The sequence below is a fragment of the Synechococcus sp. PCC 6716 genome (genome assembly GCF_022570815.1).
GTDB classification, from domain to species: Bacteria; Cyanobacteriota; Cyanobacteriia; order Thermosynechococcales; family Thermosynechococcaceae; genus Thermosynechococcus; species Thermosynechococcus lividus.
In genome coordinates this window covers 1-200,528 of the sequence record NZ_JAKLTU010000002.1, presented here as the reverse complement: position 1 = coordinate 200,528, position 200,528 = coordinate 1, and the positions used below count along the sequence as shown (strand labels likewise).

The 200,528-nt window shown below is 52.5% G+C and carries 195 protein-coding genes, 4 tRNA genes, 1 other RNA gene, 7 pseudogenes and 2 riboswitches; of the genes and pseudogenes, 107 read left to right on the top strand and 100 right to left on the bottom strand.

All coding sequences use genetic code 11. The features are described from left to right. A partial coding sequence (locus L5220_RS03880) for an IS110 family transposase (RefSeq protein ID WP_499571715.1) occupies positions 1-539 on the top strand: 539 nt, incomplete at its 5' end. A 258-nt stretch (positions 540-797) separates the two neighbouring features. On the opposite strand, the gene sodB is transcribed toward L5220_RS03880, so the two are convergent. Continuing rightward, positions 798-1,400, bottom strand: a complete 603-nt coding sequence (gene sodB, locus L5220_RS03875; protein ID WP_099799214.1) for a superoxide dismutase [Fe] — start codon at positions 1,398-1,400, stop codon at positions 798-800. Positions 1,401-1,597: 197 nt separating this feature from the next. Here sodB and L5220_RS03870 point away from each other — a divergent pair, with 197 nt between their 5' ends. The 3 genes from L5220_RS03870 (at position 1,598) to L5220_RS03860 (ending at position 6,265) form a co-directional block, all read left to right on the top strand. After that, positions 1,598-3,085 (top strand): phosphoglucomutase/phosphomannomutase family protein, encoded by a 1,488-nt coding sequence (locus L5220_RS03870; RefSeq protein WP_499571713.1) that lies wholly within the window; start codon positions 1,598-1,600, stop codon positions 3,083-3,085. An 89-nt stretch (positions 3,086-3,174) separates the two neighbouring features. Next, positions 3,175-5,436 carry a transglutaminase TgpA family protein gene (locus L5220_RS03865; protein WP_499571710.1) on the top strand — a complete coding sequence of 754 codons (2,262 nt, stop codon included), beginning with the start codon at positions 3,175-3,177 and terminating at the stop codon, positions 5,434-5,436. A gap of 109 nt (positions 5,437-5,545) precedes the next feature. Further along, positions 5,546-6,265 carry an NnrU family protein gene (locus L5220_RS03860; protein WP_099799216.1) on the top strand — a complete coding sequence of 240 codons (720 nt, stop codon included), beginning with the start codon at positions 5,546-5,548 and terminating at the stop codon, positions 6,263-6,265. A gap of 253 nt (positions 6,266-6,518) precedes the next feature. On the opposite strand, the gene L5220_RS03855 is transcribed toward L5220_RS03860, so the two are convergent. Further along, the gene (locus tag L5220_RS03855) at positions 6,519-6,938 is read right to left on the bottom strand and encodes a photosystem I reaction center subunit II PsaD (protein WP_099799217.1); all 420 of its coding nucleotides are present in this window, start codon (positions 6,936-6,938) and stop codon (positions 6,519-6,521) included. A 263-nt stretch (positions 6,939-7,201) separates the two neighbouring features. On the opposite strand from L5220_RS03855, the gene L5220_RS03850 reads away from it, so the two are divergent. From L5220_RS03850 to L5220_RS03840, 3 genes are all read left to right on the top strand, one after another. Further along, positions 7,202-7,405: a hypothetical protein gene (locus L5220_RS03850; RefSeq protein WP_099799218.1), complete on the top strand. Its 204-nt coding sequence runs from the start codon at positions 7,202-7,204 to the stop codon at positions 7,403-7,405. 97 nt (positions 7,406-7,502) lie between these two features. Next, on the top strand, positions 7,503-8,894 hold the full coding sequence (gene argH / locus L5220_RS03845; protein ID WP_499571707.1) for an argininosuccinate lyase: 1,392 nt from the start codon (positions 7,503-7,505) through the stop codon (positions 8,892-8,894). Between the two features lie 98 nt (positions 8,895-8,992). Further along, the gene (locus L5220_RS03840; RefSeq protein WP_099799220.1) at positions 8,993-9,709 is read left to right on the top strand and encodes a biliverdin-producing heme oxygenase; all 717 of its coding nucleotides are present in this window, start codon (positions 8,993-8,995) and stop codon (positions 9,707-9,709) included. Between the two features lie 147 nt (positions 9,710-9,856). Here L5220_RS03840 and L5220_RS03835 read toward each other — a convergent pair whose 3' ends face one another. Continuing rightward, the gene (locus L5220_RS03835; RefSeq protein ID WP_499571704.1) at positions 9,857-10,381 is read right to left on the bottom strand and encodes a Uma2 family endonuclease; all 525 of its coding nucleotides are present in this window, start codon (positions 10,379-10,381) and stop codon (positions 9,857-9,859) included. A 15-nt stretch (positions 10,382-10,396) separates the two neighbouring features. Continuing rightward, entirely contained in the window at positions 10,397-10,606 is a 210-nt protein-coding gene (locus tag L5220_RS03830; protein ID WP_499571702.1) for a hypothetical protein, read from the bottom strand. 140 nt (positions 10,607-10,746) lie between these two features. Here L5220_RS03830 and L5220_RS03825 point away from each other — a divergent pair, with 140 nt between their 5' ends. Continuing rightward, positions 10,747-11,904 carry an RNA-guided endonuclease InsQ/TnpB family protein gene (locus tag L5220_RS03825; protein ID WP_499571700.1) on the top strand — a complete coding sequence of 386 codons (1,158 nt, stop codon included), beginning with the start codon at positions 10,747-10,749 and terminating at the stop codon, positions 11,902-11,904. A 48-nt stretch (positions 11,905-11,952) separates the two neighbouring features. After that, entirely contained in the window at positions 11,953-12,510 is a 558-nt protein-coding gene (gene cysC / locus L5220_RS03820; RefSeq protein WP_099799456.1) for an adenylyl-sulfate kinase, read from the top strand. Between the two features lie 81 nt (positions 12,511-12,591). Here cysC and L5220_RS03815 read toward each other — a convergent pair whose 3' ends face one another. Continuing rightward, on the bottom strand, positions 12,592-13,809 hold the full coding sequence (locus tag L5220_RS03815; protein WP_099799455.1) for an ABC transporter permease: 1,218 nt from the start codon (positions 13,807-13,809) through the stop codon (positions 12,592-12,594). Positions 13,810-14,532: 723 nt separating this feature from the next. On the opposite strand from L5220_RS03815, the gene L5220_RS03810 reads away from it, so the two are divergent. The 4 genes from L5220_RS03810 (at position 14,533) to L5220_RS03795 (ending at position 18,113) form a co-directional block, all read left to right on the top strand. Further along, positions 14,533-14,778 (top strand): DUF7219 family protein, encoded by a 246-nt coding sequence (locus L5220_RS03810; RefSeq protein WP_499571698.1) that lies wholly within the window; start codon positions 14,533-14,535, stop codon positions 14,776-14,778. A 41-nt stretch (positions 14,779-14,819) separates the two neighbouring features. Continuing rightward, positions 14,820-16,196 carry a magnesium transporter gene (gene mgtE, locus L5220_RS03805; RefSeq protein ID WP_499571696.1) on the top strand — a complete coding sequence of 459 codons (1,377 nt, stop codon included), beginning with the start codon at positions 14,820-14,822 and terminating at the stop codon, positions 16,194-16,196. A 3-nt stretch (positions 16,197-16,199) separates the two neighbouring features. Then, positions 16,200-16,901, top strand: coding sequence for an MgtC/SapB family protein (locus L5220_RS03800; protein WP_099799454.1), 702 nt, complete (start codon positions 16,200-16,202; stop codon positions 16,899-16,901). A gap of 120 nt (positions 16,902-17,021) precedes the next feature. After that, positions 17,022-18,113: an AI-2E family transporter gene (locus L5220_RS03795; protein WP_448514567.1), complete on the top strand. Its 1,092-nt coding sequence runs from the start codon at positions 17,022-17,024 to the stop codon at positions 18,111-18,113. Here the strand turns inward: L5220_RS03795 and L5220_RS03790 are convergent. The 6 genes and pseudogenes from L5220_RS03790 to L5220_RS03765 form a co-directional block, all read right to left on the bottom strand. Further along, positions 18,106-18,303, bottom strand: a pseudogene (locus tag L5220_RS03790) (hypothetical protein); the annotation flags it as partial. The gene L5220_RS03795 and the pseudogene L5220_RS03790 sit on opposite strands and share 8 nt — an antisense overlap. Before the next feature lie 128 nt (positions 18,304-18,431). Further along, entirely contained in the window at positions 18,432-19,148 is a 717-nt protein-coding gene (locus L5220_RS03785) for a biotin--[acetyl-CoA-carboxylase] ligase (protein WP_499571693.1), read from the bottom strand. Continuing rightward, entirely contained in the window at positions 19,149-20,759 is a 1,611-nt protein-coding gene (locus L5220_RS03780) for an NYN domain-containing protein (RefSeq protein ID WP_499571691.1), read from the bottom strand. A 100-nt stretch (positions 20,760-20,859) separates the two neighbouring features. Next, positions 20,860-22,056, bottom strand: a complete 1,197-nt coding sequence (locus L5220_RS03775; RefSeq protein WP_499571689.1) for an RNA-guided endonuclease InsQ/TnpB family protein — start codon at positions 22,054-22,056, stop codon at positions 20,860-20,862. Between the two features lie 415 nt (positions 22,057-22,471). Continuing rightward, on the bottom strand, positions 22,472-23,953 hold the full coding sequence (locus L5220_RS03770; RefSeq protein WP_499571687.1) for a carotenoid oxygenase family protein: 1,482 nt from the start codon (positions 23,951-23,953) through the stop codon (positions 22,472-22,474). Next, positions 23,950-25,320 (bottom strand): folate/biopterin family MFS transporter, encoded by a 1,371-nt coding sequence (locus tag L5220_RS03765; RefSeq protein WP_499571685.1) that lies wholly within the window; start codon positions 25,318-25,320, stop codon positions 23,950-23,952. Before L5220_RS03765 ends, L5220_RS03770 begins: the two co-directional genes overlap by 4 nt. 232 nt (positions 25,321-25,552) lie before the next feature. Between L5220_RS03765 and rpsB the strand changes: the two genes are divergently transcribed. The 3 genes from rpsB to L5220_RS03750 all read left to right on the top strand — a co-directional run bounded on the left by rpsB (position 25,553) and on the right by L5220_RS03750 (position 28,072). Next, positions 25,553-26,329 (top strand): 30S ribosomal protein S2, encoded by a 777-nt coding sequence (gene rpsB, locus L5220_RS03760; RefSeq protein ID WP_448514845.1) that lies wholly within the window; start codon positions 25,553-25,555, stop codon positions 26,327-26,329. A 17-nt stretch (positions 26,330-26,346) separates the two neighbouring features. After that, entirely contained in the window at positions 26,347-27,135 is a 789-nt protein-coding gene (gene tsf, locus L5220_RS03755; RefSeq protein ID WP_448514846.1) for a translation elongation factor Ts, read from the top strand. A gap of 67 nt (positions 27,136-27,202) precedes the next feature. Then, positions 27,203-28,072 carry a tRNA (5-methylaminomethyl-2-thiouridine)(34)-methyltransferase MnmD gene (locus L5220_RS03750; RefSeq protein WP_499571682.1) on the top strand — a complete coding sequence of 290 codons (870 nt, stop codon included), beginning with the start codon at positions 27,203-27,205 and terminating at the stop codon, positions 28,070-28,072. Here the strand turns inward: L5220_RS03750 and L5220_RS03745 are convergent. The 4 genes from L5220_RS03745 to hslO all read right to left on the bottom strand — a co-directional run bounded on the left by L5220_RS03745 (position 28,066) and on the right by hslO (position 31,801). Then, positions 28,066-28,815 carry a M50 family metallopeptidase gene (locus L5220_RS03745; RefSeq protein WP_499571679.1) on the bottom strand — a complete coding sequence of 250 codons (750 nt, stop codon included), beginning with the start codon at positions 28,813-28,815 and terminating at the stop codon, positions 28,066-28,068. The two genes, L5220_RS03750 and L5220_RS03745, sit on opposite strands and share 7 nt — an antisense overlap. Positions 28,816-28,829: 14 nt before the next feature. Beyond that, a complete protein-coding gene (gene infC / locus L5220_RS03740) occupies positions 28,830-29,324 on the bottom strand; it encodes a translation initiation factor IF-3 (protein ID WP_376787932.1) in 495 nt (164 codons plus the stop codon). A 178-nt stretch (positions 29,325-29,502) separates the two neighbouring features. Beyond that, positions 29,503-30,879: a 1-acyl-sn-glycerol-3-phosphate acyltransferase gene (locus L5220_RS03735; protein ID WP_448514820.1), complete on the bottom strand. Its 1,377-nt coding sequence runs from the start codon at positions 30,877-30,879 to the stop codon at positions 29,503-29,505. Between the two features lie 22 nt (positions 30,880-30,901). Beyond that, a complete protein-coding gene (gene hslO, locus L5220_RS03730; protein ID WP_499571677.1) occupies positions 30,902-31,801 on the bottom strand; it encodes an Hsp33 family molecular chaperone HslO in 900 nt (299 codons plus the stop codon). Positions 31,802-31,991: 190 nt separating this feature from the next. On the opposite strand from hslO, the gene mazG reads away from it, so the two are divergent. Then, positions 31,992-33,089 (top strand): nucleoside triphosphate pyrophosphohydrolase, encoded by a 1,098-nt coding sequence (gene mazG, locus L5220_RS03725; protein WP_499571675.1) that lies wholly within the window; start codon positions 31,992-31,994, stop codon positions 33,087-33,089. 112 nt (positions 33,090-33,201) lie between these two features. On the opposite strand, the gene L5220_RS03720 is transcribed toward mazG, so the two are convergent. Further along, a complete protein-coding gene (locus tag L5220_RS03720; protein WP_099798473.1) occupies positions 33,202-33,924 on the bottom strand; it encodes an ACT domain-containing protein in 723 nt (240 codons plus the stop codon). Positions 33,925-34,013: 89 nt separating this feature from the next. Here L5220_RS03720 and L5220_RS03715 point away from each other — a divergent pair, with 89 nt between their 5' ends. After that, the gene (locus tag L5220_RS03715; RefSeq protein WP_499571673.1) at positions 34,014-34,544 is read left to right on the top strand and encodes a GNAT family N-acetyltransferase; all 531 of its coding nucleotides are present in this window, start codon (positions 34,014-34,016) and stop codon (positions 34,542-34,544) included. Here L5220_RS03715 and L5220_RS03710 read toward each other — a convergent pair. Both L5220_RS03710 and L5220_RS03705 read right to left on the bottom strand, forming a co-directional pair. Further along, the gene (locus tag L5220_RS03710; RefSeq protein WP_499571671.1) at positions 34,510-35,646 is read right to left on the bottom strand and encodes an NAD(P)/FAD-dependent oxidoreductase; all 1,137 of its coding nucleotides are present in this window, start codon (positions 35,644-35,646) and stop codon (positions 34,510-34,512) included. The two genes, L5220_RS03715 and L5220_RS03710, sit on opposite strands and share 35 nt — an antisense overlap. Beyond that, entirely contained in the window at positions 35,643-35,996 is a 354-nt protein-coding gene (locus L5220_RS03705; RefSeq protein ID WP_499571669.1) for a hypothetical protein, read from the bottom strand. The genes L5220_RS03710 and L5220_RS03705 overlap by 4 nt, the downstream gene beginning before the upstream one ends. Before the next feature lie 216 nt (positions 35,997-36,212). On the opposite strand from L5220_RS03705, the gene tmk reads away from it, so the two are divergent. Next, complete coding sequence (tmk, locus tag L5220_RS03700; RefSeq protein ID WP_499571667.1) at positions 36,213-36,899, top strand: dTMP kinase; 687 nt, start codon at positions 36,213-36,215, stop codon at positions 36,897-36,899. Positions 36,900-37,373: 474 nt separating this feature from the next. Here the strand turns inward: tmk and L5220_RS03695 are convergent, their stop codons facing one another. Together L5220_RS03695 and L5220_RS03690 are read right to left on the bottom strand one after the other, a co-directional pair. Beyond that, complete coding sequence (locus L5220_RS03695; protein ID WP_448526494.1) at positions 37,374-37,580, bottom strand: glycogen debranching protein; 207 nt, start codon at positions 37,578-37,580, stop codon at positions 37,374-37,376. A gap of 101 nt (positions 37,581-37,681) precedes the next feature. After that, the gene (locus L5220_RS03690) at positions 37,682-38,353 is read right to left on the bottom strand and encodes a hypothetical protein (protein WP_499571665.1); all 672 of its coding nucleotides are present in this window, start codon (positions 38,351-38,353) and stop codon (positions 37,682-37,684) included. 381 nt (positions 38,354-38,734) lie between these two features. Between L5220_RS03690 and L5220_RS03685 the strand changes: the two genes are divergently transcribed. Then, a complete protein-coding gene (locus L5220_RS03685; protein WP_499571663.1) occupies positions 38,735-41,824 on the top strand; it encodes an FHA domain-containing protein in 3,090 nt (1,029 codons plus the stop codon). Here the strand turns inward: L5220_RS03685 and L5220_RS03680 are convergent. Beyond that, positions 41,825-41,895 (bottom strand) — tRNA-Gly (locus L5220_RS03680). It lies immediately after the preceding gene. Between the two features lie 133 nt (positions 41,896-42,028). Here L5220_RS03680 and L5220_RS03675 point away from each other — a divergent pair. After that, positions 42,029-42,223, top strand: coding sequence for a zinc ribbon domain-containing protein (locus L5220_RS03675; RefSeq protein WP_499571661.1), 195 nt, complete (start codon positions 42,029-42,031; stop codon positions 42,221-42,223). Positions 42,224-42,379: 156 nt separating this feature from the next. Here the strand turns inward: L5220_RS03675 and L5220_RS03670 are convergent, their stop codons facing one another. Further along, a complete protein-coding gene (locus L5220_RS03670) occupies positions 42,380-43,042 on the bottom strand; it encodes a lysophospholipid acyltransferase family protein (protein WP_099798466.1) in 663 nt (220 codons plus the stop codon). A 70-nt stretch (positions 43,043-43,112) separates the two neighbouring features. Between L5220_RS03670 and L5220_RS03665 the strand changes: the two genes are divergently transcribed. Together L5220_RS03665 and L5220_RS03660 are read left to right on the top strand one after the other, a co-directional pair. Continuing rightward, entirely contained in the window at positions 43,113-45,056 is a 1,944-nt protein-coding gene (locus tag L5220_RS03665) for an ABC transporter ATP-binding protein/permease (protein WP_198406160.1), read from the top strand. A gap of 123 nt (positions 45,057-45,179) precedes the next feature. Next, a complete protein-coding gene (locus tag L5220_RS03660) occupies positions 45,180-46,769 on the top strand; it encodes a glycoside hydrolase family 57 protein (protein ID WP_099798465.1) in 1,590 nt (529 codons plus the stop codon). Here the strand turns inward: L5220_RS03660 and L5220_RS03655 are convergent. Further along, positions 46,766-48,136: an NAD-dependent succinate-semialdehyde dehydrogenase gene (locus L5220_RS03655; protein WP_499571659.1), complete on the bottom strand. Its 1,371-nt coding sequence runs from the start codon at positions 48,134-48,136 to the stop codon at positions 46,766-46,768. The genes L5220_RS03660 and L5220_RS03655 overlap by 4 nt on opposite strands. Positions 48,137-48,231: 95 nt before the next feature. Here L5220_RS03655 and L5220_RS03650 point away from each other — a divergent pair, with 95 nt between their 5' ends. Beyond that, positions 48,232-48,678 (top strand): fasciclin domain-containing protein, encoded by a 447-nt coding sequence (locus L5220_RS03650; RefSeq protein WP_099798463.1) that lies wholly within the window; start codon positions 48,232-48,234, stop codon positions 48,676-48,678. 17 nt (positions 48,679-48,695) lie between these two features. On the opposite strand, the gene L5220_RS03645 is transcribed toward L5220_RS03650, so the two are convergent. Next, positions 48,696-50,840 carry an HAD-IIB family hydrolase gene (locus tag L5220_RS03645; RefSeq protein ID WP_448526489.1) on the bottom strand — a complete coding sequence of 715 codons (2,145 nt, stop codon included), beginning with the start codon at positions 50,838-50,840 and terminating at the stop codon, positions 48,696-48,698. A gap of 73 nt (positions 50,841-50,913) precedes the next feature. On the opposite strand from L5220_RS03645, the gene L5220_RS03640 reads away from it, so the two are divergent. Next, on the top strand, positions 50,914-51,645 hold the full coding sequence (locus tag L5220_RS03640) for an energy-coupling factor ABC transporter ATP-binding protein (protein WP_499571656.1): 732 nt from the start codon (positions 50,914-50,916) through the stop codon (positions 51,643-51,645). Here L5220_RS03640 and L5220_RS03635 read toward each other — a convergent pair. Next, on the bottom strand, positions 51,622-51,948 hold the full coding sequence (locus L5220_RS03635; protein ID WP_099798460.1) for a slr1957 family protein: 327 nt from the start codon (positions 51,946-51,948) through the stop codon (positions 51,622-51,624). The two genes, L5220_RS03640 and L5220_RS03635, sit on opposite strands and share 24 nt — an antisense overlap. Before the next feature lie 326 nt (positions 51,949-52,274). On the opposite strand from L5220_RS03635, the gene hemC reads away from it, so the two are divergent. Further along, positions 52,275-53,243 (top strand): hydroxymethylbilane synthase, encoded by a 969-nt coding sequence (gene hemC / locus L5220_RS03630; RefSeq protein ID WP_448515455.1) that lies wholly within the window; start codon positions 52,275-52,277, stop codon positions 53,241-53,243. Between the two features lie 92 nt (positions 53,244-53,335). Then, positions 53,336-55,099 (top strand): penicillin-binding protein 2, encoded by a 1,764-nt coding sequence (gene mrdA / locus L5220_RS03625; protein ID WP_499571654.1) that lies wholly within the window; start codon positions 53,336-53,338, stop codon positions 55,097-55,099. A gap of 207 nt (positions 55,100-55,306) precedes the next feature. On the opposite strand, the gene L5220_RS03620 is transcribed toward mrdA, so the two are convergent. The 3 genes from L5220_RS03620 to tnpA (L5220_RS03610) form a co-directional block, all read right to left on the bottom strand. Then, entirely contained in the window at positions 55,307-55,429 is a 123-nt protein-coding gene (locus L5220_RS03620; protein WP_099798457.1) for a photosystem I reaction center subunit VIII, read from the bottom strand. A gap of 56 nt (positions 55,430-55,485) precedes the next feature. After that, complete coding sequence (locus L5220_RS03615) at positions 55,486-55,953, bottom strand: photosystem I reaction center protein subunit XI (protein ID WP_099798456.1); 468 nt, start codon at positions 55,951-55,953, stop codon at positions 55,486-55,488. 383 nt (positions 55,954-56,336) lie between these two features. Next, entirely contained in the window at positions 56,337-56,765 is a 429-nt protein-coding gene (tnpA, locus tag L5220_RS03610; RefSeq protein ID WP_499571652.1) for an IS200/IS605 family transposase, read from the bottom strand. A gap of 56 nt (positions 56,766-56,821) precedes the next feature. Between tnpA (L5220_RS03610) and L5220_RS03605 the strand changes: the two genes are divergently transcribed. The 3 genes from L5220_RS03605 (at position 56,822) to L5220_RS03595 (ending at position 59,290) form a co-directional block, all read left to right on the top strand. Further along, the gene (locus L5220_RS03605; RefSeq protein ID WP_499571650.1) at positions 56,822-58,129 is read left to right on the top strand and encodes an RNA-guided endonuclease InsQ/TnpB family protein; all 1,308 of its coding nucleotides are present in this window, start codon (positions 56,822-56,824) and stop codon (positions 58,127-58,129) included. 57 nt (positions 58,130-58,186) lie between these two features. Further along, the gene (locus L5220_RS03600) at positions 58,187-58,570 is read left to right on the top strand and encodes a transposase (RefSeq protein ID WP_499571648.1); all 384 of its coding nucleotides are present in this window, start codon (positions 58,187-58,189) and stop codon (positions 58,568-58,570) included. A 114-nt stretch (positions 58,571-58,684) separates the two neighbouring features. Next, positions 58,685-59,290 carry a Uma2 family endonuclease gene (locus L5220_RS03595; protein WP_499571646.1) on the top strand — a complete coding sequence of 202 codons (606 nt, stop codon included), beginning with the start codon at positions 58,685-58,687 and terminating at the stop codon, positions 59,288-59,290. A gap of 389 nt (positions 59,291-59,679) precedes the next feature. Here L5220_RS03595 and L5220_RS03590 read toward each other — a convergent pair whose 3' ends face one another. Both L5220_RS03590 and L5220_RS03585 read right to left on the bottom strand, forming a co-directional pair. After that, complete coding sequence (locus tag L5220_RS03590; RefSeq protein WP_499571726.1) at positions 59,680-59,841, bottom strand: zinc ribbon domain-containing protein; 162 nt, start codon at positions 59,839-59,841, stop codon at positions 59,680-59,682. A gap of 130 nt (positions 59,842-59,971) precedes the next feature. Next, positions 59,972-60,070: pseudogene (locus L5220_RS03585) on the bottom strand (hypothetical protein); the annotation flags it as partial. A gap of 704 nt (positions 60,071-60,774) precedes the next feature. On the opposite strand from L5220_RS03585, the gene L5220_RS03580 reads away from it, so the two are divergent. Beyond that, entirely contained in the window at positions 60,775-60,957 is a 183-nt protein-coding gene (locus L5220_RS03580) for a hypothetical protein (protein ID WP_499571644.1), read from the top strand. A 6-nt stretch (positions 60,958-60,963) separates the two neighbouring features. On the opposite strand, the gene L5220_RS03575 is transcribed toward L5220_RS03580, so the two are convergent. Both L5220_RS03575 and fba read right to left on the bottom strand, forming a co-directional pair. Next, positions 60,964-61,776, bottom strand: a complete 813-nt coding sequence (locus L5220_RS03575; protein ID WP_499571642.1) for a sulfotransferase domain-containing protein — start codon at positions 61,774-61,776, stop codon at positions 60,964-60,966. 158 nt (positions 61,777-61,934) lie between these two features. Further along, positions 61,935-63,014: a class II fructose-bisphosphate aldolase gene (gene fba / locus L5220_RS03570; protein ID WP_448515066.1), complete on the bottom strand. Its 1,080-nt coding sequence runs from the start codon at positions 63,012-63,014 to the stop codon at positions 61,935-61,937. A gap of 177 nt (positions 63,015-63,191) precedes the next feature. Here fba and L5220_RS03565 point away from each other — a divergent pair, with 177 nt between their 5' ends. Beyond that, on the top strand, positions 63,192-63,527 hold the full coding sequence (locus L5220_RS03565; RefSeq protein WP_499571640.1) for a hypothetical protein: 336 nt from the start codon (positions 63,192-63,194) through the stop codon (positions 63,525-63,527). 51 nt (positions 63,528-63,578) lie between these two features. After that, on the top strand, positions 63,579-64,214 hold the full coding sequence (locus L5220_RS03560; RefSeq protein ID WP_499571638.1) for a ribonuclease D: 636 nt from the start codon (positions 63,579-63,581) through the stop codon (positions 64,212-64,214). On the opposite strand, the gene L5220_RS03555 is transcribed toward L5220_RS03560, so the two are convergent. Then, positions 64,179-64,937 carry a PD-(D/E)XK nuclease family protein gene (locus L5220_RS03555; RefSeq protein ID WP_499571636.1) on the bottom strand — a complete coding sequence of 253 codons (759 nt, stop codon included), beginning with the start codon at positions 64,935-64,937 and terminating at the stop codon, positions 64,179-64,181. The genes L5220_RS03560 and L5220_RS03555 overlap by 36 nt on opposite strands. 1 nt (position 64,938) lies before the next feature. After that, positions 64,939-67,014, bottom strand: a complete 2,076-nt coding sequence (locus L5220_RS03550) for a M48 family metalloprotease (protein WP_499571634.1) — start codon at positions 67,012-67,014, stop codon at positions 64,939-64,941. A gap of 502 nt (positions 67,015-67,516) precedes the next feature. Between L5220_RS03550 and L5220_RS03545 the strand changes: the two genes are divergently transcribed. The 6 genes and pseudogenes from L5220_RS03545 to L5220_RS03520 all read left to right on the top strand — a co-directional run bounded on the left by L5220_RS03545 (position 67,517) and on the right by L5220_RS03520 (position 71,406). Continuing rightward, positions 67,517-67,678: a hypothetical protein gene (locus tag L5220_RS03545; RefSeq protein ID WP_448525167.1), complete on the top strand. Its 162-nt coding sequence runs from the start codon at positions 67,517-67,519 to the stop codon at positions 67,676-67,678. Positions 67,679-67,720: 42 nt separating this feature from the next. After that, a pseudogene (locus tag L5220_RS03540) lies at positions 67,721-67,909 on the top strand (hypothetical protein); the annotation flags it as partial. A 186-nt stretch (positions 67,910-68,095) separates the two neighbouring features. Continuing rightward, the gene (locus L5220_RS03535) at positions 68,096-69,079 is read left to right on the top strand and encodes a 30S ribosomal protein S1 (RefSeq protein ID WP_099799021.1); all 984 of its coding nucleotides are present in this window, start codon (positions 68,096-68,098) and stop codon (positions 69,077-69,079) included. Position 69,080: 1 nt separating this feature from the next. After that, positions 69,081-70,124, top strand: a complete 1,044-nt coding sequence (gene pdxA, locus L5220_RS03530; protein WP_499571630.1) for a 4-hydroxythreonine-4-phosphate dehydrogenase PdxA — start codon at positions 69,081-69,083, stop codon at positions 70,122-70,124. Between the two features lie 100 nt (positions 70,125-70,224). Next, positions 70,225-70,548 carry a DUF1825 family protein gene (locus L5220_RS03525; RefSeq protein ID WP_448515072.1) on the top strand — a complete coding sequence of 108 codons (324 nt, stop codon included), beginning with the start codon at positions 70,225-70,227 and terminating at the stop codon, positions 70,546-70,548. A 12-nt stretch (positions 70,549-70,560) separates the two neighbouring features. Beyond that, positions 70,561-71,406: an aminotransferase class IV gene (locus tag L5220_RS03520; RefSeq protein WP_448526564.1), complete on the top strand. Its 846-nt coding sequence runs from the start codon at positions 70,561-70,563 to the stop codon at positions 71,404-71,406. Positions 71,407-71,528: 122 nt separating this feature from the next. On the opposite strand, the gene L5220_RS03515 is transcribed toward L5220_RS03520, so the two are convergent. From L5220_RS03515 to rfbG, 7 genes are all read right to left on the bottom strand, one after another. Next, positions 71,529-71,600 (bottom strand) — tRNA-Val (locus tag L5220_RS03515). Between the two features lie 186 nt (positions 71,601-71,786). Further along, positions 71,787-72,587, bottom strand: coding sequence for a cephalosporin hydroxylase family protein (locus tag L5220_RS03510; RefSeq protein ID WP_448526565.1), 801 nt, complete (start codon positions 72,585-72,587; stop codon positions 71,787-71,789). Next, positions 72,584-73,759 carry a class I SAM-dependent methyltransferase gene (locus L5220_RS03505; protein ID WP_448526566.1) on the bottom strand — a complete coding sequence of 392 codons (1,176 nt, stop codon included), beginning with the start codon at positions 73,757-73,759 and terminating at the stop codon, positions 72,584-72,586. The genes L5220_RS03510 and L5220_RS03505 overlap by 4 nt, the downstream gene beginning before the upstream one ends. Then, a complete protein-coding gene (locus L5220_RS03500; RefSeq protein ID WP_448526567.1) occupies positions 73,759-74,640 on the bottom strand; it encodes an NAD-dependent epimerase/dehydratase family protein in 882 nt (293 codons plus the stop codon). Before L5220_RS03500 ends, L5220_RS03505 begins: the two co-directional genes overlap by 1 nt. Then, the gene (locus L5220_RS03495; protein WP_499571627.1) at positions 74,637-75,878 is read right to left on the bottom strand and encodes a class I SAM-dependent methyltransferase; all 1,242 of its coding nucleotides are present in this window, start codon (positions 75,876-75,878) and stop codon (positions 74,637-74,639) included. Before L5220_RS03495 ends, L5220_RS03500 begins: the two co-directional genes overlap by 4 nt. After that, positions 75,875-76,435 carry a dTDP-4-dehydrorhamnose 3,5-epimerase family protein gene (locus L5220_RS03490; RefSeq protein ID WP_499571625.1) on the bottom strand — a complete coding sequence of 187 codons (561 nt, stop codon included), beginning with the start codon at positions 76,433-76,435 and terminating at the stop codon, positions 75,875-75,877. Before L5220_RS03490 ends, L5220_RS03495 begins: the two co-directional genes overlap by 4 nt. After that, positions 76,432-77,487 carry a CDP-glucose 4,6-dehydratase gene (gene rfbG, locus L5220_RS03485; protein WP_499571623.1) on the bottom strand — a complete coding sequence of 352 codons (1,056 nt, stop codon included), beginning with the start codon at positions 77,485-77,487 and terminating at the stop codon, positions 76,432-76,434. The genes L5220_RS03490 and rfbG overlap by 4 nt, the downstream gene beginning before the upstream one ends. Before the next feature lie 969 nt (positions 77,488-78,456). On the opposite strand from rfbG, the gene rfbF reads away from it, so the two are divergent. Both rfbF and L5220_RS03475 read left to right on the top strand, forming a co-directional pair. Beyond that, entirely contained in the window at positions 78,457-79,227 is a 771-nt protein-coding gene (gene rfbF, locus L5220_RS03480) for a glucose-1-phosphate cytidylyltransferase (protein WP_499571621.1), read from the top strand. 154 nt (positions 79,228-79,381) lie between these two features. Then, the gene (locus tag L5220_RS03475; RefSeq protein ID WP_499571619.1) at positions 79,382-80,317 is read left to right on the top strand and encodes a glycosyltransferase family 2 protein; all 936 of its coding nucleotides are present in this window, start codon (positions 79,382-79,384) and stop codon (positions 80,315-80,317) included. 34 nt (positions 80,318-80,351) lie between these two features. Here the strand turns inward: L5220_RS03475 and L5220_RS03470 are convergent. The 4 genes and pseudogenes from L5220_RS03470 to L5220_RS03455 form a co-directional block, all read right to left on the bottom strand. Further along, positions 80,352-80,753, bottom strand: a pseudogene (locus L5220_RS03470) (transporter); the annotation flags it as partial. Between the two features lie 23 nt (positions 80,754-80,776). Continuing rightward, complete coding sequence (locus L5220_RS03465; RefSeq protein ID WP_499571618.1) at positions 80,777-81,544, bottom strand: ISL3 family transposase; 768 nt, start codon at positions 81,542-81,544, stop codon at positions 80,777-80,779. Next, entirely contained in the window at positions 81,541-81,975 is a 435-nt protein-coding gene (locus L5220_RS03460; protein ID WP_499571617.1) for a transposase family protein, read from the bottom strand. The genes L5220_RS03465 and L5220_RS03460 overlap by 4 nt, the downstream gene beginning before the upstream one ends. A gap of 150 nt (positions 81,976-82,125) precedes the next feature. Beyond that, positions 82,126-83,481 (bottom strand): ArsB/NhaD family transporter, encoded by a 1,356-nt coding sequence (locus L5220_RS03455; RefSeq protein WP_499571616.1) that lies wholly within the window; start codon positions 83,479-83,481, stop codon positions 82,126-82,128. 88 nt (positions 83,482-83,569) lie between these two features. Further along, a riboswitch (cyclic di-AMP (ydaO/yuaA leader) is annotated at positions 83,570-83,706 on the bottom strand. Positions 83,707-83,862: 156 nt separating this feature from the next. Here L5220_RS03455 and L5220_RS03450 point away from each other — a divergent pair. From L5220_RS03450 to L5220_RS03440, 3 genes are all read left to right on the top strand, one after another. Next, positions 83,863-84,768 (top strand): bifunctional riboflavin kinase/FAD synthetase, encoded by a 906-nt coding sequence (locus tag L5220_RS03450; RefSeq protein ID WP_499571615.1) that lies wholly within the window; start codon positions 83,863-83,865, stop codon positions 84,766-84,768. Further along, positions 84,761-85,669, top strand: coding sequence for an AAA family ATPase (locus L5220_RS03445; RefSeq protein WP_099798593.1), 909 nt, complete (start codon positions 84,761-84,763; stop codon positions 85,667-85,669). The genes L5220_RS03450 and L5220_RS03445 overlap by 8 nt, the downstream gene beginning before the upstream one ends. A gap of 140 nt (positions 85,670-85,809) precedes the next feature. Then, positions 85,810-86,442, top strand: a complete 633-nt coding sequence (locus L5220_RS03440) for a response regulator (protein WP_448526919.1) — start codon at positions 85,810-85,812, stop codon at positions 86,440-86,442. Between the two features lie 4 nt (positions 86,443-86,446). Here L5220_RS03440 and L5220_RS03435 read toward each other — a convergent pair. Next, positions 86,447-86,518 (bottom strand) — tRNA-Asn (locus tag L5220_RS03435). Between the two features lie 54 nt (positions 86,519-86,572). Here L5220_RS03435 and L5220_RS03430 point away from each other — a divergent pair. Both L5220_RS03430 and L5220_RS03425 read left to right on the top strand, forming a co-directional pair. Beyond that, on the top strand, positions 86,573-87,238 hold the full coding sequence (locus tag L5220_RS03430; protein ID WP_499571614.1) for a pseudouridine synthase: 666 nt from the start codon (positions 86,573-86,575) through the stop codon (positions 87,236-87,238). Then, the gene (locus L5220_RS03425) at positions 87,207-87,509 is read left to right on the top strand and encodes a DUF3493 domain-containing protein (protein WP_448525277.1); all 303 of its coding nucleotides are present in this window, start codon (positions 87,207-87,209) and stop codon (positions 87,507-87,509) included. The genes L5220_RS03430 and L5220_RS03425 overlap by 32 nt, the downstream gene beginning before the upstream one ends. Here L5220_RS03425 and prmC read toward each other — a convergent pair. Beyond that, positions 87,469-88,254 carry a peptide chain release factor N(5)-glutamine methyltransferase gene (gene prmC / locus L5220_RS03420; RefSeq protein ID WP_227517595.1) on the bottom strand — a complete coding sequence of 262 codons (786 nt, stop codon included), beginning with the start codon at positions 88,252-88,254 and terminating at the stop codon, positions 87,469-87,471. The genes L5220_RS03425 and prmC overlap by 41 nt on opposite strands. A 173-nt stretch (positions 88,255-88,427) precedes the next feature. Between prmC and L5220_RS03415 the strand changes: the two genes are divergently transcribed. Beyond that, positions 88,428-88,796, top strand: coding sequence for a hypothetical protein (locus tag L5220_RS03415; RefSeq protein ID WP_499571613.1), 369 nt, complete (start codon positions 88,428-88,430; stop codon positions 88,794-88,796). Here L5220_RS03415 and L5220_RS03410 read toward each other — a convergent pair. The 4 genes from L5220_RS03410 to L5220_RS03395 all read right to left on the bottom strand — a co-directional run bounded on the left by L5220_RS03410 (position 88,793) and on the right by L5220_RS03395 (position 94,016). After that, positions 88,793-89,731, bottom strand: a complete 939-nt coding sequence (locus tag L5220_RS03410) for a DMT family transporter (RefSeq protein WP_499571612.1) — start codon at positions 89,729-89,731, stop codon at positions 88,793-88,795. The two genes, L5220_RS03415 and L5220_RS03410, sit on opposite strands and share 4 nt — an antisense overlap. After that, complete coding sequence (locus L5220_RS03405; protein ID WP_499571610.1) at positions 89,718-91,523, bottom strand: aspartate kinase; 1,806 nt, start codon at positions 91,521-91,523, stop codon at positions 89,718-89,720. The genes L5220_RS03410 and L5220_RS03405 overlap by 14 nt, the downstream gene beginning before the upstream one ends. 248 nt (positions 91,524-91,771) lie before the next feature. Further along, positions 91,772-93,007, bottom strand: a complete 1,236-nt coding sequence (locus L5220_RS03400) for an efflux RND transporter periplasmic adaptor subunit (protein WP_499571608.1) — start codon at positions 93,005-93,007, stop codon at positions 91,772-91,774. A 43-nt stretch (positions 93,008-93,050) separates the two neighbouring features. After that, positions 93,051-94,016: a DNA polymerase III delta subunit-related protein gene (locus L5220_RS03395; RefSeq protein ID WP_499571606.1), complete on the bottom strand. Its 966-nt coding sequence runs from the start codon at positions 94,014-94,016 to the stop codon at positions 93,051-93,053. Positions 94,017-94,153: 137 nt separating this feature from the next. On the opposite strand from L5220_RS03395, the gene leuD reads away from it, so the two are divergent. The 5 genes from leuD (at position 94,154) to L5220_RS03370 (ending at position 101,734) form a co-directional block, all read left to right on the top strand. Next, entirely contained in the window at positions 94,154-94,822 is a 669-nt protein-coding gene (gene leuD / locus L5220_RS03390; protein ID WP_499571604.1) for a 3-isopropylmalate dehydratase small subunit, read from the top strand. 153 nt (positions 94,823-94,975) lie between these two features. Beyond that, on the top strand, positions 94,976-96,283 hold the full coding sequence (locus L5220_RS03385) for an RNA-guided endonuclease InsQ/TnpB family protein (protein WP_499571602.1): 1,308 nt from the start codon (positions 94,976-94,978) through the stop codon (positions 96,281-96,283). Between the two features lie 73 nt (positions 96,284-96,356). Continuing rightward, positions 96,357-97,358, top strand: coding sequence for a cysteine hydrolase family protein (locus tag L5220_RS03380; protein ID WP_499571600.1), 1,002 nt, complete (start codon positions 96,357-96,359; stop codon positions 97,356-97,358). 56 nt (positions 97,359-97,414) lie between these two features. Beyond that, entirely contained in the window at positions 97,415-100,579 is a 3,165-nt protein-coding gene (locus L5220_RS03375) for an efflux RND transporter permease subunit (RefSeq protein ID WP_499571598.1), read from the top strand. A gap of 90 nt (positions 100,580-100,669) precedes the next feature. Further along, complete coding sequence (locus L5220_RS03370) at positions 100,670-101,734, top strand: hypothetical protein (RefSeq protein WP_499571595.1); 1,065 nt, start codon at positions 100,670-100,672, stop codon at positions 101,732-101,734. On the opposite strand, the gene L5220_RS03365 is transcribed toward L5220_RS03370, so the two are convergent. From L5220_RS03365 to L5220_RS03355, 3 genes are all read right to left on the bottom strand, one after another. Next, positions 101,687-102,568 (bottom strand): SDR family oxidoreductase, encoded by an 882-nt coding sequence (locus L5220_RS03365; protein WP_499571593.1) that lies wholly within the window; start codon positions 102,566-102,568, stop codon positions 101,687-101,689. The two genes, L5220_RS03370 and L5220_RS03365, sit on opposite strands and share 48 nt — an antisense overlap. Positions 102,569-102,574: 6 nt before the next feature. Beyond that, complete coding sequence (locus tag L5220_RS03360; RefSeq protein WP_499571591.1) at positions 102,575-103,435, bottom strand: acyl-CoA desaturase; 861 nt, start codon at positions 103,433-103,435, stop codon at positions 102,575-102,577. Positions 103,436-103,746: 311 nt separating this feature from the next. Further along, complete coding sequence (locus tag L5220_RS03355) at positions 103,747-104,529, bottom strand: hypothetical protein (protein WP_499571589.1); 783 nt, start codon at positions 104,527-104,529, stop codon at positions 103,747-103,749. Positions 104,530-104,683: 154 nt separating this feature from the next. Here L5220_RS03355 and L5220_RS03350 point away from each other — a divergent pair, with 154 nt between their 5' ends. Further along, the gene (locus L5220_RS03350) at positions 104,684-105,985 is read left to right on the top strand and encodes a PrsW family glutamic-type intramembrane protease (protein WP_499571587.1); all 1,302 of its coding nucleotides are present in this window, start codon (positions 104,684-104,686) and stop codon (positions 105,983-105,985) included. A 37-nt stretch (positions 105,986-106,022) separates the two neighbouring features. Here L5220_RS03350 and L5220_RS03345 read toward each other — a convergent pair whose 3' ends face one another. Genes L5220_RS03345 through bchL form a run of 3 tightly spaced genes read right to left on the bottom strand, consistent with a single transcriptional unit; the run spans position 106,023 to position 108,706 of the window. After that, the gene (locus L5220_RS03345; RefSeq protein WP_448527874.1) at positions 106,023-107,399 is read right to left on the bottom strand and encodes a ferredoxin:protochlorophyllide reductase (ATP-dependent) subunit N; all 1,377 of its coding nucleotides are present in this window, start codon (positions 107,397-107,399) and stop codon (positions 106,023-106,025) included. Positions 107,400-107,422: 23 nt separating this feature from the next. Then, a complete protein-coding gene (locus L5220_RS03340) occupies positions 107,423-107,803 on the bottom strand; it encodes a DUF5331 domain-containing protein (protein ID WP_499571584.1) in 381 nt (126 codons plus the stop codon). Positions 107,804-107,848: 45 nt separating this feature from the next. After that, on the bottom strand, positions 107,849-108,706 hold the full coding sequence (gene bchL / locus L5220_RS03335) for a ferredoxin:protochlorophyllide reductase (ATP-dependent) iron-sulfur ATP-binding protein (protein ID WP_099798749.1): 858 nt from the start codon (positions 108,704-108,706) through the stop codon (positions 107,849-107,851). Between the two features lie 613 nt (positions 108,707-109,319). Here bchL and L5220_RS03330 point away from each other — a divergent pair. Beyond that, the gene (locus tag L5220_RS03330) at positions 109,320-109,928 is read left to right on the top strand and encodes a CPP1-like family protein (RefSeq protein ID WP_499571582.1); all 609 of its coding nucleotides are present in this window, start codon (positions 109,320-109,322) and stop codon (positions 109,926-109,928) included. Here the strand turns inward: L5220_RS03330 and dnaN are convergent. The 4 genes from dnaN to L5220_RS03310 form a co-directional block, all read right to left on the bottom strand. Continuing rightward, positions 109,925-111,034, bottom strand: a complete 1,110-nt coding sequence (gene dnaN / locus L5220_RS03325; protein ID WP_499571580.1) for a DNA polymerase III subunit beta — start codon at positions 111,032-111,034, stop codon at positions 109,925-109,927. The genes L5220_RS03330 and dnaN overlap by 4 nt on opposite strands. Before the next feature lie 249 nt (positions 111,035-111,283). Further along, the gene (locus L5220_RS03320) at positions 111,284-112,300 is read right to left on the bottom strand and encodes an inorganic phosphate transporter (RefSeq protein ID WP_499571578.1); all 1,017 of its coding nucleotides are present in this window, start codon (positions 112,298-112,300) and stop codon (positions 111,284-111,286) included. Between the two features lie 19 nt (positions 112,301-112,319). After that, positions 112,320-113,696, bottom strand: coding sequence for a phosphomethylpyrimidine synthase (gene thiC / locus L5220_RS03315; protein WP_499571724.1), 1,377 nt, complete (start codon positions 113,694-113,696; stop codon positions 112,320-112,322). 10 nt (positions 113,697-113,706) lie between these two features. Next, positions 113,707-113,805: riboswitch (TPP riboswitch) on the bottom strand. Between the two features lie 72 nt (positions 113,806-113,877). Then, positions 113,878-114,813: a septal ring lytic transglycosylase RlpA family protein gene (locus L5220_RS03310; RefSeq protein ID WP_499571576.1), complete on the bottom strand. Its 936-nt coding sequence runs from the start codon at positions 114,811-114,813 to the stop codon at positions 113,878-113,880. A gap of 515 nt (positions 114,814-115,328) precedes the next feature. On the opposite strand from L5220_RS03310, the gene L5220_RS03305 reads away from it, so the two are divergent. From L5220_RS03305 to L5220_RS03275, 7 genes are all read left to right on the top strand, one after another. Continuing rightward, a complete protein-coding gene (locus tag L5220_RS03305) occupies positions 115,329-117,101 on the top strand; it encodes a DUF2339 domain-containing protein (protein WP_499571574.1) in 1,773 nt (590 codons plus the stop codon). Next, the gene (pdxH, locus tag L5220_RS03300; RefSeq protein ID WP_499571572.1) at positions 117,098-117,733 is read left to right on the top strand and encodes a pyridoxamine 5'-phosphate oxidase; all 636 of its coding nucleotides are present in this window, start codon (positions 117,098-117,100) and stop codon (positions 117,731-117,733) included. Before L5220_RS03305 ends, pdxH begins: the two co-directional genes overlap by 4 nt. Positions 117,734-117,882: 149 nt before the next feature. After that, a complete protein-coding gene (locus L5220_RS03295) occupies positions 117,883-119,040 on the top strand; it encodes an RNA-guided endonuclease InsQ/TnpB family protein (protein WP_499571570.1) in 1,158 nt (385 codons plus the stop codon). Between the two features lie 15 nt (positions 119,041-119,055). Further along, positions 119,056-119,205, top strand: coding sequence for a hypothetical protein (locus tag L5220_RS03290; RefSeq protein ID WP_448526555.1), 150 nt, complete (start codon positions 119,056-119,058; stop codon positions 119,203-119,205). A gap of 54 nt (positions 119,206-119,259) precedes the next feature. Beyond that, positions 119,260-120,060, top strand: a complete 801-nt coding sequence (gene recO / locus L5220_RS03285; protein WP_448526554.1) for a DNA repair protein RecO — start codon at positions 119,260-119,262, stop codon at positions 120,058-120,060. After that, entirely contained in the window at positions 120,057-121,343 is a 1,287-nt protein-coding gene (locus L5220_RS03280) for an MFS transporter (RefSeq protein ID WP_499571567.1), read from the top strand. Before recO ends, L5220_RS03280 begins: the two co-directional genes overlap by 4 nt. A gap of 130 nt (positions 121,344-121,473) precedes the next feature. Beyond that, a complete protein-coding gene (locus L5220_RS03275; protein WP_227517386.1) occupies positions 121,474-122,835 on the top strand; it encodes a PP2C family protein-serine/threonine phosphatase in 1,362 nt (453 codons plus the stop codon). Here the strand turns inward: L5220_RS03275 and L5220_RS03270 are convergent. Beyond that, positions 122,832-123,158, bottom strand: coding sequence for an MGMT family protein (locus L5220_RS03270; RefSeq protein WP_499571565.1), 327 nt, complete (start codon positions 123,156-123,158; stop codon positions 122,832-122,834). The two genes, L5220_RS03275 and L5220_RS03270, sit on opposite strands and share 4 nt — an antisense overlap. 500 nt (positions 123,159-123,658) lie before the next feature. On the opposite strand from L5220_RS03270, the gene L5220_RS03265 reads away from it, so the two are divergent. The 8 genes from L5220_RS03265 (at position 123,659) to L5220_RS03230 (ending at position 130,275) form a co-directional block, all read left to right on the top strand. Further along, complete coding sequence (locus tag L5220_RS03265; RefSeq protein WP_499571563.1) at positions 123,659-124,396, top strand: V4R domain-containing protein; 738 nt, start codon at positions 123,659-123,661, stop codon at positions 124,394-124,396. Next, positions 124,377-124,940: a hypothetical protein gene (locus tag L5220_RS03260; RefSeq protein WP_499571561.1), complete on the top strand. Its 564-nt coding sequence runs from the start codon at positions 124,377-124,379 to the stop codon at positions 124,938-124,940. The genes L5220_RS03265 and L5220_RS03260 overlap by 20 nt, the downstream gene beginning before the upstream one ends. A gap of 32 nt (positions 124,941-124,972) precedes the next feature. Beyond that, positions 124,973-125,458: a phycobilisome protein gene (locus L5220_RS03255; protein ID WP_499571559.1), complete on the top strand. Its 486-nt coding sequence runs from the start codon at positions 124,973-124,975 to the stop codon at positions 125,456-125,458. A gap of 35 nt (positions 125,459-125,493) precedes the next feature. Next, positions 125,494-126,165: a V4R domain-containing protein gene (locus L5220_RS03250; protein ID WP_448513849.1), complete on the top strand. Its 672-nt coding sequence runs from the start codon at positions 125,494-125,496 to the stop codon at positions 126,163-126,165. Between the two features lie 51 nt (positions 126,166-126,216). Beyond that, a complete protein-coding gene (locus L5220_RS03245) occupies positions 126,217-126,699 on the top strand; it encodes a 2Fe-2S iron-sulfur cluster-binding protein (protein ID WP_099799938.1) in 483 nt (160 codons plus the stop codon). Positions 126,700-126,737: 38 nt separating this feature from the next. Then, positions 126,738-127,547, top strand: coding sequence for a tetratricopeptide repeat protein (locus L5220_RS03240; RefSeq protein ID WP_448513848.1), 810 nt, complete (start codon positions 126,738-126,740; stop codon positions 127,545-127,547). A 97-nt stretch (positions 127,548-127,644) separates the two neighbouring features. Continuing rightward, positions 127,645-129,435, top strand: a complete 1,791-nt coding sequence (locus L5220_RS03235) for a serine/threonine-protein kinase (protein WP_499571556.1) — start codon at positions 127,645-127,647, stop codon at positions 129,433-129,435. Positions 129,436-129,747: 312 nt separating this feature from the next. After that, positions 129,748-130,275, top strand: coding sequence for a LabA-like NYN domain-containing protein (locus tag L5220_RS03230; protein ID WP_099799485.1), 528 nt, complete (start codon positions 129,748-129,750; stop codon positions 130,273-130,275). Between the two features lie 62 nt (positions 130,276-130,337). On the opposite strand, the pseudogene L5220_RS03225 reads toward L5220_RS03230, so the two are convergent. Continuing rightward, positions 130,338-130,637: pseudogene (locus L5220_RS03225) on the bottom strand (RNA-guided endonuclease TnpB family protein); the annotation flags it as partial. Positions 130,638-131,092: 455 nt separating this feature from the next. Here L5220_RS03225 and L5220_RS03220 point away from each other — a divergent pair. The 3 genes from L5220_RS03220 to L5220_RS03210 are packed head-to-tail and all read left to right on the top strand — an operon-like array spanning position 131,093 to position 133,027. Continuing rightward, positions 131,093-131,410 carry an urease subunit beta gene (locus tag L5220_RS03220; protein ID WP_448513845.1) on the top strand — a complete coding sequence of 106 codons (318 nt, stop codon included), beginning with the start codon at positions 131,093-131,095 and terminating at the stop codon, positions 131,408-131,410. Positions 131,411-131,452: 42 nt separating this feature from the next. Next, positions 131,453-132,214, top strand: a complete 762-nt coding sequence (locus L5220_RS03215; protein WP_099799482.1) for a HEAT repeat domain-containing protein — start codon at positions 131,453-131,455, stop codon at positions 132,212-132,214. A 15-nt stretch (positions 132,215-132,229) separates the two neighbouring features. Then, positions 132,230-133,027, top strand: coding sequence for an ABC transporter ATP-binding protein (locus L5220_RS03210; protein ID WP_099799481.1), 798 nt, complete (start codon positions 132,230-132,232; stop codon positions 133,025-133,027). A gap of 101 nt (positions 133,028-133,128) precedes the next feature. On the opposite strand, the gene L5220_RS03205 is transcribed toward L5220_RS03210, so the two are convergent. Continuing rightward, the gene (locus L5220_RS03205; RefSeq protein WP_499571553.1) at positions 133,129-133,794 is read right to left on the bottom strand and encodes a pentapeptide repeat-containing protein; all 666 of its coding nucleotides are present in this window, start codon (positions 133,792-133,794) and stop codon (positions 133,129-133,131) included. 267 nt (positions 133,795-134,061) lie between these two features. On the opposite strand from L5220_RS03205, the gene L5220_RS03200 reads away from it, so the two are divergent. Further along, positions 134,062-135,900: an iron uptake porin gene (locus tag L5220_RS03200; protein WP_499571551.1), complete on the top strand. Its 1,839-nt coding sequence runs from the start codon at positions 134,062-134,064 to the stop codon at positions 135,898-135,900. Between the two features lie 74 nt (positions 135,901-135,974). Here L5220_RS03200 and L5220_RS03195 read toward each other — a convergent pair whose 3' ends face one another. From L5220_RS03195 to L5220_RS03185, 3 genes are all read right to left on the bottom strand, one after another. Beyond that, positions 135,975-136,631 carry an NAD(P)H-dependent oxidoreductase gene (locus tag L5220_RS03195; protein WP_499571549.1) on the bottom strand — a complete coding sequence of 219 codons (657 nt, stop codon included), beginning with the start codon at positions 136,629-136,631 and terminating at the stop codon, positions 135,975-135,977. 63 nt (positions 136,632-136,694) lie between these two features. Beyond that, complete coding sequence (locus tag L5220_RS03190; protein ID WP_499571547.1) at positions 136,695-137,246, bottom strand: GIY-YIG nuclease family protein; 552 nt, start codon at positions 137,244-137,246, stop codon at positions 136,695-136,697. Then, positions 137,236-138,645, bottom strand: coding sequence for a cache domain-containing protein (locus L5220_RS03185; protein ID WP_499571546.1), 1,410 nt, complete (start codon positions 138,643-138,645; stop codon positions 137,236-137,238). Before L5220_RS03185 ends, L5220_RS03190 begins: the two co-directional genes overlap by 11 nt. 81 nt (positions 138,646-138,726) lie before the next feature. Here L5220_RS03185 and rodA point away from each other — a divergent pair, with 81 nt between their 5' ends. Next, the gene (rodA, locus tag L5220_RS03180) at positions 138,727-140,001 is read left to right on the top strand and encodes a rod shape-determining protein RodA (RefSeq protein WP_448526542.1); all 1,275 of its coding nucleotides are present in this window, start codon (positions 138,727-138,729) and stop codon (positions 139,999-140,001) included. A 45-nt stretch (positions 140,002-140,046) separates the two neighbouring features. Here the strand turns inward: rodA and metH are convergent, their stop codons facing one another. Continuing rightward, a complete protein-coding gene (gene metH, locus L5220_RS03175) occupies positions 140,047-143,598 on the bottom strand; it encodes a methionine synthase (protein WP_499571544.1) in 3,552 nt (1,183 codons plus the stop codon). Between the two features lie 463 nt (positions 143,599-144,061). Here metH and L5220_RS03170 point away from each other — a divergent pair, with 463 nt between their 5' ends. The 3 genes from L5220_RS03170 (at position 144,062) to L5220_RS03160 (ending at position 146,325) form a co-directional block, all read left to right on the top strand. Then, entirely contained in the window at positions 144,062-144,265 is a 204-nt protein-coding gene (locus tag L5220_RS03170; protein ID WP_499571542.1) for a hypothetical protein, read from the top strand. Positions 144,266-144,314: 49 nt separating this feature from the next. Further along, positions 144,315-145,847: a stress-responsive protein Ycf46 gene (gene ycf46 / locus L5220_RS03165; RefSeq protein ID WP_099799472.1), complete on the top strand. Its 1,533-nt coding sequence runs from the start codon at positions 144,315-144,317 to the stop codon at positions 145,845-145,847. Between the two features lie 124 nt (positions 145,848-145,971). Beyond that, the gene (locus L5220_RS03160) at positions 145,972-146,325 is read left to right on the top strand and encodes a DUF1257 domain-containing protein (RefSeq protein WP_099799471.1); all 354 of its coding nucleotides are present in this window, start codon (positions 145,972-145,974) and stop codon (positions 146,323-146,325) included. A gap of 111 nt (positions 146,326-146,436) precedes the next feature. Here L5220_RS03160 and L5220_RS03155 read toward each other — a convergent pair. The 4 genes from L5220_RS03155 to L5220_RS03140 form a co-directional block, all read right to left on the bottom strand. Beyond that, a tRNA-Leu gene (locus tag L5220_RS03155) sits at positions 146,437-146,517 on the bottom strand. Between the two features lie 57 nt (positions 146,518-146,574). After that, complete coding sequence (locus L5220_RS03150; RefSeq protein WP_099799470.1) at positions 146,575-147,144, bottom strand: hypothetical protein; 570 nt, start codon at positions 147,142-147,144, stop codon at positions 146,575-146,577. A gap of 108 nt (positions 147,145-147,252) precedes the next feature. Then, positions 147,253-148,323: a glycosyltransferase family 2 protein gene (locus tag L5220_RS03145; protein ID WP_499571539.1), complete on the bottom strand. Its 1,071-nt coding sequence runs from the start codon at positions 148,321-148,323 to the stop codon at positions 147,253-147,255. 159 nt (positions 148,324-148,482) lie between these two features. Continuing rightward, entirely contained in the window at positions 148,483-149,358 is an 876-nt protein-coding gene (locus tag L5220_RS03140; protein ID WP_448526538.1) for an alpha-1,2-fucosyltransferase, read from the bottom strand. A 517-nt stretch (positions 149,359-149,875) separates the two neighbouring features. Between L5220_RS03140 and L5220_RS03135 the strand changes: the two genes are divergently transcribed. The 3 genes and pseudogenes from L5220_RS03135 to L5220_RS03125 all read left to right on the top strand — a co-directional run. Further along, positions 149,876-150,781, top strand: coding sequence for a glycosyltransferase family 2 protein (locus tag L5220_RS03135; protein WP_499571537.1), 906 nt, complete (start codon positions 149,876-149,878; stop codon positions 150,779-150,781). Next, the gene (locus L5220_RS03130) at positions 150,778-151,677 is read left to right on the top strand and encodes a glycosyltransferase family 2 protein (protein WP_499571535.1); all 900 of its coding nucleotides are present in this window, start codon (positions 150,778-150,780) and stop codon (positions 151,675-151,677) included. The genes L5220_RS03135 and L5220_RS03130 overlap by 4 nt, the downstream gene beginning before the upstream one ends. Before the next feature lie 185 nt (positions 151,678-151,862). After that, positions 151,863-152,351 (top strand): annotated as a pseudogene (locus L5220_RS03125) (IS1 family transposase); the annotation flags it as partial. A gap of 68 nt (positions 152,352-152,419) precedes the next feature. On the opposite strand, the gene L5220_RS03120 reads toward L5220_RS03125, so the two are convergent. From L5220_RS03120 to L5220_RS03110, 3 genes are read right to left on the bottom strand one after another with little or no spacing between them, the layout of a single operon-like run. Then, the gene (locus L5220_RS03120; protein ID WP_499571533.1) at positions 152,420-153,193 is read right to left on the bottom strand and encodes an ISL3 family transposase; all 774 of its coding nucleotides are present in this window, start codon (positions 153,191-153,193) and stop codon (positions 152,420-152,422) included. Next, positions 153,190-153,438: a transposase family protein gene (locus tag L5220_RS03115; protein ID WP_499571531.1), complete on the bottom strand. Its 249-nt coding sequence runs from the start codon at positions 153,436-153,438 to the stop codon at positions 153,190-153,192. The genes L5220_RS03120 and L5220_RS03115 overlap by 4 nt, the downstream gene beginning before the upstream one ends. Beyond that, positions 153,377-153,538 carry a transposase family protein gene (locus L5220_RS03110; protein WP_499571530.1) on the bottom strand — a complete coding sequence of 54 codons (162 nt, stop codon included), beginning with the start codon at positions 153,536-153,538 and terminating at the stop codon, positions 153,377-153,379. The genes L5220_RS03115 and L5220_RS03110 overlap by 62 nt, the downstream gene beginning before the upstream one ends. Positions 153,539-153,682: 144 nt before the next feature. Between L5220_RS03110 and L5220_RS03105 the strand changes: the two are divergent. Further along, positions 153,683-153,784 (top strand): annotated as a pseudogene (locus L5220_RS03105) (restriction endonuclease subunit S); the annotation flags it as partial. A 21-nt stretch (positions 153,785-153,805) separates the two neighbouring features. Continuing rightward, positions 153,806-153,979, top strand: a complete 174-nt coding sequence (locus L5220_RS03100; RefSeq protein ID WP_499571528.1) for a hypothetical protein — start codon at positions 153,806-153,808, stop codon at positions 153,977-153,979. Positions 153,980-154,137: 158 nt separating this feature from the next. Here L5220_RS03100 and L5220_RS03095 read toward each other — a convergent pair whose 3' ends face one another. From L5220_RS03095 to L5220_RS03075, 5 genes are all read right to left on the bottom strand, one after another. After that, complete coding sequence (locus tag L5220_RS03095) at positions 154,138-154,275, bottom strand: hypothetical protein (RefSeq protein ID WP_499571526.1); 138 nt, start codon at positions 154,273-154,275, stop codon at positions 154,138-154,140. A 153-nt stretch (positions 154,276-154,428) separates the two neighbouring features. After that, complete coding sequence (gene mgtA, locus L5220_RS03090; RefSeq protein WP_499571524.1) at positions 154,429-157,167, bottom strand: magnesium-translocating P-type ATPase; 2,739 nt, start codon at positions 157,165-157,167, stop codon at positions 154,429-154,431. Positions 157,168-158,879: 1,712 nt separating this feature from the next. Continuing rightward, entirely contained in the window at positions 158,880-159,356 is a 477-nt protein-coding gene (locus L5220_RS03085) for an HNH endonuclease (RefSeq protein WP_499571522.1), read from the bottom strand. After that, positions 159,346-159,585, bottom strand: a complete 240-nt coding sequence (locus L5220_RS03080) for a hypothetical protein (RefSeq protein WP_499571520.1) — start codon at positions 159,583-159,585, stop codon at positions 159,346-159,348. The genes L5220_RS03085 and L5220_RS03080 overlap by 11 nt, the downstream gene beginning before the upstream one ends. A 15-nt stretch (positions 159,586-159,600) precedes the next feature. Then, positions 159,601-160,458: a restriction endonuclease gene (locus tag L5220_RS03075; protein ID WP_499571518.1), complete on the bottom strand. Its 858-nt coding sequence runs from the start codon at positions 160,456-160,458 to the stop codon at positions 159,601-159,603. Between the two features lie 238 nt (positions 160,459-160,696). Here L5220_RS03075 and L5220_RS03070 point away from each other — a divergent pair, with 238 nt between their 5' ends. Continuing rightward, entirely contained in the window at positions 160,697-160,858 is a 162-nt protein-coding gene (locus L5220_RS03070) for a zinc ribbon domain-containing protein (protein ID WP_499571516.1), read from the top strand. 200 nt (positions 160,859-161,058) lie between these two features. Here L5220_RS03070 and dapB read toward each other — a convergent pair whose 3' ends face one another. Further along, a complete protein-coding gene (gene dapB / locus L5220_RS03065; protein WP_099798812.1) occupies positions 161,059-161,874 on the bottom strand; it encodes a 4-hydroxy-tetrahydrodipicolinate reductase in 816 nt (271 codons plus the stop codon). A 100-nt stretch (positions 161,875-161,974) separates the two neighbouring features. On the opposite strand from dapB, the gene L5220_RS03060 reads away from it, so the two are divergent. Beyond that, entirely contained in the window at positions 161,975-162,394 is a 420-nt protein-coding gene (locus tag L5220_RS03060) for a cupin domain-containing protein (RefSeq protein WP_448514333.1), read from the top strand. Between the two features lie 94 nt (positions 162,395-162,488). On the opposite strand, the gene L5220_RS03055 is transcribed toward L5220_RS03060, so the two are convergent. The 5 genes from L5220_RS03055 to L5220_RS03035 all read right to left on the bottom strand — a co-directional run bounded on the left by L5220_RS03055 (position 162,489) and on the right by L5220_RS03035 (position 166,300). Continuing rightward, a complete protein-coding gene (locus tag L5220_RS03055) occupies positions 162,489-163,040 on the bottom strand; it encodes a pentapeptide repeat-containing protein (protein ID WP_499571514.1) in 552 nt (183 codons plus the stop codon). 60 nt (positions 163,041-163,100) lie between these two features. Further along, positions 163,101-163,652: a DUF4126 domain-containing protein gene (locus L5220_RS03050; protein ID WP_448526280.1), complete on the bottom strand. Its 552-nt coding sequence runs from the start codon at positions 163,650-163,652 to the stop codon at positions 163,101-163,103. Beyond that, complete coding sequence (locus tag L5220_RS03045) at positions 163,646-164,218, bottom strand: shikimate kinase (protein ID WP_499571512.1); 573 nt, start codon at positions 164,216-164,218, stop codon at positions 163,646-163,648. Before L5220_RS03045 ends, L5220_RS03050 begins: the two co-directional genes overlap by 7 nt. A 221-nt stretch (positions 164,219-164,439) precedes the next feature. Then, positions 164,440-165,078 (bottom strand): phosphoribosylglycinamide formyltransferase, encoded by a 639-nt coding sequence (purN, locus tag L5220_RS03040; protein WP_099798808.1) that lies wholly within the window; start codon positions 165,076-165,078, stop codon positions 164,440-164,442. Beyond that, positions 165,068-166,300, bottom strand: coding sequence for a S41 family peptidase (locus tag L5220_RS03035; protein WP_499571721.1), 1,233 nt, complete (start codon positions 166,298-166,300; stop codon positions 165,068-165,070). The genes purN and L5220_RS03035 overlap by 11 nt, the downstream gene beginning before the upstream one ends. 356 nt (positions 166,301-166,656) lie before the next feature. On the opposite strand from L5220_RS03035, the gene L5220_RS03030 reads away from it, so the two are divergent. From L5220_RS03030 to L5220_RS03020, 3 genes are all read left to right on the top strand, one after another. Further along, a complete protein-coding gene (locus L5220_RS03030; protein ID WP_198405917.1) occupies positions 166,657-166,782 on the top strand; it encodes a photosystem II protein Y in 126 nt (41 codons plus the stop codon). Positions 166,783-166,939: 157 nt separating this feature from the next. Next, on the top strand, positions 166,940-167,602 hold the full coding sequence (locus L5220_RS03025; RefSeq protein ID WP_499571510.1) for a HEAT repeat domain-containing protein: 663 nt from the start codon (positions 166,940-166,942) through the stop codon (positions 167,600-167,602). 115 nt (positions 167,603-167,717) lie between these two features. Beyond that, entirely contained in the window at positions 167,718-168,224 is a 507-nt protein-coding gene (locus tag L5220_RS03020) for a hypothetical protein (protein WP_499571508.1), read from the top strand. A gap of 2 nt (positions 168,225-168,226) precedes the next feature. Here the strand turns inward: L5220_RS03020 and L5220_RS03015 are convergent, their stop codons facing one another. From L5220_RS03015 to hpf, 3 genes are all read right to left on the bottom strand, one after another. Then, positions 168,227-168,622 carry a response regulator gene (locus L5220_RS03015; protein WP_099798804.1) on the bottom strand — a complete coding sequence of 132 codons (396 nt, stop codon included), beginning with the start codon at positions 168,620-168,622 and terminating at the stop codon, positions 168,227-168,229. Positions 168,623-168,630: 8 nt separating this feature from the next. Beyond that, positions 168,631-170,070, bottom strand: coding sequence for a sensor histidine kinase (locus L5220_RS03010; protein WP_499571506.1), 1,440 nt, complete (start codon positions 170,068-170,070; stop codon positions 168,631-168,633). 72 nt (positions 170,071-170,142) lie between these two features. Beyond that, complete coding sequence (gene hpf, locus L5220_RS03005; RefSeq protein ID WP_099798802.1) at positions 170,143-170,757, bottom strand: ribosome hibernation-promoting factor, HPF/YfiA family; 615 nt, start codon at positions 170,755-170,757, stop codon at positions 170,143-170,145. Between the two features lie 163 nt (positions 170,758-170,920). On the opposite strand from hpf, the gene lipB reads away from it, so the two are divergent. From lipB to L5220_RS02990, 3 genes are all read left to right on the top strand, one after another. Beyond that, positions 170,921-171,616, top strand: a complete 696-nt coding sequence (lipB, locus tag L5220_RS03000; protein WP_499571504.1) for a lipoyl(octanoyl) transferase LipB — start codon at positions 170,921-170,923, stop codon at positions 171,614-171,616. Positions 171,617-171,908: 292 nt separating this feature from the next. After that, positions 171,909-172,889: an RNA polymerase sigma factor, RpoD/SigA family gene (locus L5220_RS02995; protein ID WP_499497911.1), complete on the top strand. Its 981-nt coding sequence runs from the start codon at positions 171,909-171,911 to the stop codon at positions 172,887-172,889. A 14-nt stretch (positions 172,890-172,903) separates the two neighbouring features. After that, positions 172,904-173,419 (top strand): cupin domain-containing protein, encoded by a 516-nt coding sequence (locus L5220_RS02990; RefSeq protein ID WP_499571502.1) that lies wholly within the window; start codon positions 172,904-172,906, stop codon positions 173,417-173,419. Here L5220_RS02990 and L5220_RS02985 read toward each other — a convergent pair. Together L5220_RS02985 and L5220_RS02980 are read right to left on the bottom strand one after the other, a co-directional pair. After that, positions 173,416-175,221 carry a cyclic nucleotide-binding domain-containing protein gene (locus tag L5220_RS02985; RefSeq protein WP_448514650.1) on the bottom strand — a complete coding sequence of 602 codons (1,806 nt, stop codon included), beginning with the start codon at positions 175,219-175,221 and terminating at the stop codon, positions 173,416-173,418. The two genes, L5220_RS02990 and L5220_RS02985, sit on opposite strands and share 4 nt — an antisense overlap. After that, positions 175,218-175,703: an ankyrin repeat domain-containing protein gene (locus L5220_RS02980; RefSeq protein ID WP_099798797.1), complete on the bottom strand. Its 486-nt coding sequence runs from the start codon at positions 175,701-175,703 to the stop codon at positions 175,218-175,220. The genes L5220_RS02985 and L5220_RS02980 overlap by 4 nt, the downstream gene beginning before the upstream one ends. 358 nt (positions 175,704-176,061) lie before the next feature. Between L5220_RS02980 and L5220_RS02975 the strand changes: the two genes are divergently transcribed. Then, entirely contained in the window at positions 176,062-176,466 is a 405-nt protein-coding gene (locus tag L5220_RS02975) for an NIL domain-containing protein (protein WP_448514649.1), read from the top strand. Between the two features lie 71 nt (positions 176,467-176,537). Here L5220_RS02975 and L5220_RS02970 read toward each other — a convergent pair whose 3' ends face one another. Further along, complete coding sequence (locus tag L5220_RS02970; RefSeq protein WP_448514654.1) at positions 176,538-177,845, bottom strand: aminopeptidase P N-terminal domain-containing protein; 1,308 nt, start codon at positions 177,843-177,845, stop codon at positions 176,538-176,540. A gap of 806 nt (positions 177,846-178,651) precedes the next feature. Here L5220_RS02970 and uvrB point away from each other — a divergent pair. The 8 genes from uvrB to L5220_RS02930 all read left to right on the top strand — a co-directional run bounded on the left by uvrB (position 178,652) and on the right by L5220_RS02930 (position 184,956). Then, positions 178,652-180,670 carry an excinuclease ABC subunit UvrB gene (gene uvrB, locus L5220_RS02965; RefSeq protein ID WP_499571499.1) on the top strand — a complete coding sequence of 673 codons (2,019 nt, stop codon included), beginning with the start codon at positions 178,652-178,654 and terminating at the stop codon, positions 180,668-180,670. Positions 180,671-180,820: 150 nt separating this feature from the next. Continuing rightward, positions 180,821-181,330 carry an allophycocyanin subunit beta gene (gene apcB / locus L5220_RS02960; RefSeq protein ID WP_099798794.1) on the top strand — a complete coding sequence of 170 codons (510 nt, stop codon included), beginning with the start codon at positions 180,821-180,823 and terminating at the stop codon, positions 181,328-181,330. An 87-nt stretch (positions 181,331-181,417) separates the two neighbouring features. Beyond that, positions 181,418-181,897: a 2-C-methyl-D-erythritol 2,4-cyclodiphosphate synthase gene (gene ispF, locus L5220_RS02955; RefSeq protein ID WP_499571497.1), complete on the top strand. Its 480-nt coding sequence runs from the start codon at positions 181,418-181,420 to the stop codon at positions 181,895-181,897. A gap of 67 nt (positions 181,898-181,964) precedes the next feature. Further along, positions 181,965-182,846 carry a 3'(2'),5'-bisphosphate nucleotidase CysQ family protein gene (locus tag L5220_RS02950; RefSeq protein WP_448514645.1) on the top strand — a complete coding sequence of 294 codons (882 nt, stop codon included), beginning with the start codon at positions 181,965-181,967 and terminating at the stop codon, positions 182,844-182,846. Positions 182,847-182,869: 23 nt separating this feature from the next. Next, positions 182,870-182,966, top strand: an RNA gene (gene ffs, locus L5220_RS02945) — signal recognition particle sRNA small type. 22 nt (positions 182,967-182,988) lie between these two features. Beyond that, a complete protein-coding gene (gene hisIE, locus L5220_RS02940) occupies positions 182,989-183,633 on the top strand; it encodes a bifunctional phosphoribosyl-AMP cyclohydrolase/phosphoribosyl-ATP diphosphatase HisIE (protein WP_099798792.1) in 645 nt (214 codons plus the stop codon). A gap of 112 nt (positions 183,634-183,745) precedes the next feature. After that, entirely contained in the window at positions 183,746-184,090 is a 345-nt protein-coding gene (ndhM, locus tag L5220_RS02935) for a photosynthetic/respiratory NAD(P)H-quinone oxidoreductase subunit M (RefSeq protein WP_099798791.1), read from the top strand. Positions 184,091-184,092: 2 nt separating this feature from the next. Beyond that, on the top strand, positions 184,093-184,956 hold the full coding sequence (locus L5220_RS02930) for a metal ABC transporter permease (protein WP_499571495.1): 864 nt from the start codon (positions 184,093-184,095) through the stop codon (positions 184,954-184,956). Here L5220_RS02930 and tsaD read toward each other — a convergent pair. Further along, on the bottom strand, positions 184,907-185,953 hold the full coding sequence (gene tsaD, locus L5220_RS02925) for a tRNA (adenosine(37)-N6)-threonylcarbamoyltransferase complex transferase subunit TsaD (protein ID WP_448527030.1): 1,047 nt from the start codon (positions 185,951-185,953) through the stop codon (positions 184,907-184,909). The two genes, L5220_RS02930 and tsaD, sit on opposite strands and share 50 nt — an antisense overlap. A gap of 153 nt (positions 185,954-186,106) precedes the next feature. Between tsaD and L5220_RS02920 the strand changes: the two genes are divergently transcribed. Both L5220_RS02920 and L5220_RS02915 read left to right on the top strand, forming a co-directional pair. After that, positions 186,107-187,183 (top strand): Fe(3+) ABC transporter substrate-binding protein, encoded by a 1,077-nt coding sequence (locus L5220_RS02920; RefSeq protein WP_499571492.1) that lies wholly within the window; start codon positions 186,107-186,109, stop codon positions 187,181-187,183. Positions 187,184-187,459: 276 nt separating this feature from the next. Continuing rightward, positions 187,460-187,924 (top strand): hypothetical protein, encoded by a 465-nt coding sequence (locus L5220_RS02915; protein ID WP_499571490.1) that lies wholly within the window; start codon positions 187,460-187,462, stop codon positions 187,922-187,924. An 88-nt stretch (positions 187,925-188,012) separates the two neighbouring features. Here the strand turns inward: L5220_RS02915 and L5220_RS02910 are convergent, their stop codons facing one another. Continuing rightward, positions 188,013-188,375, bottom strand: a complete 363-nt coding sequence (locus L5220_RS02910) for a hypothetical protein (RefSeq protein ID WP_499571488.1) — start codon at positions 188,373-188,375, stop codon at positions 188,013-188,015. Between the two features lie 64 nt (positions 188,376-188,439). After that, the gene (locus L5220_RS02905; protein ID WP_499571486.1) at positions 188,440-190,221 is read right to left on the bottom strand and encodes an N-acetylmuramoyl-L-alanine amidase; all 1,782 of its coding nucleotides are present in this window, start codon (positions 190,219-190,221) and stop codon (positions 188,440-188,442) included. A 247-nt stretch (positions 190,222-190,468) separates the two neighbouring features. On the opposite strand from L5220_RS02905, the gene L5220_RS02900 reads away from it, so the two are divergent. Further along, positions 190,469-190,996: a metal-binding protein gene (locus L5220_RS02900; RefSeq protein WP_448514949.1), complete on the top strand. Its 528-nt coding sequence runs from the start codon at positions 190,469-190,471 to the stop codon at positions 190,994-190,996. A 1-nt stretch (position 190,997) separates the two neighbouring features. Here L5220_RS02900 and L5220_RS02895 read toward each other — a convergent pair whose 3' ends face one another. From L5220_RS02895 to L5220_RS02885, 3 genes are all read right to left on the bottom strand, one after another. Then, on the bottom strand, positions 190,998-191,240 hold the full coding sequence (locus L5220_RS02895) for a DUF6439 family protein (RefSeq protein ID WP_499571484.1): 243 nt from the start codon (positions 191,238-191,240) through the stop codon (positions 190,998-191,000). A gap of 108 nt (positions 191,241-191,348) precedes the next feature. Next, positions 191,349-192,479, bottom strand: a complete 1,131-nt coding sequence (ribD, locus tag L5220_RS02890; RefSeq protein ID WP_499571483.1) for a bifunctional diaminohydroxyphosphoribosylaminopyrimidine deaminase/5-amino-6-(5-phosphoribosylamino)uracil reductase RibD — start codon at positions 192,477-192,479, stop codon at positions 191,349-191,351. Positions 192,480-192,504: 25 nt separating this feature from the next. After that, positions 192,505-192,819, bottom strand: a complete 315-nt coding sequence (locus tag L5220_RS02885; RefSeq protein WP_448514951.1) for a DUF6679 family protein — start codon at positions 192,817-192,819, stop codon at positions 192,505-192,507. A gap of 293 nt (positions 192,820-193,112) precedes the next feature. Here L5220_RS02885 and dnaK point away from each other — a divergent pair, with 293 nt between their 5' ends. The 4 genes from dnaK to L5220_RS02865 are packed head-to-tail and all read left to right on the top strand — an operon-like array spanning position 193,113 to position 197,817. After that, complete coding sequence (dnaK, locus tag L5220_RS02880; protein WP_499571481.1) at positions 193,113-195,143, top strand: molecular chaperone DnaK; 2,031 nt, start codon at positions 193,113-193,115, stop codon at positions 195,141-195,143. Between the two features lie 22 nt (positions 195,144-195,165). Beyond that, entirely contained in the window at positions 195,166-196,140 is a 975-nt protein-coding gene (locus L5220_RS02875; RefSeq protein ID WP_448524678.1) for a DnaJ C-terminal domain-containing protein, read from the top strand. A gap of 8 nt (positions 196,141-196,148) precedes the next feature. Next, positions 196,149-197,243 (top strand): acyl-CoA dehydrogenase family protein, encoded by a 1,095-nt coding sequence (locus L5220_RS02870; protein ID WP_499571479.1) that lies wholly within the window; start codon positions 196,149-196,151, stop codon positions 197,241-197,243. Between the two features lie 16 nt (positions 197,244-197,259). Beyond that, on the top strand, positions 197,260-197,817 hold the full coding sequence (locus L5220_RS02865; protein WP_499571477.1) for a DNA-3-methyladenine glycosylase: 558 nt from the start codon (positions 197,260-197,262) through the stop codon (positions 197,815-197,817). Here the strand turns inward: L5220_RS02865 and L5220_RS02860 are convergent. Both L5220_RS02860 and tnpA (L5220_RS02855) read right to left on the bottom strand, forming a co-directional pair. After that, positions 197,808-199,496 (bottom strand): SulP family inorganic anion transporter, encoded by a 1,689-nt coding sequence (locus tag L5220_RS02860; protein ID WP_499571475.1) that lies wholly within the window; start codon positions 199,494-199,496, stop codon positions 197,808-197,810. The genes L5220_RS02865 and L5220_RS02860 overlap by 10 nt on opposite strands. A 465-nt stretch (positions 199,497-199,961) precedes the next feature. Continuing rightward, a complete protein-coding gene (tnpA, locus tag L5220_RS02855; protein ID WP_499571473.1) occupies positions 199,962-200,369 on the bottom strand; it encodes an IS200/IS605 family transposase in 408 nt (135 codons plus the stop codon). Positions 200,370-200,448: 79 nt separating this feature from the next. On the opposite strand from tnpA (L5220_RS02855), the gene L5220_RS02850 reads away from it, so the two are divergent. After that, the coding region (locus L5220_RS02850) for a helix-turn-helix domain-containing protein (RefSeq protein WP_499571718.1) at positions 200,449-200,528 on the top strand (80 nt) is incomplete at its 3' end.

Sequence of the window (200,528 nt, the reverse complement as noted above, 5' to 3'; positions counted from 1 at the left end):
CAGGCTTACGCGGAACAGCCCAAGCAGATATAGCAGCTCACATTGCATGGCTCAAAGACCGCATTCAGCAACTAGACGAGCAGATCGCCACCCAAATCCATCCATGTCAGCCCTGGCAGGCAAAACAGACGCGGCTGATGACGGTTCCAGGGGTGGGCAAGGTCGTCGCCGCGACCTTGTTAGCCCTGTTGCCAGACCTGGGACAGTTGTCCACTCGAAAAATCAGTGCGCTGGTGGGCGTTGCCCCATTCAACCGAGATAGTGGGCAGAAGCAAGGCAAACGCGCTATCGTTGGTGGTCGTGCTGCTGTGCGTCAACTGTTGTACATGGCAGCTTGGGTGGCGGTGCGCCATAATCCAGTGATTCGCGTCTTCTCTCACCGCTTATTAGCGAAGGGCAAGGCTACCAAAGTAGCGTTAGTGGCTTGTATGCATCAGCTATTAACAATTCTCAATGCCATGCTCAACCATGGTACGGACTGGCAGCCGTCCAACTCAGATGGGAGTCCATCGGCTGTTCCAGCATCATCATTTGCTTGACTTTTAAGATAATCGCTTCTCCTTGGGGAGAAAGGTTGGGGATGAGGGAATTCATAGCTACATTCAGCAACACCGACGCTAGCTCCTCACCTCCTGTCCTTAGGGTGCCAACACTGATCCTGTGGTGATTGGCGGGCACCTATCGCGTCTCAAACCCACAAAAATTTACATTACCCTAGGCAACTACACACAACAAACAAGGGTGCAGTGAGACTCCCTACACCCTCTACTTCCCCTGCTGCCAATCAGCGCTAGCCCCTAGGCGGCAGCAAGATTTTTGGCAACAAAGTCCCAGTTCACCAGTTGATTGAGGAAGTTATCGATAAAGTCAGGGCGGCGATTTTGAAAGTCCAAGTAGTACGCGTGCTCCCAGACATCGAGGGTGAGCAAGGGCACCTGACCGTGAACCAGCGGATTTTCGGCATTAGGGGTTTTCGTGACTTTCAGCGTACCCGCTTCAAGTACGAGCCATGCCCAACCACTCCCAAACTGAGTGGCGGCAGCAGTTTTGAACTGAGACTTAAACTCGTCAAAGCTGCCAAAGGCACTGTTAATACGGGCAGCCACATCGCCAGTTGGGGTGCCGCCCCCACCGGGCTTGAGGCTATTCCAGAAAAAGGTATGGTTCCAAACTTGAGCCGCATTATTGAAAATTCCGGCTTTAGCCGCATCGCCATAGCTGAGCCGAATCACATCTTCTAAGGATTTCTCTGCCAACTCTGTATCTTGGGTGAGTTTGTTCAAATTATCAACGTAGGCCTTATGATGCTTGCCGTAGTGAAACTCAAGGGTTTTGGCCGACATGCCGTAGGGTTCAAGGGCACCGGGATCAAAGGGTAAGGGGTCTTGTACAAATGCCATAGTGTTCAATACCTCTCTAAAGGGGCTGAGGGTTAGGCGACTAAGGTGATCATTTCACGACTAGTACTACTATGGGGTACTAATCGCCTCATTAATAATTCGCAATAAATATATTATTACGGTCTAGGGTGAAAGGTGCAATGGAATCTCTGAATCGCCCATGATATGGTCAGAGCAGTCTGGTGATTGACTACCCCATGGTTTCTCCATCGTTACCGCTCTGCCAGGTGTTAGTTGCTGAAAACGCCCCCATTCGTTTTGGCACGGATGGTTGGCGCGGCATTATTGGGGCTGACTTTACGTTTTCACGGCTAGTGCGGGCAGCAAAAGCAGCGGCTTGGGTGTTGCATCGCACCTATGGGTCGGGTACGCCTCGGATGATTGTTGGTTACGATCGCCGCTTTTTGGCGGAGCAGTTTGCGGCGGCGGTGGCAGAGGTGTTGGTCGCTTCAGGGTATGAGGTGTGGCTCGCGAGTCATCCGGCACCGACCCCTGCCCTTAGCTGGGCGGTGAAAGCGGAGACTGCCCTAGGGGCATTGGTAATTACGGCCAGCCATAACCCTGGCATGTATAGTGGCTTAAAGGTCAAGGGAGCCTTTGCTGGCTCGGTTCCCGCTGCTGTGACCCAAGCCATTGAAGCGCAATTAGCCAGCGGTGACTCACCCCCAGTAGGACTCGGTTGTGGGTCGCTCCATTTCTTTGACCCGTGGCCAATGTATTGCGAGGCACTGCAACAGCAGGTGAACTGCACGCCAATTCGTGCAGCGATTGAGGCTGGGCAACTTAGGGTTTATGCCGATGTTATGCATGGGGTGGCAGCAGGGGGTCTGGCTCGCATCCTAGGGATTGCAGTGCCGGAGTTTCGCAGCGATCGCGACGTACTGTTTGGTGGGGGTGCTCCCGAACCCATTGGTCGATATTTACACCAAACGCAGGAGCAACTGCGGCAGATGCCACACACGGGGCAAACGGTCTGCTTGGTTTTTGATGGGGATGCCGATCGCCTCGCCGTGATTGACGGGGAGGGAACCCTTTACACCGCCCAAGAACTCATGCCCATTTTGATCGATCATCTGGCGCAACACAGCCCCTATCGCGGTGCCGTCATCAAGTCGATCAGTAGCTCCGACTTGATAAGTAACGTGGCTGCCCTCCACGGCTTACCGGTCATTGAAACCCCCATTGGCTTTAAGCATATTGCCGATCGCATGGTGGCCGGAGATGCCATTTTACTGGGGGGCGAAGAATCGGGGGGGATTGGCTATGGCCACCACATTCCTGAGCGGGATGCCCTCCTGTCTGCGCTGTACCTGCTAGAGGCGATCGTCACCTCCGGGCGCAGTGTCGGCGAATACTACCACTCTCTGCAGCACCAGGTGGGATTTTTTAGCCATTATGATCGCATCGACTTAAGGCTTGAGACTGAACATCAGCGTCAGCAGCTAGAGCACCTGCTGGCGACGAACCCCCTACAGCGGATTTTAGACAGCGCTGTTGTGGCCTGCAACCGGAGCGATGGCTATAAATTCTACCTCGAGACCGGCGCGTGGCTACTGGTGCGCTTTAGCGGCACTGAACCCCTCCTACGACTGTACTGTCAAGCCCCCTCCCCAGAAGACGTACAGGCGATACTGGCGTGGATGCAGGCATGGCTGTACGAGCGCTTTAGCCCGCCGACAACTTAAGAACGGTCTATCTTGGCTGGCGCACCCGGCCACCAAAGGGGGTGCACCCTTGCTAGGATCCAAAGCGTTGCTTATGGACGATGGTGCCAATGTTCCAGGCTTGGCTGCGCCCGATTTCTGCCTCCCCCATGCTGGCTCCGGCCAAGCATGTTGAAGACTCTCTCATCCTGCGGTTGGGGGTGCTCTGCATGGTCATTGTCGGGATTGTGGCCACGGACATTGCCGCTGAGACCCAAACGAGTGTTTGGGCCGTTCCGTTATCGATCGCTGGGTTTAGCTGGAGTTGGTGGTCGCGTCGGCAAAGGAATGTAGTCGCTAAACTAGCGATTGCCTTGGGAATGGTGATTGCCCTAGTTGTCTTTTTGGGACGTTTAGCTGCCCTCTCCCACGATTCCCGCCTTCTCCTCACTGAGTTGCTCATTCAACTGCAAATTCTCCATAGTTTTGACCTGCCGCGGCGTAAGGATCTGGGTTATTCGATGGTGATTGCCCTGATTCTCATCAGTGTGGCTGCCACCCTTAGCCAAACGATGATGTTTGGTGTATTTTTGCTGGTGTTTTTGGCGATCGCCCTGCCGGTATTAGTGTTAGACTACCGCTCGCGCTTAGGGCTGCTGCCGCTGGCAGTTAACTCCCTAGGGATGTCGTGGCGGCAGTGGTTTGGGCTGTTTGTTTTAATCCTGAGCCTAGGGCTAGGGGTGTTTGTGGTGTTACCCCGGTTTCCGGGGTATCAAATCCGCACCCTGCCCGTGAGTGCTGAAATTCAAGTAGATGGGGAGTTTGATCAAACGCGGGTGATCAACCCCGGCTATGTGAGTGGCAGGGGCGGCGCTGGCGTAGGTGATGATCTGGCAAACCAACGGTTCGATAGTAATTTTTACTACGGCTTTGGTTCTGAAATCGATCAAACCTTGGGTGGTGTGATGACCCCTCAGGAAATTATGCGGGTGAGATCCCAAGCTCCCGGATTCTGGCGAGTACTGGCGTTTGATGACTATACGGGACGGGGCTGGCGCATTAGCAGTAACGATGCTGCTGAAATTCTGCGGCGATCGCCGTGGAGTTTTCGCTATTTGCTGCCTCAGCTCCCCACCCGGGTACCCACCCGCGAAGTCATTCAAACCTATACGGTGGTCTCTGAATTTAGTAATCTCATTCCGCACCTGTACGACCCCCGCGAACTGTACTTCCCCACCCGTGAAATTGCTCGCGATCCTGAAGGCGGGCTACGTGCTCCGGTTCCTCTACCAGAGGGGCTGACCTATTCCGTCATTTCCTACGTTCCCGTGCGCGATCGCTCTATTTTGCGCACTGCTGGCAAAATTCGCAACCCCGCTGCCTACCGTCAGTATCTGCAGGTGCCTGAAGCCTTAACCCCCCGGCTGCAAACCCTCGCCCAAGACCTGTTGGCTAAAGCCGATCGCCCCATTGAGGAACCCTACGAACAAGCTCTTTACCTGACCCAAGCCCTCAAACAGTCCTACCGCCTCGATACCCAAATCCCTAAGCTAGCTGCGGAGCAGGATTTAGTGGCCACCTTTCTCTTTGAATGGCAGGGGGGCTACCCCGATCACTTTGCCAGCGCCTTGACCCTACTGCTGCGCAGTATCGGGATTCCAGCACGATTGGTTACTGGCCTGGGCACGGGGGAATTTAACCCCTTTACGGGCTTGTATATTGTGCGCAATACCGATGCTTATGCCCTCACAGAAGCCTATTTCCCTGAATTGGGCTGGTTTCTGTTTGATCCGATTCCGGGTCACGATCTCTATCCGGCGACCCTAGAGGTGGATCAAACCTTTAGCGTTTTGCAACAGTTTTGGAACTGGGTGACCGGCTGGCTACCGACACCCGTGACGGGCTTTTTCGGTACCCTATTCGCTGCCCTAGAATCACTACTGACGCAGTTTATGGATCTATTTTCCCAAGGGCTGGGCGGAATCATACAAGGCATATTGTTGCTGTGTGGGGCAGCGATCGCCCTCTGGTTTGGCATCTACCTGTGGCAGAGTTGGCGCTATCGGCAACGACTCCGGCGCCTCAGTGCCATTGAGCAACTCTATGTGCAAATGCTAGACTGGCTGGCGCAGCAAGGCTTCCCCAAGCGCAACAGCCAAACCCCTTGGGAATATGCCCAGTACTTGCGAGATGTCCCCCAGCTAGATTCCCTGAGCCAACGCGCCATTGACACCCTCACCCACGCCTACGTCTCGTGGCGGTATGGCGGCGCCGCCCTACCATTACCCGCCCTGCGGCGCGCCCTAGGCCAGCTTAAGGATCAACGCTGGCGATCGCTACAACACACCGCCACCCATTTGAATCGGTTGATCCGCAAGGGTGGCAGCCGCTGAGAACAGTCCCCATGGAATCCCGTACACTCGAAGACTGAGATTTCTGATCGCCCCAACGGTTAGGATCGGGGATAGCACTTACAGGTTTGCATTGGTGGAGGGTTCAGGCATGGATGCCCATACGTGGCAGACCCCGTCACAGTGGATCATGGTAGGGTTACTCCTGCTGTTTGCGATCGCCCACAGCGGCTTGGCCAGTTTGCGCCCTTGGGCCGAAAAACGTATTGGTGCGAGACTGTACCGTATCTTTTTTGCGTTGGTGAGCCTGCCGTTGGCCACGGGGCTAATTGTCTATTTCTTGGCGCATCGCTACGATGGGGTGCAACTGTGGCAACTGCAAGGAGTGCCGGGGCTATCGGCAATAGTGTGGGGGCTGTCGGCACTGTCGTTTCTCTTTCTGTATCCCGCCACCTTTAACCTGCTGGAAATTGCCGCCATCCAAAAACCCGAGATCCATCTCTACGAAACTGGCATTATCCGCATTACCCGCCACCCTCAACTCTGGGGACAGGTGATCTGGTGTGTTGCCCATACCCTTTGGCTAGGAACCTCCTTTACTCTACTGACCTCCTTGGGGCTGATTGCCCATCATTGTTTTGGCGTCTGGCATGGCGATCGCCGCTGGGAAAACCGCCATGGCGAAGCATTTCGTGCCATCAAAGCTCGCACCTCAATCATTCCCTTCAAAGCCATTTGGCAAGGCAAGCAACCCCTCCTGTGGCACGAGTTTTTGCGCCCCGCCTATGTTGGGGTTGCGGTGTTTGTTGCGTTGATCTGGTGGTTGCATCCCTACTTTTACGGCATCAGCACCGCTATAGGTGCCTTGTAACAACCTGTTCAACGCATCGACGGCATAACGGCACAAAAGTACCCCTACGGTTAAACCATAGGGGTCATCGGTGTTGCTGAATGTGGCTATGAATTCCCCCATCCCCAACCCTTCTGCCTAGGGAGAAGGGAGCTAAGAGTCTTATTCCCTCTCCTTTGGGAGAGGGCTAGGGTGAGGGCGGCAACATACTTAATATTCAGCAACGCCGGGTAATCATTGACCGCACTGATGGACGGTCACTGAGGTGATAAACCTAAGGGTCGTAGGGCTTTTTGCCACTGAACTTAAGTTGGGCAGGGTTCGGGTTCTGGCCAATTGAGCGGGGAACGGTGTTGACTGCTTCGCGACCTTGGTTCACTTTTTCTGGGAATACCCCATCTTTCGGATGGAGGAGTACCGTTTCTCCATCAGGAAAGATACGGTAAATCTTGTAGTCATTGATTTTGCGAGGACGCAGTTGCTGAGCCGCTAACGCGAGGCACTGCTCTTTGCGAGCAAGATAAACCAAATTTTCGCCTTCGCGCATTACGGCTGCCCCAGCGGTTGGCATTTCAAAAACCTGCTCTTTGGGGCTAGTCCAGGTGATCGCGTACTTTTCTTCAATGTCGGCTTTGCTGAGGAGGCCGCCAGTGCTGCCACCGTACAGCGGGGGTTGCCCAGTTAGTGTTGTCATGCGAATTTAACTCCCAATCTCCCACGAGATAGTTATGATCTAGGTATTTCAGCTAGATTCAACGGCATCGTAACATTGAAGCTGTAGCCTTGGTATAGGTTTGCGAGAAACTGTAACAGTTTGTTATTGACATCCTCCACCATCCTACAGGACGGGGCTTGCATCCCAATGGGGTTGGTCAGTGGCCGCTCTATCCCTTGGCGATCGCCCCCGCCTCCGCTAGGATAAACTTGAGTTCTGTTGCCCCTATGGATACGTACTCTATGGTCATGCCCACAGAAAACACCACCTTGATGCCCGCCACCGTGACTGTTGAGCCACAAATTCTGGTTGCGCAGAAGTTTAAGGATACCCTTGGGGATGACTTTGCCAAAGCGTGGAATAACTTTGTTGATTCCGGCCAACTTTGGGCACTGATCATTGGCCTTGCCCTCGGCTGGATATTTGGTAAGTTACTCAATTTTTAGCGTACTGTTTTAGCGTAGTGTTTAGTGCCGCGGACGTCCCTATCCCCGATGGGGTAATTCATCTTGGGCATCATTCCTTTCCATCTGAGGCCAGCATGTGAGTACTCAACCGCAACCTTGGAGTCAACGCTTTGAGAGCGCTCTACATCCGGCGATCGCCCGCTTTAACGCCAGTATTGGCTTTGATATTCGCCTGATTGAGTATGATCTGACCGGTTCCCAAGCCCATGCCAAAATGTTGGCGAAAACTGGCATTATCAGCCCTGAAGAAGGGGAACGCCTGATCCAAGGCCTTGAGCAGATCCGTCAAGAATACCGTCAGGGGCGCTTTAGCCCCGGCATCGATGCCGAAGATGTTCACTTTGCCGTGGAGCGGCGCTTAACAGAACTTGTGGGAGATGTGGGCAAAAAGCTCCACACGGCTCGCTCCCGTAATGATCAGGTGGGCACGGATATTCGCCTTTATCTGCGCGCCGAAATTGATCAGATTCAGCAGCAACTGCGGCAGTGGCAGCGCACCCTCCTTGAGGTGGCCACCCCCCACGTGGAGACCCTGATCCCGGGCTATACCCACCTACAGCGGGCGCAACCCCTGAGCTTGGCACACCATCTGCTGGCCTATGTGGAGATGGCAGAACGCGACTGGCAACGCTTGGCTCAACTTCGGCAGCGGGTAAATGTCTCTCCCTTGGGGGCAGGTGCGCTAGCAGGAACCACCTTTCCCATCGATCGCCACTACAGTGCGCAATTACTCGGCTTTGCTGAACCCTATCGCAATAGCCTTGATGCCGTTAGCGATCGCGACTTTGCCATTGAATTCCTGTGCGCCGCTAGTTTAATTATGGTGCACCTGTCGCGGTTGGCCGAAGAGGTCATCCTCTGGGCATCGGAGGAGTTTGCCTTTATCCAGCTCACCGATACCTGCGCCACTGGCTCAAGCATTATGCCGCAAAAGAAAAACCCCGATGTGCCTGAACTGGTGCGGGGGAAAACTGGGCGGGTGTTTGGCCATCTTCAAGCGCTCTTAGTGGTTATGAAGGGGCTGCCCTTGGCCTACAACAAAGATCTCCAAGAAGACAAAGAAGCGATTTTTGATGCGGTGGATACAGTTACTGCCTGCCTAGAGGCCATGACCATTTTAATGGCGCAAGGGATTGTCTTTCAGCCTCAGCGCTTAGCCGCAGCAGTCAATAGTGATTTTGCCAATGCCACCGATGTCGCAGACTATCTGGCCAGTAAGGGGGTGCCCTTCCGCGAAGCCTATAACCTCGTGGGGCGAGTGGTCAAAACCTGTCTAGAGCAAGGTAAATTTCTTAAGGATTTAACCTTGCAAGAGTGGCAGGCTCTGCACCCCGCGTTTGAAAACGACATTTACGAGCGCATTACCCCACAGCAAGTGGTGGCAGCACGGAATAGCTATGGCGGCACCGGCTTTGCCCAAGTCCGCACCGCTCTTGAGGAGGCGCGGCGACGCCTTAATGATTTTTAATGAAAAACGGTACCGCTTGCCCGTAGCCTGAGAATTAGACTGTTTTTGCGGTCGAGTTTAGATACAAAACGTTGCAAGCTCTTAAGAAGGATTCCGTAATGACTACGTCTCTAGCAACGAAATTGCGCGAAGGCACCAAAAAAGCCCATACAATGGCGGAGAATGTTGGCTTTGTGCGTTGCTTCCTCAAAGGAACGGTTGAAAAAAGCTCCTACCGCAAGCTCGTTGCCAGCCTTTACCACGTGTACAGTGCCATGGAAATGGAAATGGAGCGGTTGAAAGACCACCCCATCGTGGGCAAAATTTATTTTCCCGAACTCAATCGTAAGCATAGCCTTGAGCAGGACTTGGCCTACTACTTTGGCGCCAACTGGCGTGAGGAGGTGACTCCGTCTGCGGCGACTCAAGCTTACGTGGCTCGTATTCACGAGGTTGCTACTACGGCTCCCGAACTGCTCGTGGCACATTCCTACACGCGCTACCTCGGAGACTTATCGGGGGGGCAAATCCTTAAAGGGATTGCGGAGCGAGCCATGAACCTCCACGATGGCGAAGGCACTGCCTTTTACCACTTTGAGGCCATCAGTGATGAAAAAGCCTTTAAGCAGCTTTATCGCCAACGCTTGGATGAGCTAGCGGTGGATGAAGCGACCGCCGATCGCATCGTGGATGAAGCCAATGCTGCCTTTGGCATGAATATGAAGCTGTTCCAAGAGCTGGAAGGGAATCTGATTAAGGCGATTGGTCAATTGCTCTTCAACAGCCTCACTCGTCGCAAGCAGCGGGGCAGCACGGAACTGGCCACAGCAGAATAGTTGGTAAAGGAGAGGGAACAGGAGATAGGGAAAAGAGGAGAGTCTCTTCTCGCTCCTCATAGGCAACACTGTAGGGGCGTGGTTACCATGCCCTTCCAAGGATTACTGATGGTACAGTCTTTTTCAAAAATCGCCTTACTGGTTAAGTCAGACAGTTTCTTGTGGTGTTTCGGGCGATCGTTGAGCAAAATCTTGCGGAATCTGCTCCCGCAATTGCTGGATAAAGGCATGATGCTCTGGTGTCTGTAGCCCCTGTTGCAGAGTTGCCAGCACCAGCACCATGTCGCCTGCTAGCAGTGCGGGTAAAGCCAGCCAAAGACCCGGAAACATAGGGTTACGCAGGATACCAGCAGAGTCGGGTTGCAGGGGAATATAGTCACCGTTTTGGAGGTGAAACCAGTCCAGCTTGCGATCAAGCACTTGCCACACCAAGTACTCTTGTACGCCGTTACGTCGGTAGGCACGTTTCTTATCTCGCAGGTCGATTGTGGCCGAACTGGCAGCAATTTCGATCACCAGTTCCGGTGCCCCCTCAATATAACCATCGGTGCTGAAGCGGGTTTGCCCCCCTGCACGAGGGTCAATTAACAGGATGGCATCGGGTTGGAGTTCGTTGTCCAAATCTAGCCGTACGGTAGCGTTATCCCCCAAACGAGTGCCAGGAGTTGACACCTTGTAACTCCAGAGTCAACCAATCAGGTTGGCGTGGGGTTCGGCATGGGATTCAAAGCCCAGGGGAGAGGCTATGTAGACAATTCCCTCAATCAGTTCGGCTTTTTTGACCTGGGGCATGGCGGCATAGCGCTGCTCAAATTCCCAGCGCGTCAGGGCATCACCATTTTCTAGCGGTGGCAGGGTAGGATGGGGTGGTGTAGTGTGGGAAAGGGAACGGTTCATCGTCACAGAAAACCTCCGAGAAGCCCCGCACCTTCAGGTCGGGGAGGGACAGGAGCGGCAATTGAGAGGGGTTCAATACCCCCGAAATTGCCAAGTTTAGTACGCTTGTTTTTCATAGTTACATGTGGAAATATAACAGGATGAAACAAACTCTGACATTAGTTTGCAAACTTGCAACCACACCTGAACAAAATGCCAAGATTGAGGCAGTGCTTCAGGCGTTTGCTGCTGCTTGCAACTATGCCAATGAGCGAGTCAAACCCAAAACAACCAGCAAAACAACGATTCAGTCGTTGGTCTATAACGACCTGCGAGAACAATTTGGGTTGAGTGCTAATCAGGCAGTCAGGGTTTGTGCTAGGGTTGGGGCGAATCGAAAAACAGCCAAAGTGAAGGGCAAACCTGTCAAAGCGTTTCGTCCAACTTCGGCAGACTACGATGCCCGAATCTTCTCTTTTCGGGAGACGGATTGGACAGTCAGCCTGACCCTGCTGGGATGTAGAGAACACATCAAACTGGACATAGGACACTACCAGCGCGGCCAGCTGAAGGGGTGTCAACCCACGTCGGCTCAACTGTGCAAGCATAGAGATGGAAGATACTACATCCACATTCAACTGAGCGACGAAGCTCCTGAACCCATTCGGTCGGACAAGGGGATTGGCGTTGATTTCGGTCGGCGTGAAATCGCTAAAACTAGTACCGATAACGGTTGGGATGCTAAGCAGTTGAATCAAGTTCGAGATCATTTCGCCAAAGTGAGAGCATCGCTCCAGCAAAAAGCCTCGAAGGGCACACGGTCGAGTCGGCGTCGATGCCGACAAGTCCTGCAACGGCTGTCGGGGAGGGAGAGACGTTTTCAGCGATGGCTCAATCATTCCATCAGTGCATCCATCATTCGTGAAGCAAAACACCTCCATGCCATTGTTGCTATCGAGGATTTGACCGGCATTCGCGATAGAATCAACCAGCAACCGAGAAACACGACCGAGCGGAGACGGTCTAACAGTTGGGCGTTCTATCAGTTGCGACAATTCTTGGAATACAAGGGTATCAAGGAAGGAGTTGAGGTGGTTGCTGTACCCCCTGCCTATACCAGTCAAACCTGCCATTGTTGCTTGCATATTGGGTTGAGAACTGAAAAAAAGTTCAAGTGTGGGCATTGCGGATGGATTGGTGATGCAGACCTAAATGGAGCAATCAATATTGCGCTTTTGGGGCAGTCCGTAACGCTGCCTGGAGGCTCCTGGCTGGCTTGCGAGATAGCCGGAGGGCTACAGAAAGCCTCGCCCTTCTAGGGCGGGGAAGTTTACTTTATACCTAACCTATGACTTTATACCTAACCTATGACACAACGCCAAGGTTTAACGGTGTGGTTCACCGGTCTCTCTGGGGCGGGTAAGACAACCCTTGCCCACTACGTTTTCAAACATCTTTGCGAAGCAGGCTATCCTGTCGAGATGCTGGATGGCGATATTATCCGTCAACACTTGACCAAGGGGCTGGGATTTTCTAAAGAGGATCGAGATGAAAATATTCGCCGGATTGGCTTTGTGGCTGAACTGCTCACCCGGCATGGGGTGATTGTCATTGTCTCGGCCATTTCCCCTTACCGCGAGGTGCGGGAGGAGGTGCGGGCTAAAATTGGTCGCTTTGTGGAAGTGTTTGTCAACGCCCCCCTGATGGTGTGCGAACAGCGGGATGTGAAAGGGCTATACAAACGGGCGCGGGCTGGGGAAATTCGCAACTTTACGGGAATTGATGATCCCTACGAACCCCCCCTCCATCCAGATGTTGAATGCTGCACCCATCTGGAAAGTATTGACGAGAGTGTGGCTAAAATTCTCAAGTTCGTGATGACAATGCTAACCTCAGAGCCGCAAGGTACTACCGCAGTAGGTTAGGCAGTGCGATGATCTCAAATACTATGCCAAGACACTAGCTACGCTGAACCATCGGCTCCTTTGCGGCTTCTAATAGAGAGCCTAGGCACTTCGTAAGGCCACAATGGGGTCAAGCTGGGCGGCGCGTTGGGCGGGAACGACCCCAAAAAATAGACCGATACTGCCGGAGACGCCAACGGCTAAGACAACAGCGACGGGGGCAACACCTGCCTCTAGGGGTGTGAGGGCAGCCACCAAGAGCACACCACCCACCCCTAGCCCGGTTCCCAGTAAGCCCCCTAGAGCCGAGAGGATAATGGCCTCAATCATAAACTGTGCCAGAATATCCCGCTGTGTGGCACCAATGGCTTTACGGAGGCCAATTTCTTGGGTGCGTTCTGTCACTGAAACCAGCATGATGTTCATAATGCCAATCCCGCCCACCAGCAGAGAAATGCCGGCGATCGCCGCCAGCATCAGGGTGAGGGCATTGCTAATGTTCCCAATGATTTGCAGGGCTTCTTTTTGGGTTTGGATGGTAAAGTCATCCTCATCCACAATTTGGTGCCGCAGGCGCAGCAGGTTAGTAATCTGGAACTTTGCGGCATCAATACTTTGCTCATCCCGCGCCGATACAGAAATAAAGGTTAAGGAAATACCATAGGGCGATCGCTGGCCAACAATCCGTGAGGCCATCGTCGTAATAGGAATGTAGGCGGCTTCATCTTGGTTATTCCCAAGAAAGGCTCCCTTTTCTGCCATTACCCCAATGACTTCAAAGGACAGATTTTTAATGCGAACCTGTTGTCCAATAGGGTTTTCGTTAATAAATAGCTTTTTGGCTAGGTCGGATCCCAAAATCACCACCCGCCGATGCCGCTCCAAATCTTGGTCGGAAATAAACCGTCCCCGCTCAACAGTAAAGTTGCGTACCGAGGGAAAGGTGGGGGTGGTGCCCACAATCAGGGCGTTCGTATTGCGCCCACGATAGGTGATGCGCTGTTGCACTTGAATTTGGGGAGCGACTTCAGCCACGGTGGGAATTTGCGTGGCGATCGCCTTGGCATCCTCTAGCACAAGGGTTTGCGGCACTTCAAAGGTACGGTTACGGGCTTGGGGGGTTCCCGGCACAATAAATAGCGTATTTGGGCCGAGGGACTCAAACTGTCCTGCTGCATACCGCTGTGCTCCTTGCCCCACCCCCACCATCGCAATGACCGCAGCATTGCCAATCATAATGCCCAGCATGGTTAGACCACTGCGCAGGCGGTTGGCCTTGAGGGTGGCGATCGCCATGCGAATACTTTCACCAATATCCATGTTGCCTTTGACTCACGGGTTCCGGTTACTGCACTCAATGTAGCGCAAATAACATTGACAACGTTGGCAACAGTATTTATACTATACCGTGGCATTAAGGGGGTTAACGCCAACTACTGCCATTTTAGACCTTAGGAGAAACCACGTATGGATTCTAGTAGTAGTAACCAAAGTGTTGCTTCTCAAGAACCCATTCCTGCTAACGAAGACCCCTGCCATAGATGGAGCGGTATTCACGGGGCGATCGCTTAGATGAGTCTGGCTTGCAACCTCAATCCTTGGGATTAGGAGTGCCGAATTACGATTCATCTGCGCCCGTTCCAGAGCAGGTTCGCTGCAATACGGAGATGAATCATGCGCACTATCCTCTGCGATAAGTACGTTCCCTTGGATTGTCGTATTTTGGCTGGTCAATCTCAAGCCATTCCATAACTTTTTGAGTCTTTCCATAGGCTGTGCTCACAGGATTCTGCGGGCAACAGATGACACAACCAAGCTCCCCATAGTTGCTCTGGGCAGGCTCAGGGTAATGGGGGTGGCTTTCTATTGTGCTTTTGGAGTCTAACACCTCTCAACAAAAACAGGGCTATGCTTTAGCGCTGCCTAGCCTGTAGCTGCTAATGCTGAGCATTTTTCGTGGGCATTGCCATCACCCACAACCTTATTGCAGTTTCAGTGTTTCCAGTCTTCGCCTTACCTTAAATGTCTCCATGGAGGTAAATCATGTCTCATGAACTAAAGAAAAGGTTTCTGTGCCCCTACATTCCCTACCGTGGTCAGATCACCCTTGACACGCTGACCTTTGATGCCAACCTACAGGAATTTGCCCAGCGCTCAGGCCTCATTGCTGCGCTGCATTCTGCCGGAAAACTCTCCTCCGAGGAGGCCTTTGCATCCATTTCTAGTCTCTGGTGGGAATTAGCAGATGCGTATTTACCGCTGGCGCACTCCCGCCCCACCGACGCTTAGACAGTATCAAACAGTATCAACAACGGATAAGGAGCACGCCAATGATTAGGAACCCCCTTGAGGATTTGCTGACCTACCCCCAAGGCTTAGGTGCAGCCAAGCGGACAGCAAATCAACTGACCACTTCTGACCTAGTGCGCGCCCTGCGGCAAATTGACCCAGCTAAGCGAGTACTGGCGTTTCGGCTCCTCGAAAAAGACAAAGCCATCGCCGTGTTTGAAGCCCTGACTCCCGATGAGCAGGCCACCCTCACTGAAGGTATGACCGATCCGGAAATCATTAGCATTTTAGAGGCTCTTGAAGCAGATCAACGGGTTCGTCTTTTTGAAGAGCTGCCAGCAAAGGTGACCAAACGCCTACTCAGCCAACTCAGCCCCGAATCACGGCAGGCGGTAAACTTACTCCTTGGCTACCCTGAGGGCACCGTTGGCCGCCGGATGAACCTGCGTTATCTGGCTTTGCGAGACACCATCACAGTGGGGGAGGCGATCGCCACCATCCGCAATAGCAGTGTTGAGGCTGAAGAGCTAGGCATTATTTTTGTCATTGATGACCAGCGGTTTTACCGTGGCTTCCTGCGCCCAATTCAGCTCATGAAAGCCATGCCGGAGCAACCCATTCAACAGCTATTGCAAGGACAAGACATTGCTGTGGCCGTAACCGCACCGGAACTGACTGCTGCGAGGCTCCTCAAGGACAATGATTTACCCGCTATCCCCGTAGTGGATCAAGAAGGACGGCTTGTTGGCGACCTGACGTTTGATGATGTCTTGGATCTCATTGAAGAAGAAGCAACGGACGTGATCCTAGCGCAAGCAGGGGTAGGCAACCTGATTAGTCGTGATCAAATTTGGAGCGAAAAGTTAGTCCGCGGTCCCATTCGCTACGCCATACAGTTACGGATTGCTTGCCTGATCATTACCCTCATCGGTGGCATGATGGTTGGAGGAGTGATCCAATACTTTGAGGAGGTGCTGGAAGCCGTTGTGGCTGTGGCAATTTTTATTCCGGTGGTGATGGATATGGGTGGCAATGTGGGCACCCAGTCCACCACTGTGTTTGCGCGGGGGTTAGCTTGGCAACAGATTGATATTCGCCACTACAGCGGCTACTTGTTCCGAGAACTGCGGATTGGTGCCATTATGGGGTTGATTTTAGGCACGGCAGGCGGACTGATTGCCCTAGCATGGCAGGGGTTACCCAATGATGTCCCCCAATTGGGTGCAGCCGTAGGAATATCGTTGTTTATTGTGATTACCTTAGCTGCCGTTCTCGGGGCATTGCTCCCGTGGATACTGCTGAAATTAGGGTTTGATCACGGTCCAGCCGCGGATCCGTTTATCACGACCATCAAGGACTTTACGGGGTTACTGTTGTACTTTTATCTTGTCAGCCTGTTCCTTGGCATATCGGCCTGAGCGATGACAACTACTGATTTTATCGTGCGTCTTGTCGTGGCGTTCTGCCTAGGGGCAGCTCTAGGTCTAGAGCGGCAATGGCGACAACGCATGGCAGGGTTGCGCACCAATACCCTTGTAGCGACGGGGGCGGCTCTCTTTGTGATGCTCTCGGCACTCACGCCCGGAGATGCCAGCCCCACTCGGGTGGCAGCGCAAGTTGTTTCGGGGATTGGTTTTTTGGGCGGTGGTGTCATCCTACGGGAAGGACTGTCTGTGCGGGGGCTAAACACAGCAGCAACGCTGTGGTGCGCAGCGGCAGTGGGATCACTGAGTGGAGCTGGTTTGCTCTATCAGGCAACGTTAGGGGCGATCGCCGTCTTGGCCGCTAACTTAGTATTGCGTCCCCTAGGCTATCGGATTAACCAACAACCCCTCAAGGGCACAGAGTTAGAACTGTGCTATCGCTGCGATGTGATCTGCCATAGCCAGAGCGAAGCCTTGATCCGTGCGTTATTTTTGCAATCCATCGGTAATACTAAACTCACGCTGCGATCGCTGTTTAGCGAAGATTTGGAAGATAAACCAGACTATGTTCAGGTACAGGCCGAGCTCACCACTCAAGAGCGGAACGACGAACGACTAGAGCAAATTGTCAGTCGCCTGAGCCTTGAGCCAGGGGTTGTATCCATTCGCTGGCGGATCATTGAGGCAGAGTATGGATGAACTACCCCATCCGGTAGCTGGCAAATCCTGCCGTGAGCGATGCGCCTCTAGGCTGGATCGTCTTTAGAGTAGATTGGTCTAGATTATGATTAGCAGTTGACCCCGTTAGGAAGCAAAACTGTGACATTCGGCCAATGGATTGGCTTACTGGTCTTGGGGGTATGCCTATACATCCTCTGGGAGATCCGCCAAGTACTATTGTTGGTTTTTTTGGCGGTGGTACTGGCAACTGCCCTCAACTGGTTCCAACTGCATTTGCAACGCTTAGGGTTCCGCAGAGGTCGGGCGATCGCCATCAGTATTAGCCTCAGTTTTTTCCTCATTGCTGGCTTCTTTCTAATTATCATTCCCCCCTTTCTCCAAGAAGCACAGCAGTTAGGCGTGCTCATTCCCAAGGGCTTGGGACGGGTAGAGCAATGGCTCGACGACATGAATCATGTGCTACCGAATACGGGGTTGGATGATACTCCCTTGTTAAACCGCCTTGTCACTCAACTGGAGCCGTTTCTAGACCGCATTTTTAATAACTTCTTTGCCCTTTTTTCCAATACCTTAGCGGTGTTGTTGAATACCCTTTTGGTTCTTGTGCTAACGGTGATGCTGGTGATCAATCCCCAGCCCTATCGCAACGGCTTTGTACGCCTCTTTCCCGCGTTTTACCGCTCTCGCATTAATGCAATTCTCACCCAAAGCGAGCAGGCATTGCTGGCATGGCTAGCAGGAACAGGCCTAAATATGCTTGTGATTGGCGTAGTCAGTGGTCTAGTACTAGCCCTGCTAGGGGTGCGCTTAGTCTTGGCGAACGCCTTCTTAGCCGGACTGCTTGAGGCAATCCCTAATATTGGCCCAGCCTTAAGTGTGATTCCACCAATGATCATCGCCTTTATTGACGAGCCATGGCGAGCCGCTGCTGTACTAGCGGCCTACATTGTCATTCAGCAACTAGAACAGTACCTTCTTGTGCCCCTCGTCATGGCAAAACAGGTGGATTTACTCCCTGCTGTGACCCTAGTCTCACAAATTGTCTTTGCCATTTTCTTTGGTTTTCTAGGCTTACTTTTGGCCTTGCCCTTAGTCATTGTTGGCCAGATATGGTTTAGTGAAATTGTTCTTAAGGACATTCTCGATTGCTGGCAGGCGGAGCAACCCGATGCGTCAACTCCGGCTGAAGCAGCAGTGTTAACAGACCCCAGTGAAGCACCTCCTATATAGCCTTTGCGGCATTGCTGAATAGGAATATGATTTCCTGTAAGATGGGCACATCACGGAACTTGAGGGACTGACGTAGCAATCGAATTGGGTGCTTCAGCATGTCTAGGGACTTGGACTAGCACAATGTCTTCCGATGCAACCGGGCAAGATAGTGTCGAAATCGCGTGTTTTCTCCCTCAACTCGCGTCATGTCGTCAAATGTGCTGCGCTCAACTGCATGATTCCGATCGCGAAGCCCGAGAGCTACAAGGTTAAAGCTTAATACCAAGACTAGGTAGCTCTGACCGTTTTCCTAATCATGCCACAACGCCTCGTAAATTACTCGTAAATTATATGACCACTGGCAACCGTAACCACCTCGCCACTGGCCAACCGCAACTGTAGATGACCCTTGGTATTGATGCCAGCGCCTTCTCCTTGCCACAGAGCGGGGGCTATCTTCTGTTGTTGTGTGACCTCTGTAACTTTAATGGCGCGACCCCGCAAAAAGTCCCGCTGACTCACGGCGCTCAACCAGTCGATGGAACTCTCCCAACACCATAACAGTTCCTCGCGAATGGCCATTAACAAGTCTAGTTCCGTCGGTACTGCGGTTGCTTCGGCCACTAGGGTTTGCAAACTAATGGCTTGCGGCAGCTCATCTTTGCTGAGGTTAAGACCAACCCCGACCACTAGCCATCCTTGATGGTGCTCACACAGAAGACCCGCTAATTTTTTCCCCTGGGCCATAACATCGTTAGGCCACTTGAGTTGTAGCTGCTGCCACAACGAGGGCACCACAGATTCAACCGCCTGTACGACCGCTAACCCCGCCACCAAGCTGGGGGCAACGATCGCTGGGGAGGCGGTCACCACAAAGGAGGCAGTAAAACCTCCTGAGCGCCACTGTCGTCCATACTGGCCGCGACCGTGGGTTTGATTGCGGGTATAAATAACTTGGCCGTGATAGAGACTATTGGCATGGCGCAATGCCCACGTATTCGTACTGTCGCAGGTCTCTAACCAAGTCAACCACGGGGGGAGGGGCTGATTCATCTAGCTCTCACGCTGGCTAGACACTGATGGCGGCTTCGGGGACTTAAACGGCAAGAGTTCCTCTAATAGTTCTGGCTTTGGGTGCTCTTGCAAGGGGTGCAGATGAGGCTGAAGCAGTTGACCAATCCACTGTCGTAAGGACGCTTGGCACTGAGCTTCATCGGTAATCGATGCAGCTACAAAGTAGCGATCGCCCCCTTCTGGCGCCGGCACCAGAATACCCGCCTCTTGGCAATTAACTAAGGCCTTTTCAACGTGGCTTGGTGTTAGCTGTGTTGATGTAGTTTTGAGGAATAGGGCAGCAAGCTCTGGTAACTGAGCCGCCACATCACGGTGCTGAAGCAACCATGGCAAGACCTCGGCAAAAGTGGCGGGGAGGGCTAAGGTACATCGTTGTTGTTCCAAGAGTGCCCGATAGGTGGCCAAGCTATGGAGCGGACGTTTCTCAAAGTTGGCTACGGCGATCGCCCTTGGGGGCAAAGACTCGCGCAATCCTAGCTTCAGTTGGTTAGGGCTGCCCTGGAGATGAAACACACAAAACACCGTATTTTTGCAAACGTAACGCAGATACTCCGAAAATTTAACCATCCCCAGTTGCAGGATATGAAACTGGGGTAGCAGCGCCTGCACCGCTTCTTGCACTTTACTGATTGCTAGCCCCTCTTGTCGCAGCATAGCAGCACAGTGAGGATCGCGACGGTACCACTCGAGCACCTCGCGGGTTTTGGCGATCGCCCCTTCTGCTTGACAGGTAGCGCTGCCCCTGAGAGCCTGACAAAGCCGTTGATTATCTGGATCCGCAGGCAGCGCCTTGAGAACAGGGGGACTAGCAATCGCAGGAGGTGCAGCCAACGGCGGTTCGGACTGCCGTGCTAGGGTAGGGTCTGGAATGTGAACAAAGACATCACAAATCGCTTGGAAGCTTTTGCCCGCCGCATCTTCGTAGGCACAGCCAATCACGGTTTTGCCGTACTGCCGCAGTTTTTTAGCAAGGGAACCAAACCCGCCGTCGCCAGAGACAATCACAAAGGTGTCTAGCTGCGGATCTCGGAAGATTGCATCGGTCACATCAATGGCCAACTGAATATCAGCGGCATTTTTACGATTTTCGTAAGAAAATCCAAAGACTTGTACTGGCTCAATTCCCAGTTGGTGCATTTCCCGTCGTAGGGGGCCTAAGCGGGTATCGCTCCAGTTGGCATAGGCTCGCTGCAACAGTACCCGCTCAATGGGATAGACTTCAGTAATGCGCTCTTGGATAGACTTCAGAGAAATTTTGGCAACATCAGAAGTTCTAATGTTGTAGCCCTTAATCAGGTTTTCAATATCATAAAAGATTGCTGTGCGACGGGTTGCACTAGAGGCAGGCAGACGATCCAGTTTAGTTTCTACATCAGCTAGTTTGCGCTCAACAGCGGCTAAGGCCATCTCAAAGGTATGCATAGCTGAATCGGAGGCTTGAGTTCGTCGGCGATCGCTCAGCCAACTGCCGACCAACGCACCAGCAGAACTCACCGCTACAATCGGCATGGGTTGCCGCACAAAGGCGATCGCCACTGAACCAGCGACTACCGCACCTAGAGGAGGTATGCACCACTGCTGCCATCTCATACTTTTTGTATCTTACCGTAACCGTTTCTCTCGACGCTGAGCCACTAGGTACAGTGTGCTCAACCTCCCCAAGAGTCAAGTGAACTACCGCTCATCATCGCTACGCGATAGATAAGCGGCTTCCTTGTTCAACGGGGACAGCATCTAGCAAAACCGAAGTTTTACCAGATGTCTTACGTCCCCTCCCAAAGGCAGTAGAGCTAGTTCCTAACTCCAATATCCGCAAGGCTTCATTTCTTATGTTGATTGCAGCATTTATATCCCTATCATGCTCTGTATTACAAACATCACAAGTCCAATTGCGAACATCAAGCGGTAGGTTACCCACTTGATTGAGGCAAACATGACAGGTTTTTGAGGAAGGAAAGAAACGGTCTACTTCTTGATAAACCTTTCCTTCTCTTTCAGCTTTGTACTTGAGCATGGTACAAAACATCCCCCAGCCAGCATCACTAATCGCTTTGGCTAGCTTGGGATTTCGCACCATCCCTTTCACATGCAGATTTTCTACAGCAATCACTTGGTTTTCGTTGACTATCTTGCGGGATAGCTTGTGCAGAAAATCTTCACGACAGCGAGCTATTTTATGGTGAACGCGAGCGACTCGCTTTCGAGCTTTATCTCGATTGTTGCTCCCCTTCTGTTTGCGAGAAAGCTTCTTCTGTTTGCGCTTTAGGTTACGAGCATGTTTGGCTAAATGCCGAGGGTTGTCGAACTTCGAGCCGTCACTCGTAATTGCGAAGTGAGTCAGCCCTAAATCTATGCCTATTGCTTCCCTCTCAGGACTAGGAGGGGGTTGCTCTCGGCCATCCTCAACGAGGATGGACACATAGTACCTCCCATCTGGATTGAGCGAAACCGTAGCCGATTTGATTTTCCCCTCAAACTCTCGATGTTGACAGCAGTACAATGTCCCAACGTTTCCAGGGAGTTTAACGCAATCCCCTTCTACTTTGACGTTTTGAAGGTAGGTTATCGATTGACGACCTTTTTTGGATTTGAATCTTGGTAGCTTCGCTCTTCCCTCAAAAAAGTTCTTGTAAGCCGTGGATAAATTTAGAGCCACAACTTGCAAGCACTGCGAGTAAGCCTCCTTCAGCCAAGGGTGCTCCTTTTTCAGGCCAGGGAGTAATCCCTGAATAGCTGAGCGGGACAACCCTTTCCCAGTTGATTTGTAGGTTTCTTGGCACAAGTTGAGCGAGTAATTCCAGTACCAGCGGCAGCAGCCAAAGCTCTTGGCTAGGGCTAATTTCTGCTCGTGGGTTGGATAGGCTCTGAACTTGTACGCTTGCAACATTTAGCGTCTTTGGATGTTACTGATAATATCCTACCAGATAGCAAAGAGGATGTGCTACGCACGTTGATTTATGGGTCGCCATTCATCCCACGATTCACCTGCGGTAGAATCGGGGATTTCTTGCGACATTTGTTAAATCCTTTGAGGGGTTTAGTTGAGGGATCCTTTTCACCACGTTGAGAAAGACAACACTCCAACGCAACGCCTGCCATAGCCCTACGTTGTGCGCGTGGCTGAGGCTATCTAGAGAGGGTAGAGAGTCACAACGAATTTCGGATCGCCACAACTCTGGAAGAGATGGCCCATAAAGACAGTTGTAATACAGCGGTTTCCGCAACGATATGGGACAATTCTTGCAGAAACAATATTCTGAGACGTTGAAGAATGACTTTGCTCACTGCTGCTGCTGTGCCAGTTAGTTATGCAAACCGCTGTAAGTTGTAAATGAGCCGTGCAACCCATAGGGGATATGGTGCTTTAGGTGCAGACGGGCAATGGGGCCGCCATGGATGGCCGCAGCATCAAAAATCAGTAATTGGGACGTGTGGGAACTGGCATCGTACATGACCTGTAACACCCAGCCATCGTCTTCGTCTTGGGAGCCGTGCCAGAGAAAACTCCCCTGATCGAGACCCCGGGGGACAAAAATGGGTTCGCCGACAAATCCTTGGGGTGCTGCTGACCAAAACTGCTGCTCACCGCTGTGGCGATCGCGCCGCCAAAGTGCCTGCAAAGGGGCATTGATCTTAGGATCATGACCAGCCGCTAGGTAGGTGTAGCGGTAGGGCTGCCCCACCTTAGCTGGATGCACCACTGGAAATTCGCAGGGGCGATCGTCCACTATGGTTGAGGTCACCTTGCCCGTGGGTCGATGGATGGTGATGTGCCACAGCAAACTGGCGGGGAGAGATGCAAAATTCACCTCACGAAAATCTGTGCCCGGGTCGAGGGTGGGGAAGTGGCTGTAGGCAATGGACTCGATGTGAATCTCGTCGCCAGCTTCATAGGCATTGGCATGATGAAAGACAAAGCAGGCTGGCATTGTGAACTGTTGCGGTGCCCCCCCCGCTCTTGGCAAAAGCCAGATGCGCGTGGGCTCGTTGGCATTAAATTGAATACACTGCGCTGCTCCGCGCAATCCCAATAGGTAAGGTAAGGGGTTGAGCCGCACCGGGTTTTGAAACACAATGGCGTAGTGTGGGGTGAGCGCAATGTCGTGAATAAAGGCAAACCCAGGAATCTGGAAGACGGGCTGCGAGACACACTCTCCCGTGGCAGCAAATTCGTAGAGGTGAATGCGGGTATTGAGTCCGGGCTTGAGTGCAAAGTTAACAAGCCGTTGCGTTTGGGGGTCAAAGCGGGGATGCGCTGCAAAGGCATCGTGTTCGCCTAAGAGGCCGTCTAGATTGTCTAACCCTAGGGTCTCTAGGGTGGCCGGATCCAGACGATGGGGAAGACCCGCTTCCCACAAAGCCAGTAACTTGCCCCCCCAATAAATGATGTGGGTATTGGCAATATTTTTAATGCGAGTGTCTAAAAAATTCGCCAGCCAGCCCCCAGGCTTTTGGGTGCCAAAGACACCGCGATAGAGAAGGCGATCGGCTTTTTCTTCTTCTAGAAACCCGGCTGTGCGCACGTAGCGATTGCGAAAGTGCACCCGCCCCTGTTCAAAGTGAAAGGCGCAGATCATGCCATCACCATCAAAGGGATGGGCAAGGGAGACCCCACCCCGCTCCAGTAAGCCAGGGCCATTACGGTAGAGGGTACCGTTGAGATCCTTGGGAACAGTGCCCTCCACCTCATCAATCCAATAGTCGTATTCTTCAGTGAGAGACTGAGTACCGCCCCGCCAGTCGGCCATGCTATAGGGGCGATCGCCGGTCAGTAATCCAGTCATGAGACACTTGGCTCCAATTCAACATCAACAGAGACAGTCGCCTTGGCGGCGCTAGAGGTGGGGGGCTTAATCTGCTGGGGTAGCCAACCGAGCAGGGGCAAGGGCAGCAGCGTACTCACGTTGGTTATCAGCACCAGCAACCACAATCGGTCAAAATTATGCTCTGTAATCCCCAACCAATGGGTCAGAAGCGCCCCCAGTTCATGGGAGACCAAATTAGCAAGATTACTAATGGACATCAGTAGCGCAAACAGAGTGGCTTCAATCCCTGGGGGGCACAGGCGTGCGGCTAACACTAACACTGGCATGAAAGCAATTTGACCCATCACCGCCAGAACAAGGCTATCCCCCAAGCTAAACCACTCATCACTAATGCCCCATTGGCGATTGAGATGGGTCACCAGAATTAAACTCGATAAACCCAGCACGGCTGAGAGAATGGTACTCCAGAAAAAGATTGTACGAATGGGTAAAGTTTTAAGGTAGCGCTGAAAGAGCCATACTCCCAGTAGCGATGCCACACTGGTGACAAGGCGCACCCGTCCCAGAAATTCTGGCTCAAACCCTAGCGCATTGGTGGTGAAAAAGAAAAACGCTGATTCTGAACCCGGTGTAGCCTGCCAAAGAAAGAGAAAAGCGACCGGCAGCCAAATGGTCTTTTGCATCATTGCCGTGCGCACGCGACCAATGTGCTGCCATGTTTGCCGCAGGTCTGGAGCAACCCTGATGCGATCTTCAGCGATCGCCCCTGCCACCGCTGAAACCAGTAGGGGAAAGGTGGCCGTGAGCAAAAACACCGTGCGCGTACTCACCCATTGCAGCAGTTGACCACTGAAGTAAGCCGTGAGGATTCCCCCTAAGGCCGTGGCTGCCCAGCTTAGGGATTGCAGCGTTCCTGTTTCAGTGGCTGACTCCTGACGCGCCCGCTCCACTACTAAGGAGTCAACAATGACATCACTGAGGGCAATGGCAATGGAAGCAACCAGAATCGCTAGGGTCGCTTGCCACGCCGTTTGCACCCAAGTTCCCAAGCTCAGCCATGCCCCGCATCCCAATAGCCCCGAAAGGACTAGGTAGGAGCGGCGCCGAAAGCCAAAGAGGGGCAAACTATCGGAGACCAAGCCAAATACCGGCTTGATCACCCACGGTAGTGCCGCCACCCCCATCAACGCCGCCACTTCAGCCGGAGAGAGACCCAATTCATCCTTAAAGAAAAAACTGATGGCTAGCCGTGCCAACCCCAAAACCCCTTGCACAAAATAGACCAACAAAATGGCAAACAATTCACCACTGGGGTCTTGACCAAACAGCAGTGTTTTTTGTAGCCACTGGAACCAGCGTTGGGGTTGCGAAGGTTGTACCAACATTACTAAATGTTAAGCAACGGCATTGCCTCCATCATATCGAGGGATGCTGGAAATTGCTATGGGAGTCTGAAGCTAAGATGCTCTGGTTGCTGCTGCGGCACAAAAATGCGCCTCAAACAAGAGAGACTAAACTTGCTATGATAGGAAGTCTGTGAATTTTACACATCCGTCCCCTTGGGTGTCCTCACCGGATGATGGCGGATGGTCGCTTAACCCATAGGAGTACAACTGAATGTCTGTTTTAAGCCTTGCCCAAATGCTCGAGGCAGGGGTTCACTTCGGCCACCAAGCGCGGCGTTGGAACCCCCGCATGGCACCCTACATTTTTACCGTGCGCAATGGGGTGCACATCATTGACCTTGTGCAAACGGCTCAACTAGTGGATGAAGCCTATCACTACATCCGTGAGGCCTCCGAAAAAGGCAAACGCTTCTTGTTTATTGGCACAAAGCGGCAAGCAGCGGGCATCGTCCATCAAGAGGCGTTGCGTTGCGGCAGCTACTATGTGAACCAACGCTGGTTGGGGGGAATGCTGACCAACTGGAATACGATTAAAACCCGCGTGGATCGGCTCAAAGAACTAGAAAGCATGGAAGAAAGTGGCCTCATTGATCTGCGTCCCAAGCAAGAAGCCTCGACGCTGCGGCGAGAGCTATCGCGACTGCAAAAGTACCTTGGTGGTATTAAGCAAATGCGTCGCTTGCCCGATGTTGCCATCATCGTTGATGTCAAACGAGAGTACAATGCCGTAGCTGAGTGTCAAAAGTTAGGCATTCCCATTGTGGCGCTATTAGATACCAACTGCGACCCCAATCAAGTGGATATTCCCATTCCGGCTAACGATGATGCCATTCGTTCCATTAAGCTGATTGTGGGCAAGCTGGCTGATGCGATCTACGAAGGTCGCCATGGCCAGTTGGATGAGCCAGAACTCGATCTTCCTGAAGAGGATGAAAGTGCAGATGGCGATGCTGAATCCCTTGATATTCCGGATGAATCTGACGCTTAATCGTTGAGGAACACACCATGGCAGAGATTTCAGCCAAATTAGTCAAAGAACTGCGCGACAAGACCGGCGCCGGTATGATGGACTGCAAAAAAGCGCTGCAAGAGTCTAACGGCGATATGGAAGCGGCCATTGCTTGGCTACGGCAAAAGGGTTTAGCCTCAGCCGGTAAAAAGGCAGGCCGTGTCACCAGTGAAGGACTGGTGGATAGCTACATCCACACCGGCGGTCGCATTGGGGTTCTAGTCGAGGTCAACTGCGAGACCGACTTTGTTGCCCGCAACGAAAAATTTAAGGCACTGGTTCAAGATATTGCCAAGCAAATTGCTGCGTGTCCAAACGTGGAATTTGTCTCTATCGATGATATTCCGGCTGACTATAAGGAAAAGGAACGCCAAATTGCTCTTGGCTCTGATGCCCTGCAAGGTAAGCCACCGGAGGTCAAGGAAAAAATTGTTGCCGGCAAGCTAGAAAAAACGCTGAAAGAGTTGTGTTTGCTGAATCAACCCTTTATTCGCGATCAGTCTAAGACCGTTGAAGAGCTAGTGAAGGAAAAAATCGCTGAACTAGGGGAAAATATCCAAGTACGGCGATTCCAACGCTTTGTTTTGGGGGAAGGTATCGAAAAGCAGGAGACTAATCTTGCGCAGGAGGTGGCAGCACAAACCCAAGCCATGGCCGCTGCTGCGCCGGCACCGGAACCGGCTCCCTCGCCAACAGAGGCCGAGTCGAAAGGCTTTGCTAGTTCGAGTTCGAAGAGCAAGAAAGGGAGCGGTAAGAGCCGTTCCACCGCTAAAAAGCGGTCATAACTATCACGAGGCATCGTCTATTCGCTAGGGTTGCGTGTTTCCCAATTTGCGAATGTTGCAGTGTCCCATGGGTGTATGGCTGCCTCAACCTACCGCTGATGGCTCGGCCACCTTCTTCTCCGCAGAATTTGGTGAGAGCTTTCATAGCCGCACGGGTGCGCAGCAGGAAGCTCTAGAAAAGTTTGCGATCGCTACTGCGCTAGAAGAAAAAAGCCAACGCTCCCATGTCACCCTCTTGGATATTTGCTATGGCCTTGGCTACAATACCGCCGCCGCCCTCGATGTGATCTGGCAGCGGCATCCCCATTGCCATATTACAGTGGTTGGTCTGGAACTGGATGCAACGGTTCCGGTGGCGGCGATCGCCATCATGCCACCCTGGCCGGAGTCCGTCCTCGAGGTTCTACGTGCCTTGGCGCACCACCACCGCTACACCACAGCGAACTGTCAGGCGCAACTGTGCCTAGGCGATGCCCGCCAAACCATTCAAGACCTTGCAGCTAGCGGCTTTCAGGCCGATGCAATTTTCCTTGACCCCTTTTCGCCGCAGCGGTGTCCCCAATTGTGGAGCGTCGAGTTTTTGCGGGTTGTGGCGCGGTGTCTGGCGCCCGATGGGTATCTGGCCACCTACTCCCGCGCAGCAGCGGTGCGATCTGCACTGTTAGCGGCCGGTTTGCACATTGGCACCCTGCCCTTGCGTGCCCCCCACGCCCCTCATGAGTGGTCTCAGGGCACCATTGCCCGCTGGCAGTCTTCAGGCTTGATTCCCCTGTCTGCGATGGAACAGGAGCACCTGCAAACCCGCGCCGGCATTCCCTATCGTGACCCCTGCCTTATAGATACGCCGCAGCAGATTCAGGCACGGCGGTATGCCGAGCAGCAGACCTCAGGGCGGGAGTCCACCAGCCAATGGCGACGACGCTGGGGAATTTACTGAGGCAGCGAGGGGGGAGAGCTATAAGCGGTTTTCAGGCTCCATACCAGCAGCGCCACTGTCAAGAACGAAATTGCCGCACCCCACAGCCAATAGGGCAAAAACAGATACTTTTGCAGTAAACCCGTGTCGGAGAGGTGACCACTGGGAATACTGTAGGTGAAGAGGTAGCCCACCTGCTGAAAGGTACTAATACAGGCTTGCACCCCCAAAAATTGAATACTAAAGTCCTTTAGCCAGCGGCTTCCCCGATCGGCAATCAATAGTACCCCTAACCCAATGAGGGGCATCACGAGAATGCCAAACAGGGAGCGCACCCACAAAAGGGTTGAAACCATGATAATAATGCCTAAGGCCTGGAGGCAAAGGCTAGTTGCACGCGGCGATCGCGATGACAAAATCAACACACTACCAGCAATGGCTGGCCCCAGTGGCCCGCCGATCGCCACCAACCCATGCCCCAACCGCCCTAGCAATACCTCGCCACCATAGTGGGCAAACCCTGAACCATTGGGGAAAATGACTAATTCACGGAAGTAGCCCCCCAGCAGGATAGCGGTGAGGCCGTGCCCCATTTCATGAAACCATGTGGCTAAAATCGTAAACGGATAGAGAAGGTAGTTCCCCAGCGGTACCTGCCAGAGGATCACTGTGGCAACAGCGGCAGCAATTAACCAGAGACCCCCGTGGGAGGACACAGGTGCCACCGGTAGTTGCAACGAGCGATCGGGGCGAAACTTAACCATTGCGACTAGCAAAATCAGCGTTTCGGTGCCAAAAACATAATCATATTGCGGCCTTCTTGTTTTGGAGGTTGCTGCACCTCGGCTATGGCTTGTAAATCATTGGCCATCCGCTTGAGCAGGTCTTCTGCAAGGTGAGAGTGCTGAATTTCCCGTCCCCGGAAGGTGACTGTTGCTTTTACCTTATCTCCTGCTTTGATGAAGCGCTCCGCGCGGTTAATGCAAACATTGTAATCGTGTTCTTCAATTTTGTAGCGCATCTTCACCTCCTTAACATCAGAGGTGTGTTGCTTTTTGCGGGCTTCACGCGCTTTCTTTTCTTGCTCAAAACGAAACTTACCGTAATCAATGATTTTACACACCGGCGGATCGGCCTTATCGCTGACAAGAACGAGGTCTAGTTCTTTTTCGCGGGCGATCGCCATCGCCTCTTGAGAGGTCATAATGCCCAATTGAGAGCCGTCGCTATCAACAACTCGCACCCGTGGAAAACGAATGCGCTCATTAATCATGGGTTGATCTTGCTGTGTTTTTTTGGTGAGAGCCACTGGTACCTGTGTCGTAATACAATCAATGAGCAAATATACAAGAGCAATGAATTGCTCCTACTTAGGGTAACAACGCATTGCTGCTCCCTGCTATACATCTTAGCGGAGGAATGGCAGAACCCTCAGCACAGATGGTGGTTGGTTATCCGTTCGTTGTGGGCACAATAAGGGCTTCAAACTGCGCTCGAATAGCAGTGGTGACGTCGTTAAGGGCTTGCCGCGCCCCCCGGCGATCGCGGCGATAGAGGGGCCAGTAATGCTCCAAGTCAATTGGTTCACCGACACTTAAGCGCACCTGCCGCGGCCCTACTAGCCCATTGACATTCGAGTGCTTTCCTTCGAGCCAATCAAAGGTGCGCCAGAGGATGAGCACCACCTCAGCAAAGCGATCAATACTGGGTTGCTCGCGCACATAGCTGCCGGTCACTGAGGTAAACCGCTCCGCTAAACGCATATGCCGGAGCCGCACATTCGCTTCTTCCGCCAGCCAGTCTGCCAGACAGCGCTCTACGGTAGAAAGCTGATCTAAGTCCCCCCGAAACATTCGCTCCCACGCGGCGTGCTCAATGCGCCGACAGCGATCCACGAAATCCTCGCTGGGCTTGAGGCCAAAGTAGTCTTCCGCAACCACAAGGACACTGTGCAACAGCCGCTGCAACCGCGCCGCCAACTCGGCATTGGCATTCTCAAAGGCTGGCAGCGGGGGAAACTGCTGCCGATAAGACTTGGCATAAAACACCTCTAAGCAATCTAACAAGTGCATTGCCACGTTAAATAAGCGACGGTACAACAGTTCTACATCCGTACCGGTTGCAGTGGTGCCACACCCCAGTCGCTGCTCTAGCTGATCCATGAGGTGCGCAATCCGTGCCCATGAGGGGCTAGCTAGGGTGTATTGAATGCCAATGGGCAAAATCACCACAGGCAGCGATCGCCCAGCTTTAGCCAAATCCTCTAGGCACCAAAACCCCAGTTGAGCCACCCCGGGTTCTAAGGGTGCCACCAATTCATTGTGCTCATTTGTGGCTCCCTCCGGTGCTGCCGCCAAGGGAAATTGCCCCTCCAGTAACAACTCCCGCGCTGCCCGCAACGCTTGGGTATCCAGCTTGCCGCGAATAATGGAACTGCCCCCCAGCCGCGAAAAGAGCCACCCTACCGCCTCTCCCGCCCACAGGGGAATCCCGCGATCGTAGAGAAAATAGCCATTGGTGGGCGATTTTAAGGGAATCCCGATTTGTCTGGCGGTACGGGGTAATAGGTGCCACATCAGGTAGCCCATGACCAAGGGATCATCGGTACTGGGATGGCGAAACGCCAGCAACAACCGCAGTTGACCGGCTTGAAATTGCTGATAGGTCCGTGCCAAGGTCTCAACATTGACCCCTTCTATCTTGCGAAAGCCTAGGCCGTAACGTAAGTACAGCGGTAACAGCCGCGAGAACCCCCACCACACCGGATAACTAAACCGTTGCGGTAAAAAGTGCAACGGCGGACGAGCAGCAGTCACAGCACTAGACATGGGCAGCCTCCTCAGCCGGGGGTTAAACCGAGGCAGTTGCTAGCTCGGCAATTAACTGCTCTAGCATAGGCTGATCCGCCCAGTAAACAGCATTACAAAATTGACACGTTGCTTCGGCCTTTGCCTCTGTGGCTAGAATATCCTTTAATTCTGCTTCCCCCAAGAGCTTGAGTGCCGCTAACATCCGTTCTTGGGAACAGCCACAGTGAAAGCGTACCATTTGCCGTTGGGGTAGAATCTGTAGCTCCATATCCCCCAATAATTCCTGAAAAATATCTGGCAAGGTGCGACCGGCCTGTAACAGCGGTGTAAATCCTCGTAAATTGGCAACCCGCTGCTCAAGGGTGGCAATGAGATGCTCATCATTGGCTGCTTTGGGTAAGACTTGCAGCATTAAGCCACCTGCAGCAGTGACCCCCTCTTCGCCAACAAACACTCCAAGCATTAGTGCCGAAGGGGTTTGCTCTGAGGTGGCAAGGTAATAGGTGATATCCTCGGCAATTTCCCCAGAAACCAGTTCGACGGTACTGGAGTAAGGATAGCCGTAGCCCAGATCATGAATCACGTAGAGGTACCCCTGCCCTCCCACGGCGGCACCCACATCTAATTTGCCTTGGGAATTGGGCGGTAACTCCACTTGGGGCTGTTGGACGTAGCCACGCACGGTACCATCACTGCCAGCGTCTGCAAAAATAATTCCCAATGGACCATTGCCCTTGATGCGGAGGTTAACCCGGGCTTGGGGCTGCTTGAAACTAGAGGCTAAAGTGAGGCCTGCTGCCATGGTGCGGCCAAGGGCAGCGGTGGCCACGTAGGACAGTTGGTGTCGCTGCCGAGCGTCATCGGTAAGCTGGGTGGTAATCACCCCTACTGCCCGAATGCCTTCGGCTGCTGCTGTTGCTCGTAACAAAAAGTCTGCCATGATGACCCTACGTTTGCAATCTTTCGTTACATTTAGCATAACTGGCTGTTGAGCCACTGCTCAATTGAGGGTTAGCTTGGGCGTACCTGTAACTCTGCAAATCGCCTGAATCGACGTAAAATAGGGAGACAAGCAGGAATGGGGTTGCACAGTAGTGGTGAATTGGGCAGCAAGCAAGGATCAGTGCGCCATGGCGACTCCCTTAACCGTTTTAACTGCGGCAACTGCACTGGCAGAAGGTTCCGTGCTGCCAGAAGGGGGGCTAGTGACCCAGATTCCCACGTTGGCGATCGCCCACCGTTTAAGTGAACAGCTTCAGTCCCATTGGCCTACTACAACAACCGTCAGCCTGATCGATGCCCAGCAGCAGGCGATCGCCCTATCCCTTGGCGACCTCAGCAACCTCACCACCGCAGATTGTCCCCTCCAACTCTACCTTCCGCCGCCGTTACCACCGGCTCTTGCTCAGCTGAACCAACTCATCGCAGTGGTACGGCAACTCCGCCATCCAGAAACTGGCTGTCCGTGGGACTTGCAGCAAACCCCCACCAGTTTAATTCCCTACATTCTTGAGGAAGCCTACGAAGTAGTGCATGCCCTACAACAGGAGCAGCCAGCGGCCATTGCTGAAGAATTAGGAGATCTGTTGCTACAGGTGGTGCTGCAAAGTCAGCTCGCTGCCGAAGCAAATCAGTTCACCATAGCTGACGTAGCCCAGCGCATTACCGAGAAACTGATCCGCCGTCATCCCCACGTGTTTGGCACCGTGGAACTCACCACTGCCGAAGACGTACGAGATCAATGGGAGCACATTAAAGCTAGCGAAAAAGGCGAGGAGGCCTCTTTACCTCTCAGTCAAAAACTGCACCGCTATGCCCGTACTCTTCCTCCCCTGATCGCAGGCATCAAAATTGGTGAGCGTGCCAGCCGATCTGGCTTGGACTGGCCGACCATTAGTGGCGCGTGGGAAAAATTCTATGAAGAGCTAGCAGAATTTCAAGAAGCACTGCTGAAGGGCGAACCCAGCCAGCAGGCCGCTGAACTGGGGGATTTACTATTTAGTGTGATTAACCTTGCCCGTTGGTGCCAGCTCGACCCCGTGCAAGCCCTGCAACAGACCTATCAACGTTTTATTCAGCGCCTAGAACTAATTGAAGCAGCGATTGACCGCCCCCTTGAGGATTATAGTTTGGCGGAGCTAGACGCCCTGTGGCAACAGGCAAAGCAGCAGCTTGAGGGAGCGTCTGAGGCTGAGCAACCTGAAGAGCCGCCTATTGAGCAAAAGTGAACAACTCCCGACACTCATCTTCGTTGAGTAAGCACAATTCACACATACAGKGGGGGGCTTCCCGCCGATGTTGCGAAACCCCGTCCCTCTCAAGGGCGGGGTAGTTCATTGCTCACCCATTCCCTGTTAAATGCTCTTTGATTTTAGTGGCGATCCGTGACCCCAAATAGTCTGGAATGAGGTTGCCATTGGGGCCAAGGAGGTACAACAGCAGCCGCACCCGCCCTTGCCAGAGCATAAAGTTAACATTTACCACCAACAGTTCTTCTTGCCAAATAGCATGCATTACTTTATAGAGCAGAGCAGGATGGTTGGTGGACTCGATCAACAGCGCTGGCAGATGAAACACTTGATCCACGTAAAAACTAGTGTTGATTTGGCTGAGTCCTTCCCCGAGGTTAAACTCCACCGCCAGCATTTCTTCGACGGCAAACTCACCGCTAAGGGTTTGCTGCAACGCACGGCGTACACTTTCACTGCGCTTTTTGGACAAGGGGCGACCCTGATCTGACAGCACCAATTTTACGAATACCAGCATCGGTGGCCGTACATGGCCATAAAGAGAGACATTATGAATCGTTAACTTGTAGGCCGCCATCACCCCAAACAAATCACTGAGGAGGTAGGAGTGATTACGGTGGGCAAAGTGGAGAACCGAGCGATCGCCCTCTGGGACAATATAGATAACAGCCTGATTCGTTTTATGGATTTGAAACCCCAGCTTGAGGTTTTGCAGTTGCACATCTCGACCTACAAACTGCTCGTAAAAATCTGGAAACGACCGATTAAACCGCTTCAGGACATCGAGGTTACGGAGTTGAAAATCGGAAACCATAGGTAGAGAGTCGCTATACTATAGCCTAGGCCGGGTTACACTTGGTCACGTCCCAATACTTGGGTTATTCCCATCTCCAGCATACTGGCATGAGCTTCTGGAAATCGCTGTTTAATTCGCAACCATCAACGAGCGCGACAACAACTGCCGTTGACCTTGGTTCTCAGGCTGCCCTAGAACGGGACAGCAGTACGGAAGGGCAAATTATCTTTAGCAAGGATAAAGAAATTGACGTTTACGAACTTGAGGAGCTGTGTGATGCCGTGGGCTGGTCGCGTCGTCCCATCCGCAAGGTCAAAAAAGCCATCCAGTTCAGCTTCTTGGTCATTTCCATGTGGGAGCAGCGGGGAGCGTACCGGCGCTTAATCGGGTTTTCCCGCGCCACCTCAGATCACGCGTTTAATGCCACTATCTGGGACGTAGTGGTGCACCCTGAGTTTCAGGGGCAGGGGCTAGGCAAAGAACTCATGCGCCAGATGATCAAAGAACTCCGCAGTGAAGACATTAGCAATATCACCCTGTTTGCCGATCCCCACGTCGTTGATTTCTATCGCCAGTTAGGCTTTCGCCCTGATCCTGAGGGGATTAAGGGGATGTTTTGGTATCCGAATTCTCGCTAGGGTCACTAACAGGCTGCTGTGCTTTGTGCCCCTTACCCACGGCTAAATGTTCTTCTAGTGCTTGGCGCACCAACTGGGCAGTGATGGGTGCCAGCAGGATGCCATTGCGGTAGTGGCCGCTGGCTACCCACACCCGCGGCTGAAGTTGCTCAATAACGGGGGCAGCTCGATCGCAGGGTCGCGGACGCAGCCCTTGCCAGTGCCGCAGGAGGGGGGCAGTTTTCAATGCTGGCCAGAGGTGGCTTGCCTGTTCACGCAGGGTTGCTAGGGCTTGGGAATCCCCTGTGGAGCGATCGCCTTCAACGGTTGCCCCCACCCACACCCGGTGTGGATCAACGGGGACAAGGTGAAGATCCTCTGCAGTGAGCACTGGTAAGGTAGGGGGCGCTGCCCAGCCAAACTCAAGGGCTTGCCCCAGTACTGGCTGTAGCAGTACTGGATGATTGATCTGCTGAGCCAAGGGCGTTGTCCCGAGTCCTGCGGCCAAAATCAAGTACTCCGTTGTTAAGGTGCCTGTTTCAAGGCGTAACTGTAGCGGCTGCTCCCCGGCCTGTTTGACCTCAAGCACTTTACTGTGGTACCAAAATTCTACGCCTTGCTGTTGGGCAGCTTGGCGCAATGCTGCGGTGAGGCGGCGGGGATGCACTTGGCGATCGCCCTTTGCCCAGAGGGCACCGTGCACCACTTGGGGATTGATCATCGGAAACTCAGAGACCACTGCCGCTGGCTCCAGCCATTCTAAGGAGGGGTCGCTATGGATTGCTAGCCATGACTGAGTGGCGATCGCCGCCTCTGGGGTTGTCAAGACCTCTAGAATCCCCCGCCGTTGGTAAGGAATCTCTACGCCTGTGGCCGCCTCCAGTTCAGGGATGAGGGTGTCATAGCGTGCCAAACTTGCCTGTCGCAGTTGAAAATTGCGCCCCCGCCGCCGACTCAGCTGCACAATTAAGACCCCAAGGGCAGCGCCAGTAGCCGCAAACTCAGTCTCTGAGCGAGCTTCAAGGACAACAATAGCAGCGCTCAGAGCGCGGCTGAGTTCGTAGGCGATCGCCGCACCAATCACCCCAGCCCCAACAATCGTAATTGTGGCCGTTGTTTTCACATTGTTGCCACGTTATTCAACAACTCCCAATTTTCGTTTTCGGCAATGGCACGGCTGATGCGATCAAACCAGGCAAAACAATGGTTGTCTTTTTTGAGAGTTAACTCTTTATTTTTGAGCACTAAGTCAAACTTAGTCACGCCTGACTGGGCTGTTGCGTTATCAATCAGCACTTCCACCGTGACCAGTTGCGACATAGAGACATCGTCGAGGTCAGTTTCTCGGGCAACAACATAATCCTCACCGACGTGCATCACCGTCAGCTCACAGGCCTGTAATGTTTGCACTAACTGTTCCTTCAGCCGTGCTCGGGGCAGTGCAATAGTGACAACACGAGCATATCGAGCCATAATCGTACAGTGGTAAGCCGTTTACTCGCAAACAGTGGTTCCAGTGTAATGGGTGTATGCCCAACTTGACGAGGCAGCCCTCAGCCATCACTAGAAATTGGGGTTTACTGATCACTATGATTGCTGCTAGCACCCCAAGGAGGACTGGAGATGCTAAGACAGGATGCCGCGATTATACCAAAACTCTACTCAATGCCATCCTGATTCATGCAATCTGTGTCTAAGGTGATCGCGGTGCCCACTCGGGGGTCGTTTATTGTGCTGGAAGGGGGTGAAGGAGCCGGCAAAACAACCCAACTCCAAGAGACGGCCCAATGGTTGCAGGTCAGTGGATGGCTGGCAAAACTCCGTAGTCGTGGCATTGACCCGCCGCTGGTGGTTACCCGCGAACCCGGAGGAACTGTCCTTGGGCAAGATCTGCGCCACCTGCTGCTGCACACCACAATGGAGATTGCCCCCCTTAGTGAATTACTGCTGTACGCCGCCGATCGCGCCCAGCATGTGGCCACCTGCATTCAACCCCAGTTAGCCCAAGGCGGAATTGTTTTGTGCGATCGCTTTACCGCCTCAACCGTGGCTTATCAAGGCTATGGTCGCGGTTTAGATTTAGCCTTAATTGATCAGGTCAACCGCATTGCCACTGCTGGAGTGGTGCCAGATCTGGTGCTGTGGCTTGATGTCCCCCCGCAAGTGGGTCTAGAGCGCAGTCGCCGGCGGGGGAGGAGCGATCGCTTTGAGCAAACAGCACTTGCGTTTCATGAGCGGGTGCAAGCAGGATTTGCTGCCCAAGCTGCCGCTGGGGGCGATCGCTGGCAACGAATTCAGGCAGATGCCCCTCCAGAGGTGATCCGTCAGGCCATTCAAACCTGTGTGGATCAGCATCTACGGCAGTGGTATGACTAGCGCTCAAGTGCTTGAAGATGCTGATCAATAATTGTTTCATGATTATTTGTTGGACTTGTAACCAAATCATCGCAGTTTGGCTACTTTTTTCTGTCTTTCTTTACCGAAAAACGCCGTAAAGCCCTTGCCTTCAGGCATGGGGATATAAGGCGCATGTTGTTTTTTCAGGTCTAAAACCCCGCCCTTTAGGGCGGTTTTGTGTTATGCTATCCATAGCGGCAGGGTAATCAACCGCATAAAAAACCCAATAGCCTAACGGCTAGAAAACGACCTAAGTTTTTTTGGTTGGTTTAACGGTACCTTAGGGCATAAGGGAACCGCCTCGCAAGAGGGAACGCTTGGGGAGATAAGCACCGCTGTCGTAGTAGGGCAACCTGATGCGATAAGTGCTGTCGCAGAACCAAGAACAAGAATCCCCTGCCTTTAGGCATGGGGAGTATGTCAACAAACTCAGCACCCGTAGCTGATGCTAACTTAGCCAAGCTTCAGAGCTGTGCTGGGCACATCTTCCCAAGAGGTGACCCTGCGTAACCGAACCTGCCAACCCGCTGCTTTTTGCTCTGGTGTGAGATTCTTTTCAAATGACTGTACACACTCTTGGGCTTGAGCCTCGTCACAGCAAGCGATACAGGCGTAGAGCAGACCCGATGGGTCAACTTGTTCACTTACCCAGATCGTCATGATTGGCTCCCTTACAGTCAGTGTTGATGATTAGAGTTGATAGACACCACGTCGCAATCTTGCAGTCGGCTAGACGCACTGGTCAAGAGCTTATAGGAACCCTACGCAAGAACTGTTGCAGGAACACCAGACTTCTGTAGCTGTTTGGTGAATTGCGGCAGGATACGTTGGCATTGATTGATGAAGGCCGCTAGCCACCCTTCTAGATGTTCTAGCTGTTCTTGCGTTAAGTAGATGTCGCGGGTGGATTGATAAGACTGGCACAGAACGTGACCCTCATTGTTAATACTAAAGTCAGCAAACCAGCTGCTGTAGGGACGAGTCCCCCGCCAATAGTTAGCAACAATCATTTTGCCCAGATATTTTTGCGCTACATCCCCTACTTTGTTAAATTGCTCGAGTACCTCTGCCAACGTTAAGGCTTTGGTGGCAGCATGGGTATCGGCATCAGAGACCATCTCCTGCAACGGTAGCGTCATCTCTGTTACCTCATCATCATTTTTGGGCACTAAGCCCATGAGGGCAAAGAGTTTGTTTTCAAGGTTGGCCAGATAACTGTTGTAGGTTTGGCCATTTCGGCTCAGGGTTTGGTGCATGCGAACAATTAGATCAATTTCTGCTAACTTAGTGGTCGCCAGAGATTCTAGCCGCGCCAATTGATCGGCAAAGCCTTGACTGTCAGTATCGGTAGCACTGACGTTCAAGCCAAGCAATTCAGCACGCTCGGCAAGGAGGCGGCGAATATAGTAACGGGTCATTGGGGTGAGCGACATAGCGAACCTCGCGCAATCGTTAGAAACACAGCTTGTAAACTTTTGTAAACTAGTGTAACACGGCTCCTGCAGTTGACACAAAGTCGGTAAAATGCCGGCCGGTATTGTTCATCAGGTATTTTGGTCAAAATTGGGGTTGCTACTAGAGGACGTTATCAACAACGGGGTTGTTGCAAAGGTACAAGAGAAGAAGGATATAGGTCTTAGGATTTACTGTAGGTGATATGCTGGCCTATTGGTTGCGTGCTTTTACGGAAATTCACCTCAAATTCCCTCACCTTTTACGGAAATTCATCTCAATCCCCCCAACCCGTTACGTTTTGTAATCCCTTCCATAATCCAGTACACTGACTGGCATTGAACCTTTTTTGTACCAAGGTCATGACTCAAGCCGCTTGGTTAGAACTGGTCAAGTCGGTGAGTGAGCACGGTTTCCAGTTGCCTGCCACCGGCCTCACCATTGGCCGCGCCCCAGATAACACCATTGTCCTTAACGATGTGGCGGTTTCGCGCTACCATGCTCGCTTTGAATGGCATGATGGTCAGGTACACATTGTTGACCTTGAAAGTAAAGCGGGCACGCAGCTCAATGGCCAACCCTTGGTACCTCATACACCAATTCCCCTTGAGGACGCAGATTTAATTACCCTTGGCAACTCGGCGCTGCGGTTTCGCCTCGTGTGGCAGTATCAAGAGTATCAACCCCGAGCCACGGAAATTAGCCAAGACGCAGAAGTGCCTGTAATTGAGGTACACACCAAAACGTGGCGGCAACGCTGGGGGTTATCGGAGGTCACGAGTTTGCTGGGCACCCATCCAGCCTGTGATGTGGTGGTGGATGTGCCAGAGGTGCTGCCCTGCCATCTGCGGCTAAAGAGGGTGGACAATCACTTGCAGGTGATCGATCTGAGTGATCCGAACCCTGCAATGAATGTGTGGTTGGGCAGTGGCGACAGCTACGCCTTAACAGAGTACGTCAGTCTTAGCTTTTTGGGGCAGGAGTTACCGGATCGCATTGATACGCAGCGGCATGCGGTGGTGTTTAGTCCGGCAACTGAGCTGCGCTTGACGGGCACAGCGACGGTACTCGCTATTCCAGAGGCTGATGCAACCGCAACGGTGCCTGTCAAGACGATTTCGCTGCTAGGTTATACCACCTTTACGATTGGTCGGGATCCCAGTAATGATCTGGTGATTGAGCATCCGACGGTATCCCGCCACCACGCTAAGATTGAGCGCCGCCATAGTGACTTTATCCTTACAGACTTAGGTTCTAGTAACGGCACGTTTGTCAATGGTCGGGAGGTGGAGGAGCCAGTTTTACTGCGGGTCGGCGACAGTATCCGCATTGGTAGCGATCGCCTAGTCTTAAATGTTGATGAAACCCTGACCCAGTATGCTGAGTCGGGTCACATGCGCCTAGATGCAGTGAACCTGAGTAAGGTGGTGGGCAAGGGCACTAAAATTCTCCACGATATTTCGCTGTCGATTCTGCCTAAGGAGTTTGTGGCTATCTTAGGCCCAAGCGGCAGTGGTAAATCCACTCTCTTGGATGCGCTCAACGGTCTGCGCCCTGCCACCAGTGGCACGGTGATGGTGAATGGTACAAATTTTTACCGCAACTATCAAGCCTTCCAAGCCCAACTGGGGTATGTGCCACAGCGGAATATTATCCACGAAGAGCTAACGATTGCCCAAGCCCTAGACTATGCAGCGCGGTTACGGATGCCTCCAGACACGACCGCAGCCGAACGGGCACAACGGGTTACGGCGGTCTTAGCAGAGCTAGGCTTAAGCCATCGTCGGGATGTTCCCATTAATCGCTTAAGTGGAGGGCAGCAGCGCCGAGTGTGTATTGGGGCGGAACTGCTGACCCAACCCAGTCTCTTTTTCCTAGATGAAGCCACCTCTGGCTTGGATCCGGGTACGGAAGCAGACATGATGTTTTTGTTGCGGCAGTTGGCGGATCAAGGCCGCACGATTTTAATTATTACCCATGCTACCCAAAATATTCGTGAGTGCGATCTGGTGGTGTATATGGCGGAGGGGGGACGGCTTGCCTATTTTGGGCCACCGGATCAGTTACTGCCCTATTTTCGGGCGACCTTTGGCGATCGCTTCAGTGGCATTAAGCTGGAAGATTTTTCTGGGATTTATCGCGCTCTTGACAAGGAGAAAAACCCCAATGCCCCCAGTTCCGAGGAACTGGAGCAAGCTTACCGGCGATCGCGCCTCTACCAAGAATACGTGGTCGGGCGGCAGCAGGTGCTCGCTCACACCACTGATGACTCCCAACGTCGCCCCCGTAGCAGCCAACGCCGATCTAAGGAACCCAAGTCAAAAATTTCGGCATGGCAGCAGTTTTGGATTTTGACGCAGCGCAACCTGACGATTTTGGGGCAGGATCGCAGTAACCTGCTGCTGACGCTGTTGATTGCACCCCTGTTGGGTAGCCTTAGTTTTGTCTCGTGGCAGCGCAATCTTTTCAATCCGGACACCGGGAACGCCGGCCAAGCCCTGACGATGATCTTTGTCACTAGTTTGATTGCAGTGATGATTGGGGCAATGACGACCATGCGGGAGCTGGTCAAGGAAGTGGAGGTGTACCGCCGCGAGCGCATGATTGGACTGCGAATTTTGCCCTATATTGCCTCGAAGGTGGCGATCGCCCTCGGCCTTGCCCTTTACCAAGCTGCCACTTATCTATTGGTGACAAAGCTGGCCGTGATTTTACCGGGCGACTGGTCAACGACCGTTGCCATGTACATTACCCTTGCCCTAGCAATTTTTGGGGGGATGGCTATGGGGCTATTAGTCTCTGCGCTTGCGCCTAGCCAAAATATTGTGCCTCTACTCGTGTTGATGTTTTTGGTGCCGCAAATTATTTTTAGTGGTGGCATCCAGCCGGTAGCGTCCTTTGGCTTACCTGGCCAGATAATTAACCATCTCACAGTGATTAAGTGGCCGTTTGAGGCAATGGTCAAGTTAACCGGTATGGGAGATGACATAGCCAACGATCCCTGCTGGTTGGAACCGGAAGACGAGCGGGAAAAAATGACAGAAGCCATGCAGCGGGATTTTTGCCTTTGCTATGGCCCCGGTCTCTTTAAAACCTGTAACTTTCCGGGTATTCGCGCCAAGTACGTGCCTGAGGTGGATGAACCCGCCCCACCGCGTCCCGAATCTCCCGGAGATCCGCCCAGTGATCCACTAGAACTACAGGACTATATGAGGCGGCTGCAAGCCTATCAGGAGGCGATGGATGAGTGGGAGCTGAAGTACTCGGCATGGAATCGCCAACGTAGTCGTGCCATTAATGAGGCTCAAGGTATCATTAGCCGCTTCCAGCGCGATCAAGGCTATATGTTTAGCGTTGATGTTCGCCAGCACTGGCGTAATCAGGCAATTTTGATTTTGGCGATGCTTGTTGCTCTACCCTTCTGCCAGAAACGCCGTGACTTTGGCCATTGAAGCGGGCAGACGGAATCGAACCGACAACATTAGCTTGGAAGGCTAAGGTTTTACCATTAAACTATGCCCGCACATTATGCACAGACTATTAACCTACCATAGCGATGGGGCGATCGCCAATCTTGGCCCCCTTGAGCTGCCCGTTCGCCGGAGTCATGGGAGTATTTTTTTCTGCAATTAGTGAATGCACCGGCCCATGACGCTATGCCTACAAGAGCAGCTTCCCTATCCCATAGCGTGGTAACTGTAGCGGTTCCACCTCAGTGCACCTCCCAGACATGCTCGTGTTGCGGCCATTTGGTTAAGACGTCCCTCAGCACTTGTCCGCATTTGTGCCAGTGCGGAACTGTGCTGGACAGAGACCCCAACGCAGCTATCAGCATTGTGGAGCTAGGTTGACGGACTGTGGGGCACACAGGACCTTACGCCGGTGGAGAGGAGGCCGCTAATCATCTTCTGGAGACAGCGGTTGAGCACGTCACCTCGTTGACGCAGGAACCTTCATCGGCGACGATGGAATCCCCTTCCTGAGCGCAGCGAAGGCAGAGGGGGATGTCAATCAACCTGTGCTGCCTGAGTGACTGCATCCAGTAGTGCCTTGTGCAGTTCCTCAGTGAGCTGTTGTGCCCGCTGTTTAAGGGGTTGGCGATCGCAACCGTTGCGCTCTACCCATAGCGGCGGTGCAATATAAACGCTGACCCGACAGCGAAATTGAGGGCAGGGAGTATAAACAATACCAACCGGGAAAATGGGAATAGGGCGATCGCCTTGTGCTTGCAGTACCAGTCGAGCCAGCCCAGGTTTGAGTGGACGTACTGGTAATTCCCGCTCGATCCCGCCCTCTGGAAACAGAACTAAGGGCTGTCCGGTTTTGAGAATCTCGAGGGCATGGCGCAGGCTACTGGCTTGGGGGCGATTGAGGTTAATGGAAAACGCCCCTAAGCGACGAATAAACCATCCCTGCACCCCCCTAAACTCAATGGCATTGGTCATAAACCGCAGCGGACGGAACCACACCAACGCCAGAATCACCGGATCCCAACGGCTATAGTGCTTGGGTGCCAACACAAAGCCGCCATCCTTGGGCAATTGTTCGCGGCCAACAATCGTAATCTTGGCAAAATAGAACCACAATAGGAGGCGGTGAAATGGCCAGAGTCCCCAGTATAGCCACGGCACAATTCTAGAGGTTGTTTGCGACGTGTTTTGTTCCGCCATGCATTCGTCTCCGTAGCCACCCCCACTACAATAGTAGGCCTGTAGCCTATTAACGCTTCGGTACTGTCCAGTGTCTCAACCTAGCCATCGTTTTGATGCCCGCGTTTGGGGGCAATTTATTACTATTGCCCAGCCCTATTTCTTCCCGCGCGATCGCCGCGGCAGCAGCGGCATCTTTATTCTGCTACTCTTTTTAGTGATTGCGCTGATGTTTGGGTGTCTCTTTGCCCTAACGGCGGCTGTGACCTTTGGTCTCAATGCCCTTGCCCCGGAACTAATGGGGCAAATTGCTGGCGGCTTAATGGATCTCATCCGCTCACTTTGGTCTGATCCCTTCAGCCGTAGCCTCATCCTTGCCACGGTTATCGTGCCCCTTGGGGTGTTTGTGCTCTTACGCCGCGACCTCCTCCCCCGCTGGCAAGCGTGGACCCTATTAGGGCTATTGCTAATGCTGTCGCTGTCCGTGAGTGGCCTCAACGTCATTATCAGCTTTGTGGGGCGATTCTTCCAGACGGCACTGGCGGAAAAAAATGCGGATACCTACTGGCGGTTTCTTGGCGTGTATGCTGGGGTGTTTGTCGTGGGCACCCCCATTGTCGTGATTTACCGCTATGTGCGCGAGTACTTGGGGCTATGCTGGCGGGATTGGCTGACACGCCACTTCTTGGATCGCTATTTTCAAAACCGCTCCTACTATGCCATTGAAAATGCCAGTGACATTGATAACCCTGACCAACGGATCACCGAAGATATTCGCTCCTTTACCCAAACCTCTTTGCAGTTTTTGTTGATTATCCTCAGCGATATTATTGACTTAGTTGCCTTTAGTGGCATTCTCTGGAGTATCTCCCAGACCCTGACCCTAACCCTGATTGGTTATGCGGTGGTCGGTACGGTTGTGACGATTCTCATCGGCCAACGCTTAATTCGCCTCAATTTTAACCAACTGCGCCGTGAAGCTGATTTCCGCTATGGCTTGGTACATGTGCGCGATAACGCTGAGTCCATCGCCTTTTACCGCGGCGAAGCCCAAGAATCGCTACAGGTGCGTCAACGGTTCATTGAAGTGCTCCGTAACTTTAATCTGCTCATTGGCTGGCAGCGAAACCTTGACTTCTTTACAACTGCCTACAATTACTTTGTGATTATTGTTCCCGCTGCGGTTGTGGCACCGCGCTATTTTGCTGGCGAAATCGACTTTGGTGCCATTAGTCAGGCTAGTTTTGCGTTTTCCCAAGTTTTAGGCTCCCTCTCGATTATTGTGAACCAATTTGCAAACTTGAGTGGCTTTATCGCGGGTATCGAGCGCTTAGCGGAGTTTAATGATGCCCTAGTCACACCAGTGTCGCTTGGTGAATCGCAAATTGAGCTGGTGGAGCAGCCGCGCTTTGCCCTAGAGAAGGTCACCATCGCAACCCCCAATTTGGCACGGCAGTTGGTACAAGACGTAACGTTTGCCTTAGATAGCGGCGAAAGTGTCGTGATTATGGGGCCCAGTGGGGTCGGTAAAAGTTCAATGCTGCGGGCGATCGCTGGTCTATGGCAGAGTGGCAGTGGCCGCATTATCCGACCCCCCATCAGTGACGTTCTCTTTTTGCCCCAGCGACCCTATATGGTTTTGGGAACCCTACGAACCCAGTTACTCTATCCGGGGGGCGATCGCGATACTAGCGATGATGGGTTACTCTATGCACTTGCGCAGGTGAATTTAGAACACTTACCGGATCGTGTCGGCGGGTTCGATGTGGAGCTAGCTTGGGATGACGTGCTGTCTCTTGGAGAGCAACAGCGGTTGGCGATCGCCCGTTTGCTACTCAACAAGCGTCCCTATGCCATTTTGGACGAGGCCACTAGCGCCCTTGACCTTGACAATGAGCAGCGCGTTTATGCGCATATTCAACGGATCGCCCATAATTACATTAGTGTTGGCCACCGCGAAAGCTTAATTCAATACCACACTTATATTCTCGAACTTAAGAGTAATCAGGCGTGGGAGTTTCGCCCAGCTCATTAAGGCTGTAAAATCCTAAAAATTTCCCGTTGCAGCGCGAGCCATTTGACCTAAGATGGTGGAAACTTCAACGATCCCCTTGATCTCCTGCGGTTATCCCCCAGCGTATTGGTAGGCAAACTTTCTATGGCAATTGGTTATTTAGCACTGGTTTTGCACGCTCACCTCCCCTTTGTTCGTCACCCAGAGAGCGACTACGTTCTAGAAGAAGAATGGCTCTTTGAAGCCATTACCGAAACCTACGTTCCCCTCCTGTGGATGTTTGAAGGTCTCAAGCGGGATGGCGTAGATTTCAAAATCACCATGAGCATGACCCCGCCCCTCATTTCAATGCTGCGGGATCCGCTCCTGCAAGAGCGCTACGATCAACACCTTGCCCAGCTAGAAGAGTTAGCCGAGCTAGAAGTTGAACGGAATACCTTTAATGGTCACATTCGCTATCTAGCGGAGCACTACGCCCAAGAGTTTAACCGCGTGCGTCAAACGTGGGAACGCTACGATCGCGATCTGGTGACGGCGTTCAAGCAATTTCAAGACTCCAATAACCTTGAAATTATTACCTGTGGTGCCACCCACGGCTACTTGCCGCTGATGAAAATGTACCCCCAAGCGGTGTGGGCGCAGTTACAAGTGGCCTGCGAACACTACGAGCAAACGTTTGGCCGTCCGCCCAAGGGCATTTGGTTGCCGGAGTGTGCTTACTACGAAGGCTTAGAGCGGATGCTAGCAGATGCGGGGCTGCGCTATTTTATTACCGATGGGCATGGAATTCTCTACGGTCGCCCCCGCCCTCGGTTTGGCACCTACGCGCCTATTTTTACCGAAACAGGGGTAGCTGCCTTTGGCCGCGATCACGAGTCATCGCAGCAGGTGTGGTCTTCGGAGGTGGGTTACCCAGGGGCAGCAGAGTATCGTGAATTCTACAAAGATTTGGGCTGGGAGGCGGAGTACGAGTACATTAAGCCCTACATTATGCCCAATGGCCAGCGCAAAAATACCGGCATTAAATACCACAAAATCACTGGCCGTGGCTTGGGGTTAGGGGACAAGCAACTCTACGATCCCTACTGGGCGCGGGAAAAAGCTGCAGAGCACGCGGCTAATTTTATGTTTAACCGCGAAAACCAAATTCGTTATCTACATCACCTGATGCAACGGCCACCCATCGTTGTCTCTCCCTATGATGCCGAGCTTTACGGACACTGGTGGTACGAAGGCCCGTGGTTTTTAGACTTTCTGTTCCGCAAAGTGTGGTTTGACCAAGATACCTTTGCCATGACCCATCTAGCAGACTACCTACGCGCCCACCCCACCCAGCAGGTGTGTCGCCCCTCCCAATCGAGTTGGGGGTATAAAGGCTTCCATGAGTACTGGTTAAATGACACCAATGCGTGGATTTATCCCCACCTGCACAAAGCAGCAGAGCGAATGATTGAACTGGCGAAAGGGGAGCCGTGGGATGAACTCAGTTGGCGTGCCCTCAACCAAGCGGCTCGCGAGTTGCTGCTAGCGCAATCCTCGGACTGGGCGTTTATCATGCGCACTGGGACAATGGTGCCCTATGCGGTTCGCCGCACCCGCAGTCACCTCACCCGCTTCCATAAGCTCTACGACGATATCAAGGCTCAAAAAATTGATGCGGGCTGGCTCGAAAAAGTCGAGGCGATTGATAATATCTTTCCCCAAATCAATTACCGGGTTTATCGCCCGCTTTAATAGCGGCATACGGTTTTAATATTCACAAACTCGAGAATCCCCGCCCGTCCCAGTTCTCGGCCATAGCCCGATCGCTTGGTGCCGCCAAAGGGTAAGCGAGGGTCAGACTTGACCATGCCGTTGATAAAGACGGCTCCTGCCTCTAGATCTCGAATCAGGCGATCGCCTTCGCTGGCGTCTGCTGTCCAAGCACTGGCTCCCAAACCAAAGGGGGTGGCATTGGCCAGTTCGATGGCCGCGTCTAGAGAGCTAACTCGAAATAGGAGCGCAACCGGCCCAAAAAACTCCTGCACAAATACCGGATTGTCGCGGCTAATCTCCGCCAAGAGGGTTGGAGGATAAAAATACCCCTGCTGACAGTGGGGGGGCAACTCTCCCTGATAAATCAGCTTGGCACCATGAGCTAGCGCCAGTTCCACTTGGGTGCGCAGTTCCTCGCGGATCGTGGCCGTGGCCAAGGGCCCCAGTTGCGTGGCAGGGTCAACCGGATCCCCTATCCGCCATGCGTCAAATGCTGCTTGTAGGCTCGCCACAAAAGCATCATAAACGGCGGTATGGACAATGAACCGTTTGGCAGCAATACAGGACTGGCCATTATTGATCATCCGTGCCTTAACAGCGGTGGCGATCGCCCGGGGTAGATCCGCGCTGGGGAGCACAATAAACGGATCGCTGCCCCCTAACTCCAAGACGGTTTTCTTAATGTGCTGGGATGCGGCCACGGCCAAACTGATGCCGGCAGGTTCACTACCCGTGAGGGTGGCCGCCCGAATGCGCCGATCCGCCAGCAAAGCGGCAACACGACCCGCAGGAATGAGGAGGGTTTGAAAGGCTCCCACCGGAATCCCTGCGGCGGCAAACAGGTCGGCGATCGCCAGGGCACACTGGGGTACATTGGAGGCGTGTTTGAGCAGTGCCACATTGCCTGCCATTAGCGCTGGTGCCGCAAAGCGAAACACCTGCCAAAAGGGGAAATTCCAAGGCATCACCGCCAAAATAATGCCAAGAGGCTGATAGTGTATAGCGCTGTAGGTAGCGTCTGTAGCCACTATCTCCGGTGCTAAAAATGCCTCTGCCTGCTCTGCGTAATACCGACAGACCCACGCACACTTTTCCACCTCTGCGATGGCTTCCGTAATGGGTTTGCCCATTTCAAGGGTCATTAACTGTGCCAAGGATTGGCATTGCTGCTCTAAAAGAGCGGCTGCCGCTAACAGCCAGTGCGATCGCTGTTGAAAGGTTGTCTGACGATAGCTTTCAAAGGCAGTGGCTGCTCGCTCCAAACAGGCCTGTAGTTCTGCTTCACTCAGGGGACAAAAGGTTTTAACCACTTCCCCCGTGGTGGGATTAACAGACGCGATTGCCATGATTAAAATTCCCTATCTTCGGCAGCGGCCAAAGGCCTAGCTTCTGCCGCAGCGGTTCAGTATGCTAATTCTAGCGAAATTCAGGGCAGGCATCTATGGCGACCATTGTGGATATTGCGGTCAATACACCAGGGTTCTCTACCCTTGTTACTGCGGTCAAAGTGGCTAATTTAGTCGATGCCCTGCAATCTGCCGGCCCATTTACCGTGTTTGCCCCCAACGATGATGCCTTTGCTAAGCTACCGGATGGCACCATCACCTCCTTAGTGCAAAACCCACCCCAGCTTGCCCGCATCCTGAAGTACCACGTCCTTGCGGGTGCCTACACTGCTGCGGAGCTAAAAAAGATGGGGGTGGTCACCTCCCTTGAAGGCTCAACCATTCCCATTCATGGCGAGACCCCCCTTGAAGTGAAAAATGCAACGGTTCTTGCTGCTGACATTCAGGCTGACAACGGTATCATCCATGTCATTGACACGGTTATTTTAATGGGCTTAGACCCAGCGCACTCATTCCAAGACACAGATGTTCCCTACCGTTGAGTGCCTTCCCCAACCCCCTAGAAGCCATAGTAGTCAATCGCTTCCAAAATGCCTTGGGCATAGTGCCCCTCGGCAAAGTAGATCTGAGGAACGTCCCGCAGTTTGTCGAGTTCTGGGCTATGATTCCCAACCACCACCGCTAGGGTATTGCCAGTTAGCATTTGCTCATCGTTCCCCGAGTCGCCGGCCACGAGCAATTTTTGCAGCGGGTATCCCCACTTCAGGGCAAGGTAGCGGAGGGCATCCCCTTTGGAGGCTCGCAGGGGCAAAATATCTAAAAACTGATTGTGGGAAAAAATGGAGCGACAGTGGAGTTTTTGCTGCCGTAGGAGCCGCAACACGGGGGTAATGGAGGGCAAAACCTCTATATCCACCGTATAGCTAATTTTGTGGGAGCGTTGATTGTCCTTGGGTTGTAAAGTTAACCCAGGCACATTGGCCAGTATGTCCCGCACCCGCTGTGGTTCCCAGCGATAGCTAATGTGCTGACTCCAGCTTGTATCGGGTACTAGGTGTGGGCCGTAGTGAATTTCACTGCCAACGGAGGTAATGAGCACGTCGGGCAGGGGAACTCCCCATTCGTTTAAGACATCAAGGGTGATTTCTAAGTGGCGACCTGTAGCAACCCCAAACCCCAGTTCAAGGCGGTGCTGTAGGACTTCAAGCAAGCGCTCAAGGGCGCTGCGATCGCCAATGAGGGTATTGTCAATATCACTCACAAGTAACCGTTCAAGCGTGAGCAGGCGGTTACGGGTGGTGGGGGTTGCATTGCGGCGGTAGGGCGCAGGTTGGCGTTGTACGCTCAAAGCCGGCAGGACGGATTTCTCTGCAAGTTGGCTAATTGCTTTCAGGTACGCCTCCACATGACTGTGCCACGAGTAGTGCTGCTGTACCCCCTTGAGGCCATTGTTTGACCATTCCTGCCACTGAGTATCGCTAGCGAAGGCTTGGTGCAAGGCGGTACGGATTGCCTCCGGATCTAAGGCATCAAAGAGCAAGCCATTCTGACAGTTGCGGATAATTTCCTTAGGACCACCATCGGCGGTGGCCAAAATGGGKAGCCCACAGGCTGAGGCTTCAATGAGGGTGAGGCCAAAGGGTTCCGTCAACGCCGGATTGATAAACACCCCCCGCTGTTGTGCGGCTAAACGGTAGAGATCCGGTACCTCATCACTGGTATGGGTTTTAGGGTAGGCGACCTTACCGTAGAGATCGTAGCGATCCACTAAGGAAAAGAGTTCCGTGAAGACCTGCCGAGGGCTGGCCTCCATCTTGCTGATGTCAGTGCGGTTGCCCAATACCAGCACGAGGTTGGCACGCTCTTGTAGCATCGGGTCTGTACCATACACCTTCACCAAAGCGGCAACATTTTTGCGGGGAACTGGCCGAGATAGGCAGAAAATAAAGGGTTTTTCCGGCTCTACTAAAAAGCGGCGTAATTCTTTTAGTATCGGCAGATCGGAACTCACTGCCGCCGGATAAAAGCGTTCGGTATCCAAGCCCGGCGGAATCACCATCATGCGCTCAGGATTGTAATGGTCGTAAAGGCTGTACTGCTCTTCGACCTCTTGGTGGGTACTGGCAATAATCAGGGAGGCACTGGCAAGGGTTTGCTCTTCCGCTTCGATGCGGGTGGTGAAGTGAAACTGCTCTTCGATAACGTCGGGTTTACTGCCTTGATCCAGCAGCCGTTGCCGCTTCACTCGCCCCAAGGAGTGCCCTGTGTGAACCAACGGCACGCCTAGCCAGCCCGCCACCCGGCAGCCAACATAACCAGCATCTGCATAATGACTATGGATAACGTCGGGCATCCGGCCACTTTGGCGTAGATGGCGTAGTAGCTCGTCTGCAAAGACATCGAGGTACGGCCAGAGCACTTCTTTGCGTAGGTAACGCCGTGGTCCACAGGGTAGGCGCACAATACGGGCGCGATCCGCAATGGGTTCAATGGGCTGGGCGTAGTCGGCACTGACTTTGGGGTCGTTGATCAAGCGGGTGACTAAATCTACTTGCGCCACGCGGGGATGGGCGGCTAACTGTCTGGCCAGTTCGACAACATAGCGGGTTTGACCGCCAGTATCAGCATCACGCCCTAGTTCAAGGCGATCGCCGCGGATTAACCCATGAATGCTGATGAGGACAATGTATAATCCCTGTTGCATAGCTCCTCCCCTTGTGTGGTTAGTTGCTCACCCAGTTGGGGATAACCGTTCCCCCCTCACCTTACCAAATATCATGGCAATTGTCCAAAATAGTGTGTCGCCACCCCCGGCGATCGCCCTCAAAGACGTTTCGTTTGGTTGGTCACCGGAGACATTACTGCTGAATCGCGTGTCGCTGACGATTCCCCAAGGGCAACTGTGGATGCTGCTAGGTCGCAATGGCAGCGGCAAGTCCACATTAATTCGTTTGTTGGCCGGGCTGTTGCCCCCCGAATCCGGCGAGTGCTACATTGCGCAGCCCTTTGGCTTTGTGTTTCAAAATCCGGATCATCAATTGGTAATGCCCAGCGTTGGTGCCGATATTGCCTTTAGCTTGAATGGTGAATCGTTGACCTACTGGGAGGTGCGACAGCGGGTCAGTGCGGCCTTGCAAGCGGTGAACCTGCAAGGGCTAGAGCGCCGCCCTATCTATGCCCTCAGTGGCGGTCAAAAGCAACGGGTGGCCATTGCTGGGGCGATCGCTCGCCAGTGCCGTGTCCTTTTGTTGGATGAACCCACTGCCTTACTTGATCCTGAGAGCCAGCAGGAACTCTTGGACTATGTCCGCCAACTGGTGAACTGCCAAGGCATCACTGCCCTGTGGGTCACCCACCGATTGGATGAGTTAGCCCAAGCGGATGGAGCCATTGTGCTGGATAATGGCAAAATTATTGGCCAAGGCACTCCTGCAGCGATGATGCCGCTCATCTATCAGCAACAATCCCTCGCAACAAATGACGATTCAGGCATCTTGGGCAGCAATTAAAAGAGCGCAGGCACTAAAACCCACTAATAAGGGCATCAGGGACTGAAACCAGCAACTCATCCCTGTGGCGACAAGGGCGATCGCCAAGGACAGCGTCTGCAAACATCGCTGCTGTGGCGATGTAACTGTGGGCAATTCAATAAGGTGTAGCGCCTGAGAGGGCAGCGGCAAGGGCATCACCCCACCCGGCGGAAAGGCCCAGTACTGGTACTGCTCGACAAACAAATCGGTCCAGCCGTTCTCTTGGCACCATGCCAAGGCTGATTTGTAAGAGTATTTCAGCAACGACGAGGGGCTATCCATAGGCAGTACTGGACTCAAAATGAGTTGAGTAAAAAATGAGTAACAAGATTGAAGTCTTCTATTGCGACCATAACAGACAGAGCAAATTCTCTTGAACGGCTTGTTGTAACTCTTAATCCTTTGGTTGCAGAGAATAAACAAAAGACAACATCCCTTATGCGTCACGCTAGGCGACTCTGATGTTCCGCTGACGCTATTAAAGGTTTGCAAGGGGATAGTGTGCCTCAGTTCTGCTGCAGGGGAATGTTCAATGCCTTGCTCGCTGGGATCCGTGCGACCTATAATGGCTTGGTGCTTCACACCCCTTCGACCCTTGAACTGACCCTATGACTGCCACCCCCTCAACCCAGCGGCCTATCCGCATTGGCTCACGCAAAAGTCAACTGGCCCTTGTGCAAACAGAATGGGTACAGGCACAACTGCAAGCCCGCCATGGCGATCGCTCCTTTGAAGTGGTGACCATGACCACCCAGGGAGATAATATTCTGGACGTGGCCTTGGCCAAAATTGGGGATAAGGGTCTGTTTACCAAAGAACTCGAACTGTCGATGCTGCGGCAAGAGACTGATTTGGCGGTGCACTCCCTCAAGGATTTGCCCACCCACCTGCCAGACGGGCTGATGCTGGGCGCAATTACCCGGCGGGAAGACCCTGCTGATGCCCTAGTGTTGGGGGCAAAATGGCTGGGGTACACCCTCGAAACTCTACCCGCAGGTACGATCATTGGCACCTCATCCCTACGGCGGCTCGCTCAACTGCGCCACCACTATCCTCACCTGTCCTTTAAGGATGTGCGGGGCAACCTGAATACCCGTCTGGCCAAGTTGGATGCGGGAGAGTATGATGGCCTGATTTTGGCGGTGGCGGGGTTACGTCGCCTTGGCTTTGGCGATCGCATCAGTCAAGTTTTGCCCGCCAGTGTATCCCTATACGCCGTTGGCCAAGGCGCGCTTGGCATTGAGTGCCGCAGCAACGACCCGGAGATCCTGAGCCTCATTAAAACCCTTGAAGACCCTGAAACCGCTGCCCGCTGCCTCGCCGAACGTGCCTTTTTGCGGCAACTAGAAGGCGGTTGCCAAGTCCCCATTGGCGTACATACGGTGATTGAGCAAGGGCAACTCCGCCTAACGGGGTTAGTCGCTAGCCTGGATGGGCAACGGCTTGTAAAAGATACGATCACTGGCGATCCGAGCACTGCTGAAGTACTAGGCGCGTCCTTGGCCTTGACCTTAAGAGAACAGGGAGCCTCCGAAATTCTGGCCGAAATTTTTGCCACGGTGCGTCCCGAACGCTAGCTGCTACCGTCAACGTTAGGCGCACTATTGCGTAATTCTTGGTAGAGTGGCAGTGTTGTGGTTCACCAACATCATTCTCACTGCCTATGGCCATGCTGAAAACGCGAGCTGCGACTTATCAAGCCTACGATCGCGCGGTGGGTAAGCAAGGACGGGTTCTCGTCCTGTTATGTGTGATGAGCGCGTTTCTCTTTGGTGGCATTGGTGCTCGCCTTGGTTATTTACAGTTGGTTGAGGGCGATCGCAATCGCCAAATGGCAGATGAAAACCGCATTCGCCTGATTCCCAAACCACCGGAGCGGGGCAAAATTTTGGATCGTAAAGGGCGGATTTTAGCAGGGAACACCTTCTCCTACTCCGTCTTCCTATGGCCACTGGCAGCCAAAAAACCAGAATGGCCGCAAACCGTCGAGTTACTCGCCAAAATTCTCAAAATTCCGGCAGCAGAAATTCAGCAGCGGGTCGAGCAAGCGGGCGTGAATTCACCGTCGCTCATTCGTATTGCCCAAGGCATTAGCCAAGCTCAAATTGTCGCCCTTGAAGAACATCGCAACTTTCTGAGCGGGGTTGAAGTGGATCGGGAGGCCTTGCGGTTTTATCCCCACGGGGAAATTGGCGCACATATTCTTGGCTACATTGGCGAGCTAAATGAAGAAGAATTGGCAGCCCGCCGCGATCAAGGGTATCGCCTTGGGGATGTTATAGGAAAAATGGGGGTGGAAGCCACCTACGAAACAACACTACGGGGGACGTGGGGTGGGCAACAGGTTGAAGTGGATGGTCAAGGTAGGGTGATTCGCATCCTTGGTCAAAAGGTCGCCCGCCCGGGCAATGACATCGTCCTTTCAGTTGATCTGGATTTGCAAAAAGCAGCGGAAGCCGCTCTAGGCAATAGAAACGGGGCGATCGTGGCGATGGATCCTCGGGATGGTGCCATTCTGGCCTTGGCCAGCTATCCAGCCTTTGATCCCAACTGGTTTGCGCGGCGCATGACCCAAGCTCAGTGGGATGAATTACAACGACGGCAATTTCCGTTTGTCAATCGTGCCCTCCAAGGGTTTCCTCCCGCAAGCACCTTTAAGGTGGTGACAGCAGTAGCGGGGTTAGAGTCCGGTAAGTTTAGCCCCGATACTGTGCTGATGACCTATCCTGCCCTCTACACGGGTGGGTTTGCCTTTCACGACTGGAACCGGGCTGGTTTTGGCCCCCAAGGGTTTGCTGGCGCATTGGCATGGAGTAGTAATACTTTTTTTGGGCAAGTGGGGCGACGGATCGGCCCTGAAACATTAGTGGAGTGGGCGCGCCGTTTCGGCATGGGGTCAAAAACGGGGATTGATCTGCCTGGGGAGGCGGCGGGGTTTGTGCCAGATCCCCAGTGGAAAAAGGAGACCTTTGGCGAGGGGTGGTACGATGGCGATTCGTTAATTGTGTCCATTGGCCAAGGCGCATTGCAAGTGAGTCCTCTACAGGCAGCAGTGATGTTTGCGGTGCCTGCCAACGGTGGCTATAAAGTTCGTCCCCATTTAATTCGCTCTGATAACCCCGACCGCTGGCGCCAGTCCTTGAACTTAAAACCCTCAACGGTCAGGGTTGTGCGTCAAGGGTTGCGGCAGGTGGTGACCAATGGAACCGGCAGTGCCTTAAATGTTCCTGACGTGGCGATCGCTGGCAAGAGTGGCACTGGCGAAGACCCACCGCGACCTCACCACACGTGGTTTGGCGGCTATGCACCCGCTGATAATCCAGAAATTGTCGTTGTTGCTTTTGCTGAAAACTCCGGTGGCGGCGGTGGCTCCATCTGTGGGCCTATGGTTCTCAAGGTCATTCAAGCCTACATGAAGACGCGCGATCGCTAGAAACATGGAATGGCAGTACCTTTGGGCAAAAGGGAACTGCCCCGCAAGGGGGAACGACTGGTGAAACACGCACCTCTGCGTCTGCGGGGCAACCCAAGGACGTAAGTGCTGTCGTAGAACCAGTAACAAGAATTCCCCAGCTTTAGCTGCGGGGAGTATGTCAACTAACCAGCCTTTGACTATTCTGCGTGTAAGGCTAGATTGCCGCTAAGCTTGGGCATCTCCTTCAATGTAAAGAAAGAGTAAGCCCATCACAACAACCGGCATGAGCCAGCAGACAACGGGAATAAAAATCCAAGGCAAAAAGGACGCAGCGTAAGATCCCATCATAATCAGCGGTTCTCCTTGAGGGTTAACAAGTCAATCAAATGGGTAAGCCATTCGTTTTAGTTAAAGAGGCCCTTCATAATGCCATCAACAACGGCAAAGTTTTCTAGTAAAAAGAAGGCCACAAAGGCACCACCCATGGCACCTACAAAGAAGCCAGCGGTAAACTGACTCCAGCCTTCGCCAGTCTTCAGGGCATCACCACTACTACTCGCTTTTTGGAAGCTAACCAGTCCATAGGCAGCTAAGCAAGCGGTTGCCAATAGAATTAAGGTAATACCGGAAATCAGACCGCCCAAGTTGGCGACATCCGAGTCCCGCAGCGGACCTAGCTTCACCCAAGGGCCAATCAAAAAATAACCGTGCGCCATCCCAACCTCAAGACCCCGCAAAATGGGGGATAAGCCTTGACGATAGGCGGGCAAGTTACTGATAAATGTCTTCACAAGGCCAGAGTCAGAGATTGGCGTGGATAAATGCCCCGCAAAGGGATCGCCATTGTACGGCTTAACCAGTTCGTCTGCCATGATTTTTATTTCCCTAGCATTCCGTTATGTCTGATTGCACAAGGCACAGACCTAAGTGGTTATTCTAGGGAAGCATGGGCGATCGCGGGAGAGGCGAAGGCTATCTCTTCAAGAAAGTTCATGTATCGCAACATCTTCTTAATCCAAGGGGCACGGCTTGCCCAAGATGCCCAGCAAATGATTGATTTTTACACGGGGAAAAATCGCGGTGAGTTGAGTTTAGGGTAATGGCGGCTGGGCAACTGAGTGAGTAATAACTTGACAGTGCTGGGGAGAGATTTTAGGATGCTCATGGAAACCGGAGGGTTCGGGAACCGGATAAAACCTCGCTCGTTCACGACGGGGATACAGAACGGTTCCCGCGCCTACGGCAGTAGGGAGAGTCAGCCTTGACATTCTTCGATATACCGTTTCACTGTCTGGGCTGAAACGTTCCCGGTAGTACCCCAATAATAACTGTGTGCCCAGAGTTGGGATTTTTCATGCAGGTTTTTGAGATGTGGAAATCCCATTCTGAGCCGTCTTGAACTGTACCCTTTCATGATAGTCACCGCCTGAGAAGCTGACATTCTAGGAGGAAACGACACAAACACATGAACATGATCCATCAAGGTTCGGTCTACCTCAATGGCGATTAGTCCCATATCGTTGTTTTTGTTTTCAATCGCTTCAGTCACATACCTTTTGGTTGCTTCAATGATTGCTTCGTTGGTAAATATTTTGCGGCGCTTGAACGGAAACCAGACAAAGTGATGTCCTGACTGATACGTGCAATGACGAGTCGATTTTAGCTGTGTACCATCTTCTCTCATACGGTTGCTATTCCCGTAAATCGGCATCTATAATAACTGCATACCATCTTAACCTAATGATGTTTTTAGCCGTCCAAAAAGATAGTTTTCAACCTGACAAGCAGCTTGCTCAGTTGCTTACTGAGTTAGCGCGTCTTGCCAACAATCTCTACAACCAAGGCGTGTATGAGTCTCGGCAATACTTCTTTGAACAAGGACGGAAACCGTTCAAGGTTCTGAAGTATGTCAACCTCTACGCAAAACTGAAGGAGAGTGAAAACGGGAAGCTGTTACATTCTCAGGCTGCACAGCAAGTGTTGAAATCTGTGAATGAGGCGTTCAAAAGCTTCAAATCACTCTCAAAACTGTTCAAACTGGGGCAGTTCGACCATGAACCAAAATTGCCGCGATACCGCACCAAAGGCGGGTTGTATCAGGTCGTATTCACGGGGCAATCCCTGAAAGTAGAGAAAGGCTTGATTCGAGTTCCTTTGGGCAACGGTGGAAAAGCTGCAGTTGGAAGAGATGCGTTCTACATCCCGTTACCAGAACGATTAAAGGATGTGCAGATCCGAGAACTGCGATTCATTCCGACGAATGGGCAGTGGGTTGTTGAGTATGTTCACTTCACGATGGACAAGACTGCTCAATGCTGCAAATTGTGTCCTGAGAACGTTTTAGCGCTTGACCCAGGCCTGAATAACCTCTTGACCGGCGTGACAAATACTGGACTTGCCTTTGTGCTGGATGGTAGAGGGTTGAAATCTCGAAACCAATGGTTCAATAAGCAGGTTGCCAAATTCAAATCGATTCTGACTCATGGCAAGCCATCCATGAAGGGCGCGACCTCGAAGCGAATCCAACTTAATACCCATAAGCGAAATTGCTACGTGCGAGACTACATCAACAAAGCAGCACGGTGGGTCGTCAACTTCTGCTTGGAAAACGACATCGGTACGATCATCTACGGTCGAAACAACGGGCAGAAAGATGAAATCAATTTGGGTGCAAAAACGAATCAGGAGTTCGTGCAAATTCCGCACTACAAGCTGTTTGGACGAATTAAGCAGCTTTGTTTAATTGTCGGGATTCGATTAGTCGAAACCGAAGAATCGTATACGTCTCAAGCCTCGTTTTTTGATAATGACTTCTTGCCTACATTCGGCGAAAAACCTGAAGGGTGGAAGGCATCAGGAAAACGAATTCTTAGAGGTCTGTACCGAACTGCTCAAGGATGGCTCATCAATGCAGACTGTAATGGAGCCTGCAATATCATGAGAAAGGTAAGCACAAAGCTCAATATCGATTTGAGTGGAGTGTGTAGAGGGGCTGTGGCAGCCCCTTCTAAGGTCAAGTTAGGGCAGATTGGTTTTGCTCTAGCCTAACTCAGAGAAGCCTCGCCGTTCCACGGCGGGGAGTGTCACGCTCAGTGAATTAAGCAAGTGAAGCGGCGGCACCCAGTCGAAGGTCACCGGCTGTTTCTCATTGATTCAACCGTGATAACACCGACCAGTAAATTATTTTGGTTGCAAGGCTATCACCACGTCAAGTTAGTCAATGGTCTTAACGTAGAGCAAGGGAACCTGAGTGACTGTTTGATTCATTTTGGGCAGGGGCATGATGCAAAATTTGCCGATTCAGTTCAGATGATGACCCCTGAAAATGGCATTGGCATAATGGATAGAGGTTTTGCAAGCTGGCAGTGTCTTGACCAGATAAGTCTAACTGGAACGAAGTGTTTGGTACGCATCAAGAATAATATGAAGACTGAATTTAAGCATGACCGGTATCGAGTTGTTTGGTTTTGTGATGTAGAGAGTTCGTAGTGAATTTCTGACGGAGCCGGAGAAAATTGCCGCCGCGATCGCCACCCATTTAGCCAATGCCTTGCAAGAAATGGAGACACTGATAGAGGAGTTCGCCCCCAATGGAGGTCCGTCATGATTGCCAACCCTCAAGCTAGCGGTTTAACACCTGATGAATATCTGGCATGGGAAAGGGAGCAACCCATCAAACACGAATACATGGATGGGGAAGTCTATGCGATGACGGGTGGGACATTGCCCCACAATGACATTACCCTGAATCTTTATAGCCAATTACGACCACACCTACGGAAACGGGGCTGTCGCATTAATGTAGCAGATGTGAAGGTACAGGTTAGCCAAAGAGGACCATATTTTTATCCCGATGTGGTGGTGAGTTGTGATGAGCGCGATCGCCGAGCCACAGAAGCTATCCAATATCCTAAGCTCATTGTTGAAGTTCTCTCGCCCAGCACGGCTGGTTTTGACCGGGGGGATAAGTTTAGGTTTTACCGCCGCATCTCTACTCTACAGGAATATGTGTTGATTGATGCCGAGAAAGTGGGGATAGACTGCTATCGCAAAACCAGTGGGGGCAAGTGGGAACTGACGGCCTATCCAGATGATGTAGCGGATGAGGAAAACCCCATTTTAGAACTGGTGAGTTTGGATTTTCAGTGTCCCTTGGCGTTGGTCTATGAAGAGGTGGAATTGCCTGAGCCGTCGTCACAGATGGCATGAGTAATCAGAAAAGGATCAAATGCAATGAAAACTAGAGACAAAGTATTAAGGATATTAAGAGATCGCAAATCGCTACTACTACAGAACTATCAAATTTGTGAGGCTCTCCCATTAGTACGGTGATAACTTTTACTAATTAGAGAAGGAAGCTAACAACCTTTACCGAAAATTGTTGAAATTTACAAAGCCGTACGCTTGTCGTTGAGTGCATCCCAGTTATGCAATGAGTTTGACATCCTCCCCCTCCTGAGCGCAGCGAAGGGAGGGGATTTCATCGTCGCCGATGAAGGTTTCTGCGTCAACGAGGTGACGTGCTCAACCTCTGTTTCCAGAAGATGAGTATCGGCCTCGTCTCCACCGGCGTAAGAGCCTGTGTGCCCCACAGTCCGTCAACCTAGCTCCACAATGTTGATAGCTACGTTGGGGTCTCTGTCCAGCACAGTTCCGCACTGGCACAAATGCGTACGAGTGCTGAGGGATGTCTTGACCAAATGGCCGCAACACGAGGATGTCTGGGAGGTGTACTGAGGTGGGACAGCGACAGTTACCACCCCAAATACGGTTCCGAAATAGTCCAGCCACTGGCGGAATTGATACCATGCTGCATCAACAATTGACTTGGCTACCTGATGGGTTTTCACCACGTTTCTGATTTGCACGTCCTCATACGCCACGACATCGTTAGATGTTAGATATCACTACGCACCGGGCTAGTTTCACAGCCCAGTCCTTACGCTGGCGTTGGACTGTTAGGTGTTTTCTTCCCAGTTTAAGCCTTGCTTTGGCGCGATTTTTTGACCCCTCTTGTTTGCGAGATAGACGGCGTTGTTCCCGTTTTGCCCTTCACTTTTTGCTTGCAGTTGTTATAGAAGCGAGAAATCGCTGACCACGCTCGTTCTGCCATTGTTGGTCGTGCCATCGAGTTGAGTTTTTTCGCCCAAGGATACTCTTTGGCTAAAACTCGGCAGTATTTGTTGAGGTCAGCCGTGCGTTTGCCTTGCCCGTCCATCCAGTAGCGAAGCGCTTTGTTGCGAACAAAAAGACCCGTCCGCAGCGTTTGAGCGAGCCGCTGATCCTAGTCTTGAGTTCCTTGCAACTTGGCGTCGCAGACGAGCATTTTATCTACCAAAATCTGGGATAGTTGTACCACAAGTTGATTGCTTGTCTCAGGGAGATTAACTCCCCTCGACTCGCGCGGGGGAGTCCATGTATCCCCGCCGGGGTTTTATCGCTCCCCCGAACCCCCACATGCAGATAAAATTAGAGATAGATAGCCAGCACCTATCTCACGAGCATAGGAAATCTTTTTAAGTTAAGTTGCCACTTGAGCGATCGCCATCACGGAGACAAAACTCATGATACCCATGAATCGTTACTTAATAGCTAGCCTAAGCATACTGCTATGGCCAGTGGCTAGCGTTGCTGCCCCCTTACCACCAGTATTTAACCCTATCTCGCCGACAACGGGATTTGAATCCTCCCAAATGAATCGAATGCTACAGAACGAGTGGCGCTACGACCAGCGCGATCGCGTGGATGCCAGCTCTGCGCTAACACCCGAGCAATTARAAAAYCCCGCCAATAGCGTTCTACAAATTGAGGTGGATGGCCAATTGCTGACTCCGAGTCAAGCCCAGCAGCTCCTCCTGCAGCAACAGCAACCCTAATTGCATCTACCAGCCAAAATCCTGCCCTAGCAGTTGGTAGAGTCTCTCATTATGGGGCTTAAAAAACTCGTCTAAGTAGTCATCAACCAGCGGTGGAACCACTGTCCGATTGTTCGCGACATTTTTGGGCTGCAAGTTAGTCACCTGATACTCTGGATCAACCCCAATAAACTCAAACACTGTTCTCAGGCAAGCTGCTGTGGCACTGAAGAAGTGTTCACTGCTCAAAATTAGCAATTGCTCCTTGGTAAACAGCTGAAAATACCGCTCGAGTTGCTGTTGGTAGAGGCCGCGACACTTGTAGGAGTGGTGAATAAACCCATGGCTGTTATAGTTAGCATTTTCTATCAAGGGTGCCAAGCGACGTTCTTCACTAGTAAACGCCTCGTACATTCCTAGCGGCTCCCGCCCTTTGCGCTTTTCATGAAAGTAGTGGGAAATTGCCCGCTTGCTGGGGTTGCGCAACAGTACAATCATCTTTACGTTGGGCAAAACCTCGGCAATACGCTGCGGCACACGAGGGTGAAAAAGATACAACGGCGATGACTCAAAGGTCTGCTTGCCGTCCTGTAAGTCCCTCTCGAGGGGAAAATGGGCACGGTACCAAGGCAATCCCTTCTCAAAGGTATCAATGCTAGGATGAGTGCCGCCATCAAAAAAATGAACTTCTTTTTTTAGAGAAGGAACTAACTGGGGATGTTGGCTTAAATAATCGTGCAAGCTGGTTGTGCCCGCCTTTTGCGCCCCAAGAATAATAAAGTGGGGTAAGCTGCGCTGTGCCCACGTGTTTTTTTGATACTGGTGAACAAGGTCAGGCACGATTGCCCGGGCCACGCCAGCAAGGGTTCTTTGAATTGTTTGATGCATAACAACGGTTCGGTGTAACTGGGCGCTGCAACCTATTAGAAAGCTGAGGAAGAGACGCAAAAGGGGTGACCGCAGCCACCCCTATACACGCTATCAGGTCTCAGGACTTCCTAGACCCCGACAGCTTTCTGAACCACTTGGGCCAGTTCGCCTTTGGCATACTTGGCAGCGTAGTCTTCAAGGCTGAGTTGCTTGATCTTGCTGGCATTACCAGCGGTGCCAAACTGTTGATAGCGATCGGCACACACTTTTTGCATGTACTTGATCGAGGGTTTGAGGAAGTGACGGGGGTCAAATTCCTTGGGAGCAAGCGCAAGGGCTTCGCGCACAGCCGCAGTAATGGCTAGGCGGTTATCAGTGTCGATGTTAACTTTGCGAACACCACTCTTAATCCCTTTTTGGATTTCTTCCACCGGCACCCCATAGGTTTCCGGAATAGCCCCACCGTATTGATTGATTAGAGCGATCAAGTCTTCGGGGACGGAGCTAGAGCCGTGCATCACTAGGTGGGTGTTGGGCAAGCGGCGGTGAATTTCTTCAACGCGGCTGATGGCCAAAATTTCACCCGTGGGTTTGCGAGTAAATTTGTAAGCCCCATGGCTGGTGCCGATCGCCACCGCTAAGGCATCCACTTGAGTGCGCTCTACAAAGTCCACCGCTTGATCTGGATCGGTGAGCAGCATCGAGTGATCAAGGGTGCCTTCAAAGCCATGGCCATCTTCCGCTTCCCCTTGACCTGTTTCCAGCGAGCCAAGACAGCCGAGTTCCCCTTCCACCGACACACCAATGGAGTGAGCCACCTTCACCACTTCGCTGGTCACGGCCACGTTGTACTCATAGCTAGCGGGGGTTTTGGCATCCGCTTCGAGGGAGCCATCCATCATCACGCTGGTGAAGCCATTGCGAATGGCAGAGTAGCAGGTGGCAGGCTCGTTCCCATGGTCTTGGTGCATCACAATCGGAATATGGGGATAGGTCTCGACTGCCGCCAGAATCAGGTGGCGCAGGAAGTTTTCCCCAGCATATTTACGGGCACCCCGCGACGCTTGCAGAATGACTGGGCTGTCGGTTTCGTGAGCCGCCTGCATGATCGCTTGGATTTGCTCCATGTTATTGACGTTGAAGGCGGGGATGCCGTAACCATTTTCGGCTGCGTGATCCAGCAGCAAGCGCATGGGTACGAGTGCCATAGGGTTATGTCCTCCTAAAATAGAGCGGGTGTATCACTTCGTTAAACCTTACCGATAATCTTAGGCTAATTTGCCCGTTTATGTTACCTAGGGGCGATCGGCCATTTGGGAACACTATCTTTGGCAGTGCGCCATTTACCATTAAGATTTGGAAGCAACGCCTTGTGAGAAGTGTCCATGGTAGAACCCTCTTTAGGTCTGTCCGCCGATAATGACAATGATTCGCTAGGGGGGCGATCGCCGCAGTGGTCAGAGCGGCGGAGTCGCCTTGAAGAACTCATTGCTACGCTGCGCATTGCCGATGAATTAGCAGCAGGAAGCTATCTCATTACCAGCGGCGAGTTAGCCGAGCTAATGGATGTCCATGCCAGTGCGGTCACCAGCCGTGGCGAAGAGTGGGTATGGCGGAACTGGCAAATTTCGCGAGTACGGCGCGAAAGTAATCAAATTCTCTGGCAGTTAGAGCGGATAGCCATCAGCAAAGAGCCATCCGCAGACACCCATCCCAGCTAACGGCAAGACCCTCTGCCCAACCTACAGCCCTCTTAGACCGAGTAGCAAGCCATGGATTTAGATTTTCCTCTAGAGTGTTTTGACAATGATTTAAGTGCAACGGCACTGGCTCAGTTTCTCAATGCTGAGCAGCTAGGGGTGGATACGGAAACAATGGGCTTAAATATTGCCCGCGATCGCCTCTGTTTGGTGCAGATCTGTAATCCTGCCGGTCAGGTGGCAGTGGTCAAAATTGGCCGGGGGCAAACGGCTGCTCCCCATCTGCAACACCTCTTAGAGCACCCTGGCATCACCAAAATCTTTCATTACGCGCGGTTTGATTTGGCAACCCTGCGCCACCATTTGGGGGTCCGCGTTCAGCCGGTGTTTTGCACCAAAATTGCCAGTAAAATTGCCCGCACCTATTCACCACGGCACGGCCTTAAGGATTTAGCCCTCGATATGCTGGGGGTTGAACTGGATAAATCTGCCCAAAGTTCAGACTGGGGGAATGCCCTCGCCCTGCGTGACGATCAACTGCGCTACGCCGCTAATGATGTCCGCTACCTCATTCCTCTGCGGCAACAGTTACTGTCGATACTGGTGCGGGAAGAACGCCTGCCATTGGTCGAGGCTGCCCTAAGCTGCCTACCGGCCATTGTGGAACTGGATTTAGGGGGGTACGATCGCGTCTTCGAGCACGGCTAAAAAGTGTGCCAAGGTACTGTCTTGGGGGGGCGGGGTGCGCTGGCAGCGTTCCTGAAACGGACAAGGGGAGCAGTACTTAGAACTAAGTTCTAGGCCGACCTGTGGTAGGTCTTGGCCGCGCGCATAGTCGTTGAGCCAGTATTGAAGCTGCTGCAACTGCTGTGTGAGATCGTTTTCAACCTGTTGATGTTGCGCTTGAGTGTAGTGAAACGTATAGACCGTTGCCCCCCTTTCCCCTTGGGCAAACCAGTAGGTCATAGAAATTTGCTCAGGGGAGTAGTCGGTGGTGGCTGCTAGCAAGTAGCAGTAGAGGCGGGTTTGCCAATGGCGTGCTAATGTGTTTTGGGGAGGCGGCTGGGGATAGGTTTTCCAGTCCAAAATTTGAGCACGATCCGTGCCAAAAATCACCAGATCGTAGATACCAACAAGGGTAAAACCCTCTAGGGCAGTACTACAGCGGTGTTCAGTGTAGGCGGTGCCTGCAATCATAGGGGGCAGATCCGCTTGAAACTGCTCAAACCATTCCCGCAAAGTCGGTTGAGCCTCTAGAAGAGGGTGAATATCTAAGCCGTGGAAATGCTGCTGCATCAGGCGGTGGAACTCACGGCCAAGGTGTTGAGCACTGCTGAGGCTGTCTGGTAACCCTAAGCGGTTCAAGTAGCGGTACTGAAACTGGCGCGGACAATTTTTGAGGTGGCGTAATTGAGATTGGGAAATGTGCATATCACAACCAGCCGAGGATGGTGATGAGGCCGTAAAGCACCCATAGGGTTGCGACCCCTACAGCCCAGTAAGGTGCCCCCCACTGCTGGGTTTGTTTGAGGTCTGGGCACTGCCATGTGGCCACTTCTACGGTGGGGATGGTGCCCCGCCGAAACCAACCTTCAACCACAAGAGAACGCTTCTGAAGCTGTTTTAACTGCTGTGGCTGCACAATTGGCCAAAACGTGCCCCATGACTTATAGCAGCGCAGGAGCCAAAGGCCGTTGGCGGTCTGTAACCACAGGTGCTGCCCCAACCCATTTCTTAGACCGGTGACAGCACACAGCCGACCCTCTAGCCGAACAGGCGTGCTGTCGAGGGGCAGAGCAAGGGAGCGGTGCAGCAGTTGCCCTAGGGTCGCAGGTTCTGGGCGATCGCCCAAGGGAGGGTAGTAGGCATTGATGCGCAGGAACAACCCTAGCCCAACACCAATACTGCTAAGCCCTAGGCCTAGGGTCTGCCAATCGGTGAGCCACCAAAGGGCTGCCCCCACTCGCCCAACCCGGATGGCAAAATGGCCGATGCCACTTAAAAGTAGGGCTAGCAGACCACCGGCGATCGCGCCCCAAAGGGGGGTCAACTGCAGCCAACCGCGCTGTAAGGGAGGTAAGGGTTGGGGCGACACCAAGAGTAAGCAGGGTAGCTGCCAGCGACGGCTATAGGACATCAAAGCTCGCAGCCGCAGCCCCAACGGGCGATGGGAGGAGGTACAGCGGAACCAGTGTCGGAGCGGGTGATCCCCATCCCAGCGGGCGATCGCCCCCCAGTCGAGGGGTTGGTCACCCCAGAGGGCGGCCTGGGTTGGGTTCAAGGGTAGCAGCAGCCGCAGCGATTCTAGAGCCCCGCCAATACTGCCTTGGGTGCTCACCGTTTGGGCGGTGGCGTGCATCAGCCGTAGCCATGCCAGCACTAAGGTGTTGGGGTTACCCGCCATCGCCGCTCCTTGGCGATCGCTGTAGTACTGCCGCAGTTGATTTGTCCAAAACAAGAGCATTTCCAGCCCCCGAAAGACAAGGTAACTCCCTTGGCTGATCAGCGCACAACACGCGTATAGGGGTATGGCGCCCCATCGCCGTCCCCAATCCTTACCGTAGGGCGGTGCCCAGCGATCGCCCCAGCGACTCAATCGGTCGTACACCGCGTAGGGACATTGCAGCGCTAGGACAAGAGGTGCCATCAGTGTATTCAACCCCTGTCGCAGTTGTGCTAGTTCCACCGCCAAGAGTGCCGCCAATTCCTCTGAGGTGGCAGTTCGCAGTAACCCCTCGCTCACCACAATCCGTCGTTGCCAGCGACCATAGCTAAAAATCAGGGGGGCGGTGGTGATGATGCAGCGCAGTTGCGGGCGGGGTTGCCACCACGACCATGGCAGAGTGTCCATGAGAGCCACTGCATCAGGGCTGTACTCCCTTAATTCATTGAGACTGACGGGACGCAGCCCATACCCATAGCTCAAGACAACAGACCAAAGGGGGCTGCCAAAGCCAAAGAGGAGCACGCCCAAAAAGATGACCAATGCCGCGGCGATCGCCCCTTCCCAGCCTCGCAACAGCGCCACGGTATCGTTAGGTAGCCCTGTCAGATAGGTTACTCCCCCCAAAATAACGACGTACACTAGCCCTGCCAGCACAGCGATCGTGATCCCTTGGCTTGCCCAAAGATACCCCCGTGACACCGGTCGAAGCTGAATGTGCCCAGAGGATAGCCGTGGAACGGTGAGTTGCAGATTCGGGGAGGTGGATTCCTCATCGCGGTACGCCTCGAGTTCTGGGAGATACTTGCGTGCCCATGCTTGGATGTGGGGATGCCTAGCATGGGTGAGAAACTGACACAGGGCGATCGCCTCTGGCCACTGCTGGGTTTGGGCATAGGCTTTAACGAGATGTAAATGTGCCTTTAACCCCTCTCGCTGTAAACCATACTGGGCGATGACCGCCTCAAATGCAGCGATCGCCAGCAAATAATCCCCCCGGTTTAGAGCCGCCACCCCCGCAATAAAGCGGGGATCAACCCTAAAGTCTGGTTCTTGGCGAGCCATAGCACAGTGATTGCAACAACAAACCTGACATTTGACCTTAAACAGGACATAGGAAACAGGGGATATTGCAAGCCAGTCCCTCCCCGACCTGAAGGTGCGGGGCTTCTCGGAGGTTTTCTGTGAGACGTAATTTTCTGTTTGATGGCATAGACAGAAGTCTTACAGGCGTTCGCAAATTCCTTTAGGTTGACCCCCACTAACAATGCACAAGCAATATAATTGTGCTGAATCTGGGCTTTGCAGCATTGGCAATTTGCTACCCCAGCTGTCTGTTTTAATTCTCGATAAAAATATCAACGTTGCATCGTTTACTGTACTCCTCCTTTACTTCCTTTGCTCCCGCTACCCACATCAGACCACATCAGATTCTCTACTCGTTGATAGCACTCCTCTCCTTTTACTAATCTATTCCCTTTCAGAGGACAATGGTATATCTAGGTGAGTGCCACCTTCTGAAGAGAAAAATTAGAGTAGGAGAAACATCTCGACGATGCGCCATCCTATGACTGCAGAAAATCAAGCCCAATTGCAGCAGAACATTGATGCCATTGCCGATATTCTCTGCCGTAATACCCCTGCTGAGCAGTTGGCAACCCTCCCAGACATTGAGCAAGCCATTCGCCAGCAAGCTCAGACGTGGGTCTGGCAGCGTGTCACCTTCTGAGTAGAACACTCAGGATCGAGGCATCCTCAAATTGTTTGTGCCATTGGCTGTGGATGTGTTGAGTCTTGGGTGACACGGATTGACCGACGGGTTCAACGATCAGGAGCCAGCTGGCATCCACGCCATGCACCCCAAGTGCTAGCCCGCCGTTGCACTTATCTCAACGGCTGCCGCGATCCTCAGCACCTTTTTCTTCCGATAAGGGACACGCTCTCCTACCACTCCAGTTGATTTACTGGACGCAGCAGGATTTTTCTGACGTGCCTAGCCAATACGGGAACTCTAGGCTACTATTATAGATCCAGTCAGAAAGTGTTCGAGCGATCGCTGGTATCATTGCGTATGGCACCCACTCTGCCCGCTTGAGAACTCACTATACATCTTAATTTTCGTTAAAGGAGCTAGGAACATACTCGCATGGTCAATCAGGAAAAAACGTTAGATGTGGGCTTTACGCACGCTGATTTTGCAGCCTTACTCGACCGATACGACTATCATTTCAATCCCGGCGATATTGTAGCAGGGACAGTTTTTAGCATCGAGCCAAAAGGCGCCCTGATTGACATAGGCGCAAAAACTGCGGCCTACATCCCCATTCAAGAAATGTCAATCAACCGCATCGATAGCCCCGAAGAAGTCCTGCAATCCAATGAAACCCGGGAGTTTTTCATTCTTGCGGATGAAAACGAAGAAGGGCAACTTACCCTTTCCATCCGTCGCATTGAGTACATGCGGGCATGGGAGCGGGTACGCCAGCTTCAGGCTGAAGATGCCACGGTGCGCTCTCAGGTTTTTGCCACTAATCGTGGCGGTGCCTTAGTGCGCATTGAAGGGCTGCGGGGCTTTATTCCCGGTTCCCACATTAGTACCCGTGTCAACAAAGAAGAACTGGTCGGTGAGGAGCTCCCCCTAAAATTCCTAGAAGTGGATGAAGAGCGCAACCGCCTTGTCCTCAGTCATCGCCGTGCCCTTGTTGAACGTAAGATGAACAAGCTGGAAGTCTGCGAAGTAGTGGTTGGGACGGTGCGGGGTATTAAGCCCTACGGTGCCTTTATTGACATCGGCGGGGTCAGTGGCCTGCTCCACATCTCCGAAATCTCCCATGATCACATTGATACGCCCCACAGTGTCTTCAATGTCAATGATCAGTTGAAGGTGATGATCATTGATCTCGATGCTGAGCGCGGACGTATCTCCCTCTCCACCAAGCAGTTAGAGCCAGAGCCGGGCGACATGGTCAGAAATCCGCAGTTAGTCTATGAGAAGGCGGAGGAAATGGCCGCTCGCTACCGTCAGCAACTCCTGCAACAACAGCAAGCGGCTATGGCAGAACAAGAGACTGACGACCTCCCCGCAGCCACCGACGAAGACGCTGCTGAACCCATGCTACAAGAGGCATAGCTTGGCTCTCGCCATTACCCTTGGGGATCCCGCTGGCATTGGCGCTGAAATTGTTCTCAAAGCCCTAGCGCACTTCCCTCCTGAGGCGTTAGGCCAGTTTTTTATCAGTGGCAGTCGCTCCCTCCTTGAGGACACCTACGGTTGGCTCAGCCAGCGCGGTCAAGCCGCTGTGCATCCAGCCCTGCTACAGGTATGGGATCATCCCCTGATCTCCAATGTACGTCCCGGCTACCCCAGCTCAGCAACGGGGGCAATGAGTTTTGCTTACCTAGAAACCGCCATTGCTGCTGCTAAAACTGGAACGGTGGCGGGTATTGTGACCGCACCCATTAGTAAGGCGTTGTGGCACGCAGCCGGCTATGATTACTCTGGGCAAACGGAGGTTCTGGCTTGCCATACCGGTGGTTCTGAGGTGGGGATGCTCTTTTTGGGGCGATCGCCCCAGACCCACTGGGTACTCACGACCCTGCTGGCTACAACCCATATTCCCCTGTCCCAGGTACCGCACCGCTTAACCCCGGCCCTGTTAACCCAGAAACTAGAGTTACTTGTCAGTTTTTTGCAGCACTGCCGGGGATTAGCACAGCCGCGCATTGCCGTTGCTGGCCTCAACCCCCACAGTGGCGAGCAGGGGCATCTTGGCCGCGAAGAAGTGGACTGGCTCATCCCGTGGTTAACAAGGGCTCAGCAACAGTACCCCCACGTTGAAATTGTTGGACCTGTGCCACCGGATACCCTCTGGATTGGTGCGGCGCACGCATGGTGGGGCACCCCCTCTCAGCACCCCAGTTACGATGCCTACCTTGCCCTCTACCACGATCAAGGTCTGATTCCAGTCAAGATGCTAGCCTTTCATGACGCGGTGAACACCACCATTGGGCTGCCCTTTATTCGCACCTCTCCCGATCATGGCACTGCCTTTGATATTGCCGGTCAGGGCATTGCCGACCCCCGCAGCCTCCTCGCAGCAATCCATTGGGCACAAGAGCTGACCACCACCGGCAAGATCGGTTTTCCCGCCCATACTTGCCTCAGGGGAGTTTGATAGAATGCCAGCAGAGGACTAAACGGTCACCACCCGTATTGCCAACTCTTTAGCACTTAAGGATCAACTCCATTGATTGCTGTGTCGGGCAGAAACCACTATGGGATTTTTTGATTCAGAAATTGTTCAGCAAGAGGCGCAAAACCTGTTTCTGGATTACCAGCAGTTAATGCAGCTTGGCTCTGAGTACGGCAAATTTGACCGTGAAGGCAAAAAAATCTACATTGAAAAAATGGAAGAATTGATGGAGCGCTACCGTATCTTTATGAAGCGGTTTGAGCTATCCGATGATTTTATGGCGCAGATGACGGTCAAGCAGCTAGAAACCCAGTTGAGTCAGTTTGGGCTGTCAGCTCAAGCAATGTTTGATCAGATGCATCAAACGCTTGAGCGCATGAAGGCCGAGGTAGAGCGCCAACCCTAGGACATTGCGGCTGTGCTGCTATTCAATCTTGACGGTGTTATCAGTACCGAAGCTAGCATTTCTGTTTTAGATCGCGGGTTTCTCTACGGGGATAGCGTCTATGAAGTGATCCGTACCTACGGTGGTGTTCCCTTTGCCTTGCTAGATCATCTGGCTCGCCTGCGAGCGTCGGCAGCTTACCTATACATGGCGGTGCCTTGGGACGATGCCCATATTATTAGGGAGGTTGAGCGTACCTTAGCCGCTGCCCCTAAAGGGGAGTACTATATTCGCATTGTGGTGACCCGGGGAGCGGACCAACGGATTGGCCTGTGCCCTGAACCGACGACCCAGCCGCGATTGCTCATTGTCCTGATGGCGATCGCCCCCGAGCCCCATTTCAACTCGGCGGGAGTGCGTTTAACCATTGCCCAGCGCCAACGCACCAGTATTGAAGCCCTTGACCCTGCTGCTAAAACTGGCAATTACCTGAACAATATCTTGGCGCTCCTAGAGGCGCAGCAACATGGGTTTGACGATGCTCTGATGCTGAACGGGGCAGGCCAGATCACCGAGGCCACCACCAGTAATGTTTGGATAGTGCGGGCTGGGGTGGTGGAAACCCCTCCCCCTAGCGTCGGCATTCTCCACGGCATTACCCGCGCCACCCTATTAGAAATTTTGCAACAGCTAGAGGTACCCCATCGTGAGGTCATTCTCACCCCAGCGGACTTGGCCAGCGCTTCCGAAGCGTTTTTAAGCTCCTCTGTGCGCTTACTGATGCCCATTCGCCAAGTGGATGAAACTCTGCTCCCCTGCCCGGGACCCGTTAGCCAACGGCTATGGGACGCTTTACTGGAGGTGATGGAGAACCACTAATTCGGGCGTTGCACAGAAGGCATTGCTGAATGGAGCTATGAATTAGAGGGGAACAGGTACTGTTTGAAACTTCAAATAAATTACAAACCCTAAAAGCCTTGATATAGTTGGCTCCTAGCCTATGGGCGATACTGGACTCGAACCAGTGACCCCTTCCGTGTGAAGGAAGTGCGCTACCACTGTGCTAATCGCCCATTGATTTCCTTAAACAAGAATACTAGTTTAGGTCAATATGGCAAGATTTGCAAGCGTGAGATCAAGCATGGGCAATCTCTCTCGTCTAGACACCCTATCCGCTGCCGCAGCAGGGAATACTAAGGGTTGTTTCCCAGATCTGTTAGCCATAGTCAGTAAAGCCTTGAGATAAAACTTTAAGGTGTCTATGCCATTCGCTTCAGATAGCCATCCGGCGCCACGGTAATAAGCAGCTTATGCTGAATACTCTTATCAATCTCGAATTCAGGGTGGGTTTTGAGAAATTCCCACACCGCCGTTTTCGGGTTGTTGCCGGGCCCCCAAGGGCGATCGGGAAACATATCCGCGGGCATGTCCTCGATGACTGTATCAAACACCACGCAGTAACTCCCCACGCTCACCAAGGGGGCATAGGCTTCCAGCTCGGCCAGCACATGGTCGTGGGTGTGGTTGGAGTCAAGGCAGACCAGCACACGCTCGTAGCCTTGTGCGATGGTCTTGACTTGCGCGATAACCTCGGGGGCGATCGACGAGCCTTCGATCATCTGGATGCGTGTGGCCATCGGGTGCGCTTCGATGGCGGCGCGGTTGTGCGGGCGGATTTCGATGTCGATGCCTAAGACTTTGCGGCGCGAGCGGGTCGGGTCATAGACTTGCCCTGCGTCAATGGCGTCGCAGACATCCAAGAGCGTCAGCATCGAGGCGCTGAAAACCAGAGAGCCTCCGTGGGCGATACCGGTTTCGATAATCAAATCTGGTTTAACGTGCCAGATCAGTTCCTGCATCGCCACCATGTCTTGCGGGTACTGGATGATGGGTCGTCCTAGCCATTCGAAGTGGTAAGGATATTTATGCCATTGCGCTCGACTCATCCATTTACAGCTGACGTCATAGAGTGTTACATCTCGTCCTTGCTGCAATACTTCAGTGTCACACTGCTGCTTGAACTTCACCACTTCATTGACACACGTCTCTTGTTGACTCATTGCAGTTCTCCAGTATCAATAACCTTGATGGCATACCCATGCTGCTGACAAAGCTGCTTTATCTCTTGCAAATAATTCGGATTCATCACAAGGACATGTTCCACACGACGCTGCATCAACTCATGAGGCGATACTATAAGATGCCCGGTGCCTGGGAGGTAATGGCCTTGCTTGTTCGGATTAAGATCAACTACGCAGTCAATGAGAATACATTTGGGATCAATCAGATTAGCAAAGGTCGCTCCCTTAGCTCCTGCACCCCATAAAGCAACTTTACCATGCTGATTTAGATCGTTGATTTTGCTAATCCAAGCCTTAATTTGTAATTTCTCATGAGCTGCATATGCTATTGCCATTTGCAACGTCTGAGTGTTATTAAGCTTTATAGCACGCTGTTCACTATCTATTCGAGCTTCTAGCCATAGATACTGCCCACCAAAGATGTGCTCAACGCGTTCAATGGCAAACCCAGCTCGGCAGAAGGCAAAGCTGAGAGACTGTGCTGTAAAAAGAGAACAATGCTCGTAAAAGAAGTCCCAGATCACTCGGTTACGGAAGATCCACTCAACACATGGCGTTTCAAAAAACACCCGAGCTTTAGGAGAAGAGATCAGAGCAGAACGCACGGAGCGCAGAAGCTCCATGGGTTCAGGCACATGTTCGATAACATGACGGCAGACTACCACATCAGCCGCTATGTCAGTACAGCTTTGGTCGTAGTAGCATGTGCGAAATTGCAGTCGGTGATCTGAATCGGTCAGCGGCCCTACATAGCTCGGGTCAAAACCATAACCGACGTTGTTTGCCCCTGGATAGTTAACTATCTTTCTCAAGAAATGACCCTTGCCACAGCCCACTTCTACAATCGTGCAATTCTGCACGCCTTGGCGCTCGACCATATCCCGCACCAAACCATCCAGATAGGATTCAAAGTAAGCCGAACAGGACTGCGTATTGTCATAGCACTCGCCATAACTCAGGTACGATAAGTCGAAAGCTTGGTTAAAGACAAATCCACACCCCTCACACACTACAAGATCTAGCTCTCCACGTGCGACGGTACGAGCTGCCTCTTGGCTAGCTATAACTAGGTTTTGATGAACAGGGGCTAGGGGGCGCCGTAAAAAAGGTTTCACTCGCGAGCTTTCGCATATAGGGCAGAGGCGTTTCATCAATTCATTCCCCCTTGGATACAAAGCTCAAGACCCTGCGCCAACGTCAGTGCAGGTCGCCAGCCGAGCGCCTTCAACTTTAGGTTCTCCCCCACAAGCAATGGTGGCTCACCAGTACGTTCTGCAGGCAGTGCCAGCACAGCTTGGGGATCGGTGCCCAGCAAAGATGCCACTTTAATTACAAGATCAGCCAAACGTGTTGGCTCTCCCGAGGATATGTTATATACACCATTGGCACCTTCAATGATCAGCCTGATAAATGCCTCAGCTACATCCGAAGCATGCAAAAAGTCTCGGTAGGCCTGGACATTCACCCCAAACGGCGGGCGCTTCTTACAAAACACCTCGATTAGGGCTGGAATCAGGCGAGCAATTGATTCACCTTTACCATATGGCAGAAAAATCCGACCCCAAGCAAATCGAACCCCGTACTGTGCACACATTGCCATAAGCAAACGACGGGTGACATCTTTTGTGACTCCGTAGAGCGTTGCAGGGTTTAAAGCGGTTGTGTCTTCCCGACAATAGCCATACTGCCAATCATATTCAGCACATGTGCCCGCAACCACAACCTGTTGACCTCCAGCAGCACAAAAAGCCTCTACCAATCGGGTTGTTGCCTCTACCCAACGCAAGTTCAAGGCTGAAGTCCAATATTTGCCATGTTCCGTATACCAAGCCAGATGCAGCAGATGGCTCGCACGTACTTGCTGCACCAACGACGCAAAGTCACCGATACTTAACAGGTCTGCCTTTATAAAGGAGACTGCGGTCTGCGGCTGGCTGCGGCTTACAGCCACCACATCGATTCCACGCTGTTGTAGAGCCTTCAGAACATATTGGCCAATGAACCCGCTAGCGCCAGAGAGTAAAACCTTCATCTAACAATAGTATCCCAAAGATGTAGTTCTGGTACTGCTGTCATAAACTGCCCTCCCCATTCCTGTACATAATTCAACTGTGCTAATACCTCTTCGCGCAAGTTCCAAGGAAGTATCAAAATGTTATCGGGTCTTTCCTGTTGAATCTTCGCTTCGCTCACAATAGGTATTCGGCTTCCAGGTAAAAACTTACCCTGTTTGGCTGGGTTTTTGTCCACCACATAGGGCAAGAGGTCAGCGCGGATACCAGCAAAGTTGAGCAGCGTATTCCCCTTGGCTGCAGCGCCATAGCCAACTACTTTACGCCCTTGGCGTTTAGCTTCAAGTAAAAAGAGGAGTAGATTGTCCTTAATCCGTTCGGCAGCTGTTTGCAGCTTTTCGTAAAATGATAGCTTCGTGACCCCCGCTGCTTCTTCCTGTGCTAGCAGTTCTGCTACCCTTGGGCTAATGGGTTGAGTACCAGTGCCCATTCGTTGTGCATAGACGCGCAGACTGCCCCCATGGGTGGGAATCGTCTCAGCATCAAACACCACAAGCCCATTTTTGGCAAAGATACCCTGTAGGGTAGTAAGTGAGAGGTACGAGTAGTGCTCGTGGTAAATAGTGTCGAACTGGTGTTCCTGCACCAAACGCAACAGGTGGGGGAATTCAAACGTAGCCACTCCTTGGGGCTTGAGTAGGAGAGCAAAGCCGCTAACAAAGTCGTTGATGTCCGGCACGTGCGCCAGCACATTGTTGGCCACCATCAGGTCAGCTGCTTTGCCTGCCTGAGCGAGTTCCTCTGCTAGCGCTTTACCGAAGAAACGCTCAATAATCGGGATGCCTTTAGCACGGGCGGCGGCAGCGGTGCTGGCCGTCGGTTCGATGCCCAAGCAGGGGATGCCCGCCTTTTGGACGTACTGAAGCAGGTAACCATCGTTGGCAGCAACTTCTACCACTAGGCTTCGCGCTGACAACCCCAGACAGCCAATCACCTTGGCGACATAGGCTTCGGCGTGAGCCAACCAAGTGCTGGAGATCGAGCTGAAATAGGCGTAGTTGTTAGTAAAAAGATGCTCCCGCTCCAGAAAATCCTCAGTCTGCACCAACCAGCACTGGTCGCACACTAGCACGCGCAGGGGATACCAGCGCTCAGGACCACGCAAATCTGCAGCAGTGAGGTAGGCATTGGAAGGGGGTGCCGTACCTAGGTCGATAAGCGTATGGGTAAGCAGGTGCCCGCAGTGGCGGCAGTTCATACTTCGATTCCCTTGAAATCATCAGTAAGCAGTGCAAAAGCATCATCGCGATCGGAGAGCACAGTAATTGGCATCGGCCACGTAATGCCCAAACGCGGGTCGCAGACATGGCTACCCCCTTCCGCTTCGGGGTGATAAGGGGCGCTGTGGCAGTAAAGGAGCTCAACATCGTCGGTTAACGCTTGGAATCCGTGGGCGAACCCCTCTGGAATAAGAAGTGCGACACCGTTTTCGGCTGAAAGGACTTCGGCATGCCACTGCAAAAATGTAGGGGATCCCACCCGCAAGTCCACTGCCACATCCCACACCTCGCCACGCAGGCAGTTAACAAGCTTCATTTCAGTGTGGGGTGGGTATTGGAAGTGTAAACCTCTCACTGTGCCGCGTTTAGCGGTGTAAGTATGGTTGATCTGCGCGATGGGCTTTTTCCAGCCAATAGATGCTAAGTCTTGAGCACAGAAGATACGCGTGAGATAGCCACGGTTGTCGCCTAGCCGCTGCCGTTCAATTCGGTTCAAGCCTGAAAGCGGTAGTGGTGTCACCGTGAATCGACTCATGGCAATCTCTCATAAGCAACAATCTCGGCCTCGCAGAGCTTCCGAGCGTCAGCACCTTTCTCCAATGCGCAATACCAACGTATCGTCCGTTCAATAGCCTCAGTAAGTGACCAGCGTGGCCTCCAGCCCAGCACTGACTTTGCCTTAGCAATTTCCAAAGCAAGCCAACTGGCCTCATGGGGGCCTTCATCACCATCACACCAAACGACCTTACCCGTTCCATAGGCGCACTGACACTGCTCAATGACTTCGCGCACCGTTGCCACTTCGTGGGTAAGCGGCCCGAAATTGTAAGCACCGGCATCCTGCGGGCGATGCCACAAGTGCTGAGCCAAAATCAGGTAACCAAACAAGGGCTCCAATACGTGCTGCCAAGGTCGCACGGCTTGGGGACGGCGCACGTGCAAAGGTTCACCCTTCTGCCACGCGCGAATAGCATCGGGAATCAAACGATCCTCAGACCAGTCGCCGCCGCCAATCACGTTGCCAGCTCGGGCAGAGGCCACGGCAACATGCTGCTCACGCAGAAAGGCATCACGGTAACTAGCGATCACAATTTCAGCGGCAGCTTTACTTGCGCTATAGGGGTCGTGTCCACCAAGGGGATCACCCTCGCGGTAGGGGTAGGGATGCTCTAGATTACGATACACTTTGTCAGTAGTGATTAAAACTGCAACCCGCACACTATTAAGCCCGCGTAGAGCTTCAAGTAAGTGAGCTGTTCCCATGATGTTGGTAGCCAGCGTCTCCAGAGGTTTCCGGTAGCTTGCGCGAACTAAGGGTTGTGCAGCTAAATGAAAGACGATTTCCGGCGCATAGCGGCGGATCACTGCCACTGTTTCTTTGGGATTACAAATGTCTTGGATATAGTGATCAATGCCTTCGGCAGCCTTGGCTAGATCAAAAAGATTGGGGTGAGTAGAGGGTGGCAAGGCAACACCGCAAACTTTAGCACCCAGCCCCGTAAGCCAAAGGGTTAGCCAACTGCCCTTGAAGCCAGTATGACCGGTGACTAGCACACGTCGCTTGTGCCAGAAGGCGCGATCAAGCATGACCACACCTTTCGAGGTGCATCGCCATTTTGCCACAACTGAAAGTGTCCATGGGATACGTCTTGATCCTCAGAGGCATGTCACTGCTCTTGACCGACAAGCTATGCAAGCACTTGTGATCTTCGGCTGATGTTACCACCTTCGATATATTCAAGCGCAGGTAACGCAAGGGCAAAAAAGCTACCGTTTTTTGTTGGTGGAATTTTCTGCAGTTGCGCACCATAAATTAAAGGCTACACCGGATATGTGAAGAACGCTATAGTTAGTACTGTATATCTTGAGAACACTATGCTAGGTGCCTATGTTCAGACAGCCTTAAGACAGCCTTATTATCCTAGGCCAACATTCCAAAGTCTGCAAGCCTGTTGTGAGGTCATGATAGACCACATTTCATGATAGACCACATGTACGTAAGCTTTTAGGAATCCTAGTTTTGCTGAATGTGGCTATGAATTGACCTCATCCCCAACCCTTCTCCCTAGGGAGAAGGGAGCTAAGAGTCGTGTTCCCTCTCCTTTGGGAGAGGACTAGGGTGAGGGCGGCAAAAGACTCAAACCCGAAAATCATACGTCTATTCAGCAACGCCGGAATCCTATCTGTGGTGCAAGTATCAATATTGGGTGATGCAAGCAACCCAACCTTGGTAAACTTTGCTTTACGCGAGAAGAGCCGAAAACTATTGTCAAAAAATGCCGAGTAGCCGCCTAGTGCAAGGGAGTGAGTACCAATGCCAGACACTCGGCAAGTCGTTGCGAGACTCGGTATTGATGGCGGCAACGTCCGCTTGTGTACTTCGTAAAAAAGCGTGTGCGAGTGGCGTAATTACAGAGTCGTCGAACTTGTGGTCAGGTGGTGTCTATAAGGTCGCCGTTAGTTGCTAGAGTATGTTTGATGAAAGCTTACGGAGCACCCTATCCGCTAACGCGCCGGTACATACCAAGTTTTCCCGCCCAAGTCTCTAGTAACATCATGAAAGCAGTCATTCTTGCAGGTGGTTATGGTACTCGCTTATCCGAGGAAACACTCGTCAAACCTAAACCCATGGTTGAAATCGGTGGCAAACCTATCCTTTGGCATATCATTAAGCTTTACTCAGCCCATGGTGTGAACGAGTTCATCATCTGCTGCGGGTACAAAGGTTATGTCATCAAAGAGTATTTTGCCAATTACTTTTTACATATGTCTGACGTAACTTTCGATATGCGGCATAACCGTATGGATGTGCATGAACGCCGAGCTGAGCCATGGCGAGTTACACTGGTAGATACTGGTGAAGATACATTGACAGGAGGGCGGTTGAAACGAGTCGAGGCATACGTCAAAGATGAAGAGTGCTTTTGCCTAACGTATGGTGACGGATTAGCAGACATCAATATTACCGATGAGATTGCCTTTCACCGCGCCCATGGTAAACTAGCAACCGTTGTTGCAGTGCAGCCCCCCGGGCGCTATGGTGCCCTTGATATTAGGAGGGACACCGTTCAGGGTTTCTTAGAAAAACCTCGTGGTGATGGTGGCTGGATTAACGGCGGCTTTTTTGTCCTGAGTCCGGACGTTTTCAAGTATATCGAGGGAGATCAAACAAGCTGGGAAGGTGAGCCGCTGAGAACGCTGGCTACCGATGGGCAACTCATGGCCTATGAGCATCGCGGCTTTTGGCAGCCTATGGATACCCTGCGTGACAAACACTTACTAGAAGAACTTTGGCAATCAGGTAACGCACCGTGGAAAGTATGGTAATGTACTCATTAAAATTGCGGGAGCACGTACTAATCAATGATTGCGCTGACTTCAAGRAAAATASCCCTGCCACTATATCTTAGGTCATCACCTTTTGCCGGCTTTTAGCACTTTCTAGTATCCTATGTGTACTCAACAAGGTTAAGTAATCACTATGAACAGCAATGTAATTCAGCCCCAAGTAAGCATTGGTATGCCTGTATATAACGGAGAAAATTACATCTGTGAGGCGCTCGATTCATTATTAGCTCAAACATTTACGGATTTTGAGTTAATCATTTCAGATAATGCTTCCACTGATAATACCGAGCAGATATGCAAAACATATGCAGCTTGCGACAACAGAATTCGCTATATTCGACAAAAGGAAAATATCGGTGCAACAAATAACTTCCGATTCGTGCTAGAACAAGCAAAGGGTGATTACTTCATGTGGGCAGCACATGATGATTTGTGGTCTCCGAATTGGCTGGAGTCTTTAGTTAATCTTGCTACAACAAATAAATCTGCAGCATTTGGGGTCGCCAATTACATAGGTGAAAATGGTCAGCCTGTTTGGCATTTAGGAGCAGGAACTCCCCTAACATTTTTAAGTTTGAATTTAAGTATTCTGAGAAGACTTCTTTATTTTGTTTTTCCTGTAACCAATTCAAAAGATTGTGTATTTTATGGCTTGTATCCGAAAAGTTCAATGATTTCATTAGAAGTATTTGAATACTTTTTTGGAGGTAAAGAATATCCTGATGTCGTTGGCGATGTTGTAGTCTACATAATACTAAAAAATATAAAGATTATGATTGCAGCTAATGCAATTTTCAAAAAGAGACTTCACCCAAAGAGTGGAACAAGTGAAGCTATAGCTGCTTTAAATAAACAAAAAACATCGATTAACAAAAATTTATTTACCAGATTTTACAATCTTATTCACTATTCTTTTACGTTTCCATGTTATTTTGATTACGCTCGATATTCTTCACTTTTTGAAGTTGTCTTGCTTAGCATACTATACCCAGTAGCAGCTTTACAGATATCAATTGCTCTGATTTCTGATTTCTATCATCAAAAAGTCTTAAATAAGAAAATCATTTAATCTCATCGCGGCCATGATTTGGAAAAGTACTCAGCTAGCTGCGAGGCCAAATTAAAAATCGAACCGTGAGAAATAGGGCTGAGACCCCCAGTCGCAGTGCTGTAATGGGAACGCCATAGCGCAAAAACGTCTTAAAGCTAATACGTCGTCCATGGAGTTCGGCAACACCTGCCCCAACAATATTGGCAGAGGCACCCACCAGTGTCGCATTTCCCCCTAGGGTAGCGCCCAGCATCATGGCATAAAACAGCGGTAAAACTGTACTGGGAACATCGCCACCATAGCCAAGGTGGAGAATTTCGCTACCAGCTAAGCCAACCTCAACCACGTACTTTTTCAGTAAGGGTACCATGGCCACCACTAGGGGAATATTGGGAATGACACTGGACACAATCCCCATTGCAAACAACAGCAACAGTGAGCCGAAAAAAATATTTGGCTCTATCGTCCGAGTTATGCTTAATCAATAGCTAAATGCCAGCAAATTAAGCAACGTAACTGAAAATTGTCAAAGTTCCTGAACCCATAACCTGACCGCTTGATCAGCTTCAATTTATTGTTAATACCTTCGACAACACCACTATTTGTGTGATTATCAAAATAGGCGGTGACTTCACCAAACCACCGACAAATTGTTCTTACGCTCTCTTGAAAAGAGTCCTGAGCTTGAGCTAACCAATCGAGCAATTGAAAGGTTCCATCTTTCCAATCTTTTGCTGGCTCAAAGATGGCTCTAAACGATTCCTTTTCCTGATGCATTCGAGCCAGACTTGGCACTACTTCTCGAATTTCTTCCAGTTTTGCTTTTTGCTTCTGAGTTAGATTTTCCTCCGGCTTGAGTAACGCATATTTACTTTGTTTGAGCGCGGCTGCAATCTGGGCTTTCTTGACTTCATTTACCGTCTTCGCTTTACAAATACTTTGTCGAGCCTTATCCAATTCCTGATTCACAATTTTTATAACATGAAATCGGTCGGCAACCACCGTAGCATTAGGTAGAAGTTTATGAACCAAACTTTTATAGTTTCCAGACAGGTCAATGCTCACCTCAATAATTTGATTGAGTACTGCTGCTCCCCATGCCTCAAGCACTTGCCTCACATCTTCCTGCTTGCGAGAAGGGGCAAGGGGAATTCGCCGCTCTAAATCGACCAAAACAACTATGTAATCTCCTTGTCCTTTACCTAAGGAAATCTCATCTATACCTAATCGTTTTACTGAACTCACATCGACGTTGATTTTTTTTTACTGACATACTGTACCATTGACCATACTTCTTCATCAGTGAGACCATTTGAAATTGCAACATTATGAATGTCGCTGTGCAAAACCTGTTGCACGATTGCCTGAGCAAATCGATCCGTTTGCTTGCGACGATTGCCGATGAAATCGAGCGTTTCACTGAATGGCTTACCACAAGTTCGACACTTAAACTGGCGACGATTGATCTTAAGAAATACGGTTCGTCCACTGATGCTTAAATCTCGCACTAGATACCAATGATTCTGGTGTAAATGACAACTTTTTTGTTGGCAACGTGGGCAAATCGCCTCGGTGGTCTTTGCTTCCACTATAAGAATCAATTCTCCCGCAACATCGGTATAATCTTCAACCTCAATTCTAGGTAGGTTGAGTAGATCAGTTAGAAGTAGCTGCATATCTCAGATTTCGTATAGCATGTTACATTAGCATACCAAGTCCGATAGACCCGCTTTTTCTTTACCTCTCTTTTTGAATTTCAACACTTCTGAGCCAGATACCTATACTTTATTAATCCCATCGCGGCCATGATTTGGAAAAGTACTCAGCTAGCTGCGAGGCCAAATTAAAAATCGAACCGTGAGAAATAGGGCTGAGACCCCCAGTTGCAGTGCTGTAATGGGAACGCCATAGCGCAAAAACGTCTTAAAGCTAATACGTCGTCCATGGAGTTCGGCAACACCTGCCCCAACAATATTGGCGGAGGCACCCACAAGTGTGGCATTTCCCCCTAGGGTAGCGCCCAGCATCATGGCATAAAACAGCGGTAAAACTGTACTGGGAACATCGCCACCATAGCCAAGGTGGAGAATTTCGCTACCAGCTAAGCCAACCTCAACCACGTACTTTTTCAGTAAGGGAACCATAGCCACCACTAGGGGAATATTGGGAATGACACTGGACACAATGCCCATCATAAACAACAGCAACAGTGACCCTAAAAAGATATTTTTACCAATCACAAACGCTAAGACTTGCGAAAGTTGGTCAATGATCCCCGTTTTCTCTAGCCCCCCAATCAACACAAATACACTCATGAAAAAGATGAGGGTTCCCCAATCCACATCGCGCAAAATGTGGGTTACCGTATCAATTTTGCTTTGATGGGCAAGGAGCAGGGCAAGTGCCGCCCCCATCAAGGCCACGGCTGGCGGTGACACCTTCACCAACGTGCCATCGCCAATGACAAAAAACACCAAGACAAAGAGGATAATCACTGAGCCAACCGCCAAGGTGCGGGGGTGATTAATCTGGGGATGGGGCAACTGATCAAGGCTCTTGAGTTCCTTGCGCCAAATTCGCCGAAACAATACCGGTAAGCACAAAACAATGACAGCGATCGCCAACACCCCCGCCACGCTCAGCCGCAGCAGATAATCCGTAAAGCTAAGGTTAATGGCATCCCCAACAATGTAGGTCGCTGGATCCCCCACTAAGGTGAGCAAGCCAGCACTGTTGGAAACAATAACCATTAAAATAATCAGCGGCACAAAATCCACCCCAACCTCCGCCGCCATTGGGGGTAACAGCGGCGCTAGCAGCATGACGGTGGTGGCATTGGGCAGCACCGCACAGATGGGGGTGGTGAGGGCAACAATGCCCAAGAGTAATCGCTTACCTTGTCCTCGGGCTAAAATCACCATTTGCGTGGCAATATAATCAAAAATCTTGGTAGGCTCAAACGCTCGCACCAAGACCATCACGCCAAAAAAAAGGGCAAGGGTGCCATGGCTGCGGCCAATGTAGCTAATGGCCTCTGAGAGGGTCATAATATTCAGAAAAACCAGCAGGATTGCCCCTAAAAAAGCCGCAATGGTGATATTGATCAATTCGGTCATGATCAGGGCGATCACGCCCAAAAAAATGAAACCTGCAACAAGGGGCTGCCAGTGTTGGATAAACATGTTCAATCCTAGCGAATTCAAGGGTTAAGGATTTCGGTCAACGCAGCGAAACCGAACCATGGAACACTGAGCAGTGATAAACAACAGCCAGTCTCCAACTGAGTGCCGACGAAGTTAGCTGACGGGCTAGGATTCAGTGGTATCCTGTCTCTGGCGAGAATGCGCCCCTATTCACTGGGTTCTCCGTTCTGAATCTTGAGGTTTCAGATTAGGCAAGCTTTAGATAAATTGCTGCTGAGTTTAGCACAGCCATTTCCGAGGATTCAAGAGAGGATTTTCTATGGTCAAAATTAAGGAGAACATAGCTAGTCTGTTAAGACTGCCACAATTTTGGCAAATGTGTCAAAATGTTTCCTGTGTCAACTAGTGTGCTGCTTACCCTTGCAAACCCCTACCGCGATCGCCCTCGGCAATTTTGATGGTGTCCATCGGGGGCATCAGCACGTCATCCATACCCTTATCGAGGCGGCACCCCCAGAGTGTTACCGCTCGATCATTACTTTTTCCCCCCATCCTCAAGCGTTTTTTACAGGGGAGGAGCGGCTACTGTTGACCCCTGCTGCTGAGAAACGCGCCCTGCTCAGCCAGTATGGCATTGAACAGGTGATTGTTTTACCCTTTACGCAGCAGTTGGCGCAGCTTTCGCCCTTAGAATTTATTGAGCAGATTTTGGTGCAGCAACTCCAGGCCAAGGTGCTCAGTGTTGGCTTTAATTTTGGGTTTGGGCGTGGGCGCTCTGGTACTGCTGAGGATTTGCGAACCCTCTGTGCCGCCTTTGGCATTCCTGTCCATGTTGTGCCCCCTTACTGTCATGGTGGCGATCGCGTCAGTAGTTCTGCCATCCGTGCCGCCCTAGCCACCGGGGATGTTGATCTTGCCCGCGAGCTATTGGGGCGACCCTATGCACTGACGGGAACTGTGATCTACGGCCACCAACTGGGTCGTCAACTGGGGTTTCCGACCGCTAATTTAGCTCTGCCGACCGATAAACTCTTGCCCCGCCATGGTGTTTATGCCTGCTGGGTCACAGCAGCCATCTTCCCTAGCCCCCAGTTAGGGGTGGTGAATATCGGTGTGCGTCCTACCGTAGATGGCCGAGCCGTGACCACGGAGGTTCATCTCCTGGATTGGTGCGGTAACCTCTACGGCCACGAGCTAACCCTACACCTTGAAGCCTTTATTCGCCCCGAAATGCAGTTTTCAACCTTAGCGGATCTGCAATCCCAAATTGTGCGGGACTGCTGCGAGGCCGCCACCCATCTACGGCGAGTTAAATCCTATGCGTGATCCCCTACAGCAATTGGTGACCAATCTGGGTCAAGTGATGGTGGGCAAGGAAACTGCTCTTGAATTAGTGCTGGTGGGCTTATTGGCGGCGGGGCACGTGCTGCTCGAAGATGTGCCTGGTGTCGGTAAAACGCTCTTGGCTAAAGCCTTGGCACGCTCCCTTGGCGGTTCCTTTCAGCGCATTCAAGCCACCCCTGATCTCCTGCCAACGGATTTATCGGGCACAAATATCTGGAACCCGAAAACCGCTGAATTTGAATTCCGTCCGGGGCCAGTCTTTTGCAACATTCTGCTGGCGGACGAAATCAACCGGGCTACACCGCGCACGCAGTCGGCCTTACTCGAGGTGATGGAAGAGTACCAAGTCACCATTGACGGGGTCACCTACCCGTTGCCCCAGCCCTTTTTTGTGATTGCCACCCAAAACCCGGTGGAGTACCAAGGTACGTTTCCGCTGCCTGAGGCACAGCTCGATCGCTTTGCCCTCTGTCTGAGCTTGGGGTACCCCACTGAAGAGGAAGAGCTACAAATGCTCCAGCGCCTGCGGGGAGGCTTAGATATAAACCAGCTTAGTCCCTGCTTAAGTCTCAGTGAGATTGAACAGTTGCGCCAGCAGGTTCTGCAGGTACGGGTTGAGCCGGTTGTGCAAAAGTACATTCTTAGCCTTGTCCGCAGCACTCGCCACAGCGATCGCATTACCCTAGGTGTTAGCCCCCGCGGCACCGTTATGCTCCAGCGCACGGCTCAAGCCTTGGCCTTTCTCTGTGATCGGGATTATGTTGTTCCTGATGATGTGAAACGCCTCGCCCCTCACGTTCTGGGACATCGTCTAATTACCACTGCTGGTCGCTCCAATTTAGGAGTTGTTGCCGAGTTACTGGACGCTGTGCCTGTGCCCTAGGAGAAGTGACAAGAGTGTTCTCTGTGAACATCTCGCAGTCTCTAAAACTGTCATCGTTGTTAAGTAGAGTTAAATAAACGACGAATGCTGCAGTTGGTTTCTGCATCCTTGGCGGCAAAATTTTGAAGGATTTTGAGATCATGAAACCCACCGTACTAATGACGCAAGCGGTTCAACGTCAGGGGGAAATTTGGCATAGTATTCTCAGTAGTCAAAACATCACGGTCATCTGGGAAAGCCTCGATGGTGACATTCTGGGCGTATTAGAGCAAATGGAAACCGCTGGTTTGACCCTGCCCAACTTGCTCTTGTTGGATCTAGGGATGACCGTAACCAATCCCTACCGGTTTTGTCAGGTTGCCCGGTCTCGCTTTCCATCGCTGCCGATTGTGATTACCGTGGGTCAAGAACGCCAAATTAGCAGTGCCGAACGCCGTTGGGCATTGCGCCTCGGTGCGACCGATCTACTCCCCGGCATTCAAGAGTCCACCCTGATTGCTACGGCGGTGTCCCACCTCACCCGTATTCTAGAGTTGCTGGATGCGCTGCCCATTCAGCAGGATGCCTTGATGGAGAGTTTGAGTCGCCTCTCAGCCCCCCTGCAATCYCCCCCCCCGCCAGCGCCGTCACCCACGGTCGAACCCGCTGCACCTGAACCGTCCCAAAGTATGCAGCAGTACCGCGGAGTTGGTACTGTTGCAGACACCAGCACCTTACCCAAAGGGGATGAAGATGGTCAGCGTCGCCGCCGTTATCGCGGCTCAAGCTATTAGGAAACTCCCCAGGCCGGATTCGAACCAGCGACCAATCGGTTAACAGCCGACCGCTCTACCACTGAGCTACTGAGGAATATCGACGATTCCTTACTATAGCCTAGCTAGAATCACTTGGCAAGCCCATGGTATGCTAGGGTTGCCACTGGAGGATCCCTTGGTCTATCGCTACGTCATCTTGAATAAGCCCTATCGGGTCTTGTGCCAATTTCAGGATGAACGGGGTCGGCAAACCCTCAAGGACTACGTCCCCATTCCCGATATTTATGCAGTGGGTCGCCTCGACTATGATAGCGAAGGCTTGGTGTTGCTCACGAACGATGGGCGCTTACAACACCGCCTGAGTGACCCCCGCTACCGCCATCCCCGAACTTACTGGGTACAGGTGGAAGGGCACCCTACGCCTGAGGCTCTGGAACACCTTCGCCAAGGGGTACTGATTCGAGGCGATCGCACCCTGCCGGCCACTGTTACGGTTCTACCTGAGGCTCCTGCTTTACCGCCACGGACGCCACCGATTCGGTTTCGCCGCTATATTCCTACGGCGTGGCTCAGCATCACCTTACGGGAAGGGCGTAATCGACAGGTGCGGCGCATGACTGCTGCTGTTGGCTTCCCCACGCTTCGTTTGGTGCGGGTTGCTCTTGGTTGCCTTGAACTGAACGATCTTGCACCCGGCTGCTGGCGGCATTTGACCCCCCAAGAGGTGACACACTTGCGACGGTTGTGCTCTTTAGAGCCTGTTCTCTATAAAATTTGTGATTATGACTCATTCCAAAGACCCTCAACAGGCTGATCTGCGGCAGCGGCTGCGCTCAGAAGCTCAGGCACCCTATCGCGGGCTGCGGCGCGTTTTTTATGGTCTTTTTGCCGCCTCAGGGCTCATGGGTGGCTTTATCCTTAGCCTGAAGTGGCTGGCAGGTACCGCTCCGGCAGATGTAGGTTGGAGTTTGGCGCTTCAGGTAGGGGTTGTTGCCGTGATGGTTGCCCTATGGCGATGGGATCAGCCGCGATCGCCCCAACGCTCTAGTGGCACTGTGCCACCAAAAATCGATCCACCCGATTGATATCAGGGCAGATGTGCACCTGTTGATAGGCACCGGTGGCCGTGGCGATCGCCCGTGCCGACTTCCCCTGCCCCGCCATGAGTTCTATAAAGAGCCACCCCTGGGGCAGCAAATACGCGGGGGCAGCTTGCACAAGGAGGCGCACCGCTGCCAGCCCGTCACTGCCGCCATCAAGGGCAAGGTGGGGCTCGTGGTACTGCACTTCCGGTTGCAGGCGGGCAATCATGGCCGTGGGAATATAGGGGGGGTTACTGATGATACCCTGTACCTGACCTTTGAGAGGGGCGATTGGCTCAAACCAACTCCCTTGGTGGCAGTGAATGCGATCGCCCAACCGGTAGCGCTGAATATTAATTTTTGCTACGGCTAGGGCAGCAGCACTGCGATCAACTGCATGAAGCTGGACTTGTGGCCATAGGCGCGCCAGTCCCAAGGCGATCGCCCCGCTACCGGTACCTAAATCCAGCCAGTGCCCCTGCTGTTGATGAACAGGAACCCAGCGGTCAACCCACTCCAGCAGTTCCTCGGTTTCTGGTCGCGGAATCAAGACACTAGGGGTCACTGTCAATTCCAGATCTCGCCAGTAGGCACATCCCAGAAGGTACTGCAGGGGCACCCGTTGTTGCCAGCGTTGTTGCCAGCGATAACTGAGTTCGGCAAGGGGCAGTCTTAAGGGTAGAGAAGGCTGGCTGCGGTAACTGTGCAGGGTCAGGTCGAGGGGGGTTAACTCACTGAACGCAAGCAAAAAGGTCTTCAATTCAGCTCGACCAGCGGCTTTTTCAGTCTCAGGAATGCACTGGCAGGCCCACTGCCACCACTCCCATAGGTGCTCACCACTAATGGAACATGATTGAGACTTGTTTTCTGAGGATACTCGTATCACAATAGCCCTAGATCATGCTGTGCCTTATATTCACTGTGGCAGATTTTCAGGATCAGCTTCAACGCCTCCAAGAGCAACTGCAAAAGGCGCAGGCGCGAGCCAATGAACTGCAAAACGCTATGCCAACTGCGGTACCGCCAGAGCCATCACCAGCAGTTGATCTGCCAGAATCGTCTGATTGGGCGGACGAGGTGGCTCGCATTGAGGCTAGGGTACGGGCGCAAACCTCGATCACGGATCTACAACAGCAATTAATTGAGGCCTTGCTGGAAAATCAGCGGTTACATTTGGCGCTGGAGCAGGAGCGTCAACATCATGCCCGCACCCGCCAAAGTCTGATTACTGCCTTGGGCGATGCCCTCGATACCCTCAAGCAACGGCGGCGATCGCCCAAGCCCCCCTAGGAATTGCTCCCAGACCCTATCCTCTGATAAGGCCATAGGGAGATGGTTAGCCCCATCAGGACAATTGCGCCACCGACAACCACCGATAGCGCCGGTACCTCCCCAAATAAGAGCAACGCAAATAAGCTGGCGGCGACGGGTTCTGCCAGCACAAGAAGCGTGACCCACGTGGGAGACAGCCACCGCACCCCCCAATTCAAGCTGGTGTGGCCAACTAGCTGCGGAATGAGTGCCAGCAGGACGATAGCCAGATACAGCGTTCTGGGCCAACCCGTGTAGGGGACCCCTAGCAGCAGTGGCATGGGCAGTAAGATCATGGCGGCAGTGGAATAGGCAATCAGTGCGTAGTGATGGATGTGCAGCCCAGTCGCTTGGGCACGCTGGCTCCACAGGAAGTATAGGCTGACCGCCCAAGCTGCCGCCAATGCTAACGCATTCCCCAGCAGGGGGTGGCTTGCGGCAGCACTGGTGGGTTCGCCCCAGCCAATCAGGGCACTGCCCATCAAGGCTATCCCCATGCCTAGCATCGTTCGGGGTTTTAGGGTTTGCTGCAACCAAACGTAACTGATGAGTGCTGACCAGATGGGGGTTGTGGTGACTAGGGTAGTGGAGGCCGCCACTGACGTGTAACTGAGGGAGGTAAACCAAAGGCTAAAATGAGCCGCCAACGCACCCCCCGCCAGCAATGCGTAGCGCAGGTTGCGATCGCTCAGGTCGGGCCACGGCCAGTAAAACAGTTGTGGGGACAGAAAAATAGCGGCCAAGGACAGCCGTCCCGCCGCCAGCAACATACTAAAGCCCACGGTGGTGCCAAAGGAGTCAGTGCTCAGCCCTTGGGTGCCCCAGCGCACTAGCACCGCTGCCGTAGAAACCGCCAGCACCCCCAAGGCTAGGATGAGGGCAATGCACCAGCGGGGTGGACTACTTGCCGACATTGGGAATGGGGATCGGTGTGTCGCCATCGAGGCCAAAGGCACTGTGAACCGCTTGCAGGGCGCGAACGCCATCGGTGGCCGCCACGACACAACTGACTCGAATTTCTGAGGTGGCAATCATCTGAATGTTGATGCTTTCCTGGGCAAGCGCCGCAAACATTTGGGCGGCAATGCCCGGACGGTGAATCATCCCCACGCCGACAATGCTGACCTTGGCGATCGCCCGATCCACTAACACCTCGGTGTAGCCTAGCTTGGGTTGCAGGTCTTGGAGTAAGGCTTCGGCGCGATCGGCATCTGCTGCTGCCACCGTAAAGGCAATATCCCGACTCATCACCCCTGCGAGGGATCGCGATCGCTGGGATTGAATGATCATGTCCACACTAATCCCCGCATCCGCAAGGCTCTGAAAGATAGCTGCTGCCATCCCAGGGCGATCGGGCACATCGCGAATAGCCAGCCGCGCCTGCTTTGCGTCAAGGGCAACCCCCCGTACCGGCGGTGCTGCCGTCGTCTGTTGGGGGCAGGCAGAGTCAGCCTCCACGCCAAAGGTTTGAGTCAGCACCGCAATGGCACGCCCCGCATCTGCTGCTGCCACCGTGCAACTCACATTCACTTCCGATGTGGAAATCATCTGGAGGTTAATGCCAGCAGCGGCTAAAGCCGAAAACATTTGCGCGGCCACCCCAGGGCGACCAATCATCCCTGCGCCGGTAATACTGACTTTGGCAATATCGCGATCCACAAGAACATCCGTTTCCTGCACCACTTGGTGGGGGTTCAACCGTGGATAAAAGGCCGTGGCCACGGCCTCTGCTTGGTTGAGTGCCGCCTTTTGCACGGTAAAGGCAATATCGTTGGTTTGCCCTTCGTGGATCGATTGAATAATCAAGTCCACATCAAGGTTTTGGCGGGCCAATTCACCAAAGAGCTGGGCGGCCACCCCGGGGCGATCCGCCACCCGTAGCAGCGCCACTTTGGCTTGATCCGTATCCAAGGCCACCCCATCCACCGGCTTGCCTAGTTCTAGGTTTTCAACCGGACGGGGCGATCGCCGGGGTGCAACGACCCGTGTTCCCGGATCGTCACTCCAACTGGAGCGCACAACCAGATCAACGCCGTAATTGCGAGCAATTTCCACCGCCCGTGGATGCAACACCTTTGCCCCTAGGCTCGCCAACTCCAGCATCTCATCGCAGGTAATTTCGGCCATCAGTTGGGCAGTGGGTACCAGCCGTGGATCCGTGGTTAAAATGCCCGGCACATCGGTATAAATCTCGCAACAATCCGCTCGCAGGGCAGCCGCCAAGGCCACAGCCGACGTGTCAGAGCCTCCGCGACCAAGGGTCGTGACCTCAAAATCTGCATCGGCAGTAATCCCCTGAAAACCTGCCACCACAACTACTTGGCCATCCTTGAGGTGCCGCTCAAGGCGTTGGGTTTCGATGTGCAGAATGCGGGCACGGGTATGGGCGGGTTCAGTGACAATCCCCACCTGTGCCCCCGTCAACGAAATCGCCGCTTCCCCAAGGGCATGGAGCGCCATGGTCAATAGGGCAATCGAGACCTGCTCTCCCGTTGACAGCAGCATATCCATTTCCCGCTGACTGGGGTGGGGGGTAATGGCTCGCGCCAGTTGCACAAGACTGTCGGTGGTTCTGCCCATCGCGGAGACCACCACCACCACCTGATGCCCCGCTGCCACCGTTGCCTGCACCCGCTGTGCTACGGCTTGGATACGCTCTACACTACCGACGGAGGTGCCGCCGTACTTTTGTACAATGAGTCCCATGCCTGTGCTGAAACAATGCTTTCGCTATCTTAGTCTAGCGATGGGGTCAATGTCCGTTTGGGCAGCGTCAGTGGGGCACTGCTCAATCGTTCCTTGACGATGAGCAGATAGAGGCAAGGTATGTTCTGCTGTGCATGAGCTATGCCCAGTCTAATTGCACAATTCTGCCTGAACAAGAGCCATCACTGTTGGCTTAATGCCCCGCTGGGATCGGCATCGCACTTTAGCGATCCTGCGATGTCCTTTTCCTAGCGTTGGGACAGAATACTGGGTCGAATTTTATCCCCGTCTTGAAGCGGGCGACTTGATCGCACCACGTAGCGATCGCCCACCTCTAGCCCCTCTAGAATTTCTACGGTTCCCTGTCGCCGCTGTCCCAGCCGGACATCCCGCTCAACGGCGCGATCGCCCATAACCACAAAAACAGTGCCTTGTCGTGCGGACAGTCGCCCCTCCTCTGCCCCTGCTAAGGCTGACTGGGGAATCAATAGCCGTGGGGGATTGACCGAGCCAAGGGTCACCCGAGCCAACAAGCCACTGCCAAGGCGTTCATCGCCATTATCGATCAGAATTTCCACAGGGGTCAGCCGTGCATCAGCCGCTGGGGAAATACGGCTAATACGACCGTTGTAGGTGCGATTGGGAACCGCATCAAAGGTCAAGGTAGCCTTTTGGCCTAGGGCAAGCCGCCCCAGTTCCTGCTCTGAAACCTCGACAACCACTTTCAACTGCTTGAGATCCCCTAAACGCAGTACCTCTCCCCCCGGTTGCAGCAGGTTACCGACTTCTGTGAGCCGTTCTAAGACAACGCCATTGAGGGGCGATTTCATCAGGGCATAGCTGAGGCGCGCCCGAGCTTGTTGAACAAAGGCCGCCTGAGCTTGGACTCGCCCTTGTGCGACGGCTACCCCTTGCTGTGCGGTGACCACTTCCGCTTGGCGAGAGCGCAACACCTGCCGTGCGGTTTGGGCGGTTGTGCGTGCTTGTTCTGCCGCTTGGGCAGAGACCGCCCCATCTTGGCGGAGGGTTTCAAGGCGTTGGGCATCACTTTCTGCCTGTTGCAGGATGAGTCGCGCTTCTTCGACGGCCGTGCGAGCACTGTTGACAGCCGCTTGGGCTTGAATGACCTCATTGCGACGGGCAGCCAACTCTGCTTCGGCTTCAAAAACAGCAGTTTTGAGGACAATCGGATCCACCTCTGCCAACACTTGCCCCGCCCTGACGCGATCGCCCACGTCAACGCCAAGGCGAACCACTTGGCCTTCAACTTGGGAGCGCACCATAACCTCACGGTAGGGACGGGTAGTTCCAGTTAGAGTGGTGTCGCTCTCTAATTGCCCCAACTGCGCAACTGCCACATCAACCGCCACCCCCTCCCTCTCTGGCCGTGCCACCGCAGGCGCATCTAAGCGGTTCATTGCCGACTGACACCCGCCAAGGAGAACCCCCACTGCGATCGCCCCCGTCAGCCGTTGCCCAATCATTAAAATATTCCCCCCGACACTGCACATTTTTGACCCCAGCCTATCACAGTGCCCTGAGCTGCATCAGCAGGACTTCCCACACTAAGCGCGGTTGGACGTACTGCTGCAAATACTGCTGTGCCTGCTCGAGATGCCGCAGAGCGCTCATCGCCGCCGCCCAGTTACCCTGTTGCGAGTAAACGCGCCAACACTGCTGCTGCATCAGACTCAGCAGCCACACTTGGCGTTCCACCTCAAGCATTTGGCTCAGGTCACGAGCCAGCTCAAGACATTGACGCAGCGGCATGGGACAGGTCAGTTGGTGCCCTAGGGTGCGGAAGGCTTCGGGGATCTGCTGCCACGTCTGCCATGCGTGTAGCACGGCTCCCGGGGAACCAGCGCCAAGGTGCCACAGTTCTGGGGTCACCTCTTGCCAAAAACTGGCGGGAGCCACCCGCTGCAGAACGGTTTCTAAGTCAGTGCGGCGCAAGGGGGTAAAGGGAATTTTTTGGCAGCGCGAGACGATGGTATTGAGCACAGAGGCTTCACTCGGGGTAATCAGAATCAGGGTTGCCCGACCCGGCTCTTCGAGGGTTTTTAGCAAGGCATTGGCAGCCGCTTCGTTTAGGGTTTGCGCCTGTTCAATGACCACTAGCGATCGCGGGGCATGCATGGGAGGTTGACTCAGCACCCGACTTAGATGACGTATCTGCTCAAGACGAATCTGGGCGGTGCCCCGGGGAATATCTTTACCCGCCGCCATCAATTGGGCGCGGGTGTAAAGCGTCCCTTGGTGGCTGTAGGTGGGCTCAACCCAGAGCACATCAGGATGGTTGGTCAGCGAGGCGATCGCCGACGGCTGCTGCCCCAAAAGGATCTGTAGAAAGTGGCGGGCTGTGAGGGCGCGGCCCACCCCTTCAGCCCCCACGAATAGATAGGCCGGAGCCAACCGCTGGCGCTGCACCGCATAGCTCAGCAACTCTACGGCTGTCGGCTGGCCAATGACCCCTGCAAACCATGCCTCACTCATGCCTGACCTTGAACGTCCCTTAGCAACTGCGTGTATTGACATCCAAAACTCAGCGCTAGCTAGTTTACTATTTAGTAACCTACCCCCAGTTAAAGCTGGGGGCTTTTAGTAGCCCTGCAACTGGTGAACTAACCCCTATGAGTAACATCCAGCGTATTACAGGCCGTGGCTTGCCCCTGCGCGGCAACGACATTGATACCGATCGCATCATTCCGGCACGCTTTCTCCGCTGTGTCACCTTTGATGGCTTAGGTGCCCACGTCTTTGCTGACGATCGCCACGCTGCCAATGGACAGCATCCCTTCGATGCCCCCCAGTATCAAGGGGCACGCCTACTGGTGGTGAATGCTAATTTTGGCTGTGGCTCAAGTCGCGAACACGCCCCCCAAGCGATCGCCCGCTGGGGAATTCAAGCCTTGATTGGCGAAAGCTTTGCCGAAATTTTTGCCGGTAACTGCTTAGCGATGGGAGTGCCCTGCGTCACCGCCGCACCCGAGGCAATTCAACGGCTACAAACGCTGCTAGAGACGGCACCGAGTACAGAATTGGTGTTGAACCTTGAGAATCTGACGCTCAGTGGTGCGGACTTGACCCTAGAGGTGAGTATGCCAGACAGTACCCGCCAAATGCTGCTCTCTGGCCAATGGGATGCCTGCGGCCAACTGCTTGCTAACCTCACCCAGATTCACCAAGTGGCAGCTCAATTGCCCTATCTAGCTTATAGAAACCGGAGGGTTCGGGAACCGGATAAAACCTCGCTCGTTCCCGACGGGGATACAGAACGGTTCCCGCGCCTACGGCAGTAGGCAGAATCAGTCTTGACATTCTTCTCCAGACAAAGTGATGTCCTGACTGATACGTGCAATGACGAGTCGATTTTAGCTGCATGCCATCTTCTCTCATACGGTTGCTATTCACGTAAATCGGCATCTATAATAACTGCATGCCATCTTAACCCAATGATGTTTTTAGCCGTCCAAAAAGATGTTTTTCAACCTGACAAGCAGCTTGCTCAGTTGCTTACTGAGTTAGCGCGTCTTGCCAACAATCTCTACAACCAAGGCGTGTATGAGTCTCGGCAATACTTCTTTGAGCAAGGACGGAAACCGTTCAAGGTTCTGAAGTATGTCAACCTCTGCGCAAAACTGAAGGAGAGTGAAAACGGGAAGCTGTTACATTCTCAGGCTGCACAGCAAGTGTTGAAATCTGTGAATGAGGCGTTCAAAAGCTTCAAATCACTCTCAAAACTGTTCAAACTGGGGCAGTTCGACCATGAACCAAAATTGCCGCGATACCGCACCAAAGGCAGGTTGTATCAAGTCGTATTCACGGGGCAATCCCTGAAAGTAGAGAAAGGCTTGATTCGAGTTCCTTTGGGCAACGGTGGAAAAGCTGCAGTTGGAAGAGATGCGTTCTACATCCCGTTACCAGAACGATTAAAGGATGTGCAGATCCGAGAACTGCGATTCATTCCGACGAATGGGCAGTGGGTTGTTGAGTATGTTCACTTCACGATGGACAAGACTGCTCAATGCTGCAAATTGTGTCCCGAGAACGTTTTAGCGCTTGACCCAGGCCTGAATAACCTCTTGACCGGCGTGACAAATACTGGACTTGCCTTTGTGCTGGATGGTAGAGGGTTGAAATCTCGAAACCAATGGTTCAATAAGCAGGTTGCCAAATTCAAATCGATTCTGACTCATGGCAAGTCATCCATGAAGGGCGCGACCTCGAAGCGAATCCAACTTAATACCCATAAGCGAAATTGCTACGTGCGAGACTACATCAACAAAGCAGCACGGTGGGTCGTCAACTTCTGCTTGGAAAACGACATCGATACGATCATCTACGGTCGAAACAACGGGCAGAAAGATGAAATCAATTTGGGTGCAAAAATGAATCAGGAGTTCGTGCAAATTCCGCACTACAAGCTGTTTGGACGAATTAAGCAGCTTTGTTTAATTTTCGGGATTCGATTAGTCGAAACCGAAGAATCGTATACGTCTCAAGCCTCGTTTTTTGATAATGACTTCTTGCCTACGTTCGGCGAAAAACCTGAAGGGTGGAAGGCATCAGGAAAACGAATTCTTAGAGGGCTGTACCGAACTGCTCAAGGATGGCTCATCAATGCAGACTGTAATGGAGTCTGCAATATCATGAGAAAGGTAAGCACAAAGCTCAATATCGAGTTGAGTGGAGTGTGTAGAGGGGCTGTGGCAGCCCCTTCTAAGGTCAAGTTAGGGCAGATTGGTTTTGCTCTAGCCTAACTTAGAGAAGCCTCGCCGTTCCACGGCGGGGAGTGTCACCTAAAATTACTGGCAGCGAGTCGTTGATGCAGTGATGCTGCCCATCCCCGATTTTTTTAGTCCCGAGAGGGTAGCCACGGTGTGGCGTGTGCCCTACCAAGAGCGTGCTGCCCAAGCCAAAGCATGGGCACACAAGTATCAGATTCCGCCCGCTAGCGACGATCGTGAGCGCATCGGGCTATTGCTTATTGATGTACAAAACACCTTTTGCCTGCCAGACTTTGAGCTATACGTGGCCGGTGCTGAGGCCGATAACCAACGGCTGTGTCGATTTATCTACCAGCACCTTGCCCACCTCAGCGAAATTATTGTGACCCTAGATACCCACACTGCCCAGCAAATTTTCCATCCACTGTTTTGGGTCAACCCCGCTGGGGAGCATCCCCCCCCACTGACAACCATCACCGTTGAGGACGTGCAGGAGCACCGCTGGCAACCCAATCTCAGACTGTATCACTCTTGTCTGCCGCAGAGTTCAACAGACTTAATGGCTTATGCCCAGTACTACGTTTCCCAGCTAAGTGCTGGTGGTAAGTTTCCCTTAACTATTTGGCCATACCACTCGATGTTGGGAGGAATTGGCCACGCCTTGGTATCGGCCATTGAAGAAGCCTGCTTTTTCCATACCATTGCGCGGCAGCAGCAAACGCGCATCGAACTCAAGGGCACTCATCCGCTGACGGAGCACTACTCTGTTTTTCGCCCAGAAGTGATGACCGATCCCCAAGGTGAGGCGATCGCCAAGGCTAATACGGCGCTGATTGACCACCTGTTGGGGTTTGATCGGCTCTTTATTGCTGGGCAAGCCAAAAGTCACTGTGTGGCTTGGACTGTCGCAGATCTGCTGGCGGCGATTCGTCAGCGCGACCCCCACCTAGCGCAAAAGATTTACTTATTGGAAGATGCCACCTCGCCAGTGGTTGTGCCCGGAGTAGTGGATTTTACCGAGACCGCCAACACCGCCTTTAGCCAGTTTGCTGCTGCTGGGATGCACCGAGTGACCACGGAGCAGCCTAGCCTGCCTATGATAGCCTAAGAAACCATCTGTTACAGTAGCCATGTCTAAGCAGTAACTTGTTACCTGAATCAGGTATGAACTCCCCACGGTTTAGTTTTAGCGGTCTGGCCGTTACCCGTCATATTGGCACCCTAATGCTCACGTTGACCGTCATTGTCTTGGCGGTCTTTATAGTAATGCGGTTACAAGTGGACTTGCTACCCAGCATTACCTATCCGCGGATTGGCGTGCGTTTGGATAGTCCGGGGGTGGTGCCCAATGTTGCGGTTGAGGAGATCACCAAACCCCTTGAAGAAGCCCTGAGCCGCACTGAGGGGGTAGTGCAAGTCTATTCCCAGACCCGCGAAGGCCAAGTCAGTATTGACCTTTTTTTTGAGCCGGGGGGCGATGTCGATCAAGCTCTTAACGAGGCAACTGCTGCCTTTAACCGCGCCCGCAGTACGTTGCCTGATGTCATTGAGTCGCCGCGACTGTTTAAGTTTGACCCCTCCCAACTGCCGGTCTATGAGTTTGCCCTCACCTCCGCGGAACTCAGTGGCCGTGAGCTACGGGTCTTTGCCGATGAAGACCTAGATCGCGAGTTAAGTATCGTTCCTGGGGTGGCGGGGGTGGATATCTCTGGGGGAACCACCGAGGAAGTACGGATTTTGGTGGATTTAGAGCGATTGCAGACCACAGGGGTGGGCTTAAACCAACTTTTGACTGCCTTGGGCGATCGCAATCAGGATGTGTCGGGGGGTCGGATTCGCGGCAGTGAGTCGGAACCCTTAACCCGCACGGTGGGACGATTTCGCACGGCCAGTGACATTGAAGAGGTCATCCTCACTGGTCATCAGGGGCAGCGAGTCTATCTGCGGGATGTAGCGCAGGTAATCGATGGGAGTGCCGAGCAGCGGGTGTTTGTCACCCTCAACGGTCAACCCGCCGTCAAGGTGAGTATCCTCAAGCAACCGGATGCCAATACGGTGGAAGTAGCCGATGGCATTAAACGCCGTTTAGCAGCGTTACAAGCTGCAAATTTGGTGCCTGCGGGTACCCACATCGTCCCTGTCTTGGATGAATCGGTGTATATCCGCAACTCCCTCAACAATGTGGCCACAGCGGGGATGACCGGAACCCTGTTGGCGGCGATCGCCGTCCTGCTGTTCCTTGGCTCGGTACGGCAAACCTTAATCATTGTCTTGGCCATTCCCCTTTCGACCATGGCGGCCATGCTCCTGATGGGAGTGTTTGGCTTTTCCCTCAATGTCTTTAGCTTGGGGGGTCTGGCACTAGGGGTGGGGATTGTAGTCGATAACGCCATTGTGATGCTGGAAACGCTCACGGATATTAACCCGCAGCAGATGAGCCAAGAGCAATATCTTGAAGAGGTGAAGCGGCGCAGTCGGGGGATTGAATCGGCGTTGTTAGCCTCCACATTGACGAACCTAGTTGCCATCCTGCCCTTTCTATTGTTGGGTGGGCTTGTGGCTCTGCTCTTTAACGAGCTGATCCTCACCATTAGCTTTGCGGTGGCAGCGTCTTTAGTGGTGGCACTCACGGTTGTGCCAGCCTTAGCCTCGCGGCTACTGGGGCTGCGGGTTCAAAATCAGTTGCGTCAAGTGGCACCTATCCGCGTGTTTAACGCCAAGTTCCTTTGGTTGACAGCCCAGTACGAGCGAGCATTGGTGCGGGTATTGCGGGGGCGTTGGCTCGTCGTTGGCGGGGCGATCGCCCTGTTGGGGGGTGGCAGTTGGCTATTGGCACAACACATCCCCCAAGAACTGCTGCCGCGCATCAACACGGGGCAAGTGAACCTCACCGCCATCTTTCCCCCAGGAACCCCCTTACCCACGAGTCGCCGCATCATGCAGGCAGTGGATCAGCTTCTCCTAGAGCAGCCCGGAACCCAAGATGTGTTCACCACTACAGGGGGGGCGCTCTTTGGCACCACCACCATTGCCAATCCCCTGCGCAGCTCCAGCACTATTATTCTCAAGCCCGGGGTGAGTGTCGATCGCTATATTACGACAGCCACCCAAGCCCTAGAGCAACTGAATCTCGTGGGGGTACGACTGCGCCTGAGTCCGGGGCAGGTGCGGGGGATTATCCTCACGAACTCGCCAGTGCGCGGTGCCGATGTGGATGTTATGCTACGGGGCAGCGATGAGGCCACGTTGAATCGCTTTGGCCGCCAAGTGTTGCAAGCCCTCGATGAAAAAGCCACCTTGGTGCGCTTTCGCCCCGATGCCGACCCGCGCCAACCAGAAATTCAAATTTTACCGGACTGGGAGCGCGCCAGCGAACTCAACTTAAATACCCTCAATCTGGGGCAAACGATTCAGACGGCGCTTGAGGGCTTTGTGCCTACCCGGCTGCAGCGGGGCGATCGCCTCGTGGATATTCGCGTTCAACTGGATAGCGATAGCATTGAGCACCCCGAAGACCTGAGGCAGATTCCCCTATTCACGGACAATAACCGTCCCGTGCGCCTAGGGGAGGTTGCCCGCATTGAGGCCAGCCAAGCCCCCGGCGAAATCCGCCGCATTAACCAGCAGCAGGTCTTTATGATTGCCGGTAACTTGGTGGAAGGGGCACGTTTAAGCGCGGCTCTAGCCCAAGTACAGGAGATTCTCAATAGCCTTGATTTTCCGGCGGGAGTGTCTCTCATGCCCAGTACGGCGGCAGCGGCCAATCAACAACTGCAACAGGCGCTGGTGGTGCTGGGCAGCTTAGCGGCATTTCTTGTCTTTGTGGTGATGGCCGTCCAGTACAATTCCCTGTTGGATCCGCTGGTGATTATGTTGACGATTCCCTTAGCGTTGGCCGGGGGGATCTGGGGGCTATACCTGACCCAGACCGCCATTGGTGCAACGGTGATTGTGGGTGCCATTTTGTTGGTGGGGATTGTGGTCAATAACGCCATCATCATGGTGGAATTAGCCAATGAGATTTATGTGCAAGAGGGCGGCAGCCGCACCCAAGCCATCCTCAAGGCAGCCCCTGCGCGCCTCCGACCCATTATGATGACCACCATTACCACCGTGGTAGGGATGTTTCCCTTGGCTTTGGGGTTAGGGGAAGGTTCAGAATTCCTACAACCCCTTGGCATTGTTGTATTTTCAGGATTGGCGGTGGCCACCGTGCTAACGCTCTTTTTAATTCCCTGCTTTTACGTGATTTTGCATAGCTTTGAGCGATCGCCAAGGGTTCCGGTACCCATTGACGGGATTCCCCCCGAAGAGCTGCGGGAACGATGATCGTGCTGGGGGCAGCAACAAACGCTAAGGTGGGTAGTAGCTCTCGCCAGGCAGCGCAAGGACTCTATGCGCTTTGATTATGATCTTGTCATGGTTGCGGCCAGCCCCGTCGCCCTTGAGGTTGCCTATCGGTATGCCCCTGTTGGCCGCATTGGCCTAGTACTGCCGCCCCCAGAGGCTCAGTGGCAGTGGCAATGGCAACGCTGGTGGTTGTCTGTGGCTCCACCCTCTCGTTTAGATGCGGCCAGTTGGCAACGATTTCAGGGCATGGTTCAGCAGGGACAGCGCCTCTATGCGCCAACGGTCTTGAACCTAGCAGGGATAGATGTCCTCAGCGGCACCGGTAAGTTTGTCTGGCAGCCCCAGTGTCATTTCCAAATTGAACAGGATAGGCTGTACGCACGGGGCTATCTTTTGGTGGATGCGCTACCTGCTATGCTCCCCACCATGCCGGTTATGCAGGGCACGGGGGTCGAGATTGCTGAGGCTCTGGCTTGGCAATCGTGGTCTGGGGACTGTTCCCATCAAGCGTGGCACGTCGGTGGCGATCGCCTCGTTCCCACCGAAGACCCGTGGTTTAACGATCGCCTGCAGGCGGCCTTAGAAGCCCTAGGGATCACGGTTCAGCTGCAGTGTGGCAGATCTACACCACGGCTCCCCCCCGCCCTCGCTCCCCTCAACCTTGAGCCCCTCAACACCGATCGCCATGGCTGGTTGCTGCTAAATCGTTACGGGCGCACCAGTCACCCACAAATTTACGCCTGTGGTGCGTGGCACAAGGGGTACACCTTACCGTCGTTGACGGCCGCCGAAGCGGGGGCGATCGCCGCCAACCTGCTGTTGGGGCACCCGTCTCCCCTTGAGTACCGCTGTCAGCCGTGGTGGCTGCCGATTCCGACCCCCCTAGCACGGGTGGGATGGAACCACCGCCAAGCGCAGCGACAATGGGGGCCAACCGTACAGGTACAGACCATTCACTACCCCGCTGACGACCCCAATTGGGGAGAGATGATCCTAGGGAGCAACGGCAAACTTCTGGGGGTGACCCTCCAAGGCACCGCAGCGATTGCCGCCAGTCGCGTTTTTGGCCTGTGCCTCCAGCAGGGGTTAAGCGCCATGGCCAGCTTGGAGTACGCTGGCTGGAGTATCCCGTAAAATAGCCGCCAGCCCTTCGCGGTACGAGGGGTAGCGCAACCTGACGCCCAGCACTTGCTTGATTTTGTCATTGCGCACCCGCCGCGACTCCTGCCAAAAGGAGAGCGCCATCGGGCTAAGATCAGCTTGGGCGAGGGGAATTGCCGCAGGCGCAGGACGACCCAACAGACGGTAGGCTTCTAGCAGCACCGGCAGGGATTCCGACGGCTGATCATCGCTGAGGTTATAGATCGTGTGGGGGGTGGGGAACTCTAGCGATCGCTCTAGGGTTTGGACAATATCATCCACATGAATACGGCAAAAGTAGTGGCCGGGCTTATCAATAAGCTGCACCTTCCCCTCAAGGATGCGACTAATGGCATTACGGCCGGCGCCTGGGCCATAAATTCCGGGGAGCCGGAAAATATGCGTCGGCAGATCCGCGTTGAGAAATGCCTGCTCAATGGCGACCCGCTGGCGCGATCGCGGGTTCTGGGGGTTCACCGGCGTCGTTTCATCCACCCACTTCCCTTGGCAATCGCCATAGACCCCCGTTGTTGAGAGATAACCAAACCACACCAATCCCTGACGTTCTAAGCGTGGCAGCAGCCTCTTGAGAACTGCATCCTCACCTTGGCGATCCGGGGGAATACTAGACAGAACATGGGTCACCCCCTCTAACGCTGCCGGATCAAGGGGAGTTCGCTCACCATCGAAGGGGTAGCAGGGCACATCCGCCAGTTCCGGTGGCCTTACCCCAGTACGATTGGTCACAACCACCTCAACCCCCCTAGAGCGGAGCGATCGCCCCAGCCGCGCTCCCGTATAGCCACAGCCGAGAATCAGCAGCCGCATCCTTGCTTACTCCTGCGAGGGAGTCGCTGGTGCCTCCACCAAACGAACCTTGGTTGCCAAGCCCAACGCCTGCAATAGACGAATAGTTAACCACGTCAGATCAATTTCCCACCACTGCAAGCCATGGCGAGCAGAGTACTGGTAAGCGTGGTGATTATTGTGCCAGCCTTCGCCAAAGGTGAGCAAGGCAACCCACCAGCAGTTTGTGGAGTAATCAGAGGTCTCAAACGTGCGGTAACCAAAGGTATGGGTGGCACTATTCACCAACCATGTTGTGTGATACACCGTAACCAAACGCACAAAAATCCCCCACACCACAAACGGCCAGCCGCCCCATAGGTAGAGTACCACAGCCAGAACCAATTGAATTGGCAGGAAATATTTATCTAAGAACTGATACACCGGGTCGTCGGCAATATCCTTGGTGAAGCGAGGAATTTCTGCTTCTGCTGGCACTTGGCGAAACATCCACTCAATGTGGCTCCACCAAAAGCCTTTACGGGAATCGTGGTGATCGTTAGGCTGATCGGAGTAGAGGTGATGATGGCGGTGTAAGCCCACCCACCAGATGGGTCCCCCTTCCATTGAGAGCGTTCCGCAAAACACCAAGACGTACTCAAGCCATTTGGGAACTTGAAAGCTGCGGTGGGTTACCAACCGATGCCAACCCAGGGTAATACCAATCCCAGCGGTTAGCCAATGCAAAACAAAGGCCAGCAGCACCGCCGACCAACTAAACATCCCGGGCACAAAGGCCAGCAACGCACCCAGATGGACAAAAATAATAAAGGAGGCGGTAGGCCATGCAAAAGGCGGTTTAGCAACGGTTGCTTGGGTCATGAATTTTTCCGTAAACACTGTAGCCATTACACGTGTCACCCCCATCCAGCCTTAGGCACCAGAGAGGACACGACTACCATCAGACTTTAACATAGGCGGTTCCCACTAAGTATCTTTGCTTAGGAGGCGATGCGGACAGCTTGGGCAGGCGTTGCTAAATAGTTGCCAAATAGTTGCTAAATAGATGTATAACTTTCGGGTTTGAGTCTTTTGCCGCCCTCACCCTAGCCCTCTCCCAAAGGAGAGGGAACAAGACTCTTAGCTCCCTTCTCCCTGGGGAGAAGGGTTGGGGATGAGGGCAATTCATAGCCACATTCAGCAACACCCTTGGGCACTTGCTAACTCGACAAAATTAATTCCCATTCCTCAAGAAGCGTATCAATACTACTATCGGAGTGGCTGGCTGGCTCTGGCGGCGTGGAGTTGGTCTCTAGTTGCTCTGTAGTGTCTGGAAAGAGGGCGTCGCTCTCCTGTTCTGGCACAGATGAAGGTGGGGTCAAGTAAATCTCACGGACATCGCTGGGGAGGCGATCGCCCAGCATATCTAACCCCTGCTCTAGGTGCTGCTGAAGTTCTGCGAGGCTAACCGTTTCCCCTTGGACTTCCAGATACGCCCGTACTCGCTCTAAACTCCAATGGAAGGTTTGGGTAGTCACCAACACCAAGCGGGTGAGAGCAGGCAAATACGCAAGGCTGGCCTCAAGATAGCACCAGAGGGGGGGAGGGGCATCCTTCAGAGTATAGGTAATGTACTCGATACCCGGCAGATCTTCTTGAATCAGTGTGGCAGTACGATTGACAATCCAGTTGCGCAGCGATGCAGCTTCTTCGTCACCAACCCTAATTCCCGTCGGCGTGAATTCTACGAGATCAAGACTAAAAAAGAGGGTATGCCACATTTTGGCAAAGAGGTAATCAACCTGTACAGGCGATTTCCCATGGTGTTGCAAGACACTGTAAACCAAGGGAGCGTAGCGACAGTAGAGCGCAATGAAGTAGCAGCCGCGATCGCGCTCATCCTGAAACCCATGAATCAATGCCTCATCTGACCACTCTAAAAGAGGTTGAATGAGGGGGTGTTGCCGCTCCGTCATCATCGGGAAGGAAAGTACCTTGATCATCTCACTGCCCTTGAACCAGATAGTTCGCTCTACGGCGTTGGCAACTGTCCTATGCAGGTTCTCGCTAGCTGGTAGGGGGAGTGCCGACCTTAGTATTCTAGGTATTCTAGTCATTGACCGCCTGTGGTGAAACCCAGGGATTGGAACCCATGATATGACTGGCGATCGCCCCCGTTTTTCCCTCAACCCAACCCTCAAGTATGCGGGTGTGCTGCGGCAGGTGGCACCGGAAATGGCGCAGTTTTGGCTCTCACAACAGGAACCAACAATTATGGGGCGCGATCCGGAGACCTGTCACATTGTCCTTGACTCCCAACTCTACACATCGGTCTCTCGCCACCATGCTCAGTTTAACTGTGCTACGCCTGCCCCCAACAGAATTCCCCAATGGTCAATTGTGGATCTAGGCAGCGTGAACGGCACCTACGTCAACCAACAACGGATCGAGCAGGAGACGCTCCTGAAGGCGGGCGATCGCATTCAGTTAGGTCGCCAAGGCCCTGAATTTGTGTTGGAATACTTGCCCCTCACCGATGTGGTCAGCACCACTCCCGATCAGCAACTGACCCTCACCCAACTGCTACCCATTTTCGCCATTCATCCCGACTGGGTGCGCAAAGCCTACCTTGTCCCCGGAATTGTTACGGTCATTGCCGTCATCCTGCTCTTTGCAACTGCGGGTAACCCCAATGCCTTTAAGGTGATTTTGGCACTGTACCTAGGTAGTGCCGCCTATTACTTCATCTATCAACTATGTGGCAAACGCAAACCGTGGTGGGTACTCTTAGCCAGTCTGACCCTTGAGATTCTGATTCTGCAAAGTCCAATCTTGCCGGCCATGATCTATGTGTTTCGCACCGTGCTGCCTGGCCAACTTCGCCCCCCTGATCCCTCCTTTTGGGTGTTGCTGGGGCATAATTTTATTGGCGCAGGACTCATGGAAGAATTGCTCAAAGCGATGCCCATTGCTGTGGCCTATGGCTTGGGGCGCTGGTTACCCAGTCCGTGGCAACAAAAGATTGGGGTCTGGGAGCCATTGGATGGCATTCTTTTGGGAGCCGCCTCAGGGCTGGGCTTTACTTGGATGGAAACCCTCGGACACTATGTGCCCGGAATCGCAGGGCAGTTTGGGGATCTAGCAGGCTTACAAGTCCTTATTCCGCGGGTGTTGGGATCCCTGACCGGCCACATGGCCTACACCGGCTACTTGGGCTACTGCATTGGCTTGAGTGTGCTGCGCCCTCGCTATGCGCTGCTCATTGTGATCGTGGGGCTGGGGCTATCTGCGTTTTTGCACGCTCTCTGGAATGCCTCTGCGGCCAGTTTTGGCCCCATGGGGTTAGCCATGGTTGGAATTTTGGCCTATCTATTTTTAACCGCGGCCATTCTCAAGGCACGACAACTCTCACCGACGCGATCGCAAAACTTTGCCACTCGCTTCTACGGTCATCGCTAACCCAGCCTTGAGCCTAGATTAAGATATTCAGACACATTTAGACTAATTGCTGCCATCCCAGCCCTGCGAGAGCGTGATTGCGTCGCAGGGGGCGGGTCACCAGCTCCAAAATATCGCGGGCATTGCCAAAGCCGTGGATTTGGGCAAAGGTAAACTCCACTGACCATTTGGTACTAATCCCCCGTGCTTCGAGGGGGTTAGCGTGCGCCATCCCCGTAATCACTAGATCCGGTTGCAGAGCCTTAATGCGTTGCAGTTGGTTATAGTTATCGGGCTTTTCAACGATGGTGGGCAGAGGATGATCCATCGCAGCACAGGTTTGGCTGAGCAGGTTCAACTCTGCCGCTTGGTAGCGCTTATCCATGTAGGGAATACCAATTTCGTGCACCCGCATCCCACAGCGAATCAAAAACCGTGCTAGGGAAATTTCTAAGAGATTATCCCCCATGAAAAAGACTGACTTGCCGCGCACAAGTTCGAGATAATCTGCCAGTTTTTCCCAGGTTTGGGCTTCGCGCTCCGCCAGTCCTTGGGGTTCGATGCCAAAGGTAGTACAGAGGGCTTCCACCCATGCCCGCGTGCCATCGGGACCAATGGGGAAGGGGGCATTAATGAGGTTGCACTTGCGGCGGCGCATTAAGGTTGTGGCCGTACGGCTTAAAAAGGGATTCACCCCAGCCACGTAGTAGCCCTCATCCACCACAGGCAGCTCGGTGTAGCGTTTACTAGGGAGCCAGCCCGACACCTGAATCCCCTGTTTTTTTAGCTCTAGGGTCAGTTGGGTCACAACGGGATCCGGCAGCGAGCCGAAGAGAACCAAGGGAGGGTGATCGTGATACTGGCTTGCCTCCGCTTGCACCTCTTCTTTTTTCTTGCCAAAGTTCAGCAGGCGTTGAATGGGGTTGCGCTCTTCGGTATTGGTGACGGCGGTGGGCGTGGGGCAGCGGGCCGCCATGGCGGCTAAAACGGTGTCTTCCCCTTGGGTAAAGGCATAGTCTAAACCGTTGGCTCGAGCAACCACAATGGGAATGCCAATTTCTGCCTCTAGTTTGGGAGCTAGTCCCTCTAGATCCATCTTGATAATTTCGGTGGTGCAGGTGCCAATCCAGACAATGACGCTGGGGTTGCGATCGCGCTTAATTTGCAAGCACAGTCGCTTTAGCTCTTCGTAATCGTTGAGCTGTGCTGAAATATCCCCTTCTTCCAGTTCCGCCATGGCATAACGCGGCTCGGCAAAAATCATCACCCCCATGGCATTTTGCAAGAAGTAGCCACAGGTTTTAGTCCCAATCACTAAAAAGAAGCTATCTTCAATTTTTTGGTACAGCCACGCCACACAACTAATGGGGCAAAAGGTGTGGTAGTTTCCGGTTTCGCACTCAACGTTCAGCGCATTGGGAGCAGTGGTGGTCATGGCAGGGGTCTCCAGCGAGGTAATTAGGGTTGACGATGTTGCAGGGCACCCTCAGCGTGTTCTTCAGCACGATTACTGACAAAGGGCTTAGGGGGCAGTAATCGCGGTTCGGGCGTCACTGGCACAGCGTTGTCGCCATTGGCTAGTGCTTCATCGGGATTGAAGTTCAGGCCAAGGGCAGAAATAATGCGGTCGGGATCATTACTCAGTTCGACAATCACAGGCAAGGCATCCGACAGGCGTGGCTCTAGGGCACTTAAGACCCCCAAAATAAAGCTGGAGGACGGCCGCCGCTGACCACGGTAGTTACTCCAAATCGCGAGACGGACAATCCAAGGTCGATTTTCTTGGTAGTAGGCCAGCCACTTGCTGCGCACCGTTTGCCGTAATTGCTCAGGATTCATGATCACTCCATTGAATCGGGTTCCGTGGAGTATTCTAGGGGAGTTTTACACCGTTAGGAGTTGGCGATCGCCTGCCGGTGTGGCCGTTGTCGGATTCAAATAGAAATCTGACAGCAGCGCAAAGAGATCGCGATCAGGGGCATCCTTAGGTACAACCCCTTCTGGCTGTGCCAATACCTGATCCGCGATATTCAAGTAGTAATCGCACACTGGGTTAAGGCTAGGATCTTGTTCGGCCATCTCAAACAGGGTTTTGCCCTTGACCCGCGATACCCGGATATCCTCAATCAGGGGTAGCACTTCGAGGATCGGCATCGGCACCGCTTCCACATACTTTTCAATGAGATCCCGCTTGCTGGTGCGGTTGCCAATCAGCCCCGCTAGGCGCAAGGGATGAGTCCGGGCTTTTTCCCGGACTGAGGCCGCAATACGATTGGCTGCAAACAGAGCATCGAAGCCATTGTCAGTGACAATGAGGCAGTAGTCGGCATAGTTGAGGGGGGCAGCAAACCCACCACAGACAACATCCCCTAGCACATCAAAGAGAATGACATCGTACTCGTCAAAGGCATTCAGTTCCTTGAGCAACTTTACTGTTTCACCCACCACATAACCGCCACAGCCTGCCCCAGCGGGCGGCCCACCCGCTTCGACGCAGTCCACACCGCCGTAGCCTTTGTAGATCACATCTTCGGGCCAGACATCTTCGTAGTGATAGTCCTTGGCTTGAAGGGTGTCAATGATCGTGGGAATCAAAAACCCCGTAAGGGTAAAGGTACTGTCGTGCTTAGGATCACAGCCGATTTGCAGGACTTTTTTGCCCCGCCGAGCTAATGCTACCGAGATGTTGCAACTGGTCGTGGATTTGCCAATGCCACCTTTACCGTAAACTGCGAGCTTCAAGGTTTGCCTCCCTGTGATGATTGGAGTAACGCGATGACCTATTGCCATTCTCAGGGGCATTGCTGGACATGGGGAGGGGGAGCATAAAATATTTTTTCTGTAATAAATTCTAGTTAATAATTAAAAAAATCTAAGAATTACTATTGGCTCTTAAATTCTGATAAAAGCCATAGAAATTTTATAAGGTTTGAAAAAGCTATTTTTTTATTTATCTTTTATATAAAAAGTATAAAAATATAAAAAGCTCTTTTGCAGGTGCGACTGCTCACTTTCCATGTCAGGAGCAGTGTTCATTCCCTCCCTACGGGGCGATCGCCAAGGATGTCGTACCCCAAAAAATAGGGGGGCGATCGCCCCCAAGATCTGGATGGCCTAGAAACGGTCGTGAACCCCTAAAGGGCAGACGTATTGTAAAAAATAATTACAGTTACTGAAAGTAAAATTTTTGTTACGATTAGGGGTAGCTCCAGTGGTTTGATTGGGGGAAGAATACCCATGGAAACGCTTGCCCGACAACTACTTGCTAGAATTTGAGGGCAGGCCATGATGCTAAGGTGGCCTTAGACTTACTGTTGACACTGCTCCAAATAAATGGCCAATGGACAACTCCGCCATGAGTGACAACCCTTACGAAAAGCTCCAAGTTTCAGAAGATGCTTCCTTTGAGCAGATCAAGGAAGCACGGGATGCGTTAATCGCCACCCATCCGGGGGACGAGCGGCAGCGCACAGAAATTGAAGCTGCCTACGATGCCATTTTGATGGATCGCTTGCGCCAGCGACAGGAAGGCAAAATCAAAGTACCAGAGCGGATTCGCTATGCCGAGCGACTGGCCGAGTCAGCACCGGCCAAAATCAATCGTATTGGCACTCACCCTGCACTGAAGTGGTGGCAGCAACAGTTAGATATGCCATCCTTGCGCGGCATCCTAATTACATCGTCAGTCTATGCTGCTCTGATGGCGATCGGCATCTCTCAAGCGAATCCAGATACGATCGCCCTGGTGCTCTCCTTGGGTGTTGGCTTTAACCTTGTGTGGTTACAGCGCAAGGAACAGCGGCTGGGTCGCGCCTTTTTACTCACATTGATGGCCCTCATCGTTGGTGCCGTGGTAGCCGTTGCTATCTATCACCTCTTCCCAGGAATGCTCTTGAGCGTCGATCAAACCGTTGGGTTAGGCGTATTTATCACCTTTTGGCTCACCAGCAATTTTTTGCGCTAATTGCGAATTTGGATCGGCATGACAAGGTAAGTCATCTGGGTCTCGCCAAGGGGACGCAGAATGGCAGGTTGGGTGCTGCTGTTCAGTTGCAGTTGCACCTCGGTGCTGTCCATCACTTTTAGCCCATCAAGCAAGTACTTAACGTTGAAGGCAATATCAATGGAGTCCCCAGAAATTTGCGCAGGTAGATCCTCTTTGCCTTCTCCGAGCTGGGGGGCTTCGGCAGACAGATTCAGTTGTTGCTCGCTGGCATTAATACTGATTTTGACGACATTATTTTTTTGAGCCGCGAGAATGGCGATGCGCTCAAGGGCATTGCTCAGGGCAATGCGATCCACTGTCACTTGTCGCTCAAAGGTTTTGGGGATGAGTTGGCGATAGTTGGGATATTGGCCTTCAAGGAGGCGACTGGTAATGCGGGCATCGGTACCAATATCAAAGACCACTTGGGTGGGGTCACAGCGGAGCATAATCTCGCTATCTTGCTTAGACATGAGTCTCTCTAGGTCTTTGAGAGATTTGGCAGGGATAGTGATGGGGGAAAGAGCGGTGGGGATGGGCTGCTCGGTGAGGGTAACTGCAAGACGATGACCATCGGTGGCGGCAAATTCAAGGCGATCGATTTCAAAGGTGACGTGCAACCCAGTGAGGATTTGTTTGCTTTCATCCGCACTGGCAGCAAAGAGGGTGCTGTGTAACCCTTCCCGGAGGGTGTTAGCAGGGAGAGTAATGGGGGGGATGTCGTCCAGATTAGGGAGAGCGGGGAATTCTTCGGCACTCATACCTTGAATTTCAAAGTGACCCGTGCCATAGTCGAGAATGACGCGGGTGTCTTCGGCGGTGATTTCAATATCCCGATTGGGCATCCGAGACACCATCTCGCTAAACAGTTTGGCGGAGACGGTGATAGCGCCACTCACTTTAACCTCAGCGTCTAACCAAATCTGCATACCAAGGCTAAGGTCAAAGACGGAGAGACCGAGACGACCATCGTCCGCTTGGAGCAGAATGTTGGCCAGTATGGGGTGGGAAGGATTGCTGGGGGCAACTCGACTCAGGGGAGCCAGTTTACTGCTGAGGGCAGTCTGTGAACAAACAACTTTCATCTAAATCTCCAAGGTACCCCAAGATAGAACGGGACAGGATCGGTACGGTAGCATGAGTCGCTAGCATATTTCAACTTGGTTGATTTGGCGTACAGCCTCCACAATGAGGATCGAACCTGCAACCATGGCCAGCACCCCAGCCACCACACCCCATACCTCTTGGCTGACTCGCTGCCGCATACCGTTTGCCTGCCCCAGAGGATAGTCACAAGCACCCCTAAATTCACCACGTCTTGCCTCACGCCTGATCTATTGTTTTCTGCTAAATCCCCAAGCCATGGCTGCTGCCACGACTGCAGCGCCGGGAACCGTCAAGACCCATGCCACTAGAATATGCCGCCACGTTTGCCAGTTCACCCCTAGCTCAGGATGGTGTTGATAGCCTGCGCCTGTAATGGCACCGACGACAACTTGGGTGGTACTGACGGGAAACCCTACAAGACTAGCGGCTGTGACCGTTAGGGCAGCACTGAGGTTGGCCATGCATCCACTAAGGGGGTCAAGGGTGGTAATTTTTTCGCCGGTAGTACGAATAATTCGCTCCCCACCGCCGTAGGTGCCCATGGCGATCGCCACGGCACAGAGCGCAATGACCCACAGGGGAACACCGGCCTCTGGAGACAACTGACCAACACTCACTAAGGCCAGCGTAATCACCCCCATGGTTTTCTGGGCATCATTGGCACCGTGGGCAAAGGCCATTAGGGTACCGCTGAGAATTTGGAGGTGTTGCCAGCGCGGCTCAGGTACTTCTCCCACCCATTGCAGGAGATGCTCTACCAGTGCCATCAGGGTCATTCCCACCGCCACTGCTAGCAATGGCGAGAGCACCATGGGTATCACGACTGCCTGCACAATTCCCTGCCAGCGCACAGCGTTTGCCGCCCCTTGAGCCACTGCCGCCCCCACCAACCCCCCAATGAGTGCGTGGGAGGAACTGCTGGGCAGTCCCCAATACCACGTCAGCAGGTTCCAAAGCACTGCCCCCACCAAGGCAGCAGCAATGACCCCGAGCCAATGACCGCCCAGTTGGCTGCGCTCGAGAATCCCCTGCTCAATGGTCAGTGCCACGCGAGTACTTAAAAAGGCTCCCGCAAAGTTGGCGATCGCCGCCACAATCAGAGCTGAACGCAACGAGAGGGCGCGGGTGGCCACCACCGTTGCAATAGCATTGGCCGCATCATGAAAGCCGTTGGTGACATCAAAAAGGAGGGCGATCGCCACCAAGAGGATCACCCCCCCATCAACCCCGAGCAGGGAGATCATGACTGACGCCCGCAGTCCCTTAAACGCTGACGGTATCTTTATCTTTGGCCAAGAACTGCTCCAGCTCCGCTAGTGCCTCAGCATCCACTTTGGTTTGCATGGGGCAGAACTTCGGCCCACACATCGAGCAAAACTCAGCGGTCTTGTAAATATCGGCGGGGAGGGTTTCATCGTGGTACTCCCGCGCCCGGTCTGGGTCTAAGGCCAACTCAAACTGCTTATTCCAGTCAAAGTTATAGCGAGCATGGGAGAGTTGATCATCGCGATCGCGTGCTCCCGGACGGTGGCGAGCAATATCCGCTGCATGGGCTGCAATCTTATAGGCAATTAAGCCATTGCGGACATCTTCAGCATTGGGTAAGCCCAGGTGTTCCTTAGGCGTGACGTAGCACAGCATTGCGGTGCCGTACCATCCAGCCATCGCCGCGCCAATGGCACTGGTAATGTGGTCATAGCCGGGGGCAATATCCGTCACCAACGGCCCAAGCACATAGAAGGGGGCTTCAGAGCACTCCTCCATTTGTTTACGCACATTGAATTCAATTTGATCCATCGGCACATGGCCGGGGCCTTCTACCATCACCTGCACATCGTGCTCCCACGCCTTGCGGGTGAGTTCCCCAAGGGTTTTTAGCTCCGCCAATTGCGCTTCGTCAGAGGCATCATGAAGACAGCCCGGGCGGAGGGAATCCCCCAGCGAGAACGAGACATCGTATTTTTTAAAAATCTCGATAATGTCGCGGAAGTGAGTATAAAGGGGGTTTTGCTTATGGTGGTGCAGCATCCACTTCGCCAAAATACCGCCCCCCCGAGAGACAATACCCGTAATGCGGTTTTTCACCAAGGGCAAGTATTCAATGAGAATACCCGCATGGATGGTCATATAGTCCACCCCTTGTTGGGCGTGCTTTTCAATGACATGGAGGAAATCGTCCGCCGTGAGCCGATCTATATTGCCATGGACACTCTCAAGGGCTTGATAAATCGGTACGGTGCCAATGGGCACCGGCGAGGCATTAATAATGGCGGTGCGAATGGCATCGAGATCACCGCCGCCCGTCGAGAGATCCATCACCGTATCTGCACCGTACTTCACCGCCAGATGCAGCTTGGCCAGTTCTTCCTCTAAGTTAGAGGAGTTGGGAGAGGCACCAATGTTGGCATTAACCTTGCATTTAGAAGCAATGCCAATGGCCATCGGTTCAAGATTAGGGTGATTAATATTGGCGGGGRTAATCATCCGCCCCCGCGCCACTTCATCGCGGATGAGTTCTGGGGGTAGGTTCTCGCGCCGCGCCACATAGTGCATTTCCTCGGTGATGATCCCTTGGCGGGCATAATGCATCTGAGTAACATTATCCTGCCCCTTACGAGCAGCAATCCATTCGCTACGCACCATTGATAGAATCCTCTCTAGACAGCTTCCCTGCGCCAGCATGATCCGGTTCAGGTTCTAAGGGTTTACTCTCAGCCTGCTGTGATCACAGACACCCCTAGCATGTGGTTCATTCTATCATTTTGCCCTTGGAGGATGGCGATGTACCGCAGCACCCCTTCCCCGTGGGGTTACTGCAATACTACTGCAATACGTCAATGCGTACTGGCCCGACGCCAGTCCCAATGAGGCCAATGGCAGCAGCCGCACCGCGAGAGAGGTCAATTTCCCGTCCCGGTGTAAATGGGCCACGGTCGTTAATCCGCACAATCACCGATCGCCCATTATGGAGGTTGGTAACCCGTACCCGGGTGCCAAAGGGCAGTGTTTTGTGGGCGGCGGTCATGGCATCTTGGTTAAACCGCTCACCATTGGCGGTGCGCGCACCGTGGAAGCCGGGGCCATACCATGAGGCCATACCAGTAACCTGCATACGAATCGGGCCGACGGCCACTACAGTATTGTCAGAGCCGTCAACACTGGTGAGGGCAGGTGCATTCCCTAACTGCCGCCGAATGAGGTTGGCAATGCGCAGGGCATTTTCATCGCTGCGCTGCTGGTTTTGGGGTAGCAAAATCTGGTTATTGAGGGTGAGGAGGTGCTCTTTGTCGGCGTAGATGCGATAGCGCTGTTGCTGCCCATCCCAGCGTACCCGTATTAAGTTGGCATCAAAACCTTGCTCGTGGAGTTGGTTGAGGCGGGCAGTTAAAATCGTTGCCTGCTGCGCGGCATCCGAAAGGGTGGTTTGCTCAGGGGAGGCCCCACCACTGGCGGTGGCAACTTTCACCCCTGCTGGCTGGGCGGCATTGGTGCCCATGAAGGTGAGAATGGGAATCCCTCGCAAATAGACCGTAATGGCTTCCCGACCCTGCTTTTCGTAGCGATGCAGGGTGGCGATCGCCCGGGTGGCAATGGGCGCAGTGGCTTGGCGTTCCCCCACTTTGCTGGCAACAACGGCGGCCTCAGGAGCAGGAGCCGAGGTGGTTGCGGGTGCGGGCGTATTTGCACGGCTGTCGGAGAACACTCCGAACACCGCCAGCGCAGTTGTCGTCAAACCAATGTAAAGCGTTTTCTTCATAAGCGTCCGTTAAAAAGGGCATCCATACGGCAGGACAGCGGGGCACCAAGGTCACAGGCTAACCCGTACTGGTGCCGTGTTCGCTCTCATAGCGGAACTGTTTCAACCTACCACGAACCCCAAAACTCAAGCATCTGCACCCTTTTGTTCATGACGAACATTCGCAGAGAGAATAAAAAAAGTGAACACTGTTAAAACTCACACAGACTGGCACGTTGACGGAATTTGCAGTCGTCGATCAAAAATAAGTAAAAATTATAAAGATTTCCTAATTAATTTTTAATTTCTGAAGTCTTTTGTGATTTAGATCACGCAAAAGTCAGATTCTTTTCCCAGAGAAAATTTGCCTTTTACTCCCTTTTCTGGGTGGCATAGGACGATTTGCGGGGAACGTTGGCGCTGGCATCCCAAGGTCATCAGACGGGGGTCAAGCCAGTTAAGAAAGTGTATTGCCAGTGTTTTGAGGTGGCACGGTAGTGCATAAAACAGAAGTATGTCTCGCAGATGAGCAATTTATGGCCAACATCGATGATCTGCGCCAGCGTTTAGAGGTACTCGAAGCAACGGTTGCGGGCTTGGCGCGATCGCTGCGGATCCTCCAAGAAGCAGTGTTGCGCGAGGATCTGGCACCCGAGCCAGAACAACCTCCAATTTCACCTACTCCTGCCTCAGACCAGCCGACAACTGTCCCGGATCGCCCGTCACAGCAGCCTGCCCCTGTTTCTGCACCTGAAACACCCCCACCTCTACGGCCTGTGAGTGCACCCAAAACCGATTGGTTGCAAAACTGGGAATTGTGGCTCAACCGCCTAGGGATTGGGTTACTGTTGCTGGGGATTGCTTTCCTGTTTAAATACGCAATTGATCTTGGCTGGCTCACCGATGGGGTACTGGTGGCGATCGGGCTATTGATGGCAACGGGACTGATTGCGCTGGGGTGGCGGTTGCAGCAGCGCGCGATTTTTAGTCAGTTTCTTCAGGGGGGAGGGCTGGCCACCTATTACATTACGGGGTTTGCCGCCTACCAGCTAGATGTGGTCTCAATGGCGATCGCCTTTCCTTTGATGGTGGCGGTGACCTTAGCAGCCTTCTTCCTTGCCCTGCGGCAGAATCGTGCGATCTTTTCAGTGATTGGCACCCTTGGCGGCCTAGCAACGCCCTTCCTGCTGTACGAGGGATCCGGTAGCCCCCTTGCCTTAGCCGCCTATACCTTTGTGATTGTGGCGGGCAGTTGGGGGATCTACGCCTATAAAGGGTGGCGATCGCTCCTGTGGTCTAGCTTTTGGCTCGGCTGGCTGGTGCTCAGTATTGCCGTTAATGCCTTTAATGCAACCGGTCTAGCACCGTGGTTCCTGCAAGCCATTCTAGGGCTGACGTGGTTGGGCTTTACCGTCTTGCCACCGTGGTACCAGTGGGGCAATCGTGACCGTGCATCCCTTCCCCATGGTCAAGCCTTAGCACTCTTTAATCCACTCATTACTCTCAGTTTGTCGGCGGTTGTTTGGAACTGGTCTGCTACGACCGTTGGGGCTATCTTTATTGCCTTTGGTGCCCTGTACTTAGTCACGAGTCTGCTATGGCGGCGGATTCCCCCCTCTTGGCGCTGGGTTTATAGCCTAACAGGATTGTTGCTCATCTTGGCAGGCATTATCTATCGCTACCACAGCAACCCCTTAATTTTGGCACCCCTTGCCATTGAAGGGTTAATTTTGCACTACCTTGCCCAGTACTACCGCTCCGCCGCGTTGCAAACCATTGCCCATGTCTGGTGGGGGATCCTCACCGTAGTGATGGCCGCTCGCTTTTTAATTCTGGCGGCAGGCACCCCACCACTACTCAATCGCGAATTCATCACCGACCTAATTGTGATGGCCGCAGGGCTAGGGAGTACTCGCTTTTTGGCCGCCACAACCCGCCCCGTCTATTGGGTGTTTGGCTACGCCCTAACCTTGGGCTGGATTCAACACGAATTGGCAAGCTTCGGCACAGGAGCTGCCACCCTGCTGTGGGGACTGTTTGGGGTGGGGTTGCTCGTCTATGGGCTACGGCGGGATGTCTCAGGGGTGCGGATCGTTGCCCTCATTACCCTCGTTATTACAATTATCCGCCTCTTTATTATCGACCTCATCAGCCTTGCCCCTGCTTGGCGGGTACTGCTGTTTATGGGGTTTGGCCTTATTTTCTTGGTTCTCAGCTACTTTTTCCGTGCGCTGTGGCGACATCCCCCCACAGAATCCTCTAGGATCAGTGAAAACACTGCACCTGTTGAACCCGAAAAGGAATCATGACTCGCATTGCTGATCTACGCCGCGACTATCGTCGCCAACGCCTCCTCGAAACCGAAGTGGCGGCGAACCCCCTCCATCAATTTCAAGTGTGGTTTACAGAGGCCGTTAATGCTGAGTTGCCTGAACCGAATGCCATGACTTTGGCCACCATTGGCTTAGATGGGATGCCTGCGGCTCGCGTAGTGCTGCTCAAGGAACTCGATGAACGGGGGTTTGTCTTTTTCACCAACTACCGCAGCCGCAAAGGCCAAGAGCTAGCGCACACTCCAAAGGCCGCCTTAGTCTTTTGGTGGGCAGAACTAGAGCGCCAAGTACGTATTGAGGGAACGGTGGAGCGCATTAGCGCGGCGGAGTCGGATCACTATTTTGCGACGCGCCCCCTAGGGAGCCGTTGGGGAGCGTGGGCCTCACAGCAGAGTGAGGTCTTAGAGTCTTACGCAGAGTTAGAGGCAAAATTAGCGCAAATTGAGGCACGCTATGGGGAGGACGTTCCCCGCCCAGAGCATTGGGGGGGGTACCGGGTACTACCCACCCTGATTGAATTTTGGCAAGGTCGCCCGAACCGCCTCCACGATCGCCTCTGCTATCGGCGCACGGAAGGTGGCTGGCAGATGGTACGGCTTTACCCCTAGTTGACGACATCTCACAGAAAACCTCCGAGAAGCCCCGCACCTTCAGGTCGGGGAGGGACAGGAGCGGCAATTGAGAGGGGTTCAATACCCCCGAAATTGCCAGGTTTAGTACGCTTGTTTTTCATAGTCACGGGTGAGAATATAAAAGGATGAAACAAACTCTGACACTAGTTTGCAAACTTGCAACCACACCCGAACAAAATGCCAAGATTGAGGCAGTGCTTCAGGCGTTTGCTGCTGCTTGCAACTATGCCAATGAGCGCGTCAAACCCAAAACAACCAGCAAAACAACGATTCAGTCGTTGGTCTATAACGACCTGCGAGAACAGTTTGGGTTGAGTGCTAATCAGGCAGTCAGGGTTTGTGCTAAGGTTGGGGCGAATCGAAAAACAGCCAAAGTGAAGGGCAAACCTGTCAAAGCGTTTCGTCCAACTTCGGCAGACTACGATGCCCGAATCTTCTCTTTTCGGGAGACGGATTGGACAGTCAGCCTGACCCTGCTGGGATGTAGAGAACACATCAAACTGGACATAGGACACTACCAGCGCAGCAAGCTGAAGGGGTGTAAACCCACGTCGGCTCAACTGTGCAAGCATAGAGATGGACGATACTACATCCACATTCAACTGAGCGACGACGCTCCTGAACCCAGTCAGTCGGACAAGGGGATTGGCGTTGATTTCGGTCGGCGTGAAATCGCTAAAACTAGTACCGATAACGGTTGGGATGCTCAGCAGTTGAATCAAGTTCGAGATCAGTTCGCCAAAGTGAGAGCATCGCTCCAGCAAAAAGCCTCGAAGGGCACACGGTCGAGTCGGCGTAGATGCCGACAAATCCTGCAACGGCTGTCGGGGAGGGAGAGACGTTTTCAGCGATGGCTCAATCATTCCATCAGTGCATCCATCATTCGTGAAGCAAAACACCTCCATGCCATTGTTGCTATCGAGGATTTGACAGGCATTCGCGATAGAATCAACCAGCAACCGAGAAACACGACCGAGCGGAGACGGTCGAACAGTTGGGCGTTCTATCAGTTGCGACAATTCTTGGAATACAAGGGTATCAAGGAAGGAGTTGAGGTGGTTGCTGTACCCCCTGCCTATACCAGTCAAACCTGCCATTGTTGCTTGCATATTGGGCTGAGGACTGAAAAAAAGTTCAAGTGTGGGCATTGTGGATGGATTGGTGATGCAGACCTAAATGGCGCAATCAATATTGCGCTTTTGGGGCAGTCCGTAACGCTGCCTGGAGGCTCCTGGCTGGCTTGCGAGATAGCCGGAGGGCTACAGAAAGCCTCGCCCTTCTAGGGCGGGGAAGTTTACTTGGCACAGTTGCATCCAGCCAGTGGCTATAGCCATGCCCGCTTACCGTGGGTGCTGCACTTTGCCCACAAAAGCAGCCAAGAGTTTTCGCGTATTGAACCCTTAAGCATTCTTGAGGGGCTTGATCGGGATAAGTTGATCGCTGTATAGGCAACGTGCCGCGATAGGCTAAAGGAAGACAATGATCCTGTTGTTTTTCTGGCCATGAGCCGCACCTACACCACTGTTGGAATCAATCTTAAAGCCATGCCCTTGGGGGAAAACGATCGCCTCTTGAGTGTCCTTACGCGCGATCGCGGCCTTTTGAAATTGGTAGCTCCCCACTGCCGTGGATCCCGCTCTAGGTTAGGGGGACGGGTTGATCTGTTTGTGGTCAATCAGTTATTTATTGCCAATGGTCGCAGCTTAGATCGCATCCTGCAAGCGGAAACCGTGATGACCTATCATGGGCTGACCACTCAACTGGCGAGGATTACAGCGGCTCAGTACCTTGGGGAAGTGGTGCTGTACCAAGCGGATCATCCTCAGCCGCAGCCGGAACTCTTTGATTTACTGTGCACCACCCTAGAGCAATTGCAGCAGCTATCCAGTCGGGCAGCTCTCGCTGTGTTGTTGCGAAGTCTCTGCCGTCTTCTTGACCTTAGCGGTATTGCCCCCCAATGGCACCAGTGTGGCGACGGCGGCGGAGCTATTCATGTGCCTGCGGCAGACACTGATTGGCGACTGGGCTTTAGCTTTGCGGCGGGGGGGCTGCTAACAACCGGTCGGGGCGATCGCCAGCTTACCGCCAGCGAAGTGCGTCTGGGGCAGTGGCTTGCAACCCCAGCCACCCAAGAGTGCGACCTCAAGAATTTTTTAGAGGCGTCTCAGGTCTATCCTCTAAGTGTTTGGCTGTCCTTAGAGCGGGTGTTGCGGCAGTATATGCAGTTTCATTTTGATAAAGTTCTGCGGGTGCCCCCCCTCCTTGATACCTGTTTTTCACCCCTGATGGTGCCACAGCCATGACCGTTGAGCCCGACATTCGCGTGATTTCACCTCCAGCGCCAGTACCCCCCCTCTGGCAAAATCGCAATTTCATTGCCCTGTGGCTTGCTCAAGTATGCTCTCAGCTGGCGGACAAAATTTACCTTGTGCTTGTGATTGCCCTCACCACTCAGTTCTTTCAACCTCCCGACCAGAGTATTAGTGGCTGGGTATCTGCCATTATGGTGGCCTTTACCATTCCGGCCATTGTGCTCGGTTCGGTGGCAGGGGTATTTGTGGATCGCTGGTCCAAAAAACAAGTGCTCATTGTTACAAATCTCTACCGCGCTCTTCTAGTCTTGGCTGTCCCCTCCACAACGCTCATGGCAACGGGTCGCCTTAGCGGTTTTATGGTACTGCTGCTGCTCACCTTTGCCATCTCCAGCTTGACCCAATTCTTTGCGCCTGCGGAACAGGCAGCCATTCCCCTATTGGTCGATAAGTCTCACTTAATTTCTGCGAACTCTCTTTATACCCTCACGATGATGGCGGCTTTGGTGCTGGGATTTGCAGCGGGCGAACCGCTCCTGACCTTGGCTAGTCACTGGCAGCCGCAATGGGGCGGTGCAATCTTTGTCAGTCTTTGCTATGGCAGTGCTGCTGCCTTTTTGTTTCTGTTGCGCCCTCCGGATCACTGCCACCTGCCCCCCAGTCGCTACCGCCAAGTTTGGCAAGAGCTGCGCCAAGGGCTACACCTGTTGGGGCAATATACGGCGCTGCGCTTCGCGCTGATGCAGTTGATCCTACTGTTTTCAGTTGTTGCAGCAATGTCGGTACTTGTTGTTCGTTTGGCAGAGGTCATGCCTGCCCTTGACACCGATCAATTTGGCTTTTTGCTCGCTGCGGCCGCAGTGGGGTTAGGGCTGGGCGCATTACTGCTGAATATCGGGACAAGGTGGCTCTCCTATCGTCTGTGGAGTTTGCTCGGGTGCTGGGGAATGGGGGGAATGCTGTTGGGGCTTGCCTTTTCCCTACAGTCATTATGGCTAAGCGGAACCTTTATTGTGGGGTTTGGTTTTTTTGCGGCGTTGGTGGCTATTCCCATGCAAACCACTGTTCAGGTCATGACACCGCCGGAGCAGCGGGGCACCATCTTTGGGTTACAAAATAACCTTGTCAATATTGCCCTCAGCCTGCCCCTTGCCCTCGCGGGGATTGCCGAAACTTGGTGGGGGCTAGTTCCTGTGCTTGTGGCGCTAGCGGTGGCGATCGCCATCGGTGGTTCCTTGATTGCCACCATTCACCCAACTAGGGAAACCTCCTAGACAAACTAAAGAAGCACTATAAAAAATCTAAACGTCTTTTATCTTGACGTTTTTTGCGCTACGCTGTAGAGTCAATTGACTCTTTTGCGGTCATTGGCTGCCCATGTTACCCGCCTCTTCCCTTGCTGCTATGAGTTCCTCGAGTCCTGTAATCGCCCTCAAAGAGATGGTGTCTCGGTTACAGCGCGAGACCAGTAAAATCCAAGAATTATTGGCCTCTCTCAGCTTTGCCCTGCGCAGTTTTAATAACCTCAACCAGTTTTTTGAGTTAATCCCGCTGATTAGCTGCCGTGTCACCGAAGCAGAGGCCGCCGCCTTGGTACTCTTCCGTGCCGACGGTCAAGCACGGCTGGAGCAGCTTCACTGTCATGCCAGTGATCAGTGCCCCAATATCCGCGCCGCCCTCGAAACCGCCACCCGTACCCTAGCCAACAGTGTCGGGATCATGACCACTGACCCCCATGGCGATCGCCCCCGCTTAGAGCATGTGCTCGATCAACAATTGCAAGATCGTCTTCCTGCGGGCATTCAGTTTTACGGCACCACGATTTTGGTCAAAGATACCAACCTTTCAGAGCGCGGACGGCTCTACGTCTTTAGCCAGCAACCCACCTACGAGTGGACAGAAACGCGCCAGCAACTCCTGCAGGTGATTGCCGATCAAACCGCAGTGGCCATTGCCAACGATGAGATGGCTCTGAAGCTGCGCGATCGCCAACGTCTTGACCGCGAACTGGAAATTGGTGCCGAAATTCAGCGCCGCTTGTTACCGCGCCATTGCCCCAAGATTCAAGGGCTTGATCTGGCTGCCGCCTGTCGCACCGCCAGTTGGGTGGGGGGGGACTACTACGACTTTATTCCCATTACCTATGGACTTGCCGATAGTCAAGACATTAGTCAAGGGCGATGGGGGATCGCCATTGGGGATGTCATGGGCAAAGGTGTTCCTGCGGGTTTGATTATGACCATGACTCGGGGAATGCTGCGGGCTGAGGCACTGAACGGGCATCGTCCCAGCCGCATCTTACAGCATCTCAACCGCGCCATGAAGGCTGACCTAGAGAGTTCCCATCGCTTTGTCACCCTCTTTTACTCCGAATACAATCCGCAAACCCGTGTCCTAGCCTTCAGCAACGCTGCTCACTTACCCCCGCTACTGTGGCGGGCCGAAACCGGTACTGTCCAACGACTAGACACCTACGGCATGCTCATCGGCCTCGATGAGCGCACCCAATATCAGCAAGTAGAAGTGCGGCTCCAGCCCGGGGACACCGTTGTTTTTTACACCGATGGGATTACCGAGGCCGACAATCCCAAGGGCGATCGCTTCGAAGAAGCACGGCTGGCCGCTGTCCTCGAACGTGCGTGCGCGAAAGGCTTAGATGCCCAAGCCTTGCTCGACTACATTTTTGCAGCAGTCATCGACTTTATTGGTGTGGAAGGGCGCATCAGCGATGACATGACCTTAATTGTGATGCGGGTGATGGATTAAGGCTGCCAACCGTAGCGACGCAAGTTAATGCGGCCATTGGCATTAAAGACCACCCCCTCTGCCTCTAATCGCCAGCGTTGTAGTTCGTCAGAACCGCCGCGGCGCCACGAGAGAGACACCTTCCCTTGGGCATTGACTACCCGATGCCACGGAATGTCTGAATCTGGAGCCACTTGGTATAGCGCGTAGCCCACAAAGCGGGCATGGCGTGGCCAGCCACACAGAGCCGCCACTTGGCCGTAGGTGGCCACGTAGCCACAGGGAATCTGCTGCACCAGTTGGTAGATACACTGCTGGAACGTATGGGAGGATGATTGCTGCATGGTATCCACGCACGGCTTTACAAGAATTTACCTTATTGAGCCAATAACAGGGGTTGAATCCGTATTAGCACGGAGGCAACCAAGAGGAAGAACCCACTAAATTAAGCCTAGTACACGAGTGTACGTGCCCCAATGAGGGATTTCTTTGCACGCTATATTTTTGTGCCGTGTTCGTGAGTGAAACAGCCTGTAACAAGATTAATACATTCAGTTAAGAAATAATGCACAGGAAATCATTGATTTGCAATGACTTAAGAAAATCATATAAGAATGGGAATATACCCTCAGATTCTTGAGAGTCTCAGTTGCAACCTCACCAAAGAGTTTCAACTGCTGGTGCGTTTCTTAGCCACCTTGGGTACAGCGGCTAGGGTTTATTCATCTGTACCACTATGGAGTTTTTTATGACCGTTGGGTTTCGGTTCTTTGGGTTTGACAATCTCTGCCAAGGACGTTAGGTATCCACCTGTTTTTCTGAACCATCTTTGTGGAGTTGCTCTATGACAATGACAAGTTCTCGCCCCCCTGCTGCTTCCGGTAGTTACTTCGGTGCCAACCACCTACTGCAGAAAAAGTATCCGAAGCGCCACCACCATTATGCGCTGTGGGACTTCTTTCAATTTGATAGCGATCGCGGCACCTACACCGATTGGAATAATGCCCGCAACCTCTTGGTCACTGAGGATTTTATTATTGGCTTAATAGAAGGTCTTGAAGAAGAAGTTGGCCCCGCCTCCAGTGTTGTGATGTACAAAATTGGTGAAGAATGGGGCCGCCGAGATGCCCGCTTCTTTCAAGAGTGGTTTCCCAAGGAATACGGCTACGAGCAAGGTCTCAAGCAAATGCGGCTACCCTACGTCCTAGAGGCTTGGTGGTGGCCTTGCACGACCCAAGGATGGGGCAACTGGGAAGTCGATCTCAGTGAACAGAAGCACGGCTTCATGTTTATCAACATTTTTGACTCAGTAGTGGCGCGTACCCTTGGGGATGTCGGTCGCCCCGTCTGCCATCTCTACGCAGGGTTGTTTGCTGGTTTCTTTAGTGGCCTCATTCAAAAAGACCTCAGTTGCATTGAAATCCAGTGCTACGCCATGGGCGAAACCTACTGCAAGTTCCTTCTTGGCAAACAAGATCGCATCGATGCAGCAGCCTTTTGGCAAAACGAAGGGGCATCTGCACGGGATATTGAAAAACGGCTCCGCAGTGGGGAACTTGTCTATGAAACAGCTAAGCGGTAACTGGCAGCAGCGCCCCGTGGCTGAATTCTTGGCGCACCTTAACTGGCTTGGCTTACCTGTGGCAGATACACCCGCCCTTGAGCCAGCACCCATGAACTGGCATACCTTGCGCGTGAGTGAGTTTTGGCAGCGGGTCAATTGGCTTGGATTGGTCTCAAGTGCACCCCCTGCCACCACCAGCCCCACTGAATGGTCACGGTACCACGTCAAAGATTTCTTTGGTCGCATGAACTGGCAGGGGATTGGTGTCATTGCCACTGAAACCTTAGCCGCAGACACCGCAAGCGATAGACCTGTGTCAGCGGCATGGCCAGCTTGGTCTGTGGCCACCTTTTTTGGCCAACTCAACTGGGACGGTCGGCCTGACCAAGCGATTGCCCTTGAACCGGGGGTGTCTCTGTGGCGACGGTCGGTGGCCGAGTTTTGTGCAGGAATCCCTTGGAGCGGTCAGCCCGTCATCGCCCAAGTTAGTAAACCCGTGGTAGATCCTGCGCCCCCAGTTGAACCAGAGTTTACCCTGTCTGACTTGTCTACTCTGTTCTAGACGCTTGTTTAAGGAGTTTTAAGGAGACCCCTATGCATACCGAATTAATGAACCTCTACTACAAAGCCGAAGAAAACTACCTCAGCAATGTTGACATCAAAGTCCTGCGGCATCATGTTGAATCCCTGCAACAGCGGCTACACACCTACGAGTTTTTGCGGGATCATGAGGTTGAGATTTTCCAACCCGTTGCTGACAAACTCCAAAAGAACTATCCTACAGAAAACCCCCGCACCCTTGAGGAAGTGCTGCGGCAGTCGATTGCCCTATTGCGCTACGCGGCCATGGCCATGCTCCTGAATAATCCTGAATTTTTACAACACCGCCTCTTGGAATGGCTGACGGGAGTTGTCAATGCTCATCAAACCCAAGCGGTGTGGACAAGTTGCCACGACCTCTTAAGTGCCCGCCTCAAGGAAATGCTCACCGACGCTGAGCAGGATTTAATTTTGCCCCTGTTGGATCATGCCCAAGCCACCCTTGTGGGGATCCCTGCGGTTGTTAGCGTTCAATCCTAAGCCTGCTATCTTGAGAGTTTTTAAGAGGATGTTCTATGATTTCTGTTGCTGATCTGGTCAAAGACCCTGTCTTACCCGGTAACTATTTTGCCGCTGATGCCTATGTTCAAGGGGATTTTGAAACAGGGCTGATTGAAAATCGCAAAGGTGCCCGTTTAATTGCCCTGCCGGATGTTCTGTTGCAAGCGATCTACACAGGGCTCGAACACGAAGTTGGCCAAGCCACTGGGGTCGTGTTGTTTAACTGTGGTCGCTGGTGGGGCAAGAATTTTTACCGTCGCTTTGTGGAAGATGTGAGCGAGTACTATGGTCGCCCGCTGGCGGAGATGGAAATGATTGAGTTTTTGCAGTGCCTTAAGGAATGCTGGAAAACCCATGGCTGGGGCACCCTTGACCTAGATGTTAGCTTTTATCAGCAGGGCTTTTTAGTGGTGAAAACTTGGGACTCCGCATTTGCAGAGGCTGCGCCCAAGGCTACTGGTCAACCGCAGTGCTTTGCTGAGGCTGGTATTCTGGAGGCCTTCTTTAGCCAACTCACGGGTCGGGATCTCCATTGCGTACAAACGGCCTGTCAAACCCTTGGCGCAAGCAATAACTATTTTGTGTTGGGGTTGCGGGAGCGGGTGGAGCCTGCTAAGGCATGGTTACAGGAGGGGCAGGATCACAACACGGTTATGGAGCGACTCTGCCGCACCCAGACTGCTTAGGGCTATCATTCAAAATGAATGATACGGACGGATATTGAGGAGCACACAGCAGTGGCAAAAGTTGTAAAACTCGAACCCATTTCTCGGGAAACGACCATTAACACCAACGATAATTTGCTGTCTGCGCTGTTGGACTCTGAACTACACGTCCTCAAAGAGTGTGGCGGGCGGGGGATGTGTGCCACCTGCCACGTGTATATCAAGGAAGGGATGGAAAGCCTCTCGCCGATGACTAAGCGAGAGCAGCGCACCTTAGAGGTGATTACAACCGCTAATACATCGTCGCGCCTTGCCTGCCAGGCGCGGGTTCTTGGCTCAGGGGTGGTGGTGGAGTTACCCTCAGGGATGTACGTCAATGCAGTGGAGGATATTGAATCCCTGATTGGGCGGCGGGCAGAGCAGGATATTCTGCATCCTCTGGATGGGCGCATTTTGGTGGAAGCGGGTAAGCTGATTACCCGGACGATGATTACCCAGCTAAAAGATACCCAAGTGCAAGTGGGACAATTCCTTGCCAATACGTCGGATGCCTAGGGCAGCCGTCTGTTTACAAGTTTATAGGGAGCTAAACCATGGAAAATCGTGATTTAAGTGCAAAGCCTATCCCATCTGCACCAAAAGCAGGGGGTTTTGAGCTGTTGGAGTCGGGGGCAACTGGGTTGACGGTGCTTCTTTCCATTGCAGCCGCAGTAACTCAGCAAACCATTTTGACGGCGATCGCCCCGCTGCCATTATCCTTGGCGGTGGGCTTAAACCTTGTCAGCCGCAAGACACTGAACGCGAGCCTTAAGGAATTTGCCGAGGCACAGCGCGAACAGATGGCTCAAGTGATCGAGTCTCAGGCAACGCAGCAGTCGAACCTGACAAACCTGACCTTTGCTCTGAGTCAAGTGCGCGATCGCCTCGAAGATGTGCAGCAGCAAGTACTTCAGCTCAACCAAGGGACGCGGGATCTTCACGATTACACCCGCATTCTGGATACGGAGCAAAAACAAATTGAAGAGGTGCTCGACTGTCTGCGGGAAATTGAGAAGAATACTCAAGTGATTCAAACGGATCCAAGTCATGCGAAAGCCTACTATAACCGCGGCCTAACCCACCAACGCCTTGGAGATGCAGAAGCAGCGGTGCTGGATTACTCAGAAGCTATTCGCATCAATGATGCCTATGCTAAGGCATACCACAATCGTGGGGTGGCACGCTCTACCCTAGGCGATCGCAAGGGTGCCGTCGAAGATTTGCGAACCGCTGCTAAACTGTTCTTTGAAAGTGGTGATATTGCCAGTTATCAGCGGGCACGGGATTTAGCCAAACGCATCCACGAAGTAGGCAGCGCTGAGCAGGCGGAGAAGGAAGTTCCCCTAGAATTGCTCTTTTCCTGAAAAACCTCAACGTTGCTAAATTTGATCTGTATTTCACCTAGCGCAACAGCGAATAAAGGTTGGAGTCCTTGTTGTTAACCCTTGTTGTTGAGGCCCCTTGCTACTCACGGCTCACGCTGCCCAAACCTCTCGTTATCGGCTCTTGGATGTAGCCGGGCAGGGGCAGTATGGGCAAGTGTATGTCGGTGTGAACCGCGAATCTGGGGAACTGGTTGCCATTAAGGTGCTCAATGAGCGACACTTGCTCACCCGCGGGTTCTTACGGGAACTCAACTTCTTGCTGACGCTGCAGCATCCTCATGTGGTGAGTTGTCAGGCCATTGACTATATTCCTGCCCGCCAGCAGGGGCAGATGCAGTACCGCAGTTTAGTGATGGACTACTGCGTGGGCGGCACACTGCGATCGCTCCTTGAACAGGAGCAAAGCTTACCCTTGACAACCGCATTACGCATTATCCTTGATATTTTGTCTGCCCTCAGCTATGCCCACCATCGGGGCATTATCCACTGCGATCTCAAGCCCGAAAATATCCTGCTAGACCTGCAACCCACGGGCTGGCACGCCAAGGTTTCGGATTTTGGGGTGGCGCGGCTCATTGAAGATGTCACAGGCACCGGCCAGACGGGTTCCCCGGCCTACATGGCACCGGAGCGCTTTTACGGCCAAACTTCTCCTGTGTCGGATCTCTACGCTGTCGGTATTGTGCTTTACGAAATGGTGGTGGGCGATCGCCCCTTCCATGGCACCCCCGCCGAACTCATCGCAGCACACTTGAGCCGTCCTTACACACTACCGGAGAATATCCCATTTCTAGTCCGCAACATTATTACCAAGGCGTTGGATAAGCTGCCCCAGCGACGCTATAAAACCGCAGCGGAAATGGCTTTAGCCGTACAACTGGCCTTGGAAGTCACTGATGCCGAACAGCAGCAGCAATCACTCCTGTTTTCGCGCTCCCCCGCAGCCTATCTACTATCACCCCCTCAGGGGCACCGCTTAGCCAGCCTCCCACGACAGCTGCTGAGTACTGAATCTGCGGTCTATGGTCTCATAGGCGATCAGCTCATTGCTTGGTCAGCAGCGCAGGGTATGCCAACGATCCAGCAGCAATGGCCTGTGACGCAGCAGACGACAGAGATTTTCACCAGTCAGTCAAGCTGTTGGTTACGGTTGAGCCTGCCAACACCCCAACTGCTGTGGGTACAGGACAACATCATTCCCGTACCCTGTCCCCTCTCAATGGCTGCCCATACCTTCGCCATCGATGCGAGTGGCTACTGGTGTGCAGAAACCCTTGTCCACGAGCAACAGCTCCTACTGCACCTCCATCTACTCCATGGGGTACGGCAGCAAACCCTTGTTTGGGATTGGCATGGCGGCGAATGGCTCGGTACATTCCTCCTTAACCGTCGTTACGGTCTGGTGGTCAGTCGCTACCAGTGTCCCAAAACGGAACACATCAGCACCCAGTTTGATTTGTTTCAGCGCCGCGGGCATTGGTTACTGCAAACGCAACTGCCGGTAAACTTGAGCCTCATAACCCCTGCACTACAACGGGAGTGGCAGCTTGCCGCCTTTGAAGATCATCCCCAGCAGCCTTTGCTGGTGCTGGTGAATTTTCGACCGTGGCGCGTGCAACGCTTAGGGCTACGCTTTCGTCCGCGGTTTCTCTGCTCAACTCCATGGGGGTATGTGGTGGCAGGTCGCCGCAGCCTGAACGTTGTAACCTACCATGGCGAAATTGTTGGCACTGCCGAAAGTGAGCAGGAGATTCACGGTGTGGGCTTTACTGGCGATCGCCAATTGTGGCTCATTCGCAGCAGCGATCAAAGCTACGTTTTAGAAACATGGGATATTACAACTTGGGATATTGATTTGATCCTCTAATCCCTAGGTTTTACTAGTACAATTGAGCGCACCCTCTAGTCGGTTTCGCTGAATTCCATTACAATAGTTTACAGTTATTAAACTTTAAGTAAGTTTCTCTAAAAAGTGTTTGCCGTGAACTTTTTATGGCATTTGTCTGCCACAAAGGCATTCCTCTTTTCTGATAAAACTTGATCTTGATAAAATCACAGATAAAACTGTACTTGTAAATCTAAATCTTTGTTACCAGTGATGCGTATATCTAAGCGACCCTACTAATTCCATTATTCATGGTGTTGTCAACCGATTGATCTTTCTCTAGGTTACCTCTCTATGCTCCCCCATCAGGAACGTCTTTCTATTTTTATCGATGGGAATAATATGTTTTATGCCCAGCAAAAAAATGGCTGGTTTTTTGACCCTCGCCGCGTGCTTGAATTTTTTACGCGGGATCCTAATATTGTCCTTGTGAATGCATTTTGGTACACCGGCCTCAAAGACAGCCAAGATCAGCGATCCTTTCGGGATGCCTTGATTAACTTGGGCTATACGGTGCGCACCAAACTGCTGAAGGAGTACTACGACGAAAGTGTTGGCAAATACTCCCAAAAAGCAAATTTAGATATTGAGATCGTCATTGATATGTTTAACACTGTTGGCCAGTACGATCGCGTTGTTCTATTCAGCGGTGATGGTGACTTTGAGCGCGCCATCGAATTACTCCGGTCAAAAAATACTCACATTACTGTTGTTTCGACAGAAGGCATGATTGCCCGCGAACTGCGTAACGCCACTGATCGCTACATTGACCTCAACGAGATTCGCACGTTCATTGAAAAGATTGATATTCATTCCTCGTAAACTACCCCGCCCGATAGAGGACGGGGCTTTCAGCAGCCCTCAAGACAACATCCTGCAATGATAAGGAATTGGCGAAGCTGATAGAGCGCCCAGCTATTACTGCATCGCCGTTCAGTCTTGGAACGGGGCAATTCGTTCGTGCGTTCTCTGATGCCGGTGAGATCGTCCATCGCGATGGCTTGATTTGTCGCCTTAGCCTGCTGGATGAGTCGATAACTGATGGTGTGGTTCAGCCAGCGTTGGACTCTCCGTTCTCGTCCACTCAACCGGTGCAACATCTGTTTCGCCCTGCGACGAGTAGTCCTTGTGCCTTTGGACGCCTTGCGTTGCAACAAAGCTCGAACCCGACTGTATTTGTTTCTCGTCTGCGTCAGTTCCTTTCCGCATAGACCGGGGACTGCACCGCAATCTGATGGGTCAGCTGCTGTGGGGTGTGGGCGTTGACATACTCACAGCATTTTGCAACGGCAGTCAGCACCGCATCAAGTGGTTCAACCTGCTGCGGCGACACGTCCAGTTTGCAAGATACGATGAGAATCTGAGATATTTTTCAAGTGGTGAGGTTCACTGCGACGATTATACGCTATTGGCGGCTTTTCGGGGTGTCGTAGGCAAAGCCCACCGACGGTGTACCCCTCAGCCGCCGCTCCTATCCTTCCGCGGCTTGTCGAAGCGCGGGGTCTCTCGGAGGTTTTGTTGACATGACGTGGTCAGTGCTGGCGCATTTCATCCGGCAATATAGCAAGGATAGGCAGTATGAGATAGAGCGGATGATTAACGCCTGTTTACTGCATACGTTGCAAATGTTGGAGGCATCATGATTCCTGGTGAACTGATTCCCGCTGAGGGGACCCTTGAACTCAATGCTGGTCGCCCCACGGTGACCTTGACGGTGGCCAACACGGGCGATCGCCCCATCCAAGTGGGATCTCACTACCATTTCTATGAAGTGAATGCTGCCCTGCACTTTGACCGTCAGCAGGCAAAGGGGATGCGCTTAGATATTCCTGCGGGCACGGCTATTCGCTTTGAGCCGGGAGATGAGCGCTCAGTACAGTTAGTGGCTTATGGGGGGTGCCGTCACATCTATGGGTTTAGAGGCCTAGTGAACAGCGCCCTTGATCCCGCATCCTAGGGGCTAGTCGGGATTAATGCCATCCTGTACAGTAGGAATACTATGGATGACAATGATTTTCCTTTCCTCGATACCCCAGACACAGAAGATGCGCTAGCGGCGCTCCCGAGTGAGGAAGGCGATCGCCCCGATCCAGAAATAATGCTGGGGCTGCTGACCTCTGAAGATGTCACTGAGCGGATGCTAGCCGCCCGTGCCTTTTGTGAACTACAGGATGAGCGTGCCACCCCCCACCTCATTCACCTGTTGCAGGAATCCTGTCCCCTCGTGCGGGTCAGTGCAGCCTACGCCCTAGGGCGCAACCTGAGTACCGCCGCTGTGGACGCGCTCATTCAGCAACTCGAGCGAGACTGGAATGGCTATGTTCGCAAAGGGATTGTCTGGGCGTTGGGAAACTGTGGTGTCCGCTTTCCCTTTCCCGAAATTTATCGCCGCACCCTAGAACCCTTGATTCGTGCCTTGCAGACCGACATTTCCGCGGTGCGTTTGTGGGCAGCTAGTTCCCTCGGACAGGTCGCTGAAGCCAGTGAAGACGCAGCGGCCACCGTCATTCCTGCCCTTGCCCTTGCCCTTGCGCAGGATACCATTGCTGCCGTTCGCAGTAACTGCGCTTGGGCGCTGGGGCACGCTTGCCGCAAAATTCCCCTAGGGCAACTTTATACCGAGGCTATTGATCACCTGATTGCTGCCCTGCACGACAGTGATATGGGGGTTCAAGAAGATGCCAAAGCCGCTCTCTTTAAGCTAGGGGATGCGCGGGGTCTGCAAGCCATCGAAGACCTTGAGTGTGAGCCATTTGCATAGGTAGGGACAGTAACCATGCCCGAGCCATTGGTGGAACTACGAGGCATCTCGAAAGCCTTTGGCAACCAGCGAGTCTTAGACAACATCGATCTTTGCATTTATCCTGATGATGCCTTGGCCATTTTAGGGCCGTCGGGAACAGGCAAGTCCACGGTTTTGCGCCTCATTGCAGGGTTACTGGAGCCGGATAGCGGTGAGATTTATATTGCGGGGGAGCGGCGGCAAGGATTGCTGCAAGACGGCCATCACCACGTGCGCATGAGTATGGTATTCCAACAGTCGGCGCTGTTTGACTCGCTTACAGTTGGCGAAAATGTCGGCTTTTATCTGTATCACCACACACGGCTGCCGGAGGCACGCATCCGCGAGATTGTCAGTGAAAAACTAGCGATGGTGGGCTTATCTGGGATGGAAGACCTCTATCCAGCGCAACTCTCTGGCGGTATGCGCAAGCGGGTGAGTTTAGCCCGTGCCATTGCTGACAATCCCGATGATACCGAGGATGATCCGCGATTACTGCTGTACGACGAACCCACCGCAGGCTTAGACCCCATTGCCTCAACCGTCGTGGAGCAGCTCATCCGCGATCTTAAGGAACGTACAGGTCATGCCTACGCTATTGTGACTCACCAAAACAGCACCATCGAGCGCACGGGCGATCGCCTCATCTTGCTCTATCAAGGACGTATTTGCTGGCAGGGCAGCCGCGCCGAAGCGAAAACAACAGACAATCCTTACCTGCGGCAGTTTCTCACAGGGGATGTCACAGGCCCAATTCGAGTGCTGGATCAAGTGGGCACGGCAACCCTTTGACATCCTCCCCGCTGCAAGCGGACGGGGTTGTTCGCTCACATTCGATAAACCAGCCCTTGATGACTTGACAAACGGTTCAAATTAGCTTGCCTAAGCCTAGCTTAATTAACCTGCCGCATCCCTCCTTTTTTCGGATCAAAGTCCGGATCAAATTGCGTCTTGCCATCGTAGCGTGCCCCACGGCGATCGGCACCCTTGAGGGAACAACCCCGCAGATCTGCCCCCGCAAAGTTAGCCTGCTGCAGATCCGCCATGGCCAAGCTGGCCGATCGCAAGTTCGCCCCTGCAAAATTCGCGTCTTGGAGAATAGCCAACTTAAAGTTGCTGCCTTCTAAGCAGCAGCCTGCAAAATCAATACCGCTCAGGTCTTCCCCTTCAAAATCAAATTGACTTAGATCTAAGCCATGGAACTGGCGAACTCCACGTTGGTACTGCTGGAGAATCTCTGCCACAGTGAGCGGCGGGGTCAAGGGGGCTGGTGGGAGTGGATAACGGATAATGGTGCCCAGCAGCGCATTCTCAAGATTTGCCCCCCTCAGATGTGCGCCAACCACATTGGCCTGATCTAAGTTAGCCGCACTCAGGTTCGCTCCTTCAAGGTTGGCATGGGCAAGGTTCGCTTGGCTCAGATTCGCACCCTGCAAGTTCACACCCCGCAGATCCGCGCCTTCGAGGTCGATACCGGTGAGGTTCGCCCCCATAAACTGGCGATCGCCACGGCGGTAGCGAGCTAACACCTCCATTGCACTTAGGGGGAGATTGTTCAAGGCACACTCCACATTGTCGCTTTAGTCTGGCGCTGAAACTAATTGTATGGAACACCGCCCCTGTACAAGAAAAGAATTCTAGAAAACAATTCTAGAAAAGTAAAAAAACAATTGACGAATTCCCAACGGAGAGACTAGAATCTACCAAGGTTTGCATAATAAGCTAGCGACTCGACTAAGCTATATTGTGTAAGCTAGGTATTAGGGGATAGCAGACTGAGTTTTCGCTCTGCCTACCCAGAATGCTCGTGAGTGAGGAGTAACATTGTGAAAAAAACGTACCTTTTAGCGGGTAGCTTGAGCCTACTGGGTGTTGTTGCAGGGGCCAACATTGCTACAGCTAATGAACCCGCTTCCTTTGAAAATCTGATTGCGGCCGAACCCCAAAATCTACAAGTTTCCGAAGCGTTGCCTGCCCCCAATGCCACTGCGGATGCCTCTGGTGCCATCACTTCAGTCAACCAGCTATTGGCAAACGAAGAATCCATGGGTCAGGTGACCTCGGTATCTCAGTTGTCAGATGTTCGCCCAACGGACTGGGCGTACCAAGCCTTGGCATCCCTCGTTGAAAAATATGGTTGTATTGCGGGTTATCCCGATGGCACCTTCCGTGGCAACCGTGCCGCCACCCGTTACGAAATGGCTGCTGCCCTGAACGCCTGCTTGGACGTTATTAGCGATCGCTTCGCCACCAAAGAAGAACTCGCCACCCTGCAAAAACTGATGGATGAGTTCGCTGCTGAACTGGCCACCCTACGCGGTCGTGTCGATAACCTTGAAGCACGGACTGCTGCCCTCGAAGCGACTCAATTTTCGACCACTACTAAACTCACCGGTACTGCCGTGATGTCGGTGCAATACGGTGGCCGCTTTAGCAGCAGTGCGCTTACGGCCAACCCACCCTTTAGCTTTGGTTCGGGTGTTCCTAGCAGTACCGTTCCGGGGAGTATTTCACCTCCTCTATTGTTCCCGATTGTCTCTTTTACGCCAACCCAAACTAATCCAACAGTTATTGCGGCGGTTCTTCTTAACTTGAATACTAGCTTCACAGGCACCGACCTGTTGCAAACCACTCTTTCGACAGGGAATGGTGGGTTGGATGCTATCAGTACCTACGGGGTTGGTCTCAACCAGAACCCCTTTGCCTACGGCACTGGGATTGGCGGTAACCCAACAGCTACCTTTGGTGCTCCCTTGCCCTACTTCAGCCCTAGCCAGTACTACTGGTCGGGTATTGGTCCTGGTGTAAACTTGTACCGCTTGGCCTATAGCTTCAAGCCTACGCAAGACGTTACGATTACCGCCGGTCCGCAGTTCTATCCTAGCGACATCATTGATACCAATAGTTGGGCCAACTCCCCAGCCAGTGACTTTGGCACCTACTTCTTCATCAACAACCCCTTCATCGTGCCCTATGCCTTGAACTTCTTGGGTGGTGCGGGTGCTGCTATTCAGTGGAACCCCAATGAAGGGCCATTTACTGCTCGGGCGCTCTACATTGCTGCCAATGCAGGTAACCCCTTCTCTGGCGCGCTTCCCAGCGGTGGCTTTGCAGGTGATCCCTTCCAAGGATCGCTTGAGCTAGAATACGCCAACACCTTTGGCAATGGCCGCAACAGCTATGCTGTTAAACTGCAAGGCACCTACTCCAAAACCTATGGGGTCGAAAGCCGAGCCGGTGGCCTTAACTTTGAAGTCAACCTCGGCCGTTTGGGTATCTTTGGTCGTGCCGGTATTGCCGGTATTCCAGCAAGCTACAATCCGCTGATGTCTCCCTTGCCCTACTCCTTCCTAGGGTTCCCTGCCTCTGGCATGATGGCTTACTCCTTCATGGCGGGGATTGGCTACAAAGACCTGTTGGTTCCGGGGTCTGTGTTGGCGGCTGCTGCGGGCGCACCGTTTATTAACAGTGCTCCTTCTTTTGCATTTATCAACAATGCTAACCAAGTTAACGTTGAAGCCTTCTACAAGTTCCCCATCAGCGACAACATCAGCATTACGCCTATCTTCACGGCGATCATTAACCCCAACAACAGTAATGGTGCTGGGATTATTTCTGGTCAGCCAATTCTTCAAGGCGTCATTCGGACAACCTTCACGTTCTAAGGTTTGCCGATACTTGATTTAATTCTCAATTGATTGAGGGCAGTTCTACGGAGCTGCCCTTTTTTGCACCTAAGTTAACGAACTTCTATCATGGCCTCAAGGGGATAGCGCACCTTAGGTAAGGTGGCATACTTGTCATCGGCGGCGCGATAGCCAGCAGCGCAAACCACAACGGCATGGTAGCCCTGATCGGGTAAGCCTAGCACGCGGTCGTATTCCTGCGGTAGGAATCCTTCCATGGGGCAGGTATCTATGCCCAGCATGGCGGCGGTGACCATAAACTGGCTCAGGGCAATATACACTTGGCGAGTTGACCACTCATCGAGGTTGAGAGGGTAGGGCGGCGATTGCAGAAATCCTTTGACGATGTCGCCGTACTTTTGTAAGTTTTCTACGCTGGTGTTGTGCACTTCGGCTTGGCGAGCCAAGTAGCGATCCACATCTGCGGCGTTAATCCCTGTTTTAATGGCAAACACTACTAAATGAGAGGCATCAACTACTTGGCGTTGATTCCAGGTATGGGGTAAAAGCGCCTGCCGAAGGTCAGGGGTGGTAATCACAAAAAACTTCCACGGCTGCAAGCCAAAGGATGAGGGAGCCAAAACTAAGCTTTGACAGAGAACCTGCCAAAGACTATCGGGAATGGGTCGGCTGGGATCAAATTTTTTTGTGGCGTACCGCCATTGTAACTGGTGCAGGACGGTTTCAGGGGGGACGGGTGTTTCCGCCATAGACGTCTCCTAAAGGCTAATGTGTGCCTGTTTCAGGCTAATGCTTTCTTTAGAGAATGTCTATTACTTGAGGTCTAGTCGTCCGCTCTCCTTGAGTTTTGGGTTAAACACTAAGGTTTCTCGCAGCGATCGCTGGTGCAACTGCTTAAGAATGTCGGCTTCAACCCGCCGTGCAACCTGTTTCAGGAGTTTTGGTTGCTGCAATGGGTCTGCGGTGGCGAGAGCCTCTGCCTCAGCGGCGCTCATCAGGGGGCGCACATCAATGGCCTGCTCCCAGCGCGCTTGCTCTTGGGCATTGCCGATGGGAATTGCCCCTACTTCAGCTATCCATTGCGCTTGAATGGCTTGCAACCACGGGCGATCGGGGCGATCGATGCTAACGACGGCGTAGCTCACGCACTCGTTGGGGCAGCGGACAAGGTGCTGCTGGAGGCTCAGCCGTATATCCCGGGAATAGCCAATGTACTGCAATACCTCGGCAGCATCAAAAATGGCATAGACCCCAATGCAGCCCTGTAGGTTGGGTGCTACTTGGCCAGCAGCGTCAATGTAGGGATGGCGCGGCAAGGTGGCTAAGGCGGGAATGGTGGGTGTTGGGTTCGAGCTAGGACTCATGGTTGGGGGTCTCCTGAGACTGGGGGTCATTGCCCGCTGCGCTAGGATGAGTTGTGGCAGATTTTGCCTGTTGCCGTAGGGCATGGGCGCGATCGCGCAAGGTTTGGAAGTAATCTGTTTCGGTAATTTCTGCAACTGCTTTTTTGCGTTTCTCTTGATCAATTTCAATCTTGAGATCACTGAGCTGCTGTTGCAATTGGTGGTGGCGGTGCTCTACTTCTAGAGCCATTTCTAAAAATGTTTGTGCGAGTTCCCCCATATCATCCTGAGAGTGGGTATAGGGCGTAAGAACGCTGCTGTCAAATTGATCGTTTTTGAGGTTGCGAGCAGCTGTAGCGATCGCCCGAATCGGTCTCGTAATGGATTGCGCCACAACTAAGGAGATGACAATAACCCCGCCGCCCACAAATAGCAAACTCACTAAGCCCCGCATCGCCAAGGCATCGAGGGGAGCGAGAAACTCCTGTAGGCGCACACTAACCACCACTGCTGCTTGTTTTCGAGCCAGTGGCGCATAGGCTAACACATGGTCTGGGCGGCGATCGTCATTTTCTGAATAGGCTAACGTTCCGGGACGATTCGAGCCGAAAATCACGTCCCGCAGCCGCTTATTGGAGCGATCGCTCAAGGTAGGAATGGGTTGGGGCGGCACAAAGAGGAAATAAGAGCGGATAACTGGCTCGGACAGTGGTTCTAAACTGTGCAAATCAATATTGGGGTTGGTGCTGCTGAGCATCAGGCCATGATGATCAATTAGAAACGACTCGCCGCGAATATCCGGCACCAGATAGGTAATGATGTCTTTAATGGCAGCGGCACGCAGCGTTAGTAAGACCGCCCCTAGCAATCTTTGATTGTTGTCCCGAATGCGCTGAAAGACAACAAATACTGGTTCATTGGCGATCGTGCTTTTGATCTTCACCGTCGAGACGAAATTATTCTCTTGAACGCCCTGCTGCCAAAGCTCCGTTTGCGAATAGTCATCGCCAATCAAGGCAGGGTCAGTTGCTTGGATGGAACGCCCCTCACGGTTTAAGAGGATCACGTCGTTGTAGGTGTGGCTGAGATTGTTCACACTGCGCAGCAGGCTCTGGATAGAGGTGTGATCGCTAGGAAAGTCAATCGCATCCCTCAGAAGCCGCTGAATTTCATAGTCTTCTGCCACTAGGCTGGCATCGCTGAGCACGTCATTAATCAACTGATCAAGGGAACGAGCTTTGCCAATGGCTAGTAGTTTCAAGGCTTGGATTTCCGCATCCTCCATCATCAAGCTACTTTCCGACTGGTTGTAGAGAACCACTGCCCCCATGGGGAGCAGCGAGGTCAGCAGCATGACGACCAATAACCGGCCGGAAATAGACCATAGGAGTTTAGAAAACCGCTGCTGCCAATCGAACATGAACTTCCTCGATAGGGATACAATGAGGGCTTGAATCTGTTGGCTTTGTTCCAGCCTAGTGCGAAACGAGGGATATTGACTATGTTTTGGACAACGCTCCTGCGCCAACGTCGCTGGCACGCATGGTTGTATCCATGGCGGGGGGTCGATTGGTCACTGTTAATTGCGGTGTGGCTCATTACGCTGATCGGTGCGCTGTTTATTCACAGTGCTGAACTGCACATCGGCGACAAAGACGGCTTCCAACACATGGCCGTGGCAACCGTGGGAACGGTACTTGCCCTCACCTTGGCGCGTATTCCGGAGTCAGCATTTATAGGTGTCCACTGGTTTGTCTATGGCCTAAGCTGTGTGCTGCTGCTGACCGTGAGTTTATTTGGTGTTGAGGCCAATGGTGCCCAGAGTTGGCTGCCCATCGCTGGCTTTAACTTACAACCCTCAGAGTTTGCCAAAATTTCAATTATCCTCACCCAAGCGGCTCTACTGCATCGGGTGCCGGCCAATGGACTGGCGGGTATCCTGCGTGTCTTTATCGCTACGGCTCCCCCGTTGTTGCTCATTTTGACCGAGCCGGATCTGGGCACCTCCTTAGTGTTTGTTGCCATCACCCTAGGGATGCTCTACTGGGCCAATGCCCGCCTCGGCTGGATTATCCTCATGCTCTCGCCCTTGGTGGCGGCCATTTTATTTGCCCTTCCCCTGCCTTACGAATTGAACCTATGGGTCTGGTTACTGTGGACCTTGGCGATGGGGATTGTGGCATGGCGCAGTTTACCTTTAGGGTGGATTGGTGCCATTGGCGGCATTGTGCTCAATTTATCGGGAGCTGGACTGGGGCAACTGCTGTGGAGTGTCCTTAAGGAGTACCAGAAAAACCGTCTTTTGATGTTTTTAGACCCCGATAAAGATCCATTGGGGGCGGGGTATCACTTGATTCAGTCGCGGATTGCTATCGGTGCAGGGGGTCTATGGGGACGCGGGATTTTTCAGGGCACCCAAACCCAGTTGGGCTTTATTCCAGAGCAGCATACTGACTTTATTTTTTCGGCCATTGGTGAGGAATTGGGGTTTGCTGGCGGCCTGCTGATTCTTTTTCTCTTCTGGTTTATTGGCCTACGGCTGCTGCAAATCGCTAACAGTGCTCGCACTGATTTTGGGTCGCTGTTGGCGATCGGGTTGTTTTCGATGCTGGTGTTTCAAGCGGTTGTCAATATTGGCATGACCGTCAATCTGTTTCCGGTGACTGGTATTCCCCTTCCTTTTCTCAGTTATGGGCGATCGGCGTTGTTGGCAACCTACATTGGCTTGGGTCTGGTGCTTTCCGTGGCCAACCACCGACCGCGATCGCGCTACTAGGGCAAGGTCATCGGCCGCTAAGGGGTCAAAAGCCTTTTACCATCATCAAACACTGAAATATTTGGCAGCCGAATGGTAGCAAATAATCGCAGTTGTTGACTGCTCAGGATAGAGTTGCTCGCTGTCATCCATGTACATCCCCATGCGCTCGGTTTGCAAGAGCCGCAATTGCGTATATTGATCCTGCATATTGGGGCAGGCGGGATAGCCAAAGCTATAGCGGGATCCTTGATAGCGTTGGGCAAGAATGTCGCGAATGGATGTCGGATCCGGGGTGCAGCCTAACTCGCGGCGAATGCGGGCATGACACCATTCCGCCAAGGCTTCGGCAGTTTGAACAGCCATGCCGTGGAAGTAGAGGTAGTCGGTGTACTGGTTGGCAGCAAAGAGGCGCTGAGCGACTTCCGTGGCAATCTCACCGACAGTTACTGCTTGCATGGGAAAGACATCGATAATACCTGATTCAACGGGCGCAAAGAAGTCGGCAATACACAGCCGTCGCCCCTTGGCTTGACGGGGAAACGTGAACTGGGCGATCGCCCCTTCTGGAGTGAAGGCTGCGGCATCTGCCATTGCTGCTGGATCGTAGAGGTACAGCGTATTCCCTTGGCTTTGGCAGGGAAAGTACCCGTAGATCAGTTCAGGGTGCAGTAAGTTCTCGTCTAAGATGCGCTGCTTCCAAGACTCCAAAATGGGGTACACGGTCTGCGCTAAGAAGCTATCGTACTCAGCACGGGATTGCTCCTTCGGCTTGCGAAACTGCCACTGTCCGGCAATCAGAGCCTGCAGATCCAAGTAGGCAAAGACCTCTGATAGGGGAATCTGATCGGCGTTGAGATGGCGAATGCCCCAAAAAGGCGGTGTGGGTCGAGGAATATCGATGGCCACAGCATCGGAGCGGCGCGTATCCACCACCGGTGAACTCAGTTCTGATGGCTGCCCACTGTTGTCTGGGGCAACGGGTGGCTCGTCAGGCGGCGATAATGATTCTTGGCGGGGGGCATCCTGATCTAAAAAGCCATGGCGATCGCTCCATTTGCCAGCCGCTTTGGCAGGCATCAAGCGATCCATAAAATGAAGATCCGCAAAGGCATCTTTACCGTAGATGACTTGCCCCTGATAGGTGGCCTGACAGTCCTCGTACACAAACTTAGGCGTTAGGGCAGCCCCTCCCAAAATGACAGGCACCGTAATCCCCCGCTCATTAAAGCGTTCGAGGTTCTCTTTCATAAACGCCGTGGACTTAACCAGCAGGCCACTCATGGCAATGCAATCGGCCTTGTGTTCTTCGTAGGCTTGGATAATGTTTTCCACCGGCTGCTTAATGCCAAGGTTAATCACCCGATAGCCGTTGTTGGTGAGGATAATATCCACTAGGTTTTTACCGATGTCGTGAACATCCCCTTTGACTGTGGCAATAATCACCGTCCCCTTCGCATTGCTGCCGGTTTCAGACTTTTCCATAAAGGGTTCAAGGTAGGCCACGGCGGCTTTCATGGTTTCAGCGGACTGGAGCACAAAGGGGAGTTGCATTTGCCCAGACCCAAATAGTTCCCCCACCACCTTCATGCCTTCCAGTAAAAAGGTATTGATGATGTCAAGGGGGGCATAGGTCTCAAGGGCTTTGGCAAGGGTCTCGTCTAATCCTTGGCGATCGCCATCGATAATATGCCGCTTTAACCGCTCCTCAATCGGCAGGTTAGCAACGTCGGCGCGATCGTGTTTGGTGGTTTTATCAGCAAATAGGCGCGTGAGTTCGGCGAGGGGGTCATAGACACAGACCCCTCCCTCAAACCGCCGTCGATCCTCAATGAGATCCCGGCAAAGGTCTTGGTGCTCTGGGTCAATTTTAGCAAGGGGGAGAATTTTGGCCGCACTGACAATCGCCGCATCCATTCCCGCCTGTATGGCCTCGTGTAAAAACATTGAATTCAAAACTTGACGGGCGGCCGGATTTAGGCCAAAGGAAATATTCGACACCCCCAAGAGGATATGACAGCCGGGGAGTTCAGCCCGAATTTGGCGAATGGCCTCAATGGTGGCCTTGCCGTTGGCACGATCCTCTTCAATGCCGGTGGAAATGGGCAGGGCTAAGGGATCAAAGAATAGCTCGTAAGGGGGGATACCGTAGGCGATCGCCGCATCGTAGGCACGCTTGGCAATGGCAAACTTCTTCGCTGCCGTTCGCGCCATCCCCTCTTCATCAATTGTGCCCACCACCACCCCCGCACCGTAGGTTTTCGCCAGTTCAAGAACCTTGTAAAACCGCGGCTCGCCATCTTCAAAGTTGGTGGAGTTGAGTAAGCACTTGCCCCCGGCAACCTTCAACCCCGCCTCCATCTTTTGCCACTCAGTAGAGTCCAGCATCAGCGGCAGGGTGACGTTGGTAACTAGGCGGGAGACCAGCTCGTGCATGTCCCGCACGCCATCGCGTCCCACATAATCGACGTTGACATCAAGAATATGGGCACCTTCACGCACTTGGGCGCGACCGAGCGCCACCAAACCATCCCAGTCCTCCGCATTCAGCAGATCACGGCACTTTTTCGAGCCACTGGCATTCAGGCGCTCGCCAATAATTAAGAAGGAATTGTCTTGGTCGTAGGGTTGGGGACTGTAAATAGAGGCTGCCGCTGGAATACGCTGGGGCGTGCGTGCTTTGGGGGTAAGGGTGGCAGCAATGCTGGCAAGGGCAGCAATGTGATCGGGGCGGGTGCCACAACAGCCGCCAATCACTTGAACCCCTAGGTCTTCAACAAAGCGCGTCAGCGCCAGACGCAACTCCATTGGGGTCAGCTTATAGTGGGCGTGTCCTCCCACATTTTCTGGCAAGCCTGCATTGGGAATGCACGAAATCACAAAGGGTGAGTGGGCTGACAGGTAGCGAATATGCTCTGCCATCAGGTCAGGCCCAGTGGCACAGTTCAACCCTAAAATGTCAATGGGGTAGGGTTCAAGGATCGTCAGGGCAGCACCAATGTCTGACCCTACTAGCATGGTGCCCTGCTGCTCCATCGTGATCGACACCATCAACGGGCGCTGTTCTCCCCGTTCGGCAAACACCGCCATCACCCCGTTCAAGGCGGCTTTAATTTGCAGTACATCTTGGCAGGTCTCAATAATAAACAAATCAMCCCCGCCGTCAAAGAGGCCAGCCGCCTGCTCCTTAAACGCTGCGTAAAGGCTGTCGTAGTCAATGTGGCCAAGGGTGGGGAGTTTTGTGCCAGGCCCCATGGAACCAGCAACAAATCGAGGTTTTTCGGGAGTACTAAACTCGGCGGCCACAGATTTTGCCAAGGCGGCTGCTTTATAACTAATCTCGTAGGCGCGATCGCCCAAGTTATACTCACTCAACACCACCGAAGACGAGCCAAAGGTATTTGTTTCAATGACATCTGCCCCTGCCGCCAAAAAGTCGCGGTGAACCTTGGCAACTGCCTCTGGCTTGCTTATAACTAAGTATTCATTGCACCCTTCATACTCTTTGCCACCAAAATCCGCTGCTGTCAGGTTTTGGTACTGTAGGTTTGTGCCCATGGCACCGTCAAATACAATGACACGGCGGGGTTCAGCATGGAGATAGTCAAGAAAAGACATACACGACCAAGGCAAGCGGCTCTCTAGAGGGCATTCAGTCTATTCCGATAATTGTAATCTCTTCTAATAGCTCTAATAGCACTGGCGATTCACGACGCCGCTGCACGGGCGGATGGAAATTCCGCGACATAAGGCTAACCCGCTGCCCCTGCCTTGTCCAAGATCTACAAAAACCACCCTATAGGATGCCATCAACTATCAGGTCACCGAATGTAACTAAAAATGTAACTAAATATTACAAAATTGCCATTTTGACGGCACACTGCCTTGACACCCTAAAGATGGGATGACTACAGTGGCACACATACCTAGGTACGTTTCTTCACCCTACCCCTATGGAAGACAAGCAAAAGGTTAAATTGTATCTCTCCGCCGATGTCCATCGCCAATTAAAAATTGCCGCGGTGGTCGAGCAGGAAACCATGTCCACCCTTGCGGAGCGTGCCATTGAGCCATTGAGTTTTTGCTGGAGCACCCAGAGGTGCTGGCAGAGTATGCCGAGCAGAAGCACGGTAATGTCCATCGTGTTTATCGCTGCCCCGAGTGTGCCAGTGCCCTTGTGCTGCGGGGGGGTGAATTAGCAGCCCTTGTCAATCAACCCACGGTGATTGATGATGACAGCTTGAGTGTTCCCTCCTTACCTGTTGAACTAGTCTCAGCGCGTTAAACTCGCTCTATCGCATCTATTGTCCACGTTGGATTGACTGAAGAAGGAGGTGATTGCCTTGCAAGAAGAACTCAGTATCCTAATTCAAGCACAGTACCCACTGATCTACCTCCTGACCTCTGAAGAAGAGCGGGCAGAACAAGCGATTGCGGCGATCGCCCAGTCCCAAGGCCAAGGCCGTACCCCTCGTAAGCTCTACTTTTGGACGGTGACCCAAGGCATGGTGGAGTATGGCCATGCTCGCAACAATAGTCACCACAATACCGTGTCTCCAGAAGCAGCCATTCAGTGGGTGGTGCATCAGCGCGAACCGGGGATATACGTCTTCAAAGATTTACACCCGTTCATTGACTCACCGCCAGTCACCCGCTCTCTGCGCGACGCGATCGCCAGTTTTAAGAATACCAATAAGACGATTATTCTCATGTCTCCGGAGGCGGCGCAGCGTATTCCCGTTGAATTGGAAAAAGAAATCGTTGTTGTTGACTATCCGCTACCCAGTATCAGCGAACTCGATGAGGTGTTAGCCGCTCAGCTTGAGCCGCGTAACCGCCGCCTTAGCCCCGAAGCTCGCGAAAAGCTCGTCAAAGCCACCCTTGGTCTCACCCGCGATGAGGCAGAAAAAGTCTTCCGTAAAGCCACCGTGACGGCGGGTCGCCTCACTGAAGCGGAAGTTGATATTATTCTCTCTGAGAAAAAGCAGCTTATCCGGCGCAACGGCATTCTCGAGTACATGGAGGTGGATGAGACCATTGACGCAGTGGGTGGTCTCGAAGAACTGAAGGTGTGGCTGCGGCAGCGAGACAATGCCTTTAGCGAGAAGGCGCGTGAGTATGGTCTGCCGCAACCCAAGGGGATGTTGATCCTGGGTGTGCCTGGCTGTGGTAAATCCCTGATTGCGAAAACCACCTCTCGCCTTTGGGGGCTGCCTCTGCTGCGCCTTGATATGGGGCGGGTCTATGATGGCTCCATGGTGGGGCGATCGGAAGCTAATTTGCGCAATGCCCTAAAGACTGCTGAGTCTATTTCCCCAGCCATTCTGTTTATTGACGAAATGGACAAAGCCTTTGCTGGGGGGGCGGGGTCTTCGGATTCTGACGGTGGTACCTCAAGCCGTATTTTTGGTTCCTTTTTGACTTGGATGCAGGAAAAAACCTCGCCGGTGTTTGTGCTAGCAACGGCTAACCGCGTGGAGCGACTTCCGGGCGAGTTTCTGCGCAAGGGGCGGTTTGATGAAATCTTTTTTGTTGATCTGCCAAATGCTGAAGAGCGGCGAGAGATTTTCCGCATTCACTTGGCTAAGCGGCGGCGGGACATTGACCGCTTTGATCTAGAGCAGTTAGCAAATATTTGTGATGGGTTCTCAGGGGCTGAAATTGAGCAGGCCATTGTGGCTGCCATGTACGAGGCCTTCGCCCAAGGACGAGAGTTTACTCAGCTCGATATTATTGCTGCCAGTCGTGCAACCCAGCCTCTTTCCAAGACGATGCACGAACAGGTAACCGCACTGCGGGATTGGGCACGGCAGCGTGCTCGCCCGGCGGCTGCTTCAGTGGCTGAATACCAGCGACTGGAGTTTTAACAAGCTTCCTTCTGTCGGTCGATAGAAGAAAGGCCCCGCCACAAGGGTTTGGTTCTCCATAAATTGTGGGTCATTCAGTCCAATGTCTCTTTGTTTTTTGTCTCGATCTGGAGGAAATCCAACTATGTCTCACTTCAGCACTCTGCGCACCAAAATCACTGATGCTGAAATTCTCAAAGCGTCTCTGCGGGATCTAGGCATTTCAGTGAAAACCGATGCTGATGTGCGTGGCTACAATGGCCAGCGAGTTCGCTCTGACATCGTCGCTGTTCTCGAAGGGGAGTACGATCTGGGCTGGTCTCGCAATGCGGATGGCACCTTCGACTTGATTGCTGACCTCTGGGGTGTTGCTAAAAAGCACAACCAGACTGAGCTAATTAATTCGATTAACCAAAAGTATGCCATCAACAAAACCTTGGCAGAGGTGAAGCGCCCCGGCCTTCAGAATGCCAATGTCAAACTTGTGGTACATAGCTAATCCTGTTCTCAATTGCTTTGTACTGTCTAGCGCGCGTTCCCAAGTAAACAACTGGCTGGCTCCGTTAGGGTCAGCCTCTTTTTTTAGCGTGCTCTATGTAAATATGAGCAATGCGGATGGCGAGACTCGAACTCGCAAGGCAAAGCCACACGCCCCTCAAACGTGCGCGTATACCAATTCCGCCACATCCGCGTAGCGTAGCTATTATAGCCTAAAATCAGTCCCTTGAACGCCTAGCCAACACTTGTTTTAAAACACGCTTACGGGAATGTTGGGGTTAATCCAAACGCTACAGTCGAGTTCGGTCTGGGGTAAGAACAGGGGTACTGGATTGCCGGTGGCATCAATGGCGTGGGGTAAATATTGTTGTGCTACGGCTGTAAAGGAGCAGGTGTAGGCACCGTAGATCACGTCCCGGCGATCGCGCAGAATCAGGTTATAGCCAAAGCTGCGGCTGGAGTTACCCAACTGGTTCACCAAGGCAAACCGTTGTAGGTACGACATGCGTCCCCACGCCGGCGGTGAAATAAAGAGATCCACCCGTCCACCAACGCCCTCTTCGGCGGGATAGGCTTGCCAGCGTTGCACGGTGGTGCCACCAAACTGCTGCACGGCCCACCACAAACTTGGAACCGTTAAGCCACTCTCTGAAGGTTCCTCGCTCAATACTGCACGACTCAGCACAACTGGCATGGCGATCGCGGCTGCTACGGACACGGGTAATTCTTGAGGGTTGCTAGTACCGTTGGCATGAAGCGGTTCAACCGGGGCGATCGCCACACTAGCAGACAGCAGTACCCCCAATGGATAACACAGCATTTGGTGAGAGGCTAGCACCTGTCTCATGGTGGAAGACTATCTAAAGAGTGTACACTGTATCACCAACGGAGCTAAGTATCAACCTATGCTAACGTCGGTGCCCAAGTGTCAAACAAAATCTGAATTCAAACCTGCACCAAACCGCCTAAGATACTGAGATAAGCTACTGTTTTCATTCAAGCGCGTGATTGACAGAATCATTAACACAAGCGCTCTTAAAATATCACGACCATGATACTTATTTGACCCAGATGTAACTAAGGATAACCAGTTTTTTGCTGCCAATGGGTCATGACCAGCAAGACGACAAAATGTTCTAAAGCTATTAAATAGAAATATATCTTTGGATTCCCCTGAACACTGGTCAAGTAACTTAACTAAGGCTGGCATCAGATCAGCCGTCTTACCATGGCTTTTACCAATGGTTTCTACAATCAGTGTTAGCGCATCACAATCAAGTTCTGGTAACCACGCCTTCCAATGCCGTTTTCGCACAAGATTCACCCCATGGGATCTAACATCCTTGTAGCAAGAAGAGACTTGGTAGTCATGAATACGATACCGTAAGATAATATCTGATACATTCGTCATTCGATACTTCATAGACCACGCCCGTTGCCAAAAGTCATAATCTTCACAATGTAAAATCCTCTCATCATACCGAATTTTTACAAATGCCGACCGTTTACCAAGAGCAGTAGGATGGGCAATGGGAACACTAAATAAAATCTGTATCCCACATGCTTCATGGGTGTTGGGATAAAATCGCTGAGCAGTCCAGTTTCCAAAATATTCAATGCCTCCGCCACAAAAATCAGCTTGCGTCTGCTGAAGATGATTGAGCTGCTTTGAAAGTCTGTCTGGTAAAGCAATGTCATCTGCATCCATGCGTGCAATCCATTCCCCGCGTGCTAAGTCAATCCCTTCATTCAAGCTAGCACTTAGTCCGCGGTGTTGCCGACTAACAATAACTATACGCGGATCGCTATCAGCATAATGCTTAGCAATAGAACAGGTGTCATCTGTCGAGCCATCATCAATAATGATCAGCTCAAAGTCAGAAAATGTCTGTGTCAGTATAGAAGTAATTGCTTCCTCAAGATATTTTTCCCCATTGTACACCGGCAAAACAACAGAGACCTTTGGTATATCATCTAGAAAGTAACCAGTTTTTTGCATTAGGAATATCCGTATCAATATAGAAGCAATATTACACTAAACATTACATTATTAAGTACCAATTTCTTCTTTCCAAGATGCAGTACGGTGTTTAAATTAGCCAAAGTATTGTAGGAGAAGATGTTTGGTGAACAGAGTGTACAATTAGACCATGGAAACTCATATTTGAACCCAGCCCTCAGGTATCAGGTCAATTTTAGTACCCGAAGCAAACCATCGAGCTGGTGCAACTACAATTTTTTCCTCACAAGGGTTTAGCCATGCTCCCCACCAGCTAAATGTGCTATTGGCAATGATGTGGTGGCGGCACAGGCTCATGAGCCGCATATCATTGTAGCTCTCCTTGCCTTGGTTGTGGTCTAGGTAGTGGCACCGATAATTCAATTTTAGGTTGTCCCGTGCCCAGCTAGTGTCATCTGAAAACACAAAAAATTCGGGTTCACCAGTACGCTCAGCTATATAGCCTACCGCAGCATGATAGTAATCAAGAGAGCATAGGCCATGTGTGACATAAGTACGCGCATGGGAAGCATAGTCCCCGCGTCGTATATGCAAACTTACTGAGATACAAGAGGATATTTTCTTCGCCCAAGCAGCATTAACTGCTGACATAGGTTGCTTAAAGGTGAAATCAGATCGGATGACCGAGGCTGTATCACTAAAATACTTTTCAGATTGCCAGTAGCCTTGCAAATAAACTCTATCTGGTACATTACAAATACCTGGCCAGTAATGCAAATGAGGCTCAACGACAAATGAGTCTGTATGCAGAATGCTGAAGTCAATGCGGGATATTAGGTTTTTTATGATAGGCATAGCACGCCAACCAAGGATAGAATACACGTCTTTAGTGGAAGCAAGTGATGCGTTGCAGTTAAACACGCACTGAAGTTCAAATCCTTGATGCCGCCTATAATGTCTATAGCTTGAAATATCTAAATACAGTGGAAGTCGGCGTGAGATCGATAACGCACGACCTACTGCATACTGAAACATTTGGTTACCAAGACCACCAATGATACGAGTGATAATCATACGCAGGAATGTTGAATTCAGACATAAAACTTTGTATTTCAAGTCACACGACTCATACCAGTATCTCCGGCAGAAAATCGTAACTCCAATGCAGGATTGAGCAGTGATGGCTCAGTTCCAGTTGAGAGATACCTGTGTGATGTAGTCGATAAAATAGGTCTCTCATGCGGTTAACCCCTTGTCCAAGATGAAGGTTAACCAGAGTTGAAGGAACAAACACGAGTTCAGAACAGAGGAATCATTCAGAGTCAATTGCTCTAGGATAGATTTGACAAGCGTGGGAAATGAGGCTAACATAGAGAGATTGTTTTTTCAGTTTTTTAGGTCGCTTAACCTAACTTTCAGCATTTCTGTATATACACATATTTTTAAAAATCATAACAACTCTGCTCCGTAAATTCAAGGAATATGTTGTCATACGCACCTCTGTTGGTCTCTAAGCACCTTACAGACTTAAATACTGATCAACATTAGTGTATAATGATATTAGTGATGATGATAAAATTTTTGACCATTCATGACTAAGAGTAATTCTAATTCAGTAAGAAAGTGGTTTTCTATCCCACCGGTAATCAGCATTGGAATGCCAGTATATAACGGTGCTAGGTATATACGTGAAGCTCTAGATTCATTATTAGGACAGACTTTTACTGATTTTGAGTTGATTATTTCTGATAATGCTTCAATAGATAATACCGAAGCTATTTGTCGTGAGTACGCCGCAAAAGATCACCGAGTTAGATACATTCGTCAATCTCAAAATTTAGGTGCATCAGCTAATTTTAAGTTTGTTCTAGATGAAGCGCTAGGCGAATATTTCATGTGGGCTGCATATGATGATAAATGGTCAAGTAATTATTTATTACAAGCTAAAAAATCTCTTGAAAACACAAATTTTAGTTTTGCTTTTCCAACTTTTAAATTACAGAGCATTCATCTGCCTCTAAGTAGCAAAGAGAGAGGTGAACATATTTTTAAATTTATTGAATCAGAAGACCGTAAAAAGCGTATAATTGCATTTTTGTCGCTTCATCATCTTTCATTGGCAACTAATATAGTTTACGCTTTTTACAGGAAGGATTTTTTGAAAAGCTGCTATTGCTTGCAAGGTTTAATTAATGATGGTATATTCGGCACAGTTGTGTTAAGTCTTGGACGTGGAGTAGTTCTAAAAAATGTTTTATTTTTTAAACGATATCCTAAATTATGGCCAGGTGCTTTAGGAACTCTATATAAACTGGATTTTAGAAAGAGGAGAGATCGATTAAATAATTTTAATCTACTTAAAAAAGAATCATTTTCTAAATTAATTGAATTGTTTCCTGAATATGCCAATGAAATTAAAATCATTTTTGATTCTTACAAACTTTTTGCTTATGGTAAAGATTTCAAGATTTGTGATATTGAACATATGCTGATATGAATAGCCAAATAGGAAGAGAGAACCCCAAGATAAGCATCGGAATGCCAGTATATAATGGTGCTAGGTATATACGTGAAGCTCTAGATTCATTATTGGCACAAACTTTTACTGAATTTGAACTCATTATTTCTGATAACGCTTCAATAGATAATACCGAAGCTATTTGTCGTGAGTACGCCGCAAAAGATCACCGAGTTAGATACATTCGTCAATCTCAAAATTTAGGTGCATCAGCTAATTTTAAGTTTGTTCTAGATAAAGCGCTAGGCGAATATTTCATGTGGGCTGCAGCGGATGATATCTGGGATAAGAATTGGATAGAAAAATTATTACCAGTTTCAGTTGAAGGGCAGTGCATTGCATTTGGCATGCTAATCACTATTAATGAAAATAGTCAACAAATACAACATCCAGCCAATAAACGCCAATTTAGCTTTACTGGACAAAAAATGCTTCGGCGAATTAAATACTTCTTAGAACCGAGTTTTCTAGGAAAAGCCAATCCTATTTATGGCATTTATCCCAAAACATACTTAACTACAGATATTTTAGATATTCTTGCTGGTGATCAATATGGATTAGATATGCTATTGTTGTACAGATTATTGGCTAATGTCGAAATAAGAAATGTATCTGGAGTCTTCTTATATAAAAGAATTGATTCCAATTTTTTTGATTTGAATAACAATTTTGCTATAAAAACAGCAAAAAAAATAATGCTAAAAATAATTAAGTTACCTTTTCGAGTGATTTATAGACGGCTTTATCAAATGCTTCAATTTATTAAAATGAGCAACATACCTGAAACAGTTATCTATATACTATTAGCTCCTCTTATTTTGATCCAAGACTTCTTATGTGCAGTAGCAATATATCTCAAAAATCTTAAAAAATGATTAGAAGAGTACTCATACGTCCTTTCACAAATGTAGAAGCAGTGACATGAAATATTCTAGTCTCAGATCAATTGCTATCAGTAATCTATGCTTTACCAAAAAAAATTATGCGAAGTTGAGTAGGATGATCGGTAGTCCCAAAAATGTAACGATGGAGAAGTAAGGTTTGACGAAGTTACGGTTCTATACCTGTCTGTCCTAGATGTGCATCATCCCACACGGTCAAGACTGGCCACATCCACAATGGCAAACACCGCTTTAAATGCCATGAGTGCGGACGACAGTTCATTGAGCAACCTAGCAAAAAAGTCATTCACCAAGACACTCGTGTATTGATTGACCGCTTGCTACTCGAACGGGTCCCCCTAGCGGGGATTGCCCGTGCTGCCCAAGTGTCAGACCGATGGTTACAAACCTATGTCAATGATAAATATGCGACGGTGCCCTGTTATATGTAGGTGACATCGAAAAAAAGGGCGGCTAACCATTCAATGCGATGAGTTATGGTCGTTTGTGGGTAGCACGGGAAATAAACAGTGGGTATGGCTAGCGATTGATGCAGACTCTCATGAAATTGGGGGAGTATATTGGAGCACGGGATGAAACGGCTGCTCGTCACATGTGGGAGTCATTGCCTGCGATTGAAGAACACCCTGAGGCAACGGGTGTCTCGATGAGTCCGCCAAACCTTATCCTTCTCAAAATCTCTAGAAAATCATAGGCTCTATCGTCCGAGTTATGCTTAATCAATAGCTAAATGCCAGCAAATTAAGCAACGTAACTGAAAATTGTCAAAGTTCCTGAACCCATAACCTGACCGCTTGATCAGCTTCAATTTATTGTTAATACCTTCAACAACACCACTATTTGTGTGATTATCAAAATAAGCGGTGACTTCACCAAACCACCGACAAATTGTTCTTACGCTCTCTTGAAAACAATCCTGAGCTTGAGCTAACCAATCGAGCAATTGAAAGGTTCCATCTTTCCAATCTTTTGCTTGCTCAAAGATGGCTCTAAACGATTCCTTCTCCTGATACATTCGAGCCAGACTTGGCACTACTTCTCGAATTTCTTCCAGTTTTGCTTTTTGCTTCTGAGTTAGATTTTCCTCCGGCTTGAGTAACGCATATTTACTTTGTTTGAGCGCAGCTGCAATCTGGGCTTTCTGGACTTCATTTACCGTCTGCTCATTCGCTTTACAAATACTTTGTCGAGCCTTATCCAATTCCTGATTCACAATTTTTATAACATGAAATCGGTCGGCAACCACCGTAGCATTAGGTAGAAGTTTATGAACCAAACTTTTATAGTTTCCAGATAGGTCAATGCTCACCTCAATAATTTGATTGAGTACTGCTGCTCCCCATGCCTCAAGCACTTGCCTCACATCTTCCTGCTTGCGAGAAGGGGCAAGGGGAATTCGCCGCTCTAAATCGACCAAAACAACTATGTAATCTCCTTGTCCTTTACGTAAGGAAATCTCATCTATAGCTAATCGTTTTACTGAACTCACATCGACGTTGAGTTTTTTTTACTAACATACTGTACCATTGACCATACTTCTTCATCAGTGAGACCATTTGAAATTGCAACATTATGAATGTTGCTGTGCAAAACCTGTTGCACGATTGACTGAGCAAATCGATCCGTTTGCTTGCGACGATTGCCGATGAAATCGAGCGTTTCACTGAATGGCTTACCACAAGTTCGACACTGTAAACTGGCGACGATTGATCTTAAGAAATACGGTTCGTCCACTGATGCTTAAATCTCGCACTAGATGCCAATGATTCTGGTGTAAATGACAACTTTTTTGTTGGCAACGTGGGCAAATCGCCTCGGTTGTCTTTGCTTCCACTATAAGAATCAATTCTCCCGCAACATCGGTATAATCTTCAACCTCAATTCCAGGTAGGTTTAGTAGATCAGTTAGAAGTAGCTACATATCTCAGATTTCGTATAGCATGTTACATTGGCATACCAAGTCCGATAGACCCAAGAAATCTCAGCTTCTCGCATAGCAACAGTTCCAATTCCACTCCCACCACTCAATGAACAGCGGCGGATTGAGGAGAGGTTTGCGAAGATTGACAAGATCGAGCAGGAATACCAGAAAGCGGTGAAGTTGTGCGACAGATTAAAGCAGGCGACCTTAGCCAAAGCGTTTCGGGGGGAACTGGTGCCGCAAGACCCCAATGATGAACCTGCGTCGGTGTTGCTAGAGCGGATTCGGGCAGAGCGGCAAGCCCAGTCCGAGGGCAAGGCTACAAAATCCAGGCGAAAACCCAAGGCAACCTAGGAACAAGAACCGATTGCAATGCCCCTGGCGTGCTATTGGCAGGCTTTGTATCGGCAAGCCCATGTTCGTAGCTGGGTTTGCTAGACATTTTTCACCACAAAGGCACAGAGGACACAACGTTCCTTCGTGCGCTTTGTGTCTTTGTGGTTCCAGTTGGATTAATAGCGGGGGCGGCGCTGTTGGGGCATTCCTTGCTTCATCATCACCACCACGATGAAATAAATCAGGGCGTAGTAGCTGATAAAGATGGCCGCAACGGCGAAGAGCGCTGCCCAAACATTTTCTAAAACCAGCATGGAACAAACCTCCAATGATGAATAGAAGTGGATTTGGACGATGAGTCGAGAGCGACTATTAGAAGGGGTGCCAACGACCTGTGTAGCTTGTAGTACGGACTTAAGTCCGCACTACGAACTGTGTAGCTGACTCTCAGAGAATAGGTGTTCCTCCTACAGCCACTTGCCAAAGGTGCGGATGTAGAACCCCTTGAGGGATTGGGTCAGCAGGCAGTAGGAGCCGAGAATCAGCCACAGCCAGATGAAGTATTTGGCAGGCAGGGGAACCATGCCCAACCCTGCTCCTAGCGGTGTGAAGGGAATGATCATCCCAGCGATAATGGCAGTGCCAGTGGAGAGCAACACGGGCAGGGAGGGCCAGCTTTGCAAAAAGGGCACCCGCGCCGTCCGCAACATATGAACCACCAGGGTTTGGGAGAGTAGCCCTTCCACAAACCAACCAGAGTTGAACAGTTTCACTTCCTCTGGGGTATTGGCTGCAAACACGAACCACATGAGGATGTAGGTGGCATAGTCAAAGATGGAGCTAATCGGGCCAATGAACAGCATGAACCGCCCGATGTTAGGCACATTCCACTTCTGGGGTTTGCGGAGAAACTCCTTATCCACGTTGTCGAAGGGAATGGTGGTTTGGGACAGGTCGTAAATCAGGTTTTGGGTCAGCAGTTGGATGGGCTGCATCGGCAGGAAGGGCAGTACGGCACTCGAACCCATGACACTGAACACGTTGCCATAGTTGGAACTGGCGGTCATGTTCAGGKATTTGAGAATGTTGGCAAAGGTGCGCCGTCCTTCAATCACACCCCGCTCTAGTACCATGAGGTTCTTTTCTAGCAGGATGATGTCTGCCGATTCTTTGGCAATGTCTACGGCGGTATCGACCGAGATGCCCACATCCGCATCCCGCAGGGCCGCGGCATCGTTAATGCCATCGCCCATGTAGCCGACGGTGTGCCCCTGATCGCGCAGCAAGCGGATAATGCGAGCCTTTTGCAGGGGGGAGACTTTAGCAAAGATGGTGGTGGTATCTAGTTGGGCGGTTAATTCTTCATCGCTCAGGCGCTCGATCTGGCTGCCCACCAGCACTCCCTGTACCTCTAAATTGACCTCCTTGCAGACTTTGCGGGTGACGATATCGTTGTCGCCAGTGATCACTTTGACGGCAACACCGTTGTCATTCAGGGCGGCGATCGCCTCAATTGCGCTATCTTTGGGCGGGTCGAGAAACGCCAGATAGCCCACCAAAATCAGGTCGCATTCATCTTTGGTGCTGTAGGTGGGAACCCTATCCAAGGGAATGGGGATTTCCTTATAGGCCACCGCAATCACCCGAAAGCCGTCTTCATTGAGGCTTTGGGTCACCCGTAGCCCTTCCATCCGCACAAACTCGTTCATGGGCATGATTTCGCCGTGATACTTAGCATGGGAGCAAACGTTGAACAGTTCCTCAACCGCTCCTTTGCAGATCAGCACATGCTGGCCTTCTGAGTGCCCCCCACGCGGCTCCACCACCACTGACATGCGGCGACGCACAAAGTCGAAGGGAATTTCATCCACCTTGGCGTAGTTTTCTGCGGGTTTGAGTTCCGTATTTAACTCCACATGCTCCAGCACCGCCACATCCAGCAGGTTTTTTAAGCCCGTCTGGTAGTAGCTGTTCAGATAGCCATATTCCAGGGGTTCGTCATCCTCATAGCCGTGAATATCCACATGGCGCTCCAGAATGATTTTATCCAGCGTCAACGTGCCGGTTTTGTCGGTGCAGAGGATATCCATCGCACCAAAGTTCTGAATCGCGTTGATGCGTTTGACCACTACTTTTTGATTCGCCATGACGATCGCACCCCGCGCCAGGTTTGCGGTCACGATCATGGGTAGCATTTCGGGGGTTAGCCCCACGGCAACGGATAACGAAAACAGCAGGGCATCGAGAAGACTGCCTTTGGTAAACCATTGGATGAGGAAGACGATCGGCACCATCACCGCCATGAAGGCGATCAGCAGGTAGCTAACCCGGTTAACGCCTTTTTCAAAGCTAGTGAGGACGCGCTTGCCCACAATGTTTTCGGCCAGAGAACCAAAGTAGGTGCGATCGCCCGTAGAGACCACCACCGCCGTCGCCGTGCCACTGACCACATTGGTGCCCATAAAGCAGACGGTGGGAATATCCAACGCACTCACCCGATCGGAGTCCACCTGCACTTCTGCCCGTTTTTCCACCACGCTGCCCAAGGTGTCATACTTTTCTACGGGCAGGGATTCCCCTGTCAGCACTGCCTGACTCACGAACAGATCCTTGGAGGTCAATAGCCGCACATCGGCAGGAATCATATCCCCCGCCGACAACGCCACCACATCGCCGGGCACCAACTCACTGAGGGGCACTTCCCGACGGTACTCTTTACCCTCCAGACGATCGCGGCGAATCACCGTTGCAGTAGTGCTGACCATAGCTTTCAGCTTTTCCGCCGCTTGGGTGGAGCGGTATTCCTGGAAAAACCGCAGGAAGCCGCTCACCAGCACCATGATGGACAGGATAATCACAGTTTTGAGGCTTTTGTCTTCCGGGGCGGCTAGGGCATAGTCCATCACGTAAGAGACTGTCGCCAACACCACCAAGATCCAGACAAAGGGATTGTTGAACGCCTTGAACAGTTGCACATACCAGGCGGGTGGCTTTTCGTGGCTAACTTCGTTTTTGCCGTACTTACGTAGGCGATCGCGGGCATCGGCTTCGGTCAAACCCTTACGATTGCTGTTGAGCGATCGCAACACCTGATCGATATTATTTCCCGCTTCTTCCAAGGCACGCAGCGACAGCTTGGCGCTTTCCAGGGCGCGTTCATTGACATTGCCCCGACCACGCCGGACTGGGGTAGGATCATTCCGCATGATTAGCCTCCTCTTGCTAAAGGGATAGATTTTCAAGCAGTCCAAAACAACCGATTAATTGACAAAACTCGTCTGCTCTGATCAAAAAAACTAGGGTTTCACCACAGAGACCCAGAGAACACAGAGCAATTTCTTTGTGCCCTTTGTGTCTTTATGGTGAAGTTTTCATCGATCAGGTTAAGGGCAGCGGGTAAAGCTCACTAGGCTGCTCGTCCCGAATTGCTTTTCGGGTAGCCGAACGCTTCATCTAGCCATCAATCCAGCGCCCAAACAGGACTTTGAGAAACTGACCACAAACAATTGCCAGCTCGTCATCGATGTGATCAAACACAAATTCAAAGAATACGAACATGACACTCACCTCACTTAAGCGGCTAAAGCTTGCAATCCAAAGCCAATTTATAGAAAAATGCAGCACAATTCTGGAGGCTAATTTTTCAATTTCAAGACATGAAAAAATAGCCCGTTCTGACATCGCAAACGGATGATCGAAATCAGAAGAAATCGCAAGTTTTTCAATAGAAACCAGCCCGCTTTTGCTGGCTATAGCAATACATAACCCAGTTAGGACGTTAGTAGTGAGGACTTAAGTCCTCACTACAAGCCTGAACAGCCCACCTGTCCTAAGGAAAGTTTGTTGCTATATCAAATGACCTATGATTGATCAGCGGAAATCGATCTCAACTGATCCCTGCGATCGACCATGTGCCGTTTCAATCAGCGCAAAACGGAAGTGATTTCTATTCAACTTGTCAATTCCAGCAAAAACCTCCCATGAACCTACCCAGTAAGTACTGGCTCACCGTCAGTTCTGGTTGGAATCGCCTACTAGCTATCGAGGTCGGGGTCTAAAGCCTTTCATGATTCATCTCCTTTATCGGTACAATCGCCGTGCCCAGTGGCGATCAGGAGATGAACCTAGGACTCTAAGCCAGAGTCACGCTGGGCAGATTCATCAAAAAGATCGCCCCCAGATCACGTGCAGGATAAGGGTCAGGGTCTTCGTCAGACAAGATGGTTTCCTGAAGAGTTGCAACAAGGCAACTACTACCAGAAGCCTCCATGGGTTACTCTCCTCAAAAATGAGAGAATTATGAACGGACAGGTAGTAAAGAATCAATCCGTCGCCATCTGCAATTATGGCCTTGAAAATCTTTTTCTGTCAACTAATTTTCCCGGAAAAATAGCGTTCAAGGTTGCTGCCTCATCGGCCAATTTTCACTTTTTCACACTGCTTATGGCCAGAGATACCCTATAGCCAGGTTCTGAACTTTTGCATGTACCAGATTTTAATGCCTTGGGTGAGTAGGCAATAGCTGATCAAAATCATCACCAACTAGGGAAAGTAGCGGGCAGACAGAGGCACCAAGCCGAAGCTAGCGCCCAAGGGCATGAAGAGCAAGATGAGGGCGATCGCCCCTCATCTCCCCGTACCGACCCCTTTCGGAGATCGCCCCCCGACACCTCTCGGAACCTCGAACGGCTGACCCAAATCTAGCACCACTTCACCTTTGCGGCTCACTCAGAAGCACCTGGGACCTTTCGGGTTGACCGAGCGCTAGAAGAACCGAACCTCTGCAATTGGGGGCGAATCGCCTACCTACAGATAAGCTAACAGAGCCAGAACGCTGAGGGCTAACGGTGAAGTGCAGCGGCGGCAGATAGCCTTGAGAGCCACACAGCAGCCTTTTTCCGTCCGCTGCCACGTAATGTTAGCTGGCTGCTAGCCAAACTACCTCAAGCTTGGCACGGATCACCTGCTGGAGGTGTAATCCAGTTTGTATCCAAAATCGTCTGGTTGCTCGAATAGAATCTTCCTCTGGATAACGGGTATCGTTCAAATCAAGACGCAGGCAAGTTGCACGCCCAATAGGTGTGGTTCCTTCTATTACAACACCATCATCTTGCCAGACAAAATGCTCCGCCCACTGCTGCTTACGGGGATTAAAAAGGGGGACGATGTCCTGAGTTTCTGGATCAATGCCAGCTACAAAGTTATAGCGTCTTTCGTTGCAACGACGACAAGCAAGCGCAAAGTTGTCGAGTGCATCAGAACCACCCAAAGATTTTGGAACGACATGATCAACGGTAAACCGATTAGCACTCAACCGTTCTGGAGAGTGGCAATACTCACAGACATAGTTGGCACGCTCTCGAATAGCCTGCTTGAGTTCATTACTAATTGGCATTTTGAGCAGCAAGCATTGCGTTGATATGAGTAAAAATACGATCTAGCTCTCCAATCGTATCCAGTTCAGCAAGTTCATCGGGAGTGAGTTGGTCAGCTTTTTTCTTTTCTAGCAGGGTTTCCATTCGCAGTTGAAGAGATTCACTGAATTTGAACAAATTCCAATTGCCAACTTTTTCAAGTTGGATCTCATGGATCAGAGAAGATGGTTTATTAAGAATTGCAACCATTTGGCCCTCATTGAACTAAATTTTTGCAAACCAACCGACATCGATTTCTACTGACTCGATCATCGTGATCTTGACACCAAGCCCTAACTCTTTCAAGCGTTGGACTAGCTGCTCACCATCAATCAAGTCAATCGGGGGTGCACCATCTCTGGTTGCCTCCTTAATCGCATCTCTCGTAAATGTACCAGTTGTGATAAATAATCCCTTATCAGTGCGACCTTGCATGGCTCCCCGAAAATCTCGAATTTGACCCGCTGATACTGAACCTTGATAACGCTTACATTGGAAAAGAACATGGAAACTCAAGAAACCGTTGATGCGAGCAATACCAACTCCATCAATGCCACCATCGCCAGATCTCCCTGTAACTTGAACTTGGATAAAACCAGATTCACGCAGTAGGCGCTGTACCAAACGCTCAAATGCAGAGGGTTCAAGCTCTAGAAGCATGTTATGCAACTGCTGATGCCATGCGAGTTCTTCCAAGGGTTCGATTGATTTATCTGTTTCAGTTATTGGGTCTGAAGAAACAACTTTGCTCTTCTCTGCATCTCGAACAGCCTTGACAATTTCCTTGGGATCTAAGTCATCAAGACTGATAGTTGATAATAACGACCATACCCCCCGCGACGAATTCTGCAAAAGCCCATATTTCTTCAAATAAGTACGGCTCCATCCAAGACGGTACTCAACTTCACTCATTGTGCTATTCCCATGTGGGATTTCAAGCACTTCATCTGGTAAATTAAGAAGTTTCGCAACTTGTTCATAAATCTCCTCAGTCGTACCAGACCCACCCAGAATTTGCAGAGCCTGAATTGTGGGTATGAGCATTACATCAAATGTTGGCACTGAGGAGGCGGATCGCTTCATACAGATAAGTCGATTTACAAAAGGGTCGCTCCGTTAAGCATAAACTACTACTCACTATGTATAGCTATGCGATCTCTCACACTGTGCATCTCACAGACAACCCGGAGGTACAACCCCAACCCAGAAACAAAGCCGTTAGCTGGCAACGTATAGAAAATCATATTGGTGCAATCTGGTATTTCATCCATGCTTACAATGCATCATTACCTGTGTAGGACTGCCCGGTAACGGATTTGGGGTGGTAACTGTCGCTGTCCCACCTCAGTACAGCTCCCAGACATGCTCGTGTTGCGGCCATTGGGTCAAGACATCCCTCAGCACTCGTCCTCATTTGTGCCAGTGCGGAACTGTGCTGGACAGAGACCCCAACGCAACTATCAAGATTTTGGAGCTAGGTTGACGCACTGTGGGGCACACAGAACCTTACGCCGGTGGAGAGGAGGCCGCTACTCATCTTCTGGAGGCAGGGGTTGAGTACGTCACCTCGTTGAAGCAGGAACCTTCATCGGCGACGATGGAATCCCCTTCCTGAGCGCAGTGAAGGGAGGATGTCAACTGTTCACCACTACCAATTCGATAATGTGCCAGATGTGCTATCCCTCAGAGCAGCTTTTCAAGGCCATAGATCAGGCGTTTGAGATGGATAACTTTCCGAATGGCTAAGAGGACACCGGGCATATAGCATTGGCGATCGCTAGTATCGTGGCGGAGGGTATAGACTTGCCCTGCTGAGCCAAAAATCACCTCTTGGTGGGCAATTAACCCTGGGAGGCGCACACTGTGAATGCGAATATTGCCACTAGCGTGAGCACCACGAGCACCAGCCAGATGTTCCGTTTCCTCTACTTGGGCAGGGTTAAAGGGTTTACCTAGCTCTGCTAAGCGCTGAGCAGTTTGCACGGCTGTTCCACTGGGGGCATCCGCCTTTTGATTGTGGTGCAGTTCAATAATTTCCACATGATCAAAGTACTGACTAGCGCGAATAGCGGCCTCTTGCAGCAACACCATACCGATCGAAAAGTTGGGAGCAATCACCGCTCCCATCTCTGCTTTATCTGCAAACTCGGCAAGGTCAGCAATCTGGTCATGGCTGAGGCCGGTCGTCCCCACCACCGGATAAACGCCGTAGGCAATGGCCATGCGGACATTCTCATAAACTGCTTGGGGGTGGGTAAAGTCCACCATGACAACTGGCTGTTTTTCTTGGGCTGCGGCAACGCAAACCTCTTGGAGACTGCCGCTGAGGGGAACCTCCAGCGCCCCCACCCCCAGAACTTCGCCAACATCTTCACCGATGTGGTGCCGATCAACGGCTGCGTAGAGTTGAGTATCTGGGGCGTGCTGCACCGCCTTAACCACCTCGCGACCCATCTTGCCCAAGGCACCAACAACAATCACAGGGATTTGCATACTCATCCAAGACTCCGGCTTTAGCCCACTGCCTAGCTAGGATACCGCGATCGCTAGAGGATACAATAAACCCATAGACAGAATTTGGCTATTGACCCCAACGACTATGGTTGTTTTTTCCTTTCCAGAATTAGTTGACCGTTGTCAAACGTGGATTCCCAAACGACCGGGCTATGCTGTTTGCCCGCTGGATCATCACAATCCAGACTTGGCCTCCAGTCTCTATCGCATTGAGCCAGGACAGGCAAACTACCCTCACTACCACCACCGTGGGGATGATGTCTTTTTAATTGTGGCTGGGGTTGGCGAACTCATTACCTGTCCGATGACTCCGCCTGCCAATGCGGTGGCTGTAACTGCCTTAACTCGTACCCCTGTAGAAACAGGCTCCTACGTCCATGTGGATGCCCAATGCCTTCACTGGCTGCGCAATCTATCCGCAGATACTCCTCTTTATTACCTGAACATCGCACCGCTGTCTCACGAGGGCGATCGCGTAGATGTGACTATCGAAGGCTGGGCATAATTGACTTCCCAAAAGTGGCGAAAATACGTGGCAGGTACAGAACGTTTACAGAACGTTGCCAACCCGTTTGTAGCCTCAGCGCGATCGCCGGCTCCTACCACAGGTTAAGGCCGTAGGGCATACGAGGGCGGTAGGCCTCTTCAAAATTGGTCTGATTCATAGTTGCACCGTTCAGACGTGCCCATTGCAGGTTTGTTTGCTCGAAGTTGGCACTGCTGAGGTTGGCGCGACGAAAATCACCATAGCGAATATCCGCACCACTGAGGTTGGCATTCGTGAGGTTGGCACGGCGGAAGCTAGCATGGCGCAGGGTAGCTAGCACGAGGGTTGCGCCAGTCAAATTCGCCTGTTGCAGATTAGCGCGTTCGAGGTAGGCCGCTGTTAAGTTCGCATTACTGAGGTTTGCTCTCTCAAGGTTGGCCAGCAGTAGCGTGGCATCTTGGAGATTGGCTCCTTGGAGATTGGCTCCCCGCAGGTTTGCTCCAGCCAAGTTATATCCACGTAGATCGGCATTACTCAGGTCACAGCCCGGACAGGCGTTGGTGGTGAATAGTTGTCGCACTTGCGGTGAAGGACTAGCAATGCTCTGACCGCTGGCGATCGCCCCCAACACAATTGCTGCGATCACACTTTGACGCATATCCATAACGAGTTCTCCGTCCACCCTAGGGAGACTGTAGCATAAGACTTGGGGGGGTAGAGTGACTCAGCGCAGTTGTTTTTGAGTCCGTTGTTGCTGTTGTCGCCAATCCTTGGCACTCCGCACCACTAGCCACAGCAACAGCAGGGCAATCAGGCCACCTTGAGTGGGCGCTTTGAGGGCAAATAAGATTAAGAGAATGCACAGGATATCTTGAGCCACTACAAGCCAGCGCGGTAGCTTGCCAAGGCGATAGAACCATCCCACCTGCACCAGTTGCACCACAAGGGCAAATAAGCCGCTGAGAGTGCCCACCAGCCATTGAGGGGTTGCGGTTGCTGTAGCCACCGTCATCCCCAGTAGGGCACCCACAAAGGGACTAAAACAGAGTTGCACCAAGATAATCAGACGGTATCCCCAAGGATGCCCCCTTAGAAATAGCTCTAGGAACGCCCAACCCGTCAGAACCCCCACAACCCAGTACGGGGATAGCTGCCCCAGTAACGGCACTGCTGACCATAGCTGTGGCCCTTGTAACAAACCAATCAATAGCAGCGGTAAGGCTAGCCGTAAGCCCCCAGCCGCCGCGGCTGAAAGGATGGCGAGAAGTTCTAGCATGGTTCTTTAGGGGGTGCATCTGAAGCAATGGGCTTAAGAATACTGGGTAGAGCCTCCCAGAGGCGATCGCACACCTTGGTGGGGGTATCTGTTTGTCCGATCACCAATTCGAGATCTGCTTGGGCATAGAGGGCATGGCGATCGGCCATGATCTGGTTCAATCGCTCTTCGAGGGGTTGCTCTTGCAGCAGAGGGCGCTCAGCATCTGCGGCTAAACGCTCGCACAGGACTGCAATGGGCACGTGTAACCACACCACAATTCCATGGCGCAGATAGCTCCAGTTCAGCGAACTGAGAACAATGCCACCGCCCGTGGCCACCACCAAATGGTGATAGCTGGATACCTCCGCTAGAACTTGCTGCTCCAATTGGCGAAAGTAGGCTTCCCCCTCACGGGCAAAAATCTCCCGAGTTGACTGTTGGCGCACCTGTGTAATAACGGCATCAGTATCCACAAAGCCGTAGCCTAAGCGTTTTGCTAACACTTTGCCAGTCGTGGTTTTGCCGGAACCCATCATCCCGACAAGGTAAATATTGACTCCCCCAAGGCGATCTCGCAGTTCCATAGGTTACCGTTTATCGACAGAAGCAGAAGTGTTGAAAGTTAGGTTAAGCGACCTAAAAAAGGGGACAGAGTGTAGTATTTTATCGTCTATTGACGATGAAGAGTCTCCCGCAAATTCAGACCCTTCGCTAACTGACGATTGATGCGTCTCATGCAATCGCAAGATGCGCTCAGGGATTGCTCAAATGTGATGATCGTCAGTTTGTGGCTGGGCTGCCACCGCTAACGGCTCAGGGAGTGGGCAGCAGCAAGGTGGGCGATCGCCTGCTTAAGAATATGATGCTCTTGACGTTGAATGCGCGCGTGCAGGGTTGCGGGGGTATCCTCCGCCAAGACTGGAACAGCAGCTTGAACCAAAATTGGGCCACTATCCACCGCTTCTTCGACAAGGTGCACCGTACAGCCAGTAATTTTCACGCCAGCAGCCAAAGCTTGTTCAACAGCGTGTAGCCCCCGAAAACTGGGCAACAAACTGGGGTGGAGATTGATCACTCGCTGAGGATAGGCATTCAAGAGCACAGGGGTAACAATTCGCATCCAACCCGCCATCACAACCCACTCGACATCGTAAGTTTTTAGGGTTTCGACAATGGCGGCATCTAGGCTTTCGCGGCTATTGTAGTGCCGATGGTTTAGGAGCACACTGGGAATCTGCCACTGCTGTGCTCGCTCGGCAACTAAGGCCTTGGGGTTATTGTAGATCAGTACCTGAAGGGTTGCTGGCAGTTCGCCGTTGGCGATCGCCGCCGCAAGGGCAGCAAAATTGGTGCCACTGCCGGAGGCAAGCACCCCCAGCCGCAGCGGAGAGCAGGGGGCAATCAAGGCTGGAGCAGCGGGAGAGACTAAAGCATCAGCGGACATTGGCAGAGCGGCGATCGCTAATTTTGGTGTTTAACAATTCTAGGGCTTTGACCATGACTGGGTCTGTGGGACGCGGCAAAAGATTGGGATTAAGGCGCAACTCTAAATCCACCGTTGGGTCGGTTGCCACCATTACATCGGGGGTGATTCCCCCTGCGGAAATGTCGGTGCCACGGGGGGTTAAGTAGCGGGCGATCGTCACCACTAGGGCAGAGCCATCCGCCATTTCGTGTACCGCCTGCACCCGCACTTTGCCAAAGGTACGAGTGCCCACGACCGTGGCTCGTCCCTGATCCTGTAGGGCACCCGCTAGAATTTCACTGGCACTGGCGGAGGTGTGGTTCACCAATACGACAAGGGGTAGGTGACTGATGGCGTTTTGCTGTGCCCGAATGGCGTCTTCCCGCTGATGCTGCTGAATGCGGACAATAACCCCCGAGTCTAGCCATTGGCGAGTAATTTCAATCCCCGCCTCTAGCAGCCCCCCTGGATTATGGCGCACATCAAGGATAAACCCCTGCACCCGCTCGCCTTTGAGGATGTTTACCGCCTCTTTCATCTCCTCCACCGAGCGGCTATTAAACCCACTGAGGCGGATGTAACCCACCCGCTGCTGACCTACCGTCAGGGTTTGAAAGTTAACGGTGCGGGGAATCTCCCCGGCTCGGGTCAGTTCAATACTAAAGGGCTGTGGCCTGCCCTCACGGCGCACTAAAAGGCGCACCTTACTTCCTGCCGGTCCGCGCAGGGCAAGGGTGGCTCGCTCTAAGGTGAGGCGATCGCTCCCCCGACCATTAATCGCTAGGATCTCGTCGCCAACCTTGAGGTCGCTTTTGGCTGCCACCGACCCTGCTTGGATCGTGCTGACCCGAAATAGTTCCCCTGCCTCGACAAGGGTAATCCCCACATCCACCTGCTGACCTTGGGTTTGTAACAGAAGCTGGCTATACTCTTGCGGGGGCAAAAACCGGGTGTAGGGGTCATTGAGGCGCATTAGCGTCTGCTGAATCACCCGATGGGCGGCATCGCGATCGCTGTAGCGCTTTGAGAGCAACTCAGTGCGAATAGACGGCCAGTCCAACTGATTAAAGGTTTGGTCAATATAGTTTTTGTAGATGACCTGCCATGCTTCATCCACAAGGGCTTTGGGGGAATCTTTGAGGGTTGTTGTCGCGGCGATCGCCCGGGGCATCAATAGCAAGACCAGCCCTACCCCCACCACAGATGTCAACGGTCTCCAATGCGGCTGCCAACTCACGATAGCAACTAACACCAAACATCACGTCTATTGTATAGCGAACATTTATAGCGAACATTTTATGCTGCCGCATGAGTGGCTTGTGGTGAGGGGGCACGCTTTGGCAGGCTTCCCATCGCTAAAGCTAGGGGCTTTACGGCGTTCTTCGGTAAACATTTGATACACCAGTACGTGGATGGGCAAAAACACCGTCTATCTACCCGCTAGGGTGAGCGTCGGGAGAGTGTCACTGGACCCGACTGTTAAGGGCGATCGCCACGCTTAAGCAAAGGGTAAAATAACTCATAACATTTTCATATTGTTACTGGGAGGTCATGGTTATGGATTGGCGTGTACTCATTGTGTTACTGCCGGTACTGTTGGCAGGGGCTTGGGCAGTTCGCAATATCCTGCCCTTTGCGATTAAGCAATTCCAAAAGTTCTTCCCGTCCCTAGGGAAACGCTAAGGTCTCCTGCCAATTAACCATAAGCTCCTCTAGCGGATTGCTCTGACTCTAACGCCTCCCCAAAGTCCAGTACGGTTACCACTGGGGAACTTTGGGGAATTTTCGTATAATTGGAGGTGTATTGTTAAATTTTGTAAATTATTCTCAGGTTAAACCTATGCTATCCCTTGAGCAGCTTGCCACCCAGCTTGAAAGTCCGAATTCCCGCGATCGCCTCCTTGCCTTGGCGGCGCTGCGGGATGTGCCCCCGCCTGAGGCTGTCCCGTTAATCAAAAAAGTACTGTGGGATGATAATTTACAAATCCGCTCCATGGCTGTGTTTGCCTTAGGGGTTAAGCCCACGCCAGAGTGCTTTGACATTTTAGTGCAACTCCTCGAAACAGAACCCGACTACGGCATTCGCGCTGATGCTGCCGGAGCATTAGGGTATCTGCAAGATCAGCGGGCATTTGCCCCCCTCGTGCGTGCCTTTTACGAAGACACCGACTGGTTAGTGCGCTTTAGTGCAGCAGTTTCCCTGGGCAACCTGAAGGATGTGCGGGCGGTTGAGGTGCTGCGCTCAGCCTTAAGCAGTAACGAGGTGGTGATGCTCCAAGGGGCGATCGCGGCGTTGGGGGAAATTGGTGACCCCAGCATTGTTGAAGAGATTTTACCCTTTGTGACTGCCGAGGACTGGCTCATTCGCCAGCGACTTGCGGAAGCCTTAGGCAACCTCCCCAGCCCGAAAACTCGGTCAGCCTTAGAGTATTTGGCCAAGGACGAGCATCCCCACGTTGCAGCAGCAGCAGAAATTTCTTTACAACGCCTTGCCCAGCGATAGGCTAGCGCAGCATACCGATACTTATCGATATTTGCCACAGTCTCTCCGCGGTTGCCCTGCTGACTCTCTACACTGGATGAAGTAGCAATGCGGCGTTGGCAGCAACAGACTCTCTATGGCCATCCAAATTAAATTCTTACCGTACCTTGTCGCAGTAGTGATTGGGGTTATTGGTGCAATTGTGCTCTCACAACTGCATTTCACCCTGTGGTGGGAACCTGATCTTCTGACCCAGCCACCGCCCATTGTAGAAACAGAACCGGAACGGGTTTCTCCCGCCCCCTTGCCGCCGCCGCAACCCCCGGCCAGCCCCCAGCCTGACGGGTTGCGCATCAGTAATCAGACAGGTTTTCCGGTGCGGGTTGTCCTGTTAGCCGCAGGCGATCGCCCCCGCCCGGACAGCAAAACCGTACACTGGGATTTTGCCCCCATGGAAGGCAGTATCAAAGGGTTATTGTTGTCTTTGCCCGACGGCACCCTCAAACTCAGCCACGGCGATATTGTAGTTGCCTTTACCCTTGACGGTTCAAAGCGGTACTGGGGCCCCTACGTCATTGGTGAAAACGATCAACTCCAGCGCGATCGCCAAACCAATGAGTGGCAGCTCACCCTGCGCCCCTAAGGTTACTCAGGGGATAAGCCAGAACGGATCGTCTCGACTAACTCGTCACTGTGCCATGGCTTATACAAACAGCGATGCAGGTTAGCCTGCTCTATCGCCCGCTGAATCGCCGCTTCATCTGCTTGCCCCGTCAGCATCACCTTCACCACCTTGGGAAACCGCTGATGCACTTGAATTAAAAATTCATCCCCCCGCACCTTGGGCATCAACCAGTCAGAGACGATAACGATAATATCGGCACTGTCTCCCTGTAACTCATCAATGATTTCCAGTGCTTCCTCCGCACTCTCAGCCGTTTCGTAGAAATAGCGCTCACCAAAGGCAGTTCGCAATTGGGTACGCAGGCTTTCCAAAATCACGCGCTCATCATCGACGCACAGAATTACTGGCTTAGGCATAGCAGCTACTACTCAAGGGGTAAACGAACACAGAATTGGGTGCGACCGGGTTGAGAGTTGACCTCAATGTGGCCTTGGTGCTTATCAATAATTTTGCGGACAATATCAAGACCCAACCCATTGCCCTCACCAATGGGTTTCGTTGTAAAAAATGGCTMAAAAATTSGGGGTAATACCGCCTCTGGAATGCCACAACCACTGTCGATAATTTCAACACAGATCTGTGTTTGCTCCCGCCGCACAACAATGTCTAGCCGTCCGCGATCGTCCATGGCATGCAGGGCATTGTGAATCAGGTTTGTCCACACTTGGGTCAATTCATCAGGGTAGCAATGGATTGCCGGTACGGGTTCGTAGTGCCGCACCACCTCTACGCCATGCTTGAGCTTGTTGTGATAGAGGGTGAGCACAGTTTCAATGCCATCAATAATTTGGGCAGGGACTTTTTGGCTGCTCTGATCCACTCTGGCATAAGTTTTCAGGGCAAACACAACCTTGGCCGCCCGCTCAATAGCGGTGGTAATGGTGTGGGTGCTGCGCTCGAGCAAGGCCAACTGATGGGCAAGGGTGACTGCCTCCTGTCCTTGAGCGGTACGCAGTAGTTCCACGGGCACCGTTGCCTCTGTCAGCACTCCCAAGTCCACCAAGGTGTCTGCCCACACATCCGCATTCGCAATATCATGAGCCTCCAGAAGTGCCATGATCTGGCGCTTGTACTGCCGCCGTTCTCGACTAGACAGAGCAAGGGAGTCTGCTCGGGACAAGGTACACAACTCTAGGAATTGGTTAAACACCCCTTCAGGCAATTGCCGCACTAGGGTTGGCAATAAGGGTAGCGATCGCTCGGTACAGAGGTTAATGGTTTCAATCGAGGAGCGAATGGCACCAAGAGGCGTATTAATTTCGTGGGCAACACCCGCCACTAACTGTCCTAAGGCCGCCATCTTTTCCGAGTAAATGAGTTCCCGCTGCGCTTTTTGCAGTTGGCTAAGGGTTTCCTCCAGTTCTAGGTTTTTTTGTTTTAGGTGCTGCTCTGCCGCTTGCAACCCAGCCAAGGCTTGATGCTGCACCGTAATATCTTGCACAAATCCTTCAAAGTAGAGAATTTGCCCCTCAGGGCTGCGCACCACCCGGCAGGTTTCCGAGATCCAGCAGCGAGACCCATCCCGACGATAGACTTCTGACTCAAAGTTGGTCAGCGTATCTTGGCGCGCCATCATCTCAATAAACCGCTGCCGCTGCTGTGGATCCACATAAAGGCAGGCTCGGGCATTGGGCTGCTCTTGGAGCAACTGTGCTGGGGAATCATAGCCATAAATTAACGCCAAAGCACGATTGGCACGGATATAATTCCCCTCCAAGTCGGTTTGGAAAATTCCCACAACGGCATTTTCAAAGATGCTTTGGAAGCCAAATTCATCCGTGAGGTCAGTTGGGGCAGGGGTCATAGGAAGTACTCACGTGTGCTATCTATGGAGCGCCCTCCTAACCTAAGCCAGTTATGGGAATTTACGCAACCCTCAGTGGGCAGACTTCGCCACGGCTTTATGGTGATGGTGATTGCCGCCGGAGGTAGGGCGGGGTTGAATCACCCCAAAACCACCGTGATTGCGCTCATACACCACATTGATTTCGCCGGTCTCCTGATTGCGGAAAACGTAGAAGTCGTGATCTACCATTTCCAGATGCTCAAGCGCTTCTTGGATGGTCATCGGTGGCATGGCAAAATATTTCATCCGCACCACGTGCTCCGGTAATTGGGGGGTGCGATCGCCCACCAGATCAGCAACCACCGGTGCTTCGGCGACGGCGTTAACCTCTTTGGTACGCGCCTTATCCTGGCGTTTTTCTTTAAGCTTGCGCAGTTTACGGGCAATTTTGTCCGCAACCAGATCAATGCTGGCATAGAGATTTTCACTACTTTCTTCAGCGCGAATCACTGACCCGTTCACAAATAACGTGACCTCAGCGGTTTGTTTTGGGGCAGTGCTGCGATTACGAGCCACAGAAAGGTGGACATCAATTTCGTTAATGACATTTTGAAAGTGACTGGCAGCACGCTCAATTTTTTGGTTCACATAGCTGCGAATGCCATCGGTAATGTCAATATTTTTACCATGAATCACTAGCCTCATAGGGTTGCCTCCCCTGAGCAAAAGACGTAAAGAATTAAAGGCTGATCTACCCTCACCCTAGCATTTTCGTATTGGGGATTACAGCCCACCCCCGTCCTCTTCACCTTTATTCGTGTTCTGTGATAATTCTTATCCTCTAGCCCTTGACAAGGTTGAGCGATGTATGAATAAACCCATTGCTTGGTATTGCCCCCTTGACCTGATCCCCTATCCGCAGGCGTGGGCATGGCAACGGCAATTAGTCGAGCAGCGCAAGGGCAACCCACAGTTGGCGGATGTTCTGTTGACCCTAGAGCATCCACCGATCTACACCCTTGGGCAGGGGGCCACAACCGACCATTTACAGTTTGCACCCGATGGTTGTTCTGTCCCAGTGCTGAGAGTTGAGCGGGGGGGAGAGGTCACCTACCATTGTCCAGGGCAGTTGGTGGCCTACCCAATCTTGAACTTACGGCGACATCGGTGTGATTTGCACTGGTATCTCCACCAGTTGGAGGAAGTCATCATCCAAACTTTACGGGTATATGACATAAAAGGGGAGCGTGTTGCTGGCCTCACGGGGGTTTGGGTGGAGGGGTATAAGGTGGCCGCTATTGGGATCAAAGTCAGCCGCTGGCTCAGCTTCCACGGCATTGCCCTGAATGTTGTTAATGACTTACGGGGCTTTGGTCAAATTGTGCCCTGCGGTATTGGCGATCGCCCGGTGGGGAACCTGCTACAGTTTAGAGCCGACATTAAGTTTGAATCTGTGCGAGAGCAGTTTAGTCAATCCTTTGCCGATGTCTTTAACCTGCATTTAGACCTGCGATCCCTTGGAGATCTCCTTGAACCCCCTGATACAGGAGGACGAACCGAATGATCCCCAGCGTTCACAATTGCCAGACTTACCACTGGTTGACAAAATTTAACTTTTATTTCAGAAGTTGGCTGTTATGAATTGGCAACTTTAGGGGCACAATTTAAGTCTAAGTAGATTAGGATACAGGTCAAAAAATTAACTCCTGCTAGGCTACCTCTAAACATGATTGGTCAACTTTTTTCTAGCGAGTCATTATCGTCCCCAACCTTGAAACCCTCTACACGTATGCCCTTCGGCAACTGCTGCTATCCCTTTGAATACCGTTTTGAATACCGTTGGAATGTGTGCTGCTATGATAAACTCCGCCGCAAAAACAACAACCAGTCCCAGTATCAGCACTGACATGGTGCGCACCTACCTCCAAGAAATTGGCCGGGTGCCGCTCCTCAGCCACGAGCAAGAGATCATTCTGGGGAAACAAGTCCAGCAAATGATGGCGTTACGGGAAAAGCACGATGCCTTAGCGGAGTCCTTAGGCCGTGAGCTAACCCTTGAAGAATGGGCGGCTGCCTGCAATCTCAGTCTCAAGGAACTGAACAGTCTGCTGAAGCGGGGGCAACGAGCCAAGCAGAAGATGATTGAGGCCAACCTCCGGCTGGTGGTGTCTGTGGCCAAAAAATACCAAAAGCGGAATTTAGAACTATTAGATTTGGTGCAAGAAGGCACCCTTGGCCTTGAGCGAGGGGTGGAGAAATTTGATCCCACCCGGGGGTACAAGTTTTCTACCTACGCTTACTGGTGGATTCGTCAAGCCATCACGCGGGCGATCGCTCAGCAGGCGCGCACCATCCGCTTGCCTATCCACATTACTGAGAAGCTAAATAAAATTAAGCGAACCCAGCGGGAACTGTCCCAGCGGTTAGGGCGCAGTGCCACCCCCGCAGAAATTGCTGCGGCCTTAGAGCTGGAGCCAGAGCAAATCCGTGAATACCTCACCTTGGCACGGCAGCCCGTGTCCCTTGACCTCCGAGTTGGCGATAACCAAGATACGGAACTCGGCGAATTACTCGAAGACAACAGTATTTCGCCGGAGCAGTTCACCACGGTTGAGTCACTGCGGGATGATGTCCATCTCTGGCTGGCGGAGTTGACCCCCCAGCAGCGGCAAGTGCTGACCCTGCGCTACGGGTTAAGCGATGGCCAGGAACTCTCCCTAGCTAAGGTGGGTGAGCAGCTTAACCTCAGCCGAGAGCGGGTACGGCAGCTCGAACGTCAAGCCTTAGACCATTTACGGCGGCGACGGCAGCAAATGTACGAATACCTAGCCAGCTAAGGCATGGTAAAAGCATGAACTCATGGCAAGCGGAGGATTGGGTAAGGGCGCTTCAGCTTCAGCCCCACCCTGAGGGGGGGTACTTTCGGGAAGTCTATCGGGCAGCAGGCACAATTCCAGCAGTAGCCTTGCCCCCTCACTTTGCGGGGGGCGATCGCGCCTACAGTACCAGCATTTATTTTCTGCTGCGCTCAGGGGAGCGATCGCTGCTGCATCAAATTGCCAGTGATGAAGTGTGGCATTTTTATGCTGGCAGTGGCTTGACCATTCACATGATCACCCCCAGCGGTGTCTATGAGCGACTCCCCCTAGGGATCAACCTTGAAGACGGTGAGCAACTCCAGCAAGTAGTACCAGCAACCGCATGGTTTGGTGCCACCGTGAATGATCCCAACACCTTTAGCCTTGTGGGTTGCACAGTCGCACCCGGCTTCGATTTTCGGGATTTCCGCCTAGCAAGCCGTCACCACCTGCAACAGCAGTTTCCCCAGCACCATGACCTCATTAGCCAGTTAACCCCTGCAGCCTAAACGCTAAACAACGTGCGCAGCCGTTGTCGAATCCAGTGCAATGGCGGCAGCGATGGTGTACCTTTACCATTCATGCCCGCTAAGCCCAACTCTTGGAGAACCTGCTGCCGTGCCGCTAGCTCATGGGCAATGTCCTCTGCCAGTTGGGGTTGTGCCTGTAGCAAGCGTTGTACCGCTCCTCGATGGACAACAAAGAGGATGGTATCTTCAAGGGTTCGCACAGTGGCCGATCGCGGCATCCCCGTCAGCACAGCAATCTCACCAAAAAAATCACCTTGGTAAAGGGTCGCCAAAATTTGATCTAAGTGCTCAGAGCGCACCTCCACGGATCCTTCTAAAACAATGTAAAAGGCATCGCCAGGATCTCCCTCACGGAAAATGATCTCCCCCACATCGTAAAATCGGCGCGTCCCTAGCTCAATCAGCATTTGCAAATCAGCATTGGAGCAGCGGGTAAAACAACTCATGTTGCGCAGTAGATCCGATAGTGGCGGCAGGGGGCTGGCTGATTTCGGTTTGGGTTTGGCCACACTGGTGCTTGCTTCTGTTACCTCTGCCAACTCAGACGCTGGGGTTGAACGGCGATAATAGCGGGTGATAGCCCGTAAATCCCCGACATCTCGCAGGCGCAGGTCTAGTTGTGGAAATGGGATTTCAATGTCCCGCTGCCGCAACTCTTGCTCAATTAAGAAATTCAAAGCACTTTTAATGGGTTCCGAGTCTTGAGGGCGATTAATCCATACCAATAGCTCAAAGACATAGGCACTCTCGCCAAAACTACGAAACCACACACTGGGGGGTGGACTGAGCAGCACACGGGGATCCTGACGTGCAGCACTAAGAAGCGCCTCTGTCACCAAAACAGTATCACTGCCGTAGGCAACGTTCACGGGAATGTGAATGCGGCTATCCGGACTACCATAACTCCAATTGACAACGTTCTTTTCAATGAAACGGTTGTTGGGCACAATAACGTACTGGCTATCATTGGTGCGAATGATGGTGGCACGAATCGAAATTTTTTCCACTGTGCCCAGCAAGCCATCCACTTCAATAAAATCACCCACTTTGATGGGATGCTCTAGCAGAATTGCTAAGCCACTAATAAAGTTACTCGCTAAATTTTGTAAACCAAAACCAAACCCAATTCCGAGCACCCCAGCCAAGACTGTTAGTGAGCTAAGGTCAATCCCAGCGGTTTGTAAAACAATGATAAAACCAACAAAACTGAGACTGTAGCTCACCACTCGGGTAATGGTTTCCTGACTACCGCGATCCACTCGTAGTTGAATTAAGATGCGGTTTTTAATCCATTCACTGACCCAACGGGAGGTGAAAATAACTGTAATGGATAGAAAAAGGATGATAAAGAGGAAGTTCAGGGTGATTTCAGTTTGCCCCAATTGCATAAAGGGGGTATTAAAAATCACAGAAATCTTTTGTAGCAAGAAAGAAATTGTGCTATCGATGCGATCGTGCCAAGGGGACAAACTTTCTACTGACTGTAATACCCAAGAGAGGACTAATGACCACAGCAGAATGCGCAGGATCAAGCGGATCAGACTACTACCTAGGCTAAGCCATGGCTGCGCTGTAGTGACCAGTAGTTGATTTAGCCGCTCTTGTAGGTATTTCCATCCCAGTTGAATCAGTAGCCAATCACTAAAGATGGCAATTGCAACAATACCCACAATTTGCAATGCCTCAAACATGGCAAATCGTAAGCGTTCAGTTCGAGCAACCTGAGCCAGCAAAAGACTTGCAGGAGCCGTTGCTAAAAATAAGCCGACGTATTTAATCATGATTTCAGTTGTTGTGCCCGCGCTGCTTTAATGACTTCAACCACCTTGGTTTGTTTCCCATCCAGCGCCCACACCAACGCTGTCCACGAGTTGTGATCCTTAGCATCCAGATCAGCCCCTGCGGCAATGAGTTGCTGCGCGGTGGCTGCTTGTCCTTTTGCCGCCGCAGCCATTAGAGGGGTCAGTCCAAACTCGGTCTTGGCGTTGACATCTGCCCCTGCGGTAAGTAGAAGTTCGACAATGGCGGTGAATCCTCCTCCTGCAGCTGCCATTAACGGTGTCCAGCCTTCACTATCGCTCTGATTCACCATCGCACCCGCCGCTAGTAATACCTTTACGATTTCTGTATGCCCCAGTTCAGCGGCGATGGCAAGGGGCATCACGCCTGCATCATTTGCAATATTGGGGTTAGCACCACTGGCGATCGCCCCTATCACTGCACTTAAATCACCGTTTTCAATTGCTGAGAACAGCTCACTCATCGTTATGCAACTGAGACCTTACAACAACTTGAGTAACTTGCTTGTGAACTCCCCGACACTCATTGTTATGGAATAGAGCGCGGGCTTCCAACTATCTCTACCGTAATGAGCTTTCGCCCATACTGCTTTAGTCTTACACAGTACTCCCAAGTTCAGCAGCACGACCTGTAAGTCTTCATTTGGGTACGGTCTGATCGTGACGGCTTTAAGGATTAGGGCAAGCCGAATTCACGATAAATAGCCTACCGCAGATTGCTGCCGCCATTCATCTCGCGCTTCAATCAAAGATTTGAACAAAGATTTGAAGCGGCGGATTCTTGCGGGTTATCCTAAAGGGGTAGGTTAAGGGCATCATCCTTTGAAAAAGCGAGTGACCTTGACGTTTCCGCGACGAACGATTCAAATGCCTGTCACCTATCGACTGGCAAAAGATTTTAATATTGCTGCAAATATTATCCGTGCTCAAGTTGCCCCTAACCAAGTGGGCAAACTAGTCCTAGAACTAGCGGGAGATATTGATCAGATGGAGGCCGCACTAGATTGGTTGCGGCAGCAGAATATTGAGGTCTCCCTTGCAAGTCGTGAAATTGTGATTGATGAGCAGACCTGTGTTCACTGTGGCTTATGCACGGGCGTGTGCCCAACCCAAGCCCTCACGCTGCATCCAAAAACATTTCAGCTACAGTTTACGCGCTCCCGTTGTATTGTTTGCGAGCAGTGCGTTGCTGCATGTCCAGTTGAGGCGATTCACACTAATTTTTAACTTAGTGCTGTAGAATTCTCTATCCGCCTATAGGGCGGGGTAGTTTACTGTGTCCATTAAAAATCCACCACTTACTTGGGAACTGCGGCGGTCAGCACCTCGCAACCGGTTGTAGTCACAAGGACATCATCTTCAATACGCACCCCAATGCCCCGCCAGCGATCGTCAATGTCTGGCTGCCCCTCGGTAGGGGTAGCTTCAGGATGAATGTAGATCCCGGGTTCAACCGTCAGGACTTGGCCGGGTTGCAGGGTTACCCATGTCTCCTTGTTGTGTTTGTACAGCCCCACATCATGTACATCTAAGCCGAGCCAGTGACCGGTGCCGTGCATAAAAAAGGTGCGGTACGCTTGACTATTGGTCTCTTTCCCCTCATTGATCAAGGTGTCGATGTCGCCTTGCAGTAACCCTAGATCCACTAATCCTTCAACAATCACACGCACAGCAGCATCGTGGATGTGGTTGTAGGGATGGCCGGGTTTGACCTGGGCGATCGCCGCCTGTTGTGCCGCTAGAACAAGGTCATAAATCGCTTTTTGCTCCCCTGTGAACTGGCCGCTGACCGCAAAGGTGCGGGTGATGTCGGCATTGTAGTACTGGTAAGCACAGCCCGCATCAATCAATAGCAGATCTCCCGCCTGCATTTGCCGTTGATTTTCCGTGTAGTGCAAGACACAGGCATTGGCACCAGAGGCCACAATAGACGGGTAGGCGGCGCCATCCCCACCCCTGAGACGAAATATATGCTCAATCTCTGCTTGAATTTCGTACTCCCAGCGTCCGGGGGCGGCGATCTCGTTTGCCCGCTGGTGCGCTTCAACCGTGATGGCGATCGCCCGCCGCATTAACTCCAGCTCTGCTGGCGACTTAATTTGCCGCATGGGCGCAAGAATTAAGCTGGGGTCAGCAATAGCGCGTGGACCTGTTCCCCGTTTTGGCAGCGTCGCTAATAGGCGTTGATAGTGCTTGAGAATTTTCTGGTTAAACGCCTCGTGATGACCAAAGTGATAGTACAGCGTATCACCCGTTTCTAGATAGTGGCTTAGGTGCTGGTCTAGCTCCCCAATGGGATACACTGCATCTGCGCCCAACTGCTCTTTGGCTGCCTCAACCCCCAAGCGTGCGCCAGTCCAAATTTCTTGGCTAAGATCTTTCGGCTGCACAAAAAGAACATAGCGGTGCTCAGGGTGACTCGGGGCGAAAACTGCCACTGCCTCCGGTTCATTAAACCCCGTCAAATAGTAAAAATTACTTTCTTGGCGAAAGTTATAGTCCACATCATTGTGCATAATGGCACGGGGCGCACTACAAAAGACTGCTACACCAGTGCCCAGTTTTTCTAAAAACTGCTGCTGCCGCTGCCGATACTCTGCTTTCATGGCATTTCCGTAAGTGGACAGCATGGCGCGATCGCCCTGCCCCATCGTGAACGGTAGTGGTGGGGGCGGAGGGACTTGAACCCTCACGACTTGTTTAAGGTCAACGGATTTTCATCCTCCTGACGCTTTCGCGACCACCCCAAGGTGTTGAGGATTGGACTCTCCCTTTACCCGCGTAGAATGCCTACGGTGGGGTAGCTCCCGTCGAGTCTCTGCACCTTCCGCGTTCATCGATAATCGCCGTACTGACAGAGCCTGCCAAACAAGCGATCGCCCCTGATGAACTCGGCTTGGCTCAGGATTGCCATATTTGCCAAGGGCAAACGTAGGTTTCCCTGAGTTTGAGAGCAGTCACTTAATAGATTTCTCTACTAAGGCTCAATTTCTTAAGTCCGCAGCGTCTACCATTCCGCCACGCCCCCTTAAGTACCGTTAATATACCACCTTGAGCAAAGGGGATGCAATTTGCAGCCCCCCAAGAAATTGGCATCTAGCCACGCAGCGCTGCCCAACGATTGATTAGCTGTTCGATACAGCCCCCATTTGGCTCATTTTCCAGAGGGGTTCCAGCCGTTGGGTTTTTCACTGTAGTTAGGCACCTCATCCCCATCCAGAAAACTTGCCTGAGAGCTATAGGCCTCGCCAACCTCAAAAAACTGGCGGCTCTCCCGTTAGTGCGGTGATAATTTTTACTAATTAGATAAAGCAAACTAACAAACTTTTCCAAAAATTGTTGAAATTTACAAAGCTAGGGGAATTTTCGGCGATTGAGTTAAGGTATGAGCTAGAGAGTAAAAGCATCATCCATGCAAACTGCACTGTTTCGTCTCCATGCCCCCTTTGAACCGACCGGTGATCAACCCCAAGCCATTCGCAAACTGGTGGCGGGGGTTCAGGCAGGGCATCGCTTTCAAACTCTTTTGGGGGCAACGGGTACCGGCAAAACCTACACCATTGCCCGAGTCATTGAGGAGATTGGCCGCCCCACTCTAGTCCTAGCCCATAACAAAACCCTTGCCGCCCAGTTATGCAACGAGTTGCGGTCGTTTTTCCCGGAGAATGCCGTCGAGTACTTCATCTCCTACTACGACTACTACCAGCCGGAAGCCTATCTCCCCGTCACCGATACCTACATTGAAAAAAGTGCCTCCATTAACGAAGAAATTGATATGCTGCGGCACTCCGCCACCCGTTCCCTGTTTGAACGGCGGGATGTTATCGTCGTTGCCTCTATTAGCTGTATCTATGGCTTAGGGATTCCTGCTGAGTACCTCAAAGCAGCCGTGACCCTAGAAGTCGGTATCGAGACGGATCTGCGGCAACTGTTGCGGCAGTTGGCTACGATTCAGTACAGCCGCAATGATGTGGAATTGGGGCGAGGGCGCTTCCGGGTGAAAGGGGACGTGCTAGAAATTGGCCCAGCCTATGAAGATCGGATAATTCGGGTGGAATTTTTTGGCGATGATATTGAGGCCATCCGCTATGTTGACCCGCTGACGGGGGAAACGCTGCAAAGTGTCGATCGCCTGAGCATTTATCCGGCCAAGCACTTTGTCACGCCCAAAGAACGCCTTGAGGCGGCCTGTGACGCTATCAGGGAGGAACTAAAGGCTCAGGTGGCCTATTTGGAATCGCAAAATAAGCTGCTGGAGGCGCAGCGGCTGGAGCAGCGCACTCGCTATGACCTAGAAATGCTTCAGGAGGTGGGCTACTGCAATGGGGTGGAAAATTACTCGCGCCACCTTGCTGGACGCCAAGCTGGGGAGCCACCGGAGTGTTTACTAGATTATTTCCCTGAGGACTGGTTACTGGTGGTGGATGAGTCCCACGTGACTGTTCCTCAAATTCGCGGCATGTTTAACGGTGACCAAGCTCGCAAAAAGGTGCTGATTGACCATGGCTTTCGCCTCCCTAGCGCTGCGGATAACCGTCCCCTCAAGGCGGACGAGTTTTGGGGCAAGGTGAACCAGTGTATTTTTGTCTCTGCTACCCCTGGGGATTGGGAGCTGGCGGTGTCTGACGGTCGGGTTATTGAGCAGATTATTCGCCCCACAGGAGTAGTGGATCCAGAAATCTTTGTCCGTCCTACCCAAGGTCAGGTGGATGACCTCTACGGCGAAATTCGTGAGCGCTGCGATCGCCACGAGCGGGTCTTGGTGACCACCCTGACAAAGCGGATGGCCGAAGATCTCACAGAGTATTTTCAGGAGCGCCACGTGCGGGTGCGCTATCTCCACTCGGAAATTAATGCCATCGAGCGCATTGAAATTCTCGAAGCCCTCCGCCAAGGGGACTTTGATGTGCTTATTGGCGTGAACCTGCTGCGGGAAGGCTTAGACTTGCCCGAAGTCTCCCTCGTGGCCATTCTCGATGCCGATAAGGAAGGATTCCTGCGGGCGGAGCGATCGCTGATTCAAACCATTGGCCGCGCCGCTCGCCATGTGCGGGGTCAAGCAATACTCTACGCCGACACCTTAACCAACAGTATGCAAAAGGCCATTCAGGAAACGGAACGCCGCCGCCGCATTCAACTAGCCTATAACCAAGCCCACGGCATTACCCCCCAACCCATTCTCAAGAAAACCAGCAACGCGATTTTGGCGTTTCTGGATGTCTCGCGCCGTCTGCACGCTGAGCCAGTCCCAGTCATTCCCAGCCAGGATTTGGCAGCACTTAGCTTAGAGGATATCCCGCAAATTATCCAAGATCTCGAAGCCAAAATGAAAGCGGCTGCCCACGAGCTGGCCTTTGAAGAGGCCGCCCGCTATCGGGATCAGATTAAACGCCTGCGCGATCGCCTCGTCGGACACTCGTCAAATTATTAACTTTTGTAATAGTTCGCAACAGTCCGTAAACGGAGGCGAAGGCGGGGAATCCCTTGCATGGTAAGCTAAGTACGATTTTAGATCCGCGCAATTTAGGCTGGCGTTAGGGTTGACGCTAGTTTTTACCAGTTCTAGGAGTAAGAAAAACCTATGCGTGATGCCGTCACCACACTGATCAAAAACTATGACTCCACCGGTCGCTACCTCGATCGCAATGCTGTTGACAGTCTGCGCTCCTACTTTAACTCAGGTTCGGTACGGGTCAAGGCGGCGGCAGTGATCAATGCAAATGCTGCTGCCATCGTCAAGGAAGCGGGTTCAGCCCTGTTTGCAGAGCAACCGGAACTGATTCAACCCGGGGGCAATGCCTACACCACCCGTCGCTACGCCACCTGTTTGCGGGATATGGACTACTACCTCCGCTATGCCACCTATGCCTTGGTAGCAGGAGATGTGGATGTGCTGAATGAGCGCGTCCTCGAAGGGCTGCGGGAAACCTATAACTCCCTAGGCGTGCCCATCGGTCCAACGGTGCGCGGCATTCAAATTATGAAGGAAATTGTGCGCGATCGCGTTGCCGCGGCAGGGATTGAAGAGACCAGTGTTGTGGAGCAACCCTTTGACTATATGTGTCGGCAACTCAGCGAAGTCAATATCTAATTCAATCCCTGTCGGATTCTGCAACAATAAAGGGCGATAGTTCAGTTTTAGCACGCTGGGCGATCGCTCTTTTGAGATGTTTGCAGTATGAATATTCGCATTGGTAACGGCTACGATATTCACCAACTCGTGACAGGACGACCCCTCATTTTGGGAGGGGTGGAACTGGAACATTCCCTTGGCCTATTGGGGCACAGCGATGCCGATGTGCTGACCCACGCCATTATGGACGCGCTGCTAGGTGCCCTAAGCCTCGGTGATATTGGGCATTATTTTCCCCCCAGCGATCCCCAGTGGGCTGGCGCAGATAGCCAAGTGCTGCTCAAGAACGTGGCCGAGCTCATCTACAGCCGTGGTTGGCAGGTGGGCAACATTGATGCCGTGGTGGTGGCAGAGCGGCCCAAACTTAAACCCTACCTAGCACAAATGCGCGATCGCCTTGCAGCAACCCTCGGCATTACGGGCGATCAGATTAGTATTAAAGCAACAACCAACGAAAAACTTGGCCCTGTGGGTCGAGAGGAAGGTATTGCTGCCTACGCAGTGGCACTGCTGCAACAGCGATAGAGGCAGCGATAGTCACCCGACCTCAGGGAAACCTACGGCATACTGAGGGGGACACTGAAACTGAACTATGACCTCAACACCTCCGGTAACCCCCAGTCAAATTTGGCAAATTAACCAACTGCTGCGGCAAGCGGGACAGCGGGCACGCCAACTCGCTCAGCAGCCCTTTGATGTCATTGAAAAAGGGCGACAGGATTTTGCCACCAGCATTGATCGGTTTTTAGATCGCCTCCTCAGCCAAAAATTCCGCACATGGTTTCCAGAGGATGGCATCATTAGCGAAGAAAATGCTGACTCCCAAGCGGTCTTTCAGGAACGCAAGGCTCGCTATTGGCTCATCGACCCCCTAGATGGCACCGACGATCTGATTCACCATCGCCATGGCTACTCCCTGATGGTGGGGCTATTGGAGCACTACACACCCGTGGCAGGCTGGATCTATGCTCCCAATCAAGATCACCTTTACTACGGTGGCAAAGATTGGGGACTGTTACAAATGAGCAGCGGTGGACCGCCGGTACCCCTCCTGCCAATTTGTCCACCCCCCCCTACCCAGAGCTATTGCCCAGTGATGATTGGTTATCGCGACTACCGCACCTACGGTGACGCCATTCATGGCTTGCTCCCCGAAGTTCAGTTTCAGTTTTTGGGCAGTTTTGGTCTTAAGGTCATTGAAGTCATTTTAGGGCGGGCAGGACTGTACCTGTACCTGAATCAGCGGGTGAAACTCTGGGATACAACGGCTCCGTTGGCCTTGGCTACCGCCGCAGGGCTGGTGTGTACCGATTTGGCCGGCAACCCCCTCCGCTTTGATGCCGATGCCTTGCAGGGACAAACCCTTGCCCACCAGCAGCCGATTCTAATTGGTTGGCCTGAGTACATTGCCGCGTTGCGATCGCCCCTAGTGGACGCCATTACCGCAGTGCAGCGGGGAGTCGGCCAAGGCTAGCGCGCTGTGGTAGGATAGTAAATGGCTCGGAATCATGCGATCGCAACGCCTAAACCTTGTCAGGTCCGGAAGGAAGCAGCAATACAGGATGCTTGTGGTAGGCGTGATCTCCGGGTCATCCTGTGACTGCTATGAATCCTCCATGAGTGCTCCTGCCTTTAGTCTCCCCCTTGATCAGATTGCGTACGATGAGCGGGGGTTAGTGCCAGCAATTGTCCAAGACTATTTAGACGGCACAGTGCTCATGATGGCATGGATGAATCGTGAATCGTTGCAAAAAACCCTAGAAACTGGGCGGACATGGTTTTGGAGCCGCTCGCGTCAGGAACTCTGGCCAAAGGGAGAAACCTCCGGTCATGTGCAGTGGCTCAAAAGTATTCGCTATGACTGCGATAGTGATGCCCTACTCCTGAGTGTGCAGCAAGTTGGGCGCATTGCCTGCCACACTGGTGAGCGCAGTTGCTTTCACCGTCACGGTGCCTTGGGCGAACAGATTGAACCACCCCCTGCTGATACGCTGTCCCAATTGTACGATGTCATTTGTCAGCGGCGCGATCGCCCCCAGCCAGACTCCTACACCTGTAGCTTGTTTGCCGCAGGAGATAATAAAATCCTCAAAAAACTGGGGGAAGAAACCGTTGAGGTGGTTATGGCCTGTAAAGAGGATGACCCCGAGGCGATCGCTGCTGAAGCGGCTGATTTGTTTTATCACCTGCTTGTGGCCCTAGCTCACCATAAGGTTCCCCTGCACCAAGTCTATGAGCAGTTGCAACTCCGTCGCCGCTAGAGCGCTTAATATTACTCCTTTTTGGGAGAACCATCAAATTTTCTAAAGAAGCGTTCAAGCAGTTCTTGGTATAGTGAGAGGTATTGCCGCTACTGCACTCAGCTTCTACCCTATGCTACTCAAGTCAACCACACGCCACATTCACCTCTACGCCGGTTACGTCCTTGATGGCGAGGTGCACCCCGACACAGAAACCTTGACCCTCAATGTCGATCCAGATAACGAACTGGAATGGAATGATGCGGCTCTTGCTAAAGTAGAAGCCAAGTTTCAGGAACTCGTGGCCAATGCCGCCGGCGAAGAGTTAACCGAGTACAATCTGCGGCGGATTGGTTCCGACCTAGAGCACTTTGTGCGTGCCCTGCTGATGCAAGGGGAGGTGGCCTATAACCTCAATAGCCGCGTGCGCAACTACAGCCTCGGCATTCCCCGTGTGGCTGGCTCCCCAGCCCCATAGCCATGGTGGCCTTACAAGCCATATTTGAGCGGGTGATTGATCTGTTCCAATTACCCTTCATGCAGCGAGCACTCTTGGGCGGGATCTTTACCGGAGCGATGGGGGGTGCCCTCGGTAGCTTTACAATTTTGCGGCAGTTATCGTTTTTTAGCGATGCCCTTGGGCATTCCGCCTTACTGGGGATTAGCTTAGGCGTGGTCTTCGGTATCAATCCATCGCTGGTTCTGCTGCCCTTTGCTGTTATTTTTGCGTTGGTCGTCACCTATCTTTTAGAGCGCACTCGCCTGTGGACTGATGCACTGCTCAATATTATCTATTCCGCTTCCCTTGCCTTAGCCATTCTGCTCCTAACGTTTGCCGATCGCTATCGCGGTGGTCTGAACAACTTACTGTTTGGGGATATTCTGGCGGTGCAACAACAGGATTTAATGTTGAGCGGGTTCCTTTGCGGCATTGTCTGCCTCTTTGTGATCTTGACTCTGCGGGTGCAGCTATTAATTACGGTGAATGAAACCTTGGCGGTGGCACGGGGGGTGGCTGTGCGCCTACAACGATTGCTATTTATTACTCTGTTGGCGTTGGTGGTGGCAGTCTCTATTAAAACCGTAGGGGTACTGCTCATTAGTGCCTTTGTTGTTATTCCTGCCTGTGGTGCGCGGCTGTGGACGCAGCAGTTCGCCTACTATGTGCTCTTGGCGAGCGCAGTGGGTGTGGGCACGGCGATCGCTGGCATCCTGATGTCCGCTGCGTTTAATTTGCCTTCGGGGCCGAGTATTGTGGCCTGTCAACTCGGCTTCTTTTTACTGTCAATGCTGGTTAGCGCCCGTACAACTGCCCAAGCTCCAGTAAACTCAGGCGAGACTTAGCCCCTAAGCTCAGGGGCGATCGCTCCCCTTGCCGCACATGATCCGCCGCCGCACAACCAATCATGGCGGCATTGTCGGTACACAGGCGCAAGGGTGGAAAAATAAGGCGGATTCCCAAGGGGGTGGCCGCAGCGGTTAAGTGCTGCCGCAGTCCGGAGTTCGCTGCCACCCCACCGCCAATTGCCAGGGTTGTGAATCCATGATCCACCGCAGCGGCGATCGCCCGCTTCGTCAGGGCGTGGGCAACTGCTTTCTGAAAACTAGCAGCAATATCCGCCACCGGTAAGTTATCACCATGGGTGTCGCGCAGTTGGCTCACCAGTCGCGCCACCGCTGTTTTCAGGCCACTAAAACTAGAATCGTAGGGGTGAACCTTGCCATTGGCTAAGGAAATATTCCCCTCCGGTAGCGTAAAGGCATCGGGATTACCGCTCTGTGCCAAGCGATCCATCATAGGCCCACCGGGGTACCCTAACCCCAGCAGCCGGGCAACCTTGTCATAGGCCTCACCAGCCGCATCATCGCGGGTTTGACCAAACAGTTGGTACTGACCACAGCCATAGACCCCAATCAGACTAGTGTGCCCCCCCGACACCAGCAAACATAAAAAGGGTGGCTCGAGGGTCGGTTCCGCCAAGTAGGAGGCGTACAGGTGCCCCTCGAGGTGGTGAATCCCCACTAGGGGTTTGTGGTGCACCATGGCAAGGGTTTTAGCGGCCGTAACCCCAATGAGTAATGACCCCACTAGCCCGGGGGCGCAGGTAACAGCAATAGCATCAATAGCGGCCCAGTCGCAGTGGGCTTCAGCCATGGCAGTGGCAATGACTCCATTAATGTTTTGCAAATGAGCACGGGATGCCACCTCAGGCACAACGCCGCCAAAGGGTTCATGGGCGCTGATTTGCGAGGCAATCACATTACTTTCAATGTGGCGATCGCGCACGACAGCGGCAGCCGTTTCATCACAACTGGTTTCAATGGCAAGGATGCAAACCATCAGAAATCTTAGGCAGTGTAGAACACGGTATTCTGAACATTCCCCATCATAGACGCTCGGCGCTTGTGTCACATACTTGCTAATAACTTGCAAAAAGGCAGATCCTCAGACTACAATGGCCTTCAGTTTTATTTTTAGGAGAAATTCTCAACTATGGACAAAATTGCCCGCCGTGCATTACTAGGGATGGGAGCGGGGGCAGCAGCTTACCTTGCTCACCATGCGCTAAATCAAGGCTCTGAGTCTAGCATGGCACAGGAGCGTTTGGCACAGGCAGGTCGTGTCATTAACGTCTATTCAGCGCGGCACTATGATACTGACAAAGCCCTGTACAACGGCTTTACGCAGCAAACGGGTATCCGTGTCAACCTCATCGAAGCTGAAGCCGATGCCCTAATCGAGCGGATTCGCAGTGAAGGGAGTCGCAGCCCAGCGGATGTCCTAATTACCGTTGATGCCGGACGTTTGTGGCGTGCTCAACAAGCGGGTATTTTGCAACCGGTTCAGTCGCGCACATTGACGAGTGTTGTCCCAGCCAACCTTCGAGAGCCACAAGGGCATTGGTTTGGGTTGTCACGGCGGGTGCGAGTACTCATCTACAACAAATCAAAGGTCAACCCTAGCCAGCTCTCAACCTATGAGGATCTGGCTAATGCGCGATGGCGCGGCCAAGTCCTCACCCGCACCTCCACCAATGTCTATAGTCAGTCCCTGACGGGGTCACTCTTGGCCATTCATGGTGCCCCAAAAACAGAGCAGTGGGCACGGGGCTTAGTCCAGAACTTTGCACGGTCACCGCAAGGCAATGATACGGATCAAATTCGTGCCTGTGCTGCCGGAGTGGGCAGTGTGGCAATTGCAAACCACTACTATTTGGCTCGCTTAATAGCCTCTAATAAACCAGAAGATCAAGAAGTCGCCAATAAAGTTGCCCTATTTTTCCCAAATCAGCGGAATCGTGGTGCCCACGTCAATATCTGTGGAGCTGGGGTAGTGGCTGGTGCCCCCAACCGTCAAGCAGCCATTCAATTTCTAGAATACTTGGTTAGCCCTAAAGCCCAAGAAATGTTTGCGATGGCTAACTATGAGTATCCGGTACGTTCTGGGGTACCACTCCACCCCATAATTCAACGGTTCGGTAATTTCCGTGGCCAAAATGTGAACGCCGCAGTGTTCGGGCGAAATAATGCCGAAGCACTACGGATCATGGATCGCGCTGGTTGGCGATAGCTGTAGTTGCTACCGATCATCGGCACAATCCGCAGGCTGGGAGATTAGGTATCCCCCAGCTTTTTTTGACTCTACCTGCACTCAAAGTGCAACGATCAAAGTGTAACGATATGAGCAGTGGTGCATCTTCCCAAGATGCTAAGAAAGCGGCACAGTACTACCGCGTTTGCCATAGTGGCAACTTTAGAATAAACCTAAGCAAAAATGATTAAAGCCTAGCAGCCCGTCTAGGAGTCCTCACTGTTGCCGAAGTTAGACCTGTCTGGAGAGTAACCGATGAGAATAAGATTTGCCCCACTGGTGGCCGTGGTGATGTTGGCGGCAGTTGTAGCTCCGGCCACTGCCCAAAGCCGTCGCCAACCTGTGAACCCGCAGATGTATCCGGTGACCCGTCCTACGCTTCCCCAAGCTTTTGAGCGCATTGATGGAACTCAAAACTATTGGGTGGATGAGTCGATCGCTGGGGATGCCATGTTTGTGTTTGGCACGCCAACCTACCGCGATAATGACATCATCAATCGGGGTCGCCGCATTCACTATGTCTCTAATGATGCGTGGTATCAGCAGTCTAATGCCCCTGCAATTCGTACCCGTGACTTGGATAGTCCTTTCTGTACATCGATGTATGGCACTCCCTATCCCTGTAATTTAGCGGTAGAAACGCCATTACCGCCGCCACAGCCTATCTTCTTTGCACCACCCCCGCCGATGCCAGCACCACCGGTGCGCGCACTCTACTAGTCGGCTGAATCTTCACCCTATGAACGGATAGATTGAGAACCCCCACCAGTTATTTTATGGGGGTTTTGCATTGCTCTGCAGCGACCCGCTAGCCCAGTTGATTGAGGGGAGGAAGGCCACGCATTTGCCGCAGAGCGTTTAGACACAGGGGGCAGTCACAACCAAACAGCGCGATCGCCGCGTTACTTTCCTCCTCGCTAAACTCCAGAACTGCTGGGGGCATCCCATTGGCATTTCCACTAGCCTGCACCACGGTCGCCTCTGTCCCTAAACGAGTGCAAACTAATTGAAATTTCTGATGGGGATTGGGGCGACAGCCATTAACGTCTGGAGCGGGTACAGGAATCGGTGTGGCGAACTCTGCCCGAGCCGGACTTACCGCAGCCATGAACGTAAATATCGACCCCAGCAGGGTCGGACTAACCATTAGAGCTAAGCGCAGAAAAGACATAGTGACCTCACAAACCTGAATTGATCAATTTTTGTCCACAGTCAATGGGTTCCTTGCTGCTAGTTTAACGTCCTTGGAGAAAGTTAAGAATCCCGCGGGCGATCGCCTGCGCCATTTGGGTACGCCATGCGGGATTACTGAGGTTAGCGGCATCTTCAGCACCAGTCACAAAGCCCGTTTCCACAAGAGCTGCATCCATGGAGGTATTGCGAATCACGTAAAAGCGGGCAGCCCTGACGCCGCGATCGCGCACATTGAGAGAACTAAGGATACTATTTTGAATGGCGGCGGCTAAGCGACTCGACTTCCCGGGGGCGTAGTAGGTCTCCAGACCATTCACATCGGGGCGCGCCATGCTGATGGCATTGGCATGGATACTGACAAAGGCGTTTGCCCGTGCCTGCTCTGCCATACTCACGCGGGGGGCAAGCTCTAGGTCAATGTCACTGGTGCGGGTGAGGATCACCTGAACTCCCTGTTGTTGTAGGAATCGAGCCACCTGTTGGCTAATGTCTATGACAATATCTTTCTCGCGAATGCCGCCAATCCCAATAGCACCGGGATCGCTACCGCCATGGCCAGGATCAATCACGACCACGTAGCGACCCCGAGGAACAGGCTGGCTGGGAAATTGGCTCGTGGGGGTGGGGGGCACTTGAATGGGCGTGGTGGCACTGGGTAGTGGTTCCCCTACCCCCTGAAGTTGGACGATAAAGGATTCGGCAGAGAGTGCCCGCGGGCCAAGGATACGGAAGTTGGGCGCGGGGGTCAGCAAAATCGTAACGGTCTGGTTGTCTTCTTGGCGTACCTGAATGTCACTCAGGGGGCTGCCAGGCACTAAGCGTGGTTCGCGGATATTGCCTAACTGTGCTTGGCGCAGGCGAATGCGATAGCTGTTGCCCTCCCAGCCCACACTATAGAAGACGGTGCGATCGCCTTGGATCAGTAACTCTCGTCCCCCTAAATCAATTCGTTGAATCGTTGTAAGGGGCGTTTGGGCAGTGGCAGCGGGTATTGCGCTAGGGCGGGAGGGGGTTGGCGGGCTAATCGCAGTGGTGGTGGGGCTAATGACAAACCCATCGTTGCGGGAAGTGATTTGCCAGTCCCCGTCCTGAGGGTTAATCTCCAGAGTGATCAGGACTTGCCGACCCTGGGGGCGAATTTCGGCACGGACGCGATCGCGACCAAAGCGGCGCAGTTCTAAGCGGCGCGGGTTAAAGTTGCGGATCAGTTCACTATTGCTGAGCAAAATTTCAATGCGATTACGGCGAGGACGGCGGAGTGTATAGCTGCCATCCGGCAAGGGGCGATCGGTCATCACCATAAAGCCAGTGGCATCGCTTTGCCAACTGCGTACCTGTAGGGGGGTTGCCGTCCTTGGTGAGGGTGCCGTCGGCGTAGGCGCAGGTGCTGGAGGTGTGCTGGTTTGCTGTTGGGGTTGGGGGAGTTGGACTAACCAGTTATTGGCAGCTACCCCACGAAAGCGCACCTGCTGCGGATCGATCGTATAGCCTGCGGCGTACTCCACGACGATGCGGGTCGTTTGGGGGTCAAACTGCGCCACCCGAACCTGACGGATGGCACCGCTATAGTTTTGGCTGACCTGGGGGCTGCCGAGCACCACCCCGGGCAAATCAATCACCAAACGAGTCGGGTTATAAACTAGCTCCGCCCGCGGCTGCACCGCTCGCTCTGTGCGAATCTCCAGTTGGTTAGTGGTGGGGTTGAGTCGCCATAGGTATAAGCGGCTGGCCATGGCGGGTTGGCAGATCACAACAGCGGCTGCGGTACCGCACAATGTGCTCCACACGGTTTGAGATTGCCAGAAACGCCACTGTTGCTCCATTCACATCACTCCACCAACGAGGCACAACAACACTCTTGTTTGACTGACTGCGCTGCTAGATGAAACCTGCTTAGCGTACTCGAATAGGGACAGGCCTGTGAACTGGCACACCCTGCGATTAGATTTGCGCAGTTGCCCCTTTGCAGATTCAAATTTCAGCGTAGTTCCTCTAAGTTGACTTAGACGTATTCCGCGAGCGATGAGTTCGTCAACTGCATTGACCGCCTCTGGCCTCCGTAGTTCCCTTATGATTGATGCTGTAGGAATTCCCATGCCCAGTGGCCGCACCCACGATCGCCTGACTTGGATAGCCATGCCTGTGATTGGGTTTGGAGTGAGTGCACTCGCCAACGATTGGCGCTGGGGGGCGATCGCCAGCAGTAGTTTTGGGGTGGGGGGCTTTTTACTTAGCCCAGACCTAGATACCGCCTCTTTACCCTACTATCGCTGGGGTATCCTACGGGGAATATGGCACCCCTACCAAACGCTGTTTCGCCACCGTTCCGTTTGGACCCACGGCCCCATCCTTGGCACCCTAATTCGTTTGGTTTACTTAGGGCTATGGTTCGGGCTAGGAATCACCCTCTTGGCGTTGGGAATCTATGTAACGGGTCACCTTGCCAATTGTTTAAGTCTGGTGAAGCCGCTGCTGGCAGGGATCCCACGCCAAGACTGGCGCCTTTTTGGGGCGATCGCCCTCGGTTTAGAACTCTCTGCTCTGCTGCATATCGGCAGTGATACGGTGGTCTCCCAGTGGCGGCGGTGGCAACGCTAGCTTAGCGATGATGGGTAGGGCACGGCGGTGCGCTAATCGACCGATCCAGCCAACCCACTGCCTGCTGCAAGTGGGCGATCGCTTCGGTCTCCTCGTCCTTGAGCAAATAGACCAGCCCCGCTGCCACCTGTTCTAGGGCACGGGCACGGCGGTTGTTTTTCAAACGGTGCCAGTCTTCGGGAGTAATTTTGAGCGCCTCGAGCAAGGCAGTGGCCAATTCTTGGGCACTAGGTTTGGGTGTCATAGGCAAGTCCTGACAGAATCGACGCTACGTTGATGGACGCTCGCAATCATCCTTTGAACCTAAACCTAGGTTGCAGCAATGATTTGCATGAGCAGGCTTGGTCAACGGCTATGGTGCAGCAGGTTTTGGGAGGTAGCCACTCACCAGAATATCTTGCCCCACTGTTTGCCATGTTACCTCCTCGAGGCAGAGTGCCTCACTCATTTTCTGAAAACCCAAATCTGCCACAGGTACTGGGGCACTGGTACCACCAATGATTTTCGGAGCAATAAACGCCCAGATTTTTTGCACCATCCCCTCGGCGATCGCTGCTGCGGCTAAGGAACCACCGCACTCCCACAGCACAGTCATTATCCCGCGGTTGTACAACTCCTTCATCAGCGTTGTTGGGGTGAGCACTGGCCGGCAAACCACCTCAACCCCACAAGCCTGTAAGTGCGGCACTAGGGGATGATCCGCTGGAGCCGTAGTAACAACTAGGGTAGGCGCAGCATCCGTTTGCCACAGGTAGGCATCTAGGGGGAGATCCAGATGACGGCTCATCACCACCCGCAGCGGCGTATGGGGATGGCGGGAGGTGAGGTGGGGGTTATCCCGCCGTACGGTATTGCCGCCAACGATGATGGCATCACATTCAGCACGCAGTTGGTGCACCATGGCTCGCGCGGCTTCCCCACTAATCCAAGTACTATGGCCAGCACTGGAGGCAATTTTGCCGTCAAGGGTCATGGCGTACTTGAGAATACCAAAGGGGTGCGCGTTACGCACCCGATGTACAAAGGCTTCATTGAGCCGTTGACAGGCCGCTTCACACACCCCCACTGTCACCGCAATCCCCGCAGCCCGTAGGCGCTCAATCCCAGATCCGGCCACCCGTGGATCGGGGTCAATCATCCCCACCACCACCCGGGGAATGCCTGCGGCAATAATCGCCTCGGTGCAGGGAGGGGTGCGGCCATAATGATTGCACGGCTCTAGGTTCACGTAGAGGGTGGCCTCCGTCAGTAAGGGGCGATCGCCGGCTGCCACACTCCGCAGTGCAAACACCTCAGCATGGGGTTCCCCCGCTTTGGGGTGAAATCCTTCACCAATAATTCGCTGCGCTGCCACAATTACACAGCCCACCAACGGATTGGGGGAGGTGTGCCCCCGCGCCTGCTCGGCCAGTTGCAGGCACCGCTCCATGTAGAGGGCATCGGTAACAGTGGCATCAGCCAAGGGGACAGAATCGCAGCGCATAGATCAAGGGCAGCCTTGGGACACGCTAGCGTTCGTGTTCTGTTTCCGACGACTGCTTGGGCAATTGCTCCGCCTCCGGGCACTCCTCCGCCACCGCCAGTTCAGCATATCCCCGTGGAACCGCCGCTAAGCGACGGGAAATAGAACCAATACTCTCGATATTGACAATTTCCTCCCATGCACATACTTCATCCTCTTCGTCAGTTTCGTAGCGAATGGTTACGACATTGCCCTCAATATCGACAATCCGCGCCCGATCAATGAGGCGTTGTTGATCCCGCAAGTAAATCCAGACTTCTTGGCCATCGGTGTAGAGTTGATAAAGCTTGCGGTGTAGCATAGGGTGATCTCCTTCTCGGAATTAGGCTTAGCAACAGTTCGTTATGCTTGCGCTGAAACCTCTTGCCTGCCATCTTAACCCCAGAGTTGGCAGCAAACAGCAATAGGCTAAGGAATTTTGACCACGAGGGACGACTCAGGTGTAGCGGTGGCAGAGCGCAAAGCGGGGGCAAGGGGCGATTCTGACCCTCTTGAGTAGATCTCGTACAATCGAAGAAGCGTAACAAAGGGTAAATAATCCGCTACCATAACGCTATTCATTTATTCTAACCAGTGCGGAGTCGTTCAAACGGCATGGGCAAAATTGTTGGCATTGATCTGGGAACAACCAATTCCGTCGTTGCTGTACTGGAAGGGGGAAAACCCGTTGTGATTGCCAATGCGGAAGGATCCCGTACCACTCCCTCCGTGGTCGCCTTTGCTAAGGATAATGAGCGTCTGGTGGGGCAATTAGCGCGGCGGCAGGCGGTGCTCAACCCCCAAAATACGTTTTATGGGGTGAAGCGATTCATTGGCCGTGACTATGCTGAACTGAGCCAAGAATTGAAGCGGGTGCCCTACACTATCCGGCGGGATGAATCGGGTAAAGTGCGCATCAAGTGTCCGCGGCTGCAAAAAGAGTTTGCACCGGAGGAAATTTCTGCCATGGTGCTGCGCAAGCTCGTGGAGGATGCCAGTCGCTACCTAGGCGAGCCAGTTACCGATGCGGTCATCACGGTACCGGCCTATTTTAATGATTCGCAGCGCCAAGCGACTCGTGATGCGGGGCGAATTGCGGGCTTGAATGTGCGCCGCATTATCAATGAACCCACGGCAGCAGCACTGGCCTACGGGTTAGATCGCCAGAAGGAGCAAACCATTTTAGTGTTTGACCTTGGGGGTGGCACCTTTGATGTGTCCATTCTGGATGTTGGCGATGGGGTGTTTGAAGTTAAGGCCACCAGTGGTGATTCCCAACTGGGGGGGAACGATTTTGATAAGTTAATTGTGGATTGGCTCGCGGAAGAGTTCTTAGCTCAGGAAGGAATTGATCTGCGGCGCGATCGCCAGTCGTTGCAACGGCTCACCGATGCTGCTGAAAAAGCAAAAATTGAGCTATCGGGGCTGCAAGAAACGAGTATCGATCTTCCCTTTGTCACCGCTACTGCTGAGGGGCCTAAACATATTGAAACAACCCTGAGTCGCCGCCAGTTTGAAAGCTTGAGCCAAGAGTTGCTCAAGCGCCTGCGCTTTCCTGTAGAGCAAGCCCTGCGGGATGCGCTCCTCACCCCCTCTCAGATTGATGCGGTGGTACTGGTGGGTGGGGCAACGCGGATGCCCATGGTACAGGAGCTGGTTCGTCAGATGATTGGCCGTGAACCCAGCCAAAATGTTAACCCTGACGAGGTCGTGGCGGTGGGAGCCGCTATTCAGGCGGGGATTTTGGCCGGGGATATGAAGGATATTCTGCTGTTGGATGTGACCCCGCTCTCGTTAGGGGTGGAAACCATTGGCGGTGTCACCAAGGTGTTGATTCCGCGTAATACCACGATTCCGGTACGCCGTTCCGATATTTTCTCGACCTCTGAAAATAATCAAAGCCAAGTAGAAATTCATGTGGTTCAGGGCGAGCGCGAACTGGCAGAGCACAATAAGTCTCTGGGGCGCTTTAAGTTGACCGGGATTCCCCCTGCGCCGCGCGGTGTGCCACAAATTCAGGTGTCTTTTGACCTCGATGCCAATGGTCTGTTGCAGGTGGTGGCGTTGGATCGCTTTAGTGGCCGCGAGCAGAGCGTGGTGATTCAGGGGGCGTCGACCTTGGCAGAGGACGAGGTTCAGCAAATGCTTTTGGATGCGGAGGCCAATGCCGCCGGCGATCGCCAACGCCGCGATCGCGTGCAGAAGCGCAACCGTGCTCAGGATCTCATTAACCGTGCCGAGCGTCAGCTTCGCGAAGCCGCCCAAGAGTTTGGGTATCAGTTTGCGGCCAATCAGCGGCGCACCATTGAAGCCTTGGTGCGGCAACTGCAAGAGGGGATCCGCAATGATGACGATCGCCAGATTGATCTCACCTATGCTGCACTTGAGGAGCGCTTGTACGACTTTGTCCGTGAACTGCGCCTCAGTGAAGAGGAGGCTGAAGACGAGGAAGACCTGTTTAAGCTGCCGAACCTCAAAGAGGCTGTGAACAAAGGCTTAGAGGCTGTGCGTGGGCGCGATCGCCGCCGTGAATTGGAGGACACCGATGAGGACTGGAATCAACCGAGCCGCAGCAGCCGTCGCCGCAGCTACGAACAGCGGGGTGACTCAGCGGCATGGGATGATTGGGATGATGACGACTGGTAGAAAGAGACAAGTAGGAACCTAGATGCGTAATTTTCGAGATTACTACCAGCTTTTGGGAGTGGATCGGAGCGCCAGTAGCGATGAAATTAAGCGGGCTTACCGTCGCCTTGCACGGCGGTACCATCCAGACATGAACCCGGGCGATCGCGCTGCCGAAGAAAAATTCAAAGACATTAGCGAAGCCTACCAAGTGCTCAGCGACCCAGCTCGCCGCGAGCACTACGATCGCTACGGCGAATATTGGTCACAGCCGGGGTTTCGCAGCCGTACCCCCCAACGGACGACAAACCGCCGTAATGGCACGAGCCTCAGGGATGATCCTGACCTGAGTGAAGATAACTTTCAGGAATTTTTAGATCAACTCTTGGGACGGCGATCGCGCACCACGACCATCCCTGCGGATCCCCCACGTCGTTCCCCTACTATAGAAACAGATTATTTTCGACCTAGGACAGTGAAAACTGCCTATACTGCTGTGAGCCGCCGCGACGCTGAAGCCACCCTAGAAATTCCCCTAGAAAAAGCCTACGAAGGGGGACGAGAGCGCATTCGGCTGGGGGATGGCCGCTCCCTAGAAGTGACCCTGCCGCGGGCAATGATCACAGGCCAGCGGGTGCGGCTGCGCGGACAGGGGACCGGCGGCGGTGACCTCTACCTCAAAATTAATGTCACCCCGCATCCGTTGTTTCGCCTTGAGGGCTACGACATTGTGTGTGACTTGCCGGTGACCCCCAGTGAAGCGGCCTTGGGAGGTCAGGTAGAAGCCCCGACCCTCGATGGCTGGGTGAAAATGTCTATCCCGGCAGGGGTGCGCAATGGCCAACGCTTGCGGCTGGCGGGCAAAGGCTATCCCCGCCCCGATGGCGATCGCGGCGACCAACTGGTAGAAATTATCATTACTCTGCCTCCCCAATTGAGTGATGCTGAGCGAGAACTGTACCGTCAGCTTCACGCGATAGAATCGTACAATCCCCGTGCCCATTTGGCCTATCCCTAGCTCGACCAATGGACGAACCGGTTTTTGTTGATACGGCTCCAGAGGCCGCCCAGCCTCTTCTACAGGAGATTCTCACCTATCTGGAGACAGAGGTTGCCCCCAATGCCAATCGGATAGATCAGCAAAAATCGTTGCTCTCCAGTGCCTTGCAAGCCCTAGCAGAGTTAGGAATTTTCCGGTTAGCTCCCCCAGAAGCCGTTGGTGGATTGGGATGCCCTCCCTCCATTCTTTGGCATTTAGCACTCAAGCTTGGCGAGGCCTCCGGTGCCCTTGCCTTTTTAGTTTCGCAGCACCAAACTGCCCTCAGTATTATTCTGGAGCACCCGAATAGCAGCGTTGCCCAAGCCTACTGCAGTGATTTGATGTTGGGCAAAACCTTGATTGGCGTAGGCTTTTCTCACCTGCGCCACAACCATGTGGACTTGAAAGCCCGATCGCTGCCACAGGGCTACCTTTTGAAAGGCAACATTCCTTGGCTAAGCGGCTTTCAGCACATGACGATGGTGGTCGTTGCAGCGGAACTTCCCGGTGAACAGACGTTATTTGCTCTGTTGCCCCTGATGAATGCCCAACAGTCCAGCGGCGGCATTTTGCATTTAACCCTGCCGTTACCCTTGGCAGCTGTGCCCTCAACCCAAACCGTACAAGCAGAGGTTATTGACTGGTTCGTTCCGCCTGACGATGTGGTCGGCATCGGTGACCCTAACTGGATTGAGCAGCGAGACAACCAAAAATTGCTCAGAGGCAGTGCCGCGCCCCTCGGTTGTGCCCGCGCCAGTTTGCAGGTTCTCGCCACTCTTCCTCAGTCTGCGGAGTTGTATGCTTGCCTGTGGGATCGCTGGCAATTCCTTTACACCACCATTCAGCAGGAGTTAGGGCAACTAAATCCGCCTTACCATGCAAAACTGCGGGCAAAGGCGGTACAATTGACGGTTCGTGCTGCCCAAGCGGCCATGATTACGACTGGGGGAAGTGCCGTGCTGCTGAACCATACGGTGCAGCGATTGTACCGCGAAGCCATGCTTTACATGGTGACGGGTTTAAACAACAACCTGCGCGATGCGTTGCTGGCGGAGTTACTTGTGGAGGAGCGTTGTTTGTAAACCGGAGTTTCCAAAGGTGGCGATCGCCCTTGATCCGGAGTGGTTTGCCCGGCCAGCCCCAGAGGTAGCCCCTGATCTCATTGGTTGCCTGTTAGTACGGCGGCACCCCAATGGCCAGATGTACCGTGGGCGCATTGTAGAAACAGAAGCCTATATGGCGGGAGATCCCGCTTGCCATGGCTATCGTCGCCAAACCCCTCGCAATGCCCCCATGTTTGCTGCCGCGGGTACGATCTACGTTTACCAAATCTACGGGGTTCATCACTGCCTCAATATTGTGAGCGATCGCCCCCAAGTGGCCAGTGCGGTACTGATTCGCGCCCTTGAGATGATCACCCCCACCTTAGCTGCGCGCAGTGCGGCTGGCCCTGGCAAGCTGTGTCATCTGTTAGCCATTGATCGGCAGTTGTCTGGCACCGTACTTGGGGAGGCTACTGGCCTGTGGATTGAGCCACCTCCCCAAGCGGTGGTGGGCACCGTTGTACAAACCCGCCGTATTGGCATTTCCCAAGGACAAGAGATCCCGTGGCGGTGGTACTTGCAAGGGAATGCAGCGGTTTCTCGCTATTCGTAGCTACCGGTGGAGGCCTCCAGCACTTGCTCCGGTTGCTCCAAGAACAGAATGGCCTTCTCTAGAGCCTGCTGGCGATCGCTCACCACATGATCCGCAGGTAAGCGATCTAAAATTCGGAATCGCTCAAGACGCTGTTGAACTTTTGCCGAACCACTCACTACAAAAATAGCTAACCGATGTTTTTGCGCCTCTTCGATGAGGGATTCAATGGCGAGGGTGGCGGTGACCCCCAACAGGGGCACACTACTCACGTCAAGGATGAGCACCTTATAGTCCGCCATAATCGCCTGACGTTGGGAGATCGCCCACGCCGACCCAAAGCTCATCGGCCCCCCTAAATGCAATAGCAGCAATTGCCCCTTGCCTTGGCGAAAGAGCTCCTTCTCCTCAGGGGTCAGGGGCGTTTGATCATCCGCATGGGTAATGGCTTTCACCTCTTCCGACTGCAGATCCGCCAGCCGCTTGATGGTCAACATATTGGCAATAAACACCCCTACACCCACCGCCACAATCAAATCCACAAAGACCGTTAGGAGCATCACACCATACATAATGAAGGCGGCTCGCAGCGAAAGGACATGCGCCCGTTTGAGGAAATTCCAATCAATGATGTCAATCCCCACCTTGATCAAAATCCCAGCCAACACCGCATTAGGGATAGGAGCGGTCAAGGGGGCTGCCCACAGAACCACCATCAACAAAATGACAGCGTGGATCATGCCTGAGAGACAGGTGCGGCCACCCGCTTGAATATTCACTACGGTTCCCATGGTTGCCCCAGCTCCGGGTAACCCACCAAACAGCCCTGAAACGAGGTTGCCAATGCCTTGGCCAATGAGTTCCTTATCGGAATCATGCTGCGTGCGGGTAATGCTATCGGCAATCACTGAGGTTAACAGCGAGTCAATACAGCCGAGCATCCCCAGCATGGCAGCATCCACCAGCATGGTTTTCAGCATAGGCAAAGAAAACGTGGGGAGTACAAACTCCGGTAAACCCGTGGGAATTTTGCCAATGCGCGCCAACCCAGCATCAGCAAAAAACAGCATCGATAGCAGCGTCCCCAGCACTAACGCCAGCAGTTGAGGGGGCACCAAGCGTCGTAGCTGCTGTGGTGTAAAGTAAATCAGGGCTAGGGTGAAGAGGCCGAGAGTGAACGCTGCTGGGTTCATGGTCTGAATAAAGTCCGGCAGGTTCTGCACGGCTCCTAGCACGCCCCCTTTACTCGTGTGCCCTAGCAGCGGCCCAATTTGCAACAAAATCATGATCAGGCCAATTCCGGACATGAAGCCGGAAATGACAGTGTAGGGCATCATGGTGATGTATTTACCAAGGCGGAGTAGGCCAAATAAAATTTGAAACCCCCCAGCCAGCATCACCACCGTAAAGGCCATGGCCAACCCTTGCTCCGGGTACTCACTCGTCAGGCGGGTAATCACCGCTGTAATCACCACCGTCATTGGCCCCGTTGGGTTTGAAATCAGGGTGGGAGTACCGCCAAATAAAGCGGCAAAGAATCCCAGAAATACGACACAGTACAGACCGGCTGTTGCCCCTGCTCCAGAGGTCACCCCAAAGGCTAGAGCCATTGGCAGTGCCACAATGGCAGCGGTGAGGCCACCAAACAGATCGCCCCGCCAATATCTGAAATGCACTCGATTAATTACGTTTGCCAGCATTCCTGCCCCTTTTGTTGACTAGATGTTGACTCGCTAATGTAGAGATTTTTCATCGCTGTGGGCTTATGAATCAACCTCGTGATCGCTCTGCGGTATTTGACAATTTTTCATAATTTATGGCTATGATAATCAAATATTTAATTGGGATAATTCTATGCTTTGATGGGCACAATCTGTCTAGATGGGGAAGAAAGTTTTTTTTGGTGTTGCTGAATGTGGCTATGAATTGCCCTCATCCCCAACCCTTCTCCTTGGGGAGAAGGGAGCTAAGAGTCTTGTTCCCTCTCCCAAAGGAAAGGGCTAGGGTGAGGGCGGCAAAAGACTCAAACCCGAAAATCATACGTCTATTCAGCAACGCGGTTTTTTTCTTATAGAAAATGGAGGGCACGGGAACCAGATAAACCCCCTTCCTTCAGGTCGGGGATACAGAATGGTTCCCGCGCCGCTGCAAAGCGGCAGAGTTGATCAACCCTGGCACTCCTCGATATAGCGCTTAACGGTTTGAGCCGACACATTGCCACAGGTTCCCCAATAAAACGACCTGGCCCAAAGCGGATCTTTTTGGTAGAGCTGCTTCAGCCAGGGAACCTCCATCCTAAGATGCCGTGAACTGTAGCCTTTCAGGATGTTCACGACTTGAGACGCTGACATTCTGGGCGGGAATGATGCAAAAACGTGAACGTGGTCTATCAGGGTGCGGTCAATCTCAATGTCATTGTTCGCCGCCGCCTCTCGGATATACCGCTTCGTGGCCTCAATGATCGCCTCATCTCGAAAGATTTTGCGCCGCTTAAAGGGTATCCAGACAAAGTGGTGCCCTGATTGATACTTGGCGTGGCGCGTTGACTTGACCTGTATATCATCTTGCCTCATAGCGGTTAAACCCTTGCCCTGCATATTGCCGGTAACTGCACACCTATAGTATAGTTTTTAGGACGGACGCACTACAGTCATGCTGATTAACAAAGCCTACAAATTTCGCATCTACCCGAATCAGGAACAGGAGCAATGCTTTGCTCACCACWGATCGGA

What these genes read in the sequence shown, in the direction of transcription:
- hpf (WP_099798802.1), bottom strand. Translation starts at nt 170,757, where the DNA reads ATGAGGCTAGTGATTCATGGTAAAAATATTGACATTACCGATGGCATT.
- rfbF (WP_499571621.1), top strand. Translation starts at nt 78,457, where the DNA reads ATGAAAGCAGTCATTCTTGCAGGTGGTTATGGTACTCGCTTATCCGAG.
- L5220_RS02980 (WP_099798797.1), bottom strand. Translation starts at nt 175,703, where the DNA reads ATGAGTGAGCTGTTCTCAGCAATTGAAAACGGTGATTTAAGTGCAGTG.
- L5220_RS03020 (WP_499571508.1), top strand. Translation starts at nt 167,718, where the DNA reads ATGGCCATCCAAATTAAATTCTTACCGTACCTTGTCGCAGTAGTGATT.
- L5220_RS03190 (WP_499571547.1), bottom strand. Translation starts at nt 137,246, where the DNA reads ATGAGTCCTAGCTCGAACCCAACACCCACCATTCCCGCCTTAGCCACC.
- L5220_RS03860 (WP_099799216.1), top strand. Translation starts at nt 5,546, where the DNA reads ATGGATGCCCATACGTGGCAGACCCCGTCACAGTGGATCATGGTAGGG.
- sodB (WP_099799214.1), bottom strand. Translation starts at nt 1,400, where the DNA reads ATGGCATTTGTACAAGACCCCTTACCCTTTGATCCCGGTGCCCTTGAA.
- L5220_RS03615 (WP_099798456.1), bottom strand. Translation starts at nt 55,953, where the DNA reads ATGGCAGACGAACTGGTTAAGCCGTACAATGGCGATCCCTTTGCGGGG.
- L5220_RS03345 (WP_448527874.1), bottom strand. Translation starts at nt 107,399, where the DNA reads ATGACCACCACTGCTCCCAATGCGCTGAACGTTGAGTGCGAAACCGGA.
- L5220_RS02970 (WP_448514654.1), bottom strand. Translation starts at nt 177,845, where the DNA reads ATGAAAGCAGAGTATCGGCAGCGGCAGCAGCAGTTTTTAGAAAAACTG.
- L5220_RS03230 (WP_099799485.1), top strand. Translation starts at nt 129,748, where the DNA reads ATGCTCCCCCATCAGGAACGTCTTTCTATTTTTATCGATGGGAATAAT.
- L5220_RS03380 (WP_499571600.1), top strand. Translation starts at nt 96,357, where the DNA reads ATGCTGCCCATCCCCGATTTTTTTAGTCCCGAGAGGGTAGCCACGGTG.
- L5220_RS03255 (WP_499571559.1), top strand. Translation starts at nt 124,973, where the DNA reads ATGCATACCGAATTAATGAACCTCTACTACAAAGCCGAAGAAAACTAC.
- L5220_RS03015 (WP_099798804.1), bottom strand. Translation starts at nt 168,622, where the DNA reads ATGCCTAAGCCAGTAATTCTGTGCGTCGATGATGAGCGCGTGATTTTG.
- L5220_RS03495 (WP_499571627.1), bottom strand. Translation starts at nt 75,878, where the DNA reads ATGAACTGCCGCCACTGCGGGCACCTGCTTACCCATACGCTTATCGAC.
- L5220_RS03360 (WP_499571591.1), bottom strand. Translation starts at nt 103,435, where the DNA reads ATGGCTACAGTGTTTACGGAAAAATTCATGACCCAAGCAACCGTTGCT.
- hisIE (WP_099798792.1), top strand. Translation starts at nt 182,989, where the DNA reads ATGAGTGCTCCTGCCTTTAGTCTCCCCCTTGATCAGATTGCGTACGAT.
- L5220_RS03550 (WP_499571634.1), bottom strand. Translation starts at nt 67,014, where the DNA reads ATGGCTCGCCAAGAACCAGACTTTAGGGTTGATCCCCGCTTTATTGCG.
- L5220_RS02895 (WP_499571484.1), bottom strand. Translation starts at nt 191,240, where the DNA reads ATGACACCCAAACCTAGTGCCCAAGAATTGGCCACTGCCTTGCTCGAG.
- L5220_RS03660 (WP_099798465.1), top strand. Translation starts at nt 45,180, where the DNA reads ATGGCAATTGGTTATTTAGCACTGGTTTTGCACGCTCACCTCCCCTTT.
- dnaK (WP_499571481.1), top strand. Translation starts at nt 193,113, where the DNA reads ATGGGCAAAATTGTTGGCATTGATCTGGGAACAACCAATTCCGTCGTT.
- L5220_RS03780 (WP_499571691.1), bottom strand. Translation starts at nt 20,759, where the DNA reads ATGAGATGGCAGCAGTGGTGCATACCTCCTCTAGGTGCGGTAGTCGCT.
- L5220_RS03865 (WP_499571710.1), top strand. Translation starts at nt 3,175, where the DNA reads ATGTTCCAGGCTTGGCTGCGCCCGATTTCTGCCTCCCCCATGCTGGCT.
- tnpA (WP_499571652.1), bottom strand. Translation starts at nt 56,765, where the DNA reads ATGAGAGAAGATGGTACACAGCTAAAATCGACTCGTCATTGCACGTAT.
- L5220_RS03475 (WP_499571619.1), top strand. Translation starts at nt 79,382, where the DNA reads ATGAACAGCAATGTAATTCAGCCCCAAGTAAGCATTGGTATGCCTGTA.
- L5220_RS03140 (WP_448526538.1), bottom strand. Translation starts at nt 149,358, where the DNA reads ATGATTATCACTCGTATCATTGGTGGTCTTGGTAACCAAATGTTTCAG.
- L5220_RS03400 (WP_499571608.1), bottom strand. Translation starts at nt 93,007, where the DNA reads ATGATTGGGCAACGGCTGACGGGGGCGATCGCAGTGGGGGTTCTCCTT.
- rodA (WP_448526542.1), top strand. Translation starts at nt 138,727, where the DNA reads ATGTTTTGGACAACGCTCCTGCGCCAACGTCGCTGGCACGCATGGTTG.
- L5220_RS03545 (WP_448525167.1), top strand. Translation starts at nt 67,517, where the DNA reads ATGACTGCAGAAAATCAAGCCCAATTGCAGCAGAACATTGATGCCATT.
- L5220_RS03185 (WP_499571546.1), bottom strand. Translation starts at nt 138,645, where the DNA reads ATGTTCGATTGGCAGCAGCGGTTTTCTAAACTCCTATGGTCTATTTCC.
- L5220_RS03240 (WP_448513848.1), top strand. Translation starts at nt 126,738, where the DNA reads ATGGAAAATCGTGATTTAAGTGCAAAGCCTATCCCATCTGCACCAAAA.
- L5220_RS03870 (WP_499571713.1), top strand. Translation starts at nt 1,598, where the DNA reads ATGGTTTCTCCATCGTTACCGCTCTGCCAGGTGTTAGTTGCTGAAAAC.
- L5220_RS03080 (WP_499571520.1), bottom strand. Translation starts at nt 159,585, where the DNA reads ATGGTTGCAATTCTTAATAAACCATCTTCTCTGATCCATGAGATCCAA.
- dapB (WP_099798812.1), bottom strand. Translation starts at nt 161,874, where the DNA reads ATGAGTATGCAAATCCCTGTGATTGTTGTTGGTGCCTTGGGCAAGATG.
- L5220_RS03270 (WP_499571565.1), bottom strand. Translation starts at nt 123,158, where the DNA reads ATGCAGCAATCATCCTCCCATACGTTCCAGCAGTGTATCTACCAACTG.
- cysC (WP_099799456.1), top strand. Translation starts at nt 11,953, where the DNA reads ATGACACAACGCCAAGGTTTAACGGTGTGGTTCACCGGTCTCTCTGGG.
- L5220_RS03595 (WP_499571646.1), top strand. Translation starts at nt 58,685, where the DNA reads ATGATTGCCAACCCTCAAGCTAGCGGTTTAACACCTGATGAATATCTG.
- L5220_RS03675 (WP_499571661.1), top strand. Translation starts at nt 42,029, where the DNA reads ATGCCTACAAGAGCAGCTTCCCTATCCCATAGCGTGGTAACTGTAGCG.
- hslO (WP_499571677.1), bottom strand. Translation starts at nt 31,801, where the DNA reads ATGGCAGACTTTTTGTTACGAGCAACAGCAGCAGCCGAAGGCATTCGG.
- L5220_RS02985 (WP_448514650.1), bottom strand. Translation starts at nt 175,221, where the DNA reads ATGATTAAATACGTCGGCTTATTTTTAGCAACGGCTCCTGCAAGTCTT.
- L5220_RS03650 (WP_099798463.1), top strand. Translation starts at nt 48,232, where the DNA reads ATGGCGACCATTGTGGATATTGCGGTCAATACACCAGGGTTCTCTACC.
- L5220_RS03505 (WP_448526566.1), bottom strand. Translation starts at nt 73,759, where the DNA reads ATGAAACGCCTCTGCCCTATATGCGAAAGCTCGCGAGTGAAACCTTTT.
- hemC (WP_448515455.1), top strand. Translation starts at nt 52,275, where the DNA reads ATGACTGCCACCCCCTCAACCCAGCGGCCTATCCGCATTGGCTCACGC.
- L5220_RS03695 (WP_448526494.1), bottom strand. Translation starts at nt 37,580, where the DNA reads ATGACGATCTGGGTAAGTGAACAAGTTGACCCATCGGGTCTGCTCTAC.
- L5220_RS03670 (WP_099798466.1), bottom strand. Translation starts at nt 43,042, where the DNA reads ATGGCGGAACAAAACACGTCGCAAACAACCTCTAGAATTGTGCCGTGG.
- L5220_RS02995 (WP_499497911.1), top strand. Translation starts at nt 171,909, where the DNA reads ATGATAAACTCCGCCGCAAAAACAACAACCAGTCCCAGTATCAGCACT.
- rfbG (WP_499571623.1), bottom strand. Translation starts at nt 77,487, where the DNA reads ATGCTTGATCGCGCCTTCTGGCACAAGCGACGTGTGCTAGTCACCGGT.
- L5220_RS03330 (WP_499571582.1), top strand. Translation starts at nt 109,320, where the DNA reads ATGAGTGACAACCCTTACGAAAAGCTCCAAGTTTCAGAAGATGCTTCC.
- dnaN (WP_499571580.1), bottom strand. Translation starts at nt 111,034, where the DNA reads ATGAAAGTTGTTTGTTCACAGACTGCCCTCAGCAGTAAACTGGCTCCC.
- L5220_RS03075 (WP_499571518.1), bottom strand. Translation starts at nt 160,458, where the DNA reads ATGAAGCGATCCGCCTCCTCAGTGCCAACATTTGATGTAATGCTCATA.
- L5220_RS03640 (WP_499571656.1), top strand. Translation starts at nt 50,914, where the DNA reads ATGGCAATTGTCCAAAATAGTGTGTCGCCACCCCCGGCGATCGCCCTC.
- L5220_RS03655 (WP_499571659.1), bottom strand. Translation starts at nt 48,136, where the DNA reads ATGGCAATCGCGTCTGTTAATCCCACCACGGGGGAAGTGGTTAAAACC.
- L5220_RS03295 (WP_499571570.1), top strand. Translation starts at nt 117,883, where the DNA reads ATGAAACAAACTCTGACACTAGTTTGCAAACTTGCAACCACACCCGAA.
- L5220_RS03055 (WP_499571514.1), bottom strand. Translation starts at nt 163,040, where the DNA reads ATGGATATGCGTCAAAGTGTGATCGCAGCAATTGTGTTGGGGGCGATC.
- L5220_RS03565 (WP_499571640.1), top strand. Translation starts at nt 63,192, where the DNA reads ATGGTAGAACCCTCTTTAGGTCTGTCCGCCGATAATGACAATGATTCG.
- mazG (WP_499571675.1), top strand. Translation starts at nt 31,992, where the DNA reads ATGGCGACTCCCTTAACCGTTTTAACTGCGGCAACTGCACTGGCAGAA.
- lipB (WP_499571504.1), top strand. Translation starts at nt 170,921, where the DNA reads ATGAATAAACCCATTGCTTGGTATTGCCCCCTTGACCTGATCCCCTAT.
- L5220_RS02875 (WP_448524678.1), top strand. Translation starts at nt 195,166, where the DNA reads ATGCGTAATTTTCGAGATTACTACCAGCTTTTGGGAGTGGATCGGAGC.
- L5220_RS03800 (WP_099799454.1), top strand. Translation starts at nt 16,200, where the DNA reads ATGACAACTACTGATTTTATCGTGCGTCTTGTCGTGGCGTTCTGCCTA.
- ribD (WP_499571483.1), bottom strand. Translation starts at nt 192,479, where the DNA reads ATGCGCTGCGATTCTGTCCCCTTGGCTGATGCCACTGTTACCGATGCC.
- L5220_RS03395 (WP_499571606.1), bottom strand. Translation starts at nt 94,016, where the DNA reads ATGAGTGAGGCATGGTTTGCAGGGGTCATTGGCCAGCCGACAGCCGTA.
- L5220_RS03060 (WP_448514333.1), top strand. Translation starts at nt 161,975, where the DNA reads ATGGTTGTTTTTTCCTTTCCAGAATTAGTTGACCGTTGTCAAACGTGG.
- L5220_RS02920 (WP_499571492.1), top strand. Translation starts at nt 186,107, where the DNA reads ATGGACAAAATTGCCCGCCGTGCATTACTAGGGATGGGAGCGGGGGCA.
- apcB (WP_099798794.1), top strand. Translation starts at nt 180,821, where the DNA reads ATGCGTGATGCCGTCACCACACTGATCAAAAACTATGACTCCACCGGT.
- L5220_RS03850 (WP_099799218.1), top strand. Translation starts at nt 7,202, where the DNA reads ATGGTCATGCCCACAGAAAACACCACCTTGATGCCCGCCACCGTGACT.
- L5220_RS03355 (WP_499571589.1), bottom strand. Translation starts at nt 104,529, where the DNA reads ATGATCAAGGTACTTTCCTTCCCGATGATGACGGAGCGGCAACACCCC.
- L5220_RS03745 (WP_499571679.1), bottom strand. Translation starts at nt 28,815, where the DNA reads ATGGTTAAGTTTCGCCCCGATCGCTCGTTGCAACTACCGGTGGCACCT.
- leuD (WP_499571604.1), top strand. Translation starts at nt 94,154, where the DNA reads ATGAGTAACATCCAGCGTATTACAGGCCGTGGCTTGCCCCTGCGCGGC.
- L5220_RS02915 (WP_499571490.1), top strand. Translation starts at nt 187,460, where the DNA reads ATGAGAATAAGATTTGCCCCACTGGTGGCCGTGGTGATGTTGGCGGCA.
- L5220_RS03405 (WP_499571610.1), bottom strand. Translation starts at nt 91,523, where the DNA reads ATGGGACTCATTGTACAAAAGTACGGCGGCACCTCCGTCGGTAGTGTA.
- L5220_RS03430 (WP_499571614.1), top strand. Translation starts at nt 86,573, where the DNA reads ATGCTAGGGTTGCCACTGGAGGATCCCTTGGTCTATCGCTACGTCATC.
- rpsB (WP_448514845.1), top strand. Translation starts at nt 25,553, where the DNA reads ATGTCTGTTTTAAGCCTTGCCCAAATGCTCGAGGCAGGGGTTCACTTC.
- L5220_RS03095 (WP_499571526.1), bottom strand. Translation starts at nt 154,275, where the DNA reads ATGCTGGTTTTAGAAAATGTTTGGGCAGCGCTCTTCGCCGTTGCGGCC.
- L5220_RS02860 (WP_499571475.1), bottom strand. Translation starts at nt 199,496, where the DNA reads ATGCTGGCAAACGTAATTAATCGAGTGCATTTCAGATATTGGCGGGGC.
- L5220_RS03750 (WP_499571682.1), top strand. Translation starts at nt 27,203, where the DNA reads ATGGGTGTATGGCTGCCTCAACCTACCGCTGATGGCTCGGCCACCTTC.
- L5220_RS02900 (WP_448514949.1), top strand. Translation starts at nt 190,469, where the DNA reads ATGATTGATGCTGTAGGAATTCCCATGCCCAGTGGCCGCACCCACGAT.
- L5220_RS03130 (WP_499571535.1), top strand. Translation starts at nt 150,778, where the DNA reads ATGAATAGCCAAATAGGAAGAGAGAACCCCAAGATAAGCATCGGAATG.
- L5220_RS03160 (WP_099799471.1), top strand. Translation starts at nt 145,972, where the DNA reads ATGTCTCACTTCAGCACTCTGCGCACCAAAATCACTGATGCTGAAATT.
- uvrB (WP_499571499.1), top strand. Translation starts at nt 178,652, where the DNA reads ATGCAAACTGCACTGTTTCGTCTCCATGCCCCCTTTGAACCGACCGGT.
- tsf (WP_448514846.1), top strand. Translation starts at nt 26,347, where the DNA reads ATGGCAGAGATTTCAGCCAAATTAGTCAAAGAACTGCGCGACAAGACC.
- L5220_RS03455 (WP_499571616.1), bottom strand. Translation starts at nt 83,481, where the DNA reads ATGTTTATCCAACACTGGCAGCCCCTTGTTGCAGGTTTCATTTTTTTG.
- L5220_RS03250 (WP_448513849.1), top strand. Translation starts at nt 125,494, where the DNA reads ATGATTTCTGTTGCTGATCTGGTCAAAGACCCTGTCTTACCCGGTAAC.
- L5220_RS03135 (WP_499571537.1), top strand. Translation starts at nt 149,876, where the DNA reads ATGACTAAGAGTAATTCTAATTCAGTAAGAAAGTGGTTTTCTATCCCA.
- L5220_RS03085 (WP_499571522.1), bottom strand. Translation starts at nt 159,356, where the DNA reads ATGCCAATTAGTAATGAACTCAAGCAGGCTATTCGAGAGCGTGCCAAC.
- L5220_RS02885 (WP_448514951.1), bottom strand. Translation starts at nt 192,819, where the DNA reads ATGCTACACCGCAAGCTTTATCAACTCTACACCGATGGCCAAGAAGTC.
- L5220_RS03265 (WP_499571563.1), top strand. Translation starts at nt 123,659, where the DNA reads ATGACAATGACAAGTTCTCGCCCCCCTGCTGCTTCCGGTAGTTACTTC.
- infC (WP_376787932.1), bottom strand. Translation starts at nt 29,324, where the DNA reads ATGATTAATGAGCGCATTCGTTTTCCACGGGTGCGAGTTGTTGATAGC.
- L5220_RS03340 (WP_499571584.1), bottom strand. Translation starts at nt 107,803, where the DNA reads ATGAATCCTGAGCAATTACGGCAAACGGTGCGCAGCAAGTGGCTGGCC.
- L5220_RS03210 (WP_099799481.1), top strand. Translation starts at nt 132,230, where the DNA reads ATGCCCGAGCCATTGGTGGAACTACGAGGCATCTCGAAAGCCTTTGGC.
- L5220_RS03385 (WP_499571602.1), top strand. Translation starts at nt 94,976, where the DNA reads ATGATGTTTTTAGCCGTCCAAAAAGATGTTTTTCAACCTGACAAGCAG.
- L5220_RS03145 (WP_499571539.1), bottom strand. Translation starts at nt 148,323, where the DNA reads ATGCAAAAAACTGGTTACTTTCTAGATGATATACCAAAGGTCTCTGTT.
- L5220_RS03410 (WP_499571612.1), bottom strand. Translation starts at nt 89,731, where the DNA reads ATGTCGGCAAGTAGTCCACCCCGCTGGTGCATTGCCCTCATCCTAGCC.
- L5220_RS03635 (WP_099798460.1), bottom strand. Translation starts at nt 51,948, where the DNA reads ATGGATAGCCCCTCGTCGTTGCTGAAATACTCTTACAAATCAGCCTTG.
- L5220_RS03825 (WP_499571700.1), top strand. Translation starts at nt 10,747, where the DNA reads ATGAAACAAACTCTGACATTAGTTTGCAAACTTGCAACCACACCTGAA.
- L5220_RS03500 (WP_448526567.1), bottom strand. Translation starts at nt 74,640, where the DNA reads ATGAAGGTTTTACTCTCTGGCGCTAGCGGGTTCATTGGCCAATATGTT.
- L5220_RS03690 (WP_499571665.1), bottom strand. Translation starts at nt 38,353, where the DNA reads ATGTCGCTCACCCCAATGACCCGTTACTATATTCGCCGCCTCCTTGCC.
- L5220_RS02870 (WP_499571479.1), top strand. Translation starts at nt 196,149, where the DNA reads ATGGACGAACCGGTTTTTGTTGATACGGCTCCAGAGGCCGCCCAGCCT.
- L5220_RS03535 (WP_099799021.1), top strand. Translation starts at nt 68,096, where the DNA reads ATGGTCAATCAGGAAAAAACGTTAGATGTGGGCTTTACGCACGCTGAT.
- ispF (WP_499571497.1), top strand. Translation starts at nt 181,418, where the DNA reads ATGAATATTCGCATTGGTAACGGCTACGATATTCACCAACTCGTGACA.
- L5220_RS03310 (WP_499571576.1), bottom strand. Translation starts at nt 114,813, where the DNA reads ATGAAGAAAACGCTTTACATTGGTTTGACGACAACTGCGCTGGCGGTG.
- L5220_RS03320 (WP_499571578.1), bottom strand. Translation starts at nt 112,300, where the DNA reads ATGATCTCCCTGCTCGGGGTTGATGGGGGGGTGATCCTCTTGGTGGCG.
- L5220_RS03855 (WP_099799217.1), bottom strand. Translation starts at nt 6,938, where the DNA reads ATGACAACACTAACTGGGCAACCCCCGCTGTACGGTGGCAGCACTGGC.
- L5220_RS03260 (WP_499571561.1), top strand. Translation starts at nt 124,377, where the DNA reads ATGAAACAGCTAAGCGGTAACTGGCAGCAGCGCCCCGTGGCTGAATTC.
- L5220_RS03370 (WP_499571595.1), top strand. Translation starts at nt 100,670, where the DNA reads ATGGTTGCGGCCAGCCCCGTCGCCCTTGAGGTTGCCTATCGGTATGCC.
- L5220_RS03525 (WP_448515072.1), top strand. Translation starts at nt 70,225, where the DNA reads ATGGGATTTTTTGATTCAGAAATTGTTCAGCAAGAGGCGCAAAACCTG.
- L5220_RS03815 (WP_099799455.1), bottom strand. Translation starts at nt 13,809, where the DNA reads ATGGATATTGGTGAAAGTATTCGCATGGCGATCGCCACCCTCAAGGCC.
- purN (WP_099798808.1), bottom strand. Translation starts at nt 165,078, where the DNA reads ATGTCCGCTGATGCTTTAGTCTCTCCCGCTGCTCCAGCCTTGATTGCC.
- L5220_RS03220 (WP_448513845.1), top strand. Translation starts at nt 131,093, where the DNA reads ATGATTCCTGGTGAACTGATTCCCGCTGAGGGGACCCTTGAACTCAAT.
- L5220_RS03305 (WP_499571574.1), top strand. Translation starts at nt 115,329, where the DNA reads ATGGCCAACATCGATGATCTGCGCCAGCGTTTAGAGGTACTCGAAGCA.
- L5220_RS03280 (WP_499571567.1), top strand. Translation starts at nt 120,057, where the DNA reads ATGACCGTTGAGCCCGACATTCGCGTGATTTCACCTCCAGCGCCAGTA.
- pdxH (WP_499571572.1), top strand. Translation starts at nt 117,098, where the DNA reads ATGACTCGCATTGCTGATCTACGCCGCGACTATCGTCGCCAACGCCTC.
- L5220_RS03460 (WP_499571617.1), bottom strand. Translation starts at nt 81,975, where the DNA reads ATGCAGCTACTTCTAACTGATCTACTCAACCTACCTAGAATTGAGGTT.
- L5220_RS03560 (WP_499571638.1), top strand. Translation starts at nt 63,579, where the DNA reads ATGGATTTAGATTTTCCTCTAGAGTGTTTTGACAATGATTTAAGTGCA.
- recO (WP_448526554.1), top strand. Translation starts at nt 119,260, where the DNA reads ATGAGCCGCACCTACACCACTGTTGGAATCAATCTTAAAGCCATGCCC.
- L5220_RS03715 (WP_499571673.1), top strand. Translation starts at nt 34,014, where the DNA reads ATGAGCTTCTGGAAATCGCTGTTTAATTCGCAACCATCAACGAGCGCG.
- L5220_RS03030 (WP_198405917.1), top strand. Translation starts at nt 166,657, where the DNA reads ATGGATTGGCGTGTACTCATTGTGTTACTGCCGGTACTGTTGGCAGGG.
- L5220_RS03770 (WP_499571687.1), bottom strand. Translation starts at nt 23,953, where the DNA reads ATGACTGGATTACTGACCGGCGATCGCCCCTATAGCATGGCCGACTGG.
- L5220_RS03215 (WP_099799482.1), top strand. Translation starts at nt 131,453, where the DNA reads ATGGATGACAATGATTTTCCTTTCCTCGATACCCCAGACACAGAAGAT.
- L5220_RS03785 (WP_499571693.1), bottom strand. Translation starts at nt 19,148, where the DNA reads ATGAATCAGCCCCTCCCCCCGTGGTTGACTTGGTTAGAGACCTGCGAC.
- L5220_RS03620 (WP_099798457.1), bottom strand. Translation starts at nt 55,429, where the DNA reads ATGATGGGATCTTACGCTGCGTCCTTTTTGCCTTGGATTTTTATTCCC.
- L5220_RS03365 (WP_499571593.1), bottom strand. Translation starts at nt 102,568, where the DNA reads ATGCGGCTGCTGATTCTCGGCTGTGGCTATACGGGAGCGCGGCTGGGG.
- L5220_RS02930 (WP_499571495.1), top strand. Translation starts at nt 184,093, where the DNA reads ATGGTGGCCTTACAAGCCATATTTGAGCGGGTGATTGATCTGTTCCAA.
- L5220_RS03490 (WP_499571625.1), bottom strand. Translation starts at nt 76,435, where the DNA reads ATGAGTCGATTCACGGTGACACCACTACCGCTTTCAGGCTTGAACCGA.
- L5220_RS02905 (WP_499571486.1), bottom strand. Translation starts at nt 190,221, where the DNA reads ATGGAGCAACAGTGGCGTTTCTGGCAATCTCAAACCGTGTGGAGCACA.
- tnpA (WP_499571473.1), bottom strand. Translation starts at nt 200,369, where the DNA reads ATGAGGCAAGATGATATACAGGTCAAGTCAACGCGCCACGCCAAGTAT.
- L5220_RS03045 (WP_499571512.1), bottom strand. Translation starts at nt 164,218, where the DNA reads ATGGAACTGCGAGATCGCCTTGGGGGAGTCAATATTTACCTTGTCGGG.
- L5220_RS03810 (WP_499571698.1), top strand. Translation starts at nt 14,533, where the DNA reads ATGTCTCATGAACTAAAGAAAAGGTTTCTGTGCCCCTACATTCCCTAC.
- L5220_RS03830 (WP_499571702.1), bottom strand. Translation starts at nt 10,606, where the DNA reads ATGAACCGTTCCCTTTCCCACACTACACCACCCCATCCTACCCTGCCA.
- mgtE (WP_499571696.1), top strand. Translation starts at nt 14,820, where the DNA reads ATGATTAGGAACCCCCTTGAGGATTTGCTGACCTACCCCCAAGGCTTA.
- L5220_RS02950 (WP_448514645.1), top strand. Translation starts at nt 181,965, where the DNA reads ATGACCTCAACACCTCCGGTAACCCCCAGTCAAATTTGGCAAATTAAC.
- L5220_RS03840 (WP_099799220.1), top strand. Translation starts at nt 8,993, where the DNA reads ATGACTACGTCTCTAGCAACGAAATTGCGCGAAGGCACCAAAAAAGCC.
- L5220_RS03375 (WP_499571598.1), top strand. Translation starts at nt 97,415, where the DNA reads ATGAACTCCCCACGGTTTAGTTTTAGCGGTCTGGCCGTTACCCGTCAT.
- tsaD (WP_448527030.1), bottom strand. Translation starts at nt 185,953, where the DNA reads ATGGTTTGCATCCTTGCCATTGAAACCAGTTGTGATGAAACGGCTGCC.
- ndhM (WP_099798791.1), top strand. Translation starts at nt 183,746, where the DNA reads ATGCTACTCAAGTCAACCACACGCCACATTCACCTCTACGCCGGTTAC.
- L5220_RS03150 (WP_099799470.1), bottom strand. Translation starts at nt 147,144, where the DNA reads ATGCTGTGTTATCCATTGGGGGTACTGCTGTCTGCTAGTGTGGCGATC.
- L5220_RS02990 (WP_499571502.1), top strand. Translation starts at nt 172,904, where the DNA reads ATGAACTCATGGCAAGCGGAGGATTGGGTAAGGGCGCTTCAGCTTCAG.
- L5220_RS03720 (WP_099798473.1), bottom strand. Translation starts at nt 33,924, where the DNA reads ATGGTTTCCGATTTTCAACTCCGTAACCTCGATGTCCTGAAGCGGTTT.
- mrdA (WP_499571654.1), top strand. Translation starts at nt 53,336, where the DNA reads ATGCTGAAAACGCGAGCTGCGACTTATCAAGCCTACGATCGCGCGGTG.
- L5220_RS03510 (WP_448526565.1), bottom strand. Translation starts at nt 72,587, where the DNA reads ATGAGTCAACAAGAGACGTGTGTCAATGAAGTGGTGAAGTTCAAGCAG.
- L5220_RS03555 (WP_499571636.1), bottom strand. Translation starts at nt 64,937, where the DNA reads ATGCACATTTCCCAATCTCAATTACGCCACCTCAAAAATTGTCCGCGC.
- L5220_RS03765 (WP_499571685.1), bottom strand. Translation starts at nt 25,320, where the DNA reads ATGTTGGTACAACCTTCGCAACCCCAACGCTGGTTCCAGTGGCTACAA.
- L5220_RS03050 (WP_448526280.1), bottom strand. Translation starts at nt 163,652, where the DNA reads ATGCTAGAACTTCTCGCCATCCTTTCAGCCGCGGCGGCTGGGGGCTTA.
- L5220_RS03425 (WP_448525277.1), top strand. Translation starts at nt 87,207, where the DNA reads ATGACTCATTCCAAAGACCCTCAACAGGCTGATCTGCGGCAGCGGCTG.
- L5220_RS03195 (WP_499571549.1), bottom strand. Translation starts at nt 136,631, where the DNA reads ATGGCGGAAACACCCGTCCCCCCTGAAACCGTCCTGCACCAGTTACAA.
- L5220_RS03735 (WP_448514820.1), bottom strand. Translation starts at nt 30,879, where the DNA reads ATGTCTAGTGCTGTGACTGCTGCTCGTCCGCCGTTGCACTTTTTACCG.
- L5220_RS03775 (WP_499571689.1), bottom strand. Translation starts at nt 22,056, where the DNA reads ATGTTGCAAGCGTACAAGTTCAGAGCCTATCCAACCCACGAGCAGAAA.
- L5220_RS03605 (WP_499571650.1), top strand. Translation starts at nt 56,822, where the DNA reads ATGATGTTTTTAGCCGTCCAAAAAGATAGTTTTCAACCTGACAAGCAG.
- L5220_RS03445 (WP_099798593.1), top strand. Translation starts at nt 84,761, where the DNA reads ATGCGTGATCCCCTACAGCAATTGGTGACCAATCTGGGTCAAGTGATG.
- L5220_RS03350 (WP_499571587.1), top strand. Translation starts at nt 104,684, where the DNA reads ATGACTGGCGATCGCCCCCGTTTTTCCCTCAACCCAACCCTCAAGTAT.
- L5220_RS02910 (WP_499571488.1), bottom strand. Translation starts at nt 188,375, where the DNA reads ATGTCTTTTCTGCGCTTAGCTCTAATGGTTAGTCCGACCCTGCTGGGG.
- L5220_RS03685 (WP_499571663.1), top strand. Translation starts at nt 38,735, where the DNA reads ATGACTCAAGCCGCTTGGTTAGAACTGGTCAAGTCGGTGAGTGAGCAC.
- L5220_RS03025 (WP_499571510.1), top strand. Translation starts at nt 166,940, where the DNA reads ATGCTATCCCTTGAGCAGCTTGCCACCCAGCTTGAAAGTCCGAATTCC.
- L5220_RS03705 (WP_499571669.1), bottom strand. Translation starts at nt 35,996, where the DNA reads ATGGCTCGATATGCTCGTGTTGTCACTATTGCACTGCCCCGAGCACGG.
- L5220_RS03275 (WP_227517386.1), top strand. Translation starts at nt 121,474, where the DNA reads ATGAGTTCCTCGAGTCCTGTAATCGCCCTCAAAGAGATGGTGTCTCGG.
- fba (WP_448515066.1), bottom strand. Translation starts at nt 63,014, where the DNA reads ATGGCACTCGTACCCATGCGCTTGCTGCTGGATCACGCAGCCGAAAAT.